The sequence below is a fragment of the Paenibacillus allorhizoplanae genome, assembly GCF_927798215.1.
GTDB classification, from domain to species: domain Bacteria; phylum Bacillota; class Bacilli; order Paenibacillales; family NBRC-103111; genus Paenibacillus_E; species Paenibacillus_E allorhizoplanae.
In genome coordinates, this window is record NZ_CAKMMW010000009.1 from 1 (window position 1) to 230,686 (window position 230,686).

The 230,686-nt window shown below is 45.3% G+C and carries 221 protein-coding genes, 1 pseudogene, 3 riboswitches and 1 other annotated feature (1 of these 226 cut by a window edge); of the genes and pseudogenes, 70 read left to right on the forward strand and 152 right to left on the reverse strand.

Going from position 1 to position 230,686, the window contains the following annotated elements:
• Positions 1-253: 253 nt before the first annotated feature.
• Both L6I86_RS16115 and L6I86_RS16120 read right to left on the reverse strand, forming a co-directional pair.
• Entirely contained in the window at positions 254-532 is a 279-nt protein-coding gene (locus L6I86_RS16115) for a hypothetical protein (protein WP_236288685.1), read from the reverse strand.
• A gap of 166 nt (positions 533-698) precedes the next feature.
• On the reverse strand, positions 699-1,913 hold the full coding sequence (locus tag L6I86_RS16120; protein ID WP_236288688.1) for an S-layer homology domain-containing protein: 1,215 nt from the start codon (positions 1,911-1,913) through the stop codon (positions 699-701).
• Positions 1,914-2,132: 219 nt separating this feature from the next.
• On the opposite strand from L6I86_RS16120, the gene L6I86_RS16125 reads away from it, so the two are divergent.
• From L6I86_RS16125 to L6I86_RS16140, 4 genes are all read left to right on the forward strand, one after another.
• Entirely contained in the window at positions 2,133-3,788 is a 1,656-nt protein-coding gene (locus tag L6I86_RS16125) for an FAD-dependent oxidoreductase (protein ID WP_236288690.1), read from the forward strand.
• Between the two features lie 153 nt (positions 3,789-3,941).
• On the forward strand, positions 3,942-4,718 hold the full coding sequence (locus tag L6I86_RS16130) for a DeoR/GlpR family DNA-binding transcription regulator (protein WP_236288692.1): 777 nt from the start codon (positions 3,942-3,944) through the stop codon (positions 4,716-4,718).
• Positions 4,711-5,535 carry an HAD family hydrolase gene (locus tag L6I86_RS16135; RefSeq protein ID WP_236288694.1) on the forward strand — a complete coding sequence of 275 codons (825 nt, stop codon included), beginning with the start codon at positions 4,711-4,713 and terminating at the stop codon, positions 5,533-5,535. The genes L6I86_RS16130 and L6I86_RS16135 overlap by 8 nt, the downstream gene beginning before the upstream one ends.
• Positions 5,532-6,713 carry an MFS transporter gene (locus tag L6I86_RS16140; protein WP_236288696.1) on the forward strand — a complete coding sequence of 394 codons (1,182 nt, stop codon included), beginning with the start codon at positions 5,532-5,534 and terminating at the stop codon, positions 6,711-6,713. Before L6I86_RS16135 ends, L6I86_RS16140 begins: the two co-directional genes overlap by 4 nt.
• A 108-nt stretch (positions 6,714-6,821) precedes the next feature.
• On the opposite strand, the gene L6I86_RS16145 is transcribed toward L6I86_RS16140, so the two are convergent.
• From L6I86_RS16145 to L6I86_RS16155, 3 genes are all read right to left on the reverse strand, one after another.
• Positions 6,822-7,367: a hypothetical protein gene (locus L6I86_RS16145; RefSeq protein WP_236288697.1), complete on the reverse strand. Its 546-nt coding sequence runs from the start codon at positions 7,365-7,367 to the stop codon at positions 6,822-6,824.
• A 46-nt stretch (positions 7,368-7,413) separates the two neighbouring features.
• Positions 7,414-8,847 (reverse strand): DEAD/DEAH box helicase, encoded by a 1,434-nt coding sequence (locus L6I86_RS16150; RefSeq protein ID WP_236288699.1) that lies wholly within the window; start codon positions 8,845-8,847, stop codon positions 7,414-7,416.
• Between the two features lie 85 nt (positions 8,848-8,932).
• Positions 8,933-9,508 carry an RNA polymerase sigma factor gene (locus L6I86_RS16155; protein ID WP_236288702.1) on the reverse strand — a complete coding sequence of 192 codons (576 nt, stop codon included), beginning with the start codon at positions 9,506-9,508 and terminating at the stop codon, positions 8,933-8,935.
• A 479-nt stretch (positions 9,509-9,987) separates the two neighbouring features.
• On the opposite strand from L6I86_RS16155, the gene L6I86_RS16160 reads away from it, so the two are divergent.
• On the forward strand, positions 9,988-10,251 hold the full coding sequence (locus L6I86_RS16160; protein WP_236288703.1) for a DUF2573 family protein: 264 nt from the start codon (positions 9,988-9,990) through the stop codon (positions 10,249-10,251).
• A gap of 43 nt (positions 10,252-10,294) precedes the next feature.
• Here the strand turns inward: L6I86_RS16160 and L6I86_RS16165 are convergent, their stop codons facing one another.
• Complete coding sequence (locus tag L6I86_RS16165) at positions 10,295-11,071, reverse strand: SDR family NAD(P)-dependent oxidoreductase (protein ID WP_236288705.1); 777 nt, start codon at positions 11,069-11,071, stop codon at positions 10,295-10,297.
• A gap of 69 nt (positions 11,072-11,140) precedes the next feature.
• The gene (locus tag L6I86_RS16170; protein WP_056613703.1) at positions 11,141-11,599 is read right to left on the reverse strand and encodes a chemotaxis protein CheX; all 459 of its coding nucleotides are present in this window, start codon (positions 11,597-11,599) and stop codon (positions 11,141-11,143) included.
• A gap of 281 nt (positions 11,600-11,880) precedes the next feature.
• On the opposite strand from L6I86_RS16170, the gene L6I86_RS16175 reads away from it, so the two are divergent.
• Both L6I86_RS16175 and L6I86_RS16180 read left to right on the forward strand, forming a co-directional pair.
• Positions 11,881-13,560 carry a PAS domain-containing sensor histidine kinase gene (locus L6I86_RS16175; protein WP_236288708.1) on the forward strand — a complete coding sequence of 560 codons (1,680 nt, stop codon included), beginning with the start codon at positions 11,881-11,883 and terminating at the stop codon, positions 13,558-13,560.
• The gene (locus tag L6I86_RS16180; protein WP_236288710.1) at positions 13,557-14,342 is read left to right on the forward strand and encodes a TIGR01457 family HAD-type hydrolase; all 786 of its coding nucleotides are present in this window, start codon (positions 13,557-13,559) and stop codon (positions 14,340-14,342) included. The genes L6I86_RS16175 and L6I86_RS16180 overlap by 4 nt, the downstream gene beginning before the upstream one ends.
• Before the next feature lie 479 nt (positions 14,343-14,821).
• Here the strand turns inward: L6I86_RS16180 and L6I86_RS16185 are convergent, their stop codons facing one another.
• The gene (locus tag L6I86_RS16185; protein WP_236288712.1) at positions 14,822-15,400 is read right to left on the reverse strand and encodes a PadR family transcriptional regulator; all 579 of its coding nucleotides are present in this window, start codon (positions 15,398-15,400) and stop codon (positions 14,822-14,824) included.
• 13 nt (positions 15,401-15,413) lie between these two features.
• Entirely contained in the window at positions 15,414-16,940 is a 1,527-nt protein-coding gene (locus L6I86_RS16190) for an MDR family MFS transporter (protein ID WP_236288714.1), read from the reverse strand.
• Between the two features lie 270 nt (positions 16,941-17,210).
• Here L6I86_RS16190 and L6I86_RS16195 point away from each other — a divergent pair, with 270 nt between their 5' ends.
• Positions 17,211-18,113: a LysR family transcriptional regulator gene (locus tag L6I86_RS16195; RefSeq protein WP_056613689.1), complete on the forward strand. Its 903-nt coding sequence runs from the start codon at positions 17,211-17,213 to the stop codon at positions 18,111-18,113.
• A gap of 23 nt (positions 18,114-18,136) precedes the next feature.
• Positions 18,137-18,943: a histidinol-phosphatase gene (locus L6I86_RS16200; protein WP_236288716.1), complete on the forward strand. Its 807-nt coding sequence runs from the start codon at positions 18,137-18,139 to the stop codon at positions 18,941-18,943.
• A gap of 74 nt (positions 18,944-19,017) precedes the next feature.
• Here L6I86_RS16200 and L6I86_RS16205 read toward each other — a convergent pair whose 3' ends face one another.
• Positions 19,018-21,333, reverse strand: a complete 2,316-nt coding sequence (locus L6I86_RS16205; protein WP_236288718.1) for a bifunctional diguanylate cyclase/phosphodiesterase — start codon at positions 21,331-21,333, stop codon at positions 19,018-19,020.
• Between the two features lie 224 nt (positions 21,334-21,557).
• On the opposite strand from L6I86_RS16205, the gene L6I86_RS16210 reads away from it, so the two are divergent.
• From L6I86_RS16210 to L6I86_RS16235, 6 genes are all read left to right on the forward strand, one after another.
• Positions 21,558-22,646 (forward strand): ParB/RepB/Spo0J family partition protein, encoded by a 1,089-nt coding sequence (locus L6I86_RS16210; RefSeq protein ID WP_236288720.1) that lies wholly within the window; start codon positions 21,558-21,560, stop codon positions 22,644-22,646.
• Positions 22,647-22,839: 193 nt separating this feature from the next.
• The gene (locus L6I86_RS16215) at positions 22,840-23,517 is read left to right on the forward strand and encodes a GntR family transcriptional regulator (RefSeq protein ID WP_236288722.1); all 678 of its coding nucleotides are present in this window, start codon (positions 22,840-22,842) and stop codon (positions 23,515-23,517) included.
• Positions 23,518-23,547: 30 nt separating this feature from the next.
• Entirely contained in the window at positions 23,548-24,654 is a 1,107-nt protein-coding gene (gene uxuA, locus L6I86_RS16220) for a mannonate dehydratase (RefSeq protein WP_236288725.1), read from the forward strand.
• Positions 24,638-25,492 carry an SDR family oxidoreductase gene (locus L6I86_RS16225; RefSeq protein ID WP_236288727.1) on the forward strand — a complete coding sequence of 285 codons (855 nt, stop codon included), beginning with the start codon at positions 24,638-24,640 and terminating at the stop codon, positions 25,490-25,492. The genes uxuA and L6I86_RS16225 overlap by 17 nt, the downstream gene beginning before the upstream one ends.
• Positions 25,493-25,660: 168 nt before the next feature.
• Positions 25,661-26,323 (forward strand): transcriptional regulator, encoded by a 663-nt coding sequence (locus tag L6I86_RS16230; protein ID WP_236288729.1) that lies wholly within the window; start codon positions 25,661-25,663, stop codon positions 26,321-26,323.
• A gap of 948 nt (positions 26,324-27,271) precedes the next feature.
• Positions 27,272-27,421, forward strand: coding sequence for a hypothetical protein (locus L6I86_RS16235; RefSeq protein ID WP_236288730.1), 150 nt, complete (start codon positions 27,272-27,274; stop codon positions 27,419-27,421).
• Positions 27,422-27,892: 471 nt separating this feature from the next.
• Here L6I86_RS16235 and L6I86_RS16240 read toward each other — a convergent pair whose 3' ends face one another.
• The 4 genes from L6I86_RS16240 to L6I86_RS16255 form a co-directional block, all read right to left on the reverse strand.
• Positions 27,893-31,168: a response regulator gene (locus L6I86_RS16240; protein ID WP_236288732.1), complete on the reverse strand. Its 3,276-nt coding sequence runs from the start codon at positions 31,166-31,168 to the stop codon at positions 27,893-27,895.
• A 68-nt stretch (positions 31,169-31,236) separates the two neighbouring features.
• Entirely contained in the window at positions 31,237-31,650 is a 414-nt protein-coding gene (locus L6I86_RS16245; RefSeq protein WP_236288734.1) for a hypothetical protein, read from the reverse strand.
• A 136-nt stretch (positions 31,651-31,786) separates the two neighbouring features.
• On the reverse strand, positions 31,787-32,278 hold the full coding sequence (locus L6I86_RS16250; protein ID WP_236288736.1) for a CYTH domain-containing protein: 492 nt from the start codon (positions 32,276-32,278) through the stop codon (positions 31,787-31,789).
• A gap of 18 nt (positions 32,279-32,296) precedes the next feature.
• The gene (locus L6I86_RS16255) at positions 32,297-33,109 is read right to left on the reverse strand and encodes a helix-turn-helix transcriptional regulator (protein ID WP_056613670.1); all 813 of its coding nucleotides are present in this window, start codon (positions 33,107-33,109) and stop codon (positions 32,297-32,299) included.
• A 119-nt stretch (positions 33,110-33,228) separates the two neighbouring features.
• On the opposite strand from L6I86_RS16255, the gene L6I86_RS16260 reads away from it, so the two are divergent.
• Positions 33,229-34,935: a glycoside hydrolase family 2 protein gene (locus tag L6I86_RS16260; protein WP_236288738.1), complete on the forward strand. Its 1,707-nt coding sequence runs from the start codon at positions 33,229-33,231 to the stop codon at positions 34,933-34,935.
• A 187-nt stretch (positions 34,936-35,122) separates the two neighbouring features.
• Here L6I86_RS16260 and L6I86_RS16265 read toward each other — a convergent pair whose 3' ends face one another.
• From L6I86_RS16265 to L6I86_RS16285, 5 genes are all read right to left on the reverse strand, one after another.
• Positions 35,123-35,485: a group I truncated hemoglobin gene (locus L6I86_RS16265; RefSeq protein ID WP_420851899.1), complete on the reverse strand. Its 363-nt coding sequence runs from the start codon at positions 35,483-35,485 to the stop codon at positions 35,123-35,125.
• 525 nt (positions 35,486-36,010) lie between these two features.
• Entirely contained in the window at positions 36,011-37,207 is a 1,197-nt protein-coding gene (locus L6I86_RS16270; RefSeq protein WP_236288742.1) for a Ger(x)C family spore germination protein, read from the reverse strand.
• Between the two features lie 5 nt (positions 37,208-37,212).
• Positions 37,213-38,310, reverse strand: a complete 1,098-nt coding sequence (locus tag L6I86_RS16275; protein WP_276574867.1) for a GerAB/ArcD/ProY family transporter — start codon at positions 38,308-38,310, stop codon at positions 37,213-37,215.
• Positions 38,311-38,332: 22 nt separating this feature from the next.
• Positions 38,333-39,931, reverse strand: coding sequence for a spore germination protein (locus L6I86_RS16280; protein WP_420851900.1), 1,599 nt, complete (start codon positions 39,929-39,931; stop codon positions 38,333-38,335).
• Between the two features lie 269 nt (positions 39,932-40,200).
• Positions 40,201-40,965 carry a hydroxypyruvate isomerase family protein gene (locus L6I86_RS16285; RefSeq protein ID WP_236288744.1) on the reverse strand — a complete coding sequence of 255 codons (765 nt, stop codon included), beginning with the start codon at positions 40,963-40,965 and terminating at the stop codon, positions 40,201-40,203.
• A gap of 71 nt (positions 40,966-41,036) precedes the next feature.
• Between L6I86_RS16285 and corA the strand changes: the two genes are divergently transcribed.
• The gene (corA, locus tag L6I86_RS16290) at positions 41,037-41,987 is read left to right on the forward strand and encodes a magnesium/cobalt transporter CorA (RefSeq protein WP_236288746.1); all 951 of its coding nucleotides are present in this window, start codon (positions 41,037-41,039) and stop codon (positions 41,985-41,987) included.
• Positions 41,984-42,892 (forward strand): AraC family transcriptional regulator, encoded by a 909-nt coding sequence (locus L6I86_RS16295; RefSeq protein ID WP_236288748.1) that lies wholly within the window; start codon positions 41,984-41,986, stop codon positions 42,890-42,892. The genes corA and L6I86_RS16295 overlap by 4 nt, the downstream gene beginning before the upstream one ends.
• A gap of 274 nt (positions 42,893-43,166) precedes the next feature.
• On the opposite strand, the gene L6I86_RS16300 is transcribed toward L6I86_RS16295, so the two are convergent.
• A complete protein-coding gene (locus tag L6I86_RS16300; RefSeq protein WP_236288750.1) occupies positions 43,167-44,855 on the reverse strand; it encodes a hypothetical protein in 1,689 nt (562 codons plus the stop codon).
• 3 nt (positions 44,856-44,858) lie between these two features.
• Complete coding sequence (locus L6I86_RS16305) at positions 44,859-45,908, reverse strand: glycoside hydrolase family 88/105 protein (RefSeq protein WP_236288752.1); 1,050 nt, start codon at positions 45,906-45,908, stop codon at positions 44,859-44,861.
• Positions 45,909-46,100: 192 nt separating this feature from the next.
• Here L6I86_RS16305 and L6I86_RS16310 point away from each other — a divergent pair, with 192 nt between their 5' ends.
• Complete coding sequence (locus L6I86_RS16310; RefSeq protein WP_236288754.1) at positions 46,101-46,706, forward strand: hypothetical protein; 606 nt, start codon at positions 46,101-46,103, stop codon at positions 46,704-46,706.
• Between the two features lie 336 nt (positions 46,707-47,042).
• Here the strand turns inward: L6I86_RS16310 and L6I86_RS16315 are convergent, their stop codons facing one another.
• The 6 genes from L6I86_RS16315 to L6I86_RS16340 all read right to left on the reverse strand — a co-directional run bounded on the left by L6I86_RS16315 (position 47,043) and on the right by L6I86_RS16340 (position 57,383).
• Positions 47,043-47,858, reverse strand: coding sequence for a carbohydrate ABC transporter permease (locus tag L6I86_RS16315; protein ID WP_236288756.1), 816 nt, complete (start codon positions 47,856-47,858; stop codon positions 47,043-47,045).
• Positions 47,859-47,873: 15 nt separating this feature from the next.
• The gene (locus L6I86_RS16320) at positions 47,874-48,767 is read right to left on the reverse strand and encodes a carbohydrate ABC transporter permease (RefSeq protein WP_236289052.1); all 894 of its coding nucleotides are present in this window, start codon (positions 48,765-48,767) and stop codon (positions 47,874-47,876) included.
• A 121-nt stretch (positions 48,768-48,888) separates the two neighbouring features.
• Positions 48,889-50,220, reverse strand: coding sequence for an ABC transporter substrate-binding protein (locus L6I86_RS16325; protein ID WP_236288758.1), 1,332 nt, complete (start codon positions 50,218-50,220; stop codon positions 48,889-48,891).
• Positions 50,221-50,231: 11 nt separating this feature from the next.
• Entirely contained in the window at positions 50,232-51,110 is an 879-nt protein-coding gene (locus L6I86_RS16330; RefSeq protein ID WP_236288760.1) for an HAD-IIA family hydrolase, read from the reverse strand.
• A 220-nt stretch (positions 51,111-51,330) separates the two neighbouring features.
• Positions 51,331-51,879, reverse strand: a complete 549-nt coding sequence (locus tag L6I86_RS16335) for a glycerol-3-phosphate responsive antiterminator (RefSeq protein WP_236288761.1) — start codon at positions 51,877-51,879, stop codon at positions 51,331-51,333.
• A gap of 98 nt (positions 51,880-51,977) precedes the next feature.
• Complete coding sequence (locus L6I86_RS16340; RefSeq protein ID WP_236288763.1) at positions 51,978-57,383, reverse strand: glycerophosphodiester phosphodiesterase family protein; 5,406 nt, start codon at positions 57,381-57,383, stop codon at positions 51,978-51,980.
• A 604-nt stretch (positions 57,384-57,987) separates the two neighbouring features.
• Between L6I86_RS16340 and L6I86_RS16345 the strand changes: the two genes are divergently transcribed.
• A complete protein-coding gene (locus L6I86_RS16345) occupies positions 57,988-58,956 on the forward strand; it encodes a cation diffusion facilitator family transporter (protein WP_236288765.1) in 969 nt (322 codons plus the stop codon).
• Positions 58,957-59,045: 89 nt separating this feature from the next.
• Here L6I86_RS16345 and L6I86_RS16350 read toward each other — a convergent pair whose 3' ends face one another.
• The 7 genes from L6I86_RS16350 to L6I86_RS16380 all read right to left on the reverse strand — a co-directional run bounded on the left by L6I86_RS16350 (position 59,046) and on the right by L6I86_RS16380 (position 67,378).
• On the reverse strand, positions 59,046-60,107 hold the full coding sequence (locus L6I86_RS16350) for a LacI family DNA-binding transcriptional regulator (RefSeq protein ID WP_236288767.1): 1,062 nt from the start codon (positions 60,105-60,107) through the stop codon (positions 59,046-59,048).
• Positions 60,108-60,570: 463 nt separating this feature from the next.
• Entirely contained in the window at positions 60,571-61,395 is an 825-nt protein-coding gene (locus tag L6I86_RS16355) for an ABC transporter ATP-binding protein (RefSeq protein ID WP_236288769.1), read from the reverse strand.
• Position 61,396: 1 nt separating this feature from the next.
• A complete protein-coding gene (locus L6I86_RS16360; RefSeq protein WP_236288771.1) occupies positions 61,397-62,215 on the reverse strand; it encodes an ABC transporter permease in 819 nt (272 codons plus the stop codon).
• Positions 62,216-62,237: 22 nt separating this feature from the next.
• The gene (locus L6I86_RS16365) at positions 62,238-63,257 is read right to left on the reverse strand and encodes an ABC transporter substrate-binding protein (RefSeq protein ID WP_236288772.1); all 1,020 of its coding nucleotides are present in this window, start codon (positions 63,255-63,257) and stop codon (positions 62,238-62,240) included.
• Positions 63,258-63,323: 66 nt separating this feature from the next.
• A riboswitch (guanidine-I (ykkC/yxkD leader) is annotated at positions 63,324-63,432 on the reverse strand.
• A 742-nt stretch (positions 63,433-64,174) separates the two neighbouring features.
• The gene (sdhB, locus tag L6I86_RS16370; RefSeq protein ID WP_236288774.1) at positions 64,175-64,939 is read right to left on the reverse strand and encodes a succinate dehydrogenase iron-sulfur subunit; all 765 of its coding nucleotides are present in this window, start codon (positions 64,937-64,939) and stop codon (positions 64,175-64,177) included.
• A gap of 2 nt (positions 64,940-64,941) precedes the next feature.
• Positions 64,942-66,705 carry a succinate dehydrogenase flavoprotein subunit gene (gene sdhA / locus L6I86_RS16375; protein WP_056613627.1) on the reverse strand — a complete coding sequence of 588 codons (1,764 nt, stop codon included), beginning with the start codon at positions 66,703-66,705 and terminating at the stop codon, positions 64,942-64,944.
• 16 nt (positions 66,706-66,721) lie between these two features.
• Positions 66,722-67,378 (reverse strand): succinate dehydrogenase cytochrome b558 subunit, encoded by a 657-nt coding sequence (locus tag L6I86_RS16380; RefSeq protein WP_276574869.1) that lies wholly within the window; start codon positions 67,376-67,378, stop codon positions 66,722-66,724.
• A gap of 276 nt (positions 67,379-67,654) precedes the next feature.
• Between L6I86_RS16380 and L6I86_RS16385 the strand changes: the two genes are divergently transcribed.
• Positions 67,655-68,551 carry a LysR family transcriptional regulator gene (locus L6I86_RS16385; protein ID WP_236288778.1) on the forward strand — a complete coding sequence of 299 codons (897 nt, stop codon included), beginning with the start codon at positions 67,655-67,657 and terminating at the stop codon, positions 68,549-68,551.
• A gap of 17 nt (positions 68,552-68,568) precedes the next feature.
• Here L6I86_RS16385 and L6I86_RS16390 read toward each other — a convergent pair whose 3' ends face one another.
• From L6I86_RS16390 to L6I86_RS16400, 3 genes are read right to left on the reverse strand one after another with little or no spacing between them, the layout of a single operon-like run.
• On the reverse strand, positions 68,569-69,324 hold the full coding sequence (locus L6I86_RS16390) for a response regulator transcription factor (RefSeq protein WP_236288780.1): 756 nt from the start codon (positions 69,322-69,324) through the stop codon (positions 68,569-68,571).
• 57 nt (positions 69,325-69,381) lie between these two features.
• A complete protein-coding gene (locus L6I86_RS16395) occupies positions 69,382-70,044 on the reverse strand; it encodes a potassium channel family protein (protein ID WP_056613619.1) in 663 nt (220 codons plus the stop codon).
• 12 nt (positions 70,045-70,056) lie between these two features.
• Positions 70,057-71,409 (reverse strand): TrkH family potassium uptake protein, encoded by a 1,353-nt coding sequence (locus L6I86_RS16400; protein WP_236288782.1) that lies wholly within the window; start codon positions 71,407-71,409, stop codon positions 70,057-70,059.
• Positions 71,410-71,619: 210 nt separating this feature from the next.
• On the opposite strand from L6I86_RS16400, the gene L6I86_RS16405 reads away from it, so the two are divergent.
• Positions 71,620-73,260, forward strand: a complete 1,641-nt coding sequence (locus tag L6I86_RS16405; RefSeq protein ID WP_236288784.1) for a CPBP family intramembrane glutamic endopeptidase — start codon at positions 71,620-71,622, stop codon at positions 73,258-73,260.
• Here L6I86_RS16405 and uvrC read toward each other — a convergent pair.
• From uvrC to L6I86_RS16420, 3 genes are all read right to left on the reverse strand, one after another.
• Positions 73,220-75,118, reverse strand: coding sequence for an excinuclease ABC subunit UvrC (gene uvrC, locus L6I86_RS16410; protein WP_236288786.1), 1,899 nt, complete (start codon positions 75,116-75,118; stop codon positions 73,220-73,222). The two genes, L6I86_RS16405 and uvrC, sit on opposite strands and share 41 nt — an antisense overlap.
• A 117-nt stretch (positions 75,119-75,235) precedes the next feature.
• Positions 75,236-75,550 (reverse strand): thioredoxin, encoded by a 315-nt coding sequence (gene trxA, locus L6I86_RS16415; protein WP_056613612.1) that lies wholly within the window; start codon positions 75,548-75,550, stop codon positions 75,236-75,238.
• Positions 75,551-75,709: 159 nt separating this feature from the next.
• Entirely contained in the window at positions 75,710-76,093 is a 384-nt protein-coding gene (locus tag L6I86_RS16420; protein WP_056613610.1) for a MerR family transcriptional regulator, read from the reverse strand.
• A 211-nt stretch (positions 76,094-76,304) separates the two neighbouring features.
• Between L6I86_RS16420 and L6I86_RS16425 the strand changes: the two genes are divergently transcribed.
• Positions 76,305-76,445 (forward strand): YqzM family protein, encoded by a 141-nt coding sequence (locus L6I86_RS16425; protein ID WP_236288788.1) that lies wholly within the window; start codon positions 76,305-76,307, stop codon positions 76,443-76,445.
• A gap of 319 nt (positions 76,446-76,764) precedes the next feature.
• Here L6I86_RS16425 and dnaI read toward each other — a convergent pair whose 3' ends face one another.
• The 4 genes from dnaI to L6I86_RS16445 all read right to left on the reverse strand — a co-directional run bounded on the left by dnaI (position 76,765) and on the right by L6I86_RS16445 (position 80,724).
• On the reverse strand, positions 76,765-77,718 hold the full coding sequence (gene dnaI / locus L6I86_RS16430) for a primosomal protein DnaI (RefSeq protein WP_056613789.1): 954 nt from the start codon (positions 77,716-77,718) through the stop codon (positions 76,765-76,767).
• Positions 77,719-77,772: 54 nt separating this feature from the next.
• Entirely contained in the window at positions 77,773-79,266 is a 1,494-nt protein-coding gene (locus L6I86_RS16435; protein WP_236288790.1) for a replication initiation and membrane attachment family protein, read from the reverse strand.
• Between the two features lie 198 nt (positions 79,267-79,464).
• Positions 79,465-80,370 carry an alpha/beta fold hydrolase gene (locus tag L6I86_RS16440; protein WP_236288792.1) on the reverse strand — a complete coding sequence of 302 codons (906 nt, stop codon included), beginning with the start codon at positions 80,368-80,370 and terminating at the stop codon, positions 79,465-79,467.
• Positions 80,371-80,439: 69 nt separating this feature from the next.
• Positions 80,440-80,724, reverse strand: a complete 285-nt coding sequence (locus L6I86_RS16445; RefSeq protein WP_236288794.1) for a YuiB family protein — start codon at positions 80,722-80,724, stop codon at positions 80,440-80,442.
• A 210-nt stretch (positions 80,725-80,934) separates the two neighbouring features.
• Here L6I86_RS16445 and hemQ point away from each other — a divergent pair, with 210 nt between their 5' ends.
• Positions 80,935-81,681: a hydrogen peroxide-dependent heme synthase gene (hemQ, locus tag L6I86_RS16450; RefSeq protein ID WP_236288796.1), complete on the forward strand. Its 747-nt coding sequence runs from the start codon at positions 80,935-80,937 to the stop codon at positions 81,679-81,681.
• A 99-nt stretch (positions 81,682-81,780) separates the two neighbouring features.
• Here the strand turns inward: hemQ and L6I86_RS16455 are convergent, their stop codons facing one another.
• Positions 81,781-82,062: a hypothetical protein gene (locus L6I86_RS16455; RefSeq protein WP_236288799.1), complete on the reverse strand. Its 282-nt coding sequence runs from the start codon at positions 82,060-82,062 to the stop codon at positions 81,781-81,783.
• Positions 82,063-82,089: 27 nt separating this feature from the next.
• Positions 82,090-83,280, reverse strand: coding sequence for an NAD(P)/FAD-dependent oxidoreductase (locus tag L6I86_RS16460; protein ID WP_056613596.1), 1,191 nt, complete (start codon positions 83,278-83,280; stop codon positions 82,090-82,092).
• Positions 83,281-83,672: 392 nt separating this feature from the next.
• On the opposite strand from L6I86_RS16460, the gene L6I86_RS16465 reads away from it, so the two are divergent.
• Positions 83,673-84,674, forward strand: coding sequence for an NAD(P)/FAD-dependent oxidoreductase (locus L6I86_RS16465; RefSeq protein ID WP_236288801.1), 1,002 nt, complete (start codon positions 83,673-83,675; stop codon positions 84,672-84,674).
• 61 nt (positions 84,675-84,735) lie between these two features.
• Here the strand turns inward: L6I86_RS16465 and L6I86_RS16470 are convergent, their stop codons facing one another.
• Together L6I86_RS16470 and sda are read right to left on the reverse strand one after the other, a co-directional pair.
• Positions 84,736-84,939, reverse strand: coding sequence for a hypothetical protein (locus tag L6I86_RS16470; RefSeq protein ID WP_157256897.1), 204 nt, complete (start codon positions 84,937-84,939; stop codon positions 84,736-84,738).
• A gap of 38 nt (positions 84,940-84,977) precedes the next feature.
• Positions 84,978-85,271, reverse strand: a complete 294-nt coding sequence (sda, locus tag L6I86_RS35920) for a sporulation histidine kinase inhibitor Sda (protein WP_420851901.1) — start codon at positions 85,269-85,271, stop codon at positions 84,978-84,980.
• 204 nt (positions 85,272-85,475) lie between these two features.
• On the opposite strand from sda, the gene L6I86_RS16480 reads away from it, so the two are divergent.
• Positions 85,476-85,637 carry a mechanosensitive ion channel protein MscL gene (locus L6I86_RS16480; protein ID WP_236288803.1) on the forward strand — a complete coding sequence of 54 codons (162 nt, stop codon included), beginning with the start codon at positions 85,476-85,478 and terminating at the stop codon, positions 85,635-85,637.
• 41 nt (positions 85,638-85,678) lie between these two features.
• Here L6I86_RS16480 and L6I86_RS16485 read toward each other — a convergent pair whose 3' ends face one another.
• Positions 85,679-86,359: a glycoside hydrolase family 73 protein gene (locus tag L6I86_RS16485; RefSeq protein WP_236288805.1), complete on the reverse strand. Its 681-nt coding sequence runs from the start codon at positions 86,357-86,359 to the stop codon at positions 85,679-85,681.
• A 158-nt stretch (positions 86,360-86,517) separates the two neighbouring features.
• Between L6I86_RS16485 and L6I86_RS16490 the strand changes: the two genes are divergently transcribed.
• Positions 86,518-87,567 (forward strand): MerR family transcriptional regulator, encoded by a 1,050-nt coding sequence (locus L6I86_RS16490; RefSeq protein WP_236288808.1) that lies wholly within the window; start codon positions 86,518-86,520, stop codon positions 87,565-87,567.
• 80 nt (positions 87,568-87,647) lie between these two features.
• On the forward strand, positions 87,648-88,334 hold the full coding sequence (locus tag L6I86_RS16495) for a class I SAM-dependent methyltransferase (protein WP_236288810.1): 687 nt from the start codon (positions 87,648-87,650) through the stop codon (positions 88,332-88,334).
• 76 nt (positions 88,335-88,410) lie between these two features.
• Here L6I86_RS16495 and L6I86_RS16500 read toward each other — a convergent pair whose 3' ends face one another.
• Together L6I86_RS16500 and L6I86_RS35675 are read right to left on the reverse strand one after the other, a co-directional pair.
• Positions 88,411-88,782, reverse strand: coding sequence for a HesB/IscA family protein (locus L6I86_RS16500; RefSeq protein WP_056613525.1), 372 nt, complete (start codon positions 88,780-88,782; stop codon positions 88,411-88,413).
• 112 nt (positions 88,783-88,894) lie between these two features.
• Positions 88,895-89,089 carry an aspartyl-phosphate phosphatase Spo0E family protein gene (locus L6I86_RS35675; RefSeq protein ID WP_338113417.1) on the reverse strand — a complete coding sequence of 65 codons (195 nt, stop codon included), beginning with the start codon at positions 89,087-89,089 and terminating at the stop codon, positions 88,895-88,897.
• Positions 89,090-89,416: 327 nt separating this feature from the next.
• On the opposite strand from L6I86_RS35675, the gene mqnE reads away from it, so the two are divergent.
• Both mqnE and L6I86_RS16510 read left to right on the forward strand, forming a co-directional pair.
• Positions 89,417-90,517, forward strand: coding sequence for an aminofutalosine synthase MqnE (gene mqnE, locus L6I86_RS16505; protein WP_236288812.1), 1,101 nt, complete (start codon positions 89,417-89,419; stop codon positions 90,515-90,517).
• A 53-nt stretch (positions 90,518-90,570) separates the two neighbouring features.
• The gene (locus L6I86_RS16510; RefSeq protein ID WP_236288814.1) at positions 90,571-91,635 is read left to right on the forward strand and encodes an NAD(P)/FAD-dependent oxidoreductase; all 1,065 of its coding nucleotides are present in this window, start codon (positions 90,571-90,573) and stop codon (positions 91,633-91,635) included.
• 15 nt (positions 91,636-91,650) lie between these two features.
• Here L6I86_RS16510 and L6I86_RS16515 read toward each other — a convergent pair whose 3' ends face one another.
• Positions 91,651-91,905, reverse strand: a complete 255-nt coding sequence (locus L6I86_RS16515; RefSeq protein WP_056613522.1) for a YuzB family protein — start codon at positions 91,903-91,905, stop codon at positions 91,651-91,653.
• Between the two features lie 96 nt (positions 91,906-92,001).
• Between L6I86_RS16515 and L6I86_RS16520 the strand changes: the two genes are divergently transcribed.
• Positions 92,002-92,247 carry a NifU family protein gene (locus L6I86_RS16520; RefSeq protein ID WP_028558591.1) on the forward strand — a complete coding sequence of 82 codons (246 nt, stop codon included), beginning with the start codon at positions 92,002-92,004 and terminating at the stop codon, positions 92,245-92,247.
• Between the two features lie 63 nt (positions 92,248-92,310).
• On the opposite strand, the gene L6I86_RS16525 is transcribed toward L6I86_RS16520, so the two are convergent.
• The 6 genes from L6I86_RS16525 to L6I86_RS16550 all read right to left on the reverse strand — a co-directional run bounded on the left by L6I86_RS16525 (position 92,311) and on the right by L6I86_RS16550 (position 98,608).
• A complete protein-coding gene (locus tag L6I86_RS16525) occupies positions 92,311-93,105 on the reverse strand; it encodes an SDR family oxidoreductase (protein ID WP_236288816.1) in 795 nt (264 codons plus the stop codon).
• 6 nt (positions 93,106-93,111) lie between these two features.
• Positions 93,112-93,819 (reverse strand): Cthe_2314 family HEPN domain-containing protein, encoded by a 708-nt coding sequence (locus L6I86_RS16530; RefSeq protein WP_056613519.1) that lies wholly within the window; start codon positions 93,817-93,819, stop codon positions 93,112-93,114.
• A gap of 50 nt (positions 93,820-93,869) precedes the next feature.
• Positions 93,870-94,856 (reverse strand): DMT family transporter, encoded by a 987-nt coding sequence (locus L6I86_RS16535; protein ID WP_236288818.1) that lies wholly within the window; start codon positions 94,854-94,856, stop codon positions 93,870-93,872.
• A complete protein-coding gene (locus tag L6I86_RS16540; RefSeq protein ID WP_236288820.1) occupies positions 94,835-96,598 on the reverse strand; it encodes a UbiD family decarboxylase in 1,764 nt (587 codons plus the stop codon). Before L6I86_RS16540 ends, L6I86_RS16535 begins: the two co-directional genes overlap by 22 nt.
• Before the next feature lie 106 nt (positions 96,599-96,704).
• Positions 96,705-97,604 (reverse strand): COX15/CtaA family protein, encoded by a 900-nt coding sequence (locus L6I86_RS16545; RefSeq protein WP_056613514.1) that lies wholly within the window; start codon positions 97,602-97,604, stop codon positions 96,705-96,707.
• Positions 97,605-98,263: 659 nt separating this feature from the next.
• The gene (locus L6I86_RS16550; RefSeq protein WP_056613511.1) at positions 98,264-98,608 is read right to left on the reverse strand and encodes a thioredoxin family protein; all 345 of its coding nucleotides are present in this window, start codon (positions 98,606-98,608) and stop codon (positions 98,264-98,266) included.
• A gap of 183 nt (positions 98,609-98,791) precedes the next feature.
• Here L6I86_RS16550 and L6I86_RS16555 point away from each other — a divergent pair, with 183 nt between their 5' ends.
• Entirely contained in the window at positions 98,792-99,631 is an 840-nt protein-coding gene (locus tag L6I86_RS16555; RefSeq protein WP_056613469.1) for an SPFH domain-containing protein, read from the forward strand.
• A gap of 12 nt (positions 99,632-99,643) precedes the next feature.
• Positions 99,644-99,835 carry a type II toxin-antitoxin system antitoxin gene (locus L6I86_RS16560; RefSeq protein WP_056613468.1) on the forward strand — a complete coding sequence of 64 codons (192 nt, stop codon included), beginning with the start codon at positions 99,644-99,646 and terminating at the stop codon, positions 99,833-99,835.
• 48 nt (positions 99,836-99,883) lie between these two features.
• Here L6I86_RS16560 and L6I86_RS16565 read toward each other — a convergent pair whose 3' ends face one another.
• The 6 genes from L6I86_RS16565 to L6I86_RS16590 all read right to left on the reverse strand — a co-directional run bounded on the left by L6I86_RS16565 (position 99,884) and on the right by L6I86_RS16590 (position 104,006).
• On the reverse strand, positions 99,884-100,312 hold the full coding sequence (locus tag L6I86_RS16565; RefSeq protein WP_236288822.1) for a DUF4183 domain-containing protein: 429 nt from the start codon (positions 100,310-100,312) through the stop codon (positions 99,884-99,886).
• Between the two features lie 5 nt (positions 100,313-100,317).
• Positions 100,318-100,692: a DUF4183 domain-containing protein gene (locus L6I86_RS16570; RefSeq protein ID WP_236288824.1), complete on the reverse strand. Its 375-nt coding sequence runs from the start codon at positions 100,690-100,692 to the stop codon at positions 100,318-100,320.
• Positions 100,693-100,814: 122 nt separating this feature from the next.
• A complete protein-coding gene (locus L6I86_RS16575) occupies positions 100,815-102,041 on the reverse strand; it encodes a hypothetical protein (RefSeq protein ID WP_236288826.1) in 1,227 nt (408 codons plus the stop codon).
• A gap of 62 nt (positions 102,042-102,103) precedes the next feature.
• Positions 102,104-102,937, reverse strand: coding sequence for a hypothetical protein (locus tag L6I86_RS16580; RefSeq protein WP_236288828.1), 834 nt, complete (start codon positions 102,935-102,937; stop codon positions 102,104-102,106).
• Positions 102,934-103,623 carry an ATP-binding cassette domain-containing protein gene (locus tag L6I86_RS16585; RefSeq protein WP_236288829.1) on the reverse strand — a complete coding sequence of 230 codons (690 nt, stop codon included), beginning with the start codon at positions 103,621-103,623 and terminating at the stop codon, positions 102,934-102,936. Before L6I86_RS16585 ends, L6I86_RS16580 begins: the two co-directional genes overlap by 4 nt.
• Positions 103,620-104,006 carry a GntR family transcriptional regulator gene (locus L6I86_RS16590; protein ID WP_236288831.1) on the reverse strand — a complete coding sequence of 129 codons (387 nt, stop codon included), beginning with the start codon at positions 104,004-104,006 and terminating at the stop codon, positions 103,620-103,622. The genes L6I86_RS16585 and L6I86_RS16590 overlap by 4 nt, the downstream gene beginning before the upstream one ends.
• A gap of 223 nt (positions 104,007-104,229) precedes the next feature.
• Between L6I86_RS16590 and L6I86_RS16595 the strand changes: the two genes are divergently transcribed.
• Entirely contained in the window at positions 104,230-105,531 is a 1,302-nt protein-coding gene (locus tag L6I86_RS16595; protein ID WP_236288833.1) for a DUF2515 family protein, read from the forward strand.
• Positions 105,532-105,545: 14 nt separating this feature from the next.
• On the opposite strand, the gene L6I86_RS16600 is transcribed toward L6I86_RS16595, so the two are convergent.
• From L6I86_RS16600 to L6I86_RS16640, 9 genes are all read right to left on the reverse strand, one after another.
• Positions 105,546-107,240, reverse strand: a complete 1,695-nt coding sequence (locus L6I86_RS16600; RefSeq protein ID WP_236288835.1) for a putative polysaccharide biosynthesis protein — start codon at positions 107,238-107,240, stop codon at positions 105,546-105,548.
• Between the two features lie 46 nt (positions 107,241-107,286).
• Complete coding sequence (locus tag L6I86_RS16605; protein WP_236288837.1) at positions 107,287-107,766, reverse strand: DUF456 domain-containing protein; 480 nt, start codon at positions 107,764-107,766, stop codon at positions 107,287-107,289.
• 52 nt (positions 107,767-107,818) lie between these two features.
• A complete protein-coding gene (locus L6I86_RS16610) occupies positions 107,819-108,556 on the reverse strand; it encodes a Cof-type HAD-IIB family hydrolase (RefSeq protein WP_236288839.1) in 738 nt (245 codons plus the stop codon).
• A gap of 47 nt (positions 108,557-108,603) precedes the next feature.
• Entirely contained in the window at positions 108,604-110,478 is a 1,875-nt protein-coding gene (gene asnB / locus L6I86_RS16615; protein ID WP_236288841.1) for an asparagine synthase (glutamine-hydrolyzing), read from the reverse strand.
• 447 nt (positions 110,479-110,925) lie between these two features.
• On the reverse strand, positions 110,926-112,983 hold the full coding sequence (locus tag L6I86_RS16620; RefSeq protein ID WP_236288842.1) for a peptidoglycan D,D-transpeptidase FtsI family protein: 2,058 nt from the start codon (positions 112,981-112,983) through the stop codon (positions 110,926-110,928).
• Positions 112,984-113,023: 40 nt separating this feature from the next.
• Complete coding sequence (locus L6I86_RS16625; protein WP_236288845.1) at positions 113,024-113,749, reverse strand: HAD-IA family hydrolase; 726 nt, start codon at positions 113,747-113,749, stop codon at positions 113,024-113,026.
• 10 nt (positions 113,750-113,759) lie between these two features.
• Entirely contained in the window at positions 113,760-114,908 is a 1,149-nt protein-coding gene (locus L6I86_RS16630; protein WP_236288847.1) for a transglutaminase domain-containing protein, read from the reverse strand.
• 40 nt (positions 114,909-114,948) lie between these two features.
• A complete protein-coding gene (locus L6I86_RS16635) occupies positions 114,949-115,377 on the reverse strand; it encodes a hypothetical protein (protein ID WP_236288848.1) in 429 nt (142 codons plus the stop codon).
• Between the two features lie 55 nt (positions 115,378-115,432).
• On the reverse strand, positions 115,433-115,588 hold the full coding sequence (locus L6I86_RS16640; protein ID WP_236288850.1) for a hypothetical protein: 156 nt from the start codon (positions 115,586-115,588) through the stop codon (positions 115,433-115,435).
• Positions 115,589-115,699: 111 nt separating this feature from the next.
• Here L6I86_RS16640 and L6I86_RS16645 point away from each other — a divergent pair, with 111 nt between their 5' ends.
• Positions 115,700-116,884 (forward strand): MFS transporter, encoded by a 1,185-nt coding sequence (locus tag L6I86_RS16645; protein ID WP_236288852.1) that lies wholly within the window; start codon positions 115,700-115,702, stop codon positions 116,882-116,884.
• A gap of 158 nt (positions 116,885-117,042) precedes the next feature.
• Complete coding sequence (locus L6I86_RS16650; RefSeq protein WP_236288854.1) at positions 117,043-117,396, forward strand: toprim domain-containing protein; 354 nt, start codon at positions 117,043-117,045, stop codon at positions 117,394-117,396.
• 10 nt (positions 117,397-117,406) lie between these two features.
• Here L6I86_RS16650 and L6I86_RS16655 read toward each other — a convergent pair whose 3' ends face one another.
• From L6I86_RS16655 to L6I86_RS16690, 8 genes are all read right to left on the reverse strand, one after another.
• Positions 117,407-118,039: an SCO family protein gene (locus L6I86_RS16655; protein WP_236288856.1), complete on the reverse strand. Its 633-nt coding sequence runs from the start codon at positions 118,037-118,039 to the stop codon at positions 117,407-117,409.
• A 17-nt stretch (positions 118,040-118,056) separates the two neighbouring features.
• Positions 118,057-119,034, reverse strand: a complete 978-nt coding sequence (gene cyoE, locus L6I86_RS16660) for a heme o synthase (protein WP_236288858.1) — start codon at positions 119,032-119,034, stop codon at positions 118,057-118,059.
• Between the two features lie 394 nt (positions 119,035-119,428).
• Positions 119,429-120,283 carry an urease accessory protein UreD gene (locus tag L6I86_RS16665; protein ID WP_236288859.1) on the reverse strand — a complete coding sequence of 285 codons (855 nt, stop codon included), beginning with the start codon at positions 120,281-120,283 and terminating at the stop codon, positions 119,429-119,431.
• Entirely contained in the window at positions 120,276-120,938 is a 663-nt protein-coding gene (gene ureG, locus L6I86_RS16670; RefSeq protein ID WP_236288861.1) for an urease accessory protein UreG, read from the reverse strand. Before ureG ends, L6I86_RS16665 begins: the two co-directional genes overlap by 8 nt.
• Positions 120,939-120,974: 36 nt before the next feature.
• The gene (locus tag L6I86_RS16675) at positions 120,975-121,679 is read right to left on the reverse strand and encodes an urease accessory protein UreF (protein ID WP_236288863.1); all 705 of its coding nucleotides are present in this window, start codon (positions 121,677-121,679) and stop codon (positions 120,975-120,977) included.
• Positions 121,680-121,715: 36 nt separating this feature from the next.
• On the reverse strand, positions 121,716-123,431 hold the full coding sequence (gene ureC / locus L6I86_RS16680) for an urease subunit alpha (RefSeq protein WP_236288865.1): 1,716 nt from the start codon (positions 123,429-123,431) through the stop codon (positions 121,716-121,718).
• Positions 123,412-123,795, reverse strand: a complete 384-nt coding sequence (gene ureB / locus L6I86_RS16685) for an urease subunit beta (protein ID WP_236288867.1) — start codon at positions 123,793-123,795, stop codon at positions 123,412-123,414. The genes ureC and ureB overlap by 20 nt, the downstream gene beginning before the upstream one ends.
• Before the next feature lie 23 nt (positions 123,796-123,818).
• Positions 123,819-124,121, reverse strand: a complete 303-nt coding sequence (locus L6I86_RS16690) for an urease subunit gamma (RefSeq protein WP_056613424.1) — start codon at positions 124,119-124,121, stop codon at positions 123,819-123,821.
• Positions 124,122-124,404: 283 nt separating this feature from the next.
• Here L6I86_RS16690 and urtA point away from each other — a divergent pair, with 283 nt between their 5' ends.
• The 7 genes from urtA (at position 124,405) to gerQ (ending at position 130,798) form a co-directional block, all read left to right on the forward strand.
• Positions 124,405-125,652 (forward strand): urea ABC transporter substrate-binding protein, encoded by a 1,248-nt coding sequence (gene urtA / locus L6I86_RS16695; RefSeq protein WP_236288869.1) that lies wholly within the window; start codon positions 124,405-124,407, stop codon positions 125,650-125,652.
• 91 nt (positions 125,653-125,743) lie between these two features.
• The gene (gene urtB, locus L6I86_RS16700) at positions 125,744-126,649 is read left to right on the forward strand and encodes an urea ABC transporter permease subunit UrtB (protein ID WP_056613419.1); all 906 of its coding nucleotides are present in this window, start codon (positions 125,744-125,746) and stop codon (positions 126,647-126,649) included.
• Positions 126,650-126,671: 22 nt separating this feature from the next.
• Complete coding sequence (gene urtC / locus L6I86_RS16705) at positions 126,672-127,760, forward strand: urea ABC transporter permease subunit UrtC (protein WP_236288871.1); 1,089 nt, start codon at positions 126,672-126,674, stop codon at positions 127,758-127,760.
• Positions 127,761-127,793: 33 nt separating this feature from the next.
• The gene (gene urtD, locus L6I86_RS16710; RefSeq protein WP_236288873.1) at positions 127,794-128,585 is read left to right on the forward strand and encodes an urea ABC transporter ATP-binding protein UrtD; all 792 of its coding nucleotides are present in this window, start codon (positions 127,794-127,796) and stop codon (positions 128,583-128,585) included.
• The gene (urtE, locus tag L6I86_RS16715; protein ID WP_236288874.1) at positions 128,578-129,273 is read left to right on the forward strand and encodes an urea ABC transporter ATP-binding subunit UrtE; all 696 of its coding nucleotides are present in this window, start codon (positions 128,578-128,580) and stop codon (positions 129,271-129,273) included. The genes urtD and urtE overlap by 8 nt, the downstream gene beginning before the upstream one ends.
• A 218-nt stretch (positions 129,274-129,491) precedes the next feature.
• Entirely contained in the window at positions 129,492-130,181 is a 690-nt protein-coding gene (locus L6I86_RS16720) for a response regulator transcription factor (RefSeq protein WP_236288876.1), read from the forward strand.
• 164 nt (positions 130,182-130,345) lie between these two features.
• Entirely contained in the window at positions 130,346-130,798 is a 453-nt protein-coding gene (gene gerQ / locus L6I86_RS16725) for a spore coat protein GerQ (RefSeq protein WP_236288878.1), read from the forward strand.
• Between the two features lie 56 nt (positions 130,799-130,854).
• Here the strand turns inward: gerQ and L6I86_RS16730 are convergent, their stop codons facing one another.
• A complete protein-coding gene (locus L6I86_RS16730) occupies positions 130,855-131,154 on the reverse strand; it encodes a hypothetical protein (protein WP_056613408.1) in 300 nt (99 codons plus the stop codon).
• A gap of 125 nt (positions 131,155-131,279) precedes the next feature.
• Here L6I86_RS16730 and L6I86_RS16735 point away from each other — a divergent pair, with 125 nt between their 5' ends.
• Positions 131,280-132,263 (forward strand): metal-dependent hydrolase, encoded by a 984-nt coding sequence (locus tag L6I86_RS16735; RefSeq protein WP_056613407.1) that lies wholly within the window; start codon positions 131,280-131,282, stop codon positions 132,261-132,263.
• 143 nt (positions 132,264-132,406) lie between these two features.
• Here L6I86_RS16735 and L6I86_RS16740 read toward each other — a convergent pair whose 3' ends face one another.
• Positions 132,407-132,637 carry an alpha/beta-type small acid-soluble spore protein gene (locus L6I86_RS16740; RefSeq protein ID WP_236288880.1) on the reverse strand — a complete coding sequence of 77 codons (231 nt, stop codon included), beginning with the start codon at positions 132,635-132,637 and terminating at the stop codon, positions 132,407-132,409.
• 151 nt (positions 132,638-132,788) lie between these two features.
• On the opposite strand from L6I86_RS16740, the gene L6I86_RS16745 reads away from it, so the two are divergent.
• Positions 132,789-132,977: a DUF5325 family protein gene (locus L6I86_RS16745; protein WP_082595379.1), complete on the forward strand. Its 189-nt coding sequence runs from the start codon at positions 132,789-132,791 to the stop codon at positions 132,975-132,977.
• 60 nt (positions 132,978-133,037) lie between these two features.
• Here L6I86_RS16745 and trpS read toward each other — a convergent pair whose 3' ends face one another.
• Positions 133,038-134,021, reverse strand: a complete 984-nt coding sequence (trpS, locus tag L6I86_RS16750) for a tryptophan--tRNA ligase (RefSeq protein WP_236288883.1) — start codon at positions 134,019-134,021, stop codon at positions 133,038-133,040.
• Between the two features lie 73 nt (positions 134,022-134,094).
• Positions 134,095-134,365, reverse strand: a binding site (T-box leader).
• A 118-nt stretch (positions 134,366-134,483) separates the two neighbouring features.
• Here trpS and L6I86_RS16755 point away from each other — a divergent pair.
• A complete protein-coding gene (locus tag L6I86_RS16755; protein ID WP_236288884.1) occupies positions 134,484-135,587 on the forward strand; it encodes a permease in 1,104 nt (367 codons plus the stop codon).
• 88 nt (positions 135,588-135,675) lie between these two features.
• Here the strand turns inward: L6I86_RS16755 and ilvD are convergent, their stop codons facing one another.
• The 6 genes from ilvD to L6I86_RS16785 all read right to left on the reverse strand — a co-directional run bounded on the left by ilvD (position 135,676) and on the right by L6I86_RS16785 (position 142,438).
• A complete protein-coding gene (gene ilvD / locus L6I86_RS16760; RefSeq protein ID WP_028558552.1) occupies positions 135,676-137,361 on the reverse strand; it encodes a dihydroxy-acid dehydratase in 1,686 nt (561 codons plus the stop codon).
• Between the two features lie 127 nt (positions 137,362-137,488).
• Positions 137,489-138,475: an ABC transporter permease gene (locus tag L6I86_RS16765; RefSeq protein WP_028558551.1), complete on the reverse strand. Its 987-nt coding sequence runs from the start codon at positions 138,473-138,475 to the stop codon at positions 137,489-137,491.
• Position 138,476: 1 nt separating this feature from the next.
• On the reverse strand, positions 138,477-139,994 hold the full coding sequence (locus L6I86_RS16770; protein ID WP_236288886.1) for a sugar ABC transporter ATP-binding protein: 1,518 nt from the start codon (positions 139,992-139,994) through the stop codon (positions 138,477-138,479).
• Between the two features lie 68 nt (positions 139,995-140,062).
• The gene (locus tag L6I86_RS16775; RefSeq protein WP_236288887.1) at positions 140,063-141,139 is read right to left on the reverse strand and encodes a sugar ABC transporter substrate-binding protein; all 1,077 of its coding nucleotides are present in this window, start codon (positions 141,137-141,139) and stop codon (positions 140,063-140,065) included.
• A 161-nt stretch (positions 141,140-141,300) separates the two neighbouring features.
• Positions 141,301-141,951 (reverse strand): ribonuclease H, encoded by a 651-nt coding sequence (rnhA, locus tag L6I86_RS16780; protein ID WP_236288889.1) that lies wholly within the window; start codon positions 141,949-141,951, stop codon positions 141,301-141,303.
• A 1-nt stretch (position 141,952) separates the two neighbouring features.
• Positions 141,953-142,438, reverse strand: a complete 486-nt coding sequence (locus L6I86_RS16785; protein WP_236288891.1) for a hypothetical protein — start codon at positions 142,436-142,438, stop codon at positions 141,953-141,955.
• Positions 142,439-142,606: 168 nt separating this feature from the next.
• Between L6I86_RS16785 and L6I86_RS16790 the strand changes: the two genes are divergently transcribed.
• Positions 142,607-142,861 (forward strand): alpha/beta-type small acid-soluble spore protein, encoded by a 255-nt coding sequence (locus tag L6I86_RS16790; RefSeq protein WP_236288893.1) that lies wholly within the window; start codon positions 142,607-142,609, stop codon positions 142,859-142,861.
• 77 nt (positions 142,862-142,938) lie between these two features.
• On the opposite strand, the gene L6I86_RS16795 is transcribed toward L6I86_RS16790, so the two are convergent.
• Positions 142,939-143,934 carry an ABC transporter substrate-binding protein gene (locus L6I86_RS16795; protein ID WP_236288895.1) on the reverse strand — a complete coding sequence of 332 codons (996 nt, stop codon included), beginning with the start codon at positions 143,932-143,934 and terminating at the stop codon, positions 142,939-142,941.
• A 186-nt stretch (positions 143,935-144,120) separates the two neighbouring features.
• On the opposite strand from L6I86_RS16795, the gene L6I86_RS16800 reads away from it, so the two are divergent.
• From L6I86_RS16800 to L6I86_RS16810, 3 genes are read left to right on the forward strand one after another with little or no spacing between them, the layout of a single operon-like run.
• Complete coding sequence (locus L6I86_RS16800; protein ID WP_236288897.1) at positions 144,121-145,143, forward strand: FecCD family ABC transporter permease; 1,023 nt, start codon at positions 144,121-144,123, stop codon at positions 145,141-145,143.
• On the forward strand, positions 145,140-146,189 hold the full coding sequence (locus tag L6I86_RS16805) for a FecCD family ABC transporter permease (RefSeq protein ID WP_236288899.1): 1,050 nt from the start codon (positions 145,140-145,142) through the stop codon (positions 146,187-146,189). The genes L6I86_RS16800 and L6I86_RS16805 overlap by 4 nt, the downstream gene beginning before the upstream one ends.
• Before the next feature lie 32 nt (positions 146,190-146,221).
• Positions 146,222-147,052 carry an ABC transporter ATP-binding protein gene (locus L6I86_RS16810; RefSeq protein ID WP_420851903.1) on the forward strand — a complete coding sequence of 277 codons (831 nt, stop codon included), beginning with the start codon at positions 146,222-146,224 and terminating at the stop codon, positions 147,050-147,052.
• Positions 147,053-147,085: 33 nt separating this feature from the next.
• Here L6I86_RS16810 and L6I86_RS16815 read toward each other — a convergent pair whose 3' ends face one another.
• Positions 147,086-147,448, reverse strand: coding sequence for an O-methyltransferase (locus L6I86_RS16815; RefSeq protein WP_338113418.1), 363 nt, complete (start codon positions 147,446-147,448; stop codon positions 147,086-147,088).
• A gap of 289 nt (positions 147,449-147,737) precedes the next feature.
• Here L6I86_RS16815 and L6I86_RS16820 point away from each other — a divergent pair, with 289 nt between their 5' ends.
• Complete coding sequence (locus tag L6I86_RS16820) at positions 147,738-148,997, forward strand: methyl-accepting chemotaxis protein (protein WP_236288903.1); 1,260 nt, start codon at positions 147,738-147,740, stop codon at positions 148,995-148,997.
• A gap of 58 nt (positions 148,998-149,055) precedes the next feature.
• Here L6I86_RS16820 and L6I86_RS16825 read toward each other — a convergent pair whose 3' ends face one another.
• A complete protein-coding gene (locus L6I86_RS16825) occupies positions 149,056-150,873 on the reverse strand; it encodes a M3 family oligoendopeptidase (protein WP_236288904.1) in 1,818 nt (605 codons plus the stop codon).
• A 147-nt stretch (positions 150,874-151,020) separates the two neighbouring features.
• Here L6I86_RS16825 and L6I86_RS16830 point away from each other — a divergent pair, with 147 nt between their 5' ends.
• From L6I86_RS16830 to L6I86_RS16840, 3 genes are read left to right on the forward strand one after another with little or no spacing between them, the layout of a single operon-like run.
• Positions 151,021-151,185: a YycC family protein gene (locus L6I86_RS16830; RefSeq protein ID WP_068668182.1), complete on the forward strand. Its 165-nt coding sequence runs from the start codon at positions 151,021-151,023 to the stop codon at positions 151,183-151,185.
• A gap of 3 nt (positions 151,186-151,188) precedes the next feature.
• Entirely contained in the window at positions 151,189-151,434 is a 246-nt protein-coding gene (locus L6I86_RS16835; RefSeq protein ID WP_082595376.1) for a hypothetical protein, read from the forward strand.
• Positions 151,435-151,461: 27 nt separating this feature from the next.
• On the forward strand, positions 151,462-152,571 hold the full coding sequence (locus tag L6I86_RS16840) for a diguanylate cyclase (protein ID WP_236288906.1): 1,110 nt from the start codon (positions 151,462-151,464) through the stop codon (positions 152,569-152,571).
• A gap of 68 nt (positions 152,572-152,639) precedes the next feature.
• Here L6I86_RS16840 and L6I86_RS16845 read toward each other — a convergent pair whose 3' ends face one another.
• From L6I86_RS16845 to L6I86_RS16855, 3 genes are read right to left on the reverse strand one after another with little or no spacing between them, the layout of a single operon-like run.
• Positions 152,640-153,341, reverse strand: a complete 702-nt coding sequence (locus L6I86_RS16845) for a DUF2225 domain-containing protein (protein ID WP_236288908.1) — start codon at positions 153,339-153,341, stop codon at positions 152,640-152,642.
• Positions 153,342-153,389: 48 nt separating this feature from the next.
• Positions 153,390-153,782 carry a globin domain-containing protein gene (locus L6I86_RS16850; RefSeq protein WP_236288910.1) on the reverse strand — a complete coding sequence of 131 codons (393 nt, stop codon included), beginning with the start codon at positions 153,780-153,782 and terminating at the stop codon, positions 153,390-153,392.
• A gap of 24 nt (positions 153,783-153,806) precedes the next feature.
• Positions 153,807-154,031 carry a hypothetical protein gene (locus tag L6I86_RS16855; protein ID WP_236288912.1) on the reverse strand — a complete coding sequence of 75 codons (225 nt, stop codon included), beginning with the start codon at positions 154,029-154,031 and terminating at the stop codon, positions 153,807-153,809.
• A gap of 84 nt (positions 154,032-154,115) precedes the next feature.
• Between L6I86_RS16855 and ylbJ the strand changes: the two genes are divergently transcribed.
• The 4 genes from ylbJ to L6I86_RS16875 all read left to right on the forward strand — a co-directional run bounded on the left by ylbJ (position 154,116) and on the right by L6I86_RS16875 (position 159,783).
• Positions 154,116-155,354, forward strand: coding sequence for a sporulation integral membrane protein YlbJ (gene ylbJ, locus L6I86_RS16860; RefSeq protein WP_236288914.1), 1,239 nt, complete (start codon positions 154,116-154,118; stop codon positions 155,352-155,354).
• Positions 155,341-157,950, forward strand: a complete 2,610-nt coding sequence (gene glgP, locus L6I86_RS16865; protein WP_236288917.1) for an alpha-glucan family phosphorylase — start codon at positions 155,341-155,343, stop codon at positions 157,948-157,950. The genes ylbJ and glgP overlap by 14 nt, the downstream gene beginning before the upstream one ends.
• Before the next feature lie 306 nt (positions 157,951-158,256).
• Entirely contained in the window at positions 158,257-158,928 is a 672-nt protein-coding gene (locus tag L6I86_RS16870; RefSeq protein ID WP_236288919.1) for a PilZ domain-containing protein, read from the forward strand.
• A gap of 42 nt (positions 158,929-158,970) precedes the next feature.
• Positions 158,971-159,783: an NAD kinase gene (locus tag L6I86_RS16875; RefSeq protein ID WP_236288921.1), complete on the forward strand. Its 813-nt coding sequence runs from the start codon at positions 158,971-158,973 to the stop codon at positions 159,781-159,783.
• 83 nt (positions 159,784-159,866) lie between these two features.
• Here L6I86_RS16875 and L6I86_RS16880 read toward each other — a convergent pair whose 3' ends face one another.
• Positions 159,867-160,187, reverse strand: coding sequence for a YutD family protein (locus L6I86_RS16880; RefSeq protein ID WP_056613316.1), 321 nt, complete (start codon positions 160,185-160,187; stop codon positions 159,867-159,869).
• A 47-nt stretch (positions 160,188-160,234) separates the two neighbouring features.
• A complete protein-coding gene (gene lipA, locus L6I86_RS16885; protein ID WP_173118014.1) occupies positions 160,235-161,182 on the reverse strand; it encodes a lipoyl synthase in 948 nt (315 codons plus the stop codon).
• A gap of 85 nt (positions 161,183-161,267) precedes the next feature.
• On the opposite strand from lipA, the gene larE reads away from it, so the two are divergent.
• From larE to larC, 3 genes are read left to right on the forward strand one after another with little or no spacing between them, the layout of a single operon-like run.
• Complete coding sequence (gene larE / locus L6I86_RS16890) at positions 161,268-162,116, forward strand: ATP-dependent sacrificial sulfur transferase LarE (RefSeq protein WP_056613311.1); 849 nt, start codon at positions 161,268-161,270, stop codon at positions 162,114-162,116.
• On the forward strand, positions 162,113-162,886 hold the full coding sequence (gene larB, locus L6I86_RS16895) for a nickel pincer cofactor biosynthesis protein LarB (RefSeq protein WP_236288923.1): 774 nt from the start codon (positions 162,113-162,115) through the stop codon (positions 162,884-162,886). Before larE ends, larB begins: the two co-directional genes overlap by 4 nt.
• A 9-nt stretch (positions 162,887-162,895) precedes the next feature.
• The gene (gene larC, locus L6I86_RS16900) at positions 162,896-163,888 is read left to right on the forward strand and encodes a nickel pincer cofactor biosynthesis protein LarC (RefSeq protein ID WP_236288925.1); all 993 of its coding nucleotides are present in this window, start codon (positions 162,896-162,898) and stop codon (positions 163,886-163,888) included.
• A 26-nt stretch (positions 163,889-163,914) separates the two neighbouring features.
• Here the strand turns inward: larC and larC2 are convergent, their stop codons facing one another.
• Positions 163,915-164,418, reverse strand: a complete 504-nt coding sequence (gene larC2 / locus L6I86_RS16905) for a nickel pincer cofactor biosynthesis protein LarC2 (protein ID WP_338113419.1) — start codon at positions 164,416-164,418, stop codon at positions 163,915-163,917.
• Between the two features lie 98 nt (positions 164,419-164,516).
• Here larC2 and L6I86_RS16910 point away from each other — a divergent pair, with 98 nt between their 5' ends.
• Complete coding sequence (locus L6I86_RS16910; protein WP_420851902.1) at positions 164,517-165,572, forward strand: M23 family metallopeptidase; 1,056 nt, start codon at positions 164,517-164,519, stop codon at positions 165,570-165,572.
• Positions 165,573-165,606: 34 nt separating this feature from the next.
• On the opposite strand, the gene yunB is transcribed toward L6I86_RS16910, so the two are convergent.
• From yunB to L6I86_RS17050, 28 genes are all read right to left on the reverse strand, one after another.
• Positions 165,607-166,374, reverse strand: coding sequence for a sporulation protein YunB (yunB, locus tag L6I86_RS16915; protein ID WP_236288928.1), 768 nt, complete (start codon positions 166,372-166,374; stop codon positions 165,607-165,609).
• Between the two features lie 529 nt (positions 166,375-166,903).
• Positions 166,904-167,467 (reverse strand): 5' nucleotidase, NT5C type, encoded by a 564-nt coding sequence (locus tag L6I86_RS16920; protein WP_236288930.1) that lies wholly within the window; start codon positions 167,465-167,467, stop codon positions 166,904-166,906.
• A 26-nt stretch (positions 167,468-167,493) separates the two neighbouring features.
• Positions 167,494-168,138 (reverse strand): pentapeptide repeat-containing protein, encoded by a 645-nt coding sequence (locus L6I86_RS16925; protein WP_236288932.1) that lies wholly within the window; start codon positions 168,136-168,138, stop codon positions 167,494-167,496.
• A gap of 57 nt (positions 168,139-168,195) precedes the next feature.
• Positions 168,196-168,804 (reverse strand): sigma-70 family RNA polymerase sigma factor, encoded by a 609-nt coding sequence (locus L6I86_RS16930; RefSeq protein ID WP_236288934.1) that lies wholly within the window; start codon positions 168,802-168,804, stop codon positions 168,196-168,198.
• Between the two features lie 261 nt (positions 168,805-169,065).
• Positions 169,066-170,088 (reverse strand): ATP-grasp domain-containing protein, encoded by a 1,023-nt coding sequence (locus L6I86_RS16935; protein ID WP_236288936.1) that lies wholly within the window; start codon positions 170,086-170,088, stop codon positions 169,066-169,068.
• Complete coding sequence (locus tag L6I86_RS16940; protein ID WP_236288939.1) at positions 170,085-170,918, reverse strand: HAD family hydrolase; 834 nt, start codon at positions 170,916-170,918, stop codon at positions 170,085-170,087. Before L6I86_RS16940 ends, L6I86_RS16935 begins: the two co-directional genes overlap by 4 nt.
• Positions 170,915-172,048 carry a cysteine protease StiP family protein gene (locus tag L6I86_RS16945; RefSeq protein ID WP_236288940.1) on the reverse strand — a complete coding sequence of 378 codons (1,134 nt, stop codon included), beginning with the start codon at positions 172,046-172,048 and terminating at the stop codon, positions 170,915-170,917. The genes L6I86_RS16940 and L6I86_RS16945 overlap by 4 nt, the downstream gene beginning before the upstream one ends.
• Positions 172,021-173,436 carry a phosphoribosyltransferase family protein gene (locus L6I86_RS16950; protein ID WP_236288943.1) on the reverse strand — a complete coding sequence of 472 codons (1,416 nt, stop codon included), beginning with the start codon at positions 173,434-173,436 and terminating at the stop codon, positions 172,021-172,023. Before L6I86_RS16950 ends, L6I86_RS16945 begins: the two co-directional genes overlap by 28 nt.
• Positions 173,381-174,484 carry an HpcH/HpaI aldolase/citrate lyase family protein gene (locus tag L6I86_RS16955; protein ID WP_236288945.1) on the reverse strand — a complete coding sequence of 368 codons (1,104 nt, stop codon included), beginning with the start codon at positions 174,482-174,484 and terminating at the stop codon, positions 173,381-173,383. Before L6I86_RS16955 ends, L6I86_RS16950 begins: the two co-directional genes overlap by 56 nt.
• Positions 174,485-174,564: 80 nt before the next feature.
• Positions 174,565-175,311 carry a TerC family protein gene (locus L6I86_RS16960; RefSeq protein ID WP_236288947.1) on the reverse strand — a complete coding sequence of 249 codons (747 nt, stop codon included), beginning with the start codon at positions 175,309-175,311 and terminating at the stop codon, positions 174,565-174,567.
• 219 nt (positions 175,312-175,530) lie between these two features.
• The gene (locus tag L6I86_RS16965; protein ID WP_236288949.1) at positions 175,531-176,112 is read right to left on the reverse strand and encodes a TerD family protein; all 582 of its coding nucleotides are present in this window, start codon (positions 176,110-176,112) and stop codon (positions 175,531-175,533) included.
• Between the two features lie 38 nt (positions 176,113-176,150).
• Positions 176,151-176,750: a TerD family protein gene (locus L6I86_RS16970; protein ID WP_236288951.1), complete on the reverse strand. Its 600-nt coding sequence runs from the start codon at positions 176,748-176,750 to the stop codon at positions 176,151-176,153.
• 271 nt (positions 176,751-177,021) lie between these two features.
• Positions 177,022-178,482 carry a sulfatase-like hydrolase/transferase gene (locus L6I86_RS16975; protein WP_236288954.1) on the reverse strand — a complete coding sequence of 487 codons (1,461 nt, stop codon included), beginning with the start codon at positions 178,480-178,482 and terminating at the stop codon, positions 177,022-177,024.
• Positions 178,483-178,704: 222 nt separating this feature from the next.
• Positions 178,705-180,054, reverse strand: coding sequence for a TrkH family potassium uptake protein (locus tag L6I86_RS16980; protein WP_236288956.1), 1,350 nt, complete (start codon positions 180,052-180,054; stop codon positions 178,705-178,707).
• Between the two features lie 29 nt (positions 180,055-180,083).
• Positions 180,084-180,884 (reverse strand): sugar phosphate isomerase/epimerase family protein, encoded by an 801-nt coding sequence (locus L6I86_RS16985; protein ID WP_236288958.1) that lies wholly within the window; start codon positions 180,882-180,884, stop codon positions 180,084-180,086.
• Between the two features lie 158 nt (positions 180,885-181,042).
• Positions 181,043-183,055, reverse strand: a complete 2,013-nt coding sequence (locus L6I86_RS16990) for an RICIN domain-containing protein (RefSeq protein ID WP_236288960.1) — start codon at positions 183,053-183,055, stop codon at positions 181,043-181,045.
• Positions 183,056-183,123: 68 nt separating this feature from the next.
• Complete coding sequence (locus L6I86_RS16995) at positions 183,124-184,692, reverse strand: glycoside hydrolase family 76 protein (RefSeq protein ID WP_236288962.1); 1,569 nt, start codon at positions 184,690-184,692, stop codon at positions 183,124-183,126.
• A gap of 457 nt (positions 184,693-185,149) precedes the next feature.
• Positions 185,150-186,250 (reverse strand): glycoside hydrolase family 76 protein, encoded by a 1,101-nt coding sequence (locus L6I86_RS17000; protein ID WP_236288963.1) that lies wholly within the window; start codon positions 186,248-186,250, stop codon positions 185,150-185,152.
• A 114-nt stretch (positions 186,251-186,364) separates the two neighbouring features.
• Positions 186,365-187,231 carry a carbohydrate ABC transporter permease gene (locus tag L6I86_RS17005; protein WP_236288965.1) on the reverse strand — a complete coding sequence of 289 codons (867 nt, stop codon included), beginning with the start codon at positions 187,229-187,231 and terminating at the stop codon, positions 186,365-186,367.
• Between the two features lie 11 nt (positions 187,232-187,242).
• Positions 187,243-188,130: a carbohydrate ABC transporter permease gene (locus L6I86_RS17010; protein ID WP_236288967.1), complete on the reverse strand. Its 888-nt coding sequence runs from the start codon at positions 188,128-188,130 to the stop codon at positions 187,243-187,245.
• Between the two features lie 58 nt (positions 188,131-188,188).
• Positions 188,189-189,523: an ABC transporter substrate-binding protein gene (locus tag L6I86_RS17015; RefSeq protein WP_236288969.1), complete on the reverse strand. Its 1,335-nt coding sequence runs from the start codon at positions 189,521-189,523 to the stop codon at positions 188,189-188,191.
• A gap of 72 nt (positions 189,524-189,595) precedes the next feature.
• Complete coding sequence (locus L6I86_RS17020; RefSeq protein WP_236288971.1) at positions 189,596-190,912, reverse strand: glycoside hydrolase family 125 protein; 1,317 nt, start codon at positions 190,910-190,912, stop codon at positions 189,596-189,598.
• Between the two features lie 211 nt (positions 190,913-191,123).
• Positions 191,124-192,254: a GntR family transcriptional regulator gene (locus L6I86_RS17025; RefSeq protein WP_236288973.1), complete on the reverse strand. Its 1,131-nt coding sequence runs from the start codon at positions 192,252-192,254 to the stop codon at positions 191,124-191,126.
• Positions 192,255-192,377: 123 nt separating this feature from the next.
• Positions 192,378-193,283 carry a DMT family transporter gene (locus tag L6I86_RS17030; protein WP_236289060.1) on the reverse strand — a complete coding sequence of 302 codons (906 nt, stop codon included), beginning with the start codon at positions 193,281-193,283 and terminating at the stop codon, positions 192,378-192,380.
• A gap of 186 nt (positions 193,284-193,469) precedes the next feature.
• Positions 193,470-193,616: riboswitch (FMN riboswitch) on the reverse strand.
• Positions 193,617-193,672: 56 nt separating this feature from the next.
• Entirely contained in the window at positions 193,673-194,797 is a 1,125-nt protein-coding gene (locus L6I86_RS17035) for a Ger(x)C family spore germination protein (protein WP_236288976.1), read from the reverse strand.
• A complete protein-coding gene (locus L6I86_RS17040) occupies positions 194,794-195,906 on the reverse strand; it encodes a GerAB/ArcD/ProY family transporter (protein ID WP_236288978.1) in 1,113 nt (370 codons plus the stop codon). The genes L6I86_RS17035 and L6I86_RS17040 overlap by 4 nt, the downstream gene beginning before the upstream one ends.
• Positions 195,899-197,428, reverse strand: a complete 1,530-nt coding sequence (locus L6I86_RS17045; protein ID WP_236288980.1) for a spore germination protein — start codon at positions 197,426-197,428, stop codon at positions 195,899-195,901. Before L6I86_RS17045 ends, L6I86_RS17040 begins: the two co-directional genes overlap by 8 nt.
• Positions 197,429-197,574: 146 nt before the next feature.
• Positions 197,575-198,453: an ATP-dependent DNA ligase gene (locus L6I86_RS17050; RefSeq protein ID WP_235550441.1), complete on the reverse strand. Its 879-nt coding sequence runs from the start codon at positions 198,451-198,453 to the stop codon at positions 197,575-197,577.
• 308 nt (positions 198,454-198,761) lie between these two features.
• On the opposite strand from L6I86_RS17050, the gene L6I86_RS17055 reads away from it, so the two are divergent.
• A complete protein-coding gene (locus tag L6I86_RS17055) occupies positions 198,762-204,029 on the forward strand; it encodes a lamin tail domain-containing protein (protein ID WP_236288982.1) in 5,268 nt (1,755 codons plus the stop codon).
• Positions 204,030-204,116: 87 nt separating this feature from the next.
• Here L6I86_RS17055 and L6I86_RS17060 read toward each other — a convergent pair whose 3' ends face one another.
• The 6 genes from L6I86_RS17060 to L6I86_RS17085 form a co-directional block, all read right to left on the reverse strand.
• The gene (locus L6I86_RS17060; protein WP_236288984.1) at positions 204,117-204,596 is read right to left on the reverse strand and encodes a carboxymuconolactone decarboxylase family protein; all 480 of its coding nucleotides are present in this window, start codon (positions 204,594-204,596) and stop codon (positions 204,117-204,119) included.
• A 181-nt stretch (positions 204,597-204,777) separates the two neighbouring features.
• Positions 204,778-205,683 carry an RNA polymerase sigma-70 factor gene (locus L6I86_RS17065; protein WP_236288986.1) on the reverse strand — a complete coding sequence of 302 codons (906 nt, stop codon included), beginning with the start codon at positions 205,681-205,683 and terminating at the stop codon, positions 204,778-204,780.
• 156 nt (positions 205,684-205,839) lie between these two features.
• Complete coding sequence (locus L6I86_RS17070) at positions 205,840-206,922, reverse strand: Gfo/Idh/MocA family protein (protein ID WP_236288988.1); 1,083 nt, start codon at positions 206,920-206,922, stop codon at positions 205,840-205,842.
• Between the two features lie 250 nt (positions 206,923-207,172).
• The gene (locus L6I86_RS17075; protein WP_420851904.1) at positions 207,173-207,400 is read right to left on the reverse strand and encodes a tautomerase family protein; all 228 of its coding nucleotides are present in this window, start codon (positions 207,398-207,400) and stop codon (positions 207,173-207,175) included.
• A 102-nt stretch (positions 207,401-207,502) separates the two neighbouring features.
• Positions 207,503-208,033 (reverse strand): NUDIX hydrolase, encoded by a 531-nt coding sequence (locus L6I86_RS17080; protein WP_236288990.1) that lies wholly within the window; start codon positions 208,031-208,033, stop codon positions 207,503-207,505.
• A gap of 227 nt (positions 208,034-208,260) precedes the next feature.
• On the reverse strand, positions 208,261-208,656 hold the full coding sequence (locus L6I86_RS17085) for an aldo/keto reductase (RefSeq protein ID WP_236288992.1): 396 nt from the start codon (positions 208,654-208,656) through the stop codon (positions 208,261-208,263).
• 33 nt (positions 208,657-208,689) lie between these two features.
• On the opposite strand from L6I86_RS17085, the pseudogene L6I86_RS17090 reads away from it, so the two are divergent.
• Positions 208,690-208,848: pseudogene (locus L6I86_RS17090) on the forward strand (aldo/keto reductase); the annotation flags it as partial.
• 173 nt (positions 208,849-209,021) lie between these two features.
• On the opposite strand, the gene L6I86_RS17095 reads toward L6I86_RS17090, so the two are convergent.
• The 3 genes from L6I86_RS17095 to L6I86_RS17105 form a co-directional block, all read right to left on the reverse strand.
• Positions 209,022-209,357, reverse strand: coding sequence for a DNA ligase-like domain-containing protein (locus tag L6I86_RS17095; protein ID WP_236288995.1), 336 nt, complete (start codon positions 209,355-209,357; stop codon positions 209,022-209,024).
• A gap of 137 nt (positions 209,358-209,494) precedes the next feature.
• The gene (locus L6I86_RS17100) at positions 209,495-210,304 is read right to left on the reverse strand and encodes a TrmH family RNA methyltransferase (protein ID WP_056618932.1); all 810 of its coding nucleotides are present in this window, start codon (positions 210,302-210,304) and stop codon (positions 209,495-209,497) included.
• 8 nt (positions 210,305-210,312) lie between these two features.
• A complete protein-coding gene (locus tag L6I86_RS17105) occupies positions 210,313-210,972 on the reverse strand; it encodes a potassium channel family protein (RefSeq protein ID WP_236288997.1) in 660 nt (219 codons plus the stop codon).
• 176 nt (positions 210,973-211,148) lie between these two features.
• Here L6I86_RS17105 and sspI point away from each other — a divergent pair, with 176 nt between their 5' ends.
• A complete protein-coding gene (gene sspI / locus L6I86_RS17110) occupies positions 211,149-211,352 on the forward strand; it encodes a small acid-soluble spore protein SspI (RefSeq protein WP_056618924.1) in 204 nt (67 codons plus the stop codon).
• A gap of 152 nt (positions 211,353-211,504) precedes the next feature.
• Here sspI and L6I86_RS17115 read toward each other — a convergent pair whose 3' ends face one another.
• The 4 genes from L6I86_RS17115 to L6I86_RS17130 form a co-directional block, all read right to left on the reverse strand.
• On the reverse strand, positions 211,505-212,602 hold the full coding sequence (locus L6I86_RS17115; RefSeq protein ID WP_236288999.1) for a Gfo/Idh/MocA family protein: 1,098 nt from the start codon (positions 212,600-212,602) through the stop codon (positions 211,505-211,507).
• Between the two features lie 20 nt (positions 212,603-212,622).
• Positions 212,623-213,255 carry a ThuA domain-containing protein gene (locus L6I86_RS17120; protein WP_236289001.1) on the reverse strand — a complete coding sequence of 211 codons (633 nt, stop codon included), beginning with the start codon at positions 213,253-213,255 and terminating at the stop codon, positions 212,623-212,625.
• A gap of 30 nt (positions 213,256-213,285) precedes the next feature.
• A complete protein-coding gene (locus L6I86_RS17125; RefSeq protein WP_236289002.1) occupies positions 213,286-214,449 on the reverse strand; it encodes a Gfo/Idh/MocA family protein in 1,164 nt (387 codons plus the stop codon).
• Between the two features lie 64 nt (positions 214,450-214,513).
• Positions 214,514-215,545: a LacI family DNA-binding transcriptional regulator gene (locus L6I86_RS17130; protein WP_236289004.1), complete on the reverse strand. Its 1,032-nt coding sequence runs from the start codon at positions 215,543-215,545 to the stop codon at positions 214,514-214,516.
• Between the two features lie 272 nt (positions 215,546-215,817).
• On the opposite strand from L6I86_RS17130, the gene L6I86_RS17135 reads away from it, so the two are divergent.
• Positions 215,818-217,182: a putative bifunctional diguanylate cyclase/phosphodiesterase gene (locus tag L6I86_RS17135; RefSeq protein WP_236289006.1), complete on the forward strand. Its 1,365-nt coding sequence runs from the start codon at positions 215,818-215,820 to the stop codon at positions 217,180-217,182.
• On the opposite strand, the gene L6I86_RS17140 is transcribed toward L6I86_RS17135, so the two are convergent.
• From L6I86_RS17140 to zwf, 4 genes are all read right to left on the reverse strand, one after another.
• Positions 217,177-217,977 carry a YheC/YheD family protein gene (locus tag L6I86_RS17140; protein WP_236289008.1) on the reverse strand — a complete coding sequence of 267 codons (801 nt, stop codon included), beginning with the start codon at positions 217,975-217,977 and terminating at the stop codon, positions 217,177-217,179. The two genes, L6I86_RS17135 and L6I86_RS17140, sit on opposite strands and share 6 nt — an antisense overlap.
• Positions 217,978-218,103: 126 nt before the next feature.
• Entirely contained in the window at positions 218,104-219,687 is a 1,584-nt protein-coding gene (locus L6I86_RS17145) for a peptide chain release factor 3 (protein WP_236289010.1), read from the reverse strand.
• A 45-nt stretch (positions 219,688-219,732) separates the two neighbouring features.
• A complete protein-coding gene (locus tag L6I86_RS17150) occupies positions 219,733-220,809 on the reverse strand; it encodes a metallophosphoesterase family protein (RefSeq protein WP_236289012.1) in 1,077 nt (358 codons plus the stop codon).
• Positions 220,810-220,979: 170 nt separating this feature from the next.
• Positions 220,980-222,515, reverse strand: coding sequence for a glucose-6-phosphate dehydrogenase (gene zwf, locus L6I86_RS17155; protein WP_056618898.1), 1,536 nt, complete (start codon positions 222,513-222,515; stop codon positions 220,980-220,982).
• A 190-nt stretch (positions 222,516-222,705) separates the two neighbouring features.
• Between zwf and L6I86_RS17160 the strand changes: the two genes are divergently transcribed.
• Positions 222,706-223,062, forward strand: coding sequence for a hypothetical protein (locus tag L6I86_RS17160; protein ID WP_236289013.1), 357 nt, complete (start codon positions 222,706-222,708; stop codon positions 223,060-223,062).
• A gap of 45 nt (positions 223,063-223,107) precedes the next feature.
• Here the strand turns inward: L6I86_RS17160 and L6I86_RS17165 are convergent, their stop codons facing one another.
• A complete protein-coding gene (locus L6I86_RS17165) occupies positions 223,108-223,554 on the reverse strand; it encodes a GNAT family N-acetyltransferase (protein ID WP_056618891.1) in 447 nt (148 codons plus the stop codon).
• Positions 223,555-223,684: 130 nt separating this feature from the next.
• Between L6I86_RS17165 and L6I86_RS17170 the strand changes: the two genes are divergently transcribed.
• Entirely contained in the window at positions 223,685-224,380 is a 696-nt protein-coding gene (locus L6I86_RS17170) for a hypothetical protein (protein WP_236289016.1), read from the forward strand.
• A 59-nt stretch (positions 224,381-224,439) separates the two neighbouring features.
• Here the strand turns inward: L6I86_RS17170 and lepB are convergent, their stop codons facing one another.
• The 5 genes from lepB to L6I86_RS17195 all read right to left on the reverse strand — a co-directional run bounded on the left by lepB (position 224,440) and on the right by L6I86_RS17195 (position 228,228).
• Positions 224,440-224,988 (reverse strand): signal peptidase I, encoded by a 549-nt coding sequence (gene lepB / locus L6I86_RS17175; protein WP_171629274.1) that lies wholly within the window; start codon positions 224,986-224,988, stop codon positions 224,440-224,442.
• An 18-nt stretch (positions 224,989-225,006) separates the two neighbouring features.
• A complete protein-coding gene (locus L6I86_RS17180) occupies positions 225,007-225,654 on the reverse strand; it encodes a response regulator transcription factor (RefSeq protein WP_056618875.1) in 648 nt (215 codons plus the stop codon).
• 27 nt (positions 225,655-225,681) lie between these two features.
• Entirely contained in the window at positions 225,682-226,749 is a 1,068-nt protein-coding gene (locus L6I86_RS17185) for a sensor histidine kinase (protein ID WP_236289018.1), read from the reverse strand.
• Positions 226,750-226,774: 25 nt separating this feature from the next.
• Positions 226,775-227,437 (reverse strand): cell wall-active antibiotics response protein LiaF, encoded by a 663-nt coding sequence (gene liaF, locus L6I86_RS17190; protein ID WP_236289020.1) that lies wholly within the window; start codon positions 227,435-227,437, stop codon positions 226,775-226,777.
• A 131-nt stretch (positions 227,438-227,568) separates the two neighbouring features.
• A complete protein-coding gene (locus tag L6I86_RS17195) occupies positions 227,569-228,228 on the reverse strand; it encodes a PspA/IM30 family protein (RefSeq protein WP_236289022.1) in 660 nt (219 codons plus the stop codon).
• 155 nt (positions 228,229-228,383) lie between these two features.
• Positions 228,384-228,535, forward strand: a riboswitch (cyclic di-AMP (ydaO/yuaA leader).
• 4 nt (positions 228,536-228,539) lie between these two features.
• Between L6I86_RS17195 and L6I86_RS35680 the strand changes: the two genes are divergently transcribed.
• Both L6I86_RS35680 and L6I86_RS17210 read left to right on the forward strand, forming a co-directional pair.
• The gene (locus L6I86_RS35680) at positions 228,540-229,337 is read left to right on the forward strand and encodes a stalk domain-containing protein (protein WP_276574868.1); all 798 of its coding nucleotides are present in this window, start codon (positions 228,540-228,542) and stop codon (positions 229,335-229,337) included.
• Between the two features lie 156 nt (positions 229,338-229,493).
• On the forward strand, positions 229,494-229,595 hold the full coding sequence (locus L6I86_RS17210; protein ID WP_236289024.1) for a sporulation protein YjcZ: 102 nt from the start codon (positions 229,494-229,496) through the stop codon (positions 229,593-229,595).
• Positions 229,596-229,669: 74 nt separating this feature from the next.
• Here L6I86_RS17210 and eutC read toward each other — a convergent pair whose 3' ends face one another.
• Both eutC and L6I86_RS17220 read right to left on the reverse strand, forming a co-directional pair.
• On the reverse strand, positions 229,670-230,362 hold the full coding sequence (eutC, locus tag L6I86_RS17215) for an ethanolamine ammonia-lyase subunit EutC (protein ID WP_236289026.1): 693 nt from the start codon (positions 230,360-230,362) through the stop codon (positions 229,670-229,672).
• On the reverse strand, positions 230,355-230,686 hold the 3' end of the coding sequence (locus tag L6I86_RS17220; RefSeq protein WP_236289028.1) for an ethanolamine ammonia-lyase subunit EutB. The gene runs 1,051 nt beyond the window's last position; only the last 332 of its 1,383 coding nucleotides appear in the window; its start codon lies beyond the right edge, outside the window; it ends in the stop codon at positions 230,355-230,357. The genes eutC and L6I86_RS17220 overlap by 8 nt, the downstream gene beginning before the upstream one ends.

A 230,686-nucleotide genomic window follows, 5' to 3' on the forward strand; every position in this document is an offset into this window, starting at 1 on the left:
CTCATTTGAAGCTAGCGAGATTTTGCAATCTCTTTTATAGTCGATTACTCGACTGTGCTTACTCACTCGTTGTTCAGTTTTCAAAGATCAATTTCTTTCTATTCCCAACTCGCTCTCACGAACAGGAATTATAATATATCATATTCATCCAACCAAATGCAAGCTTTATTTCTACAAATTTCGGTAAAAATTTGCAGCCCGTTTTGGCCGGACCAGTAATATACCATGGGTATTTGGATAATGCAATACCTTTTTAAAAAGAATATCGATTCAACTCTTGCACCACAAGTTCTTGCTCAAATTGCTCCTTTAATGAATCATTGCTCGGAGAAGTCGCAAGTCCAATTTCCTTGAACTCACGAATTAGATTCTGAATCTCATGAAGGTTACCTTGTTGCACATAATGCTCCGTCTGATTAATGACATGGAACGCCATGGCCTGGTACGCATCCGTAAAGCTTTGATCAACACCCTCTGCGCCTCGATAATCAGCATAATACCTTTTGAACGTATCCATTAAACTTTCTTCCATCATAACCATCTCCTCTCTTTATATAACATAGTTTCCCATTAACTTTACCAAATTATACAATATAACGAGCAACAAGCCCCATGCGAATTATGCAAGGAGCTTGTTGTGTGAATCTAACCTTTTTTATCTCTTATATAACTATTAGTAAGAATGCAACTTATTAGCTTTATTTAACGTCAATTGTAGTAACGGTTTGATTTTGGCCTTTAAGCTGAATCACGTGACCTGCTGAGAAGTTAGTTAGGTTTCCTGTCAAAGCGAAAGTTGAAGATACATTATATGTAGTTGATTGATCAACTCCATTGATATTTTGTGTGATTGTGATTGTCGCAATTTTACCTTGAGCGTTAATTGTTGTTGCAGTCAATGTACCCAAGATGTCGAAAGAAGTGTTTACAGGCGCATTACCTGTTACTTCTACGAATACAACAGTATTGTTGAATGTACGTACTTTAACTGTATCTCCAACAGCAATTTCAGTAGGGGCAACCTTTACACCATTACGCAATACGAAAACGTCTGGGTGCAAGTTATACACCGTAGTTGTACCGTTTTTAGTTAGGGAAAGAACATTGTTGTACACAGCTGTGTTTACAGTTCCTGAATTTGTGTTTTGATCTTCGCCAGGTAATTGCTCGTTCGTACGATCTAGAAGAGCTGCCAATTGAGCACGTGTTACGCTTTGATTAGGTTTGAAGGTATTGTCTTCAAAACCGTCGATTAAACCTTTATCAACCGCTACTTTCACATAACCAACGGATCCAGCTGGAATTTGTTTAGCATCCTTAAATGTAAGTGTGCTCGTCATGTTTGCTTTTGCTTCTGCTTCTAATTTCAATGCTTTCACTAGAAGTGTAGTTGCCCATAGACGGTTTGCATCTTCATTAGGTTTAACACTGTCATCACTCTCTGTGAACAGGTCGTTCTCAAGTGCTACTGCAACATAACCTACTGCCCAAGCAGGAATTTTGTCAGCATCTTTGAAGTTCAATTTTGTTTGCTTTTCAGCATCGGACTCGGCTTGCTCACGCAATCCCATCAAACGAACAGCTGCTGTAATCGCTTCAATGCGAGTTACTGTTTTCTCTGGTTTGAAGCTACCATCTTCATATCCTTCGAAAACACGTTTGGAAGCTAAGCTTGCAATATAACGCATTGCCCATTGTGAATTTTTCATATCGTTGAAATTAATGTTAATTGTTACATTTCCATTAATAACATTTTGTGTATAGCTCGTATTATTTTTAGATCCATTGTTATTATTGCCTTTACCACGATCGTCGTTTTTACTTCCATTTGCAAATGCGGCAGTTCCGCCACCAGCAACCATAGTTAGAACAAGACCTGTAGCTACGAATTTTTTCATTAGGTTTTTTTTCATTTTAAAATCTCTCCCTTAGTCATTTTATGGTTTATACATAAGATTAAGATGGAGCCTTCGCGAAGGGTTCCTGGTTATGCTACAAGGATTCGCCAATGCTTGTCAGTTTTTGGGGGTGCAGGTTGTAAATCTTTCAGAATCAATTCTCAAAGTCTATTAAATCCACCCTGAAACTGCTAAAATGAAGACCATATAGTCTAACGCTAAAGGAGCTCATGTATGCGCTTACGAAACCCGCGAGTTCAACTCGTTATTGCTCTGGCTGTACTCCTAATCGTTGTATCAGCCTTCTCATTCAGCAAGATTTGGTTCAAGCAAGGAAGCATGAACGTAACCGCAGTAGTTCCAACTGTTACCCATCAAGATACCCCTCAAGTGAGTGAAGTACCTTCAGCTGTACCCAGTCCAGATACGAAAATAGCGAGCGTTGCCACATATCCAACTGAAAACGTAGATGTTGTTGTAATTGGAAGTGAGCTTGAAGGTCTCTATTTGGCACGAGCTGCCATGGATGAAGGCCTCAAAGTGAAAATATTAGATCCCCATCAAGCCTTCGGCGGTCAAATCCTTCAAAGTCAGATGCTGTTTCTAGATGAAACACGAGATGAACAAGGACATTTACTCGTACAGGGGCGCGCTAAAGAACTTTTCGATGGCTTCCGCAACGCTAAGATTCGAAAGCTTTCTGAATTCACGACATATATGGACAAGTTAAGTAAAGATATCCCCATTGAGTCAGGCATCACGATTCAAGAGGTTGAACAAATTCAAACACCTGATTTTATGCACAAAATCCCATCCATCCTATATAAAACGAATAAAAATGAAGTTAAAAAAATTACGGCCTCCTATTGGGTAGATAACAGTGATTTTGCCGCATTAATGAGCCGCTTGGATGCTAAGCGTTTACCAGGTCTCGAGAAATTCTATGGGCAAAAAGATATTGAGTACATGAGCGCAGGCATGATGATGAAGTTTAAAAATGTAGATTGGAAGAAGTTCAATACGACCTTCAACTCACTAAAACCTGAGGAAAGATCGAAACAATTCGGCGGTGGAAGTGTCAGCGATAGTTTCGCCATTGGACTTAGCGGCATGACGAAGGCGTATCATCCTACTAATGATCGTGTTTTCCTAAGAGGTTTGAATGCCGTGAATCAACGTGATGGCGAAGTCCTCATTAATGCGTTGCTAGTCTATACCGTGGATCCTGCCAAGCCGGCGTCTGTGCAAGAAGCAGTCTATTTAGGAAATAAGGAAACAGCCCAGATCTTGCAGCATTTCCGAAAAACATTACCAGGCTGGGAGAAAGCTGAGCTAGGCGAACTGCCAACTTACCCTTATATTAGAGAATATAATCACTACGAAATGGACTATACCCTTAAACCATCTGATCTCCTTGGAGGTACGATGTTCTGGGACAATGTCAGTATTGGCGGTTATCCGCTTGATCTTCAAGGTACGAGTGCCAACAAATGGGGAATTGAGATGGGACGCCCTGACAAATACGGCATGCCGCTTCGCAGCTTTTTACTGAAAAATTATGAAAATGTCATAGCAGCAGGAAAAAATGTTGGTTCCTCCGCGATCGCATACGGCAGCACACGTATACAGCCAAACACGAGTTTGGCCGCAGAGTCCATTGGTGTCATCTTAGGCCAGCTGCATGGCAAGCAGAAACTTCGCGAAATTAAACCCGAAGACATGCTGAAGCTCCAAGCGTACTTAGCTACTCGGTATCAAATCAAGTTAACTGGCGTCACAGGGACTAACAAAATCACTGGTTGGAATGAAGAGGAAATTCGCAAACTGGATACTGGTGAAATCACTTATCCTAGCTACGTTCAAACACGTAAAAAACCAACCGTTAAATGAGATTTAGATCGTATCGACCGTGTCCTCGTTCATGTAACGAGTGAGCACGGTTTTTCTTTTCAAAAAAGGATTGAAAGCTAAGCAACATGCGTATACAATAAGTATTATACTTACATTCACTTACAAATACTTAAGTAAAGGAGGCTATCATCCTTGTTTCAAGAAGAACGACTCGTTTCCATCCTGGATTACTTAAAATCAAATAAGCGTATCTCCGTAGATCTGATTTGTGAGCTCTATGAAGTTTCTCGCGATACAGCTAGACGAGATATGGTCAAATTAGAGGAACAAGGATCCATCGTTCGTACGCGAGGTGGAGCAATTCTACCCACGCTTTCTAAAGAAGTCGGCAATTATGATCAGCGCCTTCAGGAGGAATCCACTTCTAAACTGACAATTGGTAAAAGAGCAGCTACACTCGTTCAAGATGGCGATTATCTGATGATGGATGCTTCAACAACTGTTCTGCATGCAGCTACTGCCCTGGCCTCTAAAAACAACATTGTCATCACAAGTTCCATTCAAACAGCCGCTATCCTTACTCGTAAGGATGGCATTACGATTCATATGCTTGGTGGTGTGCTAGATAATAAGCAACATAGTGTCTACGGGGCTAAGGCGATTGAAATGTTAAACGAGTATCACGTCGACAAGCTTTTCATTGGCACATGTGGTATTTCCGAGAATGGGCTATCCGCCCCCAATGAAGAGGATTGTTATTTAGTAAGAGCGATGATGGAGCATGCTGATCAAGTGATCGTTCTCGCGGATCATTCGAAATTCGGCAAGCGTCTGTTCCATCGTGTTGTAGGATTTGAAAGTATAGATATTCTGGTAACGGATCAAGCGCTGAGCGAGGAAATGAAAGAGCGCTTATTGGCCAGTGAGGTTGAAATCGTACTAGCAGGAGGAGAAGAACAACATGATTAAACTAATCGTTAGCGATCTGGACGGCACGCTGCTTGACCATCATAAGAAAGTCACAGAACGGGAGCTGAAAGCTCTACAGCAAGTGAGAGACGCAGGAATATTGCTTTGTCTGGCCTCTGGTAGAATGAATTCGGAGATGCAGAGAGTACTTCAAGATATAAATCATCAAGCTCATTCCGTTTCCCAAAATGGTGCTTTCATCCATTTGATGGATGGTGCGCTTCTGCAAGCGAAGTTATTTGATCCTTCCATCGCTCACCGCGTGTATCAACTCATCCAATCTTTCGATGTAGTTAAGTTTATCTGCTCCGGAAGTGCCAATTATATTGAGCGCTTGAGTCCTGCTTCCGACGAGATTCAGAAGAGAATGTTCGAACCTTTTATAGTCAAAAGCGAGATGGAACAATCCTTGAAGGATGCGTTTCCAATTTGTAAATTTTCACTATTCGGGCAGGAAGAGGATTTACTTGAGATCAAGTCGCTGTTAGAAAAAGACCTCTGTGATCAATTGGACATCTATATGGCTGATACGGATTGCCTCGATATCATGCCTCAGCAAGTTTCCAAGGGCAGCTCCCTCCTTACACTTCTTGCACATTTGGGATTAAAACCTGAAGAGATCGCATGTTTTGGAGACTCCTTTAATGATGTCTCGATGTTCGGTATTACTCCGCATAGCTTCGCCATGCATACAGCCCATTCTGATGTGAAAAAGGTTGCTGCGAATACCGTGAACTCTGTTTCCGAAGCGATTGCCCATGTACTGGCTTATAATGAAAAGTTTACAACTGAACGTAAAGGAAGCGCCGCATTATGAAACGATTATTAATTATGGGCTGCCTATCCTACTTATTAACAGGCTGCACGCACGTTATTTTTGGCGCTGTGTTACCTGAACTACTAGCCCATTATGGTCGAAGCTACAGTGGCGGAGGGTTGCTGGTCTTTTTGCAGTTTGGAGGTTTCATGCTAGGTGTGCTTGCGATGCCTACACTCATTCGTCGCATCAGTCGTCGAAGTACGATAACAATGGCATTTTGCTTCTTGTTTGTGGCTATGCTTGCTATTGGCTTACTCCCACCCTGGCCGGTGGTTATCGGGTTGACCTTCCTTGCAGGTATCTCCTTCGGACTCGTGGAGTCTAGTATCAGTACCTTCGTCCTCATGGCTGCGAAAGATCAACAAGCGGTTGCCTTCAGCAAGCTTGAAGTCTTCTTCGGACTAGGCGCTTTATTCATGCCGCTTGTATCCAGTCTACTCATTGCAAATGGGTTATGGAAACTTGCCTTTATGCTGCTGGGATTAAGCGCTCTTGCAACAGGCATCATTTGGTCAAAACTATCCTTAGGCGAACATGATGAATTACTTGCCCATAAAGCGGATCGTTCACAGAAAGCGGATCGAATTCCTGATCTTTCTAAAAAATCGTTCATTTTTTTAAGCTTGCTTATGACTGTCTTCTTCTTGTATTGCGGCATGGAAAATACGATTGTAAATTTCTTACCGTCAATCTTTAAGGATCAACTGCAGGCTTCAAGCTCTGTCTCTACACTCGGTGTCACCGCTTATTGGTTAACCATGGTTGTTGGTCGCTTATTCGCAGGTGCCTTAGCTGAGAAGATGACCTATTTCAAATACTTAGCTTTTTCGTTCGCTTTAAGCCTGATCACCGTAATCATTTGGGTGTTCAGCACAAATTTATGGAGCAGCTTTGCCGTCATTCTCTTGCTAGGGTTATTCATGTCAGGTATGTTCGCTGTTGCCCTAATTTATGCCAATCAACTGTTGCCTGGACGTACGGAGCAAACGACGAGTGCACTCATTGCCTCTGGTGGTTTAGGCGGAGCCATCCTGCCGCTTGGTGTCGGTTGGGGCATGGATCACTTCCATGTAGGTGTCTCGATCTGGTTTGTACTGATCAGTATGTGTGTTGTGTTTGGTATTATCATGTATACACGTAGATGGCAGGCTCCTGTGTTGGTGGCAAAAGCTTGATAATAGGAAAGCCTTGAAGTGAGAATGGACAGCGTGCAGATAACATTATTATAAAATAAAAAAACAGACCCTTCACATCCACTTAGGTGGCAGGAAGGGTCTTTCGTTTTACTGAAATGGCTTTAATTGAACGAGAATGGCATTGTCTTCGAACACCACATTTTTAATACCAATTAATTTAGGCAAGTATGATTGCAGTGGAATTTCAATCGGAGCTAGTTGAAGCCAAGTACTCGGCAGCTGCCAATTCCGGATCTGTGTATTCACATGCTGGATGACCAAGTTAGGCGGATCCCATGCTAATGTGAATGTCGCGTGGGCACCGATCGGAATCCGATCGCGCCATCTCACGTTTACATCCGCGTCTACCCTAGCACCCTGCAGATTCAACTCTGCACCTTCCATCCGAAAGTCATGTGGCAGTGTGCTGTGCGAGGCTAACTGCTTTTTCAGCAATTGATTTACTTCCTCTTCCGAAAGCCGTACGTCCAACTTTCGGGAGAGGATCATTTCTGCAATTTTGTTGCTGATGGCGATCTCTTTATATTGTAGATCTAGCGACTTTGTTGGTTTCACATACTGGATGACGATGAGTAGCATCACCGCGGCGATGACAGCCAGCATCAGGAGTGTGATCGTAACTTTCTTCAGCATGCTTTTACACCTCGCAGATCATGAGTAGGCTTCGCGAGGAAGCGCGCTACTCTTCTTTATTCTGCTGCTTCTCTTTCAGCCAGCGCGGAGCGCCCTTGCTCTTGCGATCGCGCTCGCGCTGCGCTTTGCTGACGGCCTTGCCTGCGGCGGCCGTCTTCCCTTGCGCTGCCGGTTTCGCCGGAGCAGCGGCCTGCTGGCCGCGCGCGTCTGGCGCCACGGCACTTACACGCACTGCGCTCGCCGGCGCGGCAGCCTCACGCGCGCCGGTGGAGCCGCTGCGCGAAGGTGCTGCGCTTGGGCGCGCGGCTTCACGGCGGCTGCGCATCGTAGCCGCACTGCGATCTTGGGCCGGGTCAACCAATCGGCCCTCATACATAGCCTTCGGCTCGATCGTGATGCCGAGCTGCTTCTCGAATTTCTCGATGATGAAGAGCTCTCTCGAGGTCACGATAGAAATCGAAGTCCCCTCACGCCCCATCCGGCCTGTCCGACCTACACGGTGAAGGTAATACTCCGCATTCGTCGCCACATCCAGATGGAAGACGTGCGTCACACCTTCAATATCAAGTCCTCTGGCAGCAACGTCAGTCGCCAACAATAATTGGAATTTCCCCTCACGGAAATTACCCATGACTTTGGCTCGATCCTGCTTGCTCGCTTCTCCATATAGAGCTTCAACAGAAAGCCCCACATATTGAAGCTTACCAACGACTTGTGCAATATCATCAGTTACATTAATGAAGACAATCGCTGAAGTCGGCTTAATCATCCGAACAAGTCTTCGGAGGGTGTCAATCTTTTCACGTTCCTGACACACGACATAGTGATGCTCCAACGTTTCAGCTGTACGCTGAGAGGGGTTAATTTTGATAATAACTGGATCCTTTAACCATCTGCCTGCTGCTTGCTCCGTACTTTGAGGGATTGTCGCCGAGACAAACACCATTTGACTCGTGCGAAGCATACCTTTGAGTACCGCTTCTACATCCTGCATAGAGCCAAGTTCAAACACCTGGTCAACTTCATCGACAATGCCCATTTTCACATGATGCAGCGTAAGCTTGCGAACTTTCATTAACTCAAGCAAACGTCCTGGCGTTCCAACAACGATATGCGGATGAAGGCGCAGCTTTTCGATCTGTCTGGCAACAGCCGCTCCACCAATCAAGGATTGTGAACGAATAGGTCCTCCGCTCGTCAATTTCTCAATTTCCTGCATGATCTGCATGCCCAACTCTCGGGTAGGGACAATAATCATGACTTGCAATTGTTTCTGTGTTGGATCAATTCGCTCCAAGGCAGGAAGCAAATAAGCTAGGGTTTTGCCCGTTCCCGTCTGGGATTGAATAATGGCGTCTTTCCCTTGCAGGAGAACTGGAATACCTTCCGCTTGAATCGGCGTTGGCTCACCAATCCCTAATTCTTGTAATTTATCTAAATAAGTCTGTGCAATCTGCAGCTGTTCGAAACTCGTACTCAATGCGATATACCCCTTTTCTCTTCCAACCTCATGCCCATATTATATGCTAGAGTGCTTCAGCAAACAAATATGTAGACGCTGTCCTCTATCTATCTGATCCCCATTCATCCAAAAACTTCTGTTTAATGGCATCCCGCGCACGAAAAAGCCTTTGTCGCACAACGCCTTCGGTCACACAAAGTTCACTAGCCATATCTTTATAAGATAAATTATGAATCCATTTCATAGCGATAATCTGTCTATAGGAAGGATTAAGTTGATTGATATACGCAATAACGGCTTCTCTCATGACTTTCATTTCAACCTCTACGTCCGGCGTAGCTGAATAATCCGAAGTTGGAGCTGACTCCTTTAAGGAGAACAATACCTCTGTCTCAAGTTCGTCACGGTTACGTCGATGTTTGCGCAAATGATTGAGAGTCACGTTCCGCGTAAGTCTCTTGAGCCAGCCCTCATATTTATCAATTTCCGTTAATAAAGGGGCTTTGTGAACCGCACGGAGAAAGGCTTCCTGGATAATATCCTCCACGGCAGCGTGATCTCTTAAAATAAAATTAATCATTGGATAAACGAGCAAGTAAAATTCTCTATAAATTTGTTCCTGCAACCCTTTATCTAATGTATTAAAGTCGCTGTTAAATATCTCTCTCAGTGACTTCATTCTATCCCCCCTAGCCTACAGGTAAAAAGACCCATCGGTTATCTACCTTATTTTAGGTTAAAAAGGGGGAGTAAACAATCGTTACTGCTAAAATAAATAGGAAAAATTTTCCCTATATAAAGGAAACGATTACATGTAAGATGGGAGTTGCTTCGCGACATTTTGACAGCCTCTTCTTCATCTATTGAGAAAACCTCTTTCGAAGCTACTCAAGGATGAGCGACCGCTGTTCCACCCCACAAAGTGATGATAAGCTTCGAAGTAAATTCCGTCCGCAACGAGTGGTAACTCGTTCGGCGTCTAAACTTACCCTAATTAGTTTTGTTGAGAGTTTAGACATTACTTTGTGGGGACCCCGAGACATGTAGGTTTTATCGCCAATATGAAAGCCGTTTTCGGTTTCCGAATACATATGCTTTCCTATGTGGTAAACTAAAAGTGCTCCAACTACTCTATTTCCATCCGAAGGGATGACGTACATGACTACCGATTTCGAAAACGATTTTAACACGTTGGTCGCCAAGACCGCAGAACTTATTACAGGTGATACTTCCCCAGAAATGATCGAGAAAATCAAAATATGGGCTTTCTTCAATCATGTTCATAAGGCACTGCCCGCACTAGCTTCCCACTGGAATCAATCCCATCCTGAGGGCAAAGCAGAAATGCGAAAGATTTTCGAAGAAATTCGTGCACTGAATCAAGCGAAGCAAGCAGCGAAGTCTGATCCATCCGAAACGTAGAAGAGGTAGTGAAAAAGCGACCCCACTGTGACTGGGAGCCGCTTTATTTTTTATTCATGATACCTGACGCCAACTTGTTAAAAAGGCGAGGAAATAAATGAAATAATTTAATCCCAACACCCGCTACAAAAGGCAGGTTCTTTTCTGGAATGTTTTTCTCGATAGCATGAATGAGCTCTTTGACTACTTTTTCAGGCTTTAACATAAACCAAGCGATGTTCTTGACATAATTACCGCTAGGATCCGCCTTGTCGAAAAATGGTGTCGCAATAGGACCTGGATTAATCGCTGTGACGGATACCCCTGTTCTCGCTAGTTCCATCCGCAAGCTATTTGTAAATCCTAACACCGCATGCTTGGTTGCTGAATAGGCTGTTGATTTGGCAGAACCAATTTTACCTGCCATTGAGGCAACATTGACAATATGGCCACTACCTGCTTTTAACATGTGCGGGAGTACTGCCTGCGTACAACGTACCAGCCCCAGATAATTTACATCCATCATCTCTTCAAAATGAGCAAGTGGCGCTTCCGTAAAGGATTCAAATATGCCATATCCAGCGTTATTAATTAGTATGTCAATTTGCCCAAACTCGGCGATGATGCGACTCACAACTTGATTTACCTCATCTGTTTGCGTCACATCCATGGCGTAGACAGCGTGTTTCCCCGGCAAGCTTGAAGCAATTTGTTTCAACATATCCGTACGCCGTGCTGTCAACACAGGAATCGCACCTTTTGCTGCTAATTGCTGCGCCGTCAATGCTCCAATTCCACTTGAAGCACCTGTAATCAAGACGACCTTGTTCTTGATTTCCAACTTATCCCACTCCCTTCGACAAAAAAAAGGAGCTACCATCATACTGGTACTCCAACGTTCCTACTTATATTACGTAATTAGTACTTGAATGTCTAGTTCACCAATGCCATCCATGATTAAAGGAATGGTTAATGCTCTTTTCGGCACAAATCCTGCTGCCGTTGCAGATTGGACTAACTTCGGTGGTGTAATGTCTACCCGAACGCCTTGGTTAAAGAGCATCGTGCTCGCATTACCACTAATCATATTGCCCAGTTCAGAAATGGCACTCTTACCCATTTCATCCATCTCAGTGATGACGAATCCACCCATCATGGCAGAAACCATTTTCAGAGCAACATCTTCAGCCAAGCCGAAAACGACGTCGCCTTCCATTTGTCCAGTCATACCAATTTGGATCCAGATATACTTTTCCACAAATTTGACGTCTTTAATGCCGAGCTGCCCTGTCGTTGGGCGAATGTTAGCAACTTGCTCGATGACGATTCTAGCCGACTCCAAAAAGGGATTAATGTACTCAGCCTTCATAGCTCCGCTCCGATCTCATTTGTGAATAAGTTCCACAGAAAAACGACCTTTTTCAACATTATACATAATATTTTAGGACAAGTATACTGTCAATTTAACAAAAATAGTTCCAACTACTCAGATACACGCCACAATTCTACCTTCATACTTAAATTGTCGAAACCTAGTATTGAAACGCCTCCAAATAAATTAATATACAAAAAGAATGGTAAATTATACAAAATAATAGCTATTCCTGTTAAACTATGAAAGAGAATCTCAAAAAGGAGAGATGAGAGTCAATGACGATGAACCCCCCTCCTGTAAGTATCCGAAAATTCACGATTTATCTGATACCCGTCATAGCGATTTTCGGTTTTCATTTATTTTATTTGCACCATTTGCCTTTTTTTCAACATAACCGTATGGCAAGCATCGCTCTCGATAGTGGTATGTTCGTCGTATTTATGTTACTCGCTTTATTCGGAATACGGCTGCTCAAGCGACGTGAAACCAGTATTTCGGAAACTGCTGAGCGATATAAATCACTATTCGATAACCATCCTGACTCTATCATTTCCTTTAGTTTAGAGGGTGAAATCCTTTCTTCGAATCATGGACTTGAAAGCTTGCTCGGATTGGGTGAAGAATCGTCCAAATCCGCCTCATTTCTTCCAATGATCCATCCTCCTGATCTACTCAAAACACTGCACCATTTCCAAGTGGCATCAGAAGGAATGCCCCAAAATTTCGATGCTTCTTTCTTACATCAAAATGGATTCCCTATCCCTTCTAATGTAACTTTTGTTCCTACCAAAGTGGGCAACCAAATCGTTGGGGTGTATGCTATTCTGAAAGATTTGACTGAGATCAGAGAACAGAAGAAAGAAATTGATAAGCTCTATAAACAAAATCAGCTCATTCTGAATTCGGTTTCGGAAGGCATTTATGGCATTGATACGAATGGACGTACTATTTTCTGGAACAAAGCCGCGGAAGCCATCACTGGTTGGAAAGTGGATGAAATGCTAGGTAGACGCATACATAACCTGATTCGGCCGCTTCATGAGAATGGCACTTTGGTCATACCTGAGGATAATGCGACAGTAAATACGATGCTTCAACGTGAAGGCGCGATAATGAATGAAGATTTGTTTTGGAAAAAAGATGGAACCAGCTTTCCAGTAGAGTACATGTCCAGTCCTATGCTAGATGGTGGTGGTCAGCTCTTAGGTACCGTCATTACATTCAGTGATATCACAGAATTGAAGAAGACGCAGGAATTGCTTATTAAATCGGATAAGCTATCTGCCGTTGGACAATTGGCTGCTGGTGTTGCACATGAGATTCGCAATCCGCTGACCGCGTTAAAAGGATTCCTCAAGCTGCTCAAAACAAGCTCTGCCAAGGAGCAATATTACATTGAAATTATGCAAAAAGAGCTGCAGCGTATAGAATTCATTGTGAATGAGTTTTTATTTGTATCCAAACCTCAGGCTACTCATTTCGTTACTAGTACGTTATACACGATCATCATGAGCACTGTAGAGTTACTTCAACCACAAGCACTGCTCTCTAATATCGAAATTGAAGCAGAGGTTGACTCAGGGCTTCCGCCAGTCATGTGTGATGAAAATCAAATCAAACAGGTCTTCATTAATATTATGAAAAATGCGATAGAGTCGATGACGCAAGGTGGCAGTCTGCACATTCATGCAGAGCTGAAAGGTTCGGGCAGTCAAATTCTTGTTCGTTTCGTGGATCAGGGCTGCGGCATTTCACCTGAACGTCTTCCCAAACTTGGAGAACCCTTCTATAGTACGAAGGAAAAAGGAACAGGACTTGGCTTAATGGTTTGTTATCGGATCATTGAAGCGCACGGTGGGTTCATGAACATTAGCAGTAAACTTACGGAGGGGACGATCGTCGAGATCACACTGCCGACAACAACTTACCTATCTAAAGGAGAAGCAACAGGATGAACGGATTTTTAATCGATCTAGATGGCACACTTTACAGAGGGCACGAGCCTATCCCTGGTGCCGCTGCTTTCTTGCAATGGCTCCAGCAGGAGCAATTGCCTTACCTCTTGGTGACGAACAATTCGTCCCGCACCCCCGATCAGGTTGCCGAGCATCTACAAGCGCTCGGCATGGAGGTACCCGCTGCAGCCGTCTATACATCTTCGCAGGCGGCTGCGCAGTACTTGACCGAGCAGCGCGCTGGCCAGCGCGTGCATATGATCGGCGAAGACGGCCTGCGGATTGCTTTGGACGCAGCCGGTTTCGCGCTGGATGAGACGACGCCGGATTACGTCGTCCAAGGCATCGATCGCAGCTTCACCTACGGGAAGCTGACGGAAGCGGTCCGCCATCTGAAGCATGGCGCGACCTATGTCTTAACCAACCCCGACCGGATGCTTCCGTCGGATGGAGGGCTTATGCCAGGGGCTGGCTCCCTGGCAGCTGCGATCACCGCCGCTTCCGGCGTGGAGCCGGTGGTGATCGGTAAGCCTTCGCCGATCATCATGGCGTATGCCATTGAGCGGCTCGGTCTGCCTGCCGCCGATGTCTGGGTCATCGGCGATAACGTGCACACCGACATCCGCGGAGGCGCGATGGCGGGGTGCCGCACTGCTCTTGTCTTGACGGGCGTCGCGACGCCAGACAATGTGCACGAGCAGCTGGCGTCGGCTGGCTTGACGCCGGACTTGGTCTGCACGGATTTGCCCCAGTTCATAGCGCAGCTGAATGACTGCAGATAACTTAGTGTCAAATATCTCCCACCTTTGCATTAGTTACAACTTAAAACAGCCCTCAACATTCAGACAAGTTGAGGGCTGTTTTGCGTTTACGTTCAACTGAGACGTCGATTTTCGACGTCTCAGAGCCGGATTGGTGCGAACGAGCCACTGAGCCTGCAATTTCGAACGTCTCACAAGTGTGTTTCGTCAAGCTAGCTACTTTGTTCAACTGAGACGTCGATTTTCGACATCTCGGAGGCAGATTGGTGCGAACGAGCTGCTGAGCCTTCAATTTCGAGCGTCTCACACGTGTGTTTCGTCAAGCTAGCTACTTTGTTCAACTGAGACGTCGATTTTCGACATCTCGGAGGCAGATTGGTGCGAACGAGCTGCTGAGCCTGCAATTTCGAACGTCTCGCACGTGTGTTTCGTCAGGCTATCTGATTTGTTTTAAAAAAGCACTACCTTGTTAAACAAGGTAGTGCTTTTTTAAATTTGCTTCACTCGATCCGATCCCAATCCACATCGAGCTCCGAGTTTCTTTCCTGCAGCCTGCCGTCTCGGGCATCCTGCTGCAGCTCTTCTAGCCATTTCAACTCGGTGAAAGCACGTTTATAGCTGCCGACCATCATTTGCAAGACAACGCGCGGAACAATGTTCAAATGCTCGTTGTACAAACTTTTCATCTTATTCATGATCATTTTCTGTTCCAAAATTTTATGTTCAAGAATATCTGCAATCTTGGCTTGATCACCGTGAACGGTAAATGGCAGTGCCACATAAAGCGGATGATAATGTTTGATTTCTTCATGCAATTGATGAGACAACAGTTCTTGAAATTTTTGCCTACCAGCTTCGGTAATTTGATAAATGGTTTTCTCGGGCCGATTCGTATCGCGCACGACTTCTAAAGCTTCTACATGACCCTCCTTATGCAGTTGATCCATGGCATAGTAGAGCGAGCCGTCTTGCAGTTTCATATAATTCGTCATACCGCGATCTTTCATCGTTTGACGAATCTCATAGGTATGCCGATTGGCTTCCATTAATAGTCCGAGAATGACCAGCTTCATCGACATTTGTGTTAACCTCCTAGTGTCCTACTGGTACATCTCCTTTGACAGGCGCTTTACCAACTTCTAGTTTAGCATTTCCCATCAATAAAATGAACGCGAGACCTAGTATAGCTAAAACAATCGTAGTTTGGAAAACAACGGCAATCGAATCCGCCAACGCGGTTAAGAGCTTATGCAATACCTCTTGGGGTATATTCGCTCTCACTTCAGGTTGGAGCAGCATCCGTGCATCATGGAACTTCTCCGCCATAGCTGGGTCATTCAACGATTTGGTGATGTTGTCTTTCAAAGCATTTACTTGAATACTCCCGAATATCGCTACCCCAATGGCAGAACCAACGGAACGGAAGAAAGCAACCAAGGATGTTACCGTACCCCGGCGACGGAAATCAACTTTATGAAGTGCAGACATCGACGTGATCGGGAAACAAGCGCCGATACCTAGTCCGAGAATAATCATGTAGGTTGTGATAACCCATCTCTCCGAATCAATGGAGATACCGCCAAGCAGCGATGTCGCCAACAGAAGAAGAGCAACGGATACAAGAAGCACATTCCGATAGGAGAATTTACCAATGAAGCGACCGCCTAGTGCACTACTTACGACGACACCAAGCATCATAGGAGTCAATGTCGATCCAGCTGATGTCGCTGAACCTTCGAATACGCCTTGGATAAACAATGGAATGTACGTACCTGCGGAAATGAGAACCGCTCCATAAGCAAAGCTAACTCCCATACTGGACGTAAACAACCGATTTTTGAACAAATCTAGAGGTACAATAGGCTCTGCAGCGTTTTTCTCAATAAGAATAAACCCTGCTAACAGTACGACGAACCCTGCAAATAAACCAATAATTTGCATCGAACCCCAAGTGTATTCTTTCCCGCCAAACTCCAATGCGAACATGAGTGAAACGATTGCTGCCGTTAATACAACTGTACCGCCCCAATCAATCTTAGCCTTACTATGTTCCACGGACTCGTGATAAGAGAAAATAATCATAATCAGAGAAATAATACCTAGAGGTAAATTGATAAAGAAAATCCATTCCCACGTCACATGATCTGTGAAGTAAGCCCCAATAATAGGACCAAGCACACTGGATAATCCGAAAACTGCGCCGAATAAGCCCTGCATTTTCCCCCTTTTCTCAGGAGGAAAAATGTCAAAAATAATAGCAAAAGTAATCGGCATCAACGCTCCGCCGCCAATACCTTGTATCGCACGGTAGATGATCAGCTGCGTCATCGATGTTGCTGTTCCACATAACGCGGATCCAATCATAAAGACGACGATACCGATAATGAAAAATAATTTGCGGCCATACATATCCGAAAGTTTACCGAAGATAGGCATTGCTGCCACATTGGCAATTAGATAGGCCGAGAATACCCAAACAAATTGGCTAAAGCCGCCCAGCTTAGATACAATTGTTGGCATCGCTGTTGATACGATCGTTTGATCTAGAGAAGCCAGCAAGAGTCCAAGCATCAAGGCTACAACCGTCACGGTCGGATTTGATTTACGTGATAAAGACATACGTGGAGTCTCCTTAATCGTTATGTTATATATTACATAAATTATTATATTCAAATTTGAGTAATTTGAAAAGAATAAATTTCAGTTATCCACACTTTGCTTTCATACATCTCTAGCTTGCGCTCTGAGACCCGCTAATATCCCGCCTTGTTGCCTAGTTAGCACTTCCTATCATATAATAAAGTCAGAAAAGGTTTTTATGTCCTTTACAATTCCGATAAATTTTATTTGTACCTTTGATCTTACATCTAACTTGCAGGAGGTAATCTGATGAATATGAACCAGTTAGAAACCCTGCTCACGATTTCTAAGACGATGAGCTTTCGTAAAGCTGGTGAAATTCTAAACTTGACCCAACCTGCCGTTTCCGCGCAAATAAAAAGTCTTGAGGATGAATTCGGTACGATTCTCATTGATCGTAATCAGCCTGTTACTTTAACAGATAGTGGAAAGCTTTTCTTGGAGCATGCGGAAAAAATATTACGGATCACCAGTGACCTGAAACAGCGTCTTTCCGATCTGAGTCAAACCCCTCAAGGTCATATCCATATTGGCACAACGACTTCCATTGCCATGCAGATCTTGCCCAGGGTCCTTTCCTATTTCCAGGATCAATTCCCACTGATTAAAACGACCATTCATTCCATGACCTCTTCTCAGATCATGACATCCGTGGAAAACGGTCATATCGATATTGGGATCACGTATTTGTTTGAGAAGAATCCCGCTTTGGAGACTTCCGTGCTTTACTATGATAATTTTGAACTCATCGTCTCCACGCACCATCCGCTTAGTCGTTTCACACATTTATCTATCGAAAAGCTTAGAAATATTCCGTTTATCATGCTTTCGCCAGAAACTGCAGGTCGACGTTTCGTCGATCAAATCTTCAAATCCTATGATGTCTCGCCTCATATTGTCATGGAGTTGTCTAGCAGTGAGGAAGTGAAGCGCATGGTCGAGTTAAATCTAGGTGTTGCAATCATATCCAAAATGTCTGTTGCTGATGAACTCCGACATGGCTCATTGAAGATGGTAAAAGTGAACGAACTGGATATTACCCATCCGGTAGGCGTAGTATATAAGTCAGGAAGATACTTGAATTCTGCCATGCAACAATTTCTTCGCGATCTCAAAGGAATGCCGGAAACGCAATTTATTGGTTCAGAATAGCTTACTTTTTAGGAGGGCTTGCTGTGAAATTCGATCTACATACGCATCATGAGCGATGCGGACATGCGCAAGATACCATACGTGACTATATTGAGGCAGCCATTGCAGCTGGCCTTCAAGTAATTGGCATCTCAGATCACTCCCCATACTTTGGTAGCTCCGAAGATCGTGCACAACCTGCCATCGCCATGGCAAAAAGCGAATTTCCCCGCTATATAGAGGAAGTACTACACCTCAAACAAGCGTATGCAGGCAAAATTAATGTACTCTTAGGTGTGGAGTCTGATTATTTCCCAGAGCACGTGGAGATTTATAAGCAAGAATATGCAAAGTATCCGTTCGATTACATCATTGGCTCCGTTCATTTATCCGGAGGTGTGAGCATCTTCAATCGCAACAGATGGAAGAAGTTGAACGAAGCTGAGCACGTTGAGCACAAGGAAGAGTATTATCGCCTGATTGCTGATTCCGCTCGATCGGGAATGTTCCAAATTCTTGGACATATCGATGCGATGAAAGGCTTCTACCCTGCCTTTTCCGATATCGCGACACCAAAGGTCGATGAGACTTTGAAAATCATCGGAGAATCCAGTGTGGCGATTGAGATTAATACGTCAGGCAAAACGAAAGATGTTGGCGGCTGGTACCCCTCCCATGAGATTCTAGAGCGTGCGCTGCATTATGGCGTTGAAGTTACTTTTGGTTCTGACGCCCATGTCCCTAGCCGCGTTGCTGATGATTGGGAAGAAGTTCAGAAAACTTTGAAGGAAATTGGCTTCCATCATTGGGTCTATTTCGAAAATAAACAGAAGCAAATTGTCGCGCTGTAGCGAACTTTTTCTTTTTAAATACCAAAGAGGTGCCTAGTGAAGGGGCACCTCTTTGGTATTTATTTATTTATTTATTATATATCATAATTATGAACAGACTTTGCTCCTAAGAATGCCAATTTATCATGCAGCTCTTTATTCAAAATCGCTTGCAACTGTGCGGGTTTCATCGGCTTATAAAAATAATAACCTTGGATGTGATGGCATCCATTCGCCACCAAGAAGTCCGCCTGTTCTTCCGTCTCTACTCCCTCTGCAATCATTTGCAGCTGAAAAGCATTCGCTACAGAAATGATAGCTTTGATCATAGCGCGATCCTTGTCATCGGTTTGAACACCGCGAACAAAGGACTGGTCCAGTTTAATCTTCGTGACTGGGAACCTTTTCAAATAGCTTAAGGATGAATAATGCGTACCGAAATCATCCACGGAAATAGAGATTCCCAATTGGCGAAGTCTATTCAATACACCCATCTGCTTGTCCTGCATCGCTACATTTTCCGTGATTTCCATCTCCAAGTATCGCGCTTCAAGCCCGGTCTCTTCCAGAATCGTAATAACCTTATCCACAAAGCGTTCATCATGCAGCTGTTTGACTGAAATATTAACGGAGATCATCAGCGGTTCATCCGTCTGACGATGCCAAGCGTTCATTTGTCTACAAGCGCCGCGGAGCACCCACTCACCAATTGCATCAATAAGTCCTATTTCCTCCGCTACTGGAATAAAATCGGATGGTGAAATGTAGCCTTTCGTCGTATGATTCCAACGTAACAGTGCTTCAACACCTGTAATTGCCCCCTTCATGCAATCTACCTGGGGTTGATATACAATCTCAAGCTCTTTTCGATCCAACGACTGACGAAGATGATTTTCCATTTCCAGCTTAGAAATTGACAACATCTCCATGTGTTGAGTGAAGAAGCTATAGGAGCTGCCACTTTCTTTTTTAGCCATATACATCGCAATATCCGCATTTTTCAGCAGCGCTTCCCACGTTTCACCGCCATATGGATACTGTACTATGCCAATACTCGCATTTATAAAAAAGGAACGATTCGCCAATATACAAGGGGGTTTTAAGACAGCAATAAGTTGTTCGCAGAAAGCTTGAATTTCCTGCTCGCTAGAGCAATTCTCCAGTAAAATCGCAAATTCATCCCCACCAAATCTAGCAAACGTGTGGAAAACCAAATGAGATTGCTGGACGCGTTGAACAACCTTTTGCAGCATATAGTCTCCCATATGATGCCCATGTGAATCATTGATCATTTTAAAATTATCAAGATCAAAGAAAAGGACGACGAGTGAGGTCCCTCTCACCTGATTGTAAGTAATTTGCTCTTTCAACATCATCTGAAAATGTGCACGGTTATGTATGCCTGTCAGTACATCGTGGTAGGCCATATAGGACAACATTTGTTCCGATTCCTGCATCCGCTTCGTAGACTCCTGTAGTTCCTGCTGCCCTGCAATCAACTCTTCATTCGCCGCTGTCAAGTCCTCATTGGCGACCTGCAGCTCTTGTGTCCGCTCGTTCACAGCTTGACTAAGCCGATCACGTTGTCGAATGATATAGATAATGAAGAATAAACCTAGAAATAAAACGAGCAGTATAGCGCAGCGGATGACGAGCATTTGGTTATTGACCGTTTTTACCGCATTGGCGGGAGGGGTAGCCGCTAGTTCCCATTTCGTATCCTGAAGATCGATCACTGCGATCAAAGGGGACTGAAAGAACGTTGTATTTTCTCCGTAAAATGCTGGCATGCCCGGACTTCGAATGGCCATCCTCGGCTCTTCAGAAGCACCATCTTTGATCCCCGCTTCAATAAGCAACTTATCCATGTTAATGGCAACAGAAACGAAGCCCCAGAAAACGCCATCTTGAAAAAGAGCTTTTCGAGCTACCAAACCCTGCACACCTTGAAGCAACATAAAAGGACCGTCGGTCGTCATTTTTTTCGTTTGCAGTGCTTGATAGACTTGAGTCTGTACATTCTCTCGAGGATCATGCAGGAGATCCCAATTGATAATATCTTCATTCCCTTTCGGGGGATACACAAACTTCATAACCCCATGTGGTGCAATGACAACATTGAAGGCAGACGCTTGTGAACCCGCATATAACGCTTCAATATAAGCATGAACCTCTTGTTCACTTTTGTCTTGCAAATAGCCGGCGCTGACAAAGGCCTCTAGACTTACCATCAAATTGAAATTACGATTAATGACAGACTGTAAGGCAACAGCTTTGGCAGATAATTGAGCAGCCTCCGTACTTTGCAGTTCATTCAAAAGCGATTTTTTATAGGTAGTGAGAACCGATTCAGTTGAGGTAAACAGAAGGACAAAAATGAGGGATAAGAAGAAATACTGCATTCTGTTCATAGGTCTCTCCTCCCAAATTTGACTTGAAGCAGGAACATTATTCGACATCTTTCTCTATTATTTCATCTCCTCTCCCTTACTGGCAATACATTTATTTGCCTGCGGGCTTGTCTATTCCCCCTCTACCAATCCCTTCCAAATCCTTTCTAGCGAATTGGCGTTCCCACACTTCCGTCCTTGATATATAATTAGACTAGATGACCCTGACGAATGGAGACATGAAGATGGACATACATAACATTTCTATGCATCTCATTGATGAGGACACGGACCAGCCCCGCTACCAGTTCGATGAAGAAGCACTGCAAGAATTAATGAAAAGCATTGGGGAAATTGGCTTACTCTCTCCGATCAAAGTGCGTACAACCGCCAACAACCGATATAAGATCATTTATGGAAATCGCAGATATAAAGCTACCAAAATGCTCGGGCTTCCAACCATTTCATGTATCGTGTCCACGGTAACGGATGAGATGGAAATCTATCTTGAGCAGATTGCTGAAAATCTAACACGAGAAGGCTTCTCTCCCATTGAGGAAGCCGAAGCCTTCCATAAGCTTATGCATGATGCGAAATTTAGCTCATCTATTAAATATCTTTCTGGCAAGCTTGGCAAACCTGAAACGTATATCAAAAACAAGTGTGAGCTGCTTAAGTTTGGGAATTCTGTAAAGAAGCTCATCGTAGGCGGCACGGAAATTCGCAAGGACAAGCTTACCGAGGATCAATTGCTGCCGTTGAAGGATCTCCCATTGGAGCATCGTGATCCACTAGCTTTAATCATGGCACGTGATGAAATGCCAGTCAGTGATGTGAAGAAAATTGCTAAGATGTTTAAGGATAAAGACATCTCTGACCGAATCAAGGGGCAGCTGCTCTATAAATCAGGGCCTGAATTAATCGAGACCTGGTCTACCTTCCAGAACAATCGAGCTGAACGGGCGAAGCCAATCGCAGCCAAGGCACCTGCTAAAGCTGAGAAGATTAAAGTTGATGTTCAAGAAGTTGAAGTATCTGCGCAGGGAAAAGAAGTTAACAAAGTGGAGCTATCCGTTGAAGCTAAGCTTCCTGTACCGCAAGCTACTGATACAATTGTAACTGCTGCTGCCGGATCGCTTTTACAAGCTAGACTACAGCAATTACTTCAAACGATTCCCGATCCACCTACTTCTAGCGAGTTGCAGCAGGAGCAAGATGGTATGAATGAGCAACAAAGAGAACAGTTCTCCCAAGACGTCTCGACGTTAGTGGAGCAGTTGGAGAAGCAATTGGAAGCTTGGAGAACGGTTCAAAGCCTAGCTGTCTCTCGTTAAAGTTGACTTACACCGCATGTGATTCGTGTTATTCCTAGTGAGGAAAGCACGGGCTGCATGCGGTGTTTTTATTGTTTGTTCAAATTCATAGGCGTTCCGAATCAAAGAAAGTATACTGCTCATTTCCTACTACCATACTACCATACAAGTATGGTAGTATGGGTTTAGGCTTCATTTTGCAAAGGAGATCCACATGGATTACTTCAAAAAACCTCTGATTAGTTCGACCCGAGATGCTGTTTACCACACGCTAAAGGCTCAAATTCTGAGTTTAAGCCTGCTTCCAGGTGCTACCATTTCGGAGAAAGAAATGTCGGTAAGCTTCAACGTGAGTCGAACGCCTGTTCGAGAAAGCTTCGTGCAATTAGCACAAGAAGGCTTGCTGGATATTTATCCGCAACGCGGTACGGTTGTCTCTCGCATTGATCTGGAGCTGGTGGATGAAGCTCGCTTCATTCGCGAACATCTGGAAAGCGCCGTCATTCGCTTGGCCTGTCACTCATTTCCGGAAGAGTCCCTGCGCTTGCTTCAAATGAATTTAGCCTCACAGAAAGTGTGTATGGATGAACAAGACTTCAAGAAAATGTTTGAGCTTGATGAGGAGTTTCATCGGACGATTTTCGAAGGTTGTCAGAAAATAAACACCTGGGCAGTCATTGGGCAAATTAATGTGCATTTGAATCGCACCCGTATGCTTCGCTTAGCGACTGATCATCATTGGGATGAGCTCTATGCGCAGCATGGACAGATTGTGGAGGCCATCAAAGAGCAACAACCCGATAAGGCAGAGCGATTAATACGCGCGCATCTTCAAGTTGGCATCTCCGATCAGGCATTATTGAAAGAGAAGTTCCCTACGTATTTCAAATAAGTTGACTATATGGGAGGCGAGTGTGCATCTATGAAAATGGTATTCCGCTGGTTTGGAGAGGGCAACGATACGGTCACTCTTAAGCAAATTAAACAAATTCCCGGTGTTGAAGGTATCGTCTGGGCCCTGCATGATCTACCTGCCGGTGAAGAATGGCCGATGGCTAAGATTCAGAAAATCAAAGCCGAGGCTGATCGTGCTGGGCTGCATATGCAGGTCGTGGAGAGCGTCAATATTCATGAGGATATTAAATTAGGACTGCCAAGTCGCGATACGTACATCGCTAATTATAAGAAAACGATCGCAACTTTAGCGCAAGTTGGTGTTAAAGTCATTTGCTACAATTTCATGCCTGTGTTCGATTGGGTACGGACAGATTTACATAAGGAGCTGGAAGACGGCTCGACGGCACTATTTTATGAAAAAAGTAAAATTGCCAACCTCGACCTTGCTGAGCATGTGGGACGGATTAACGCCAACCCCGATTTCAGTATGCCAGGCTGGGAACCCGAACGGCTTGCTCATTTAACGGAGCTATTCGACGCCTATAAGGATGTCACCGAGGAGCACCTCTGGGCAAACCTCAAGTATTTCTTGGATGAAGTTATTCCCGTGGCCGCTGAGCACGGTATTCGAATGGCGATTCACCCGGATGATCCGCCTTGGTCCGTCTTTGGATTGCCAAGATTAATGACGAGCCAAGCGAATATTCGCCGTTTCTTAGCCTTACACGACAGCCCGTATAATGGGCTTACGATGTGCAGCGGTTCACTCGGTGCGAACCCGAGCAATGATATTGTCTCAATTGTGCATGAATTCGCGGATCGGATTCCTTTTGCCCATCTGCGGAATGTTCGTGTATATGAGAATGGTGATTTCGTTGAGACCTCTCATCGCACACAGGATGGCACGGTGGATATGTCAGGCATTGTGCAGGCGTTGCATGCGAACAATTACGGAGGGTTTTGCCGTCCGGATCATGGTCGACATATTTGGGATGAACGTTGCAGACCTGGATACGGGCTTTACGATCGTGCATTAGGGATCATGTATTTATGGGGACTTTGGGACATGCTGTGTCGTCAAAGCGCTACTTTACAAGAAGGAGCTGTCACTGCATATGAGCGGATTAACTAATTTCCCTTCCCTGCAAGGGAAGGTCGTTGTGATTACTGGAGGCGCTGGCGTATTATGCCGCGTGATGGCATTAGAATTAGCTAGACAAGGTGCACGCATTGCCATTCTGAATCGTACGCATGAGAAAGGGTTAGCCGTAGTTCGTGAAATTGAGGCTGCTGGTGGCGTGGCGATTGCTGTTGCTTGCGATGTTACCGTAACTGAAAGCGTAGAGCAAGCTGCGGCATCCGTGACTGAATTGCTGGGTACCTGTGATATTCTCATCAATGGTGCGGGCGGTAACCATGCCAGCGCGAATACGACGAATGAGATTTTCAAAATGGAAGATGTGGCGAATCCGGATGTGCAATCCTTTTATGATCTAAGCATCTCTGGATTCCGCAACGTGCTGGATCTTAATTTCGTGGGCACCTTAATTCCTACGCAAGTGTTCACTAAGCATATGCATGGCAAAACGGGTGCAACCGTGATCAATATCTCATCCATGAGCGCACCTTCGCCCATGACGAAAGTTCCTGCATACAGCGCAGCCAAAGCGGCTATCGATAACTTTACAAAATGGCTAGCTGTTCATTTGGCAGAAAGCGGCATTCGTGTGAATGCCATTGCACCTGGGTTCTTTTTGACAGAGCAGAATGCCAAATTGTTAATGAAAGAGGATGGCAGTCTGACGGACCGCTCTCATAAAATAATTGCTCATACCCCGATGCGCCGCTTCGGCAAGCCGGAGGATTTACTAGGCACGTTGCTGTGGCTGGCTGATTCCGATATGTCCCGCTTCGTTACGGGTACGACGATCCCTGTGGATGGCGGATTCATGGCTTATTCAGGCGTTTAGATTTAGTTAGTGTAGTTATTGTAGTAATTTGAGCCTTTTTCTTTTATACTCATTCTAATAAGGTAGACGGAGTGAAGCACACGCCGTTTCATTGCATAACGCTCAATTTGAGCTATGCGGTGGAACGGTTTTTGTTTGTCTAAAACAAATTGAAGGAGGCTGAGATGGATGTCATTTGAGCAAAAATATAACGAATGGATACAGGCGATGATCGAGCACGCTGGAACTAGTACTGGGACTGTAAATTATCGAAGGCTCGAATTGTTAGAGAAAGGGCTAGGCCACGGAACCCTTGAGTTTTTACGTTGCATTTGGTTTCCTGCCATCGGTAATTTCAATCACTTATTTCCCGAGTGGGAGGTACGCGATTTCAATAATGGCTACCGGTATCTGGATCTTGCCTATATGCCTGGAGGCGCAAAAGGCGGGATCGAAATACAGGGATTTGGATCGCATGCAAGAGATCTTGATGTTAGAAGATTTAAGGATTTATGTATGCGGCATAGCTTGCTAACCCTTGATGGGTGGACTTTTATGCCAATTGCTTATTTGTCCATCAAAGAAGATCCGAAGCAATGCCAACAGCTTATCCTGTCATTCGTCGGAAAGTTCCTTTCAGCTGATGTGTCAGCTGGCTTGGATTGGGCAGAGTCAGAAGTAGTGCGTTTTGCTCGTCGTTTGCTTCGGCCGATTACACCGATGGAAATTGCTGAACATCTTCGGCTCTCTGATCGCCATACAAGGAGGATTTTGCATCAACTCGTTGAGAAGCAAATCTTAATTGTCGTAGGAGGACGGCAGCGATATCGTACTTATCAGTTGAGGCTTTGATTGTTGGGCGGCGGGACGCGGACGCGGGCGCGACGGTACTCGAGCGGGGCGGCTAACGGACACAGGAGACGCTATTTGGCACAATTCGATGCGCCTGAATCGCTAACGGACATAGCGTACGCTATGGATTGGGAATCGGGCTAGAATCGGGGGTTTTGATCGAAATAGCGGCCGTAGTGGCCGTTATCTTAGGAAAGGGGCTGTGTTTGGTTACTTACCGGCTGTGGTGGCCGTTAGCGTGACTGGCTGCTGCTCATGTGCACTCGTGCTGAACAGATGTCCTCGCTCCCCTGTTCAGTTGAAGTTGTGAATGTTGGCGGTGGGGACGGCGGCATGCGAGCGGGCGGGCGGCTATCGGACACAGGAGATGCTATTTGGCACAATTCGATGCGCCTGAATCGCTAACGAACATAGCGTTCGCTATGGATTGAGAATCGGGCTAGAATCGGGGGTTTTGAGCGAAATAGCGGCCGTAGTGGCCGTTAGCTTAGGAAAGGGGCTGTGTTTGGTTAAATAACGGCCGTGGTGGCCGCTATCGTAGGAAAGGGGCTGTGTTTGGTTAAATAACGGCCGTGGTGGCCGCTATCGTAGGAAAGGGGCTGTGTTTGGTTAAATAACGGCCGTGGTGGCCGTTAGCGTGACTGGCTGCTACTCATGTGCACTCGCGCTGAACAGATGTGCTCGCTCATCTGTTCAGTTGAAGTGTGATTGTTGGGGGCGGGGACGGCGGCATGCGGACGGACGGCTAACGGACACAGGAGATGCTATTCGGCACAATTCGATGCTCCAGAATCGCTAACGGACATAGCGTACGCTATGGATTGGGAATCGGGCTAGAATCGGGGGTTTTGGGCGAAATAACAGCCGTAGTGGCCGTTAGCTTAGGAAAGGGGCTGTGTTTGGTTACTTAACTGCTGTGGTGGCCGTTAGCGTGACTGGTTGCTGCTCATGTGCGCTCGCGCTGAACAGATGTCCTCGCTCCCCTGTTCGGTTGAAGTTGTGATTGTTGGCGGTGGGGACGGCGGCATGCGAGCGGGCGGGCGGCTATCGGACACAGGAGATGCTATTTGGCACAATTCGATGCTCCTGAATCGCTAACGGACATAGCGTACGCTATGGATTGAGAATCGGGCTAGAATGAGGGGTTTTGGGCGAAATAGCGGCCGTAGTGGCCGTTAGCTTAGGAAGGGATCTGTGTTTAGCTAAATAACAGCCGTAGGGTCCGTTAGCTTAGGAAAGGGGCTGTGTTTAGCTAATAACAGCCGCAGTGGCCGTTACCTAGGAAGGGGGCTATGATTAGCTAAATAACAGCCGCAGTGGCCGTTAGCGTGACTGGCTGCTACTCATGTGCGTTCGCACTGATCAAATATGCTGGCTCCTCTGTTCAGTTGATACTACGCTCCTCCTAACCGTAGCCCGTTCTGCCTCACCACAGCAACCATTCCTCACTCCCCCGTATTGCTCAACACCAAAAAACCTTAAGTCTATCCTCATCCCTCCCCCTTGCTTACAAGAGGTTTATGATGAGTGTCTACTTAAGGTACTATTTCAGGAATCGTTCAACTCCGCTTACGCTTCATCCGGAATACAAACGATAATACGTTCAATTTCTGCTGCGATCTCGCCAATTTGATCCTCATAATTCTCATTCTGGAGAATCGTTGCTTGGAGCTTCACTGCCCCCGCATGCAGCGCTTCCGCCGATAGGCTGCCAGCTACACCGATTAGCGTATGCGCAGCTCGTTTGGCAGCGACCCAATCCCCTTCACGGTGATTAATCCTTAGCAGATCTGCGAAGTCACTGTAATTTTTCTTGAACAGCTGCAGCATGACGAGAAGAATACTTTCTTTACCCTCCACTCGGGCCAAAGCTCCCTCCCAGTCTATCGCGGCGATACCTTGGTAATACGGGATCTCTTCTCCGCTAACAGGTTGAGGTTCCTTGAAGTTTCGCTCTCGCTCCTTCTTCTTTTCGGGGTCCATCCATTTGTGAATGACTCGAAACAGCAACTTCACATCCAGCGGTTTGCTTATCACATCGTTCATGCCCACTCGGACGTACGCTTCTTGGTCTTGTTTAACCACGTTAGCTGTAAGCCCGATGACCGGTATTTCGCGAAATTTTGGGTTCAAACGCAGAAGTTTGGTCGCCTCTACGCCATCCATAACTGGCATATGGATATCCATGAGGACCAAGGCATATTCGCCTTTTTCCAGCTTGTCGAGCGCTTCTCGACCATTTGTCGCTAACGTGACGCTGTAGCCCCGCTCCTCGAGCAGCTCCATGGCTACTTGTTGATTAATTTCATTGTCCTCAACGAGTAGAATGTGTCCCCATTCCTCCACTGTAGCAGAAGCTTTGGGCATCGATCCTTGCTCAGTCACCCGCGATTCATGCTTAGAATGGAACAAATATTCCAACGTCTGATATAGCTCTAGTCGACTAATCGGTTTAACCAACACGGCATCTGGCCTTATCTCCTCAGGGAGTGTAAGCAGCTCTTCCTTCCCCATAGAGGATGTCAGACAAATTAAGCGCGTTCGATCTCTACGAATCAAAGAGAGGAGAGTATCCCATGTTTCTAGGCCATACATATCATCGCTTTCCATATCCAGGATGAGACAATGGAAGTCATATGCCCCGTCATCTTTCCCGCCTAACCGTTTGAACAACGAATCCCAAGAAGGGACCGTCGTTACGATGAGTGCAAATGATTCTAAGGTATCCTGTAAGCTGTTTCGCATAAGGGGATGATCCTCAACAACCAACACGCTATATGGCTCATTTCCCTCTCCAATATCCCACTCATCAGGATCGTCTTGCTCAATGATTTGAAAAGGTAACGCAAATGTGAAACGGCTCCCGCTTCCCATTATACTTTCTGCTTGGAGCACACCGCCCATTAGCGTGACCAAATGTTGGCTGATCGGTAGTCCCAGACCAGTTCCTCCATACTCACGGCTCGTTGATCCATCCGCCTGAGAGAAAGGCTCAAAAATGTAAGAAAGCCGATCAGCCGAGATACCAATCCCCGAGTCTTCGACACTAAATCGCAGAATCATTTCCTCACTGGATGTCTGTGGCACCAGCTCAATGTGAAGCATCACATAACCTGCACGTGTAAATTTAATGGCATTGCTGCAAAGGTTCAGTAAAACTTGCTTCAACCGAAGTGGATCTCCGAGAAGTCGTCTAGGCAGCTCAGCAGGCGTGCTGAAAATAAGCTCTATGGGTTGGCTCTTCGATAGTACACTGCAAATACTGGAAAGCTCCTTCAACAGCTCGTCCAGATTAAAGCTCGTTCGCTCCACCTCTAATTTACCTGCTTCAACTTTGGAAAAATCCAACACATCATTAATAATACCTAACAACGTATGCGAAGAAGAGGTAATATTGGTCAAATAATCCTTCTGGTGCTCGGAGAGCGGTGTCTTCCCTAACAGTTGAGATAACCCGATAATCCCATTCAATGGCGTTCGAATTTCATGACTCATTTTGGCAATAAAATGACTCTTCGCTTGATTGGCTTGATCAGCTGCATGGCGCATAGACGCTTCAGTAAAATCGTGAATCGTACCCACAATTCCTTTCACTTCACCAGAGGCATGATGATAGGCTGAAAGTGTTACCCGATAGTCTCTTCTTGGCCCATCCAACGAAGGAATCGCGATTTCGAATCTCACATTATCACCACTCGTTAGCACTTCTTGAAAGTGCTGCTCCCAAAGCTCCTGCTCGGATACGGGTAAAAAAGCAGTCATAGGAAGACCCAACATGTCCTCAGCTCTGGTTTGTGATAGATGACATGCCGCTTGATTCACTGACGTAATTTCGCCTTCCGTTGTGAAACCCAGAATGCCCTCCTGCGAGTTCTCTACGAGAATTCGATTCCGCTCTTCACTTTCCTGAATCCGACGTTCTGCCAGGCTCTTCTCCGTAACATCCGTCGCCGAACCTATGACTTCAACCACCTCTGTGCCATCGAAAACAGGCTGTAACGTCGTGAAAATGATTTTTCCACGCACATCCATTTCATAGGCGACTTGATTCCCTCTATAGGCTTCTTCATATTTGGATTGCAGGAATTGCGCAATGTCTTCCGAATACGATGGAATCGCATACACATTCTTGTAGAAAAAGTCACCTGGCTTAATCCCCAGCTGATGCAATAATTGACCATCAATGATTGTATATACCAACGAATTCTGTATTTTTTTGAGCTTAAATGTAAGACCTGGTTGAAAACGAAGAATATCAGAAAGCTCCTGCTGTATCTGCCGTACTTGCCTTTTCAGCTCCTCGGAGCGCAAGAAATAACGAATAAGTCCTGCAACGAACATGCCCGCCCCTAAATGCAAAAGTAAATTCGGAATGACAAGCTCCATAGCAGGAAGCTTATAAATAAGAACCATATCAACGAATAACACGCTGACAGGACATAATACGAGCAGCAACCATTTCTTCCAATAGTCACGGATGTAAGAATGAATAAGTAATCCACCCGCATAAATAATGAAACCTAGCAGCGATACGCGAAATAAAACCGCTGGGTCGATCATCGTCCGGCCAATAATGATGACAACCGTCGTAATAAAACCAGAAATGCCTCCACCAATGAAGGTAGACATCAGAATTGCAATCGCTTTCAAATCTAGAATATGCCGTTCAGTCACATGGACTCCAGTATAAGCAAGCATAACTCCGAAAAGTCCGTGTGTTATGCCTGCCCATATCTGAAATTTCCATTTTGCTGCTTTTTGTAATTTGGGGGAGTAAAAAATTTGAATCGATATAAAAACAAATACGGCAACAAGCGAGAAATTGTTTAATAAGTCTCTCAACATCGTACTCACCCCATCGGATTGCAATCTCGTCCATCTACATCTATTATAGATGTCGAATTATGTAAGGTCTATACGGTTTCATAATCGACTTGTTTAATCGCAGAGAAGACTAAATCAATCATCTCGGCACGAGCTTGATGAATAAAGCCTAATGACGTTTGCTGTAAATTTTCAATGGAAACACATGATGTCAACATAATTTTACTTGAGAACACATACATGGACAATTCGTAAGCAGAAACTACATTTTTGATAACCTCGCTAATGTTCGTTCTTTTATAAGACTCTGGAAGCTCCATGGCATACATCAAATAAAGCGGTTCCTGTCTCGTTTGTGTCATCTGGAACATTTCCTTATACGAATTACTTACTTGTGAGCGCCAAAGAAAACCAAATTTATATTGCGAATCTTCCTCCCACACTTTTTCAAACTGGGCTGTTAACTCGACAAACTGTTGACGATAATAGTGGATTAAATTCATGAATAACCCCTCGCAATCCCTTTAGAAGTTCTTACAATACTTAGATGATACCTAGTAATTGTTGTAAAACTTCTATCTAGACTTTTAGATAAGCATGTTTTTTACTCATACTTCGCTAATGAATCTGGGAGGGGAATTAGCGTTTCTGCAAAGCCACCCACATCGACTTATTACGGAACTCTTCCTCCGAACCAAGTTCTCTGCCGAACCAGCTCGGCGGTACAAACTGCTCCGCAGTCTGCAAATCAGGAAATTCCACTTCAACGACTAGCAGGTCGATTTGTTTATACTCATCGATTTCATAAGTAACCCCATCCGCTTCGAGGGTCGTACGAATCTTCTCTAATGGAATTAATCCTGTGCGCTCTAGCAGCTGTTTATAAATAGGTTCCGTGATGCTGTATTCAACTTCTTCTCGAACCATCCCATGTCCCGACTTGAACGTATGCGTAAAGTGGGATTCTCCTGAACTGTCCACTAGCTGGCGTACGCGAATTTCTTGATCGTCCGAGAAAGCCAAATACGTCTGATAAATATATTGTTTGGACACTTGCGTCAACTCATTATTCGCTAGTTCAGCCGCAGGAAATGCGGTCAATAAATACTTTCTTTCAATTTCGGCACCCATAATTCGGTTAGCCCCTCTCTATTTGTTCATTGTACGAAAACGAACCGGTGAAATCTCGTTCCATACTCGAAACATTTTACCAAAATGAAACTCATCTGCAAATCCACAAGCATCGGCGATCGCCTTCATAGGCTCATCGGTTAGTAAAAGCATCGTCTTCGCCTGCTCATTCCGAATCTGATTTAAATACGCTTTGGGCGAGATGCCCACATGCTTCATAAACATTTTGCGTAATTGCGACACGGATATATGGTAGGTTTTCGCCAGCTCTTCCAGCCGAATCGGCTGATGATAGCAGGTCTCCAGCCACAGCTTCGCTTGCTGAAAAGCTTTCATGTAGGGATCACTAGACGTATCCGTATCCTTCATAAATTGGATTAATCGTGATAAAACATATTGGAATTCCGCTTGGCGTTCGTGCGGGTCCGTTCCTCTCATTGACCATAAGCGAGTAAACTGTGCTTCTAGCCAATCTGACTGCTCTAATGTGTGCGGTTTATAAAAGGGGATCCGCAGTTCCTCCACAGGAACTGGCTTCAGCCAATTGAGATGCTCATATGGGATATCAAAAGCATCGAAAAGGAGCATCCTAATACATAACGGATTGTCCGTAGACGAAGTCATGTTCAGTTTAAATCCGGGCTTCAAATAAAACAAACTCCCAGCTTGTACATGCAGCGGAACTTCATTCATCTCATGGTGAAATTCCCCTTCGCCACTCCGAATCCAATACAGTGAGTGCACGTCTGTCGTATTTCGAATATCTTTCCAGCCAGGATCGGGTGGCTTCTCATACGAAAGCCGATGATGATAAATACGGTGGTTATTCACTGGTTTTGTTCACCAACCCTGTAGCGATTTTGACAAATAGAGATAAGGTTTATCCATTCAAATTGACTCTTCTTCTATGATACGCTTTACGAAACATACATGAAAGGGGCTTAATGCTCGTGATACGTACTTTTCAGCAGCATAACTTACGACCTACTCGAATTTTGGATGGATTATGGGATTTCATCACGGATCCTGACAATAAAGGTGTTTCTGAGGGGTGGGCGTCAACCTTCGCTGCCGGATCAAAAAAGTCCGTCGTCCCTTCTTGTTGGAATAACGAATTAGGTACTTACGATTACATTGGTGCCGCTTGGTATCGCACCTATTTTGATACGCTGCAAGATGCGAATATTCGACTGGTGTTTGAAGGCATTCTTCACCATGCCGATGTGTACGTGGATGGCCAGCATATTGGCTACCATTTTGGCGGGTTTACACAGTTCTCGATGATTCTCCCTCACCTAACAGCAGGCAAGCATGAACTCGTGATTCGCGTTGATAATACCGTTGATTGGCAAACTTTGCCGACGGATATCGCCGACTGGCACTCCTATGGAGGCATCATTCGTTCTGTTGAGCTTCAGGAGCTGCCGGATGTCTACATTGAGTCCATGAAAATTGATTATCAATTGAAGGACGATACAGCTGATGTTCAGCTGCAAATTCAAGTCAGTTCATTAAGCCAAGAAGACTGTCAGCTTGAGGTAAGTGCTAGTACGGAAGGACTTTCCCTCTCCGCTGGCCCTGTCACGATTGCAGCAGGTCAAACCACTAACCTCTCCCTAAGCGGAAGTTTGGCGAATATTAAGCGTTGGGATGTCGGTCAACCCGCGCTCTATACCTTTACTGTCCAAGCTGGTGACGATGATCTTATTGATCGGACTGGCTTCCGTACGGTTGAAGTTCAGGGCAGCAACATTCTGTTAAATGGTAAAAAGCTGTACCTCCAAGGCGTGAATCGCCATGAAGAGCACCCTGAATGGGGATTTGCTTTCCCACCGAAGCTGATGCTGAAAGATTTGGACATTTTGACCGAATTGGGCTGTAATATCGTTCGTGGCTCCCATTATCCGCAAAGCCAGTTCTGGATTGATCTGCTTGATGAGCACGGGATGCTTCTCTGGAGTGAAATCCCAATGTGGGGTTGTTACATGAGCAAGAAAACTTTGGCAAGCCCGATCTTCATAGAGCGCGGCGTTAATATGCTCGGTGAAATGATCAGCCGCGACTACCATCATCCTTCCATTATTTTCTGGGGAGCACACAACGAAATCGATACACGTACTCAGGAAGCGCTAGAGCTTACGAAAGCTTTTGTGGGCAAAATCCGCAGCATGGACGCAAGCAGGCTCGTCACTTATGCTACTATGCAACCTGTGGAAGATATCGTATTATCCTACTTTGATGTCATCGGGATTAACAAATATTACGGCTGGTATGAAGGCAGTGTGGATGGATTTAGTACTATGCTGCAGGACTACTTCATCAATGCGGAGAAACAAGGCGCTGCTGGCAAGCCTGTCATCATGAGCGAGTTCGGCGCGGCGGGGATTTTTGGCGATGCTGGCTGGGAGCCACGCCTATTCAGTGAAGACTACCAAGCGGATGTCGTTACGCGCGCCTTGAAAATCTTCCGCGACGACCCTCGTATCGTCGGGACGCTCATTTGGCACTTCGCCGACATTCGCGTCGATGTGCGAAGCGACCGACCTAACTTCCGCGATCGCGCGCGGAGCTTCAATAATAAAGGATTGCTGAGCGAGTATCGCAAGCCGAAATTGGCCTATCGCTTAGTGAAGGAGATTTATCGCTCGGAACGGTAAGGCAGTAAAGAGAAAGGGACTCAGCCTGTGTGGCTGGGTCCCTTTTTTTTGTAAATATAATGACCTCGTGTACGTATACGGTCAAAGATGCAAATACACACTTATTTTCGGGGAACACATTAACTCGCAAAAAAAGAATCCCCCGCCACATAAATAGCCATTGGGGAACCCTCCTTTTTAACAACATTCATTTATGTAAAATATCGTCCTTCAACGTCGACACCTTCGCCAACACTTGATTGATCTCGTCTGCCCCCACGCCGAAATGAGCAAGCGCATCATGAAGATGAGTCGCTATCGCTTTGAAATGCTCTTCCTGCAAATTCATCCCTGCATGCGCCTTGGCCATAGATGCCCCCGTATACTGATTCGGTCCCCCTAACGCAAAACTAAAAAATTTTGCCTGATGCTTCCGTTGCTTCTCCATATCCGTGTTGTTAAAAAAGTGTTTGACGGTCTCATCCGCCAAAACCAGCTCATAGAAGTAGTCCACCACTGCCGTGATCGCCCCTTCCCCGCCAAGCTTATCGTATAACGTTGTTTCACTCACCATGTTTCCTCCTTCAGTACTTTACCTAGATACGTAGTTAGATTATCCTGCATATAGGGAAATTATTGCTCATTCCTGAACTACGCCCATGTCCAGCACACAGTCAATGGCTAAAATGGCCTCCGACTTCTCTTTTTCTTGCCCTCATTTTCAAACATCCTAAGCCAGGGCGCATACTTACGTCCTTCTCGGATGGCACCGATTATCTTCGAGTCATTAAATGTATATCATCAGTCTTTTTGCTCCAAAACAAAAAAAAGGAACCTAGCAAACAGCGCCAAGTCAAAACTGACAAACTTCAAAGAATCTTACTACTCTAGAAGTCCAATAAATGGCTTGAAGACGATCATCATAAACTTATTAGGACCTGGTGTATTAGGCAGATCCAACATGGACAACAGCCATACGATGAGGAGCACTGAAAAAAATGCCGCCTTTTCTTTTTTTGGCTTTTGTTTTAGTTTCGGCCATTCCAACCAAGTAATCAGCAACACAGCTAACGTGACACAAATGAAAAAACTCCTACTAATTTTCCTTCACCCCATCTTTGGGCATGCCCCCCGGTGCGTTGACGAGCCCTGGTCTGTGAATATGAGCTTTAACATCAGTCTTCACTTCAACCTTGGGGAATATCTCATCCCAATTGTCTTTCGCTTTTCCCCATTCGTTGGGGTACTTCCTGTGAAATTCCTTTGCAAAGTTGAAAATGTCTACCTGCAATCGGCCCTGAACCTCATGAAGTGCTAACTGGATTCGTTCTTTCACGATATTTTCAAACGCCTTGTCCAGCGCGTTTACAACATCTGGATCCATTGGATTCACCCGAGAACTGTTCTGAACGATCGTACCTTCCGTACGTACCTTAACAGTCATTGACCATGTATCGCCCTCAATTTTGGGTAACAATTTTACACTCGCAATAACCGGATTTAAGGACACTAAGCCATCCTCTTCGTCAATCTTGAAGGTAATTGTGTAATCCTTGATTTCATTAATGATCCACATCACGCCACGTGTTACCTTTTCCGAGATTTCCCCAACCATCTTGTCTTTTTTGAAAACAGCGGTTCCCATTATGTATGGAATGGTTTGAAATGGTGCTGAAGATTTGCTTAGTGGAAGAATTTTAACCAATGGAATAGAAGCTGATTGGGAATCCCCCTTTAACATCATGCTCAGTTGCTCCATGGTTACTTTGATACCAATCTGCAACTCGGCTAACTTGCGTACAACTTCCGCCGAAGTGCGTTCAATTGGCGGAAACAATTCAAGCGCATCCGCTGCTTTTCCATCGCTGACAAGCAGGTAAGCATGCTCTCTGGGATTGGGATGTCTAACCATAAAGTCAAAATGTTCATGAATGCCTGCCCTCGCCAATGTATCGCTGAAAATAAATATTTTACATTGTCCCCAAAATAGTTTTCTGGGAACTACCCGCTGAAGCTTGGATAAAGCATCTGCGATATTGAGTCCTTTTGCAGATCGTATAATGGTGTGTTTCGTTGCTCCGCCGCCACCACCACCACCTACTCCCATCATTCCGGCACTACTTTGGCTTTGTGGAACGAGGATTTGAGCGGTCACTTGAATTTGGTTGTCCTCTGATTTGTCCAAGGCTAAGGCTGAAATTAGCGCCAAATCATTGAGTTCCGTACGGTCCCAGCAACCACTAAGCAAGCATAAAGACAGGATTAATAGGGATACCTTCCTACATATTTTCATCTTGTCTACGTTCCTTCACTTGTCGTTTTCCTTTTGCGCAGAACGGCTAAAGTAAGCAGAAGAAGCGGGATGAGCATATAGAAAAGAGATAAAAAAAGTGGAGAAATAACCTTAAGAATGAACCCCAAATAAGAAAAACTCGCTATATCCCAAAAACTAAATACGAGAATAAACAGCCCCATGGGAAAGACAAATGGACGGTATTCTGACAACTTCAAACTTTGTGCGATAGAAAGAACCGCTATATAGTAAAATACGCTGATTTTAATGAAATTTCCGACGACCCACATCGCCAATAGCAGAGATTCCAAATTTTCAAAGAAGTTAGCGACGCTGATATAACGGATTGCGATCAGAATAGGATAAATTTTATTTTCTGTGTCCGAACCAAGTAAAAATAATGAAATCAAGTCGACAAATATCATAGTTACAACTATGACACAAAGTGATATGACACTCCATTTCCTAGATTTTTTTAAATCAGTTAATAAAGGAAGAAAATAAGATATCAGGAATAATTCGCTAAACCATGCCTGTGGTACTATCGCCCCCTTAATTACTGGGATAATCCCATGTTCCATTACGGGGAGCACATTTCTCATATCCATTTCGGGGATAAGCAGCAGAAGAATGGAAAGTGGTAAAATAAAGATAGGTGTAAAAATCACAGCACTTCTTGCTAGTATTTCCACACCGCCGCGAACAGCGAAAGCCGCAAGCAATAGGATAGAGAAGATGATTATCAGGATCGGTGTTTTGAACAGGAAACAAGACTTGACAAATTCTGCATATTGTCTTGCAATCAACCCCGTCGAATACGCATTAACAAGTACATATACCAAACTCAGGACATAACCAGGTATGTTCCCAATTATGTGTTTACTGTACTGGTTCACAGTTTCCTTGGGGTATAGCTCGTGTAACTTCATTGCAACATAAATAGCGATGAAGCCGCTCAAGGATGCGATGACTGGCGTCATCCACAGATCATTATGTGCTTTTTCGGAAGTAATCATCGGCAAAGCAAGAAAACCTGTCGCTAACACAGTCGGATACATCATAATACCCAACTGGAAAGCAGATATTTTCCCTTTCTCCAGCATCTAAGTTTCACCACTCCTTCCATTACGTATCATTTCCCTGTTCAGGACCTGGTTGTTGCCCAGTCCCCTGCCTAAACTTGTTGTAATACCCTGTAAGGCGCGGACGCGTATCCATCTTCCACCAAGGAGCCCTGATCAAAATGTCTTTCCATTCACTCGGATTTGGAGTAGCTAGAGAAGACAGGTAAGGAACGCCGAAAGAACGCAAGCTGCACATATGAAGAACGATAGCGATGAGCCCCAACATAATACCGAGAAGTCCCAACGTCCCGGCAAGTATTATTAATGGAAAACGCAGCATTCGAATCGCAATTCCGGAGACATAGCGCGGAACCATAAAAGACGCAATGCCAGTAATAGCAACTACAATGACCATCGGGGCAGAGACAAGACCGGCTTGTACTGCCGCTTGGCCAATGACGAGTGCTCCGACAATGCTGACGGCAGCGCCTACTTGTTTGGGCAATCTCACTCCCGCTTCACGGAGCGCTTCAAAGGTAACTTCCATCAACATCGCTTCGATTAATGCTGGAAAAGGCACTGCTTCACGTGCACTCGCCATGCTGATCAGTAAAGAGCTCGGAACCATCTCTTGATGAAAAGTAAGAAGAGCGACATAGATCGATGGAAGCATGAGAGAAACCAACATAAAACAATAACGAAGCCAGCGAATTAAGGTGGAGATGACATAACGCTGATAATAATCTTCCGCCGACTGAAATAGGGAAAATAGGGTAGTGGGGGCGATTAATACAAACGGAGTTCCCTCAATAAGAATCGCTACCCTTCCTTCCAGCAGACTGCCGCAGGTCACATCTGGGCGTTCCGTACTTAGCAACTGAGGAAAAGGGGAATAAGGAGCATCCTCAATCAGTTCCTCAATATATCCACTCTCCAGTATCCCGTCTATCTGAATGCGCTTCAGTCGATTCCTGACTTCTTCCACTAACGTTGCATCCACGAGACCTGTAATATATGCAATTACAACGTTCGTTTGGGTGTAGTCGCCGATTTTCATCGCTTCCATTTTGAGTTGAGGACTCTTGATGATTCTACGTATTTGCGATGTTGTGACTCTCAACGTTTCAGTAAAACCCTCCCGTGGTCCTCTAATCCCCACTTCGGCGACAGGTTCTTCAATGCTGCGCTTCTCCCATTTGCACAAACCCAATGCAAGAGCGCTTGCTTCATTGTCACAGAGCAGAATCGGATTTCCATTTGAAAGATACTCGACACACTTCGTAAACGTATTGACTGTATTCACCTGAGAAACAGAAATGTTTTGCTCGATAAACTGACTTATATCCATGTTTTGCTCTAAATCTTCCCGTAACAGTGGCACAATCACGTAGTCTTCTATTCCAGCTTCATCAGATAACCCTTCTATATATATTAAAACTGCTTTTTTTCTTCCTGCAATTAACATCGTACGATAAATAACGTCTGAACAATTGTCATAAATGGAGCGGAGCAGTTCTTCATTTTTTTGTAAATCCGGATAAAGTTTTTGTTGTTGCATTTCATTGGCAGGCTGCTGTGGCTGTGGCTGAACTAGATTCTGTGTCGTCGGCTTTGTTGACATTTTTTTAAAAAGCTTGTTGATCAAGTTGTGTTCCCTCATTGGGATAAATCCCCTTCAACATATTCGTTTACTTGTAGAGTGACCAAAACTTCCTTTTTTATGTAATAACAATTTCTTGCCGATTTGAACTCATTAGAAAACAAAAAAAGGGACCTAGCCAACGGGGCCAGGTCCAAAGTTTATATTAAAAAAGGGGGTCTTGTTTATTATAATACCCTTTCTATGTTAGAGGACTGTAACAGGAATGTTCCAATTGTGTTACAAATGTTTCGCGTTTTCACACCTGACAGCCGCGCTCCCTATTTTTCTCACTTCAGCAGCTTTCGAAGCCCAACCTGCGGTGCCTCCAAAGGGAAATATTCCAGCCCCATATGCCCCTCAAAACCTGTCTCATCAATGGCTTTGAAAATCTGTTCGTAATTGAGCTCACCATTGTCGAGTTCATGTCTACCAGGGTTACCTGCCGCATGGAAATGGCCGATCAATCCGATATTCGCTCGAATGTTAGCAATCACATTTCCTTCCGTGATTTGTTGATGGTAGATATCGAACAAGACCTTCACGTAAGGGCTGCCTACTTGGTTGATGATATGGAAAGCTTCTTCCGATGAAGCCAAGAAATACCCTTGATGATTAACACGCGTATTCAGCGGTTCAATCAGCAGCGTTACGCCCTCTTTTTCCAAAATAGGTACACACGCCCGCAGCCCCTCAATCAGAGATTGCGTCTGAGCTTCTCGCGGCACGCCTTCGAGTGCTTGTCCTACTTGCGAAATGAGCTTGGTGCAATTCAAGCGCTTCGCGACGGCGATCGATTCAACGAGTCCTTCGAGATAGACACTACGCTGTGTTGGATCAACCAAACTCGAGAACTTCGTGCAGAATGTTGAAATCGAAATTCCCGCTTCAGCCACAGCATCCGCGACAACGTCAATATCCTTTTGCCACCAAGACCAGAACTCAATTGTATCGTAACCGATCTCCTTCAGTTCATTCACACTTTCCCTAAAATCACGCCCTTTATAGAGCGCATCCATACAAACGGAGAGCTTCATCCCAATCCCTCTTTCCATTCTAATCTTTCTCCATTGTATGGTAAAATGAAGCAAATGCCTATGATAAAATGATATGCTAGGAGTCCTATATGATACGAACGCTTGCTGTCACAACCGATTATGCTGTGATCCACGATCTCCCTCTTGAGGAATTATCAGCCCCCACGATTCGGTGGTACTGGGTTGATTTCTATAATCCAGATGAAAAAGAAGCCTTAAATCTGAAGAATCATTTCCACTTCCATCCCCTCACTATCGAGGACTGCTTTCATTTCATGCAACGACCGAAAGTAGATCACTATCAAGACGTTCATTTCTTCGTCATGCACGCCATTGATCCTAAGACGCTGGATGCGGAAGAAGTGGATATGTATCTCGGCAGCAACTATATTGTCACTTTCCATTTGCATGAATCCCGAGAAATAGAAGATGCTTGGGCCCGAGTGTCCCAGCAAGAAAGTCTGCGAAATCAGGGGCAAATCCATGCTGCGTATTTAGTTCTAGATAATCTCGTCGATCAATACTTCCCTAGTGTCTATCAAATTGAGGACCTGCTCGATGATATGGAAAATAAAATGAATGCCGAAGCCATTGATGCTTTGATGAACCAAGTTTTTGAAATTCGTTCTCAGCTGTTGAAATTACGCCGTACCATCGTCCCGATGCGTGACCTGCTGTATCGAATCATTAGTTCGGATCGCATTGAACAGGTGCGTGAGCACCTCGTATTTTTCACGGATATTCACGATCATCTGCTCAAACTCTCTGAGATGGTGGACTCGAACCGTGAGATTACAGCGGATATTCGGGATAGTTATATCTCGCTCAACTCGAATCGGATGAACACGATTATGAAGACATTGACGGTCATTACGACGATTTTCATGCCACTGACGTTTATCGCTGGGCTGTATGGGATGAATTTTGCTTACATGCCTGAACTTGAATGGCATTGGGGATATTTCGCCATACTCGCTATCATGCTTGGCATTGGTATAGGCATGTTCGCCTGGTTCCAGAAGAAGGGCTGGTTTAAATGAGGATGGGAAATGAACCGATTAACTTCGCTATCGATGATTATACGAATCATTTTCTGGCTGCTTATCCCGTGCACTGTGAATATCGGACAATTCCGCTGGGGCAGGAGCAGCAGTTACTGCATTCGCATAACGGATACGAGATCTATCTGGTTTTACAAGGTACGGGCACTTATATCGTTGGTGATCGCTTGTATCCGCTTCATGCAGGCAGCCTTACGATCATTCATCCGAATGTCATTCATCGGCCATTCCACGGACATTGTAAAGAATTTCCTCGTTATGTCCTTTCTATTGATCAGTCCTATTTAGATCAACTGCACACCATTTGCAAACTGTCAGATTTATCCATTCCTCGGCTTCTTGCCGAGCTTCATCCGGATTCTAGTCACTATTTCTTGAGTACACAGCAATTGGATCGTGTGCAGACCATCTTCGCCGAGCTGACGAATTGTTTAACAGTACGTGATCGAAGCTATGAATTGGCTGTGTTGAAGCACATCGCCGACCTTTTCCTTTTTTCTTTTGGATTACAAAATGAGAACACGACAACGCTAACCACCGGCGACCAGTATCTCGTTGGTGATGTGCTTTCCTATTTGATTGCACATTATCAGGAGCCATTACACATTGAAGATCTCGTGCAACGTTTCCCGGTCTCAAGATCACAGCTTTTTACGTTGTTTAAAGAGACAACTGGAACGACGATTAAACAATTCTTGATTGAATATCGGCTGAATAAAGCGAAGCGATTGTTAATGGAGACCGATATAGCTATCTCGGAAGTCTCAGCTGCCGTTGGGTTTGGGGACATGTCGCATTTCTTCCACGTGTTCAAAAAGGAAACCGGCCTCACACCGAAGCAGTACCGGGTTGAGGCTTTTAGACGAAACATCAAATCTAACTAGCTGAAAGCTACTCCGAGGTAGTGAAATAACTGGATTTCATGTAGCTAATTTCGTACGATTCCACTCGAATTAGGAAGTAACTGGATTTTCTGAAGCTAAATTCGACCAAATGGTTCATTTTTCCCCGATTCGGCTTGATTACCTACATATAATCCATCTAAACTTATTTGGTGGCGATTCCGGCGAAATTAGCTGTACATTTTCCATTTAAACTTGCGAGTAATCGAAAAAGAAGCGCAAGAAAGCAATCCTGCACCTCTTATACACTCCCGCTTTACTGCACGCTTTCAAGCAAATACTGCGGCAACTGTACGCGATTATTCCGATAAAAGTCCCACGTCTTCCCTGGTGCTATCGGCACCGTGATCGACATCTGCTCCCCCTGAGCACCTCTTGTTGCTGTAACAGAATTGGCCCCGAGCTGAACATCAACCGCCGATAGCGTACCAGCAACCTCATCAAGCGATAACGCAAATATCCATACGGCTTTCTGAATCGCATGGAAATCAAAAGCCCTCTCCTCGCCCGCATAGATGACATAATCCAAATGAAGCTCATCTTCACTGCGTTCGACTGCAACCTCGAGTGCTCCGTAGTCCGACTCCTCCAGAACAGCTTCAACCCGCAGCTGCGTATCTCCTCCGAGCATCGTCGTCAGACTTTTCCCTTCCACAACAGTTGGTAGTTCAAGCTCTTCCAATTCCCCGCCGAGCAGCAACCGAATGCGTAAATCATTCGCTTGGAACTTGCCGTTAATTACATCTAGCTCTTGATGCCAAGCGCCATTATCTGTCGCCAAATTGAAGCCGAATAGCACCTGTTTGCGTGACTGCACGCCCGTATAAATAGCAGAGCAGAAGTCCTTCCCATCTTTCAGAAATTGCAGCTGCACGAACACTTTCTTCCCACCAACATCCACGAAGCCCAACAAGTTGCGACGCTGATTCCACATACTGCCGATCGTATAGCTTCCAAGTGAAAGCTTCTCATTTTGATACGTCGTCGCATAGTTCTGAAAGCCCGCTTCCGCTGCCATCATCGTTGGCTCCACGAAATACCTCTCCGCATTGGAGCTAAAATAAGCATGATACTTCTCTGGACATTGTATGCCCATCGATTCTTTGTTGAGCGCATTTCCTAGGAAATGCTTCTCTCGCTCTGTCATCAATGTGTAATAGGTCCGACTATATGGACCGCTCCATTCCCCAGTTGCTGGGTGGACATGCTTCGCAATCATCTCCCACGCAATGTCTAACAATTGCTCAGCAAGAACTACGGCCGTACGGGTAGCCGATTCTTGATAGATGCTATCCAATTCTTCAATCGCAATTGGCGAATAACAAGGACTGTTATACTCGGTAAAAGTGCCGATTCCTGACGTAAACACATGAAATCGCTTCAGCCGTTGCTCACCATAGCTCCGAATCTCGTTATCGCCCAACAGCTCACCGCCAACCAGCGTGACAAAAGCCCCCATAATGGCAATGTTCGTATAATGCGGCCCCACATCTCGTCGGATGATTGCTTGGCAAGCATGATAGATCGCTTTACGAATTTGTTCGATTAATGCCTCAGGAAGAGATTCTGCATAATTTTTCAAAATAAGAACCAATTTCTTTCCTTGGAAATCTGCCATGTTCCAGTCTGGGCGATCCATTTCATCCAGCGATTCTTCATAAAAGTAGGGCCAAATGCCATAAGTGGCTCGCGATGCATCCTTATCTTGCCGCTCCAGCACAACTTCAAGGATATCAGCCGCTCGTTGACTATTAGCCTGACCGCCATAGCGCAAAAGATCATAGGCATAACACGTTGATGGATACAGTTCGTACACCATTGGATGCGTCTCCGGCTTAAGTGCCGTATGATACGTCGACATGAGCGGGGTTCGAATTAACTTAACAACTTGATCAAACTTTAATTCCTTCGCTCGAATAACCTCCAAAAGCTCCTCACTACTCATAACTTACTTCCCCTCTCGCAATACCTCAGCAAATAGCATCAACACTAGACCTTGTCCATATAACGTTGGATACGTTGAAATATCATCTTGGTAGGCCTGAATGGTTGGCATCACTGGCGTCCCGCCAGATACCCCCCTCACGATGCCTTCCTCCGTAATATAGGGCATAATCGAAGTAACCACTTGCTCCACAGCGGCAGCAGTTTCATCTAGAGAAGGAATTAACCCCAGCTCCATGCCTTTCATAAGGCCATAAGCAATTCCCGCGCTGCCCGACACTTCCCGATAAAAATGAGGTTGATCCATAACCGTGCTCCAAAGTCCGTCTTCCTGCTGATATGCAAGCAGCCCCGACATTAGGCGTCCGTATCGATCCTTAAGCTCATCCGGGATGGTAATAAGCTGATCAATCTCCTTCACGATCATTGGAATACCTGCAGCAATCCAAGCATTCGCTCTCGTCCATCTCGCCGCTGACATATGATTACTCGATCCGCAGTTCCAACCGTGGAAAAGAACATTCGTCTCTTCATCCTGCAGCAATCGAAGGTGGATTAGCACCTGCTTCAATGCTTCCTCCGCATAAATCTTATTGCCAACCAACGACGCTGTGCGCGCCAGAAACAGTACGGCCATAAAAATCGTATCCGCCCACACCTGCTCAGCGAATGCCACATTTTCGGTCACCGTATGCTCGAAGGCATCTTCGCGAGTTCGTGGTGTGTCCTTAATCAGCCACTCCGCTACTCGACTCGCTTCATCTCGGAACCAAGCATCATCCGTAATGCGGTATAAAGCTGGGAAAATGGCATAAGGCGCGATCGAATTGATCACCTTCGTGCCTTTCGCTTTTTCACTATTGTGCTTCACCCACTCCTGCAAAAAAGCCAATACTTCGGGATTAAGCGTTGCTTCGTAATATTCCAGCATGGCAATCACACCCACACCAGGCACCCAGTCCCAGTGATGAATGTCCATTCCCCATTCGCCAGAATGATCCTTTATCATTTCTTGCCATACCTTATTGGCGTGATATGCATACGTCGAATTCATTATTTAGGCAGCTCCTTTATATAAAAAGATTACCTAAAGAGTAGCATGATTCGCACGTGTCTTGCTTGGGCTTCCGTCCCAAAAACATGGGGAATCGTCCAGAAGAATAGATGGGATTTTCACAAAACTTTTCCAACCTCTCAATAACCGTTATAATACATGGATACAATTGGAAAATGGAGGTGCACGACGATGGGGTGGTCCGAATTGCATTTGATACCCAATGAATACAATGATGAAATGAAGAAAATTGATGAATCGCTTCTGCAACTGCTAACGGAGCGTAAATCCATTGCAAAAGGCAGACGATTTTACCCGAAAAAGGAAGTCCTCCAAGAATGGTCAACACGATTCGGTATTGAAATTCCACAAATTAACTGGCTGCTTAACAGTCTGAATGAGCATTACCCTGTCAGGCCGAATGAACCAGGTGACTTGGAGCACGTCGTACCCATAATGAAGAAAACCGTCGTCGGTGACTTTTCCTATACATTGACACATGCTATGCAGCATCAAAACAGCAGTATTGTCTATGTTGAAATCAAGCTCATACAACTCGATGGGCATTTTGGCAACTTCCGACCACAACTCCAACTTGATATCATAGGTGCTGAGCTCTATCGTGTCATGAGAAACGGTGCTAGTGGCGGCGGCGGGCAAACCCAAATAACCTACCTTGTCACACCGCGTTTACCTGACAACTTAGAGGGCTTACATTTTGCCTTAATTCCGTATGCCAGCCCGATGGAGTCTCCACCTAAAGAGATCATTTTGGATCAGGAAGTTCAATTTGAATAAAATGAGGGAAAAAGATCCATGCGGCCAGTACTCCCCCTTGTCCATATCGCTCTAACAGCAAAAAAAGCCCATACATTGGGCTTTTTTTGATTTCATATATAGTACGCTAGGAAAAAGGCCTTAAGCTAGGTCAATTCTTCTAAGTTACTGATCGCTACGGTAATCGTAAGTGCTGCAAGATATAAGGCTAGAGGTGTGCGTCTACGCTTTGCGCGTTTTTTACTCAAGCTTCATCCCTCCTGATTGTAAAATCTTTATAGGAAGATTTAACCAACCAGAATGGATATGAATCACCTTACCGGTTGTTTTCCAACCAGCGGACATAGCTTCACATCACTATTTAATACCCGAATGCATGAAACTTTCTACAAACTGACGCTGAAAAACGAAAAATACGATTAATAGCGGCAGGATGACCAACACGGTAGCCGCCGTTACCGTCCCCCATTGCGCCCCGGTCTCAAACGATTGAGCAAAAATCGCAATCCCGACCGTGAGCGGTCTCGTTTCAATAGAGTTCGTGATGATCAGCGGCCACATGAAATCGTTCCAGTGCGCGCTGACGGAGATTAAGCCAAACGCGATATAGGTCGATTTGGCTGAAGGCAGGTATACGTGCCAAAGAGTCTGCCACCAACGACAGCCATCCATCCTCGCAGCTTCGTCTAAATCGATTGGGATTTGCTTAAACGTTTGCCTAAGTAAGAAAACACTGAACGAGGATGCCCAATACGGCAGCATGATCGCCAGCTTCGTGTCAACCAGGCCCAATTCTTTCATAATCGTATAATTCGGAAAAATGAGAATGTCAGGCGGTATCATGATTTGGACAAGAAATAGCATGAACATAACGCCTCGACCTACGAAATTTAATCTGGCAAAAGCATACGCCGCAAGCGTAGCCGTAATCAGTTGTGCAGCCAGCACGCCAAGTACAATGATGATCGTATTGGAATAATAGCGAAGGAATGAGATGGTTTCCCAAGCTGTCTTGTAGTTTTGAAAGGTGGGATGCTGAACCGCAAAGGGGTTTACTCGGGTAATAACTTCACTAGACGGCGTAAACGAAGTAAAGACAGCCCATACGAGCGGTACAGCAAAAGCAATCGCCAGCAGCGCGATGACCAAACGATTAGTGACCCTTATGACCATGATGCTGACTCCTTTCTAGTAATGGATGCGTTTATCCAGAAATGCATAATTAAAGATGGAAATACTAAGTAAGATAACGAGCAGCACGACGGTAAGGACCGATGCTTTTCCCATATCCCAAAAGCTGAAAGCCGTCTCATAAATATGATATAACAGCAAATTACTTGCGTTATTCGGACCGCCTTTCGTCATAATGTACAGGTGATCTACCAATTTAAACGAATTCGTCGTCGCGATGACCATCACGAAAAGTGTTGTCGGCATTAAGAGTGGAAACGTCAGCTTACGGAAAGTTTGAAAAGGGCGTGCGCCCTCCATTTCCGCAGCTTCGTACACTTCTTTGGGTAAATTTTGCAAGCCAGCCAAATAAAAAATCATAAAAAATCCAGTTTCCTTCCATATCACCATCAGCATCATCGAAATGAGAACCCAATGCGGATCTCCTAGCCAATGCTGAGTCGGTATGCCAAACACACTTAAAAACTTATCGAGCAAGCCATAGCTGGGTGTATAAATAAACAGCCATATATTGGCGATAGCAATCATCGGAATGACCGTCGGATAGAAAAAGAGTGCACGCAGCAAACCTGTGCCTCTAAGTTTATTATTGACCCATACGGCTACATACATGGCTAGTAAAATACTCACCGGAACTGTGCCGATCGCAAGCAGCACATTATTTCTTAACACTTTCAAAAAAATATCGTCTTGAAAGACATGCACATATTGATCCAACCCGACAAACGTTTTGTCGGTGAAATCGGAGCTGTAGAAGCTCCAATAGATCGATTTTAAGATGGGGTAAAACGTAAATAAGCCTAAAAATAAGAGTGAGGGTATTAGCAATGCATAGGCGAAACTATTTTCTCTCCAGTTGATCTTCCTTTTTGTTCGAAGTGACGGTTGCATCAAGGAAATTCCCTCTTTCTCATAGGTCGTGAAAGCCTGAGGAAGGGAAGCGCAGGCCACTGAGATGGAGTTAACCTCCGTTAGCCGAACGCTTCCCTGCCGTTTGTACGTTTACTTGCTGCTATTTTTGAAAGCTTTTTAAAATGTCATCCGCTTGCTGTTGGGATTTATCCAAAGCTTCTTTCGGCGTCATCGTTCCTAGCAAAGCTGCTTGGATGTTATCGTTAAATAGCTTTGTTACTTGACCATTTTGGTATGTCGAAAGCTCGCTGTCCGCATATTGGAGTTGATCTCTAGCAACAGCCGCTTGCGGGAAATCCTTAATGTAGTTTTTCAGCTTTTCTGTCTCATAAGCAGCTTTCGTCGTGCCTACATAACCAGTATCGATTGACCATTGCGCTACACGATCTGGCTGTGTCAAGAACTGAATGAATTTAACGGATGCAGCTTTCCGGTCATCTGGAATATTTTTGAATACATACAGATTGCCGCCGCCTGTCGGTGAACCATATTTTTTGTTGGCTGGCAAGAACGCTACACCAAAGTTGAATTTCGCATCGGTTTTGACTTTGGTCAGATTTCCTGTTGTATGATACATCATAGCCGTTTTCCCACTAATGAAATCGGATGGCACGGTTGCCCACTCGAGTGTACCTTCTGGCATCACTTTATCCTTGCGACCTAAATCCGTGTAAAATTGCAGAGCTTCCTGCACTTCCGGTTTGTTAAAGAATACTTGCTTGCCGTCAGCTGAAACAATATTGGTGCCCGTTTGAAGGGATAGTGCTTGCGTCATCCAATACTGATAACCAGTGCTAGGGATTTCAAGGCCCCATTGCGATTTGTCACTGGTCGTGAGCTTAGCCGCATATTCCTTCAGTTCCGTCCAATTCGTAGGCGCCTTCTCTGGATCAAGACCTGCTTTTTTAAATAAATCCTTGTTGTAGTACAGCACGATCGTACTGCGTTGGAACGGCACGCTCCATACCGTATCCCCCGACTTGGTGTTCCCCATGAACGCTTCATAGAAGCCGTTAAAATACTCTTTGGAGAAGCGAGGAGTCAAATCTTCAATCGCTTTCATGGAAATCAAGCTGTACAAATCGGTCGAAAGCAGCACGGCTACGTCTGGCGAGTTGCCCCCCTGTACAGCTGTTGCAACCTTGGTCATCGTATCTTGATAGCTGCCGCCATATACGGGTTTTACCGTTATGGTTGGATTCTCTTTGTGGAAATCGTCAGCAAGCTGATCAATCAGCTTAGTAATAGGACCGCCTACCGCTACAGGAAAGTAAAATTGTAGCTCAACTGGCTTCGTGTTCGCTGTAGCTTCAGCGCTTGCCGTAGGTGTTGTCGGTGCTGCAGCCGTCTTGGTATCCGTAGTGCTCTCACCCTTCGCGCAAGCTGTTGCTACCAGGGTTACCATTAGTAATGATACGAGTGCTTTTTTCATTGTTTTTCCTCCTAAAGTTGATTAAATGTAATTTCACTAAGCTCTTGCAGAATATAATCAGGTTCAATGCCTGTCCTTTCGATGTCGTTCTTCGCGTCAGCACCAGTCAGTACTAGTGCGGTGTACATATCGTTCGAATTCCCGAATTGAATATCTGTGGATAACCGATCACCAACCATTAAGCATTGAGATGGCAAAATATGCAGTTGGTCGAAGGCCTTTTGCGCATAGTAAGCGGACGGCTTGCCGATCACATGGACGGTCTTCTGAAGGCTGGCTGTTTCCAGTGCTTTCACAAGCGACCATGTATCCGGGATCACACCATCGTCGATCGGACAAAAGGGATCCGGATTAGCAGCGATCAGCTTAGCCCCGTTTCGCAGGGCATTCACGCCCGCCGTTAGCTTTTCAAATGTAAACTGCCTGTCTAATCCGACAAGCACATGTGTTGCGAGCAGCGGATTCTCTGTCGTCTTTACTTGATTACGCGCCAATTCTTGCTCCATGGCCGCTTCACCGATCATCAGTACAATGGCATTCGGCTCAAGCTCTTGAAAAAACTTCCCGGCCACACATAAGGCCGTCAGTACTTCATCCACCTCGCAGGGAACGCCTAATTCGATAAGCCGCTGATGCACGCTTTCCTTGGTCCGAATCGTCGTATTCGTAACGAACATCACCGATTTGTCTTGCTCACGCAGCCAGTTCACGGTGCTCAATACACCCGGTAAGAGCTTACTGCCCGAATAAATGGTACCATCCAAATCGAATAAATAGCCTTGGAATGCATGCAACTCCTTACTGCTTTTCCTTGAATGTGTTCGCTGAAAATGCTGGGTAGTAATCTTGTCATCGATTCCACTTTCAGGAAATCTAGATGTATCTGCCACAGTACTGCCTCACTTTCAATAAAAATAACCCTTATCCAAAAAACACGAAAACAAGCCAATTCAGAGTATGACAAGCATGCTCCTGCTTATTTTCACATTTTCCTGGACAAGGGTTTTCTCCTGGTCTCGACCCGATGTTTCAGTTCGTGTGATATTCATAGTTTTACTATAAATGATAATTGTAAGCTGAAAATTATCGTAATTTAGTTATTTTGTAAACTTAGTGCCCACTCCACATACTTGGATCTCCAATGGAAATGTAATCTGCACCACTATCTAGTGCTTCTACAATTTCTTTTTCGTATCGAATAAGACCTCCGACAATCAACGGTTGTTTGATGGTGCTTTTCAATTCTTTAATCACTCTCGGCATTAAACCTGGCATGAGCTCAACTTCGTCCGGCTGTGTACTGTTGATCATTCGTACTGCTGTTTGTAGTGCAGCTGTATCAATAATAAAAATACGCTGTATGCTTTTGATGCCAGCTTGTCTAGCTGCTGCAACTGCATTGGACTTGGTCGTAACAATGCCGTCCACTTTAAACTTTTCGGCCAAATACCCTACCGCATGTGCATCCCGGCCAAGGCCGCCTACCATTTCAAGATGGACATACACTTGTTTGCCTGCGTAGTGAAGCTGTCCCATAATGGCTTCCAAATTTCCAATATGACCTGTCATTAGATTAACTCGGGTCACATCACTTTCAAGTACTTTCGCGAGCTGATCGTCTTTGGTCACCGATGCTATAATTGGATACTTCTTCAACATGCTCCCCCACCCCCACGTTAACCTTAACAAATATTTGTTTGCTAAGGATTAACATCCCCTCCGCCATTCCTTTCTTGGAGGGGATGTTAACCATACCATTAGTTAGAAAAGTTTAGAGCTTGCAGCATGCGGCTTAGCATCACTGCACTTTCTGCACGAGTGCCGGTACTCATTGGTGAAAAAGCATTTCCATCTCTGCCGTTAAGAATCTTCAGCGCAGACGCTGCTCGGATTGCCTCCTTAGCCCACTCGGCGATATTCGCTTCATCACAGAACGTGACCGAGCTGCTTGGTTTCAATTCTGCGTTAAAGCCACCGAATTGCAGTGCTCTGTCAATCATGACCGCCATTTCCTGGCGGGAGATTGGTGCATCTGGTCGGAATGTGTGGTCTTCATAACCACTCACGAGTCCAGCATCTGCCGCAAGGCTAACTGCCGTCGCAAACCAATCCACAGCTTTAACATCCTTAAAGCTCGTTGCAGACGATTGTGAGTAAGATAAGCCAAACGATCTCACCAGTAAAGCGGCAAACTCTGCACGTGTTACTTGGCGATCAGGTGCAAAGCTCGAAGCCCCTACACCCTGAACGATCATTTTATTCGCCATGGATTCCACGGTCTGTTTGGACCAATGATGTTCTAAATCACTGAAAGTCACTGGGTTAGCCATAAGTAGGTACGTGCTGTTCGTGCGGCTATAAATGATAGCGTCATTGCCTTGAATCGAGAATGGAACTGGATGATACACGGTATTGCCACTCGCATCGTGCTCTTCGCGTACGGCAGCTAGAGCCTTGGTATCTGTTGCTGCATCCAACTTGATGGATCTAGCAATAAACTGATGAAAGTTGGAAATTTCTTCGCTCTTGCCTTCTTCAGTTCCCACGGTAAGCGTAAAGTCGATGGCTTTCTTGACATCTTTCCCGGTTGCAATTGCCTCTGCAGCAGCTTTTTCATTCAATTTGATTTGAATGGTGAGGTTCAGCTTATCTTGTGAAGTTCCTAGCTTCTTTGCCCAAGCTTGCAATTCTACAGCTGACAGATTCAGCTCATAAGATCCAAGTTCAGTTTGAATGATTACGGTAGGATTGCTTGCAGCCGACAACACGGCTTTAATGGCAGCTGGTGCCAGGATGGCAACAGCTTGATCCTTCTTCTCATTCAATGGCACGGCAACAATTAGCTTTTTGTCCGTTCCCGATTGTTCAATGGCCGCTTGGATCAACGCATCTGTCACTTTGAACGCAGCATCCTTAATTTCCGTACCTCCACCTACGCTGCCACCATTTTGCTCACTGTCATCTGGTTTACTTGGCTCACTTGGCTCGCTTGGCCCATTCAGTGTGATTGGCTGTGTGTACAAGTCATACTTATTGCCATCATTCATCGTGTAGGCGTATCGTAACAAGGCATGTGCTACGCCTGTACCCTTACCATTAGCCGTTACCTCATTGCCGTTTACTTCAAAGGAATTTTGCCCATCCAACATAACAATCTCAGGTGCAATGCTTGTTGTATCCCCTTTGTAAGTTGTCACGCCGGCCTGAATCGAAATCGTTTCATTCTTCACGAGCGTAAACTCCGATTTCTCCGGTTTGATCGCTGCCGCCATATCTGCAGCCCAGTTGGCATAGTCGGTTGTTAAGCCCCAAGCACCATTTATGAAGAACCGATTAAATGCTGTTCGATCATTGAGTGTCCAAGGTGAAATCAAGATACCACGATGCTTAGCAGCCTCCATAAAGTTTTGCGAGATACCGCCGTAACCATTGTTGAATGTAGCATTCAAAGGCTGAATGGAGCTAAGTACCGTGCGCAGCATGCCTTTCACGTTGTTCCCGCCGGACAAGCTTGATAAGAGGCCTGAAGGCATAGTCGGCATCAAACTGTTCATACGCGAGATCTGATTGGCAACGAACGACATGTTGTCGATATCAGCTTCGGCATTTTTAGATTGGACCAACTGAACAAAAGCATCAATCGCGGATGGTGTAGACGTCTTAATCTCGTTCATGATCATTTTGCCCCGTTGCTGAACGAGATCAATTTGTTCTTCCAATGTTGGAATTTTCACATCTGGATAGTCAGTCGGATGTGGCTTATTGGCATTGAGCGCCTTGATTTCGGCCAATGTATAATTCTCAATGTTTCCCGTGCCATTCGTCGTTCCGGATAATTCACCATCATGGTGAATGACGAGGTAGCCATCCTTGGAAATATAAACGTCATTTTCAATGAAATCTGCCCCATTATCCAGCGCCAAAATATTACTCTCAATCGTATTCTCTGGCGCAGCAGTCGGCAATCCGCGATGTCCAATAATATACGGTTTGCGTATCAAAGTCGTGTTATTGTTGTATACACTTAATGCATTGAAAGCCGCACTTGGCGTGCTCGTTACAATCCCGTTAACCCCCGCTGTAATCAGCGTATGCAAGGCAAGATTTTCCCCAGTAGCTGTCGAAGCACTTTTCACCCATACCATGATCGTTCTCATTTGTAGATAGTTCGTATTTTCTCTTGTAGCAGCCTGCTGTGGAAGCACCGCAATATGTGCGAGGCTTGTATTGGTTATCTGACGAATTTCCAGTAGCTGATCGTTGTTCTCAATAGATTTACTAGAAAAATCCACGATTCCGCGTATGATCGGATATGCTAGTCTCGCCCTTTTAACCAAATCGCCATTGCTTGATATCACAAATACATCTTCAATACTATTCGCTTTCAAATACGGAACCAAAGCGTCTACAGTCAGCTCATCCTTCACATAGAAAGCAGCCATCGTTGAAGTTCCGAGCATGCTTAGGATTGCATTCAAATCCCCAATCACGGTTCCGCTGCCGGCTTCTGTTACCTTAAGCTCTTTGTTCACATGCAAAATGGCGGTAGCAGGTAAGGAAGTACCTGTCAGTTTGGATAAATCGTTGGCAGTTGCAATCTCCGTCACAACGGTGGAAGCCATCGCTATTTTCGTAGTAGGCTCCGTCACACTTACATATTTCTGAGTCGCGGATAAAGGCAGCGCATCCCGTTGCAAAGTAATCCGAATATTGTCGACCCTCATTTTGCTGCCGTTGGATTGTAAACCAATTCTTCCTTTTGCATACAAACCTGCATTGTCCGTATCCACGACAACCTTGTCGTTAATCATCTCCATCACACGATTGTCGAATGCTTTTATCGTATAATGGTACAGTTTGCTAGGGTCTATAGCTTCTGTAAAAGCACCCGTATCCATAACATTCCAGGCATTAGCTGTCGTTCTTTCAGCAAATTCCACACCATTGGCAGCGGTAGCGTCTTTCCTGACCGCCATTTGATAATACGGATAATCATTATTTTGAATGCGATACATGATAGAATGCCATCTTGCGGCATCGTTCGCTTGCAAATGCGTCACATCAGCTTCGATTTTATAATTACCAAATGCCCCTAAGAAGTCTGGCAAAAGTACACGCGACGGATTATCTGGCGATGCTGCCGCATCCAATTCAAATCCACCCGCTTTAACAACAGCTTTGCTCGCTGTCGTCCCTTCTTTTCGTGTCCAACCTGCGGGAAGTGTTCCTTCCGTTAGCTGATCAAAATTTTCTTCATAGAGTACATACTCACTATCCGTTGCTTGTTTCGCTACAACAAGTATTGAAATAGAAACACCGTCTTTTTGCGCAGTTAGGGTGTACACACCTTTTTGGAGAACGCTCAGGCTGGTACTGTTCACAACAACGGACGGGCTGCTAGTTGCCCAGGTCAAATCACTGCCTGTCACTGTACCTGACGTAAAATCACTAAAATCTGCTTTAAACACGATTGAATTTAAGGGTACTGGTTGATTCACTGTAGCCAAAAAGTAACCATCATCATGCTTTAGAGAACTTACTTTCGCTGGCACCGTACTCGGTGTTACGGTTACTTCTTGCAAGTACTCAGCCGTATCGTATATCACCTTGACCGTTGCTCTGCCTGCCTTAATTGGATATAGCGCATTATTCGAAATCTTGATGATCGACTCATCCGAGGAATAGTACTTGACTGGTTTGGTTGCAATAGCTTCACTAATACCATCCGAGTAATACACGCTGCCGGTAACGCTTATCGGTCCACTCAACGCTTCCATCGTGTTAGGTACAACAAGGTCAAGCCGATCTGCCGTTATTCGCGTTACCTTCAGGTTGTCGAACGAGACCCTACTTTGATCCGCTTGGAATCCAACTTTCCCTTTCTCCATTACCACTGTTGTAGGAAGCGTCGTGTCTGTTACCATCGTGTAGGTCGGATCTGACTTTGCTTTCATATACTCCTTGACGTTATTGCCAAAAACACGAACCTTCATTGTGTAGTCGGAGTTCAAAGCCAATGCTCTCCAGGAACCCGAAATCGGAGTTGGCGAATACCAGTTGCCGTCTGCTTTGCGATAGGCAAATTCATAGGTACCATTTTGACGGATAGCCATTTGATTGTAAGGCACTTTCCCCGTAGTAGGTACTCTGAACATCAGTGATGCCCATCTGCCTGAGTCCAGCACAGATTCGAACCGTACATCCGCTTCCACCGTATAGTTATCCCATTGTACCGGAGCAACAATTCGCCCCTGCTTACCCGAAGCCTTTCCATCAAACGTCATTCTTCCATTGCCATATGTATCCTGCACGACTGTAAACGGCGGGCTTCCCGCGTTCACATCAGAAATCCAACCGTATGGAATCGTGCCTGTCAGATTCGCATCAAAATTTTCCTGCAGCAGCACAGGATTCACTGTATCTGTCACGGGATTGCTGTCCACGAGGTTAATCACGCCAAAACCAGAAGTATCATTCCAAAATGAGCTTGATTGGTACGCACTCCAGTAACTGTTTCTTTGCTGCGCAGCATCCGCCCCATATCGATCTGTTACGCCAATTTCCAAGCCCAGCTTCTTCGTCAGCACAGGATCCATCTTCAACATATCCCATGGTACAGCAGTTTCTAAAGACCAACCCGTTGCAGTTTTCTTTATCGCCCGCAAAATCTTATTCGGATCCTTGCTGCTTTGCCCGTTTGTCGCAGCCCCAAAGTGAAATTCAGGAGATGTAGAATCCGATTGATACACAAATCCCAGTTGCATATCGTCTGCTGCATAAGGGGCAGATTGATGCATCGTTGGATCTAAAAAGAAATTAATATTATCCTGTTCAAACCAATTCCCCGTACCTGCTGCCGTCAGACTCTCATCATCAGCTTTAACCCCAATGTACAGGTACTTGTTGTCCCAGAGCATACCAAATTTACTATCTTTAAATGTTCCATCGCCTGTTTGTTTCGTTAACCTCTGGTTAATTGACCAGAGTGACTCGTCCAAATCCCCGTCAATCACCGGAGCATTAACCGTCTTCCTCACATCGAGTGATTTTCTAACATCATCAGCAGCATGAGCCTCTTGCACAGTCATAAGACCAAATGGTGCTAAACTAGTGACTAGTGTAGCGACTAGTAGACTATTCAAAACCTTTTTATATCGTTTCATAGAATCAACCCTTTCTTGTAAAATGGATGAATACATGTACGTGTTAAAAACAGAAGAACGCTACTCACTATCTTCTTGAAATCCTCCTATCTGTTTTGGAGAACACAAAAAACCCTTCAAGCATACAAATGACCTCATCTAGCTTCCACTAGCCGTTCATTTGCCGCATGAAGGGTTTTCTCCGCGTCTCTACCCTTGCCCTATTTAGTTGTCCTACAATCATTCTAGCGATTGAGTGTTTGTGAAGTGTTATGCGTGGAATAAGAAATTGTAAAATATATGCGAATTTCAATCCATTGTTGGGGGGAATGTGAGGTTGTGAAGACAAAAAAAAGGAACCCAGCCAACGGGGCCGGGTTCTAAAAGTTTATATTAAAAAGGGGGTCTTGTTTATTATATTACCAAGTGAACATTATGGAACCATAACAGGAATATTTCATTTCTGTTACAAATTAGAAAACGCTTTATATTCTAATTTGCCATCATCGCTCCCCTCTCCCATCTCACCTTCAAAATCCTTCCCCAATTCCAGTTGCACGTTTCACCCAAGTGGCATATACTAAGTATATATTAATTAGAATAATTCTAAACAAGGAGGAACCCTATGAGCGTCGAATATGACTATCATCATCTCCACCATGTGAAAGAACAAAGTAAGTCAAGAAAAACCCTGTGGGTTACCCTCATTTTAACTGCCTTTTTCACGCTTATTGAAATTATCGGTGGGGTGCTATCGAATTCCCTTGCTCTTTTATCCGATTCGGCTCATATGATTTCAGATGTCATTGCGCTTGGTCTGAGTATGGTTGCCATCCAATTAGCTACGCGCCAGCCCAATGCTCGCTTCACTTTTGGATTCCTGCGCTTTGAAATTGTCGCTTCTTTTCTCAACGGATTAGCGCTTTGCATCATCGCTTTGGGGATTTGTATTGAAGCCGTCCAACGTGTCCTCCACCCTCAACCGATACAATTGGGACTTATGCTGGGCATTGCCTCGATCGGGTTCGTCGTTAACCTCATCCTTACGTTGGTTCTCCATAACAGCGTCAAGGAGGAAGACAATCTGAATGTGCAAAGTGCGCTATGGCATTTTTTCGGGGATTTATTAAGCTCGGTTGGCGTCATTATTTCGGCCATTGTAATTTATTACTCCGGTCTTCTCTGGTTCGATCCGTTGATTTCGATCGTGATTGGCGGCATTATTTTTACAGGTGGCAGCAAAATAATTCGTGAATCCTTCATGATCCTGATGGAATCCGTCCCTGAAAAGTTTAATCTAGACGAAATCCGCTCTGTGATCGCGAAGGTTGAAGGCGTAGAAGATGTCCACGAAATGCATCTCTGGGCGGTTTCGACCGACCATTATTCCTTGACTGCCCACGTGTTTATTAGTCCTAACATTCAGCCCTTTTGTGTCATTCTCGCTATTAATGAGACGTTAAAAAGCAAGTACAACATCGAGCATGCCACGATTCAAATCGAACACGCGGACATTAATCCGCACGGCGAATACGGGAAAGACTTCCTGCGGCAGCAAAAGCAGCTGAAACAACAAAACCACACAAGCGCCTAGCTCTCCCTTAGAAAAACCAACTTGATGGACGCCTCCTTCCTATTACAACAAACAAACCGTTAATCACCTTTCCCAGGTGACTAACGGTTTTATTCATTATGCGTAGATTTACGCACAACCATTTCCATATCGATGAGCAGCTCATGGCCCTTCATCTGAGCCAGATACGAATCCAGCAGCATCGCGCTTTCCTCGTCTACGTCTTCCCCCATCTGCCGCATCAGGAAAGCCGCGACTAAACGCGTTTGCAGCTCGACTGGCATCTCGAAGCTAGTAATGGAAGGAATGCTCGCCTTCGCAAAATGCTCATTATCCATTCCTATAAGCTGCACTTCCTCAGGAACACGGATGCCTCGTGCATGGCATTCAGCGATCAGTTCCAACGCTAACGCATCATTGAACGTGTATATGCCGATAGGTCGCAGTTCACCGCTCACACGCAGCGCCTCTTCCAAAGCTCCAGCCACACCCAACTCTCCTGCATCCAAAAGCGCATGCACGATCGTCTCCGCTCGCTCACCTAGCCCCGTCAGAAATCCCTCGATTCGCTGCTCATTCGCGCCCATTCCCTTACGTCTTCCCGCATAGAAAACAGCTTGGCAGCCATGTGACAAAAAATACTTAACGGCCTGGCGCGAGGCCTTGGCAAAATCCAAATTCACCGTCAGCTTCGTAATCTCATTCGGCCACCCCCACCCGTTAAAGATGACAAGCGGCGTTCCTTCACCCACTAATTGCTGCGTGGAATGCATGCTGATTGCCAAGCCATGTGAAACTAGTCCGTCCACTCGTCGCTGTAGCAAATGCTCAATATGCCTCGTCTCAACTTCAGGATCCATGCCAGCCGCTGAGAACACAGATAAATGATAGCCGTAACTGTGAAACCGCTGCTCCAGCTTCTCAGCAAATCTGCCATAATACCCGCCAAAATGCGGGAGAATTAATCCTAACTCATTCGAGCGCCGCCGACTTAAATTCGTTGCCATGACGTTCCGGCGATAACCTAGTCGTACAACCGCTTCTTCCACTTTACGAATGGTTTCCGGTGACATCGGAACCTTCCTACGGTTAATAACATTCGATACCGTCGCAATGGATACGCCAGCCTCAGAGGCAACATCGACAATGGTAGCTTGTTTGTTTTTTTTCATCCCATTCCCTCATTCTTGAAACGCTTAAATTCATTGTAGCTAGAAGGGGATTGCTCGTCAAATCTCTGCCTTTTTTTGCAAATAATCCAAAAGCGCTTCTGCTCTTTAGCGTTTCTACCAAATCTTAGGTTTTGTCCAGTTAGAGGATGTCTTATCGGAAAAGGAAATCAACGAGCTGAGCGCTTACCTCGACGAGGTCATGGCGATTGAAGGCGAACATACTCAAAGTGTGGAGAAGGACTCCGACTACTTCAAAATTCTGAACAGCAAAATGATATGCCCGAGAATGCTACTTTTAATAGCAAAAGCAATCATGAGCTGACCCGAGGCTCTGGTTTGTAGGAAGGTGATCTCCTCAAGGGAGAGCTTTTCCCTGTCCTGGCATCAGCTCCACAATCTAACTAAGTGATCAACACAAAAGGCACCACAAGCAGATCACTCTGCTATGGTGCCCCCTATGAGCTTACTCGTCGTGATGCCCAATCAACGAAATGATCTGCTTCTTCAGCTTCACGAATGCTTCGGAATCCTTCACATCCTCCACCTGCCGCATCCCTCGCGGTATAGCAATCTCACTGCGGATCGTGCCTGGATGCGCCTGCATCACATACACCCGCTGCGATAAGAAGATGGCTTCCTCGATATCGTGCGTGATGAACACAACCGTCGTTTTCTCCTTTTCCCAAATGCGCAGCAGCAGCTCCTGCATCGCATTTTTCGTTTGTGGATCCAGCGCTCCGAACGGTTCATCCATTAACAGTACATCCGGATTATTCGCCAAAGCTCGCGCGATCGCGACCCGCTGCTTCATCCCGCCCGAAAGCTCCTTCGGCAATGATTTCGCGAACTTATGCAACCCGACTAATTCCATGAAGTGGTCGGCTATCGCTCTCTTTTCGAATAAAGGAACACCCTTCAACGTCAAACCGAACTCAATATTCTCTCTCACGGATAACCAGGGGAATAACGTATAGCTCTGGAAGACCATGCCTCTGTCAGCTCCAGGACCTTCAATCTCATGCCCGTTGATACTCAGATCCCCCATCGTCAAGGGCTCTAGTCCAGCAATAATCCGTAATAAGGAAGACTTCCCGCAGCCTGAAGGCCCGACAAAGCTGACAAACTCATGTGCATCAACGTGAAAGGACACACGATTCAAAGCTACGAATTGCGACTTCTTCGTGCTATACACCTTCGTTACATCGACTGCCTCAATTTTTCGTACACCAGCACCCGCAATAGTCCCCTTAGAAGGCACGTTTTTGTAATCTAAGTTCAATGCTTCCATCTTAACGCCCTCCTTCCAACCATGGGAAAAATCGCTTATGACAATAAGCAAATGTGCGATCCGTCAGTAAACCCAGCAAACCAATCGCAATAATGCCTACAAAAATTTGATCCGTGTTCAAGAACCTTTGCGCCTTCATGATCGAAAATCCAAGACCACTGCTAGCCGCAACCAACTCAGCTACAACCAGATAGGTCCATGCCCATCCAATAATTAAGCGCAGTGTATTCATCAAATCTGGAAGCAGCGCAGGAATCAGAACCTTTTCGATAACTTGCCAACGTTTCGCACCTAGTGTATAAGAAGTTTGCAGTAGATCATTGGAGACCGACCGAGTATTGTCTGCAACCATCAGCATCAATTGGAAGAAACACCCTAGGAAGATTACGAGGACCTTCGCCCATTCGCCAATCCCTGCCCATACCATGATCAAGGGAATGAACGCTGTCGCAGGCATATATCGAATAAATTCAGTAGGAGGTACTAGGATAGCTTCTGCAAACTTATACGTACCCGCCATAATCCCAAGCGGTATTCCGATGATACAAGCGAGCAAGAATCCACCGCCTACTCGGAAAATACTTATCCAAACATTTTGCCAGAACACGGGGTTCTGTAATTGAATCCCAAACTGCCGGAGCACCTGATCCGGTGTTGGAAGGAATGTACGATTGACCAAGTTGCCGTAGCTCATCACGCTCCAGAACAACAACAGAACCGCAATGATAAGCACGACACCTGACAAATATGATTTACGGCTAATTTCACCTCGTATGGCAAACAATGTGGACTTGCGTCTTTTTTTCACCAGCGTTTCCATTTGCAGCCCTCCTGTTCAGCCTTTATTTCTTGCGTTCCTTCATGACTTCCTCCACAAAATGGCCATCCAAGAAGGTTTCTGCTTTCGGTATTGTACTCAGCATATCTAAGCCTTTCAAGAATTCAGCTGTCTTTCCAGAAGTAAACGCCAGTGAATCATAGGAATCCCCTTTGGTGAAGGCTTTAACGTTATCTTCCAGTTGGAAAACCTTCACGCTGTCCACGCCAGCTTTGTATTCATCGATCGGCGTCTCTGCCGCCTTAGCCATAATTTTCAAAGACTCTTCTGGGTTCGCTTTCCAGTAATCCAATGCGTCGAACCAGGCGTTTATGATTTTTTTCACATCGTCTGGACGATTTTTCGTAATTTCTTCTTTAAATACAAGCAAGTCAGGGATCAATCCTGGTGTGTCCTTGGATGAGAAGAGCAGCTTCCCTTTCCCCTCTTGAATGGCTTTGCTTAGGAATGGCTCCCAGAGTACCGCAGCATCCAGATTACCCGCAATGAACGCTGGCCCTGCATCGTTGACTGTCATATTCGTATACGTGACATCCTTCTCTGCTAATCCTGCTTTTTCAAGCGCTGTCAGCATCAGAAGGTGATCGACGGTTCCAAGCTCAGTTGCGACTTTCTTACCTTTCAAATCTTTCAGAGAATTGATACTTGGCTTCACGACAACACCGTCGCCACCATTGGAGTTATCATTGACCAGCACGGCTTTGAGCTTAATACCTTTACTCGCCGGAGCCAGCGTATCACTTAGCGTTTGACTGTTTGCATCCACTTTACCTGAAGCTAGTGCGGATAGGGAGTCACTGTAAACGGGGAACCAGACCAGATCCACGTTCACACCATTTTTCTCGAAAAAGCCCTTCTCCTTCACGAGGTACCACACGAACCAGCCCGGCCATGGACTAAGCGCCAACTTGATTGGCTCCTTGCTGCCTCCTGCAGTCGTACTCGCCTCTTTGCTTCCACACCCGCTGATTACTGTAAAAGTTAATAATACCGCCAACATCAGAAATATTGTTTTTTGTCTCATTCCCCGAACTCCCTCTCTGTATAAAATGGTAAAAGGAAAAGCCCGGAATGATATCATATCCTGATATCCTCCCGGGCTTTTATCCCTCCGTGTGCACGATGAAGCTCATCGTGTGTCTTCTCTTGGACCTGACCGATAGCCTTCATTCTATCGCGGAACCCTAGAAAACAAGTTTGCTATGCGGTTGTTCCTTCGTTGTCTTACTTTTGTTTATATCATACTTAGATTGGTTGATCATGTCAATATATATAACATAAATAAATATTAGGTTGTCAAAACGAGTATATGCGTAATATTATATAACATATGATACATCTAAATGGAGGTGTCGCGATGCATTCGATTCATTTCCACATTCACATGTTAGATAGTAAGCACAAACTACCAGCCGCGGCGATGATTCGAAAAGTATCTTCACCACTCAATGCGGATCTCCTAACATCCAATCCTTCTTCCCAGCACCCTCACATGATGTCCCCTATAAATAAGTATAATGCACCAGAATCACCTGACTGCCCCGCAGCTCACTAACCTCTACACATGATCCAGATGGCCTGAGAGTCTGACTCAGGTCTTTTTGTTGTTCCGCCACGCGGATATCCGCGCGTTTGTGCCAGAAATAAGAACTCCGAACGTTCTTATTTCCCTTCAAGTCGGGGATTCTCGCCGAATAAGAACTCCACGAGTTCTTATTTACTACTTCTACATGCTTTCCGTGCGCTTGTACCACAAATAAGAACGCGAAACGTTCTTATTTCCTCTCAAAGCGGCGATTCTCGCAGAATAAGAACTCCACGAGTTCTTATTCACGACCTCTCCTATAATAACCACCGCGCTCACCCCCCTTTTACCCACCGCCAAAACAAAAAAGCCCGCCACTCCCATAACCGGGAGGACGGACTTCATTTCAGCGTTGCTTACACGCCTAACCATTTCTTGAACAAGTGCTTCGTCGTGTCCGCATTCAAAGCTGCGATCGACGTCGTAAGCGGAATCCCCTTCGGACAGGAGCGTACGCAGTTCTGCGAGTTACCGCAGCCTTCGATACCGCCATCTGTCATCAGCGTATCCAAACGCTCGTCTTTGTTCATCTCACCCGTTGGGTGAGCATTGAATAGACGAACTTGGGAAAGTGCGGAAGGTCCGATAAACGAGTTTTTGTCGTTTACGTTCGGACAAGCTTCCAAACACACGCCGCATGTCATACATTTCGACAACTCATAAGCCCATTGACGCTTCGACTCCGCCATACGTGGTCCAGGACCAAGATCGTAGGTTCCATCGATTGGAACCCATGCTTTAACCTTTTTCAAGGCGTTGAACATGCGTCCACGGTCGATAACAAGGTCACGCATAACAGGGAATGTGCTCATTGGTGCTACACGAATCGGCTGCTCCAGCTTATCTACAAGCGCTGAACAAGCTTGACGCGGCTTCCCATTGATGACCATCGAACAAGCGCCACATACTTCTTCCAAACAGTTGGATTCCCAACATACTGGTGTTGTTTTCTCGCCATTCGCATTCTTAGGATTACGCTGAACTTCCATCAAACCACTGATCACGTTCATGTTCGCGCGATAAGGAACTTCAAACTCCTCAGTGTACGGTTTGGAATCCGGACTCTCTTGACGAGTCACGATAAACTTCACGGTTTTCGTTGCGCTTAGTGTCTCCGCCATGATCAGGATCCCTCCTTTTTCTTCTCCGTAGAGTAGTCACGTTTACGAGGTTTAATCAACGATACATCAATTTCATCATACGAAATCTTAGGACCATCTGGCGTCCAGTCTGCGATTGTCGTTTTCATGAAGTTATCATCATCACGCTCTGGGAAATCAGGCTTGTAATGCGCACCACGACTCTCATCACGCATCAAGGCACCAACTGTCATCGCTTCTGCAAGCTCGAACATGTTCCAAAGTTGACGCGTGAACGCAACCCCTTGGTTGTTCCAACGTGCCGTATCGGTGATGTTGATGTTGTTGTAACGCTCTTTCAAATCTTTGATCTTGCCAATCGTTTCAGTCAAACGATCGTTGTAACGAACAACCGTCATGTTAGCATTCATCATGTCGCCAAGCTCTTTATGAAGCACGTACGCATTTTCCGTACCGTTGTTCATTTTGAGCAAGCTCTCATAACGATCTTGATGGCGTTTCTTCTCACGATCATAAATGATGGAGGACGTATCATCCGCATGCTTGGATAAGCCGCGAATATACTCAACCGCTTTAGGACCAGAGACCATGCCGTCATAAATCGCGGAAACGAGGGAGTTCGCACCCAAACGGTTTGCACCGTGATGCTGATACTCACACTCACCTGCTGCGAAGAGGCCTGGAATGTTCGTCATCATGTTATAGTCAACCCACATGCCGCCCATCGAATAATGAACCGCAGGGAAAATTTTCATTGGAATTTTACGCGGGTCATCGCCCATGAACTTCTCGTAAATTTCCATAATACCGCCGAGCTTAATATCAAGCTCTTTCGGGTCTTTATGAGAAAGATCCAAGTAAACCATGTTCTCGCCATTGATACCAAGCTTCTGATCAATACACACGGAGAAGATCTCACGTGTTGCAATATCACGAGGCACAAGGTTACCGTAAGCTGGATATTTCTCTTCAAGGAAATACCATGGCTTACCGTCTTTGTAAGTCCAAATACGTCCGCCTTCACCACGTGCTGATTCAGACATCAAGCGCAGCTTGTCGTCTCCTGGAATCGCCGTTGGGTGAATTTGAATCATTTCACCATTCGCGTATTTCACACCTTGTTGGTAAACTGCACTTGCTGCCGTACCCGTGTTAATAACGGAATTCGTTGTTTTTCCGAAAATGATACCAGGACCGCCTGTTGCCAAGATAACGGCATCAGCTGGGAACGTTTGAATTTCCATGCTGCGCAAATCTTGAGCTGCGATACCACGGCATACGCCTTCGTCATCAATAACCGAACCCAAGAATTCCCAGTGTTCGAATTTTGTTACGAGACCCGCTGTTTCCCAACGACGTACTTGCTCATCCAAAGCATATAAAAGCTGTTGACCTGTCGTTGCGCCAGCGAAAGCTGTACGGTGATATTTGGTACCACCGAAACGACGGAAATCAAGCAAACCTTCTGGTGTACGGTTAAACATAACGCCCATACGGTCCATCAAGTGAATAATGCCTGGAGCTGCGTCGCATAATGCTTTAACAGGAGGTTGATTCGCTAAGAAATCTCCCCCGTATACTGTATCGTCAAAGTGCTCCCACGTGGAGTCACCTTCACCCTTCGTATTCACCGCACCGTTAATGCCGCCTTGCGCACATACGGAGTGGGAACGTTTCACAGGAACTAAGGAGAACAACTGTACATGTACTCCAGCCTCTGCCGCTTTAATTGTCGCCATGAGTCCCGCAAGGCCTCCGCCGACGACGATGATTTTTGAATTAGCCACTTCTGTTCACCCTCCCTTAATGCCCCGTATGCGCTTCTACTGGAACTGAAAATTCTGTACCTGTAAACGCAGTTAAAGACATGATAAACATCACCGTCATTAGTACGAACAAGCCCATTGTAATGATTGTCGAAAAGCGTTGCGCACGCGGTCCAATTGTAATACCCCAGCTCACTAAGAAAGACCATAGGCCGTTCGTGAAATGGAAAGTTGCAGAAATAATACCAACCAGATATAACGTGAAAATAACTGGATTCGTTGCAATCTCATGCATCGTATTGCCGAGCTCTTCATGCGCCACATTGCCTAAGGCAACCTGAACACGAGTCTCGAATAGATGCCATGCGATGAACAAGAAAGTAAGTACCCCTGTCACACGTTGCAACATAAACATCGTGTTACGGAAATACCCGTAGCTTGATACGTTATTACGTGATTGATACGCTACATAAAGTCCATAAACGGCATGATAAAGAAGCGGAAGCCAGATTCCCACGATTTCCATGAGCAATACTAACGGCAAACCGTTCAACCAGTTAATTTGAGCCAAGAACTCTTCAGGCCCTTTGGTTGCTTCATAGTTAGTGAGCAAATGCTCAATAAGGAAGAAGCCCACTGGAATAACACCTAGTAACGAGTGGATCTTTCGAAAGTAATACGAATTACTCATAATGTAACCAATTCCCCCCTCAACAAAATTCATTCACAACAAACATCCGACAAGTTTTGACAAAACAAGCCACATATCATTGTACTCTCGCCGCAAACGAGCGTCAACCCATAATCATCCACGCCTATTTTGCCAATTCAGTCAATGTTTATACACGAAGGTCCACGAAATATAGCTAATTTGTGACATGTACATCGTACCTCTTTCACGCTTATAATGGAAGTGCCGTTTTTTTATATCTACTTATAACTATTTCACATATAGAGATGAGGGAAACGTTTGGAGCTTTTAGATGTCTTCGCCATCGTAGTCGAACAAGTCAGCCTTAACAAAGCGTCACAATTGTTAAACATTTCACAGCCTGCCCTATCGCGAAAAATTATGAAGCTGGAAGATGAGCTTGGGGTGGAGCTTTTTATCCGGAAGGGGAAAAGACTGGAGTTAACGAAAGCGGGGCAAATTTGCTATGATCACGCCTTAGAGAAGCGTCATCTTGAGCGGAAGTTCAAGCAAGCTCTTCATAGTTATAAAGCCGCGGGTAGCCCGTCATCACTTACCATCGGAGCCTCTCTAACAACACTCCAATCTACGCTGCCTGATCTCATCACGGATTATTTACAGGACTATCCACTTACAGATATCAAGCTTCTTACCGGCAAAACACATGAGATTGTATCCTTGGTCAAAGACAATAAAGTGGATATCGGCATCGTTGCCTCTCAAATTAATGCGACTAGCCTCCACTGTGAGCCTTTATTCGACGACCATCTCAGCCTGGTGCTTCCATCCGGACATCCCTTAATCGATCGTACGGAGATTACGATGAAGGATCTGAATGATTTGCCGATGATCCTCTTTTCCAAAGGTACATGGTATCGCATTCTGATGGACGAGCTGTTCAATCGTTTCACGATATTCCCCAACGTTCAAATGGAAATCGATTCCTTCGAAGCGATCATACGGCTCGTCTCTACCTGCAAGACAGCAACCTTATTGCCCAAATCCTATTTACGTGAAGATTTAATTCAGAATAATGAACTAATTTTAAAAGAACTGCAAGAATTAGAACAAACGAAACGAACAACCTCACTGATCTACTCCGATCACTCAGCAGATAATGCGGAATCAATGAAGTTTGTCGCCCAAGCGATCAACTATTTTGCAAAGCGCCGCTAGCCTGGAACCATTCACCCTTACATGTGCACAAATTTATATCCAACACCCCAAACGGTCCGAATCCATTTCGGCTCTTTGGGGTTGTCTTCGATCTTCTTCCGAAGATTTGCAATATGTACATCAATAGCCCTGTCAGTCACGAAAGAATCAAATCCGCGCACGGTTTGTAATAGATCTTCACGACTGTACACGCGACCTGGGTTGTTAATAAAGCATCTCATAATTTCGAATTCCGAATACGTTGTCTCAACAATCTCACCATACACACACATGGAACGTGTATTCGTATTCAAGGTTATCTTATCCTGCTTATCCATGACAGCCGCAATTACAGTTGATTTAGCTGGTTTTACTTCTTCCTGCTCTTGGTGTCTCGACTGCGCATCAGGAAGCTGATTCATGGATGGATATCTCTGCGCACGGCGAATAAGTGCATGGGCTCTTGCAATCAATTCATGCATACTGAATGGCTTACACATGAAGTCATCCGCACCCGCTCCTAGGGCATTGACGCGTTCAACGATTTTATTTTTCATAGAAACTATCATGATCGGTACACTTGAGGTCTCACGAACTTGGCGACAAATCGCTAGCCCGTCCATATCTGGCAGCACCCAGTCCAGCAGAATCAGATCAGGTTGAAATTGCGATATTGCGGCAATCCCACTCGTCCCATTCTCCTCTCGGATGACATGGAAACCCTCTTCCTTCAAATACATCGTGACCATATCACCGATCATCGCATCATCTTCGATCATGAGTACCCTATACATGCGTTGTCCACCTTCATAAGAAAATTCCCTTGCTGCAGGACTTGGTATGTGTGCGGATCAGCCGATAACTTGACTTTCAAATTCATTAATTTGGTTGTTGGTTCCGATGATAACCATGATATCATTTTCATTCACAACATCACCTGCTTGCGGCGCAATGATAACCCCCGTCTGCTTATTGATCGCCACAACACTGCAGCCAAATTTAGCTCGCGGGTCCAACTGCTGGATCGTATATCCACATAACCGCTTTGGCACTGAAAGCTCGACAATTGTGTAGTCTTTGGAAATTTCAATATAATCCAATAAATTAGGGGTGACCAATTGATGTGCCACGCGAATGCCCATGTCCCGTTCCGGATAAACGACACGATCGACTCCTAATTTCGTCAGCACCTTTCCATGAAGCTCGGATAATGCTTTGGCAACGACTTGACTTACACCCAAATCTTTCATGACGATCGCTGTCAAAATGCTGGATTGAATATCATCCCCAATGGCGATGACCGCACAATCAAAATTTCGAATACCTAACGATTTCAGTACATCTTCATCCGTTGCGTCCGCGACAACAGAATGTGTTAGTTCATCACTCATGTCGTTCACGACTTCCTCGTCCAGATCAATCCCCAAAACTTCATGACCAAGTTTCATAAGTTCTCTAGAAAGACTTGACCCGAATCTACCTAACCCTACCACAACGTATTGCTTCTTCTTCATCTTGTTTTACACCTATCCAATCGTAATTTTACCCTCAGGGTATCTAAATAATTCTTTCTCTTGCTTAGGTTGCAAAGCATAGGCTAGCGTAATCGTTCCTAAACGCCCGGCAAACATCGTCAAGCAGATAAGCACTTTCCCTAGTGTAGATAACTCCGGAGTTAATCCCATTGTTAACCCTACCGTTCCAAAAGCGGATGTGACTTCAAATAATATTTTGATAAAAGACGAATCCTCTGTCGTTGATAAGATCATCGTGACGATGATCACCAAGAATAAAGCCATCATGGATAATGTAATTGCTTTAAGAATGCGATCCTTGGCTAAACGATAACGAAAAATAACAATGTCTTCTTTTCCACGAATCATAGTAATGATGGCACTAATCAGAATTGTAAATGTAGTCGTTTTGATACCTCCACCCGTAGATCCGGGAGAAGCACCAATAAACATAAGAATGACAATGAGAAACTGAGAGGCTTGGCGAAGAGCACTAATATCCACCGTGTTCGGACCTGCCGTACGCGCTGCTGTGGATTGAAAGAAGGAAGACAAAATTTTCGCCCCAAAATCTAACGAGCCTAAGGTTCTGATATTGGTAAATTCGAATATAAAAATACCAAGTGCTCCAATAACAAGAAGTAATCCACTCATACTTAGAACAACTCTTGAATGCAGGGAGAGCTTCTTCGTACTCTTAAATTCAATCAAATCGGAAATAACAATGAATCCTATGCCCCCAAGTATGATCAGCATCATCGCTACGAAATTCACTACAAAATCGCCAACGTAGCCGGTAAGCGAAACGAAAGGAGCATCAACGGTACCGAACAAATCGAAACCCGCATTATTAAACATGGATACAGCATGCCAGATGCCATAATAAAGTCCTCTCGTAAAGCCGAAGTCAAACGAAAACCGAATGGTAAAAATGACTGCAGCCACGGCCTCAATGGACAAAGAATATATGATAACTTTGCGTATCAAACGAACGATTCCCTCCATACTGCCTTGATTCAAGGCCTCTTGCAGGACAAGTCGCTCTTTCAAAGTGATCTTTTTCCGAAACACGAAAGCAACTAACGTAGCCATTGTCATAAAACCAAGACCACCGATTTGAATCAAAGAAACGATCACAATTTGCCCAAAAGTTGTATACGCGCTGCCCGTGTCAACAACAACCAACCCAGTCACACAAGTGGCCGATACGGAGGTAAACAGAGCATCAATAAAGGACATAGACTGGCCTGTCGCCGAAGCAATGGGCAGCATCAATAGCCCCGCTCCTATGAAAATGATAACAGCGAAACCTAAAACCAGGATCTGCGGAGGTGTTAGCTGCCAAATATTTATTTTTTTATTCATCGCGCCTCCTGCATATGTAAGAAAATAATCTAATTACCATTTGGCTATACCGATAGAGTTCCCCGTTCATTTGTAGAAATTCCGCCAGTAAGCAATTCAAAAGGTATTATATAATTGTTTCCGATCGTTTACCAGTAAATTGGCTTTCTTTTTAAACTATGATAACGTAAAGAAATGATTGAGAATCGTGAATTCAGAAGGGAATTGACTATGCAAAGGCTGAAATTTAATCGTTTCCTACTCCTCTTGGCTTGTATTGGAATGTTCCTTTACCTCGGGGTTTCGATGTTGTATGGACTGCGTGATGAGGAACCTGCCGTAGCGGATATGCCCTCGATCACGAAGCAGCAAGCAGCCGAAAGTGCGGCCGCCTTCATTCGCCAGCGTTATGAGCTGCACAATCCACAAACCTATGTCGTCTATCAATCTAAAAAAGAACGAAGCGGCTACTTTCAAAAGGAACATTTATTAGAAGCTTATACGAAGCAATATGGTGAAAAGTTCCCCATTGATTATTATCAAGTCAGTGTCAAGGATGCCACTGCCAAACGTCAGTTTGAAGTCGATGTCAACTACACGAATTCAAGCATCATCGGCTGGCATGAAAACCTGGCCATGACGAATACGAAGTCATCATCACCGATGAGCACGACCAAAGCAGATACACTTGCGAAACTGGAGCTTCGTCAGATGGGCTTTGAGCCAGAGGACTTCAGCCAAGTCGACAATGCACGTCATGATTCTCCCGAAGAGCAAATGACACTCCAATACGAAAAACGCACTCAACCTATCGGTGAAGCGAAGCTAAACGTACGAGTGAATTTCGATCAAACGAATCTAACAGGTTTTAATGTAAGTTTTGGACTACCTGATTCTCACTTAGATTGGCTCACCCAACAAGATGATTCCGCTTCACGCATGACTTGGATTTCCATGGGCTTTACGCTGTTAATGACGCTTGCTGCAATTGTATTTGCCATTATTTATAGGAAACTAATTAAATTCAGCAGGGGCTTATTATTAACTACCATCTTCTTCGTGATTTATATCATGAACAATGTGAATATGTATCCAGCTTTCCGAGTTATGAGTGGGGATACGAACAGTAATGAGGCCGTTTGGTTTACAATCGTATTTATGAGTGTCGTTACTGTCCTACTTGGGATATCGCTCTATCTTTCTTTAATCGCCGGTATTGGATTGTGGAACTCCATCGGTCTTAATAAATGGACTGCCTGGAAAGAAGACAAGTTTGGCCAAGACGTGTATGACGGAATGGGTCGAGGCTATTTAATAGCACTCTTCATCCTAGGTATTCAGCAAGTATTATTTTACACAGGTGAAGTGAAATTCGATGTGTGGTCGGTCAATGACCCTGCCGATTCGGTACTCAATATGCTCAAGCCTCAATTATTCCCGCTAATGGCGTGGGTTGCGGCGATTTCGGAAGAAGCTACCTTCCGCTTCCTAGGCATTATCCTTTTCAAAAAACTGTTCCGCAACAATTTCATCGCCATCTTACTCCCAAGTGTGATCTGGGCAGCAAGTCATACGCAATACCCGATCTATCCCGTCTACACACGACTGATCGAGGTAACTATTATCGGTATCATACTCGGATACGTGTTCCTGAAATATGGGTTCATTACGGCCATATTCGTCCACGCGTGTATGGATAGTATTCTGATGGGGTTGTCCCTCTTCTCCTTAGGCCACATCAGCGATGTACTCGCGGGCATTCTCTATCTTGCACTCCCAGGACTGGTTGGACTTGGCTTAGCTTGGTTGCATGGAAAAAGGCGAAAGCCCCCTATTCCTGGGGAGCCGCCGCCTCGCCTTGAAGTGCTTTGATAATTTCACTCGCTAATTTTTCACCAATACCCAGAGGCTTGAAGTCCATGACTTCGGCCTCTTTTATTTTGCGCACGGAGCCAAAATGCTTCAGCAGCGCTTTACGGCGCTTCTCACCGATGCCCGGAATGGCATCGAGCTGTGAGACGACCATCGACTTAGCTCGCGTTTCCCGATGAAACGTGATGGCAAAGCGATGGACTTCGTCTTGAATACGCTGCAGCAAATAAAACTCCTGACTGTCGCGCGGCAGCGGAACAATTTCGGCTGGATCACCGATCATCAGCTGGGCTGTTTTATGCTTGGCATCCTTCACGAGCCCGCAAATCGGAATATATAAGCCTAATTCATTTTCCAAAATGTCAATAGCAGCAGAGATTTGCCCTTTCCCTCCATCGACAACAATCAAATCAGGCATCGTGAGATTGTCCTTCAGAACACGCTCATAGCGTCGTCTGATGACTTCCCGCATCGTTTCATAATCATCCGGGCCTACGACCGTCTTCACTTTAAATTTACGGTATTCCTTGCGATCTGGCTTCCCATCTACGAATACAACCATCGCCGATACGGGATTCGTCCCTTGAATGTTCGAGTTATCGAACGCTTCTATACGGCGAATCGTGCCAATGCCAAGCCACTCACCGAGGTTCTCGACAGCCTTCGTTGTACGACGCTCGTCGCGTTCAACAAGTCGGAACTTCTCATCCAAAGCATTCACCGCGTTGTCTCTGGCCATATCCACCATTTGCTTCTTCAGTCCGCGCTGCGGCATATGCACCTTCACCTTGAGCCAACCTTCCAAGGCTTCACGAATCTCTTTCTCGTCACCCTCGGTGCGCCTTACCCCATCTCCCAGCGCCTCTTGCTGAGCTTCTGGCTCCGGCATCGTAGGCAGGAAAATCTCCTTCGGCAATGCTGGATTATCGCTGTACACCTGTGTGACATACGTCATGAAATCGTTATACTCATCGCCGTAGTAAGGGAAGAGCGAAACGTGCCGTTCGATGAGCTTGCCTTGGCGCATGTACTGGATATGCACCGCCATCCAGCCCTTGTCTACGGCGTAGCCGAAGACATCGCGATCCAGCGCGTCGGCTGTCGTGATCTTCTGCTTCTCCATGAGCGCATCGATGCTCATGATGTGATCGCGCAGCTCCTTCGCGCGCTCGAAGTTCAGTTCTTCCGCTGCCGCCAACATCTTGGTCGTCAGCTCTTCTTTAATGACGTCGTGTCCCCCGTTCAGGAAACGACTGATTTCTTGCACCATCCGCTCATTCGTTTCGGCGGATACCTCTAGTGCGCAGGGCGCAAGACATTGCCCCATATGATAGTATAGGCATACTTTATCGGGCATGGTCTTGCACTTGCGCAGCGGATACAACCGATCCAGCAGCTTCTTCGTCTGCTGGGCCGCGAAAGCATTCGGATAAGGGCCGAAATATTTCCCCTTATCCTTGTACACCCGCCGCGTGACTTCTAGACGCGGCTGCTCCTCATGTGTAATTTTGATATAAGGAAACGTCTTATCATCCTTAAGAAGTACGTTATACCGAGGATGATGCTGCTTAATCAGATTACACTCGAGGATAAGTGCCTCCATGTTAGAGGAAGTAATGATATATTCAAAGTCGCGAATTTCGCTGACTAACTTTTGCGTTTTGGCGCTGTGACTCCCCGTGAAATAGGAGCGCACACGATTTTTCAATACTTTGGCTTTGCCTACATAGATAATCGTGCCTTGATGGTTCTTCATAATATAACAGCCCGGCTTGTCCGGGAGTAAAGATAGCTTGTGCCTGATCGTTTCCAGGCTCTGTTCGCGGACGTCTGCGTCCTCTTGCTCAAAATCAGTCATCCTCTAAATCTCCTTCCAGAAAAAATCATCGCGAATGAAAAAAAAGCTCTTTCTCAGCATAGCAGAAAAAGAGCTTTTTCTCACGAACAATTGTTTCTAGTTTGTTGCACTTGTCAATTATTGATGACGGGATACAACGTTTTTCAACGCGTCTTTGGATTGGAAACCAACCACTTTATCAACTGGTTGACCATCTTTGAAAACGATTAGAGTTGGGATACTCATAACGCCAAAGCGAGCAGCGGATTCCGGGTTGTCATCCACGTTTACTTTTGCAATTTTCAAAGATTCAACTTCTTTATCTAGCTCTTCCAATACAGGAGCGATCATTTTACAAGGTCCGCACCAAGGTGCCCAGAAGTCTACAAGTACTGTACCTTCTCCTTCAACTTCTGCTTTAAAACTGTTGTCAGAAACATTCACGATTGCCATGATAGTTCCTCCTTCTAAGAATGAATTTGATTTATAAGGTGAAAAGTAAGATTAAGTTCGTCACTTAACTTGCTTCGCATCACGTCAACATGTAAAGTATACCACACTCATATGCCTTTTCAACCAAGCCATAAGTTAGCAAACGGGGTATCCTTTGGTCTATATCGAGGGTAATCCAACAGGCAGCCCTTGGCGTCGCTGTTCCTCAATATAGGAAATACGATCTTTGAGATTCGCTTGGAGCAGTTGCAGCATCTCCATTTGTTTCTCAATTTCTTGCAGCTTTTCTGTGTACAGGGGCAGCAAATCATCACACTGTGATTCTTGATTCTTCATCACACAGTTCAGAAAGCTTTCAATCTGCTCAGTCGTAAAGCCGAGGCTCAAGTAAAACTGAATGGTCTTCACGCGCTCAACAACCATTTGATTGTAGACCCGATAGCCATTCTCTTCACGTTGTGTTGCGATCAGCCCTTTGGCTTCGTAGTAGCGCAAGGACCGAATACTTGCTCCGGTAAGCTTGGATAACTCACTAATCCGCATGGACGTCACTTCTTTCTATTCCCACATATCTTGGAGGGATGTCTTTATTGTAAACCATAACACTAATGTCAGAGTCAAGAAGTATTTTACCCATTCCGCTCTTTATTGCGATTGTTTGCACAATTGTCACTTTGATTAGCTTTACAACTTTCGACGAATTTGGGTATACTAGGCTTACAAATACGAATGTCGGACGTTAGGGGGTAACCACATGAGCAATCAACACCCTGAGCATCACGTGTACGAAGAACCGCGTAATGATTTCATGGATGTAGGCATAGGTTTTGGCGTATTCTTTGGCGCATTGTTCGTCATTGCAGTCATTGCTACCGTCATCCAAGTGATGAGCTAAGCGAAATATCAAAAGTTAAAGCCGCTTTGCAGGCAAATGCGAAGCGGCTTTTTTCTAGTAATTTTAATTGGCTGCCTTAGTCATTAGCTGTAAAAACTACAGTTAATTTTCATGATTCAGGTGGTTTTACATAAATAACTGGAAAATGTGTCGTTAATTCGAGGGAATTCCGAAGAATTGACTAAACTGTTGAAAAATAAATGTAGGCAATCCAGTTAATCCGTCCACTGCTTGTATAAGGACTGAAATTACTTCTAGCAGGGTACCGCAAATATAACACAAAAACCTAGCCACCTCCGGCTAGGTTCTTCTTTACGCTTTATCTTCCACGCTTGTTCGTACCCGTAACCTCAACCACATCAACGAATGGTCGTATCCGGTCCATGATTCGTTGCCCCTTGTACTCCTCGTCGCCGTCTTTGTTCGTGAAGCTGAAATGCTTCTCCAAACCAGATAGCGCATAATTGGATGTGAAGAACGTTGGTTTCCGATTCATTCGATGATTCACAATAGCGCCAATGACGTGATCTCTCAGCCAAGGGTTCAAATTCTCTGCCCCAATATCGTCAAATACGAGCAGATCCGTTTCCTTGAGTAGGTCAATGGTCTCCTTGAGCTTATAAGGCTCTTGGAACATCCCCTTCAAGTCCTCCGCAAAGTCTGGCATATAGACGATGGCTCCCGTCATACCGACCTTCGCCAACTGATGCAGCATGTAACCCATCAAGAACGTTTTCCCTGTACCGAACGATCCAGATAAATATAACCCTCGCGTCTGAAGACCTTCTTCAATGGTTAAACTCACATAGTCGTTAATTTGCATGACCGCTTTCGCACGATCGAGATCGGTCTCCAAGATATCCCCAAAGGAGAAACTTCGCGAAATCATCCGTGGGTCCACGTGAAAAGTGCGAATTCGGCTGGAGATGGCGTCCTGCTGGCCTTTGGCAATAAACTTCTTGCAAGCGACCTTCTCCTCATGAATAAAAGGCGTTTGCCCTTCCACCGATTCGGCTGTAAGAATTGTATAATGTCCTGTCATATCATTCGGACAGTTCTCTAGACCAGGGCAATTGGAGCAAGTTTTAAATTCCGAAACATGCTGATATAACTTGTTCATATTTATTTTAATCGCATAATCATCCACAAAAGGATACTTCTGACGAAATTTAGCAATCAACGGGTCCGCAAGAACACCTTGAATTTTCAATTCAGCTTTTCTTTTCCATTCTGTATCCGGCAATGATTTGAGTAAATGCGATAAAGACTCCATCATGTTCGGCACCTCCTAACAGTTCCATCTGTCAATCCATAGATAAGCCACTTACTAATTCTTCCGGTTAAATCGCTCATCCAGCTTCTGCGCCATCCGTCTGGCTGCCTCTAGCTCCTCTGCAGACAGCCTAGTAGACGCTGTAGTGCCCGTATCAGGCAATACAATAGGGATATGAGGCTTCTGTGTCTTGCCTTGACGTCCACGCGTAGCAGAGCCTCCGCCCGCTTTCGCAGATTCCACCTTAGAAGCAGCTTTCTGCTTGTAATTGATTTTCTCACGTACATATTCAACGGCATGCTCATACGTATTAATTTGCTTGCCCAGCATATCGGAAGCTACAGCCTCAATTGAGGATTTGGCCCAAGAGCGACGATCAATATGCAAGAAGTGAATCAACACATTAATAACTTCTTCTTTTAATTTATAGTTTAAATCGATTTTCTCGAAAATATTAAGTACGCCATCAGGTATCGAACCCTGTGTGAAAAACATTTTCAACACAGCCGTGTATGGCTCATTTCGCATGATGTAATTGTACTGATGATCCGTGCATTCGCCGCGCAGTTGCTGAGGTACTTCTAAATAATAAGCCATCTCCACAGACTGCTCTTCCGAAGTTTCCACTTCATCCTCAGATTTCGTAGTCGTACGCTCCCGCTCTTCATCCCGCTTCTTGCTCTGTCTGTAGAACAAATTCGCATTATATTGCATGAGATCCATGACAAGCTCACCTTCCTCGGTGAACACGCCATCCTCATCAAGCAAGCGGCACGTTTCTTGAAGGGACAGATTGTACTTCTTCGCCACAATATTAATGGCTACCATATGCTCCGGCTTGTGCTTCAGCGCTTCAACGAACACGCGGTTACTCGCTCCACGCGGGAACCTCATGATGATATCCGCATACTTGAAGCCTTTGGTCGTCACGTCCATCCGTGCGTCCCCTTGCTTGCTTGCAGAAGCCTCATAGAGTGCTTGTTCCAGTTCATAATCCACAACCTGTGTGTTCAGGCGAAATAACTCATAAAAAGGAACCGACAAGTTCTCCTCGACCGCCTCACGACACTCCTCTGGTTCAGGTGAGAGCAGATCTTCACGCAGCGAAAGCAGCATGAACTTCCCAACCTTGTCGCGCAGCAGCAGCGTTAAATGCTGATTTCGGAAAAACTCATTCGGCCCTAAAGGCGCGAACAATGTATAAACGAAAACATAATCTTCTTCCTCGGGTACAAACTTGCGAGTCGTCTGAAGGAGACCAATCGCCTCTAGCTTGGAGGATTGTTCAATAATATACTTTCGACCACGCTCATTCTGTTCAAGCTCTAGCAGAAGAAACAACTTACGTTGCTGCTCCATCGGCGAAAAGCCAACTTTCTCTGCACTCATCTGCTGATAGAGCGCCTGATAGAAACTTATGGCCAAACCGCCTATCATCGGTTGATACATCATCGCTAGCATTTTATAGTCTAAACTGCTCAAAGAAAACTCACGGTTCACGCAAAACCTGTGATTCTCGGTGAAATGCAGCATATTCGTCATTCTCATCCCGTTACAGCACCATCCTGCCTCAGCTCGACTGAAAGATCGCTCATAATCTAGCTATCCCATGTCTCAGTCTCTCTCTATTAGTCTACCACAAAAATCGACAATCTTGGTATCTACAAGAGAAAAGATAATTTTACCTTTTGGGCAAGAAAAAGATTCCATCGCTTTTTCACTAGCAATGAAATCTTAATTTTGGCGTCATTGTTCTTGCGTATAAATGGAGGGCTCAGCATCACTCGAAGACTCGTGTACATTCCCATACAATTGAGGATTAAGCTTCTGAGCGATAGCTAGATCGAGCTTCCAACGTTCCTTTTGTTCCTTCTCCTTGAGGCTATCCGCCCATAGATGAATGATGTCATTCATGCGTGCAGCGTTTTGAATCGGTACCGGATGCTTCGCATCTTTGATGAAAAAAAGCGAACTATGCGGTAACCCCGTATGAAGAATTTGAGCATAGGGATGGAAGTCAACGTCTTTTTCACCATAGATCAATAAGACGGGCTGCTGAATCTTCGAGAGACTATTTGTGCAATTATAGCGCAGGGATTGCTCGAAATAGGATCTCACATTGTCCGCTTTATCCTGCAAGGCATGGTCTTTTAACTCCTGATAGGTTGTCTTTTTATCGGCATTGCCATACGTTATCGCTCTAATCAAAAAATTCATAATTCGACTAGGATTCGCCATTCGTATCGCTAGCCAAACTCTAATTCGATTGTACGTATCTGTCAATTCTGACATTCCGCTGACGACAATCCCCCCCACCAATCGATGGGGATGCGTAAGCAAAGCCTCCAAAGCAACCGTCCCTCCGGTTGAATAACCGCAAAGAAAGGCTTCCTCGATCCCTAAGAAATCAAGAAGCCCTATTAGGTCTTGCGAAATAAGTTTATAACTTAGCGACTGCTTCGAACTTGCACTTCCGCCATGTCCTCTAATGTCAAACGTAATGACTCGGAAATGGACCCCTAGTTGTTCTTTCTGATACCTAAACGCTTCTAGCGTTAGCAACGGGGGATGAATAAAAAGAATAGGCATGCCCCATTCTGGTCCCGTTATCTCATAATGCAGTGATGTTTCATTCACATTCGCCCAAGGCACTGATCGTGTCTCCCCCGTAAGTGAAGTTTAAGTAACTTCTCTTAGCCTCACCCAATTGACCCAGTAATATTAGAACATTTTAAAGCCGCGAATACGCAGTGCTTTGATCGCCGAACCACTCAAAATTGCACCGACTAAGCCGCCGATTGCCGGAATCACGTCAACAATGGTGAAACTCTCGTCACTTGACATAAATGAAGAATTCCCCATGTATCCATAGATGATTATCCCTATCACTAAGGCAATGAACACGTAAAGTGGAAACCACGTTGTTTTCATTAGCATATTCAGAATAAAGCCTATCCCAAAGAATAACACCATCATTAAGACAGTGGCGATAACCATTTGCAGCACGATAGTTCCCCCTTATATATGTAGAAGCACTTCCTAACTTTGGCCTCTATAGCTCTTATTATTGTAATCTACGAAAAGGTACAGGTAAAGTGTACACAAATTGAACAATTAATTAGACATTTCCTATACTTCACCCCTCCATGCATTTGCCCTTTCTCCATGAATTGGATACAATGTAGGGGATATTAGCCCTTGAATGGAGGAAAAACAATGAGTGAAGCCGTACAAACGCTGGAAGGCTGGTATGCGCTCCATGATTTCCGTCTAATGGATTGGAATGCATGGCATGCTGCAACCCCACAAGAACGTAAGCATGCAGCGGATGAGCTGCAATCCTTCTTGTCCCAGTGGCAGCAAGTTGAGAACGATAAACTAGGCAGTACTGCCGTTTATAGCATCGTAGGCCAAAAAGCTGATTTCGTTTTCATGCAATTGCGTGAAACATTGGAAGAGCTCAATGAGCTTGAAACTGCTTTTAACAAATCTAGCTTTGCTGCTTTTACTATACCCGTTTATTCTTATGTCTCCATCGTAGAATTGAGCGCATACCTAGCCAAGCCAGGTGTTGATCCTGCGCAAGATCCAGAAATTCAAGCACGCTTGAAGCCGATCCTGCCAAAATCCAAACACATTTGCTTCTACCCGATGAACAAGCGTCGTGAAGGCAATGACAACTGGTACATGGTTCCTGCGGAAGATCGTAAAACGATGATGCGCAGCCACGGTATGATCGGTCGTACATATGCTGGTAAAGTAAAACAAATCATTACAGGCTCCGTTGGATTGGATGATTGGGAATGGGGCGTTACACTATTCTCGGATGATCCTCTTCATTTCAAAAAGCTTGTATACGAAATGCGTTTTGATGAAGTCAGCGCACGTTTTGGCGAGTTCGGAGATTTCTACGTTGGGAACGTTATGCTTCCTGAGAAATTCGCGTCATTCATTCAAGTATAACGACTTAAGAGCAAAGGACTGCGATCCTCTGCTCTTTTTTGTTGATGTTACATAGAAAAAAGAAGCACTGCTCCATGAAGAGCAATGCTTCTTTGGTATCTATTCTTCATCCTCGTCGTCACGCAGAGCAGCTGCTAATTCAGCTTCCATCTGAGCTTTACGTGCTAGATACGCTTCCGTATCACGGTCACGTTGACGACTCTTTTCCTTCAGACGTTCAATCGCAGGAAGAATGAGGATATCAATTTCCTTTTGGACAACAGCGACATGATCGTAACGTTTCTCAGTCTCTAAGAAGTGACCGACTTCGATCAAGGCATTGTAACGATCCAGTTCATCCCGGGTAAGAAGTCCTCTTACTTGGACACTACAGTGTCGCATGGCAATCCCCCCGTTAGCATTCCTTGACTAGAAACGACCTTTACGTATAACTAGTGGAATTCCGCCAATAATGTAAAGGTATCTCATATCAACCACTTTTTTCATCATAGCAGCGACATTCCCTTTCAATTTACGGGAACCTACGATACCGATCGCTTGACCTTTACCAAGGGAAGCTACTGTCCCTTTGTTCGAGTATTTGAAAGTTTTCATCTGCGATCCACGAATCGAAGCGATCAAGTTGTGAGCTACAGCTTCACCTTGTTGCATCGCAATTTGCGCTGTTGGTGGATATGGTCTGCCTTCATCGTTCATCACGATGGAACAGTCACCCACAACATAAATATTATCAAAGCCTGGAGCATGAAGGTGCTCGTTAACTTTAATTCTACCGCGCATCGTTTCGAAGCCAGCTTCATCTAACATATGGTTACCGCGGATACCGCCTGTCCATACAACTGTTGCTGCTTTGATGAACTCATCGCCAGCAATCAGAACACCTTCTGGCGTACATTCTTTAATGGCTGTACCAATTTTGAAAGTTATACCTTTGTCCGTAAGAACTTTCATCGCATACTCAACAAGCTCAGGATCGAAACCTGGCAATGCCGTTGGCGCAGCTTCAATATTATAAATCTTCACAAGGGAAGGATCCACATCGAACTCTTTGCATAGAAGAGGGATACGATCAGCAAGTTCACCAATGAATTCAATACCAGTAAATCCAGCGCCACCGATAACGAAAGTTAAGTAATCTTTGCGATCTGGTTCACGCTTGAACTTCGCGAATTGATATTCAATGTGCTCACGAATAAAGCGAACACTGTTAATACTGCGAATATTCAGCGCATTTTCTTTCAGACCAGGAATTCCGAAAGTTTCCGCTTCGCCACCAAGCCCGATTACTAGGTAGTCGTAGGAAAGTGTTCCGTCTTCCAAAATAACCTTTTTCTCATGTGGACGAATTTGCGTAACAGTCGATTTCACGAAATCAACTTTAAATTCATCAATCAATTTCAAAATGTTCACGCGTGCATTTTCAGGATTATCTGTCCCTGCAGCAGGCATGTGGAGATGTGTTGTAATGTAGTGATAGTCATGCTTGTTAACAAGCGTAACATCAGCTTCGTTGTAGTTCAATTCCTTCTGCAACCGAATTGCAGCAAGGATTCCGCCGTAACCGGCTCCTAATATAACGATTCTTGGTATTCTACTCATGTCTCTCTCACTTCCATATCCGTATTTTGTCCCATGGTCTCTCTATCTTGTGAAAAATTACACAAACAGCTTCAAAAGTAGTATTCTGCTACTAGTTTGCACGCTTTCGAAGTGAATTATGATTAAACAGGTGGAAATTCATCACAACATGGTAAACCGATTCTCATGATATGATATAATTTTCATAAGTAAATATCAAGTGTCATTTTGCATAAAAAATCTTGTATTATAGGCGTTTTAGCCCATCTAATCCATGTAAGCATTTACTTATCCTATCTATAAGCAATATATATGTTAAATTTAAACTTTTCTGTTTCCTTCAATAGAAGTGACGTTTATAATGAGTATGATTATCACTGTGTTACACTATGGGTTTGATCGGAGGTTCTATCATGAACGAGAGAGAAACCAGTCAAGACATCGTTGATATTATTGTAATTGGCGGCGGCCCTGCTGGCATGTTCGCAGCATTTTATGCAGGGATGCGTCAAGCATCTGTGAAAATCATTGAAAGCATGCCACAACTTGGTGGTCAACTTGCAGCTCTTTATCCGGAAAAATATATTTATGATGTTGCAGGCTTCCCAAAAATTACAGCTCAAGAGCTTGTAGATAACTTATCTGCCCAAATGAAACACTTTCCTATTCATACTTGTTTGGAAGAAAAAGTACATAATGTCGTTAAGAAAGAAGAACGTCTTTTTGAAATTACAACAGACAAAGGTGTACATCTGAGCCATGCCGTTATTATTTCAGGTGGTGTTGGCGCCTTCGAGCCGCGTCGTCTTGAGTTACCGGAAGCAGCTCAATTCGAGAAGAAAAACTTACATTACTTCGTAAGTGACTTGAACGCATTTGCTGATCAAAAAGTAGTTATTAGCGGCGGCGGTGATTCCGCAGTTGACTGGGCTTTGATGCTTGAACCGATTGCTGAGCAAGTAACCTTGATCCACCGTCGAGATAAATTCCGTGCTCATGAGCACAGTGTAGAGAATTTAATGAATTCGAAGGTAAACATCGTTACACCAACCGAAATCACTAAGCTTCATGGAACAGATCGTATCGAGCAAATTACACTTAAAAATATTAAATCAGGCGAAGAAAGCATCCACGATGTCGATGCCGTTATTATCAACTTCGGCTTCGTATCCTCTCTCGGACCGATTTCTGAATGGGGGCTCGAAATCGAAAACGGCTCCATCGTTGTTGATTCCCGTATGGAAACGACGATCCCAGGTATCTTCGCTGCCGGCGATATTACGACATACCCTGGTAAATTAAAACTGATCGCTGTTGGCTTCGGTGAAGCACCTACGGCAATTAACAATGCCAAAGTTTACATTGATCCAAGTGCCAAGCTTTCACCAGGACACAGTTCGAACTTGAAATTATAATGAATAGCAATGAAAAGGGGTATTCTAACCTAATCTACGGATTAGGAGGAATACCCCTTTGTCATCTATATGTCCAGTTTGTAACGGCATGCAAGAATTGCAAACCAACTGTCCTGTGTGCTCGCAGCGTATGTGTGACCATGGTAAGCTGAGTGACTTGCTCGGTCCTTATTCGCCTTACGAGATGAACAACATTTCCTTGACAAACCAGGAAGGCGACGAGCAAGAGCCCTGCCTTCACCTCTTGAATTGCCCCGACTGTCATTCTAGCTATACCCTGCCAATACGTGCTGAGTTCAATTATTAATTAAGTGGTGCCTCGTCCTTAACGATCACGGATAGCTTTAATTTGCGTCTCTGTATTTCCGCGAGCAATAGTTCAAGAAAATCCGATTCTAATCTTAAATCTAGTGCCTTGTAATAAGAGTCGATCAATGTCTCATCGCTAATTTGTCTCACTGAAATCACCCATATTCTATAATTTAAACTAATAGTATCATGGGGTTTTTGATAGAACAAGCGTTCCGTTATCCACAGATAAGTGTGCATATCCTGTGGGTAAATTGTTAATATGTACCATGAAGGCTGACAAAGCATAGGGGGATATTGTGCATAAACTTATGCACATCCAAAACTTGTAAAATACTGATAAAAAAAAATGATCACTATTTTAGGCATTTTTAACGTTTATTTAACATAACCTTCATTTTATTCACAAAATTGAAAAGAAATTTTAATCGTCCCTTAATATTCATCGTCTACAATGAAATTAGAAAGACAAAACAAAGGAGCTGAACTAGAATGATCGTATACGATATCGTGTTGAATGGCGAAATTAAAGAAACAATCAAACCTAGAAAGAACCGCTTGAAAGAAATCTATGCTTTTATGCAAGAGCAAACGAAGTTGATGCAAGCCAAATATGGTGAAAATGTAAGAATTAAAGGCCGAATGATTTACTAACCTCATCATTGCCCCTTTCGGCCCCTATATTCTTCCGCATATTATATAATGCCCTTGCGATGTAACACAGTTAATAAACGATAGAAGTCATAGCTCCCTTTCTCAGGTGTGTCGATCAAGCCGGCCTTTATTGCTGCATCAACGCCTGACTTCGCCCATGTTGGCACGACCGTCAAAGCGGCCTGCTCTTCGAGTGAGTGTACTCTACTTGTTAATTCTGAAATCTGGGCCTGTAAGTTCTCTAACATCCGAATGACCTCCTCATCGAAGAAAGTTAACCCTTCCGTCGCTATCATCGTATTCAATTTACTTGTATAGGCAGGGTCAGTCGCATATCCACTCTTCTGTAGTGCAGCTGTTTGAGTTTGTGGAATGCTTGCTGACCGAACTGCCGAATAACGCGCAGCTTGAAATAACAAATCTTGATCTCTAAATCCATCCTCGATGGAGTTGTATGCCCGAAAATCCCCCGGTACATTAGACACGTATTCCTCATTTATGAATTCCCATGTGCTTACTGACACACGATCGCCTTGCCAATAAGGTGTTAGTACGCCATTTCCAACTTTATATCCAACCAAGTTATTCCAAGCGTTTATTTTACCCCCAGTTTCTAGTATTGCTTGTGCAATTCGAACAGATGGGAAAATTGGCGAGCCTTCTAAACGAAGCTTCAAAGCAATCGGTGCAACAAGATCGATGAAATCCTTTCTAGTTGCCATATGGCTCCCTCCTTTCAAACTACGACTAGTTCTATCTTTATAGTATATTCCACAATTTGGTAATGAGAGACGACTCCTATCTAGCTAGACAATGCTATTTGCAACTTTACTTTTCCCTTACGTTAAGGTTTATTTAAGGGGAGAGAAAGGGTGAAAGCATGCAAATTAAAGATGTTGCCAAGAAATTGAATATTTCTCCAAGAGCCATCCGCTTTTATGAAGATAAAGGACTCATTTCACCGTCCAAACAGGAAAACAATTCATATAGAACATTTACAGAAAAAGAAATATGGCGGCTGCAAACGATTATTTCGCTTCGTGAATCAGGTATGTCCGTTGCCGATATTCAAAAAGCATTACAAGAAGTTGATGCCGATGATAAAGAGCAGCTTCAATACTATTTAGAAATACAACGCTCAGTTGTTTTTGCACAATGGCTGGAGTTCAAGCAAATCATTGAAACGACGGATACCATGATCGACCTTTTGAAACAGAACAACTCACTTCCGATTGATGATATCTTCACACTCGCGGAAGGTTCTAAACGACTTCGGGAAATCCGCAAAAATTGGAAGGATACATGGAACTTTGATCAACAAGCCTTGACTCATGATGAACGGGTTTTACATAATGACAACGAGTATAAAGGATACGAGGAAGTTCTTGATCTAACACTCCAATGGGTAAAACCGAGGGTTGAGGAGAAAGGGCTTGATCTTGGGACAGGCACAGGTAATTTGGCAAGTCGATTTCTGCAAAAGGGCATTCACATGGCTGGCGTAGACCAATCCAAAGAAATGATGAAGCAATGCCAAAGTAAACATCCGCAAATGGACATGAAGCTAGGGAATTTCCTGGCCATTCCTTACATGGATAACCAATTCGATTTTGTCGTTACATCGTTTGCTTTTCACCATATTACTAACGAACAGCAACTGCTAGCGCTAGATGAAATGCGCCGCGTACTCAAGTCTCACGGTAGAATTTGCATAGCAGATTTAATGTTCGAAAATGAAACAGCAAAAGATTTATACATGGAAGAATGTACATCGAGCGGGCGAGCAGATCTTCTAACAACCCTGCAAGATCAGCATTATGCCATCTGCTCTTCCCTGCTAACCTGGTTTGACGAAAATGGTTATATTACCAAACATACGAAACTCAACGATTTGCTGTATATCGTTTATGCAGTTCCCATTCAACCCTAATCAACAATGTCTTGACCTTCTCCTTACGTTACACATTATGATGACAATGTTTAACATCATCCTAAGGAGGAAATCATCAAATGCCTAACCATGCAGACATTTATGCCAATCAAGCAGACATGTATGAACGACTCGTTTCCAAACAAGCAAGCTTATATGAAACCATTCAAACCATCATCCCCGTTGAAGGTCTAGACATCATTGACATGGGGGCTGGTGCTGGGAGATTAACCCGTGTTCTCTCTCCACAAGCAAAGTCCATCGTAGCTTTAGATGAATCCGAATCTATGCTGCGCATTACCGCAGATCATCTTAGGAAAGCTGATTTGCACAATTGGAGAATACAAGTTGCTGACCACAGGCATTTACCTGTCCCCAATCATAGTGCAGATTTAATCGTATCCGGATGGAGTATTTGCTACCTTGGAAATTCGGATGTCGATCAATGGGAAGCCAATATTCATCAAGTTATAAGCGAAATCAGAAGAGTTCTGCGACCAGGCGGTACGGTCATCATTATCGAGAACTTCGGAACAGGCTCCGAAACACCCCAGCCGCCTGATTTCTTGATGAGTTATTATAGGCTGCTTGAATCCCAGTATGGTTTTTCTCATACATGGATAAGGACCGATTATACGTTTGAGAGCGTAGATGAAGCCGAGATGCTTACGAGATTTTTCTTTGGAGACGCGATAGCCAATAAGGCTGTCAGTGAGCAGTTGATTGTGCTGCCTGAGTGTGCTGGTGTTTGGTGGTTAACGGTGTAGCTTTTAAACATGACAAAAAACCTTCTGAACGAGTGCTAGTACTACACACTAATTCAGAAGGTTCAATATTAATTATTTAAGCCTCAACCTTATCATCGCAAGGTTCAGGTGTTCCTTCATAATCCGCTGGCTTGAAAGATGAGCCACAACCACACGATGCTACTGCATTTGGGTTATTGATGGTGAAACCGCCGCCCATGCCTTTGTCTTCGAAGTCAATTTGGACGCCATATAAATACTTAGCGCTCTCTTCATCCACAACAACTTTCACGCCGTGAATGGTAAATTCTTTATCGTCAGACTTTTGATCATCGTCGAAGCCCATTCCATAAGAAAAGCCGCTGCAACCACCAGCCTTCACGCCTAGGCGTAAGAACAGATTAGGTGATTCTTCCGATGCCAAAAGCTCTTTAATTTTCTCACTAGCAGATTCACTTATATTAATCATAATGGAAATCCCTCCTTGGTTTTTCCCTGTAAATTAAGGAAAACTGGCATTGGTATACGAAGTGCTTGCTATAAGTATACTCCTAATCCATCCGATGCTCAAGGGCAGCTGTTCACTGTTTAGAACGTCTTGTGGCATAATACTGCAATAGTAACTGGTCTAGATCTCGACTGCATTTCTGCACGTCAGGATGAAGGAAGCCATGCGAGGTTCCCAAACTAACCATTTGGCCTCGAAGTTGTTCTATTTTGATATGAAGTCGTTCCTGCGGTTCGGTCACGAATAATGGTAGCACGATTATTATCACCTTTAGCCCTTACGTAATCACATTGCAATAGTATACAGGAATTTGTTAATATTGGGAATAACATTTCGCCAATTTCACCGAAAAAATATAGGACATGGATAAGATTGTCGATTTATCTTCAACGTTCTGATGTTGCCCCTCCCAAGTAGGAGGTTTATAATAAGATGGATGGATAGCTTGTATCGATATAAATCTGGTTGTGAATTCCTTAACCGAACTGGTTGACAGGTACGCGAGCAACTCACACCACCTAACGCACCTAGTTCTAACTGCTGGCTGCGTCGTTTCATTATGCGGTTTATTATATTTTCATAGGAGGCATGGAGCATGAGTATTACGACAGTAGACCCGATCAAACGGATGGCTGAGATTGCTGACAAGGTTGAGAACGGCGAACGGTTGAGCATGGAAGACGGACTGTTTTTATATGAATCTGACGATCTTTTAACCATTGGTCAATTAGCAAATAAAGTGAATACACGGTTGAATGGGAATAAGGTATATTTTGTACAAAATATGAGCTTATATTTCACGAATGTCTGTGAGGAGCATTGTTCATTTTGTCATTTCCGCCGCGACGAAGGTCAAGAAGGTGCTTACACCTTAACACCAGATCAGATGTTAGATTATATTGCCGAGAATTTTAACCCTGAAATTAAAGAATTCCATATTAGTCAGGGGCATAACCCTCATCTGCCTTTTGAGTATTACGTTGATTGCATTCGTCGCTTAAAGCAAGCTTACCCGGATGTCACGATTAAAGCTCATACTGCTGCAGAGATCGAATTCTTCTCGCGTATTAGCAGTCTCAGCTATCGAGATGTACTTAAGGCATTAATGGATGCTGGACTTTCCACGCTTCCTGGCGGAGGAGCCGAAATTCTTACGGAACGTTACCGCTCGAAAATGAAGGTCGAAAAAGCTTCCACCGAAGAATGGTTGGATGTTCATCGTCAAGCTCATCTTCTAGGGATGAAAACTCATGCGACCATGCTATATGGTTCAATTGAAACGAAAGAAGAACGGATTCGCCATATGATGTTGCTGCGCGAGCTGCAAGACGAAACAGGCGGTTTCCTCGTATTCATTCCTAATTCTGTTCAGCCAGCGAGCAAAAATGCAAGTCTTAAACGTTTCGTTCCCGCTTGGGACGAACTCAAAACAATGGCGATTAGCCGCCTAATGTTGGACAATTTCCCACATATTAAAGCTTACTTCATCAATATCGGAACGAAACTTACGCAACTTTCCTTCACATTCGGTGCTTCAGATGCTCACGGTACGATCGTGAAAGAGAAAATCTCACATGCTGCTGGCGCTCTTTCACCAGAAGGTTTAACACGCGATGAGATTGTATGGCTCATTCAGGGTGCGGGCCGCGTCGCGGTAGAGCGAGACACCTTTTATAATGAAATCAAAGTGTATTAGAGATAATAGGTAATAGAGAATAGATCATCGTTCAGAAGGGATATTGGTTGGCTATGAAAAAGTTTGTCATTCTCGGAGGAGGCTATGGCGGTCTGACCGTAGCTTTAAACTTGCTCGAAAAGGATTTACCAGACGACACTGAACTTATTATGATTGATCGCAGTCCATTCCAAGGCCTCAAAACGGAATATTATGCACTAGCTTCGGGTACCATTGCTGAAACGCATATTCGTGTATCTTATCCCGATGATTCGCGGCTTCAGCTTGTTTACGGAGAAGTATCTGATGTTAATCTCGAAACGAAACAAATTAACTTCCACGACAAAGAACCCATCTCCTACGACTGGCTAGTCATTGGACTTGGTTGTGTTGACAGTTATCATGGTATTACTGGCGCTCAGGAGTTTTCATCCAGTATCCAGACACTGGCTCAAACGCGTGCAACGTATCAGAAAATAAATAATATCAATCCATACGGACAAGTATCCATCATTGGTGGAGGACTTAGCGGTGTAGAAATGGCTTCAGAACTTCGCGAAAGCCGCCCTGACTTGAACATCCGATTAATTGATCGTGGTCCTAGTTTGCTTTCCGCTTTCCCTACGAATCTGCAGCAATATGTGCGTGAATGGATGATCGAACATCATATTGAGCTGCGTACACAAGTATCGCTTGTTCGATTAGATGGCGGTGATTTATACAATCAAGATGAAATTATCCGTACAGATGCGACAATTTGGACAGCAGGTATACAACCAACGCCTATTGTCGAAGCTTTGAATGTACCAAAAGATCGTCAAGGACGTATTCTATTAAATGAATACCACCAAATTCCGGACTTTGAGGAAGTATTCGTTGTAGGTGACTGCGCATCGCTGCCGTTCTCACCAAGTGCCCAAGCCGCACAAGCGCAAGGCAAGCAAATTGCCGAAGCGATTCAAGCGATTTGGAAAGGCGATACACCTAAGCTTGGCAAAATCAAGCTGCGTGGAACACTCGGTTCACTTGGCAAAAAGAGCGGCTTTGGCATCATGGGAAGACGTACGTTAATGACAGGAAAAATTGCTCGTATGTTGAAAAGCGGCGTGCTTTGGAAATCCAAACGCCACTTCGGTTAAGATAACTAGATCGGCTTATTCACTAAGCAAATCATACATGGCCTCAATCTCTTTGATCTTTTCTAAAATAAGAACATGGAGGCTCTCGGCGCTTTCTGCTGCAATGATTTCTCCGTTGACTAGTGCGTAAGGCTCCATGTAGCACTGGCCACAGTTGCCCAGACAGCCGTATTCCATGACATCAAACTCCGGATTTTGTTCAAGATCTTTCATTACTTTATCTGTTCCTGTGTGCATATTGCTGGCACAAAATTCTATAATTGGTCGCATTTAAAAATTCCACCCCATGCTGATAGTTTCAATCCCTAAACCATTTTCATTTAATGCGTATTGTACTATAATAGATAAAGAAAGGAGATGAATCAAATGACAGAAAAAACCAAAGAAGCGATTTACGATGAAGTTCTTGAGGTTTTAGATAAACTTCGTCCTTTCCTACAACGTGATGGCGGTGACGTCGATCTAGTTGATGTGGAAGACGGAATCGTAAAACTTAAACTTATGGGTGCCTGCGGCAGCTGCCCGAGCTCAACAATCACTTTGAAAGCTGGTATTGAGCGCGCATTGGTTGAAGAGGTAGAAGGCATAACAGAAGTCGTACAGGTATTCTAATTACGACTATATCATAAAGAAAGAGCTTACCTCTATGGTAAGCTCTTTTTGCCATATGGCGTCCTACTCTGATTTGCGTTGTTTGAGTACAGGTATTGGCTGAATAGGATCCAGCGCGCCAGAGATATCCATAATATTGCCTGTAATAAAATCCGAGTTAGGCGAGCAGAGGAAATCGATGACACGCGCTACATCCTCACCCGTTCCTGGTCTGCCAACAGGTGTTTCGCCATCCACTTCTAAGCGTGCCTCTTCCATGGTGCGTTCTTTGTTCTTCCCGCGAATATCGCCTGGACAAATCATATTCACCGTGATCCCATGTGCGGCTTCTTCTTCGGCTAATGTTTTGGTAAAGGAAACTAACCCTACTTTGGCAGCCGCATAAGCAGCTCTGTGCGTCCAACCCCTCGCTTCAGCCGCTTTCCCAAAGCCGAAATGGATGATACGCCCCCATCTGCGCTCTCTCATCATAGGCAGCACAAGATGATCCAACTCCATGACGCCAATCAGATTCCCTCGCATTAAATAGTCGATCTCGTCCATGCTGTAGTCTGCGAAAAAACGCCGTTCACGTACAAAAGGTCCTGCGTTATTGACAAGTATATCTATCGGCCCCAACTGCGAGACCGTTTCTTCAACCATGCGGAAGATGTCCTCGCGCTTGGCTACATCCCCCTGCACCGCGATGCTGCGAACGCCCATATCCGTCAATTGATGAACGAGTTCCGCAGCTTCCTTCTCACTTGTTACATAATTCACAGCGACCTGGCAGCCCTTCTTGGCTAACGTCAACGCCGTCATTTTTCCCAAACCCTTGGCACTGCCTGTAACAAGCACTGTTCGACCTCTTAATGGCATGGTCCCCTACCCCTTTGTCACATATGCCGTAATATAAGTAAATGCTATTGTTAAGGTTCGGCATACCATGTCAAATCCCTGCTGCAAATCGGATAAATTCAGCTTCACATCCTCAATATGAACCCGTTCACCGAGCATCGGCTCTTTCTGCATAAGATCGTCTAACATCTCAGCATTAATATAATGCATTTCCATATTACGCAGATTGCGTAGTCGTTCTAACGGCACTTTATAGGTCATTTTGAGCGTATAAAGTTGCAGTTCTAACGAGCCATGAAGATGCTTGTCATGCATATGGCGGAGTACCGTAAAATACGAAAAGCGTGATTTCACGGTTTCGGTCTTCAAAGCGAAGAGGTCATTCATAAAGGTTCCTAGTTTATCAAAAACAGAAAACAGACGGATGAACGCATTTTTATAGAAATAGACAAAGCGTTGATAATCATCTGTTTCTTGCGGGGTCATTTCTTCCAAAAAACCTTTAACAATCCGCTCGCCATATCGCTCACAGCAGTATTTACTCTGTTCGAGCTCATCCAAGGCATCAATAAAACCTTTACTCCATATCGCTTGCCGATGAAAGATCGAATGCGCCGTGGAGAGGTGACTCTGTTCAGTTTCGATCTGTTTCATATAGGCTCTCACTGCATCAAAAGCTTCCAGCAGGAGTCCGCTGTCGATACGTTCCGGCTCATTAAATAACACACGAAGCATAAGATCACCTCCCTATTTATCAAAATACTAAGCGATCTAGCATAGCCCTGTTACTTCGTTAACGTCGTGGCTGTTGGTGCAGGTACTGGTGCTCGTCTGACGCTGGATGTTCGATCACGCTGCACGAAAAACATCGCGGCTAACACACCTACGCCTCCAAGATATTGACTTAACGAGATCGATTCTCCTAGAAAAATGAAACCTCCAAGTGCAGCTGTAACCGGAAGTAAATACCCATAGGCCGATGCTTTGAAAGGCCCCAGTTTGGCTAGACTCCAATTGTGTAAGGAGAAACCTACTGCTGTTGCCAGCAATGAGGTATAGATTAAGCTGATCCAACCCGTCTGTGAGATCGCGGCGAAGTAAGCACCATCTGCACGCAATAGCACGAACGGTAATAAAGACAGGGCTCCAGCGGTCATTTCAAGTGAAATTAATATCGGAAGCGGATATTTCACAACTAATCGGTTCATTCCAATGAGATAAATGGCTCCCATGAAACTGCGCATAAGCAGCAGAATATCACCGCGAAATGTCTCACTACCCAGGTGAAAGCCTTCGGCTCCCCCCGAGACAATGAGTATTACACTGCCGAGCGCTAAGGGGATTCCGATTAGGATTCGCCATGTAATCTTTACTTGCCTAGCCATGACAGCAATAAGCACTGTAATCACTGGCATAAAACCTCGCCCCAGCACGGCACCATTCGCAGCGTTGGAAAACTGTAAAGCATATTGCAGCAGAGCTTCCATCCCTACGGCATTCAGTATCCCTAACCCACAAATGAGCAGAAGATCGCGACCCGCAATTTGGAAACGAAGTGACCGCGAACGATAATAGAAGTAAGTATAGACCCACAGGATCGGTATCATACTCGCAAAGCGCAGTCCATTAAAGACGAGACTGTCCCATTCTCTTCCACCGATTTTGAGAGAAGCCAAATTGCCCCCCCAAAGTAAATAGACCAATACAAATCCCAAATGCGGATAGATCGCTCGTAATCGTCCCGAGCTCATCACGCGAAGTATTCCTTCCATCTGCGATCAACGAGTTCTACAATATCTTCCCGCGGGAACAACTCATCTGGATAGCCAGGCTTCATTCGCGCGTCAATGACAATAGGAACTTCATACGCAATATGATGTCGGTTCACACTGGATTGCGCGTACATATCACTTGCAGGGTTAAACCGTGTGAACACGGTCCATAAGAATTTCGTTTGGTCATTCGCGATGTCACTGGCATCATCGACAAGGATGACCATAGGCCATTGCTTCAATCGATCAGCTGCATTCGCAAGCAGACGTTGTGGCAGCTCTGGTTCAGCTGCATACGAGGCGCCAGAGACGAGCAGACAGCCGCCGCAATAAACAGCGATATGATGGATCTCAGGCAGTTCGCCCTCTGTGTATGCCCTTGGCAGCTCGCGTACTGGGTCACCTGTGCCAAGCAGTACGGCTTTCGAACCGTGGTTGAGCTGTCCACCGGTATAATCCAATGTATCATGTGATGTTTTATTAAATATAAACAAATCCCGAGCCGGATCGAAACGTTCTAATACGGTTTCTAACAACTGTGAGAAGTTCGCTAAGGTCGTCGGACGATCCGTCACGATCAAGAACTTCGTGAGGGATAACTGACCCTCACCGAGGATCCGGAACGCCGTGCCGAGCGCCTCACGGCTGTAGCTTTCGCGGACGACAGCGGCTGCGAGCGGGTGGAACCCGGTCTCGGCATACGTCCACAGGTCTTTCACCCCTGGCATCGCCATCGGGAACGCGGGCTCCAGCAATCTTTGCAAGAATTCGCCAAGGAAGTAATCCTCTTGGCGGGGCTTGCCGACGATCGTCGCCGGATAGATCGCGTCTTTGCGGTGCCACACATGATTCACGTTGAACACGGGGAAATCATGGGTGAGTGAGTAATATCCGAAGTGGTCGCCGAACGGCCCTTCGGGGCGTCTGAGATGCGGCGGAACGGAGCCGCATATCGCGAACTCCGCCTCGGCTACGAGGCGGTGCCCCCCATGGGGATTCTCCACCATGGGCAGCTTCTGCCCGAGGATGAGCGAAGCGAGCATCAGCTCGGGCAGGTGCTCGGGCACCGGCGCAATCGCCGAGGCGATGAGCGCTGGCGGGCCGCCCAGGAACACGGTGACGGGCAGCGCTTGGCCCAGCTTCTCGGCTTCGTGATAATGGAAGCCGCCGCCTTTGTGTATTTGCCAGTGCATCCCGGTTGTGAAGTCATCATACACCTGCATGCGATACATGCCCAGGTTATGATGACCGCCGTCGGGATGCTCGGTGTACACGAGCGGCAGCGTGACGAACGGGCCGCCGTCTTCTTGCCAGCTCGTCAGGACAGGCAGTCCTGCGAGCGGGTTGTCCTTCTTCAAGCCGCCGAGAATCGGCGCTTGATTCGGCTGGATCTTCTTTGTCCCGACTTTCATGAGGTCGAGGATAAGGCCTCTTTCACCCCACAGTGCTTTCGGCGTAGGGGGCATCAACGAGTTCGTCGCATTGATAACCGCTTTCATGAATTGCTCCGGCTTCGGACCGAAAGCCAGATCCACTCTTCTTGTTGTGCCGAAGAGGTTCGTCACGACAGGGAATGCGCTGCCTTTTACATTCGTGAACAATAAAGCTGGCCCTTGCTCGTCGATAACGCGACGATGGATTTCAGCAAGCTCGAGATTCGGATCCACGGGAGCCGAGATTTCGATCAATTCATTTTCGCGTCGTAACATCTCTATAAACGCTCGAAGATTAGTTGGTACCATGGGAACTTCCACCTTTGTCTATGTAATAGTTACTCATTCTTTCGGGATGAAAAAGGAAATGGCCTTCCGTTAGAAGGCCTTGTTATGCCTGTGCCGCATGATGCTGCTAGGCTTTGCGATCATATAGCGTTAGTACGCACAAATAACATAAGAATCCAAACATACAAGCCACAATAATGGCATGAATCATACCTGTGAATAAATATGCCACTTCATTCCCTAAGGACCAGGTTACGACTGCGCCGCTAATCACTTGAAGCGAAACGAGAATAAGAGCCCATTTGCTCCCGAACCACAGCTTGTCCGTAGGCTGATAATAACGCCGCGCTTGCAGATACAGAAATAATATACAAACGAAGAGCAGCAAAGCGGCAATTCGATGTGTAAATACGATTCCTGTTGCACCGCTCAGTTCTGGAATGACTTCGCCATTACATAATGGCCAGCCCGAGCAGCCGCCAGAAGAAACGGTATGACGCACGAATGCTCCCAAATAAACAACAATGTAGCTATAAATAGCGGTAAACCAGACGATTACTTTAAAGCTAGTATGAATCTGCGTTGTCCGTACAAATTGTCCCCACGGGGTAAACACGAGTGCAAGCAGCAGGGAGAAAGCAAAGGCGAGCAAGGATAATCCGAAATGAAGTGCCAGGACAAGGGAGGATTGCGGCCAAACTACGGCCAACGCACCCATTGCTGCTTGAATCAAGGTCATAACCACTGTTGCTGTGATGAAGAATTTAGCATCTCTACGCTTCACATAGCGAAATACTAAGTAAAACGTTGCAACAAGTATCATGGTCACAATACCTACAACTAAGCGATGGCTATACTCGATAAATGAAGAAATGGTATGTGCTGGGATGAATTTACCATGGCACAACGGCCATTCATCTCCACAGCCCCGACCTGCGTCAGCCTTGGTTACTAAGGCCCCCATAGCAAGAATAAGAAACATGCCGATGGCTGATAAATTAGCTAATCTTTGGATCCATTTTTGCATGATTGCACCTACTTTATGTCATATCTACTGAAGATCATGTCGAATACTGTAGTTCCGCTTTCAATTATAGCTGTAATATGAAGGCATTTCCATTCGCAATTGTTACAAAGCTCCGAAACCACAGGGAATCGATTTGTGGGCTAATCGCCGATGTGCGCCCAACACTTGGAAAAAACATTATAGTGTGTGTAGTATGGAAGCATTTATTCGGAAGTGAGATTTAGAAATGAAAAAAGGCTCGATTCCGAGCCTGACTATCCTTTTGATGATGCGTCGCACATTTTAAGTCGATTATATCGACTAATTCCACTCGTTGCGCACTGTTTCACCCGCGTTAATAGACCTTTAGTCCGATTCCACCGAACTATTTCCCCTTTTTCCTAGAGAACAGGTTGTTTGGGGCGATTTAGTTTGGCTATTTCGGTCTAATTAAGCTTTAAAGATGCGAACAGTAGGATTAATTCGGTCATATCGGATTAAATAGGTTCTGGTCAGTGAGTATTGTGACTCTAGATAAACTAGATGAAAACACTATTTCAGTGCGACATGGGCTTTGATAGGTGCGTTAGCGAAATCAAAAAAACACCGCCATCGGATTGATCCGACGACGGTGTCACGTATGCTTACTCCATCTGGTGTTAATTATGCCTTACTCCTCTTTAAGGAGCTAGCGCGTTCGAAACTTCGATTGCACGGTCAAGGAATTGTTCGATTTCCTCACGGGTTTTACGAAGCTTGCTTACGAAACGAACAACTTCTTGGCCGTTACGGAAAGCAATGAAACTCGGGATGCCTAAGATGTTCAATTGTTCACACAAATCTGGAAACTCATCGCGATCCAGTTCAATGAACGTAAGACGGCCTTCATAAGCTTGCTCTACTGCTGGCATAAACGGGTCAATATAGTGGCAATCCTTACACCATGTCGTTTTGAAAATGGCTATGGTCACACCGGATTGCGAAATTTGTTCTTGAAATTGTTGCTCAGTCGATACTTTACGCATGGGACACCTCTTCACTTCTGGCATTTACTCTCTTATAGCATGCGAAAAAATCAGTGTCAAGCGACGCACCACCGCCGGCCGCACCTATTCCTCATATGGAGGTATAATTATATTTTACAATTTAAGTAAAAAGTGATATCATTTAAATATCACAATAATATACATTATGGGGGTCTTCAACGTATGAAAGAAACGAAAGCATGGGCACTCAATGGTTTTATCGGCTTACTCTTATTTTTCGCCGCGCTCGGGTTAGGTATTTACAGTTTCACACAAGAGAGATTTTTGATTGGGGCTATTTTGATCGTAGTAAGCATCATCTCCCTGACAACAGTTAATGTCGTTCAGCCGAATCAAGCTTCAGTCATTACTTTTTTCGGGAGCTATCTAGGGACGATTCGCAAAAGTGGCATGTGGCTCGTAATTCCCTTCTCTTCACATAAGAAAATATCGCTGCGGGTTCGCAATTTTAACAGTGTCAAATTAAAAGTGAATGATATCGATGGGAATCCGATTGAAATTGCTGCTGTAATCGTGTTTAAAGTCGTAGATACGTACAAAGCTTTGTTCGATGTAGATAGTTATGAGAAATTCGTTGAAATTCAAAGTGAGACTGCACTACGTCATGTAGCTAGCAAGTATCCTTATGATCGTTACGAAACAGAAGGTTACTCGTTAAGAGGGAACGCCGATGAGGTTGCTGCTGAGCTGAGCACGGAGCTTCAACATCGTCTTTCCGTTGCAGGTGTTGAGGTGATTGAGTCTCGTCTCACTCACCTGGCCTACTCCACCGAAATTGCCAGCGCCATGCTGCAGCGCCAGCAAGCTTCTGCGATTTTATCAGCACGCTCCATTATTGTCGAAGGCGCCGTGGGCATGGTTCAACTGGCTGTCGAACAATTGGAAGCGAAGGGCTTGCAGCTTGACGAGGAGCGTAAAGCTGCCATGATCAACAATCTCCTAGTTGCGATTGTGTCTGATCGTTCTGCGACTCCGGTCATTAATACCGGAACGTTGTACTAACGGAGCCATGTCATGGCCCCCAAGAAGAATTTCCCGCTTCGACTAGATCCGAAGCTGCACCAAGCTCTTGAGCAGTGGGCTGAGGACGAGTTCCGAAGTGTTAACGGACACATTGAATATTTACTCCGAGAAGCGCTCCTCCGTTCGGGAAGGCTCTCCAAATCTGTAGCCGCGCAGCAAGCGAATGAAGAATTGGACAACTAACAAAAAAACATCTTACATGCTGCAGCCTGTAAGATGTTTTTGTTTTTCTTACGTTGTAACATCAATCGCTGGTGCAGAAATGGTCTGTGGTGTAGTAATTACAGAGCTTGTATTTGAGAAATCTGCAACTTCGAGAACGACAGGTGTACCAACTGATGCTCCAATCGTATCAAGTACCAATGAAGCCGTTGTTAAAGTCGAAAGACCCTCCTGTTGTAACACACCATTGACATACACGTTAAAGTATCCGTCAGTAGGCACGGCTGGTAGTGAGTTCACGGGTACGGGATTTCCATCATCATCAAGGAACTCTTCTGCAAGAATAGTTGTTTCCGTAGGCGAAATCATAGTTACAGTAAGCAGTGCGTTGTATCTCGTCACTTCAGGATTCACGGTTGTTGTTACTGTACCGTTCGAAGCAACGGGAGCATTAGCCAACGCAGCTGTAATAAAAAGCTTAATAAGTGAGGCTGCCATCTAATTCACCCCCTTCCCAATCTTCGCTTATAAATTCGAATGCTTTGCACGATGATGGGAACACCTTTTTCAGGCACATCCTTCGAGGTTAACGTTAAAGAGCCTTTATCTATTTGATAGAGCGTGCTAGGCTGGAGTACACCGTTAACGAAAACTTGGGCGAAAGTAACAGCTTTGGGGTCAGGTATTGATTGAGCGCCATAACCTTTGGTTCGATCCTCATCCGTATAGCAACGCTTGTCTCCATCTGAAATGGCGTAAAAGAAATACGTTTTGGATCCATACTTGGCCTTAAGAACCCGTTCTTTGCTCTTTTTCGGCCTTCGGACAGTAGTTTCAAGACATTTTCGCTTCCGGATAGGAATCACCTCACTGACCACTCATAGATTAGGATATTCTATGCGAGAAACTTTTCCTTTAATTGGATATTCACCTTAGTACGTATCCCCATTTATGACATACAAAACCCCCTGATCCTTGTGATTAGGGGGTTTTCTACCTTTTATTTCTGCACTTTGATTCCGTTCGCATTGATATAACCAATACTATTCTGATCCTTACGCTCAACTTCTCCCTGATAGAGGATGTTCCCCGTTTGCAGATCAACGATTGCAGCGGCTGGTTTGGTACGACCGGACATGAGTATGTACAATCGATCCTTCTCTACTACGCTATAATTGACTCTACCCCACTCTTTCTGAATAGCTTGAAGAGGTAATTGAACATCAAGAATCACTTTATTCTCCCCTACATTTACTACCATGACGTGAGTGTCTTTATTTTCCGATATAGCAGCCAATGATAGCTCCTGATTGACATACTGGATAGACATCCCCATCGAGTTATCCTCCATCAAAAAGCTATGCAGAGGCTCACTCTGCAGTGTCCGCCATTGTCCGTTCCAAATATCGTATACACGAATCTCCCGGTTTACTAACCCTTCATTTCTCTTTACGGTCTGACTTTCTACCTTATCTACGATTTTATTTTCACTGCGATCAAATATCGCATATCCACTTGGGCCAATCTGAGCATTGCCCGATATATACCAGGTAGTTGTTCTTTTTTCATTCTCTTGTGTCTCAGCAGAGAGGATCTGCTCGCTTTTCAGCAAACTTTGGCTTGTAAGATCAATCGTATACATATCGTATCCAACATGATAGAACTGCGGATATTTGTCGGTTCGCATACGATTAACAAGTACCTTCATAATCTGATCTTTGACCTGAACATCATGGATACTTATATATTCATCGTTTTTCTTGTCTGTAAGAACCTGAAATGAAGATGTTTCTTGGTCCAATTTCCCCATTATTGAGATGGTTAACTGGTTAGATTGCTTCTTCGATACATCATTGTGAGCTTCAGTGCCCACAAACGCAAGTACCTGATCATCCTCATAAAAGGCATTCACATCATTCTTCCCTCGCATGAAAGAACGATGCTCTTTGACAAGCCTTCTCAAATCGTCCTCATAGTAAGCTTCAGCATCAAGCCTTTCCAAATAGGAGAGTTGCTCAACTTCCGACTCGCTCCCCTTCGTAGAAACTGTAGTCGTTATGCCATCCATATTTACCTTTATTTGCAGCCCAGCAGCATCGCTTTCTAAGCCTTTCATCGTCTTCAACACATATTCTTGCCTCTGATCACCAGTACCTGACACATAATACGTTCCCATAGCTAATACACAAAAAGGTATCAGTGTAGCAAGCAGCCAGTATCGTTTCATGCGTGCACCTCCTTAGCATTGTCTTTGAAAGCTTTTCATGAGAATTTCGAGAATTCGAGAATTTACACCGTCACCTTTTTTCGCAGCAAATAGGAACTAAATCCTATTGAAACGGCGATCATACACAGCCCGATGAATACCTGCAACAGCACGATTTCGCTTGGAAATAAAGGAAGTGTAATTCCTAATTGACTTATTTCTTGTGGCAAAACAATCACGATCAGAACCGCTGCACCGTACAGAACACCTGCAACAATACCTTTCCATCGATAACTTCGTTCCAGAAGAATTGCAGTAAAGAGTACAAAGACACCTAGTATTCCGGCACCATAATATAAAATAAACTGCATCACATAGGTAGGCATAAACAAATTCAACAAAGGATCTCTGCGGATCAGTTCTCCGATCGAAACCGCTTCTCGAAGCTCCACTGGAATGATCGCAAGGAAGGAGGCCAATTGAAGCGGAATCACCACAAATTGTAGGGAAACAAAGCCAAATACAAACAGCACAATCGCACTTAATTTAGCGAAGTATACGTTCATCCGTGATGTTGGCAGCATAAGCAGTCGATAAGCAAACGTATTCCGGCCGAACCATTCCTTGTACCAAATCATGAAAATATATAAGACCAGAACGATTGCACATAAACTGATGGCTCCTTCGTACCAGACAGAATGAAAAATAAAGATAAGATTCAATCTTTGAAATTTTTCCGCGTATTGCGCTTCTGTTCCACCATTTCTGTCCACCCAAGTATGTGCATCACTGAGATAGGATTGGGCTGTAAGCCAAATCCCCACAAACTGAGATACCACTAACAGGAGTGCCAAGGCACCATACAGTTTGCTAAACCGCACAATTTCCCAGTTCAACAGCTTGATAAAGTATTTCAAGTCATATACACCTCTCTCATGACATCCACCACGGACTTACCTTCGTTCGACCGCATTTCCTCTGGATAAAACTGTTTCCTAACCCGACCTTGATCCAGCAAAACCACTTTATCAATTAAATGCTCGATATCATGGATTTCGTGGGTCGTGATCAGAACACCGCGGTCTTCCATCAAATGGCTGGTAAATACGGCTGTAATTTGCTCACGACTGAACATGTCGATCCCCGAGAATGGCTCGTCCATGAGTAAATAGTCGGCATCCAATGAAAGTCCCAGCAGCAGATTCGCCTTTGCAGAGTTTCCTTTGGACAAGCTCGAAAGTCGATCCTCAGGATTTAATTTGAAAAAGACGATCAGCTCTTCCGCCCTGTCTTCATTCCAGTTCACATAGAAATCCTTCATAAACAGCATGGCTTCCTTTATTTTCATGTGTGAGGGCATCGTTAAGGTATCAGGAATGAAGACAACCTTCTCATACGTTTTCGTAGTTGGAACCTGACCATCCACACGTATGGCTCCGCCTTGCATCGAGGTCAGCCCCATGATCGCCTTCATGATCGTAGATTTGCCCACGCCATTTATCCCAATCAAACAGGTGATTTGGCCTTTCTCCGCGGTAAAGGAAACGAGATCCAACACATTTTTTCGGCCATATCGCTTCACAAGTCCATCCACTTCAATCATTCCGAAACCTCCCTTCCGCGTTCAGCCTCATAATTTTCTTTAACTACACGCAGTAATTCATCCGTTGGGAGACCAATCTTACTTATGGATTGAACGAACACGCCTACGGCCTCTTGAATCAGTTCTTCACGAATAGTATTCAAAATGTGCTTATCCGTCGTTATCCGACTCGGGGAATTACCTGCAGTTGTGATCAACTTCTGCTCCTCCATTTCTTTATAAGCCTTCTGTGCGGTATTGGGATTGATTTGAAGCAGCCCTGCTAACTCACGCCGCGACGGGATTTCTTGTCCGCCTTTCAGCCTGCCAGTGGCCATTTCCTCTTTGAAATACCTGACAACCTGCAGATAAACGGGATCGCGATTATTAAACGTAATGTTCATCTAACCATCTCCTATGTTCCTTTCTAGGTAAAACTGGAATTATTTAGTGTGTGTACTAATTGGTTCATACACTTTAAGTGTACTATACTACCCATACACTTATTCTGTCAACATTTGGATATTCTAAGGAAGTATTTACTCTGATTTTACTCCCTTTGACATACCTAACTAGTTACATGCAAATAATAGAAAGAAGGATTTTGTTTCTAGAAAGGAGGCCATAATGAGAGTCAATCTTCCACCAAAAAACAAGGATAATCAGGGGTTTTACGAGAAAATGCGAGGACTGCCAGGTGCAGTTGTACAGCTTGTTAAACAGCAGGCCGCTAAGTTCATGACTTCCTCAGAGCTTGCTGAACATGGATCATCGACTCCCAACATTGAAATCCCTCTTGCCGCACAAGACAGATTAGAAAAAGCGTTGCATCAACAAATTGCTCTACAACACGGAGGCGTCATAGCTCCCCCCACTACTGTTCAAGAACAACAGATTGTGGAACAAATCATCGCCCAAACTCAGATCAATAATCGCAATAACGTGACACGTACACAAGCCTACTGGGCTTGTTATCGTGATTATCCCGAGCTGCATTGGGCCTTGTTAGCCCACATGGTTTCCCGCAACGGAGGCTGGTGTATGACGGATTTACGTGGTGAACTTATGCCTCACCTGCTGAACAACGATGCCACGGAGTATATATTTTCCTTTCTTGAGCGCGCGAATGCCCTTATTTTCCAAGATGCTTACCCGCAATTACTGCTCTATGCTGAAAGCAAAAGAAGGCGGCTTAACCTATTTCATCTTCTTCCTCATTTACATATATCCGCTTGGATGCTCCCCATCTGGCAGGAATTCTGGATTTATCAAGATTCGGCACTGCTCACCATAGGTCTAATTGTCAATGAGCAGCATTATGTTGAGGAACGTGTTGTTCAGAATCCACTCTACAAACAAACGGTCTTAGATACCGCTCTGTTCAAAACACAAGGCTGGCTGCAGCTTAATCATGTCGGATTCCCTTTTCGTTCCACATCCATGGATCCACCTCAACCCCATCTTGCTGGCCTAATTCTTGAAAATTTCTCAAAGCTCTCCGAACGCATCGAATTCGGCAAAAGCCTATACGCGATTCTGTTTGGAGCTCCAGGTGTGCTTCAAGGCGCTTTAGCTTTCGCCTCCGCTACTCCACACACCGGTTCTCGTTCCGACTACTGGCCTCATCTGTTCGCTCCCATACGAAAAACCCCTCCTGATCGCAAATATCAGGAGAGGCTCGATGGCCACAGCCTCAAGAAAGGAGCTGCGCCGTTCTATAGTCCCCCGCTTCACTCAGCATGGCCTGACAGGCCAATGGCTCCAGTTGAGCGAGGTGATTGGTTTAAGCTTGAACATGAACCTTTACAGCATATCAGCTCGATGAAGGTTCCACGTGCTTTCGATTTGACGCAAGATCTGTGCCTAGGATTGAGCAAAATTGAACTCGCTGTTCTAAGTGCACAAGCGATTAAGAAGATCATTCGCTAACAAGTGTGATGCGGTTACGAACGTTTTAACAAACGACTCGCTTTCGCAATGAGCTTCTGTACGGGTGATGGAAAACTCTTCACATCATCCTTCGTAACCACTCGCGTCATCATGAGCATAAGGGGATACAAAGCCACTGTTAATCCACAGATCAGCACCGCTTGGATACCCTGATTCAAGCGGAACCAAGGCGATGGTACCACATAATTATGCGTCAGCCATTCCGCTGCAAAGCCAAGCACGCCGATGACAATGATCGTAAGGATAAGTCCACCGAACCGACGTCCCAGAATGGTGAACGATACTTCCTTGCGGAGTGAACGTATATTCAGCCATGACATCGCGATAAAGCATAGCCCTGTTGAGATGATGATACCGTAGATACCAAACCAATGCCCGAGCACGAGGCTGCCAAGCAGCTTGATGGCAATGCCGACACCCACATGAGCCATCAATGGCTTCATCCTTCCCATACCCATCAGAACGGCTCCTGAGGTCTGCATAACGATCTGGAACATCGCACCTGCCGTCAGCAAGGAAATCATCGCAGGTCCATGGGCGATGCCATAGGCGGAATCCTCATGCCCAAAGAGGAAGAAATCGAGCGGTCTAGCCGCAATACTGATCATCAGTACGGCAGGAAGACCAGATAAAATCGCAAGCTGTAACACGCGCGTCGTCTGCTGGCCGACCTGTTTCAAATCTTTGCGTGAATACGCAGCCGAAATGATAGGTACAACGGATTGACTCAAGGCGATCGCCAAAATAATCGGAATCCCCGCGAGCGATTGTGCGCGTCCACCAATAATTCCGACTAAGCCTAAAGCCTCCGCGGCACCGATCTTATCTTCAAGCAACGGAATAATCATCGACGTATCGATCGCATACACCAGCGTTACGGTGACGGAGAAGACGACGATTGGGATTGAGAGCTTTAACAAGCTTCGATATATATCCCGATACCTGAACATTTCACCTGGTTGATCACCTGCACGTGTTGCTCCAATTTGTTCTGCCGCGGCTTGTGATGTTGCCCCGACGGATTGGCGTGTTTGCGCATCATTTCGTTTCAGCTTCATAGCGTAGTACAACATGACGGCAAGTGCGGCAATACCCCCGACAACACCTCCGAAGGAAGCCCCTGCCACACCCCAACCCAGTGAAATATTGAGCAAGAAATAAGCAAGTAAAATGGACGTAATCAATCGGAATATTTGTTCCACCACTTGCGAAATACCATTAGGCATCATATGTTGTCTGCCTTGGAAGTAGCCGCGCATAATGGCAATCAGCGGGAAGAACAACATCGCTGGTGCAATGGCTCTAGTCGCTAGCGTAGCATCCGGTCCACCGTGCGAGATATTCTCAGCATAAATAGGTGCGAAGACGTATAACAGAACAGTCATCCCAGCTCCAGCTACGACAGCAAACCAAATTGCTGCCCGATAAATCCTTTGCGCTTCTTGCGGTCGACCGATGGCTCTCTTCTCGGCAACCATTTTACTTAATGCACTCGGAATACCCGCTGTTGCGATAACGAGCAAGATTGAATATAAATTAAAAGCAATGGAATAGCTGCCCATCCCTTTTTCCTCAAGCAGATGCACCAGCGGTATTCGCTGGAAAACGCCGAGAAACCGCGCTACAAGCGCGGCTACGGTGAGAATGAGCGTCCCTTTTACAAGGGAATCTTTGGTTACCTTCGTCAAGTCCGTTCCTTCTCTCTCTTACAGTTTTCTTACGTCCTTCTAAGCCTCAAAAGATCCACAGAAAGAAAATAATAATCATAGCCAGCTGCAAAACAATTTTCACCACAGAGCTGGCAAAAAAACCAAGCACAGACCCAATTCCTGCGCGTACGGCGTTCTGCCAGGAGGTTCCAGCAATTAATTCACCGACTACAGCGCCAATGAAGGGTCCTAGGATAATCCCGAACGCCGGAATCACGAAAGGACCAATGATCAAACCAATCGTGCTTCCGACGATTGCCGGTTTAGAGCCGCCGAATTTTTTGACCCCTAATGCACTAACCGCGTAATCCGCCACGATAATAATAATGACAACCAAGGTCTGGATCAACCAGAACCAGAAGCCGAAGTGCTCCCAAGTAATCAGCCAGCCATAAATGAAAAAGGCAGCATAAATAGCCAGTACACCAGGCAGAATCGGATAAACGGCCCCCACCATTCCGATGACAAATAAAAGAATAACGACAATCCAACCCAAGGTAATCATGCTCAGTTCATTCCTCCATTATAGCGTCAATGTGGTGGATCTTGATCCTGGGCTAGGTGAGCAGGTAAGTGCGAATGACTTGTGCGACAGCATGCTCATTGTTCGTCACTGTCGTAATATCAGCGATCCGCTTCACTTCTTCCTGGGCATTTCCCATAGCCACACCTAGTCCTGCTTCACGAATCATCGCAATATCATTTTCGCTGTCACCCATAGCAATCACCTCGGACATCGCAATGCCCAGAAGTTGACACACCGTTTCTACACCCGTTGCTTTGCTGATGCCGAGCGGGTTCAATTCCAAGTTCGACGGATGTGAATTGGTGATTTCAAGCGTCCCCCAACTCGACACCACATCGCGAATGCGTTGCAATTTCTCTGCATTATCTGTGAAGTAACCAAATTTAAGCCATTCATGCTGATCCATATCCAGCCCTTCGCTCTCGCGATTGAACACACCTGCTACGGAATACGCCCACCACCAGCAGTCATTTTCAACTGCCAGTTGGTGTAAATTACGTATCGTTTCAATCGGTACTAGCGTCCGTTTCAGCAACGTATCTGGCGATGCCCACACTTCACTGCCATTTACCACAACAAGGGGCGTTGAGAGCCCCAGCTCCTTAACGAAAGGCATAGCGCTGATGGCTCCGCGTCCCGTGGACATGATCACCACTTTACCTTGTGCAGAGGCTTCGCGAATCGCTGCTTGATTCTCCGCAGATATTTTCTTGTCCTCGTTCAGTAAGGTGCCATCCATATCAAGTGCGATTAATTTATAGGTTCCCATTCGCGCCAACTCCTGTCTCATGCTGCCTTACATTTGTCATTGTCGTTCTAGTAAGCAGTGAGCACTTTCTTAGGCAGCTCTTCCATGAATGTTTTGTGCCAAAGTGCAAAAATATAGAGAGTCCACAAGCGTCGTGCATAGTCTCCTTGACCGATGCGATGCTTATGAAGCATTTTCTCCACAGCCTCAATGTCGATGTAATCCTCAATCCCGCTGGTTTTGATTTGATCCATGACCATATCGCCCATCGCGCCTTTCATCCAATCCCGCAGGGGTACTGGGAAGCCTAACTTCGGACGATTCAGAATCGGATCTGGGATAATCCCTTCCATCGCTTTTCGGAAAATGTACTTCGTGGTCCCATTCGCTATGCGATACTTCGCTGGAATGCGGCGTGCAATTTCGAACAGTTCCTTGTCCAGAAAAGGAACGCGCAGCTCCAAGGAATGTGCCATCGTCATTTTGTCGGCTTTCATGAGAATATCGCCTGGCATCCACAAATTCATGTCGATGTACTGCATCCGGCTTACTGGATCCAAATGTTTCGTTTTGTTATAGTAATCGCCGGCGATTTGCACGGGATTCTTGTAGGCGCGCAGCATCTCACTATCGAGACGGAGCACTTCCGCTTTCATATCCTCGGAGAAAATTTTGGCATTCCCGAGGAAGCGTTCTTCTAGCGGAGTCGTCCCCCGCAACACATAGTTGCGGCCTTTCACTCCGCTCGGCAGTATGCGTGCGAAGCGGTTCAGCATGCGCTTCACCGATGATGGCAGCTGATCCAGCGGCTTGAGCGACTGCGGCTCGCGATAGATGCGATAGCCGCCGAAGAGCTCGTCCGCGCCTTCGCCGGACAGCACGACCGTTACGTGCTCGCGCGCAAGCTGAGCGACGTGGTAGAGAGCAATGGCCGAAGGATCGGCGACAGGCTCGTCCTGGTGCCAGATCGCTTTCGGCATCGTCGCAAAGAAATCATCCTGCGTGATGATTTTGTCGTAGTGCTCCGTCCCGAGCGTCGCTGCGGTCTGAGCAGCGATCGGCGTCTCGTTGTTGGCGCCATCGAAGCCAACGGAGAACGTGCGGATCGGTTCGATATTCCGCATGTGGGTAGCAATCGCCGTCGAGTCGATTCCGCTAGACAGGAAGCATCCGCGTTCCACGTCGCTGACCATGTGGAGCTTGACGGATTCTTTCAAGCCTTCGCGAATTTGTTCCACATAGTAGTCAAATGGCTTCTCTTCTGGCTCAAACATAGGATCCCAATATTTATGTAGGGTCATTTTGCCGTCAAAAGTAATTGTAACCGAGTGAGCAGGCGGCAGCTTATAGATACCTTGGAACATCGTATGCGGCTCTGGCACATATTGAAAGGTCAAGTAATTCAGCAAGCTGTCCGTATGGATCAACCGATTCATGCCTTCCGCCGCAAGCAAGCTCTTGATCTCCGAGCCGAACAGGAATTGACGGTCACTCACATGATAATAAAACGGCTTAATGCCGAAGTGGTCTCTCGCACCAAACAGCTGCTTTTTCTTGCGGTCCCAGATAACAAAACCGAACATACCACGCATATGCTTCACGCAATCCTCGCCAAACTCCTCATAAAGATGGACGATAACTTCGGTGTCACTCTGCGTGCGGAAAATATGGCCGCGCTCCTTCAACATCGTGCGCAGCTCTTTGTAATTATAAATTTCACCGTTGAAAATAATCCAGACGGTTTCATCTTCATTCGCTAATGGCTGATGGCCTTCTTTGATATCGATAACTGATAATCGTCTAAATCCTAAGCCAATGCGATTCTCTGTCCAGAAGCCGACATCATTTGGCCCCCGATGCACGATCACATCTGTCATTTGCTGAAGCATAGCCTCAGTTGGTTCTCTATCTTCAAAATACATAACACCTGTAATACCACACATGGTGAGACTCACTCCTCCGTACTCTCATCATTCTTTCTCTTGGACAACCGATATATTAGTATACCATATCAGCCCGTCATTCAGGAAATACCGTGAGCGTACGAGAATGGCTGTATCCTATAGAAAAATGATGGAAATGAGAAGTCGTTTTAAAGAAGCAGATAACCGGCTTTTTTTCATGAGATTCGACCACCTTTCCTCTGTGCACAAAAGTTGACCTCGGGCAACATTTAGGGTGAAGCTAATTCTTATTCTTACCCTTGGAATAGGATATGCCGTTGGGGAGCAACTGGTGCGTGTTGCTAAAAAAGCAGCGTATCGTTACTCGATTACGTGTCCCAGACTACAGGAAATCCATCTATTCGCAAAAATTCACGAAAAAAAGAGCTTGCCGCAGCAAGCTCCCTATCCCATTCATATCTCTTTCACTTTCTTACTTCCTATTCCTTACCAAGGCCGCTTCCCGCCGCCAAGCTTCGTCAGAACGCCACCGTATGCCGCGTCATATGCTTCGAAGATTTTCGCCGCAATCGGGGATGCCCCGTAACGTCCGAAACCACCTTCCGGCACTACGACCGCTACGGCCAGTTTTGGATTCTCCACCGGTGCAAAGGCGATCAGTACGGCATTCTCTACCCTTCCTCCAGCCACATCCTGTGTGGATGTTCCTGTCTTACGAGCGACATTGAAGGGTAATTCGTCAATGCCTTGAGCACCGCTTTTCATCCCATGAATAATCGTATTCCAGTCCGCTTGTGTGAACTCCTTGGATGAATCATCTAAGACCTCAGGCTCAATCGTCTTCACCAGATTGCCTTGATAATCACGTATTTCTTCTACGAACTGAGGCTTCATTCGTTTTCCACGACTAGCAAGCGTTGCCGTATATTGCGCAAGTTGCAGCGTTGTCGTTTTCTCATTCTGTCCCCAGGATGCGTAAACCATCGCGGACTGATAACTGTCTTTCTCCGCATTTTTAATAAAGTCATTGGATCCTGCGTACTCACCAGGCAATCCACTGCCCGTTTGCACACCCATGCCGAACTTAGCCAGATACTCCGCCCACTTGGCTGTCACCTTTGCGTTTTCTCGCCCAAATTTATTCCAGAAAGGGATACCTACCATCGCTGACATATACGTATTCGAGGAAACCTCAATAGCGGACGAAGCGTTTAAACTGCCATATGCGTGCTTATCGGAGTTTGAAATGGCACTATTGCCATCCCGACCAAATGTGAATGTACCTGTATCATAATAGGTCTGCCCTGCTGTAAACAACTTTTCTTTCAACCCGATTAATACGGATAACGGTTTAATCGTTGAACCCATGAAAACAATGGAAGATGGATGCTTTGCATTCTCTTTAGCGTCTGGATATTTGGCTTTGGCTGTAGTGATCGTACCATTCTGTATGTAAGTCTCGATCTCTTTATAGGTAGCTGTTGCCATCCCGCCTGTCCAAGCATTCGCATCATAATCAGGGTAATTCGCCATGGTGATGACACGTCCTGTATCCACTTCCATCGCTACTGCGAAGCCCGAGGACGCTTTCACCCCATATTTCAGATATGCATCATTCGCATTAGAAGGAGAACGGAGATACTGGATATGATCATGCAGCATTTTCTCCGTCGCCTTCTGAACGTCCTTGTTGATCGACAGATACAGATTATTGCCCTTAATTGGAGCTGTCACTTCAGCTCTTCCAATGATTTTCATCGCGGCATTCACCGGATATTTTTTACTGCCGTTCTTACCGCGCAGCTCATCCTGATACATCCGCTCGATCCCATCGAAACCGACATTCTCGTTGCTTAAATATTCTTCACTATTCGGATTATCCTTATAGATTTTTTTCGCTGTTTCGGTTGAAAATGCATTCGTATATCCGACTAACTGCGTAGCAATTGTCGTCTTATCGTCCTCCACCTCATAGGTGCGGATACTTTCTTCCGTTACTTCCAGCCCTTTGTATTCATCCCGGTGTTCCAGCAAATACGCAATTTCAGCATTGGATAAATCCGCTTTAATACGGCGTGGTACGGAATAGTAGCTCGGATCTTTCACTGGCTTTTTATTAATGTCATAGCCCAAATCCATCGCAAGGACAATTTCTTCAGCTGTTGGGCTAACTGTGTTCGGTTTCGCAAACTTGTCAAATACTTCGCTCTTAATGCGTTTGGCTAAATCAATATTAGCATCCTTATCCTGGCCTGGTTCAATACGGAAAAATAAAGACTGTACGGGAATGGTATACGCCAGTGGGGATTTCGTAGAATCATAAATATTGCCGCGAATCGGGGCGATTTTGTTGGTTTGATTCGTGTTGGTATTCTCTGCAGCCTTCAGATCCTTGGCTTGAACGAATTGAAGAATCGCTAACCGCACAATGAGTACGGAAAAAAGTAAAAAAGTAACGAAGAAAAATATATTGATCCGAAACGAAAAGTGCCGTTTTTTAGTGATTTCTTTTTTCTTCGGATCATCCATAATGGATGACTTCATGCGGGTTCATATCCTTTCTTACTAACACTTAGGTCGTACTTCACCGACCACCAACAGGCGCTGGAATCAGTTCAAGCAAGGAGCGTATGCCATCTCCCGTGTGATAAGGGTACCGAATAATACGAACAGCATCTATGCCAACTTGATTAGGGGCCCAAATATCATTCGTCTCATGATCCCCGACATACAGTACATCGCTAGCCTCAACGTCCGCCATCTGTAAAGCAAGCCGAAAAATAGCAGGGTCAGGCTTCTCCAGACCAACTTCAGTTGATACCAGTACGGGGTCAAAATAGTGTAATACCCCTTTGTCAGCTAGAATGGCTTTCAGCGTAGGAGCAAAATTAGAGATAATTCCAATGCGGAAGCCTCGTGTTTTCAGCTCTTCCAGAAATGGCTTCACATCATCAAATAGATCATAATACTCCGGCGCTGTGAAAATTTCGTATAACTCATGACAGCAGTTGAAGATCTCTTCCTCCGTCCAATCCTCATGAACGCCTAACTTATGCAGGACATAGTGGTATAGGTTAACCCAGAATTCACGATCTGACTCTGGACTGCACACCACGAAGTTATCTTTTTTCTCAACATAATAAAATAGACGAAATGCTTCTGTAAAAAGTTCATTAATATGATTTTCATCCCGGTCAACTGCGCGCAACTGCAAGTACTGCTTCAAAATCGTTTGTGCCGCAGGAATCGTTACTAACGTATCGCCTGCATCCAAAAAAATCATTTTATAAGCATTTAACTCTCTCCGCATATTCTCTCCTCTAAACGTCCCTCACATGTGTTTGATCGAAATTCGGCGGATTGAACCAATTTGCTCCGCTTGCCACCCAAGTGGAATCCAGAGGTACCCACTTATTCGTTTCCTTGAGATACACTTCATTCCAAGCGTGCGGGCCATATCCTCCCTGACCATCATATCCTAGACCTGTGACAACCTTCACATCAAGTCCAATGGATCTGGCCATTTGTGCGTATAATCTTGAATAATCAATACAAACGCCTTCTTTGGTATTGAACGTATCTTCAGGTGTTTGCTCCTTCCAAATTCGCTGTTCTTCATATAGCTTCACTTTATTCCAATCATACTGAACTCGGGTTCCTACCCAACTGTACAGCAATTTAGCCTTCTCTTCATCCGTTGTCGCATTAGCTGTAATTTCTTTGGCCGCATCCGCAATGTTACCCGGGATTTTCGCGTCAAGAACTTCATATTTTCGTTGCAAAATATTCGTGAATTCTTGCTCTACAGCACGTGTGAAAACAGGCGCCTTCTCCGCTATAAAATCACCTGTGAACGGTGAGATCACTTCTTGAGCTCCTTTTTGATACATATGTGAGGACTCAATATACGGGGTTAGCATCGAGTGAGGGAATAAGGAGACATATATGAATAAAATAGCAATTAACATAAGCGCTCTAGCAAATCCAGCTATGGATCCAATAGCCCCGCCTGAAACCGAGCTCAAAATAGAATGGCTCCGTTTGGGCATGGCAAACCGTTCAGCCAACCAACGCCCTAACACTAAATCAACCACGTGATTCAAGATTTGTTTGATGATCACATAGCCGAGGATAAATAAAACCCCAAAACGAAGTAATGGAAAATCGCGTAAACTTGTAATCACGGTATAGTAAGCTTGTTTTAGGGCACTTATGTCCGTTGTCGGAATCTGCAAATTCTGATCCTTCAACCACATTTGAATCCAAGGTGAAATCAGTTGCACACCTTTCCAAGCCAGAAACATGGCGAGGATGGCGAGCACCGCTTCCACCAACATTGCTACGAAATGCCTGGCTGAGCCAGAGCCACCACGGAAAAATCCCTGCAGCACAGAAGCTGCAATCGTGAGAACGATCAAGATGGATATAAAATTGATTGAGATGGTTTGAAACCACGCGTTATCCGTCATGCGTACTCACCTTCCTTTGATAGGCTAGCCCAACCAATGACTAGGCATTTTTCTTTGCTTGCTCGATGAACGCATTCACGGCAGCATTTGCATTCATTTTGAATGTTTTTCCGAGAAAAGTGACCTGAACCTCGTCGGATCCTGGTTTCCCTTCTACTTGCAAACTTTTCGTCGTAATTAAAAAGGAACCGTCCGGGTTAGCCTTGAATTTCGCCTCTTTGGCTTCGGAAGTCAAAGCACTAACCGCCTTATCCTTGATATCATCGCTGACTTGAGAAATAACCGTTGCCCCAATATCTTTTATTTTATCCTTATAACTCGCTCCATAAACGATAAGCGCCCCAACGATGACAAGGACTACGACCCATTTCACCACGGTTTTAACAATACCAATCACAATAAATAAAACAATAATAGCCCCTACTATTAAATACCAACGATCCTGTGCAAACGAAATCCACTGATCCATCTTTAACCCCTCCTCATAATCCAAAAGTCCCTTCCTATCATACTACATGGACTCCTTAATCTTCATCTCTTTTTTTCCTTAACTGTGCTAGCTTTTGCTCAATTTCTTTGGTTTTATCTATGCTTTTTCCAGTTCTACGATAAGATTGCCTTAAACGAAAAACAAGAAAAATGCCGACAGCAGCCAAAAGTATAATAACGATAGGGTCCATGTGTCCTCCCTGTTTCGAATTTGTGTCATTTGTCCCGAACGGTCATATCCTTGGGACGAGCGGCGTAAAACTTAAGAAGAGATGAAACTAAAGGATCGAGGTGGTAAAACCGTGCGAACAGCCATATGGTTGTACCTATTTATGTTTGTTGCATTTTTTGATTTACACGCGCAATACCCGATTTTATCCCCTTTCGCCTTATCGCTAGGAGCTGCTCCTTCATTTATAGGGCTCATTATGGGCGTATATTCACTCACACATCTTCCTGGCAATCTCATTGCAGGCTATGGTGTAGACAAATACGGCAGTAAATTTTTCATTGTCTGTAGTTTAATTGTAGCAGGGATCATATTACTATTTCAATCCAACGTGAAAGATCCGTGGCATCTGCTTTACATTCGTTCCATCAGTGGATTTGTACTTGCTTTCCTATCACCTGCTTGTTTATCTCTACTAGCTCGCATAGCGCGTGATCGCATTCATCAAAGCAAGCTCATGGCAGGCAACGGCCTGGTCCACACCCTAGCATCTGTAGTCTCACCAGCGGCAGGTGCTGTATTAGTAGCCAAAATCGGTTTTACAACCTCTTTTTCCGTATTAGGCTGGATCCTTATTATTACAGGTATTCTTGCTATTTTCGGTGTAAAAGAGAAAGAAATGCTGTCTCACAAAGCGGACAAGTTGAGCTCTAAGGCCCACATAGATCCGCACGGACATCATGCATCTCAGGATATCAAAGAAGGTGATGACAGTGATGGTGTCGCAATCCCCTGGCTTTTCTTCCTCATTCCCATGGCACTCTCTTGCTCACAGGGCATTTTGTTCTTCGAGCTGCCTCTAATGAAATCGGCACGAGAGTCAATTCTTACTTCTGGCGTATTTTTCACATTGGTCAGTTTAGGCGCATTGCTTAGTATTTCTTTCTGGTTTTTGAATAAAATATCACCTTTTCTACGAACAATCAGCGGAAGCATCGGGCTTGCCGCCGTTTTCTTCGGATTAGCCATCCAGTGGCCAATTCCATTAACCGTATCCCTTTTCTTAATCGGCATGGCCAAAGGTGTCATTTATCCCGCACTTGCAGCTTTACTTGCCAGTATTACCAGCAGCTCTAGATATGGCCGTGTGTTTTCTTTGCTATCGATTTCTTATTCGGTTGGTGCCTTTATCGGACCCATGATGGCCGGTCAGCTTCGCGATCATATTTCCTCCTACTTCATTGCATTCTTCATCCTCATGCTAGCCCTTTCACTGTTGCCGCTTCGCACGTTCAAATCGCCTATGTTAACTTCATAGTTTCTCTTCACTACAAAGGCTTGATGTCGTCAGGCCTTTTTCCATATGTCACACGCTGTAAATCCTTGTCATTTCCCAGGAAATATCGCAGCTTCGCATTACTTGGATCGCCGCTCCAAACGGGGTATACTACTTTAAAAAGGAGTGAAGGTGAATCCATGTCCATTACCATTATCGTTGAGGGGAAAAATGATAAAAGTCGCTTGAAGCGCGTCGTTGATGATACCGTCATCATCCATTGTACCTTCGGCACTCCCAGTTCCATTACGCTTGACTCGTTGCGAAAAAAGGTAGGGGATCTGCCCGTTTATATTTTCACCGACAACGACGCATCCGGCAAAAAAATCCGTTATTTGCTGCGCGATACCTTTCCAGATGCCGAACACATCTATACCCGTAAGGGCTATGCAGGTGTCGAAGGCACACCAGAAGAATATCTCATTCAGCAATTAGAAAAAGCAGGACTGGACGCGTATATTATCTACCCTGCGCCCAACCCTGCTTATGAATAATCACTTTGCGTTATTTCCCTTTTGAAAGGGTTACAACATCCTTCACAATATGCGCCGCATCCAGTTCTGGATTGCTTGCATCATAATAATTTCGGAGTTGCCCCTTCGGATCTACTAGCAAGATCGCATTTGAATGTGAGAAATTGCCGTCCTTCTCTTTGATGACCATGATACCGAAGTCCTCAGCAAGCTTATGAACCTTCGCTTCCTCACCTCGGAGGAACGTCCATCCGCCTGGAATCGGCTTCGATTCGAAACGATTTCCGAATGCTTTTAACACCTCAGCCGTATCCCTTACTGGATCCACAGTTATCGATAAAATTTCCGCTTTGGATCCCAGTAAATCCTTTTTCTTCAATTCATCCTGTACCTGTGAAATCAAGAAACTTGTCGGTAAGCATACATCCGGACAAAAAGAATAAAAGAAATAAACGAGTCGTACTTTACCGTTCATGCTTTCCGAGGTAACCGTTTTACCATCTAAATCTTGCAGTGTAAAAGAAGGCGCCGCCTTCATTGCTGTTAATCTTTCATCCGGCTTACTGCCGTTCGTCACTAACTTATAAGCAAAGGATGCAATCATTGCAATTAAAATCGCACCCAGCGCTAGCTTAAACCAATTTTTTTCCAAAAACGTCCCCATCGTTTTCGTCCCCCAGACTAAATTTTCGCTGTCGTATCAATAACCATCAAGATCGATAACAGCGTTAAATATATAAGGGAGAACAAAAACATGCGCTTTGCCCATACGATTTCCGCTTCCCCATTTGCTTTGAACCCTTTGACACTCATGAAAACCCACGTTAATCCAAGAATGGTCGATACGATTAAGAAGATCGTCCCTACATAACCATATGCCGTTAACATGACTGTAACAGGCACTAATAGAACGACATAACGAACCATACTAATTTTCGTTACAAAAGTTCCTCTGACTACCGGCAATAACGGGAAGCCCGCTGCACGATACTCTTCCATACGGCGAATACCAAGCGCCCAGAAATGCGGTGGCTGCCATAGGAATAAGAACAAGAAAACCAAGATCGCTCCCAAATCAATATTCCCGCTAACCGCGCAATAACCGATCAGAGGGGGTACTGCTCCTGAGATTGCGCCTACGAATGTGCTCCATACCGATGTTCTTTTGAACCACGCTGTATAGATCCAAACATAAAAGAACAATCCAAGTAAACCCATTAATGTAGCTAAAGGTGAATGAGCCCCTAAATAGAGAACCCCTAATCCAATCGTACCAAGAATAATTCCGAACCAAAGAACAAAATTGGCGCTTAACCGTCCACTTGGCAGTGCTCTATTCTGTGTGCGTTCCATCTTCGCGTCCATCTCACGGTCCAGATAATTATTCAGTACCGTACCTCCAGCCATAACAAGTGCTGTGCCTAGCATCGTCATAATTAAATGGAGCCAGTCAACATCCCACTTAGCCGCTACCCAGTATCCAGCGAATGCTGTCATTAAATTGGAATAAATAATACCCGGTTTCACCAGTCGGTAATATTCCTTCAAGGTCACAGGCCCATTTGCACCTTTCGTCGAGCTAGCATCTATGGCATCAGTTCCAGCTTGCCCTTGGGACGAGCCGGTTGAAACATTTTCGTAAGTGACTTGATTATCCATGTGCGTTTACCTCCTCTATATCGAATTTCCGATCCTACATCTTAATGAACATTCTCATCATACCAACCCCTACATCATTTGACAATGAAGCACGGGCAGTTGTCATCATATTGTCGATTCTCCCTTCCAGTATGCGTGGAAAATGTACTTACCATTCGATTCCAATTTGGATTATGTGAAAAAGTTGTGGAAATTAACGCGTAGGGCACCTGAACACCCCTATCTATGCGCTCATAAAGCTAACTATCGCCACTATCCCCTTCACTCAGGTTAGCAAGCGTCGATGATCCTGAGCCAATGGGATAATGCCCATAAGCTTTAGCGTTAAACAGATTCCCCCAACCGCAGGCGGTGTAAATAGGAAAAGGAGGCAGGTTTTTACCTGCCTCCTTTCCTATTTATTCACTAGCAGCGGCGTTAAATCGAATAAGCTGCGGCGGATTTGGTGCCAAGCCTTCGTCAAGACATCTTGCAGCTCCCAGGCATGCCTTCCCATGACGTTCACAACAAGTCCATATTTGTAAGTTAGACTTGCTCCTACTCGAATCGTTTGGCCTTCCAGCTGACTTAATTCGTCCACAATGACTTCAAGGTGGCGTGGACCAAGTCGGTCTGAGAAGATAAACAGATTGCCCATATGCGTCTCGCCTTCCCAGCAACCTGGTGAAGACAGCTCCATCGTACCTGGTTCAACACGCTGATTCTGATAGAAGATCAGCTCGCCTTCATACCAGACCTTCATCCTGTTCACATACCTTGTATAGTGAAATATTTCCCCTCGCTGTGTGCGACCGGGACAGAGGACATCGGAGAAAATCAATGTCGATCCTCTCGATAGATGTGCCTCGGTTTCTGCGAATAAGTTAGCATCCTTATAGAGCATTAAAGGCTCCGGCATATACTCAAGCAACGCATCAGATTCAAGTCGAAGTATCTGATGCTGCGTACTTCCTTGATTTTCAGCCGCGGGATGCACCTTCGTGAATGACTGGTTCGTTAGAAAAACACGTGCGCCCTCTTCAAGGCGCACGTTAATTTCGTAATGATCACCAGCCATTAGCCCAGGTGAGCAATCCATCATATAAACGCCCAACTGATCCATAGGAGCGGCACCATCTAAGCACGTTTCATTTTCATAACGAAACGTTTTGGCGATTTTGAGCGGGGAGGCATGATATTTGTGTATGAGCCGCGTGAAGCCGCTGCGCACCGCAAATTGTGCGGATATCTCCCCAGACAGCTTAGGCATGGCTGAACTCCGTCTCCACCCAAGACACGATATCATCCAACCCTGTGCCACCCATTAGGTTTGAGAAGATATACGGACGCTCGCCGCGCATTTTCTTCGTATCGGAATCCATAACTTCTAAGCTGGCGCCGACATAAGGAGCAAGATCGATTTTGTTAATGATCAGCATATCCGAACGCATGATGCCAGGGCCGCCTTTACGAGGGATTTTCTCCCCTTGGGCCACGTCAATAATATAGATGAAGCGATCCACGAGCTCCGGACTGAATGCAGCTGCCAAATTATCGCCACCACTCTCAATGAAAATAATATCGAGATTCTCAAATCTTTTCTCCAGTTCTTCAATCGCTTCGAAATTCATCGACGCATCCTCACGGATCGCTGTATGCGGACATCCACCTGTTTCTACTCCAATGATACGCTCTTCTGGCAATGCCTCAGAACTAATCAGAATACGTGCATCTTCCTTCGTATAAATGTCATTCGTAATAACTGCGATACTATAGCGGTCATTCAGCTTTCTTGCCAAGCGTTCTACTAATGCTGTTTTGCCAGAACCTACAGGACCTCCGATCCCAATTCGCATCGGGCGACTGCGATCTGCTGCTGGCTTCTCCCATTCGTGATGATGATGATGACCGTTTCCTTGACACATAGTAATTCCTCCTCAGATATATACTTAGATTTCCTTCTATGACATAAATAAACGTGAATATAACGTTTCATGCTGCATCATAGCTAAATCAGCCGCTGGTGAATTCGTGTAAGCCTCCATTGGATCCAGATGTGAAACTCGCTGCCATTCACTTCCTGTCAAAGGAACGAGCTTCGCGAGCAGCATCTGACCTTGCGTTTGTCCAATGGACATTAGCCTGAGCGCACTATTGATACAAGTCATGATACACATATATAGATAACCTTCAGCAGCCTGATGGAGAGGAACGCCTAAATGATAGCTCACCCATCCATGCACAACGGGATGATTCGAGCTGCATTTCCCAGCACTTACCGCATCATCGAGCGGCTGCCAATTCAGCTCCGGATACAGCGAACGTGATAATTGGAGCAATCTACGCCCCATTTTCTGAACGCCGCTCCGCGTCTCGCTCCCTACCCTCTGCACATGAAGCATGTGGTCGAGATCCCAAAGCTGCCCTAACTCCCCTCGAGGGATGTGCAGATAAGCCGCTTTAATGACCATGGCATCCGAAGAGGCCCAGCTTCCCGCAAGCATCGACCGAATATAGGCTTCCAGTTCGGAGATTGTCGTCAATCTCCCTTGTTGGACGAGCGTTTCCAAACCAAAGGAGTGAGAAAACCCGCCAATCGGAAGCGCCGAATCCAACAGTTGCTGATAGGCTAACCAATGGAACGGTGGATGTTCTAATGCAGTCATTGTTGTCACCTCAGTCGGGACTTTCTTCCATTCTATTTAAAATAAGAAATATAACTGTGCCATCGGCAGCTCTGTCGCAGGCTCACAGGTCACGGCTTCGCCATCAACCTTCACCTCGTAGGTTTCCGGATTCACTTCTATAGAAGGAGTTCCGTCGTTATGAATCATATCTTTCTTCGAAATGCTGCGACAGCCTTTCACCGGCTCAATCCGCTTCTGCAATCCGAATCGCTCCCTGATTCCGCTGTCATACGCTGCCTGAGAAACGAAGGTAATCGAGCTTTGCGTCAACGCTTTCCCAAATGCAGCGAACATCGGCCTACCGAATACTGGCTGCGGTGTTGGGATAGATGCGTTCGGATCTCCCATTTGGGCATAAGCAATGCTGCCGCCTTTAAGGACGAGATCTGGCTTCACACCGAAAAACATCGGACTCCAAACGACCAAATCTGCGAATTTACCTGGTTCAATCGACCCTACCAGATGCGAGATGCCGTGGGTAATCGCTGGATTTATTGTATATTTCGCCATGTAGCGTTTGATTCGAAAATTATCATTGTCTTCGGTATCCGGAGCTAGCGGTCCGCGCTGCTTTTTCATTTTATCCGCCGTTTGCCACGTTCGAATAATGACCTCACCCACTCGCCCCATCGCCTGTGAATCGGAGCTCAGCATACTGAACACGCCTAAGTCATGCAGAATATCCTCCGCTGCAATCGTCTCAGGGCGAATCCGAGAATCGGCGAAAGCGACATCTTCCGGAATTCGACTATCCAAGTGATGGCACACCATCAACATATCCAAATGTTCTTCTATTGTATTGATCGTGTACGGGCGTGTCGGATTTGTCGAGGAGGGCAGAACATTCAGCTCAGCGGCCGCTCGGATAATATCTGGTGCATGACCGCCACCCGCTCCCTCGGTATGATACGTATGAATGGTACGTCCTTTGATCGCTGCAAGCGTATCCTCAAGAAATCCCGCTTCATTTAATGTATCCGTATGAATCGCTACTTGCACATCATAACGATCTGCCGCTTCCAAGCACATGTCGATTGCTGCAGGCGTTGTTCCCCAATCCTCATGAAGCTTCAAACCAATGGCGCCAGCTTCAATTTGTTCCGTCAGAGGCTCCAAGAAAGAAGAGTTCCCTTTACCGGTAAAGCCCAGATTCATCGGAAATGCTTCGGCTGCCTCCAACATCCGCTGCATGTGCCAAGCGCCTGGCGTGCAGGTTGTTGCATTCGTTCCCGTAGCTGGCCCTGTACCACCGCCGATCATGGTCGTCACACCTGAGGAAAGTGCAGTTTCAATTTGCTGCGGACAAATAAAATGGATATGCGCGTCGATGCCGCCAGCCGTTACGATTTTACCCTCACCTGCAATAACCTCGGTGCTTGCACCTACGATCATATTCGAATGCACGCCATCCATAATATCCGGGTTGCCTGCTTTGCCAATAGCCACAATATGACCATCCCGAATACCGATATCACCTTTGACAATGCCCCAATGATCAATAATGACAGCATTCGTTATCAAAGTATCTAAAACACCCTGTGCCCGAGTTGCACCGCTGGATTGTCCCATACCGTCACGGATAACTTTCCCACCGCCAAATTTACATTCATCCCCGTATACGGTGTAATCATGTTCGATTTGCGCCCAGAGCTCTGTGTCTGCCAATCGAATGGCATCGCCTGTTGTAGGGCCAAACATCAGTGCATAGTTCTTACGATCTATTCGACTCACCGAGCATCCCCTCCCAAGTCTGCCATCTGGCTTTTGTTTCGGCCGGCATTTTGTCTTTTACCGCTAATCCTTGACTCAAATTGTTAAGTCCGTAGCTCAACTTGGCTCCGCCTAATTCGACAAGTTGAACCGGTTTCTGCTCGCCAGGCTCGAAACGGACTGCCGTTCCTGCCGGAATGTCTAGGCGCATGCCAAAGGCTAGCTCTCTTGAGAAATCCAACCCTCGATTGACTTCAAAAAAATGAAAATGCGACCCCACTTGAACTGGGCGATCCCCTATATTTGTAACTATGATTTCTATCGTCTGTCTGAGTGCATTCATTTCTATATAGCCTTTGGCTGTTCGATATTCACCGGGAACCATGTGCTCGCCCCTTTCATGATTATTTAAGTAATAGGTTCATGTACGGTAACTAATTTGGTTCCATCGGGGAACGTGGCTTCCACTTGCACTTCGTGAATCATTTGAGGCACACCTTCCATAACTTGATCTGCCTTCAATATAGTCGTACCGAATGCCATGAGCTGTGCGACCGTCAAGCCATCCCTTGCTCCTTCCATAATCTCGGAAGTCAACAGAGCAATACTTTCTGGATAATTCAGCTTTAAGCCCCTGGCAAGCCTTCGTCTAGCTAAGTCAGCAGCTACGGTAATGAGTAACTTCTCTTTCTCTCTTTCCGTTAAATGCACGTTTCTCACCTCTTCTAAATCCGAATAATGGCAATCCTTTACACTCATTATATTCGTGTATTTCACGATTGTAAATCTTTAATGTTATGTATATTGACATAAATACCGTATTCCTTGAACAAATATTTCGTTTTCATGTGATTTTTACAAGTATTTCACGTAGATTTGTGCATTTTCACCAAATAATATTTAATTAGTGTCATGTATGTTGACATTAACTTGTATCGCCATTTATCATAAGCCATGTAATCCAAATCTTGTAAGGCAAGGGAGTGGGACGTGAATGAGAGAGATAAGAAACAAAGGTAAGCTTACAGTTGCACTAAGTATGGCTTTGATGTTAGTAGCGGCCGGCTGTGCGAAGACAGAATCTACCACCTCTACGACGACTGCACCTGTGGCTTCAACATCTGGCGATACCGTACCAGTGGGAATTCTTCACTCACTAACAGGTACAATGTCCATCAGTGAGGTATCTGTTCGAGATGCTGAGCTCATGGCGATTGATGAAATTAATGCAGCTGGGGGACTATTGGGCAAAAAGATTAAACCCGTGATCGAAGATGGGGCATCGGATTGGCCAACTTTTGCAGAGAAGACAAAGAAGCTCCTGCAAAAAGACAGCGTAGTAACAATTTTCGGTTGTTGGACATCGGCTAGCCGTAAAGCAGTACTACCGGTTGTCGAGCAAAACAAAGGATTGCTGTGGTACCCGGTACAGTATGAAGGTGTAGAATCCTCACCTAACATCTTCTACATCGGCGCAACAACGAACCAACAAATCATCCCTGCAGTAACATGGCTTCTGCAAAATAAAGGCAAGAAATTCTTCCTCCTTGGTTCCGACTACGTCTTCCCTAGAACAGCCAATAAAATTATTAAAGAGCAGTTGAAAGCCGATGGCGGAACACTGGTTGCTGAAGAATACACACCGCTTGGACACACGGACTACAATACAATCATTAGTAAGATTAAAAAGGAAAAACCAGACGTTGTCTTCAACACATTGAACGGCGATAGTAACGTTGCTTTCTTTAAGCAGCTGAAAGATGCTGGAATTTCGGCTAAGGATTTAACTACTATGTCCGTGAGTATTGCCGAAGAAGAAGTCCGTGGTATCGGTGCTTCCGTACTCGATGGTCACTACACAGCATGGAACTACTATCAAACAACAGATACACCTGAAAACAAAAAGTTCGTTGAGGCTTACAAAGCCAAATACGGTAAGGACCGCGTAACGGATGATCCCATTGAAGCAGGGTACACGGCTGTGTATCTGTGGGCTGAAGCTGTGAAAAAAGCAGGTTCCTTTGATGTAGAGAAAGTAAAAGCAGCAGCCAAAGGAATCGAGTGGAATTCACCTGAAGGTAAAGTCACCATTGATGGTGAGAATCAACATATTTACAAAACAGCACGTATCGGCCAAATTACAGCAGATGGCCAAATCAAAGAAATTTGGAATTCTGGTAAAGCACTCAAACCGGATCCATTCCTCAAAACATACCCTTGGGGCGCAGAAGTAACGAAATAATCCTTACAAGTTAGTACTCAGAAACCAGGACTGCCTAACTGCAGTCCTGGATTTCATCATTTTACTCCGGTTTCAGAGAGGAGAAGTCGCTATGAGTTTGCTACTGCTTCAAATATTTAACGGACTCAGCTTAAGCTCCATTCTGCTTTTGATCGCAATCGGTCTCGCCATTACCTTCGGTCTCATGAACGTTATGAATATGGCGCACGGCGAATTTATTATGATTGGTGCTTATATGGCCTACCTCGTACAGAAATGGTTTCAATCGTATATGCCCGCTTCTGCATTCGGCTGGTATTTCGTCGTTTCACTCGGCGTTGCCTTTGTCGTTGCCTTCGCCATAGGCTGGCTGCTCGAAGTTGTGCTCATTCGCTTCATGTACGGAAGACCGTTGGATAGCCTACTCGCTACCTGGGGCGTCTCCCTTGCCTTACAGCAAATTGCGCGATCCATCTTCGGGGCTCCCAACGTCGCAGTGAAAGCACCGCAATGGCTAGAAGGCGGATGGCATGTAACGGCAGACTTAATTCTTCCTTATAAGAGACTGTTTATCATTGGGCTTGTGGCATTATGCATCTTGATTATCTATCTGTATCTCTATCACTCTGCTGGCGGAAGACGCATGAGAGCGGTTATGCAAAATCGCCAAATGGCTTCATGTTTAGGAATATCTACCCGTAGAGTTGATGCCCAATCCTTCGCTTTTGGCTCCGCTATGGCAGGTATCGCCGGTTGTGCCCTATCTTTACTTGGACCGATCGGGCCCACAATTGGGACCTATTATATTGTAGATGCCTTCATGGTCGTCGTACTTGGCGGAATCGGCAAGCTAATCGGCACCGTAGCTGGAGCACTCGGAATCGGCGTTTTCAATACGGCTTTGGAGTATACAACCAGCGCTACACTCGGTAAAGTACTTGTGTTTACACTGATCATCGCCTTCCTACAATGGAAACCAATGGGACTTGTAACGATGCGTTCGAGATCCTTAGATTGAAGAAAGGATGTGACTACCATCTATGCTTTTTGCCAAACAATCTAAGCTCAAACTAACCATCTATGGGATCTGCCTACTACTCATCGCGCTTGCCCCCCTATTCTTGTCTGACTTTCGTTTATCCTTACTCGGCAAATTCCTGGCTTATGCCATTATCGCGATCGGAATTGATTTAATCTGGGGATATACCGGCATTTTGAGCCTTGGTCATGGCGTATATTTCGGTCTCGGCGCTTATTGTATGGCTATGCATCTGAAGCTGGCTTCCACGCCAAATCAATTGCCTGATTTCATGTCCTGGAGTGGTGTCAAAAGCTTGCCGTGGTTCTGGGTTCCGTTCCACAGTGCCGCGGCTGCGTTCCTACTGGCGCTCATTGTACCGATGATCGTCGCCTTCATCCTTGGATATTTCACGTTCCGCAATCGGATCAAAGGCGCATTCTTCTCCATTTTATCCCAAGCCTTAGTCATCATTACGGTGACGCTCTTCGTTGGGCAGCAAGGTTACACAGGCGGGACGAATGGTTTGACGAATTTCACGACCTTTCTCGGTCTGAATCTACAGTCACAATCAACAAAGCTGTTGTTTTTCTATCTCACCTTAGCTGTCGTACTCGTCGTGTTGATCCTTAGCACGATGCTAGTGACTAGCAGACTTGGCAACATTCTCACAGCCATACGTGATGGTGAGAACCGGGTGCGTTTCATTGGCTATAATCCCGTTACGTATAAGGTATTCATCTACTGCCTCTCCGCGGGGTTAGCTGGGCTTGCCGGCGTGCTCTTCGTACTTCAAGAAGGGATTATCTCCCCAGCGCAAATGGGTATCGTGCCATCTATTGAAATGGTGCTATGGGTAGCCATTGGCGGTCGTTCAACAATTGGCGGCGCTGTCCTTGGAGCATTAGTTACGAATGCAGCTAAAACAACCTTTAGCGAAGCTTATCCGGCTTGGTGGCCCATCATGCTTGGTGCCATGTTCATCGTCGTTGTTCTATTACTGCCCAAAGGAATCGTTGGCACATTGACCCACTATTTCTCCAATTGGAAAAGAAACAGAAACCAGCATCCGAAGCAAATCTCTACATCGCAAGAAGTCATAGAAACATAACCACTTATGCAAACCGGAAAGGGGAACATTTCAATGCTAGGACAATTAGCGAAACAACAACCGACAACTGACGAGACAATCCTGAGCGTCAAGGGACTTGAGGTGAACTTCGACGGTTTCAAAGCCTTGCGAAATCTAGATTTCTCGTTAAAACAAGGAGAACTCCGCTTCCTTATCGGTCCTAATGGTGCAGGCAAAACTACGCTGCTTGATGTCATTTGCGGCAAAGTAAAGCCATCCCAAGGCCACGTCTTATTCAAGGATTCGATTGATCTCACCAAGCACCAAGAGCACCAAATTGCCCAGCTTGGGATTGGACGCAAATTCCAGGCGCCTACCGTTTTCTCAACTTTGACAGTGTTTGAAAATTTGGCGCTATCCATGAAACAGCAGCGCGGCCTTCTCAGCGCGCTTTGGGCCAAAACCACAAGTGAACAAAGAGAACGACTTCACCTCAGACTTGATATGATCGGTCTACAAACTAAAGCCAAAGAACGTGCAGGCTCCCTCTCCCATGGGGAGAAGCAGTGGCTTGAAATCGGCATGCTGCTCATGCAAGAGCCTGATCTCTTGCTGCTTGATGAGCCCGCTGCTGGCATGACGGATAGTGAAACAGAGAAGACAGGGGAGCTGCTCCATGAAATTGCAGCGAATCAAACTATTATCGTCGTTGAGCACGACATGGCTTTCGTACGCCAATTCGCTAGAATGGTAACGGTTCTCCATGAAGGAACTGTTCTGCGCGAAGGCACCATGCAAGAGATTCAGAATGACGATAAAGTGGCGGAAGTCTATCTCGGAAGGAGAGTTGAACGCGGTGCTTAAACTACAAGGTATAGAGTCCGGCTATGGCGAAAGTATGGTCATCCGTAACGTCAACCTCGAAGTAAGACCTGGTCAGATCGTTTGTCTAATGGGGCGCAATGGGGTTGGAAAATCAACATTAATGAAAAGCATTATGGGACTCATTAAGCCCCGATCAGGTTCCATTCAGTACTCAGATACAGACATCACTTCATCTTCACCAGATCGCCGTGCCAAGTCAGGCATTGGCTATGTACCACAGGGCAGGGAAATATTTCCCCAGCTATCTGTCGAAGAGAATCTTTTATTAGGCTTAGAAGCCTCATCGGATCGTCGCAAGAAATTACCCGATTCAATCTTTGATACGTTTCCTGTACTTCGACAAATGCTCCATCGCAAAGGAGGGGATCTCAGCGGCGGTCAGCAGCAGCAATTAGCTATCGCACGGGCATTGGCTCCTGGACCTAAACTGTTACTCCTAGATGAACCTATGGAGGGGATACAGCCATCTATCGTCATGGAGATTGAGGCGATTATTGAAACGATTAAGCGCAATCGCGAGATTGCCGTTCTATTGGTAGAACAAAGCTTAGAATTCGCTACAAGCATCGCTGATTACTACTATGTACTTGACCGCGGCACCATTGCTGCCGAAGGGAAAGCAGAGCATCTGAGCGAAGATCTTGTCCGGAAGCATTTGACGGTATGATCGTTCTCATCCTTACTCCCCCTAACCGAATGAAGCTGACTAACTTGACCTAAAGATTGATGGTTCAAGTAAAGATCAGCTTCTTTTCTCTGTTTAAAAATAAGTTAAAACTGGACGTCACAAAATGGATAGGATAACATGTCATATAGATAGGATCGATTATTGCGGGAAGGCATATCGAGCACCTAGCCTTTTAAAGGAAAAGGAGGGGAACCTGTATGTCCAAAATTTTAATCATCGAAGACGATTTAAGTATCGGTGAAATGATGTCCATTTACTTATACGAAGATGGCTATGAAGTGAAACGAGCAGAGAACGGCCGACAAGGCGAGGTCTTATTCCGGGATTTTCAACCTGATATGATTATTCTTGATCTTATGCTGCCTGATATGGATGGGATTCAGCTGTGTACAACAATTCGTCAGACTTCATCCATACCGATCTTGATGGTATCCGCCAAGAACGAAGTTTCGGATCGTGTGAAGGGCCTTCAAACAGGTGCTGATGACTATTTATGCAAACCTTTTTCGATGAGAGAGCTATCAGCCAGAATACAAGCCTTATTTCGACGTTCCAACGCCTACCCTTCACTAGCCCAATCGCCATCTGACGTGCTTGATCCCCTAGGGATCCACTTGGATTTGGAAAAGCGCTGCCTATATGTTAACGGCAGGAATATCGAGACAACCTTCTCCGAATACGAAATTATGAAGCTTTTCTGGCAAAATCAAGGCAGGGTTTACAGTCGAGAAGAATTGTTAAATCGTGTTCGCGGCTTTGATTCCCAGGTAACTGAGCGTGCAATCGATGTACATATCGCCAACCTTCGCAAAAAAATCGAGGATGATCCTAAAGAACCCAAGCACGTCAAGACGGTGTGGGGTGTCGGTTATAAATTTCTACTTTGACAAAGCTCCTTCGGGAGCTTTTTTGTTTTATAAAATGCCCACAAATTCGTCACCAATTAGGCAGAAGCACAATATGATGATTATGGAAAATGACCTTTTCGATCGTTCAAACACATTTATGAAGAAAGCTTTCGTATGGAAAGCTCAAGGAGGAAATTATCATCATGTTGAATAACCCCTACAAAATAGGTAATCAAGCAATGCCGCAAATGCAATATGGTAATCCGTATCCAGCTTACCCCGTTCCAACTTCAATTACCAATAAAGTTGTTCCCCAAACACCAGCCGGATCTGTCCTCACTCCACCAGGAAGTGGTTTACAAACAGGCGTGAACGTACCGGGACTTCCACCAATTGAAGAATCGTATATCGAAAATATTCTTCGTTTGAACCTTGGTAAAATGGCAACCATCTATATGACATATGAAAACAACTCCGAGTGGAACGCCAAAATTTTCAAAGGAAGATTAGAAGCCGCAGGAAGAGATCATATCATTATCAGTGATCCTGTTACTGGCATGCGTTTCCTATTGCTTATGGTGAATTTGGATTACATTACATTTGATGAAGAACTCAATTACACCTACCCCTTCCGGGGCGGAGTACTCTCTAGATAATAACTGAATCGCATACGAAAGCCGTTGCTCGAATAGAGAGCAGCGGTTTTTTTGTTTTAAGAATACGTAGCTGGCGAGAAATGCCACATGTGCAGTTTTGGGATGCCGCCTTTGATCCATTGCTCCCAATCGCCATGCTGCCCATCACGCAATCGTTCAACGTTCAATCGTTCCTCCTTCATGCTCAGGTAGTCTTCATACGTTACATCATGCCAAATTTCTACATAAAGTCCTTCTTGATCGGTCCCCTCCAATAGCTCCAAACGCCCTTCCCGCAGCTGTTGTCCTTGCATATAGATGAGAAAAGAAGCTCGAAATTCCGGTTTTATGGCATACTCTACAAAAACTTTAGACATTTTTAGATCTCCTTCTGATTTATTTTTTGCTCTAAAATGGTAAACTAAGAGCAAGATGTAAATTTGACCCCTCAGCTTAGATACAGAACAAACCATGTGTACAGAACACTTAGGAGGATAACCAGTTGGATACAGGCACTCATCTCGTCATTGGCTTAGGATTAGCAGGGCTCTCACAAATCGATCCTAGTATTTCCGCAAATACGGCAGCAACAACTGCTGTTTTCATTGGAACTGTCGTTGGCTCTCAGATTCCCGATATTGATGGACTGCTACGATTCAAGGGCAATGCCCTCTATATTCGCAATCATCGTGGTCGCTCACATTCATTGCCCGCCCTTCCCTTGTGGACGTTGTTGATTACTGGTGCTCTTGCGCCATTTTTCCACGGCATATCCTTCCTGCATCTCGCTATGTGGATCGGTATCGCGGTTTGCGTTCATGTGTTCACCGACTGTTTCAATACTTATGGTACGCAAGCTATTCGACCTTTTTCGGAAAAATGGGTGTCATGGAACATCATTCACATCTTTGATCCTTTCATATTCACAAGTCACATTGCCGCGATCTTCATGTGGTCCTTCCATCTAGCGAAGCCGCAGCTGATTTTCCCAACCTTATACGGCTTACTTGCGCTATATTACATTTGGCGAACTCTGGACCATGCTATTATTGAAAAAGGGCTCTATCGCAAAGATGCGACTTATCAGCCCGGTGATAAATATACCCTTATTGTAACATTCAACCTCTATGTCTGGAATGTTGTGAAAGAGTGCATAGACGGAACCTACCAATTAGGCGAACTCAAAAATGGCAAGCTAAAATGGCTGGACACCATCACCTGCTCTGACCACCCCGCCGTCGAGGTTTCCAAGCAGCACGAGGACATCCAAGCGCTGCTCTATTTCTCCTCTTTCACCTGTGCTGAGGTCAAAGAACATCGGTGGGGCTATGAAGTCCGATGGGCGGACGTCCGCTACCGCCATCGCAAGCAATTCCCGTTCGTCGGCGTCATTCGGATGGACCGCAATTTCCAAACGCTTGATTCTTATGTAGGTTGGGTGAACGATACGAAGCTTGAGAAGAAGCTAAAAGTTGATCTCTATTGAAAAGAAGCCCTTGCATAGGTTGCAGGGGCCTTCTTTTCATTGCTAGGCCTTATCCGGGCGCACCAAAAGCCCAGGAGCTATTTAGGCTCCTGGGCTTTATTATTACATAATTCGGGAAAGCTAGTACGGAGACAGGTATCTAATTAACGGAAATTAGAACCAGATTGCCCCGCGAGCGTTTGCTCAGCGATTTGTACCAAGCGGCGAGTAATCGCACCACCAATGGAACCTGTATCACGAGTTGCCATGTTGCCATAGTAACCGTCTTGAGGGATTTGAATGCCCAGCTCTTGAGCTACCTCATATTTCAATTGATCTAAAGCTTGATTTGCTTGTGGAACTACCAGTTGATTGCTGCTACGATTTTGTGCCATCAGGATCGAACTCCTTTCAGTCAGCTATAATCTTTGATGTATTTGCAAGCTTGCAAAGATAGTATGTGGAGGAAATGAATTTATATGCACAGCGCTCAAAAAAGTTTAATATAAGAAGATGTCATGAACTTCAAGAAAGTAGGTCGCCTAGATGAGTAAACCACTTGCTCTCCTATTCGCAGTTGTTGGTACGCTGCTGCTCGCTTGTATTTCCCTATTCATTGCTCTACGCGAGCCGTGGATGGTGCTTCTCTTCTCCCTCATTTCGTTAGGATTTATCGGATACGGCTTCGTTACGAAAGCCAAAATGCGTCGTCGTAAAAACACACCTTCCGAATGAACAAAAAGCTCAGATCCCCAATGACTGGGATTTGAGCTTTTTGTATGTGTAGAAATGGGCTTAACGAACAATAAAGCCCATCCGTTTCTTTACTTCAAGCAGCGTTTGATTCGCCACTTCAGCAGCCTCGTCCGCACCTTTTTTCAAAATGTCAAAAATAGCTCCCGAACTGCGAATCTCACGATAGCGCTGTTGGATCGGCTCCAGAACAGAAACGATGTGTTCGGCCAATTCCTTTTTGAAAGGACCATAACCCTGCCCCTCATATCGAGCCTCAATTTCCGCTAAACTCATATCCGCAAAGTGAGAATAAATCGACATCAAGTTACTAACCTCAGGCTTATTCTGAGGATCATACGTTACTTCACGCCCAGAATCCGTAACAGCACGACTAAGCTTCTTACGAATAACATCTGGCTCGTCGAGCATCGCGATGTAACTGCCCGTATTTGGACTGCTCTTGCTCATCTTCTTAGAAGCATCATCTAGTGACATAATACGAGCGCCTACCTCAGGCATATAGGGCTGTGGCATTGTAAACATATCGCCGAAACGGTTATTAAATCGGTTAGCCAAATCACGCGTCAGTTCCAAATGCTGTTTCTGATCGTCTCCAACTGGAATAAGATCCGCGTTATATAATAAGATGTCAGCCGCCATCAGAGATGGATACGTGAATAGTCCTGCACCGACAGATTCTTTCCCTTCGGACTTATCTTTAAATTGTGTCATGCGCTCAAGTTCGCCCATGTGCGTCAGCGTCGTCATAATCCAGCCTAACTCTGCATGTGCGTGAACATGGGACTGTAGGAAAACAGAAGCCTTATTCGGATCTAGTCCCGAAGCAATGTATAACGAAGCGATGGACTCCGTTTGTTCCCGCAGCGCGGCTGGCTCTTGCGGTACTGTGATCGCATGCATATCGACCACCATGAAATAACAGCGATGTAGTTCTTGCAGCTTCACAAAATTGCGAAGTGCCCCAATATAATTGCCAATCGTCAGCTGACCGCTGGATTGCATGCCAGATAATACACGTTTCATTCTAAATACCTCCAATTATTTTCACTATTTCTCATTCGTATGGCTAAAAAAGACAACAAAAAAGCCTCCCTCCGCAAGGGACGAGAGACCGTGGTACCACCCTAATTTGTCTACCTACATAACCAAAGTTATGCGCGTGTAAACCTTCAGGCTCTGATAACGGAGAGCTACCGTTTAGCATAATTAACTGTGGTTTTAATCCGGCCTAGGTTCCGGTGATTCTACACAGTGTTCAGCTTCAAGCTCAAGGATCCATTCGGTTTGCTTGTTTCACCGGTTCGCACCTACCACCGGCTCTCTGAGAAACGGGAGACAAACGTACTTGTTCCTATCATCGCAATTGATTTCCTATTATTATACACGCTTAAGTATCAATGTCAATCAAGGACATTGTCCTAGATAGCCCAGCATGTACATAGGATAGTTACATACCAATTCCTTCGGCAAAGGGGTGTCACTGTATTGTCCTCTACTCTATACCGCTGGAGCCTTCCCGTCTCCTCGGTTATTTGCGTGTTTCTCTTGTTTCTGATTGTAACAACAAGACAACTCCCCCCAATGGGGATGGTCATGGAACCGATCAGCCATGTCTTTATGGCTTTTATGGACATCTTCTTAGATGCCCTTCCGTTCATGATTCTCGGCGTTCTTCTCTCAACCATCGTAGAAAACTTCATTCCCGAAGGTGTAATTCAGCGAATGACCCCCAAACACCCCCTCGGTGGTGTGTTATTCGCCTGCGTGCTGGGAATTATGTTCCCCCTCTGTGAGTGCGGCATGATCCCTTTCGTGCGCAGGTTGATGCGCAAAGGGATGCCGGTCTATATCGCTGTTATTTTCATTCTAGTGGGACCTATCCTTAACCCCATCGTCTTCGCCTCCACTTGGATGGCTTTCCGCGATAACCCTGCTATGGCCTATTCACGTATGGGGCTCACTTTTGGCGTCGCGTTGGTCATTGGCTTCCTGCTCACGCGATTCCTAAAGAGCAACCCTTTACGGCATCCAATTGAGCCTGCAGCAGCAAGTCTGACACATCATCACAACCACGATCACGATCACAAACACGACCATAGTCATGCCCATGATCATAGTCACAATCACAAGCATCATGATCATGGACATGACCATCATGGCCACAACCACGCCCATGGTGGCAGCCAGCTCATGACCATGGTCAGCCACGGCTCCTCTGAGCTGTTCGAGATGAGCAAATACTTAATGCTAGGCGCGCTTCTGACAGCGTTGATTCAGACCTTTGTGGCACAGGACAGCCTGAGTGCCATCGGCCAAGGCGCCTTCATCTCTCATGTGTTCATGATGGGCTTCGCTTACATGCTCTCCTTATGTTCAACCACAGACGCCTTCGTCGCAGTCTCCTTTGCCAAGTCATTCTCACCTGGGTCCCTGCTTGCTTTCTTAGTATTCGGGCCCATGATTGACGTGAAGAGCACCTTAATGATGCTATCGATTTTCAAAGCACGATTTGTATTAACACTTTCGATTGTCGTGGCGATTACGGTTCTGACAGGTTCTCTGTTGTTTATGCACTTTTTTCTTACTTAGCAACTGGCAATTCGTTTTTGAAGAACATGAAAAACCCCCCTCCCACCAACGTTTCCGTTGCATGAGAGGAGGGCTTTCTTATTTCAAATTAGATTTTCAAAATTGCGCCAGCACTTGCGTTCGTTACCATTTTCGTATAACGAGCTAGGTAACCAGAAGTAATCTTCTGTTGGAATCCTGCCCATGACTCACGACGTTTAGCAAACTCTTCATCGCTGATTTGCAATTCGATTTTGCGACCATCCATATCTACGTCAATGATGTCGCCATCATGTACGAAAGCAAGTGGTCCACCTTCAGCAGCTTCAGGTGACATATGACCAAGTGAGATACCGCGGGATGCGCCGGAGAAACGTCCGTCTGTAATCAAGGCTACTTTCGCGCCAAGACCCATACCTACGATTTGGGATGTTGGTGCCAACATTTCTGGCATACCAGGTCCACCCTTCGGTCCTTCGTAACGAATGACAACAACGTGTCCTTCTTTTACTTTCCCATTTGCGATACCGTACAAAGCTTCGTCTTGGGAGTCGAAGCAGATCGCTGGACCTACGTGACGTCCACCAACGGACTTGTCAACAGCACCAACTTTTACGATACTGCCTTCCGGAGCCAAATTACCGAATAGAACAGCCAAACCGCCGCGCTCACTGTGCGGGTTCGTCAGTGGACGGATAACGTCAAAGTTTTGAATTTCACGTCCAGCCACGTTCTCGCGAAGTGTTTGTGCCGTAACGGATAGACAGTCACCGTTGAAAGCACCTGGTTTTTTGAGCAACTCGTTGATTACCGCACTTACACCGCCTGCCAAATGCACATCTTCAATGTGGTAATCGGAAGCTGGAGCGATTTTCGCAAGGTGAGGAACGCGCTCAGCCACTTCGTTAATACGAGCGATCGGGTAATCAATTCCTGCTTCTGCCGCGATTGCCAATGTGTGAAGAACAGTGTTTGTAGATCCACCCATCGCCATATCCAAAGCAAATGCATTATCAATCGCATCAATCGTTACGATATCACGCGGCTTGATGTCTTTCTCGATCAAAACCATCAACTGTTTCGCGCAATCTTTAACGAATTGTTTACGCTCTTCAGCAACTGCAAGAATTGTACCGTTACCTGGCATTGCAAGTCCAAGACCTTCAGCCAAACAGTTCATGGAGTTCGCTGTGAACATACCCGAACATGATCCACAAGTTGGACAACCATATTGTTCAAGTTCTTCCAGACCCGCTTCATCCAATTTACCAGCTTGGAATGCACCAACACCTTCGAATACGGAAGATAGGGAGATGGATTTACCGTTTTTATCTTTACCAGCTTTCATTGGTCCACCGCTGACTAACATTGTTGGGATGTTAACGCGAAGGGCACCCATGATCATACCCGGTGTAATTTTGTCACAGTTAGGAATACAAACCATGCCATCAAACCAGTGAGCATTAACAACAGTCTCCAAGGAATCCGCAATAATCTCACGGCTTGGCAAGGAATAACGCATACCGATATGACCCATAGCAATACCATCGTCAACGCCGATTGTATTGAACTCAAATGGAACGCCGCCTGCTTCACGGATAGCTTCTTTTACGATTTTACCAAACTCTTGCAAGTGAACATGTCCAGGAATAATGTCTATATAGGAGTTACAAACCGCGATGAACGGCTTGCCGAAATCTTCTTCTTTAACGCCGGCTGCACGCAGCAAGCTGCGATGTGGAGCGCGGTCGAAACCTTTTTTGATCATGTCGCTGCGCTGTTTTTGTTGTGCCATTCTATAATTCCTCCTAAATTTCATTTCAGAAATAAAAATAATGAATCTATCATACCACACTTCTCGCAATATTTCTCCCTTTAGTGTGATGACGCATCAACGTACGAGAAACAACGTGCGCAACATCTTAAGCTTTTCGACGATTCAAATGAACGAATGTAATTGCTAGCGCCAAAACAAGCACGCCGCCCTTAACAATATCGAACCCGAAATATGGAACGTTGAGCATCGTGAGTCCATTCAAAAGCACCCCAATTAGTACAGCTCCAAAGAACGTACCAATTACATTAGGTTTCCCTGCTCCTAGAACAGAATACCCTACGAATACAGCGGCTACTGCTTCCATCAACAACGGTGAACCGGCATCAATTTGCCCAGAACCTACACGAGATGCGTACAGAATACCTCCAATTGCTGCAAAAATACCAGAAAGCACATAAGCCGCAAATCGGATTTTGTTAACAGAAATACCGGATAAACGAGCCGCTTCGCGGTTCCCTCCTGTAATATACAGCTGGCGACCCCAACGTGTGTAAGTAAGGAACACATGCACTGCAATAACCGCAACAAGCATGATAACAACCGGAACAGGAACACCTACTAGCTTGCCTTGTCCAATCCATAGAAATTCGGAAGTAAATTTCCCTGGTGCCACTGTGCCATCTTGGAATCTCATATTGTTATAAATCGAGAAACCCTTGGTATACGTTTTTTGGATTCCACCAATGATATACATCATGGCTAGTGTGGCTAGTAGATCGGGAATACGCACTTTCACGATCAACACAGCGTTTAAGAATCCGATGATCGCACCGATAAGTAACGGCACTAGAATAACAAGATAGAACGGTTGGTCGTACCAAACCATCATGGCTGCCGCTGATACGGTAGCTAATGACACAGTTGACCCAGCGGATAAATCGAAACCATCGACAATCTGAGATAATGTAACACCGATCGCGACAAACATCACAATCGAGATCGAGCGTAAAATATCCGCGATATTGTCATACGTCATAAAGTTTTCATTGATAATGGAAAAAACAATAAGAACAAGTGCAATAATAAACAATGCACCGTATTTAAATGAAAAATCCAAACTTTTTTCCTTCAAACTATTCAGCCTCCCCCGCGCTCGCATACGTTAAAATGAGATCCTGCGTCGCTTCCGCGCGGGACAGCTCCTTCACCACAGACCCATAACTCATCACGATGATGCGATCGGCAATTCCTATAATTTCATTCAGTTCACATGATAAATAAATAATGCCTTTACCTTCCGAAGCCAACTGACCAATTAGGCGGTAGATATCGCTTTTGGCCCCGACATCGACCCCTTTGGTCGGCTCATCAAACATGTACACTTCAGCGTTTGTCGGCAGCCATTTGCCTACCGCCACCTTCTGCTGATTCCCGCCGCTCAGGTGCTTCACCGTGCGATTGGGATCGCCTGGCTGTACACCTAGCTGACTGACCATTTTCGCGGCGTGCGCATTTTCCTCGCTGCGCTTCACGAAGCCAAGCGTGCTCAGCTTGCGCAAAATCGGCAGAGACAGATTGCGCTTCACTGTCTCTTCCACGAGGACGCCCTGTTTGCGGCGCTCCTCAGGCACGAGCGCAATGCCGGCGCGTACGGCATCCTCCGGCTGGCGCAACGTGAGCTTGCGCCCGTTCAGCCACACCTCGCCGCCGTCCGCGGCGTCGGCCCCAAAGATCAGCCGGCTTAACTCCGTTTTGCCGGCGCCGACTAGACCGACGATGCCGAGGATTTCCCCTCGGCGGAGGTCAAAGGAGACGCCGCGCACCTTGGTGCCGCGGCGCAAGCCCTTCACCTCGAGGAGGGTACTGCCAATGGGCACACCCACTTTGGGGAACTCCTCGGTGAAGGTTTTACCCAACATCGCCTCGATGACGGAGGCGATGTCCATGCTTGTGGCCGGCTGCGTGAGCACATGACGGCCGTCGCGCATAATCGTGATCCGGTCAGCAACACGGAACACTTCTTGCAAGCGGTGGGAGATGAAGATTATTCCCACGCCCTCTTGCTTCAAGCTGTCCATAATGCGGAACAGCCGCTCAGACTCTTCTAAGCTCAGCGGTGCCGTTGGCTCATCGAAAATAATAATCTTCGCTTTATGCGCCATAGCTCTTGCAATCAATACGAGTTGCTTCTGCGAAATGCTCAACTCATCAATTTTGCTCCGCACGGAGAACATCGCGCCAATTTTCGCCAGAATAGCCTCAGCTTCTCTATGCAGCTTACGCCAGCTAACCCAAGCTTCTCCTTGGACGAGTTTATCGATCATGACATTTTCCGTAACCGTTAATTCCGATATTAAAGCTGTATCCACCTCTTGATAGACACAATAGACACCGTGATCCATAGCATCCTTTGGCGTACGAATGACCAACGGTTGATTATGAATAGAAAGATACCCCGTATCGTGCTTATAAGCACCGGATAATATTTTCATCAAGGTACTCTTACCTGCACCATTAGCCCCGAGCAAGGCATGAATTTCTCCCGCATGCAGGTCGAAATCCACCTCCTGCAGTGCCTTCACACCTGGGAAGGATTTTGTAATCTCCTTCATTTGCAATAATGAAGTTAAGTCTTCCTGATCCTTCAGCATCTAATTTCACCTCGCTTCTTAATCTGAAAGTCCCACCGCAAAGTAGCGATGGGACTGCATAGAAAACCTTATTTTTTTTCTGCTGCTTTCATCCAGTCCGTATAGCCTTGTTGGCTTCCGCCCCATCCTTTTACGTACTCGCTAAGTTGTGTAGTATTGATTTGTTTGTCTTTAGGCAGTTGGTCTCTGGATACATATACAGGCTCCAAAACCACTTTCTCAGGCGTTTGATCGCCATGCAGCTTTTGATACAAATAACGAACTTGTACACGACCGATATCTTTTGGATCTACGGCTGAAGAAGCTACCCAAGGGCTTTTCGGATCTTGCAAAAGCTGTAGATCTTCGTCACTTAAGTCGATACCGTAAACTTTAATTTCGGTACGTCCTGCTTGTTGAATGGCTCGGGAAGCGCCTTTTGCGAACTCATCCCATGCCGCCCAAACCGCTGTAATATCACCTTTGTTCGGGTACTTTTTCAAAATCGCTTCCATTTGTGTTTGTGTATCTAATGCCGGATCTTTCGCTGTTCCGAAAGCGGCTACTTCTTTGATATCCGGATATTTCTTTTGGAAAGCTTGGTAAGCCAGTTGTCTGCGCTCCATTGGTGCGAAGCCAGCTACCCATACTTTAACGATATTCCCTTTGCCACCAGCATCTTTAGCAAGTTGCTCCAGCGTGGCATCCGCCATTTTTTGATCGCCTTGCTCCAGGGATGTTACATTAGGAACTGTTAGGATCGAGTCAAAGCTTACAACAGGAATTTTCTTCTCTACCGCTTTCTTCACACCAGCTTCAAGTGCTTCTGCTGTACCATGATCGATAAGAATTCCATCGAATTTTTGGTTAATCGCAGCATCTAAATTAGAAGCCATTTTCGCCAAATCTGTATCTGCTACGAAAACCGTAACCTTGCCGCCAAGTTTTTCAACTTGCTCTTTCACACCTTCAACATATTGTGAAGAAAACGTTCCTGTATTGAATTGCATAACAAGGGCAATTTTCTTACCTGATAAGTTCGATGCACTTGCACTTGCAGCAGGAGTTGCTGTTTCACTTGCACTATTTTTTTGTCCGCAAGCTGAAAGCACACTTCCTACTAATGCTAAACTAATGAAAACGTTAAGTAATTTGGTTCTTTTCATGAATTTCCCTCCCGATCATACTCTCTATTTCCCACTGAATCTATCGGATTATTATGCCGAGTCATCTACTAGGAATTTAGATTATAGTAGCATTAGAGGGAACTTCCGTCAATATAATTCTGTACCGTTTCGACAATATTCTACAAGAGGATTGCGTTTACTTACTTCCTCCCAAAATCCGCCTTGATCTCGCCCCATTTTTTCGTGTCCCACTTGACGATCTTATTGGTATACGTATTCGTATGCAGCCATTTCAACGCGCGATCCACCAAGGTCCATATTTCCGCGGTTGATGCATCTCGTACCAAATTAGTCGATACTTCTTTCTTCCGAATCCAACTTAGTGCAGTAACCGAATCGGTATATATGGTTTGTTTGCTTCCTTTTTTCTGCAGGTAAGCCAATCCATGGACAATGGCTAGAAACTCCCCTAGATTATTCGTCCCCTTCGAAATCGGTCCTTGATAGAATATAATTTCACCAGTCCGCGTATCCACACCTTTGTACTCCACGATTCCTGGATTTCCGGAACAGCCAACGTCCACAGAAATACTATCATAATCTACCTCAGGCGCTGACTCAGGTGTTGCCGACTTTTTAGCAGCTCCTTGAGCTCCTCCAGTCCCTTTAGCCGCAAAATTAAGTGACTTCTGCCATCCCTTCTCAAGTGCTTGACGCGCTTCACCTTCGGTTTCATAAGACTTGAACTTCGCTTGTGGATAGCCATTCGTTTGCGCTTGGCATTCAGCCCATGAACGATACACACCTGGCTTGTGCCCAACCCAAACCACATAAAATTTCGATGCAGCCATATTATTCACTCCGTAATGTTAGTTGTAATTGCTCTACCAGCTCTTTGACGACCTTCACCGTATTCTGAAAATAAGGACGGTAATCCAAATCGGCGATAAATTGCAGATATGTTTCGGCTATGTCTACAATCTGTTCGCGATATTCGCGAATCGGGATGACATGCGTCTCCAGCTCGCGATATGTACCGTTTGTTCGCTCTTCCACAGAAGAGAGTTCGAGCTGCTCCCCGGGCAAATGCCGAACAACGAATGAGAAACCTCTGCACTCTGGGTCACCGCATCCGCATACGAAAAACGGCATCTGCTCCCACTGATCGGCAGGGGCGAAGCGGTTCGGTGCTGTATCATGCAGCGCACTATATAACAAAGCAGGAAGACCAACATCAATGCACAGAGGTTCTTCAATAATTAGACTATCATCCACAGACATATGAACATCCGCTTGAATAATTTGTAAATCTTTATCTAAGGACCAACCCTTAATCACAAGTTCAAACATGTTTTCTCCCCGCTTTCCCGATGTCCCATTTTCTATTATAACAAAGTCGAAACATTCCTGCTTTTACGCTTTTATAAAAAGGATTAAATTCCCAAAAAAAGTATGAGTAATATTTACAAAACTGTTCATACTACCTATTACTGGAGGTGATATCAGATGGCTACAGGACAATCTCGCAGCAGTAACAACAATAGCAACAGTAACTCCCTACTAGTACCACAAGCATCATCAGCCCTAGACCAATTGAAGTATGAAGTTGCTCAAGAATTGGGCATTCAAATTCCTCAAGATGGCTACTATGGTTACATGACGTCTTATGACACAGGATCTATCGGGGGCAGCATCACTCGTCGTCTCGTTCAAATTGCTGAGCAACAACTTGCGGGTACAAGCAACAATTTCAGCAGATAATTTCGTGAACCAAAATACTTAAGCAACAAAAGGGCCTTCTTCCGGGTAGATACTCGGAGAAAGCCCTTTTTTTCAACCTATTTAATGTCGTAGATTTTGTACAAATCATCCAACATGATGTTTGCTGATCGAACGCCGCCGCCAGTATTCCAAGTAGCATCGTTAACTTTGATGACTTTGTTATCTTTCACCACTTTAAGGTTTTTCCAAAGCGGATCATTCATCCACTCTTGCTCTTGTTTATTCCCTTTGCCATCACCGATTTCATACGTAAAGTAGAAAACACGATCCGCAGCGTCCAGCTCAGTCAAACGTTCTTTGGTAATGTCTTCGAACGACTTCTCATCACTCTTAGCATCCGAACGAGCGAAGCCAAGTTGTTTGAAAACAACCCCAGAGAACATGTCACCGTAGTAATATCTCGATTTACCACCCATAAACCGGACAACAGCCACTTTTTCTTTTAACTTGTCGCCTGCTTTTGATTTGAAATCTTCAATACGTTTATCGTAATCCCCGATTACTTTGGCGCCTTCGGCTTTCTTATTCAAGGCATCTGCATACAGGTTGAAGTTATTTTTCCATTCGCCACGCAGTGTTTCTGCGAAAACGGTTGGCGCAATAGCTTTCAATTGCTCGTATACTTTCTCTTGGCGAAGCTTATTACCAATAATTAAATCAGGTTTCAGTGATGCTATGACTTCCAAGTTCGGCTGTCCTTCTACACCTACTGTTGTAACACCTTGCATATCCGCTTTGAAATGTTCAAACCATGGATTACCATAGAAGGATTCAACAGCTCCAACCGGCTTAATTCCTAGAGCAAGTAAAGCTTCCGTTCCTTCATTCGTTAAAATGACAACACGTTTAGGGTTAGCAGGTACTGCTGTTTCTCCCATAGCGTGTTTAATTGTGCGAGGAGCATCTGATTTCGCTGATTCTTGCGGAGCTGCAGTGGCAGACGACTTCGTTTCTGCTTTCTCTCCACATGCGGTTACGATCATACTAAAAACAAAGAGACATGCAACAAGAGCCCACGCTCTTCCTAACGTGCGGCGTTTTTGATTAAACATAATAATTGTGTTCCCCCTAGTTGTGCTTTTTTTATGATAACGATTCTCACTACCTTGCACATAATACTAGATTTTGACCTAATCTGTCAACATTTTTGATAATGATTCTCATATTCATTGACTTCAATTACCGTTGACTTTAAAATATATGAAGCAAGAAGGGTAGGAAGGAAGAGGGTAACCACCGTGCATACACCAACAACAGAACGTCTCTCTCATATTTATAAAAGTATAGGGTTACTAGCAGCCGTTTGTATTCTACTTGTACTCATACTTAGCAGTGTCCGATTTGGCCTCAAAACGTATTCTTGGGATCAAATCATGACTTCTTTTAATCCTTCTGACAAACCAACGAATGAATCGATTATTATTCAAACTGTGCGAATTCCTAGAGCTTTAATTGCCGCGCTCGTTGGTGGCAGTTTGGCCGTTGCTGGTGCACTTATGCAAGCAATGACTCGAAATCCACTCGCTTCGCCGAGTATATTCGGAATTAATTCTGGGGCTGCATTTGCTATTGTTGTAGCTGTTAGCTTTTTCAACATATCCAGCCTAACGCAATTTACATGGGTTGCTTTTTTGGGTGCTGCCGTGAGTGCTACATTGGTCTATGGGCTTGGATCGCTAGGACGCGACGGCTTGACACCCATGAAAATTACACTTGCAGGCGCTGCGATGACGGCTTTTTTCGCTTCACTCACACAAGGAATATTGCTAGGTAATGGCAAAGCCTTCGAACAAGTACTTTACTGGCTTGTAGGTTCTGTAGAAGGGCGTACAATGGCTATGCTGCAATCCGTGTTTCCATATATGTTGCTCGCTTGGATCGGAGCTATTCTGCTATCCCCCCACATCAATGTCTTATCCATGGGTGATGATATTGCCAAAGGATTAGGGCAACAAACGGTGTACATAAAACTAATTACTGCACTCCTTATTATTATTCTTGCTGGCGGATCTGTGGCTGTTGCAGGCCCAATTGTGTTCGTCGGCCTCATGATACCTCATATCGTCCGCTTTCTTATCGGAATTGACTACCGATGGGTCATTCCTTATTGCGCTGTTCTTGGAGGTATTCTGTTGGTAAGCGCGGATATCGGAGCTCGCTTTATCATTATGCCGAAGGAAGTCCATGTCGGTGTGATGACCGCTATCCTTGGCGTTCCTTTCTTTATCTACATCGCGCGTAAAGGAGGACTCCTAAAATGAGTACTTCTAAGCGAGATATTACGATTCGAAGCAAAAGTTACTCTTTTTTAATAAGCAAAAAAGCCGTTATCGTCACACTATCTCTATTCCTAGCGGTCATCCTCATGATGATTATAAGCACAGGCGTCGGCAGTATTACGATTAAACCATTGAATGTCGTAAAGGCCGTTTTCGGCTATGGAACAGACTCAAGTACGATGATCGTTCGCTCATTGCGTTTGCCTCGTGTTATTGTAGCCGTTCTTATCGGCGCATCTTTAGGTGTGGCTGGGGCTATTCTACAAGGGATCGTTCGCAACCCGCTCACTTCACCAGATACGATTGGAACAACAGGCGGTGCAACGCTAGGCGCTGTTTCTTTCTTCTTCTTTTTCTCAGATAAACTCAGCATTCATTGGCTGCCGGTCGCAGCGATCCTAGGTGCATTCCTTGCAACTTTGCTGGTATATTTGTTTTCTTGGAAAAATGGCATTACACCGCTGCGACTTGTCCTTATTGGGACAGGGCTCACAGCTGCAATGAGCGCAGTATCCTATCTTATGATGCTAACGGGTCCTATCGTACTCGCCCAACAATCACTAACTTTTATGACTGGCAGTATCTATGGTGTATCTTGGGCCAAAGCCGTTTACCCCTTGCTTCCCTGGGTGGCTGTGCTGATACCCGTCATCTTCTTCTACGCGCGGCACATTACCATCCAGTCCCTAGGAGAAGATATTGCACAGAGTGTTGGAAGCCATGTACAGCGTCAACGTTTTCTGTTAATTATGCTTAGTGTTGCCTTGGCTGGAGCTGCTGTCGCCTTTGGCGGTGCGATAAGCTTCATTGGGCTCATGGCTCCACACATTTCACGTAAACTTGTTGGTCCTAGCTTCGGCTCCTTGATTCCTGTTTCTGCTCTCACAGGCTCGCTACTGTTGCTGATGGCAGACCTATGTGGTCGTTTCCTGTTCAAGCCACTCGATATCCCAGCAGGTGTATTCACAGCAGCCATTGGCGCACCTATTTTCATCTACGTCCTATATCGCAGTAGGAATCGGGGATAAACCCCATGTCTACGAAAAAGGAGAACGAGCTTATGACAACCTCAGACCAAGCACTCGAAGCACAATCGCTTCAATTGACATATGGTGATACAACGATTTTCCAAAGTTTAAATGTGCAAATCCCTAAGGGTAAAATCACTGTATTTATCGGCAGTAACGGTTGTGGAAAATCCACACTGCTACGCTCACTTGCTCGACTTATGAAACCAACCTCAGGCAGTATTCTATTGGACGGACATGAGATTGCGAAGCTCTCAACCAAAGAGATCGCACGTCGAATGGCGATCTTGCCCCAAGGGCCAACGGCTCCAGAAGGCCTCACCGTCAGACAACTTGTTAAACAAGGGCGCTACCCATATCAAAGTTGGCTGCAGCAATGGAGTCAAGAGGATGAAAACAAGGTCATGAAGGCACTCGATCTTACCGATATGCTAGAGGTTGCCGATCGAACTGTGGATTCACTCTCTGGCGGACAACGCCAGCGCGCATGGATCGCGATGACTTTAGCGCAAGACACACCTACATTACTCCTTGATGAACCGACCACGTATCTCGATCTTACCCATCAGATTGAAGTGTTGGACTTATTATTCGAACTGAATGAGAGAGAACAGCGCACAATTGTCATGGTTCTGCATGACATTAATCTTGCTTGTCGCTACGCGGACCACATTGTCAGCATCAAGAAAGGCTCCATTTATGCGGAAGGCAAGCCAGAGGACATCGTCAATGCACCTTTGTTGCGTGAAGTGTTTGGGATGGATTGTCAGGTAACAACTGACCCTATCTTCGGGACACCAATGTGCATTCCATATGGCAAAGGTCGTATATTGTTAACGAAAGAACCCCAATCACAATTGTGATCGGGGTTCTTTCGTTAGGATTAGGAATAAGTGCTAAATCGTACGTGCGTATGTAGCCATATTATAATTACTTTCGAACATGATGCTAATTGAAATAACATTCTTTCTTACCGTAAAGTCAAACATAATTTCCCCATGCGTCCAGCTCTTCTTACGCTTAAGTGACTCGATTGCCATTTGACGAAACGTTTGGAATTGTATTTCTGTTAACCCTGCGCTAACAGCTGCAGGCAATACACCCTCTGAGCTTTCAAACGGCAAATGTTTTATACCAAATTTGCCAATCTCATTGTTGCGAATTTGCACAAACACTGTGCCTGAGTTCACATGAGAAAGCTCATCTTTAATCTTACGAAATACCATATCGATTTGTCTCGCGAGTGTAAACTGTTCCAATTTTATAATACTCCTCCTTAAATTACGTATATTTACTAATTATGTTAATTCTGTGACTGTAGACCTATTATACCCAGACAATTTACATAATTCAACAGTTTATTTCCAATATTTGAATAATTCACTATATTCTTTATATTCACTTAATGTAATTTCCAAATTTCTTGTAAATACCGAACGATTGGTGTCGAAAAACTGTAGAATGTTTCCATGTTCGGTGATATAATTTTCAAATACACCTATTATTTTTCTCCATAAGTAAACAAATTTTGCAGAGGAGTCGATCGGATTGGAACAAATCTCATCCTTATCGTTTAGAAAGAAACTACAACTTGGTTGTTTTGCACTAATTGGTTTAAACTCGCTTTTCATGTTAATTGTAACTTTCGCCTCAGACTGGAACCGCTTACTTGGCATTATTTTCCTGATTATTATCCTAGCTGGAAGCTTTCCTTTCATCCGTTGGTTTGAAGGTCAGCTTACGGAACCAATCGATGGCATCTCCCGGATTGCCCTTAACATTTCCAAAGGGGACTTCTCTCAAAAAGTTGCCATCACGTCTGATGATTCACTCGGTCAACTAGGCCAATCCTTTAATAAAATGATTGACAAGCTCCGCGATATTTTACGCGATACAGGATCTATTTCGAAGCAGGTTTTCCAGACAAGCCGTGATATCTATGTGAAGAATGAAAGCTTTCGTACTGTTCTTGAGCAAGTGAGTATTTCGGCCCATGAACTGGCTGCAGGTGCGGGACAAATCTCCGAGGAGATTTCTGGCGTATCCATCACTTCCAAAGATATTGAAGTGAAAATCGTCAATTATGCTGGATCTGCCCAAGAAATGAAGCACCGTTCGGATCTTATGATGACCCTCGTAGAAAAAGGACGCACATCGGTTGAAAGCCAAGGCGTCGGCATGAAACGAAATGTAGAAGTAACTAGACAGGTTTCAGATACGATTGATATGCTTGCTCGCCAAGCCGCTGGTATTACGAGCGTTACGCGCTCCATTTCCGAGATTGCTGAGCAAACGAACCTATTGTCCCTCAACGCATCCATTGAAGCTGCTAGAGCTGGTGAACATGGCCGAGGCTTCGCTGTCGTAGCGCAAGAAGTACGTAAGCTTGCTGAAGAATCCACTTCCCTCACACGTGAAGTATTCGGCTTCGTTAAGAGCATTGAGCAAGGCATTCAAGATGCGATTCGCAGCATTCAAGTCAATGAAGATGTCGTTAAGAAACAAACAGTCTTAATCGATCAAACCGAAATTGTATTCGCTGAGATTGTTGGCAGTGTCGGCTTCATTTCAGAGGAAATTACACGCTTCGCAGAAGAAAGTGAAAGCATGCTTCAAAGCTCTGGACAAATCGCAGCAGCGATGGAAAATATTTCTGCCATCACCGAAGAGTCCGCGGCGGGTACGCAAGAAGTGTCTGCTTCCATGAATGAGCAAATTTCAACTGTACAGGGCATCGTAACGCAAGCGGAAGAAATGACGCGGGTTGTGACCCAGTTGCAGCAAACTATTCAAATCTTTAAGCTTTAATACATAAAAGAACAGCCCCTCAGAGACCTTCTCTGAGGGGCTGTTTAATTGTTCTAACCTACACACGTACCTTCGATTCCGTTAGCTCCATGAACTGCTTCACATCTTGTGCTGCCATATCGACAGCACTTTGCCAGAAATCCGGCTCCGTGAGATCCACGCCTAAGTGCTTCTGCGCTAGTTCCTCTACGTTCATGCTTCCAGTATCTCGAAGCAAAGAAATGTACTTGTCTTCGAAAGTTGCGCCTTCCTGCACAGCTCTTGCGTAAATACCAGCACTGAACATGTACCCGAACGTATAGGGGAAATTGTAGAATGGAACGTCTGTCGCATAGAAGTGCAGTTTAGCTGCCCAGAAATGCGGATGGTAGCTGCTCAAGGCATCCTTGTAAGCAAGCTTTTGCGCATCGACCATCAGCTCATTAAGGCGTTCTACACTTACTAAGCCTTGACTGCGTTCAGCATAGAAGTTCGTTTCAAAAATAAACCGTGCATGAATGTTCATGAAGAACGCGATAGCCCGCTGGATTTTATCCTCGAGCAACACGATACGCTCCTCATCGGTCGATGCACTCTTCACGACCGCATCTGCTACGATCATTTCAGCGAAAGTAGAAGCTGTTTCAGCTACATTCATCGCATATTCCTGCGCGAGCGCCGGCATATCCGTCATCACATGCTGGTGGTAACCATGCCCTAGCTCATGAGCGAGCGTAGAGACGTTATTTAGCGTTCCTCCGTACGTCATGAAGATACGTGTCTCACCTGCTAGCGGGAATGAGGTACAGAAGCCGCCAGGACGTTTGCCAGGGCGATCCTCCGCTTCGATCCAGCGCTTCTCGAAAGCTTCCTCAGAGAAGGCAGCCAGCTTCGGACTAAAGCGTTTGAATTGATCAATAATCAGACTCGCACCCTCGTCGTAGGAAATCTTCTTGGATGAATCGCCAAGCGGCGCATCCACATCAACCCACGCCAGCTTGTCAACGCCTAGAAGCTTCGCTTTTCGATTCAGATACTCCACGAAAAGTCCCTTATTGCGGTCAATTACGTCCCACATCACGTTCAAGGTCTTTTCTTCCATGCGGTTGATTGCTAGCGGTTCTTTATGTATGCTTTTCCAGCCTCTTGCCTTATAAACCTGAAGACGGAAGCCAGCCAAGTGATTTAATGCTTCTGCACAGTATTCTTCTTTATCCGTCCATGCTTGTTCCCATTTATCAAATAAGTCTAGACGTTCTTCCCGATTCTCGGTATGCAGCTTATTAAAAGCTTGACCTGCGGATAGTTCTACCTGCTTCCCGTCAACTTCAACAGCCATGCTGAATTGACCTACGGTCGAATTATACAAATCGCTCCACCCATGATAGCCGTCAACAGCCAAATCATTAATTAAAGCTTCTTGCTCAGGCGGGAGCTTCTCCTTCGCCAGTGCGCGACGTTCATCGAGAGAAAAGGCGATGGCTTGAAAAGGCTCTTGTTGCAACACGGCTGCCCAAACCTGATCTGGCACCCCTGTCAGAATCTGATCAAAATGAGTAAGGGAAGATAAATGCTCCGCATATAAGCTTTTGACTTGTCCGCTTAACACGGGTGCTTTCTTATCCTTCTGATTGTCGGCTTGCAAACAGCCTACGAATGAATCTGCCTCGTGAATATGCATCACATTATGCTGAAGCAATTCAATCAATTGTGCCAGTGACGAGGTATCCTCTACGCTTTGCGGAGAAGCTTTACGACGTACTTGCTCTTGAAAAGATGCAATGGACTCCTGAAGCTTCTTCAGGTGTGCAGCGAATGCAGGAGAATCACTTCCTCCAGGGAAAAATGTTTCAAGATTCCATGTTTGATTAAGAGGTAATGTTAACAATGCGATCACCTTTCCTTTCCACTTTTAATTAAATCATATCCACCAGACATTCGCCAACTATCCGCATCTTCCTCATTGCTTCTCTTCAAAAAGTATGATTCAATTATGTATAGTTCCTTCGAACTAAATCGGAACAGGATGGGTGATTTCTATAATATGAAACCGTTACAAATTTCTCCTGAAACAGCTGTTAAGTTAGCGGAGCAGCTTAAAGTACCTTTAGAACATCTCATGCATATGCCACAACATATTCTTCTTCAGAAATTAGCAGAGCTCGCGAAAAGCACATCGTCAGACACGAGCGAATCGGAATCGAAGTAGCCCTTGATACCTTTTGCTAACACCTGGCCTTACGACATCATCATGAAGGACATTTATGTGGCCCAATGTCCGTTCTGTCTAAGCTCAAATGTCTTGCTGCCGCTCAAAATTCATGAGCTCGAGTCCATACACGAGGGTAAAAAGAAACTGCTTGTCTTCCCTTGTTGTCATAACAAGTTGACGCTTGTGGATACAGATCGCGATTATTTACTAGCGGACACCGCGGTACGAAATAAACATAATTCGTAGTTCATTGCAAGGAGCAAACGAACCTTTATGAATGAGTACCTCATTCCTTTGACAAGCGCATGTACATTAGTGACTTTAAATTATTTAGCCTTGAAAGTTCATAGCAAGATGTTAATTGATTCGCACGAACATCTATTCGCCTCCTTGCTAACAGGGTTAGCCAGCATCATCATGATGCTGGTTCCACTTCCTGAGACATTCGGCTTAATCGATCTACGCTCGTTACCCATCTTCATGGCCGGATTGCGATACGGATTACCTGTTGCCCTCTTCTCGACCCTATTGCCTGCTGGTACTAGTATAATCTCACAAGAAAATCAAGCCTGGTTCATCATCGCACAAGACCTCATTGCCCCAGCCTTCATTAGCTCCTTTTTCCATAACAAAGAATACCGTAATGGCTTCTTGGACATACCTATTCGACTCGCTCTACAAATATGTGGTTTCGTTTTCATTATGCGTATACTTACCCACAGCTTACTGGAACGCAGCTTATCTTGGTCATATACCCTTGATCAATTGTTCATGTTTGCCATTACGTCCGCCACCCTCTTCATGATCATCATTATGGTGAATGACGAGAACAACAATTGGCGACTGCAACGCAAACTTGAAATGCAAGCGAATCAAGATGGTTTAACCAAGCTGCCCAACTTAAGAAGTTTTATGCCTATCGCTCAGAGTACCTTACATAAGCGTAAAGTATCTATCATGATGATTGATCTCGATAATTTCAAGCTGTATAACGATCGATTCGGACATTTAGAAGGCGATCAGTTACTCCAAGAAGTAAGTTCTGTTCTTCGTCATTTGATTCATGAGCAAGATTACCTGGCGAGGTATGGGGGAGAGGAATTTATTCTGCTCTGTACGGAAACAGATCCTGCTCGAGTCCTTAGCTACGGCCAAACCTTATGTACCTCCATAGCGGAATTATTTCTCTACAAAAAAAACGGCTTGGAAGCGGCTCCCATCTCTATTTCTATCGGGATCTCAACAGCTGAATCCCCACACATGGATCTTAAGACACTGATCTCGGAAGCCGATCACGCCCTCTATCAATCCAAGCATACTGGCAAAAACCGTCCCACACTATTCAAGCAGCCACAGGGAATCGCACAAAAAATGAACGCTTAACCATCCGGTTAGATACCGTGTCATGGCTAAGCGTTCAATTTATTTTTTCTTGCAGATTTATAGTGCATTTACGTAGCTTGTTTCATCTCATCCGGCAGTTCTAAACGCATAGCAAGCATATCTTCTCGCGTTGTCACCCATTGTTCGCGACTAGCCCTAATCATCCCGGCATCCATAATCTTACGATCATTAATAATCCGTGAAAACCATTTCACCGCATCGGTAAAACGTTTTAATCTCCGGTTCAACTCGCCCATTAGATACATGAGCTTCGCGTTATTTATATCCATACCTTCAGTTTCGAAGACATTCACATACGCATCTAGTGCAAATGAGAGGAAACGTTCTTCTTGCTCCCAGTCCCCTTTAACCCGGTAAAGCCAAGCCAAATGATGCAATAATCCAGCAATCACGCGTGACTTCTCGTTTTTGATTTGCGCACTTAGAAGTGCTAGCTTAAAGCACTGAAGGGAATCTTCCCACGTTCTCTCCCTGCAATAATCGCGCATCGACCAGTTCTGAGCTACTTTTTCATGGAATACAGCTCGTTCTCCCGCAGTCCATTTATCCGAGAAGTTCTCCGTATGTGCGTACCCGCAGAAAGGACAGATACGTACAACGTAGTAATTGGGATTAACATCCTTATAGTGAAGGCAGAAATCTGAATCAGATTTACTTGCTTTCTTGAAGCTAGGTCGAACCTTCTTCGACTTAAACGTATTGGTACAGTAGGTGCATGTCACTGATATCTCATATAAGGGTTCGACCACTTGAAATCCCGCCTTTTTCCCTAATTAATATGGTTTAGGAAGAATGGACTAGTCTTCCTCAGGTGTGTTGATGAAATGATAGGCAGAACCTCTAAGCCGCTCTATGAGAAAATCCTGTAAATCATCCGGCATGCCTATGTCAGCCATCGCTTCTGTCATACAAGCTAACCATGCATCCGCACGCTCTCTTGTAATCGGAAAAGGCATATGCCTAGCTCGCATCATCGGATGACCGTGGTGATCGGAGTACAAGGTTGGGCCACCGAAAAATTGGGTTAGAAACAACGTCTGTTTCTCTATAACTGGGTCTATGTTAGCAGGAAAAAGCGGCGAAAGTAACGGGTGCTGCTGTACTTTCGGATAGAAGGCCTCTACCAAACGACTTACCGTCTCCGCCCCCCCCATTAACTCAAATATGGTTCTGTTTTTGCTCTCTGACATACCAAGAAACCTCGCAATTCGTATTCAATAGTTCTCTAAATCCTCGTCCCCTGCGCGCATGAGCGTTTCTCGAATGACAAACACGAACATGCAGACTACCAATCCGGCAATGACACCTGTCATTTGAATCACTCCCGCTGTATAGGATTTAAGTTTTACTAGTTCTATTTTACCATAAAAATAAGGACTGAACAGTCCCAAGAACCAAAATAAACGACCATACAGTCCTACTTGGACATAGGTGCTCATCTACCTACTATTTCATGAAATTCGGGACGGCATGTATGTCCAAGCTTATTCATATAGTTGAATAAGAGGAGGTATCTACCGACTATGCCGAAACAAAACTTCACCCCAGCCTTGCTTATGTCATTCGTTATTATAGGCATCATTGTATGCTTGGTTCTATTCCCGCATGACGGTTTTCAAGCCGCTTTACGCGGCGTTTCCATTTGGTGGGATGTGCTCTTCCCAGCCCTGTTCCCCTTCTTCGTTATCTCCGAAATTATGCTCGGCTTCGGGATCGTTCATTTCTTCGGTACACTGCTTGATCCGATGATGCGCCCCGTCTTCCGTATCCCTGGGATTGGCGGATTCGTAATGGCAATGGGTTTTGCCGCTGGATATCCCGTAGCGGCTAAGTTAACTGCTCAGCTCTGGGAACAGAAGCTGGTTAACCGGGAAGAAGGCGAACGACTTGTTGCCTTCACAACGAGCTCGGATCCAATATTTCTAATCGGTGCTGTGTCGATTGGCTTTTTCCATGACGCCACATTAGCATTTATTTTGGCCATTGCCCACTATGGAGGCTCGTTCATGATTGGCCTCATCATGCGTTTTCACGGCCGGAAAGCCTTACCAACTCCTGGACAGCCTAGGGAGAGTGGCCCTATATGGAAACAAGCCTTCGAGACCATGCATAACGCGAGAATACGAGATGGAAGATCTTTAGGTATTTTATTAAGCGAATCCATTCTCCACTCCCTCCGTTTAATGTTCGTTGTAGGTGGACTTGTGGTCTTCTTCTCAGTCGTTCTAGAGGTGCTTACCTCTGCCCAGGTTATGAATGTGTTCTATTTGTTGATTACATCCGTCTTATCCATCACAGGGTTACCTCACGAGCTCTCACAAGCCGTCATGAATGGGTTATTCGAAGTCACACTCGGCGCAAAAGCTGCAGGAAGTGCCCCCGCTTCGATGGCCCTTTCCAGTAAAGTCGCGATAGGCGCCTTCATCCTCTCCTGGGCCGGCATGTCCGTGCATGCTCAAATTGTCAGCTTATTAAGTCATACCAACATGCGATATCTTCCGTTCCTTTTCGCTCGCCTCCTTCATGGCATTCTCTCTGCTGCTATTGTTCTCCTGATTTGGGAGCCTATGCAGCGATTTCGAAGTCCCCAGGCTGTATTCTTGCCGCACTATGAGGCGAATTCACCCGTTTTGAGCTATCTAAAGCTTATTTTCCCGATAAGTGCGATGGTCTTTGTTGGTGCTTTTGCTGTCATCATGAGTCTCTTCCTCGCATATTCCTTACTTAGACTGGTGTATGAAAAGGTTGGTGGAACAAGATAATATGGGTAACTACGATGATGTTTATAAAGGGAGAGAATATTCAGATATGATAGCAGCCGACCCCCAAGAGGCGAAAGGTTTACCGCAGGCGATTGAGCGACTTCGCGAGCTAGCTTTTAATTTATGGTTCAGTTGGAATCATGATGCGCTGCAGCTTTTTGAAAGCATGGACCCTGGCCGTTGGAAAGCCCTCGGTCACAATCCCGTTCGATTACTTCACGAGCTAGAAGATCCCCAGCTTGAAGCATTAAGCCAGAACACTGATTTTGTCGAGCGTTATCGCCAAGTCATGCTAAGATTTGATACGTATATGAACGAACCTGGTTGGTATTCAACTAACTATGCCGCCGAAGCTAGTGTGCAAATTGCTTATTTCTCTGCTGAGTTTGGTTTTCATGAATCGCTTCCGATTTATTCAGGCGGGCTCGGCATTCTTGCCGGTGATCATATCAAATCTTCCAGTGACCTTGGATTACCGCTTGCAGGCGTGGGCCTACTCTATAAAAAAGGATATTTCACTCAGAAGATTGATGCTAGCGGCAGTCAACAGAGTGAATTATTCCCCTATGATTTTGAGCAATTACCGATTCGTCCGGTACTTCAGAATGACCAGCAGCTCACGGTCTCGCTTGATATCTCTGGTCGCACGATCACCGTCTTGGTTTGGGCTGCTAAGGTAGGACGCAATCTCGTCTTTTTGCTGGATACTGACCACGAAGCCAATAATGACACAGATAAAGCATTGACCGCGCAGCTGTATGGCGGCAATCAAGATATGCGGATCGCCCAGGAAATGGTGCTGGGAATCGGTGGTGTCAAAGTACTCCGTGCACTCGGTATTTACCCGAATGTGTACCACATTAATGAAGGTCATGCGGCTTTCCTGACGTTAGAACGGTTGAAGGAACTGCTTCACTTGGGCCTCCCTTTTCATGTTGCTGTAGAGACCGTGCGCTCCGCTACCGTGTTCACGACACATACACCTGTTCCAGCAGGTCATGATACGTTCTCCGTCGGGATGGTGGAACACTATCTCGGTCACCTTTTCAGTGAGCTGCCTAAGCATAAACAAAGCATTATTTCATTAGGGCTTGACCATAAGTCCGGTCAATTCAATATGACACACCTGGCGATGAATACAGCGGGACTGCGCAATGGCGTCAGCAAGCTGCATGGGCAGGTTTCACGCGAAATGTTCAAGGAATTCCATGGTCATATCGATGCCAGTGAGGTGCCGATCAGTTCTATCACGAACGGTGTTCACTTAGATACGTGGACCGCCCCTGCTTGGAAGGAACTCTTCGATCGATTCCTCCCTGGCACATGGCGAGCAGAGCAGTCTAACGAGCATCAATGGGCACAAATCGAGGTTATTCCCGATGAATCCATTTGGAAGGTCCATCAGCATTTGAAAGAAGATTTAGTACGTTATGCTCGCAATAGTCTGATGGAGCAACGTAAACGTAACGGGGAATCCGAAGAACGGATTGAAGAGGTTCGACACTATTTAAATCCTAAAGCCCTTACAATTGGGTTCGCCAGACGCTTCGCTACCTACAAACGGGCCAATCTAATTTTCAATGATTTGTATCGCCTCAAGAAATTAATCAACAACCCTGAGAGACCCGTGCAGTTTATATTTGCGGGTAAAGCCCACCCTGCTGATTACCCTGGCCAAGATCTCATCCGAGAAATTTACCGAATCTCTCAGTTAAAAGAATTTCTCGGTAAAGTCGTTATTCTCGAGAATTATGATATCAACATGGCTCGCTATCTCGTTCAAGGTGTCGACGTATGGCTAAACAACCCTCGTAGACCCCTTGAGGCTAGCGGAACCAGCGGCCAGAAAGCTGCCATGAACGGCGTTCTTAATTTCAGTGTGCTGGATGGTTGGTGGGAGGAAGGCTACAACGGTATGAATGGTTGGGCTATCGGATCTGCGGGAGCCGCGGACTGGGCTGCACAGGAGAAAGAAAATACGAAAGCAATTTATCACCTTTTGGAGAATGAGATTATCCCTCTTTACTACAATCAGGGTGAGATTCCTCATCAATGGATTGGACGTATGAAGCGGTCCGTTCAATCGCTCAGTCCCGTCTATAACACGCACCGAATGGTGCAGGACTACACGAATCTTTCGTATGTACCAACAGCCAAACGCGCTCGTCTTTTTGTCGCGGACAATTATGATGTGGCTACCAAAGTTGCCGATTACAAGCAGTTCATCCGCAGCAATTGGCATCAAGTAAGAATCATGAATATTGATGATCATGCCGACAAATCGACTTCGGACGTCCCTTTAGACGAGATTCCCCCATCAACAAAAGAGATCACGGCGCAAATCCATTTCGGCCCTATTTGGCCGCAGGATACAGCAGTAGAAGTCATTTATTATGCAGAAAATGGCGAAACGTGGGAACAGAAAATTATCCTCATGGCTCCTATTGGGGAACTTATTGAGCAATCGCAGCGCTTCCAAGCTACCATTCCTTCCCATCTTGTTCATGGGCCTCACTTCTCGATTCGTGTGCGTCCGATTTCAACCAACTTTGCGCATTCGTTTGAACTCTCCCTCGTTACGAGCACCTTGTCTTAATAATGAGAAAACTTCTATCGAAGCCATTCAATGATGAGCGACCGCTATTCTCCCCCTCAAAGTGACGCTAACCTTCGAAGCAAATTCCGGTTACTTTGTGGGGACCCCAGGAGAGGTAAGTTTTATCGCCAATAGGAAAGCGGTTTTCGGTATCGAAAACTTAATTTCCTATGTGGTAAAATCGGTTAACCTCAGCTAAAGCCCCGTTTGGGGCTTTTCTTATTGACTTAGATAAATTATGATGAGAAGAGAATTTACAGGATGTAAAGGCAGATGTGAATGTAAATCTAACGACTTGGTGATGCTATGGATTGGAATAAGGTACTAGAATTGGCTTCCTTTTCGCCAAATCAGGATTGTCATATTATCATTGTTGGTGAAAGTAAAGATGGACAACCTTTCTGTTTTGAAGATAACTTTACTATCGACAAAATAAGTGAAGATTCGATAACCGTATGTCTTGAACAATTGGGTGTTTACCCCTTCGACAAGCTCGACCATGTTTCTTTCGTTGAATTTTCCTTCAAAGATGGTGCCATTTTATATTACGCTTATGTCGATTTGATGGGGCTTGAACTCAAAAAAACGATCTGTTCCCTGACCTTATCTCTTCCTGAGGAAGTCTTTCAACATCAAAACCGCAGACATCCTCGTGCTAAGCTTACATTGCGCACACCGATTACACTGCGTGTCGCTGGCATACGAAGCTTATCTGCTCAGAAGGGTGTCGCTTTTACCGGACAACTCCTCGATATCAGTGTTGGCGGGTTATCCTTTGTCACATCCAACCGACTTTTCTTTCCATTGATTCTGGAGTTCAGCTTCATTCTCCCGAATGTCTCTCAGCCTATGACTGTCTATGGTGAAATTATAAGAGTTACGTATTTCAGCAACGACAGCTATCGGGTTGCCGCAGAATTTCGGCATACGCCTGACTCCATTCTCCAAGAGATTGATGCCTTCTGCTCCAATTATTAAGTCAATAATTCTACGATACGAAAACTCTTAGGAGGAACAAGATTGAAATATAACGTCATTGAACGAGGCGATGACATCTCCAAGGGGCTGACTGAACGCTTCCACGCTCTCGCCGCTAAGCAAGGCATGCCAAGGGATGAAGATCATCCCGATATCGTCCTGTCCATTGGCGGAGATGGTACAATGCTCCAAGCCTTTCATAAATATGTGGACAAGTTAGATCATATCGCATTCGTTGGGATCCATACGGGGCATCTTGGCTTTTTTGCAGATTGGAAGCCTGACGAATTAGATCATCTAGCTTCTTTAATGTTTAGTGTCACAACACCAGCGGAGTTGCAAGTCGTTCGCTACCCCGTTGTCGAAATCGAAATTACGACGGACAAAGGTGTTGAAACACATCTCGCACTTAACGAGTTTACGATTCGTGGGATCGAAGTTTCACTTGTCGCAAGACTTCACGTGAACGATGAAATGTTTGAAATGTTTCGTGGTGACGGTATCTGCATATCTTCTCCTGCAGGCAGTACTGCTTACAACAAGAGCTTGGGTGGCGCCATGGTCCATCCATCACTTGAAGCTATTCAAATTGCCGAGATCGCATCGATTAACAATCGCGTGTATCGAACACTGGGTTCATCGATGATTTTACCGAAGCATCACCACTGTGACATATATCCAAAAGCACAACAGAATATGCTCTTGTCACTGGACCACTTATATATGCAGCGTGCCGATGTTGTTTCCATTCGTTGCCGAGTTGCTTCCAATGTGAAAGTAAAGTTCGCACGTTTCCGTCCGTTTCCTTTCTGGAATCGTGTCCGCGAGGCCTTCGTTGGCCTTGAAGTAAAATAAGCTTTAAACATATGTAAGAGAAAAACGCCATCTGCTCTCCACACTTGTTGGAGTTCAGATGGCGTTATTTGGTTCATACTGATTTAAACCGTTGTTGAACTAATAACTTCAGACGGTATTTGTTGTTTAGGTGCATTTACTTTCTCGATAATAAAGTAAGCACAGCCGAAGTTGCAGTACTCATTCAAGTAATCTTGAAGAGCTGCGATGGAGGACTCTTTGGTCGCTTTTGGGTGGATTTCTTTAAAAAAACCTCTCAGTCGTAATTGACTATATCCCCAATCGCCCACAATATAATCGTACCGCTCCAACACTTCGCTGAAGCGTTCTTTGAACACTTCGAAATTCCAACCATTTTTGTGGTCGGTAACAAGCTCGTATGTTTTATTCGCAATATGAATCATGGTGGTAGGAAGCTCTCCTTTCTATGATCCGTTCATTGAATCGAATTCTAAACGCTTGATGCTGCTTTCACCTGTTCATGTGCATGATAGGAACTGCGAACCAGCGGGCCCGACTCCACGTGCTTAAAGCCACGTTTCATGCCCTCTTCCTTCAACATAGCAAACTGTTCAGGTGTGTAATACTTAGAAACAGATAAGTGCGTCGTAGACGGCTGCAGATATTGACCGATCGTCATAATATCACAATCCACTTCACGCAGATCTTCCATCGTTTGTAGCAGCTCGTCCCACTCTTCCCCTACACCAATCATGACACTGGATTTCGTTGGAATGTTCGGGGCTATCCGTTTAGAACGTTGCAACAACTCAAGTGATCGACGGTATTTCGCTTTGGAACGGACGCGATCTGACATCCGCTCAACCGTTTCCATATTGTGATTCAGAATATCTGGCTTTGCCTCAAGCACGGTAGCTAGTGATTCTTCTCGACCTAGGAAGTCAGGAATCAACACCTCAACTGTGCACATTGGCAATTTACGACGGATCGCTTTGATCGTCTCTGCGAAAATCATGGCACCGCCATCTGTTAAATCATCGCGTGCCACCGAAGTAACAACACAATGACGAAGCCCCATTTGTAGCGCTGCATCTGCAACACGTTCCGGTTCTTCCAAATCAAGCTCAGTTGGGAGACCTGTTTTAACTGCACAAAAGCGACAAGCACGCGTACAAATATCACCTAATATCATAAAAGTCGCTGTCCGATTCGCCCAGCATTCATGAATGTTCGGACACTTGGCTTCTTCACAAACTGTATGCAACGTCTTGGAACGCATCATGGATTTAATTTCTTTGAAATTCTCATCGGTCTTAAGATTGATCTTTAACCAGTCTGGTTTTCTCTCTAATACTTTTCTAGGCACTGTAATTCCCGCCTTTTTATTTGGTTTCTCAATGATGTTATTATAACATGAATGACTGACAAAACAATCCACTTTGGGGTTCAGTTGTGATACACTTGTTTAGATGGACCAAAACAGCTCAGCTTACTACATAAAGGCTGTATGGGAGGAAAGAAACATGAGCATAACTGAAGTGACTCGCGAGAAGGATCGCAAGCTTGGTGAAATTTTAAGAAACATGGGCCGTGTCATCGTCGCCTTCTCCGGAGGGGTTGACAGTACATTCGTCCTCAAACGTGCTCAGCAAGAGCTTGGTGACCAAGTCCTTGCCGTAACCGCAGCATCTGAAACGTTTCCCACGAGGGAGTTCGATGCCGCTGCACAACTAGCTGAACAATTTGGCGTTCGCTTGCACAAAACAGAGGTAAAGGAATTGGAGAACGCGAATTTCGTTGCTAATAATCCTGATCGTTGTTACCACTGCAAGACGGGGCTTTATTCCCATTTACAAGACATCGCGAAGGAACTGGGCTATCCGTTTCTCTTGGATGGTTCCAATGTCGATGACCTAGGCGACTATAGACCAGGACTACAAGCGAAGAATGAGCAAGGCGTCCGCAGTACGCTGCAAGAAGCCGGCTTAACCAAAGACGAGATCCGAGCGCTTTCCAAAGAGCTTGGGCTGAGCACATGGAACAAACCTTCCTTTGCCTGCTTATCCTCTCGTATACCGTATGGTACGCAAATCGAGAAATGGAAGATTGACCAATTGGATGAAGGCGAATATTTCCTTTCCCAACTAGGTCTCTATCAAGTACGAGTGCGTCATCACGAGAAGATTGCTCGCATCGAAGTCATGCCAGACGAGATTCACAAAGTCGTTGAACATCGCGATGCGATCTATGAGAAATTCAGCAAGCTTGGCTTTACGTATGTCACATTAGATTTGCAAGGCTACCGCACAGGCAGTATGAATGAAGTGCTATCTCAAGAAACGAAAGATAAGGTGAAAGAAGCTTCCTTATGATGGACTTAGAGAAGATCCTAAAACTCGTCCAGACCGGCGATCTGGACATCGACGAAGCCAAGAAGCAAATCATCAAGGAAGGCGGGTCAGGTCCCGCCAATCTTGATCTTGGATTTGCGCAGCTCGACATCGATCGCGAGAAGCGTACAGGCTTCCCCGAGGTCATTTTCGGGGAAGGCAAGACGCCCGAGCAGATCGAGGCCATTTTCCGGCGGCTGATGGAGCATACCGACCGTGTGCTCGCCACACGCGTCGACGCGGCCAAAGCCGCCTATGTAGTAGCCAACGTGGAAGGTGTCACCTACCACGAAACCGCACGGGCGCTCACCTGGTTTAAGCGCCCGCTGCTCAAAGTCCACGACGGCTATATCGCTGTCGTGTGTGCTGGCACCTCAGACCTCCCCGTGGCGGAGGAGGCGGCCCTTACTGCAGAATGCCTAGGCAGCCACGTTGAACGTGTGTTCGACGTGGGCGTCGCTGGCATTCACCGGCTCTTCCGCCGGCTCGAGCTCATTCGCGGCGCGAACGCGATTGTGGTAGTTGCCGGCATGGAGGGCGCACTCGCCAGCGTCATGGGCGGGCTTGTCTCTAAACCCATCGTCGCTGTGCCGACGAGTATTGGGTACGGTGCGAACCTTGCCGGGATCGCTCCGTTACTGTCCATGCTCAATAGCTGCTCGCCGGGTATCTCTGTCGTTAACATCGACAATGGGTTTGGCGCTGGTTATTATGCAGGACTCATTAACAAAAATATGTCGAAACGAGCGTGAATTACAACCATGCGCATTTTATATTTGGACTGCTTCTCTGGAATTAGCGGCGATATGACCCTTGGCGCTTTGGTTGATGCGGGAGCAGATCGAGCTTATATTGAAGATGAGCTTTCCAAAATTAAACTAGAGCCCTACACCTTGGAATGGAAGCGTGTTGTGAAACGGGGCATTTCTGCCCTTAAGCTGGATGTCATACTCGATCCGGAACATCCTCCAAAGAAACACAGACATTATTCAGAAATCGTCGATGCCATTCAAAAAGCAGAATACAATGAGCGCGTTACCGCACTAAGCTTGGCAATTTTCGAAAAAATCGCAATTGCCGAAGCTAAGATTCACGGGACCCCTATTGAAAAAGTACATTTTCATGAAGTCGGTGCCATTGATTCTATCGTTGACATCGTGGGTGTTGCATTAGCCATCGACTCGTTGCAAATCGAGCGTATTTTCTCGTCTCCAGTGCCACTAGGATCCGGTACCATACATATCGATCACGGTATTTATCCTGTACCCGCTCCTGCCACATTGGAGATGATGAGAGGCTTACCTATCGCTTCAACTCCTTATAGTTTAGAAATGACAACCCCAACTGGAGCCGGTATAATTTCAGGAATTGTTGATGAGTTCTCCAAAAGTTTCCCGCCCATGGTAGTTGATCATATTGGCTATGGTGCAGGCACTAGAGACTTGCCAAAGCAACCCAATGTGCTGCGCGTTGTAGTTGGTAGAATTGATCCGTTTATTGGTAAATGGCAAGTGAGTCATGAGCATCTAGCGCATGATCATAGTCATGAACATACACATACGCATGACGACCATCACCACCATCATGATCATACGCATACACACGATGACCATCACCACCATCATGATCATACGCATACACACGATGATCATTCACACAGCCATGATCATAAACACGATCACGATCATCATCATCATGATCACTCACATACTCACACGCATCATGGCGATGCCACACCTGGCACCCCACAATAGTATTAGACATGGCAAACGCCCTTCCATCACAATGGAAGGGCGTTTTTTTGTCGCTGTTGTTGCATAAATAATAACCTAACTTCCTCATAAACCATCTTCAGAGGTACTTCATGTATCCTAGCTACTTGTTCACATTCCTTAAATTCAGGTGCATACTGCACCAATTTCCCTGCGTGATAACCAACTTTTACCGTCAATGCTCCCCAAGGTGTTTCTACACGCTCAAATTCTCTAGCTAATCGATGACAAGATGCATGCAGATATCGAATGCCAAGTGTGGTTGTTTCACTAAAAATAATCTCCTCAATCAGAGACAATCGTCCTTCATCCACTAATACATTCAGCATGATTCCTGGACGTCCTCGTTTCATAATTATGGGTACCATGTATACATCATTTGCACCTGCATCAAAAAGCTTATCCATCACATAAGTCATCCATTCAGGATTCATATCATCCAAATTGGCTTGAACTAATAACATATGATCGTCAACATGCTCTTCTCTATGGTTAAAAGTCACTTTTCCCACCTCTTATTGGCATCATAGCAAATATTTCGAGGCAACGAAAGATCGAAGGATAAACAACAAGACATCCGTACATCCTAAGAACTAACATTTCAGGAAGGATGATAGAGATGCAAAGCAGAGCATTTTGGTCAAAGGTTCTCGTCCTTAGCCTCCTCCTATTAGCAATCACATTACCATCTTTTTCAAATATGGATGTATCAGCAGCTATGACAATTGACCAAATAGCTCCAGTAACTAGCTCCCAACCGACCAAACCTTCACAAGCGGAGCGAAAAGAGCTTTTTGAAAAAATAGGCTTACTCACGGGTATCCCCTGGACATACCTAGCTGCTGTAGATCAATATGAGAAAACAATGAACACTGCAAAAAAAAGAACAGTTCAACAAAGCATCACGAATATTTATTTTTCAGAACTTGTTTGGGCGGGTATGCTCAATCCAGATCCACAAGATTCCAATTTGAAAAGTATTTCCTTTTTCCATGGTTTAGGGCGGGATGGATCGGGAGATGGCATCGCTGACCGGGCCAACGATTTAGATGTACTAGCGGCTATGGCAGCGATCTTAGGCAATAATGGAACGAAAGTTGATAACTTACAAATGAACCTTTGGAATTATTACCACAACGCACGTAGTGTAGAACGCATCCGTCAATTCGCTGCGATCTATGAGTCTTTGGGCACATTAGAGGCAAATGCTCATGCATTCCCACTGCCTGTTACATCCAGCTATTCTTATCGGAGTACGTGGGGAGATAGTCGTGGCTGGGGCGGGAACCGTACTCATGAAGGCACCGATCTATTCGCTGGCTACGGTGTTCCTGTTAGAAGCACTTGCTATGGCATCGTTGAAATTAAAGGATGGAACCCTTACGGTGGCTGGCGGGTAGGCATTCGTGATCTAAACAACATTTATCACTACTACGCCCATCTTTCCGGCTTTCAAAAAACACTCAAAATAAACGATATCGTCAAACCCGGACAAACCATTGGTTGGGTCGGCAGCTCCGGTTATGGAAAACCAGGTACATCTGGTAAATTTCCTCCTCATCTTCATTTCGGACTATACCGTGATAACGGCTCAACAGAGTGGAGCTACGATCCTTATCCATCCCTACGAAGATGGGAGCGCGAAGATCGAGGTAAAAAGAAATAAACCCACTTTTCACGGTGGGTTTATTTTTTGGGGCTTATGGTTTAATTGCGCCCTCCTTTGGCGTAGAATTCGTTGCCCCTGAGAGCGGAATAGTTGGTAACGTTATGCTAGGTGGGCTGCCATCCTTCGAACTTCCCACTGGATTACCTTTATTGTCATAGTAGTAAGTAGGTACATCCCCCACAACAAGCGAATAGGAAATAGGAATTTCGGTTTCTACAATTTCAGTTTCTGAATCAAAAGGGATAATAACTGAAACCTCAGCAACAATGTGTACATATACTTCAAACATCACCATATTAATACCAGCATTTTGAGTTCGTGTGTTTAAATCCACCTTCACACTACCAACAGGAAGTAATCTGATCGGAATATCTGGGCCAAAAGAGGCGAGAATAGCACTATTCATAGCCTGCCCAAGGGGAATGTGATCTGCAATACTTTCCAGATTATTCAACTCCCCTTGGACCGTTTTAATTGCCTCCGAAGTAATCCTCATATGCTCATTATAATTCAACATAAAACCTGTAATTTTATTGTTTTTATCCATTTTCCAATCAATTAATTGCTCAGCATTCGTTCTCCCTGCCACATGATCAGCGATTGCACTATTTATCGCTTGCGTTGCAATCTGCTTAACCCTAACCTTCGCCAGATTCATCAAAGGCGGTCTTAGATTCCGTTCTATAAAAATAAAAAACTGAATGCAAAACAAGACTAAGATGAGCAAACCAATCCACAGTACCTTTTTACGGCTTGTTTTCACAGTTGGCCTGCTCCTCCATCGTCGTCTCTGCAGCATGCGTCTCCCCCTTTCTCCATGACCAATTCCTACTTATTCGCCATAAACCATTAGTACTACCTTATGCGGACATGTTTTGAAAAAGACGATCCAATCCCAGGCCAACCTACATGCCTAACGTACTTGCGCTCCCGTTTACATTTTCTTTTCAAACAAATGGCCTGGAGGCTTTCGAAGCCCCGAGACTGCGGCATATCGCGGGGCCAAACGGGGACTATTTGGGGAGCAACTAGGGAACGACTGGTTACTTGAGATTTGAAGAACAAAAAAACTTTCGTCCCCATCATTTGAATGGTTGCGAAAGTTTGGAATTAATTGTCTATGGAGTGTAGTTATCGTGTGAAAGTTTTTTACCGTCCTGAGCATAAAGGAGTTTTGTTCGCAGATTGTCATTGGGGTTTGTTCTTTTTGTAAATAGGAGCATCTCTGGCAGTGTACAGGTGCTCGAAAAAGAAGGAGAGCAAGATCTGCTCTCCCTTCAGCCAGGTGCTCGAATCGTATTGTAACGATGCGAGCACCTTCACTTTTTTTAACCCTTCATAAGTTCATCTAGCTCATCCCAAGACGTAATCCGCGGCAATTCCAGATGTTGATTATAGGATCTGTCCTTCACACAAATGCGGACAGGCAGGTGGGCTAATGTCTCCAGAACGGTCGGTTTATCATCAAAATAATAATCCAACTCTAGTGCCTCTATAATATGTACTTTCTCCGAATCACTCATCCCACAGAAGAAATGCCCCTCCGCGACAGGGAATCCATGATCGATCAACCATTGTCGTGTGCGCTCCGTATGCTCTTTGGCTCGAGCAGTGATGTAATACACCTCATGACCTTGCTCCACCAGCCTGTTCAAAACCTCACGCGCGTGGGGGAATAACGCACAGTCTGAATAATAAATCTCATCACGTAAGCTGTACCACAACTTCCCGCCTTCTTCCTTGGTTAGTCCAAAAGCACTGTGAATTTCCATCGTAGGCAAAGCATGAAACACCTCTAGCCCAATGTCCTGCTGCAGCTTCTGATTATAAATATGAAACGCATGCTCTCTTAGGTTAATGAGGGTATCATCAATATCAAATCCAAGTTTCACCGTCTAACCCTCCATTCACCTTGCCTCTATTCCTTTAATTTGATCCCAAAAAGACTTACAAATACCGAAGCCTGTCCTCTAGAAATGATGCATCCGCGCAGATCCTCAATACTTACACCTAAGCTTGTAAATTCACATGTGCTGAGATCGATTCCATCTAGTTTCGTACCCGTAAATTGTGCTTGTTCCAATTGACAAACCTCAAATTGTAGCTTTTGCAAAGTCGCTTCATAAAAATCAGAGTTGTTTAAAGAACACGTATGAAACGTGATTTGTTTGAGATTTGCCATTCGGAATGTCGCAAAATCCCCTAAGCAATCTTGAAAAAGGATGTTTCGTAATGTAGATCCCGTAAGATCCATGCCGATAATTTTGCAATTCCGAAATTCCGTTCTATGTATCGTTGCTTCTGTAAAGTCGACATTCGATAAATCACATCGATCAAAAATAACATCTGTAAATTCAATTTCTTTCATCGCTATTCGTGTGAATGTCACATTGCGAAAAATAACTTTATCAAACGCGACCTTATAGGCTGACTGATTATCAATGATGCAATCACTAATGATGCCAGTATGAAAACTATCCTCAGGTTCAAATTTCCCTTCTTGCAAGGTTATGACGGGCAATTCTTTAGGTATTTTGGGTGCATCTAATTTAAGACTACTCATGAATAACTCCTTTAACATAAGGTAATGGGCAAAAAAATAAGCCTTACCGGCTTACCTTTATAAAATGATCATCGTGGATAAGCTATGCAGCATGAAGAATAAGGATCCCCATTTTCTTTTGATATAATTCCGGCCACGGAAGAGCCTCGTCTTAATCGTAGAAACAGGTAAATTCACTTCTCGGCTGATGTCCTCTAAGGACATATCCAAATAATATTTGTAAACAATAAGGTCTTTATATTTTTCTGGCAGATCTTGAATCATTTGTTCTACCTGGCTATATGTTTCTTGTTCAATAAGCTGAAGCTCAGGCGTCTTCTCATGACTCACCAACTTCTCAATCAGGGGACGCTCATCATGGGATGGAAACCCACTTGTATCCATGGAGAGTTCTTTTTTCTTCTTCCGCATCAGATCAATCGTCACATTTTTGCCAATGCTAAAGATCCAGCTCGAGAAGTTTTTGGTAGCGTCAAATCGGTGTGAATTCAAATGTGCACGCAAAAAAGTCTCCTGAACAACATCTTCGGAATCTGATTTATTTCGAAGCATACGAAAAGCTAATCGATAAATTCTGTCCTTATACAGCTCCAGAAGTCGATTAAACGCTTTCGCATCTCCTTGACTCCACATTGTTGCAAGTTGACTATCGCTTAATTGCAGCATGTTAAATCTCCTTCACATAGTAAACTACCTATCTTCTATTCTACCAAATCGAAGCAAAAAAAAGAAACCTTTTCAGGCTTCAAAGATGACTATTTATCGATAAAATTGGACACATATTCCGCTTTCTCTGCACTTGCTATGACGATTAACGTTACAATAATCCCGAATAAGATAAATCCGCCTACGATCATACCGCGCACCCTCTTTGCTGATTGATACGAAATGATCATCTCTTATCAAAGATATGATGCGCGGCAGTGATTATTCACCAAGATTCATAATAACATATTGCTCAATATGGCTTGCCAATAGGCCAAAGGTTGGCTTTTGGACCTCAACATGCTCGCCAAGCAGCGATTTTACAGCTAGATAAGGGAAGTTAATGCCTGATAAACAAGTGACATGTAAACCGCCTGACATCCGCGGATTAATCTCCAACAGCTTCGGTACACCCTGATTGTATTTAACTTGAATATTATAATTAAATGGAATGCGGTAGGTAGCAGCTACCCGGTTAGCAAGTTCAATCAGCTCTGGTACTTCCTCCAACAACCTCAATCGTCCATCCGCCTTACGACGCGGGACAGCAGCAAGAAGCTCACCAGATACGGATGCTAAGCAATCTATGCTGTATTCATGGCCACCCAGTACTTCCATAACCATAACGTCATCAAAACGTTCCACAGTCGATAAGTTTTGGTAGGCTTGCTCTTTCGTGAGATACGGCATTACCGGTCCAAACATATCTGTGAGCGCATTCCGCGTATTGCTGATAATCCGAAATCCATTGCCGCCCTCACCATTCGTTGGCTTCATGCAGACGCCATGACCAGCCTCTGTAAGCGCATCGTGCGCCTTAAGAAACTCCTTAGCCGTATTCACCACATGATAGTCAGGAATCGCTACGATTCCCTTTGGCCGGATGGATTCGTAGAATTTCTGCTTTTCCATGAGATTTTCTAATAACTCCAAATCACGACAAACTGTTACACGTGTACCTATTTTCTCAAATTCATCGATATGCTTGGAAATCGCGTACATATGCAGTCTAGGAATAAACACATCAATCCCATGTTGTTTACAAAAATTCAGTGCAAATTCTACATAGTCGTCATCGCCAAGAACAGGCTCTGTATCTGCAAAGTCCGCTGCTTGCAGCGCCATGTGGGTACGATCGGGATGTGTTGCATACATCTTAAACTGAGCCCCATCCTCATTGTTACGGATACTGTTCATGTAATGATAAGCAACAGAGAACCAGCGGTTAAACCATACTTTTTTCATGAGGGCTCCTTTATGAGCAACTTTCGGTGCTCGCTATGTGTGGAATGAACAAATGTGGTGATATCATCAGCTGCAAAAATGCCGGATTCCTCCGTAAATCTGTATATCCCGGATGGCGTTATTTGTTCTTGGCGAAATAACTCTCCATGACCTGGAGCAATCGCGTAATCAGCGATGTCTAACAAGCTCTGATCCAGTAGAGAGTCACCGGAAGCAATGACTTTCCGACCATCAAGTCTTTGCTTCAGATGTGCAACTGCTGCACCCTTGCTCACGGCCTCAGGGACGATGTAGACCTTCCTTCCTTGCACGGAAGTGCGCCAACCCATCCCCTTCAAATGAGCGCTTAGATCGGCTATTTCCTGCACAGGCATGCGGTCGCGCTCGACGATATGGGAGTAGAAGAGAGCATCGCACCAACTTGAGCTGATCACCCAATCTTGGCTTAGCACGCCATGCATAACTTGCTGTACATCTTCGACAGGAGCACTCGTCTCGCTGACACGCGTCCTGACAAGATCTCGCCACTCCATATCCACCTTGCCGTCGATCAACATATTCCCCCCGTTGCTTGTAACCGCATATTGGGGTTTCAGAATTTGACTGATGAGATGTATTCGCTCATATTGGGCAATCGTTCGCGTTGTCACTGGGATGAAAATGAGTTCATTCATCAGCTCTTGTAATCGTTGATATGTGCTGGAGGACATATAGGATCTCACTTTGCCATCGATCAGCTCGGCAACCATGATACGATCTCCCAAGTGCTCAGCACGTTTTGCTGGCTGGGAATAGATTAAGGTCTGATCTAAATCACTGGCATAAATCATTCGGCATCCCCCTTCACAGATTGTATGAGGCCGCAACATGAATACGTGAGGCCTGGATACACCTCTACAGGTACACCGCGCGCCTCAGCTAGCAGCAAGATATGCCGAATATGCGGATTATCCATGCGATCTACCAATATCCGCCACGGTACTCTCCTAAGCAGAACACGAGTCGTTTCTCCCACACCAGGCTTAATCAAGTTGATATCAGCCATCTGATAGGTCGTCTGAATCGCTTGGATATCCCGTAGGCCATGCCAAGAAATTTCAGGTGGATGGGTCACAAAAGATTGAGCCATCTCCTGAGCTTCCTTATTTACCTTATTGAAAAAAGGAACAATCGATTCGATGAAATGATTTGACTGATCGTGATCCAACCATTCTTTGTAATATTTCGAGCCATGAAAATCATGGGGTCCAATTAAATCGTCGCGCAGCACTGTACGACTCAATAAACCAGAGACCGTCGAGTTCAGGCATGCACTCGGAATGAGAAAGTCCTCACGGGTTCCGAACATGTCTGTACAATGCCCAGGATCGGCGACTACAGCTAGATCATCGTCTAGGATGATCCCGTAATCCCTTGCCATTTTGCCACAAGCTTGGGTAAGCACGTTACGAATAGCCCCCTTGCCTGTCCACCCATCAATGAATTGCAGCCTTGCACCCGGATGTTTCTGCAACATGTACAAGAGAGCGTTCTCATCAATCCCTTTGCCTCGAATAATCGAGATACTATAATGCGGCAGGTTCATCTGGTGGATCTCTTGCAAGTATCGCTTGATCAGAATGCCTATAGGCGTGCCGGCTCTAGCCAAAGAAACAAGGACCGTGTTCGGCCCCTTCTTTGTTCGGATAAGCTCAGCTACCACACCTACGGATAGAGCTACTTTCTCTGCAGACAGCTCGAGGGTTTCTTGATAAAGGTTCAAATAATCCGAGGAAGGCAGATGCTCCTGTGGAAGCATTTCGGAATAGTGCGTTCCAGATTGGATAGCTCGCTCTCTGGCATCTAAGGCGACTTCCAGTTTTATGTTGCTGATATCCTTCAGTAGAAATGTCACATCACCAGGTGGATAACTCCCCATTGGTTGGGGGTCATCTATGCGTCTGGATTGCCAAGCTTCCATACCTTAGCCTCCTTCCAATCGACTGTTTGAGGCGAGAAGAAGACGATATGCAGGGTATGCAGTCCCTTTGCTTGAAGAATTCGCAGAATCGGCTCCATGGATGAAGGGGAAGCCTCTCTTTCCATAAAAAGAAAGAGCTCCTGATACGTGCCGTACGGGATATTGTAGAAGAAGTGCACGACTTGTTCATCCTCTGGAGAAGGGAAAGCATGACCATATTTCACCGCATAGTCTCCGTGTTCCATGACATGAATAGGGCTGCGTGTCGTCGATTGATAAGACACCCCTGAGCCCATCTCAGCAGCAATACGCATCGGGATATACATAAACTCTCCCGTGCCCACACAGAGTGCCTTATTCCCTGTACGTTTACGCTTGAGCAGCTCGGCCGTCTGCGTGATGGAACGATCCAGTTGTGCGGTATTGGAGGGGGTAAGTCCGAACCTTCCGCTATGTTGCAAATAGGGCCTGTTACCTGCATAAGGAGCGTGGGAGAATAGTTGATTCACATAAGAAATTTGCAGAAGTTCTGTGCGCCCCTCAGGTAAAGGGCTAGGCGCTTGCAATGGCAAGCTTTCGCTAGAGCCAACTACCTTCGTATTCCCGCGAATTAATGAGATGACGTGAACCGTAATATGCAATTCCTGCTCCAACTGGGCAAATTGTAGGATGTCTTCCTCTGTCCGCCAATCCAGCAGTGCTAACACGTAGTACATTTTCTTAGGGTATTTCCCTTGCAGGTCGCGAATGATATTAAGCGACGTTCGGCCTGTCGTAATTTCATCATCGACGAGAACGAGAATATCAGGCTGCGCAAGAATGGCAGGATTATCCGAATATCCATAGTGATCAGTAGCATGCGAGTGTTCTTCTTGGAATTGAAGAATGGACGGTGATTCTTCGATTACTTCACGTGTCGTGTGCAAATAATGGCTTCCTTGCCCAAAAGCTTCATAGACCGCATGCCCAATGGCCGTCGCTGTTTCCGCAAATCCAATGAAAGCAATAGGCTGCTTTAATGGTAAACGTTCAGACATAATCGCTTTATAGGCCGTTTCCGCTTTATCCGAGTATACTAGCCCCTCAACAGCCAGCTGTACCTTCTCTTCTAACTTCGTTCCTTGTAACGCTTCCTGCAATAATATCGCTAAAGTAGTTCCACTTAACAGTGACGTGTACGGATTCACCGGGATATGTTTGCCTAACACTTTGCTTACAAACAAAAAAGATCGTTTCTTATTAATTCTCGCCGCCATCGCGAATAAGGCGTCGAGCGGTATGTTGTGGGGATTGGAAGTCACGGTTACGTGCAGCTCCAAATCGCCTGCTATTTTATACGTACGCTCGGTTAGGCCTAGTGAGTAATCCATCAAAGGTTTGTTGTTCATGCAGCACCCCATAAACTTGTGATCGTAAAAGAATACGTTTCGCCCAATTGAAATGGGGTTTGAATTCATTCATTTTATTGCCGTAGACACTCTTCATAACCCCAAGGTCGCCATGATTGTTCTTCAGAATACTTATAGCATCCGTATATTCTTCATGTGTGACCGCATAGAGAGTTTGCACCGGCTTAATGTGCGTAGGATGAATAATCGTTTTGCCGATCAAGCCATTCTCTTTATCCAGCATCACTTCATGTAGGAGTCCCTTCACACCGAAATATTCCCAAACAGGTCCAGAAATCACGTTGTTGGCTTCCATACGACCAAAAATATTAATAATATCAGCGACACAATCCCGTATCGGGGCGATGTCATAAATCGTTCTGTCCGGACTTCGTCTCAGCCCAAATAAGCTTGAAAAGTCAGTTGCGCCAATCCGGATGTTCAAGACCAAATCCTTAAAATTCGTAATAATTTCATTAATCGCCAATAAGGTAAAAGTGCGGCTTTCTTTATAAATAATCGAGGCAGATTCCAGAATCGGTAATCCATATAAAATTGGTGCAGATGCCGATTTCTCATCATTGTAATTTTCTAGAATTTGAAAATAATCCTCGCCATTTTCCACAGTAAATTTCGGGAACACAATACCTGTTAGAAGGGCTACATGCTCTTCCAGTCTCTCTAGCACATAGTTCAATTGATTCACGCTTCTCACACGAATGAATATCAGCGGCAGATTCTCTGCACTTACAATACCAACTTCCATCCAATGGGCGATCTGATTCATTTGTCCAATAAGCGATTCTTCTGCAGCATGCACTTCGTTATCACCTACAGCATCCTCCAGATCAAGGACAACGGACACTAAGCCTTCGATTTTACCAAAAGCAATATCTTCTGCGAACGTACGTCGGGTCGCTGGCATGTACAGAGCAGCACCGACAGAATGAGCTAAAATGTCTTTGTGCGAATGATTATGGAAGGAATTCGGCGGTAAATAAAATAAAGCTTTCTCTTCATCCGCGGTTAAATAATTGAAATATCGCATGCCGATTCCTCCCTCTTTATTTCAATAAACAATCCCTCCATAGAGGAGGGATTGTCCATTGTCTACAATTATAAATAAGATTAAGATTCTTTTACGGATCCAGACTTGTTCTTTTTACGAAGCATGCTTAGAATGATCGTTCCTCCGAACAAGGCAATAATGACGGAGAAGAAGATCACATGTGAGATGTGGAAGCCGAATGCTCCAGCAATCATTTTAAGACCGATGACGATAATTAAGATAAACGCTGTTCTCTCCAGTTCCGGAATCTTGTCAATGAGCTTCAAGAAGACTTGCGCCACGCCTCTCATCATGAGGACGCCTAAGATACCACCTAAGAACAATACCCATACCTTGTCGCTCACACCAAATGCGGCAAGAACGCTATCGACACTGAATGCGATATCCATGATTTCTACGGCAAGAACGGTACGCCAGAAGGAAAGACCTTTATTCTTGACTTCCCCGTCTTCGTCGCCATGCTTCTTCATGAAGAGATTACTATAAGCAATCCAAAGGAGATACGCCCCACCGGCTACCTTAATCCAGGTAATCTGTACTAAGAACGTACCCACACCAATGGCGATAAACCTAAATATGTAGGCTCCTAATAGACCATAAAATAAAGCTCGTTTCTGTTGTTGCTTCGGCAAATGCTTAACCATTACAGCAAGTACTAGCGCATTATCTGCGGATAGCAATCCTTCGAGAAGGACGAGTGTACCGATAATCCCCCAGTTTACGGGATCAGTTAGTGTTGCTGAGAGCACATCCCAGCTAAAAAAATTCATGAAATTATCTACAAAGCTTTGGAAAAAGTCTGACATTAAGATGGACCCCCTGTTTTAATTGCTAATCATCCTGACGCGATCTTCCTCATCTATCTCATTCACCGATTACACGATTCGTCTACTCGGATCATTGAATTCCAATCCATAACGCAACAAAGCTGGTCAAGTGAATACCATTTCTCGAGTTGAATTGATTAAGAAGAGAAGGGAAGGTGATGCTCCGGAAAGCACCACCCTATTACATTAGACTTCCTATTAGGAAGTTTGTAAACCATAATCACGTGCCAAGCCTGCTAATCCGTCTTTATAACCGCTGCCGATTGCGCTAAATTTCCACTCGCCGTTATTGCGGTAAAGTTCACCGATAACAACGCCTGTTTCAATGGAGAAATCCTCACCAAGATCGAAACGAATTAATTCCGCGCCAGATCCCTCATTTAGCACACGCACATATGCATTGGAAACTTGTCCAAAGTTTTGCGCTCTTGCTTCCGCATCATGAATTGTAATACAGAATGCGATTTTCTCTGTTTCAGCAGGTACTGCGCTAAGATCAATGTAGATAACTTCATCATCGCCATCGCCTGCACCTGTACGATTGTCACCTTTGTGCTCGATAGAACCATTCGCATTTTTAGTGTTGTTGTAGAAAATAAAATCGGATTCGTTGCCAACTTTACCAGCTGCATTCGCTGCAAAAATGGAAGCATCCAAATCGAAATCCTTACCGCCATCATATTTGTTCGTGTCCCATCCTAAGCCAACAAGAACTTTCGTCAAACCTGGGTTTGTTTTCGTTAAATCGACTTTCTGACCTTTAGATAATGAAATAGACATGTGAAATACCTCTCTTTATATAGGATTTGGCAGAGCCATTATTGATATCTTTTAACCAATTGTCCAATGGTTGTATCTGTACTGCCTTCACCAACTGCACTGAATTTCCATTCGCCGCTGTGTCGGTAAATTTCACCAACAATAAGCGATGATTTGCCTGAATAGTCATCAGTTAAATTAAACTTAACCAACTCTTGTTGATTAGAACCATTCAATACGCGGATATAAGCGGATTGAATGAGACCGAAATCTTGCTTTCTATTCACACAGTCATAAATATTCACGACGAATACGATTTTACTCACATCCGCAGGAACTTGTCCTAAATTAATAGAAATTGTCTCATCGTCACCATCGCCATCTCCGGTACGGTTGTCACCAGAGTGAACGACTGAACCATCAGGGCTTTGTAGATTAGCAAAATAAATCACATGTTTCTGGTTGGTTATTCTTCCCTTTTCATCCAATAAAATCACGGAAGCGTCACAATCGATCTCAACTGCCGATTTCTTAGAGCCGAAGAACCCCTTCTTCTCAACAACTGCAGGATCCCAACCCAATCCAACCACAACTTTAGAAAGACCTGCGTTACCTTTTGTTAAATCAATCTTTTGACCTTTGACTAAACTGATTGTCAACGAGGTCACCTCCCTTCGCTTACCTGTTTTAGTGAACTCCCTTATCTGATACGCATGAAATTCAATCACGTTTCACTTTCCTGGGTAAATTATTTGTGAATTCGACTTTAGTAGTCAAAATCCCCCAGAATTCAAAAGAAAAACAGCCACAGGACGATCCTAGGCTGCGTTTTATCTTATTATAACATTTTACAACTTATGGTATTCAAAAAATTTCCATTGAGACGTCTCCGACACCTCCTTCTGCTCCCCGTGTGGGCTGTTGACTTGGCTACCATTGACCGCCGTAACGCATTGGACCTCGCCAGGCGAATGGATTCGTCACTTTCAATTGCTCTTCAGTTAGATTGGGCTGAGTGTGGAAGGGCATCCTTGTTTCAACTGTATCGTTAGCGAGTAATTCAGGAAACCTCGTCGTTAACAACGTTCTCAACGTCTCCAGCATATCGCAACTCCTAGTATTTGAATCCTGACTAAGATCATTGCTTTCTTCTGGATCCTGCACGAGGTCGAACAACTGCTCACTCCCCCCGCAGACATAATAGAGATATTTCCACTCGCCGTTCGTTACCATATACAAACCATCTAGATCATTCATATAGCCATAAATCCATGGGCGCTCTTCGGATAATGAGGTCAAATTCAGTAAGCTGCGTCCGTCTCTTTTCTGATCATCCTCCTGCAGGCATCCAGCATAGTCAAGCACAGTCGGGTAAATATCAGCCAATATGATAGGTGTTGCGCTGACAGTCGAGGCGGTTAGGGCTCCCTGCCAATCTTTCGGCGGCTTCAAAAGGAAGGGAACTTTGGTTGAAGGTTCGTAGAAGCAGGTTTTGTGAAATAACCCGTGGTCCCCCAGCATCTCTCCATGGTCTGAAGTAAAGATAACAACTGTGTTATCCCACAGCTGCTTGCTTTTTAATTCACCAAATAATCGTCCTAGCTCATAATCAATATGAGTCAGTTGCGCGTAATAATGCTTCCTTGCCATACTTACGATGTGTGGAGGTAAAACATCTAATTTATGACTCTTCTTCCTGGTGCGAACCCATTCAGGAACCTCCTCCGATGTATTCCAAGCTGCAGCTACCGGCGACGAAATGTTCACACCGTCATAGAGTCTGACAAAGGATTCTGGCGGGTCATAGGGTGGATGCGGCGCTTCGAAGCTGGTCCATAGGAAGAAAGGCATCTCTGAATCACGCTGACGCAAAAAGTCGATCGACTCATTCACTGTCCAATGTGTAGCTGAATATGGAATGGGAACTGAATTATAAACGGGATATACTTCGTTTCCACCCATACCATGACCACGATATAATCCTCGATATTCCGTGGTTTCAAGGTAGTTCACATAATCTTCTGGAACGAGTCTCATCCGTTCAAAGCCATTTCGATTCCTTGGTGGGATGAACTGCATCTTGCCAGCAGCATGCGTTTGATAGCCAGCAGTGCTCAACCTGCCAGGCAAGGTCATTTTCGAATCCTCAGGAATACGAAACTCCCCATTCTTGGCTACACCATGATGATAGGCAGCTTGGCCAGTCATCATCGACGTCCTGGATGGGATGCAAAGCGGACAATCGGAATACGCGTTTGTGAAACGGATCCCTTCACACGCTAGTTGATCCAAGTGTGGTGTCATAACGGGATGCATGGAATCAGCAATCCCAAGGCAATCGAATCGTTGTTGGTCTGTCGTGACGAATAGAATGTTCGGGCGTCGGCTCAAAAGTAAATCCCCCTTCTCGGATAAAACGCTTACACTAAGTATAGGGGAAAGCGCCTATCCTTCCTATGCGCTAATCTACAGAAAAGGTTTGAAATATCCAGTATTTCCTGCGACAGACTGAAAAAGTAATGTTTTAAAGATAAGCCTTATTCAAAATGAAAAACCGAGGAAGATCGATGATCCTTCTCGGTTAATATGTGTTGAGTTGAGTTGCCTAGCTGCTCACCCAATGATTAGCTTTTCTTCTGGAAAGCGGATGAGAGGTTTCTTCTTACCATTGGTAAATAAGGAATAGAATAGAAACAATCCGATCCTTCCGATAAACATGAGCACGATGAGCGAGATTTTGCTAAAGGTGCCCAGATCTGCGGTAATTCCTGTGGATAAACCGCACGTGCCGAATGCAGACGCCACCTCGAATAGGATCGCAGACACTCCCCAACGGTTCGGTTCAGCTATCAGCAGAATGAAGATCCCTCCGAGAAGCAGTGCTATACCCGTTAGGAAAAACACAAAGCTTTTAAGTGAGTCCTCTTGGCTTATCATCCGACCGAATACCTTCGGTTCTTTCTCCCCTCGCGCATACGCAATAAGGGCCAGTACAATAACGGCTACGGTCGTTGTTCGAACACCGCCCCCCATGCTGGAAGGGCTTGCCCCAATAAACATTAGAATAGAAACAAGCAACAAGCTTGCCTCTGTAATGGTAGACATATCAATGGTTGTAAGTCCAGCGCTGCGCGATGTGACGGATGTGAAGAGTGCGGTAAGTATTTTCCCATGCCAGCTCATCCCTGCCAACGCATGCGTTCGCTCCATCAACCAGAAGCCAATCGTCCCAAACAATAGCAGTACCGAGGTCGTAACGAGTGTCAGCTTGGTAAAAAGCGAGAAACGGAAATTCTTATGCCCACCCCAAAAATATTCTCGCAACTCAGCCAGTACTGGAAACCCAATCCCGCCTAATACAATCAAGAACATCGTAAGCGCTTGAACGAAATAATCACTCGAATAATTAAGCAAAGAATTACCGAACAGATCAAATCCAGCATTCGTAAACGCCGAAATGGTATGAAACATCCCATAGTACAATGCACTCCAAATCGACCCGTACTCTCCTGTAAAATAGAAATACAAGCCAAATGCCAATGTACTAATCGCCTCTAGAATCAGCGTAAAGCCCAGCACTAGCTTCATTAACTGAACCAATCCAGATAAATTATTACGATTCTGGTCAATCATAATCATCTTCCGCTGCAGTAAGCCGATTTCCTGCCCAAACAATAGCCAATAGAAGCTCCCCAACGTCATGACGCCGATCCCACCGAATTGAAAAGCGACGATAAGTACGCCAACGCCGAAACTACTGAGTGTTTCATTGATACCAACCGTTGTCAGCCCCGTAACACTGACAGCACTAGCGGATGTAAAGAGGGCGTCCACAAAGGAGATTGTGGCGCCCGCTTTTAAACTGATAGGTAATTTAAGAAGGATGGCGATAAGAAATATGCCAATCAGATAAGCGATAACAATAAGTCTGGACGCAGGCATTTTCTGTAGTTTATTAAGCATGATTATACCTTCAACTGAGAGTAATAGGATTAGATACTCTTATAGTGTCCTTTGAAATGTTTTCCCATCCAAAGGCAAACGTCCCATAAATCTGCAACAGGTTGGTTGGTGAACGGCAAGGTGTGCAAATACCCTGGAGGCCCAAACTCTGGCGTAAAAGTGACTGTCGTTAGCCCTGCATCCTGCTTCGCTTGTACGATGCTATCCCACCAGCTCATGTGCCTCTGCAATTCGTGTACGTATTCCGGTGCTCTTGGATCAGGTACTTGAGGACCTTGTGCATAGCCTACTCGGCCATGAATATGCTGGACACGGGAGAATGATTTGCGCAAATTCTCCTCTTGATTCTCTAAGGTGGTCTCGGTTACACAGCACCAGTGGCTGTAATCAGCTGTTAGATTGATCTCAGGCACGGCATCTAACAGTCTGCCCGTTTCCCATGGATTATACAAGGCTCTGCCGCGGTGAGTCTCATGGCCAATGGCAATCCCATATTCTTTCTCAATATCAGCCGCTTTACGAAAGAATTCGACTTGCTCTTCAAATGGCATCGAATCTTTGGCGCTATGTGAAGTAATGCTAATAGGTTGAAAGGTTACAGCACGTGCCACTTGCTCGGCAAAAGAAGTTACATGATCAGGACCCTGGGTAAATACCATCGCAATATAGTCCAATTGATGCTTCTCCAGTAGCTTCCGGAATTGTTCTTCTTCCGCAAGTGTCGGCATCGGTGCCTCAATTCCCACATAACCCGCTGCTGCAATTCGTTCAAATTGGGATTCTAGCGAGCCTTCCATGCCCCACAATGCTTTAAATAATTTGATTTCCATCCTTCATAGCCCTCCTCATCACAATCAATGAGTCAAGCTTAAATCATCTTACATTATTTTACTAGTGCAAATTTTTAACCTAATCCTATGCTAGAAACTCGAAAAAAAAGATACCCAAGGATATCCTTCATCCCTGGGCTTCCTATGGTCTATTTCATTTACTGTGCCTTCATGTTATCCAGATTCAAATAATTATTGCTCCCTTTCGCAGCATCGAAAATCAGAGAAATCGTGTTGCCGCCGCTATTTAAGGCGACGCTCGAGACCGTAACGGAATTATACGAACTCCAGCTTCCCGTACCGGCAAATGATACATTGTTAACGACGCCTACGCCGTTCACATAGAGATATCGTCCTGCTGTTCCTGCCCCGGCAGCATACCGGAAGGTCAAATTGTAATTGCCAGCTGCACTCGCAACAACGTTAAAGTCTACCCATTGTCCGCTGGCATTCCAGCCTGCGACATAGCCATTTCCAGTGAATCCGCCATTGGTAGATTCCGTAGAGAGGGAATGAAGAGAAGCTGACTCTGCTTCATAGGTGATATCCGTTTCGATAAGCTGGAAGGCCATGTTATCTGCTACTGCATAGGGCCACTGAATAAATGTACCGCCGCTAATCAACGAGTTATTCGCGACATTGAGCGATTTACCGGAGAGTCTGTTGGTTATTTTATAATAGCCTTGAGTAAGCCCTTGGATTAGCCATTGATCATTGCCAGTTGTACCATAATCCCATTGAAAAACCTTCGCACCATCGCTTAAAGATGCATTTTCGACAGCTAGCGCTTTTCCACTTTTTACATTAATAATTTTATAGTAACCGCTATCTGTAGCAGTAATAACCCACTTGTCATTCTGCGCAATACCTTTATCCCATTGAAGAATGTTCGCTCCGTTCGAAGTCGAGGCTCCGTCAACAGCTAGCGACAAGCCATTTGATTTCGGGGATAATCGGAATGTTTTTCCCGAAACAATCGCCCCTGTTGCTGCCTCCGAACCTGTGAGCTTTAACATAACAGATCCGTGTGAGGGCACAGTTGTCGTATAACTTGTTGTAAAAGAGCCCACATTCGCTTTAGCCCACAAATCTCTAACTGCTACCGTGGAGCTCAATCCAAGGCTTGCAAAATTCACCGTCATATTCGATGACGCATTCGTACGATTTAACAAGACTATGGCTCTGGTCCCCGAAGTCTGCAATACCTTTGAATAAACCTGAAGCCCGCCAACATCACTTACCAATACGCCCTGTTTGCCCAACGCATCTTGATCCACGGCAATCACTTCGGCATTCATCAAAGTATCTTTCGTTGCTTGATTCATGGAGGCTAAGTTATTGCCAGCAATGAGCGGTGATGCCATGATCGCCCACATGGACATATGCGAACGGTATTCAGTATCTGTCATCCCTGCTCCAAACACAGCGCCTGTTCCGTAGTTGCCCACCATCAGCATATCTGCATCGTTCCAGCCTAAGGTAGGGCCAGCGAAGTTAGCAAGAGGAGCGTTCTGGTCAATAATCCATGTGACTCTATCCCAGAAATCGAAAATATCATCCGTCGTTCGCCAGATGTTTCCTGTTGCAGGACCCCATATCCAGGGCTTATTCACTCCCCAGTTACAAATGCTGAATAACATTGGCCTTCCAGAATTAGCTATGGCATCTCGGATAATGCTATACCGCGTTTGTGGATCCAAGGTGCCGTGATCACACCAATCTACCTTGGTATAGTCAACACCCCATGCGGCGAATGTAGCAGCATCTTGAACCTCATGACCAAACATGCCAGGCCTTCCAGCACACGTCGTGTACCCAGCATCCGTGTAGAGCCCAAATTTTAAGCCTTTGCTATGAACATAACTGGCGAGTGCTGCAATGCCACTTGGAAATTTGGCCGGGTCTGCGATGATCGTGCCATTAGCAGCTCTGCTTGTTTGCCAACAATCATCGATCACAATGTAGGTATAGCCCGCTGCTTTCATGCCGCTACTGACTGCAGCATCCGCTGCTTGCTTTATTTTATCTTCATCCACATTACATCCATAGATGTTCCAGCTATTCCAACCCATTGGAGGAGTCACCGCAAGACCGTTGTTTAAAGCTGCAGCTTTCTGCGGAAACAAATAGCCTGACATGATCAATGGCAATGTAATAAAAAATACCAGCATTACCTGTCGTACAACATGTATTTGATTTCCCGCTTCTTTTATCATAACTTCCTCCATTTTCAAGATTTTTATAAGCCAGACAATTGGTCTATATTCAAATAGTTCGTATTACCTTTCGAACTAGCAAATCCAAGTCTGATCGTGTTAGACCCCGCTGCTAAAGAAACCGTTAAGGAGACGGTGTTCCAGGTACTCCAGTTCGAGGTTCCATTGAAGGTGAGATTCGCAGCCACATCAACACCATTCACATTCACATAACGGCTCGCATTTCCAGCCGCTGCCGCGTATCGGAATGTAATGGTTTTGGTACCGGCCGTATTCTGATTCACATAGAAATCGATGGTCGTGCCGTTCGTATTCCAACCTGCCACATAGCCCCGGCCATTAAAGCCAGTCTGTGTGCTTTCATTGATCATGCCGCTGCCGCTTACTAAGGTACGCCTTGCATTCTCGGCTTCATACACCCCGTTGCCAGCAATGTTTCCTGTGTAATTATCTGCGGGCGCAAGTTGTAGAATGGAAGCTCCTGCTGCGGCTGCTAAGCTTTGAACGTAGGAAGAGCCCGTTGGCGCTGTCCAATCACTGCCGATGATCCCATCGGATGTGCGTCTGTGGTTCCACGCTTGTGTGGCATTTTGCTGCAGAAAGTTGAGATATTGAGACTGACTCGCCTGTACGCGAAGCTGGTTCAGGTTGCGTGCAAAAACCATTTTGAAACCAGGGGCGTCATTTTCCCCCTCATATAATAGTGTGGTAGCCGAGGTCATTTTGTTGATGACATAATTAGCAGCATTATTCGCATCCGTCAAATAACTAGCTGTACCCGTAGCCATGTATAACGCTGTAGCTGCACCTAGATAAGTGCCGTAATTGTACGTAAAGTCCCAATCCTTCACGATCCCAGCTCCTGTACCTTCCATGTGATCATTTACCTTACTTCCATTGACTAGTTTCGTTTGAATCCAACTGTAGATTTGCTGCGCTTTCGTTAAGTAACTGGCGTTATTGTAAGCATTTTTTAACTTAATGGCGGTCATGACCATAGGCGCGTTGGTAGCCATATTTTTCTGAGCATTGGTGCTGGTTGCCGGATTCTGCGCATCCGATCTCCACCAAATTCCGCCGCCATAATAAGAGGTATCCCAGCTGGCATAGACGTGATCGAAGAGAAAGGAGCCGCGGTTCAAATATTCTTGTGTTCCCGTAATCTCATAGGCACGCAGACAGGCAAGCGCCCACCAGCCGAGGTCATCATTAAACTGGTTCGCTACCATGTTCGTGTATTTCGCATTGAAGCCCGTGTAAATATCATCGATCATCGTACGATATGTGCTGATTCCTGTACGTTGATAAGCATCCATCACCGTTTCCCACAGCTGAGCCTCCCACCAGAAATCCGTGTAGAGTCCACCGTTCGGACCATAAGCATGGGCAGCTTGAATCTGATGATCGCTGTTCGTGTAGAAGTATTTAGCCGATGCATCATAAAACGTGGTTACGAAAGACGTCATCGCTGTATCCGCATTGGCTGTCGTGAAAGCAGAAGCGCGATTGGCGCCTCCCCAAACCGTAAGAAATAGGACCATGACCAAACACATGCTTACCCATTTGGCTGCTGTTCTTTGTACTAGACTCATGTCCAACAACTCCTTTTTATTAAAAGATGAGTGCAAAGGTCGATCAAACTCGCGCGAATGAATGCGCTTACAAATATATCAAATTCACCTCCTCTCGAATGAATTTCCTCCATCCTGCGTATCTGTAGCTCCTTTCTTGCAATTGCCTAGGTCCACTGATATTCTAACGGACATCACGACCGTTATTTCTAGCAAATTTGCTCGTTTCAGAATTTAACGGACATGATGGACGTTATTATGGTAATAATCCCCCACTTGTTGATGGATTCCATGAAATAACGTCATCTGTGTCCGTTAGATTGTCAAAACCTCATATTTTAGGCAAATAGCGGCTCTCATGTCCGTTAGCTAGTATTGAGGAAGGGGGCGTGGGTCTGCGGTTTGCGGTTTGCGGTTTGCGGTTTGCGGTCAGTTCCCGGCACGCAGCACTCAGCTCTCAGCTCTCAGCACTCAGCGTTCAACGCTCTTTCAGCAAGCCCTTCTTCTCCAAAACAGCCATTCTTTCCAACAGCATGACGCCGCTTAAATTAACGCTTAAATCCTCCGCTGGTTCCGGAGAAGTGGCCCACGACTTACTGAACATCTGGCGCTGCTCATCTCTCCCGTAAGACCAGAGGCTATTCGCATTGGTTACTAATAGGTCCAACGACTCTTTCTGGCTCGGATCCACTAGCACGAATTCAGCCAAATAGCGGACAAATATACCCTTGAACAGGCCGCCATCGCCATTGCTTTCACTAGGCAGCATACCCGTGATCGGAGAGGTCAATCTAGCTTTGGATGCTTGAGCGGTTCGCGATGCGTCCGCCAGATAGCTCCTGTCTCCCGTTGCTCGGAATAGCTCAACGCCCGCTCCAATGTAAACACCTTGGCAGTAAGAGAACTCCCAGCTCTTATCTATCTTGCCGTCACCCTCACGGTTTTTCCCGTCCCAGACAAAGCCTGATTCGGGATCCACGAGGTTCGCCTTCTGCCAGTCGTAGATCTTCTTGGCCCATGCCAAGTCCTCCGCATCGCCAAACTGCTGATACAATCTCGCTGCTAGAATGGCTGCTGGGGCATTCGCCGGTGTATTCTTATAATCCATCTGCGGTTTACGCCAAGCAATACCTCCGCCTTGCTCCTCATTCCATCCTGTCTTAATATCTTCCCATAGCAGCAGTGCCGCTTGTTTATACTTGTCTTCGCTTGTCGCCTCATAAGCTCGAAGCCATGCTATTGCTAACCATTCCATATCATCATAGAAATCATTCGGCCAAGCACCGCCATTGCGATCTAACATACCTTGGTACATATTGGCCAAATTGCCTTTAACCTCGCTATCTCCCGTTCTTATATAAGCATCGACCAACGCATCTACGCCATGGGCTTGCCACCAATAGTGAAACTTCTCATTGCACAAATCATTGCACGGCGATAAATTATCGAATAAGTTCCGCTTGCTGTTCCAATATTGCTTCATCAATCCTGATTGCGCTAATGCTGCTCGCTTCTCCCAGGTTTCAGTCTTAGCTTCTTCATTCACCTGTCCATCCGTCACGATATGCTCATTCCCCATGTTCATCACTCCCCAGATTGCCACTATGATTAACCCAATTCCGAAAGCCGCTAGGACTATTCGCATGTTCCATCGCTTGTTCAATTGCATTCACCTTCAAGTCTGACTTGCGTTTCATCCCTTGGTCCCTGTAAAAGCAATCCCCTGCACGAAATACTTCTGTAACAACAGGAAGAGGATTAGAATGGGAACCACTGCAATTAAAGCACCTGCCATCAAAGGTCCGAAATCAACCTGCTTGTTATACGTAAATGCAGCTAAGCCTAACTGAATTGTTTTCTTAGCGGGATCGTTCAGCATAATAAGCGGACCTAGGAAGCTATTCCAGCCTGCCTGGAAAGTGAAAATGCCTAATGTGGCTAAAGCCGGCTTCGCCAGCGGCATATAAATGTTCCAATAAATGCGCAGCTCACCGCTCCCCTCGATGCGTGACACCTCTTGCAGATCACTCGGTAAGGATACGAAGAACTGCCGCATGAAGAAGACAGCGAATGACCCCGAAGCTCCTGGCAAAATAACCGCCCAGAACGTATTCAACAGGCCATTCCCGCCTCCACCAAGCCAATCATTCCCTCCCACGAAGGGGATATGCTTGAGCACAAAAAATTGCGGGATCAAGGTTACTACTCCAGGAATCATCATGGCGGCGAGCAATATTTTAAACATCGTGTCACGGCCTCTGAATCGAAGCTTAGCGAAAGCATACCCGCTTAAAGAACCTAACAATAGATTGAACAGGACGCCCATAAAGGCTAAGTAAAACGAATTCTTGAAATACAGTCCAAACGGGACTAGGTCGAAAGCTTTCGTGTAATGCGAAATCGTCAAGCTGGAAGGAATCCACCTAATCGGAAGCATGAAGATCTCTTCATCGGGCCTAACTGAAGTAATTAAACTCCAAACAAAAGGGATCACCATGACTAGGCAGACTGCGATGGAAATGAGGTACAGAATCGTCGTATACAAATACTTTGGTTTCATAATCCATCCTCCTAGATCATGGCGTCTTCTTCTTTGTTAAGCTTCATATTCATGAGCGAGAATATTAAGATCAGAAGCGATAAGGCGAAGGCCATAGCGTCTGCGTATCCCATTTGTAACTGCCCAAAGCCTTGCTGATAAATATAGTACACGGTCGTCTTGGTCGAGTTCGCAGGACCGCCCTTGGTCAAGACATAGGCTTGATCGAAGAGTTGAAGTGCGCCAATAATCGCCATAGTACTGACAAAAAAAGTCGTCGGCCTTAGAACGGGCCAAGTAATGTAGCGGAACGATTGCCAAGCATTCGCGCCGTCCAGCTTTGCCGATTCGTACAGATGCTCGGGAACACCGTTCAATCCGGCCAAATAGATGATCATGTTCGCACCAACGGATTGCCATAAGGTCACGAATACGATGGAGATCATCGCATAGGGCATTTCCCCCAGCCACGAGGGTCCCGTAATGCCAATTTTGCTCAGCAGCTCATTCACGAGACCAAATTCAGGATTCAGCAGCCAAATCCAGACCGTTGCAGCTGCAACGCCTGATGTTAACGTCGGTAGATAACCTGCTGTGCGGAATAATTTCACTCCGATCCGTTTACGCATAAACAGCACAGCCATGGACAACGAAATTGCGATATTCAAGGGAATATACAGCACCGAATAGAATAAGACATTTTTCAATGTCGTCCAAAATGTCGGATCATCCACGAGTCGCTTATAGTTGGCCAAGCCTACAAAATCATTTTTGCTTACGATGTCATAATTCGTGAAGCTTAGGTACAGCGCCATAATCACGGGAATTACCGTAAATATGACAAACAGGAATATTGTCGGCGTAATGAAGAAGTATCCCATTCTAGCTTGATGTCGGCTAAGCTTGCTGACGGATGCCATAGATTCCCTCCTTACAAGAAAGGGGAAGATCAGGTTTACCTTCCCCGTGTGCCTCTATTTACTTGCCTGCCGCGTTCTGATCTAGCAGCTTATCTCCTTGCTCTTGCCCCTTCTTCAGGGTCGTTGCCGCATCTTGCTTGCCCTGAACGAATAGATCCAGGTTCGGCATCAATCCATCCACTTCCATGACGGAGTAACCAGGGTGCTGCGGACGAATCTTCGCGAATTCCAGCGTATCCATGAATGGCTTCCAGTTCGGGTCATCCTTGAAGAATGGATCCTGCATCGCTGGCTTGAAGCCAGGCAGGTTCATACTGGTTTTAGCCCATAAGAGCGCATTGTCTTTATTCGCTAACCACCATTTCTCGAATTCCCATGCCTCTTCTTTGTGTTTAGAGCCCGCAGGAATCACGAGACCGAAGCCGCCCATGACGCTTCCTTTACCGCCGCCAGGTCCTGCTGGTGGAGGCACAACGCCGAAATCAAGCTCTTTGCCATATTTTTTATACGTAGACAACATCCAAGGACCTGTATAGGTCATCGCTACTTTACCTGTGACGAAGGCATCGGTGCCTTCACCTAACCCTTTTTCAAAACCAACTTTATATACCTTATCTTTGTTGATCAGTTTATCCCAGAAATCCAGCACCTGCTTACCTTGGTCGTTATTGAAGTTTGTTTTCTTCATATCACTAGTTATCATGGAGCCGCCTGCTTGCTGCAGCCACATATTGAACAGGCCATTATCATTCATCGACATCCCGGAGCGAACCAGTTTATCGCCTTCCCATACGGTCAACTGCTTAGCCGCATTCTCCAGCTCTTCCCACGTTTTTGGCGGTTGAAGTCCTTTCTCAGCGAATAATTTCTTATTATAAAAGAGTGCTCTAGCATCCACCGTTAAAGGAAGACCGTACAGTTTATCACCGGCAGATAGTTCTTTGAGCGCTTCATCGTAATAATCGGTACGCTTAATGTTGTCTCTCTTCATATATTCGTCGATGGGGTGAAGGACATTCTTGGAAGCATATAGAGATGTCCGCCATCTATCCCAGAACATCACATCCGGAGAGCCGCCTGAGGTCGCAGCAGTCAGAAACTTCGTAATCATGTCTTCCTGCAGCACGTATTTCACTTTAATTTTGTCCTGCGATTTATTGAAAGCATCTGCCATCATGACGAACTGCTTTTCTCCTTCTCCACCCCAGTCACCCCAGAAGGTAATTTCTACTGGCGCTTTGGCCGCTGGTGCGGTTGATGCCGTAGCTGCGGGAGCCGTTGTCCCCTCGGGCTTCGTACTTGCTGTCGTTTGATTCGTGTCGGTTTTGGACGTACAAGCTGCTAAGCTAAGCGTTAGTGTCACAGCGGTAATCACAGTCATCCATTTTTTCATTATTCTTCCTCCCTTTTATATGAAACAAGCTACTTTTCACTGCCTATGTTAAAAGGGTTACCCCCACATAACCTAGCATGATGACCGAACTATTCTCATAATCGAAAGACCGCATACATCCAATACCAGCTCACTAAACATCGCGTTTGCCCAGGAGAACCAAGGTCGCGTAAACTTCGCAGGATCGTCCACATGAAAGCCTTCATGCATCAAACCTGTTCCAGCATCTGTAGCAGCCAGTAGATCTAATAGTCGAAGCTTTTCTTCTTGGCTGGAAGCCGTGAGTCCCTGAATAGCAAGTGAAATGGGCCAAATGTAACGCTCTGGTGTGTGCGGACTGCCAATGCCTTGCGCAACTTCCCCTTGATAAAAGTAAGGATTCTCTTCACTTAGAATGAAGCTCCGCGTGCGCTGATACATCGGATCCGACATTTCTGTGTAGCCTAAGTACGGGATGGAGAGCAAGCTGGGAACATTGGCATCATCCATCAAATGATAGCCTCCAAGGCCGTCAGTCTCGTAAGCATACATGACACCTAGCGTAGGATGCGGGATGGTTCCGTATGCCTCGATCCCATCTCTAATTTCAGCGGCTAATTGAAGGGCTTCGTCACTTACAGCACAGTCCATCCAAACCTTATCCGCGATCTCCCCAAGGTAACCAAGCACCACGACGGCGAACATGTTAGCTGGCACCAAATAGCCATATGTACAAGCGTCGTCACTAGGGCGAAATCCAGACCACGTCATGCCGGTATAGCCAACTGCGCTGCCGAGTCCTTCTCTTGTTAAGGTATCTGTAGGTGGACAGTTCAACCGTTGGAAGCGATAAGGGGAATGGGTTTCATGGGATTGCTCTACTCGCCAAAGCTGAAGGATAGAAAGAACGGCTGCTCGAAATTCATCCGTAAAATGGGAGGTGCGGCCGGTTACCTTCCATAAGAAGTAACTGAGCTGAATGGGGTAGCAGAGAGAATCAATTTCATATTTACGTTCCCAAATCCATGGGCTCATGGCTGTGATGTCCTGCTGATGGCCTGCGCCATGGGGTTCTTTATTGAAGGCATTCGCGTACGGATCAAGCCCAATATACTGAACTTGCCTTCTCACGACACCTTCTATCATATCGGCGATGAGGGGATCTTCCCCCGCTAGCAGCAGATACGTCCGAACTTGAGCAGAAGAATCGCGCAGCCACATGGCTGGTATATCACCTGTTATAACGAACGTTGAACCATCTTCCAGCTGCCCAATCGTGGTTTGAAATGTATTCGCGAAGCATTCGCCAAACATGGCAGCCAGCTTCGGCCGCTCTAGATGATGCAGCTCTTTACTTACATGATCAATGAGATTGCACATAGATGTCGGCAGCATAGCAGATTTCCTCATCGGGTGAATCATCTCCCTTAACTTGGAAATAAAACGCTTACATTTATGATTATAGGCGATCACATAAAGTTATGTCAATATGCATTTATTATATTATTTACATATCATTTAATTAGATTAATATACTAACTTCAAAAAGAAAGAGATTGCTAGTTTAGCAATCTCTGGTGTAGGCCTTACTATTTGGCTATAGGTGGTTCCGATATTTCAGTCATCTAGCTGGACCTGTAGACTCTCCGATGATTAGCTTGGCGTCCAAAGTCGTTCTATTCGACACTTTCTCACCGCGCTTGAGCTTCAGCACGTTCTCGACAGCCAGCTTGCCGATTTCATCCTCATTCTGAATCATGTGCGTAAACCGATAGCCGCTGCCCAGCGTAGTTGGTGGACTATCGAAACATAGGATAGAAATGTCCCCTGGTATCTGAAGTTCCATCTGCTCCACAGCTGCCTTGGCTAGTAAGGCTATATTATATTCCATCGCGAATAAAGCTGTAATATGCGGATTGCTCCGCAAATGCGTCTTGATCAACTCGATATCTTGATTAATGTTGGGTTGATGGAACGAATTCGGAAGCGTAGACGTAATTTCGTCCAACCACAGGGATCGGTCCACGAGAACCCCGCGTTCCGCGTGGGCGCGTACGAAGCCCTCAATCCGATCTTCGATCGCCGTTGTATCCATAGGCGGCGGCGTGAGTAAGCAGATTTGCTTATGGCCCAAATCAAGCAAGTAATCCGTACCTGTGCGTGCAGCACTGATGTTATCTGTACTGATCGAAGCTGCCGCTACCCCCTTGAGGTGGCGGTCCACCAACACTAAAGGGAACTGCTGAATGACTAACTTCAGGATTTCCGCATTGTAGAACTCCCCTTGCGCAGGAAATACAATGATGCCATCCACGCCTAATTCGAGAAACGAACGAATCGCTTTCTCTTCATTCTCAGGTAAGCCGAAAGAACGGCGCAGCACAAGGAAACTGTCGTTGTCGGCCGAGGCACGCTCCATGCCGTAAATCATTTCCGTCCCAAACGTATTGCCGAAATCCGTGATGACAAGACCGATCAAGTTATGTTTGGCCCGATCCTCGGAAGACAACGCTTCCGCTGATGGCTCGCTTTCATCCGCGACAAAAGAGCCCTTCCCCGGCTTACGGACGATCAGTCCAACTTCCGCCAGCATCTCCAGCGCTTTCTTACTTGTGATCCGGCTCACGTTATAGTCATCGGCCAATTCCTTCTCGGAAGGAACGCGGTCTCCAATGTTATATTTGCGTTGTAGAATCTCTTCCCGCAGCGTTTCATAAATTCGCTCATAAATGGGTCTTGAATCTGTCGACATTGCTCCCCACTCCCTACTCCCAACCAAATGTTATATCATATGTTGATATTAATATATCATGTTATACATTTTTTGAAAAGATGGGAGTTGGGAGGGGGTTACTAGAAGTTCGTTCCTTAGCCTCTATTGCCCCCTCTGGTTGCTCTGCCGACTCATAAACCATAGTGTCAACCAGATAAGTATAAACCCAAGCAACTGACCTATCGTCAGCTTTTGACCAAATACAAGCCAGTTCATACAGACCCCCACTGCAGGGAAGGCAAGTTCAGCTAGCGTCGCAAAGAACGCTTTGGTGGAGGACAAACCTTTATAATATAGAAGCATGCTAAGCAGGCCAGGGAAAAAGGCTTGGAACAGCAAATTTACCGCGATAATCGTCAATTCACCGCTCGAACCGTTCAGCCCCCATTGGTCACCACTTGCTAACAGAACAATCGATAGAAGTGGAAGTGCCAGCAAGAAGCGAAGTGAAGTCACGACAGGGAAATCCAACTTTTTCTGAAGCAGAAATTTCCCCATCACCGTTGAACCTCCCCACAATACAGCTGCCAATATGGAGAATAAGCAACTTATTGTACCTAAATCCTTCAAGCCCATGCCAGGCAAGTCGAGGCCGAACGTAAGCAGATAGGTCCCTAACAGTGCCACCCCGATATAGGCAAAAAACTTCGACGGCAATGTCTCTTTGAGCAGCACACGAGCTAAGATGATTGCGAATAAGGGCTGTAATTTCTGCAGAAGCAAGATCGCATTGGCGCTGCCATGAGAGAAAGCCGCGGTGAATAGAATGGTGGCAATCGCCGATCCACCCCAAGAAATGAACAACAGCGCGCCAATAACAGCAAGAGTGAGTTTACCTGTTAACGTACGGCGATATTTCATTAATACGGGCACAGCGTAAATAGCCAATAGAACATGTTCGATGAACACGATTTGCGCCGAGGTAAAACTTTTCAATAATAAGATGCGAAACAGTGGGTCCAGTCCCCACAGGGTTGCGCCAAGTGCAACATACCAGATCCCGCTCATACCACTCGTACGTATGGGGTGAGAAGTTGCACCTTTACTACCAAACTTAAATACATTTTCCAATTCAAAAACCTCCTATAGAACGTTTTGAATTGAACCTTCTCGAAGAACAATACCCCCGCTCATGTTGATGGCGGGGGCATTGACAAACAGACCTGTTAAATAATGAAATTTAACAAGTTTGTTCTTCACCTTCTCTCATCCGGACTATACCGTCGGCCTTGGAATCACACCAAGTCAGTCCCAACCATTGCTGGCTGGGAGTCGCGGGCTTAGATACACACGGGTATCCTCACCGCCGGTAGGGAATTGCACCCTGCCCCGAAGGTTCATATTCGATTAAGTGTATACTATCAGGTTACAGTTTAAATGGCAACCATTTTTATCTGTTATTGGATTTGACCCAGCCGCACAATTTCCATATCTACATGAACATCATAAGATGCCGATTGATACATCTCATGCCATGACTCACTCGTCAGATTCGAGTGGTAAACTCGGCTCCGAAAAATTTCGCCAAACCCGATCGGATCCGAATTTAAGGAAGTTAATTTCTTTAGTAAACTATTTATTTGCTTTTCTGATTCTTCATTCATTCCTTTTTGCAGGGCTTGAATGACACTGGCTTTACCGAGATCGAACTGCGCAGAGCTTTCCGTAAGCATTCCCTTCAATTTGATATTGACTTGAAACTTAAGTGGGTTCTGGCTGATCAACTTTTTACTGCTATCGCTAGATATATTCTCCACCACAACACGTACGGTCTTATCTTGTACTTTCTTCGCGATATCACCTAATTGATCCGAGTCTAAGGACAGTTCGATACTCCCCGCTTTAAAACGATCCCGTATTGTCTTGAGGAAGAAAGCTTCCCTTGGGTCTACTGTACCTACCAGTTTGTCACCACTGAAAACAGCCACATCTTTCAACTCTATGGAATCGCCTTTTCGTTGTAGCAGCGGTACCATGGGATCTGCTGTAGAATATAAGGCAGAGAGGAATTCATGAAGTGTGCCTGAAACCATCTGTTCATCCATAATATTCTGGTCAATGTCGTCTACAATAAAGGTTCCGACATCCGGGAACTGAGTATATTTATGCATTAATAGATCTTCTGCTCTGTCTTTACTGACAGCCATATAAACCGTACTAGCAATGGAGGCGTCTCGAAATAAGGTGTCCACCAATGGCAAGAGTCCAGCCTGGGCAAGTTTATAATCATAAATGGCGACCCGAAGCTGACCTGAAACGACCTTCTTATTCGACTTACGGTTCGCAGCAACGCGAGCCCCTTTACTTGTCAGCCCCTCAGAGGTGATCGTCATGACAGATGATTTGGAACTAGGATCGATCTGATGAATCACATAGGTAGCGTTAATTTTTTCCCCTTCACCTCGGTCATACCCGGCTGCTATCACCATTCCTAATTTCTCCAACACATTTGTCTCTAAATGTAAGCTGCTAACTAAAATGCATACCAGCAACATAAAGAAAATGATATTGAATCTTTTCATTCATTCACCTCTGCCTGACTCTTATTCTTCTGCCTCCAGAAATATATATGGACAATTCCAAAGAGAAACACCGGATACACATATACAATATAAACAGCCCACATAGCAAAAAGATCATTAATTTGATTAATCTGTATCCGGGAGTCAATGAACGAACAAGCGATACAAGCAACTCCCATAAATAGATACAGCCAGTATTTTTGTTTCCATAAAAACGTACGTTTGAGCCCTTTAGTCGCCGCCCAGCTGTACATGAGCAGATTAGGAACTATCACTAAGAGCCACAAACTAACGCCTATATACTCAAACCGTTCTAAAAAAGGAAATTTGATAATTTTCAACATGGTAAACGTAGCCCAATCTGTCTTCAAAAGTTCACCCCCACTGAAGAATACAATAGAAACAAACATGACAGATGTGTACACCAAAGTGACACTCATTAAACCGATTTGGGTATACCGTTGGACTTTGGACTTATCTCTGGCATACGCATAAATAAAATAGAGAATTTCAAATCCCGTCATAGTGAACGACATCGAAAGAACTCCTTTACTCAGATGCTTTAGATCTGTTTCAAGTAGGGGTAATACCCCTGTCCAATCCGCATATCTCAAAGGGAAGTAAAGTAGAAAGATGAGCCAAACCGTGAGCGTCACAAAAACGAAGCATGCCCCTACAATCGTTCGTATGCCTCCATTTACACCATAAAAAACGATACTTGTAATCAATAACGAAAGTACCCACTGCGGAGCGTTAGGAAATAACCAGACCTGAATCATTTCAATATAATTGCGCATCACAATAATCGTAGCGAATAAGAAATAAACGATATAGATGAGATTCAAGACATTGCCGAGCGATTTTCCGTAGACTAGTAAATGAATTTCATAAAGGTCCTTATTTGGGAATTTCGCCAATGTTCTAATCATCAGCCAGACAACTAGCTGTGTTACGATACCTGCAATCAAGACAGCAATCCACGCATCATGGCCTACTATTCCAAACACAATTCTTTGATAACCAGGGAGACCAACCCCCACCAGAGCATCATGGATAATAAACATGAGTAAAAAACTGCTATACATGTAGGTTTGTTGTGTTTTACTCATCGATATCCGTGTTTCCCTTCAGGTTGTTGTTCTCCCCATTATTGGCGAATACGGAGCGTTTCGGGGCCAATTTGTATGGAATCCTTATGAGACCATCTCGTTTGTTTTTATTTTCAATTGAATAAGGAGGGTAGAAATAAGGTTGTCCCAGACTGGATTGCCGCAGCAAATGTAGAACTAAAAAAGCAATGCTAACAGCAATACCTAAACCACCAATTATGCCTGCGGATAGGATAACTGGAAACCGAATAATACGGATCGTATTTGCCATGGCAAACACTGGTGTAGTGAACGAGGATAAGGCACTCAACGCAACAATGATGATTAAAATATTGCTAGTGAATCCAGCTTGTACCGCCGCCTGTCCAATGACAATACCACCAACAATGCCCATCGTCTGACCTACTTTGGATGGTAGTCTTGCACCTGCCTCACTTAAAAGCTGAATGATCATTTCCAGCATTAGCGCTTCTACAAGTGGAGGAAAAGGTACTCTTGCACGTGATTGGGCCAAAGGGACAAGGAATGCCTGCGGGATAATTTCGTAATGGTAGGTAAGTGCAGCCACATACGTTGCCGTAGCAAACAGGGATATCGCAATACCCACAATGCGCAGGCCGCGTAAAAATAGGCCCGTAAGCCATCTATAGTAATAATCTTCAATTGATTTAAAAAAATCAAAAAAAGTGTTGGGGCAAATGATGATCTGCGGACTGCCGCTAACGACGATAACAGCCTTCCCCTCTAGAAGTGGAAATATCGCTCGATCTACCCTCTCAGTCGTGATCATTTGCGGAAAAGCAGAGCTAGGATTATCTTCCAGCCATTGAACTAAAATCGTTGCATCTAATAGCGCTCCCAGATCCAACCCCTGAATGCGGTTATAGATATGAGTCACCATTTCTAAATCAGCGCGGTTGCTTAAGTAGACGAGGTGAACGCTCGTTTTCGTATTTTCGCCTATATTTATTGCGATTTCGCATAGATCCGGGTTAGGCAAATATTGATGGATCAGCGCCAAATTGGTTTCCAAATTTTCCGTAAAAGCAATTTGTGGCCCTAGAATTTGACTCTCATTTTCAGGCTTAGTCAACGCTCGTTCTCTTCGTTTTATCGTGTTGGCCAGAAGGCCATACTTATACCCGCTAATGTGGATATACGTCCAACCTTGCAAGATATGTTGCTGCATATGGTACCAATTATCGTCCAATAACAGCTGACCTATTGGCAGCAAATCCACCAACTTCTCAGGGGAAGTCCGCTCTTCTATTTCAATTAATCGATCGAGGATTTCTTGGAAAAGAAGCTCCGAATCCACCAAATTACTTAGATAGTAAACACCATATGTCATGTTATGGGTTAATTCTCTACTAACAAAATCAGGAAACATACGAAACGTTTCTTGAAATTGTATGTTCATTTGAGTCAATTCTGCTACGAAATTAAAGGATGTAGTCGCCGTCACATAGGGCTCATTAATCTTAGGTTTGGGTTTAAACAAGAAATTTTTTATGGAAAACATGGTTGCAATCACCAAAATCCCGACGTGTCGATAGTAGGAATATCATGCGCGGAATCCATGCAGATTATGTAAATGAATGGGTATATGTATACAGAAAAAGACTGAACTCACCTTATCTTCCCTAGTGAATTCAGCCTTATTACAATTTAAATAACAAATTCCATAAATTCCGGTGAACGCAGTCTCCCGCTTAGGGTCCAGCTTCTAGTTTTAACCCTCGCCATAATCCGCGGCTCCATATAGGCGAAATTCTTGTCTTCCTTGAAAACTAAGCGTTTCTGCACGCTTTCTATCACTTTTTGGTGGATAGGTGATACGCCTGATTCAACAATGCCTACAGGAAACTTAGATCCATCTGCTGCATCAATTGAGACCAGTAAAGCAAAATTATTTTTTCTATAACCAGAAATGTACACATCTGCATACGTCCAATTAATTACTTTTTGCCAGCGGATGGAGCGTTTGTTTATTTCATAAATGGAATTTTCTTTTTTGGATTTTATGATAATGCCCTCAAGCCCGCGGCCGCGAACTTGTTCATAATACTCGATGGCATTTCCTTCAAACATTTCAACTTTTTTATAATTTTCATTTTCTTTAAAAGCCTGATTCAATAGTTCTTTACGCTTAAGCAAACTTAAACCCGTGACGTCAATACCTTTGTATCGCAAAATGTCAAAAGCACAAAAAACCACAGGTTTCTTATTTTTTCTAGATAAAAACCTTGCGGACATCGCTTCAAAATCAGGTTTTCCTTGATCATCCAGCACGACTAATTCACCATCCAGTATGGTGCCTTCCGGTACAGGGCATCTTAATAGCTCAGGGAATTTATGCGTTATTAAATCATTGTGTCTCGTATACACATACAGTTTATCCATATGGGAAAGAATACATCGTAAACCATCTAATTTTAATTCCGCAATATGATTCTTACTGTCAAATGGCTGGTTATTTTTGGCATTGTACAGCATCATAGGAGAAATGAACATGTTATTATCACCCTGACTTAAATGATACTTCACAATGAACCTTCTGCCTATTGGTAACTGTTTCCCGAGCTTCTTATATAAAATAAAAGAATCCTCCAAGTCTATCTTCCCTTTTGTGAAGAAACCTAGTATATTAAACGTACAGTTTAATAAAAGCGTTTTCATGGCCAGGAGATAATGAGAGGCCCTAACACCAAACGATGTGTTTTCATCGTGGTTGTTAGGGCTTTTTGTTGTTCATTCGCAGAAAGGAGTAGACATGTAGCATAAAATGTATCGTTTTTTCCTGAGATTTCCGGATTTTTCGTTCTCACAGTCACAAACGAAATGGAGGAATAACATTGTACAAAAAAAGTTTTTCGAAAATGATCGCGAAGTGCTTAGTAGCCGCGTTGTTGACATTGCATGTCGTTGGATTGGGAAGCGTTCCGGCAGCCCATGCTGCTACTGTAAGTCCCTTAGACTTGGTGATCTCCGAGATCGTTCCAGCTTCAAGTGGTGCAGGACAACCCTATGAATATATAGAGATCTTCAACCGTACATCAGAGACGATCGATCTCGATAACTTCAAATTACAGTACTATACTGCGTCACCTTACACAACTGCAGGTAATACTTGGAAAATATCCAACAAAACTATCGGGCCAAGAAGCTACTTGGTCCTCTGGTTAAAAAAATTCGATTATCCTAATGTACCGTTAAGCGACTTCAACCTCAATTATGGTGTTAATCTGACCACAACTAACGTATTCGAGATTGCTTTAACGACGAGTGCCCAAGGGCTACATGACTCATCAAAGCGTCGTGTCGCCATTGCCGATGGCAGCGGAAATGTGATTAGCGGAGCTTTTATTAACGACGGCGTCGCTGATGGTACCGCTAGTAACATCAATAAGAGTGTCACTTACACATACACAGGAAATCTGGATACAACCAAAGTTGCAAACGGACAAATAGCTTCTCCCGGAATAAAACCAGCAATCCCAGCGGACCTAACGGCAACGCCATCTATAGACAGTGTAGCGCTAAGTTGGAAGGCGAATACGGAAGAGAATTTGGCAAGTTACAACGTTTATGTGCCAGAGACGCAGCAAGCTTACACCGTTACAAGTACGACATATTCAATTGTAGGCCTGACAAGCGGAACCGCATATACTTTCCAAATCACGGCAAAGAATACGAGCGGAATCGAGTCACCGCGGACGTTAGTCAGGACAACCACGCTAACGAATGGTAATCTGCCTCCCTCAACGCCTACAGGATTGATGGCGGTTGCCGGCCCAGCGTCGGCAACTATTACCTGGAATGCCAACACGGAATCCGATGTATCTGGTTATAAGGTTTATATGAACGGTAATGACATTTCCGGTACCGTAACTGGTACAACGTACCAGGTAACCGGATTGACGAACGATATCACGTATCATTTTACGATTACGGCCGTTGATAACGTCGGCCAGGAATCAGCTCTCTCGGGTGCAGTCGCCACTATACCACGACAATATCCTACCCTAATGATCACGGAAGTAGTACCGGATAGCCTGAAGATTGATATGACCAGCGGCACGCCTGATGCCTATGAATTTGTTGAAATCTATAATACAAGCAGCGATCCGATTCATTTAAAAGACTATAAAGTTATTTATTCAACGCCGACCGTTTATAAATGGCCGATTACGTCCGATATCGTAATTCAGCCAAAAGGAACTGTCGTGTTATGGGCCAAAAATACAAGTAACTCCACAACGAATACAGCTACATTAGCAGGCTTTAACACGAGCTACGGCACGAACCTGACCACGGATCGCCTTAGTGAAGTGGATGCTCTAGGAGGAATGGCCAACGCCTCTCCTCGAACGTTATCCATTGCAGCTCCAAACGATGTACCGATCAGTACGGTTTCCTATGACGCGGTAGATGTCGGGGAAAATCGGGGGGCTAATTTCACCTATCCGACGGATGGAACGATCATAATGCGAAAGCTAAGATATACCGAAGCCGCAACACCGGGCTCCGTGTTTGCCGCTCAGCAGCCACCATCGTCATCGGATCATAGTGCACCCGCCGCGCCTACTGGACTAACGGCTACAGCGAGAACAAACAGCAGCGAATTGAGCTGGAACACGAATCTTGCGGCAGATGTCGCCTATTACAATGTGTATTTGGATGGAACTCTAAGTCAAACGCTGCTAGGAAATCGTACAACCGCTACTATCATTAATTTGCAAAATAATCGACCTTATACGTTCGCGATTACAGCAGTAGATACAGCTGGTAACGAATCGTTGAACTCCGAGATCGTAACAGTGACGCCTACAGGAGCGATGCTGCCTAAGCTTCTAATCACAGAGCTTTCTCCGGACACAGGAAACTACTTACCCTCTGGGGCACCTACCAGTTATGATGCCTATGAATTCGTGGAGATTTTCAACTCAAGCAATACTTCGATAGATCTCGTGGGTTACAAGCTGCAATTTACGAGTGCTGATGTGACGAAAAGCTGGGAGAAAACGATCGACCAATCGTTCGTGATCGCTCCGCGCGAAATTAAGCTCATTTGGACTCGAAATGTCGGACTCGATTTCTATTCAGATGAGCATTTTAATCACTACTATTTCGATACATATTCAGAAAAGTATATACCACTAGGAAACATATACAAAATAAATGACGTCAACGGTCTTATCAATGCCGGTCAGCAAACGCTTGCGATTTCCGACCCGAATGGAACGGAGATTATACGTGCAACATATAACGATAACGGTGCGACCGATTTTGCAGAGAAAAAGACAATCACCTATGCTTATCCGTTTGACGGATCGACAACCATGAGGAAGGTCGGCACAATGCAATCCACGTCACCTGGTGTATTACAGGATGGACAGGTGCCTCCAAAAACGAAAACAGACGATCTTGCCCCCACCGCTCCGACTGGCGTTACTGTTGTTGCTGGTGAAGGTAAAGTATCACTTAGTTGGAACGCCAATATAGAATCGGATCTCAACGCTTACAAAGTTTACAAAGATGGACTCTTAGACATCATCTTACCTATAGGGCAAACAACGTTAAATGTGCCACTGCTTCAAGGAGGAATCTCGTATTCCTTCGAGATATCCGCACTCGATTCCTCTGACAACGAATCGCTGAGATCTGCAGTAGTCGTAGCAACGCCGACGCACCAACGTATCACACAAACGGAAAGAGCCATAAATCCATTTAATTCGACTTACCAAATGCTATGGAACGTAAGCAGCGAAAGAGCCATTATTCCTGGACTTGCTGAAGATTTCGTTCCACAAGGAATGGCGTACGACAAAGATGAAGATTGGATTATCATCACCAGTTATATGGAAGACAAACGTCCGAGCACCTTGTCGATCATCGATGCACAAACCGATCAATTGATCAAATATGTAAACCTATATGATGGTAGTGTACCTTATAACGGCCATGCCGGGGGCGTAGCTGTCAGCAAGGATCATGTATGGATTGCATCCGGGTCAACCATTTATCAATTGAGCAAGGCAGACCTAATCAATGCCCCGGATAAAGGCGGCGTATCCTTCGAAAACAAGTTTGCAACGGTCACTAACGCATCCTTTACCAATTATGCAGAGGGTGTTCTATGGGTAGGAGAGTACTACTACCCACCTACTTACACAACGGCTTCCAGCCATACGATGCTGACCCGCGACAATACATACCAATACGCGTGGGTAGCTGGGTACCGATTAGACAGCCAAACTGACGTACTGCCAACCGGCAGAAATGACGGAACGAATACGGTTATTCCCGATTTGATTTTGTCCATACCGGATAAAATACAAGGAATGGCGATGCTGCATGACAGCATCATGCTTAGTCAGTCCTATTCGCGGAGCAGGGATAGCAATCTTTTGAAATACAATAAGCCTGATTTTAACGGAACCGCCGATACGACCGTGAAGGTAAATGCCGTCGGTGTACCCGTATGGTATATGGATAGTCATGCGAAAGCGGCTGGTAATAACGATATGCTCGTTCCACCTATGTTGGAGAATATGATCGAACGGAATGAAAAGTTATATCTATTGTTCGAATCCGGTGCTAACGAATACCGAGATACAGCCAACTATACCCTTGATCGACTCCAGATGGTTGATTTGTCACAGTGGACGAATTACGGAAACCCTTCCATTCACGGCTTAGCCGCTTCAATGATAGCAGGAACTCAAGGTCAGGCGAGTGTGTTGGAGGAAATGGGAAATAAGCCACAAGTGGACGTTACACATGGATATCACTTTGCGAGCAGCAACCCTAGTGTTGCGGAAATCTCAGCAACTGGATATCTTCATGCAAAAACGTATGGAGAAACCGTTATTAGTGCATCCAACGGCATCCGGACAGCAACGTTTTCCTTAACGGTAACGAATTCGATTGATGAGCACAATCAGGAGCCTGTCTACTCACAAGAACCTGTATCACAACCTGCAGCACCTCAGTTGGAAATAACCTCACTCATTGTAAAACCAGAAGATTTAACTTCGACGAGCGGAAAAGTTATCCTCAAGTTATCGAGTGAAAAAAACCAAGTTATACTGCCAGCCAATACAATAGAATTGCTCAAAACCGGCTCTTTGGAAATCGTCAGAGAGGATCTTACGGTAACACTTTCAAAGGATTCACTACAAGCAATTGCCGCACAAGCGACTGAGGGAGAACGTAAAGATGGATCAATTTCTTTTAAAATAAACAAACTGAAAGCCGACAACATAACCACTCAGCTGAATCATGCCAACGGTCTAGAAAATACAATTGTACGAAGCGCAAGCGATGCCGTGGACTTTCATCTGAGCATTGTGAACAGTGATGGCGATGAAAAAGAAATCAGCACATTTGAAACTCCGATTACCGTTACCTTTAAGATCAACCCCCAGATGGATAAAAATCTGTTGGGCATTTATTATATCGACAATCATGGAGTTGTGGAGTACGTCGGTGGGGAATTAAAAGGAGATGTCTTGGAGGCTCAGCTGCACCACTTCAGTACTTACATCATGTTGGAGTACAACAAGCTTTACGCTGATGTTCCTGAAGGATACTGGGCGAAGCCGGCCATCGCCGAATTGAGTGCTAAGCATATCGTACAAGGTGTAACCGATATGACATTCGAACCTGCCAGAGCCGTAACACGAGCTGAATTTGCGGCGTTACTCACAAGAACTATGCAGCTGAAAGCCGTACAACGATCTTCATTTGCTGACGTCCCCGAACATGCATGGTACGCCGAAGCCGTCACAGCACTAGCTGAAGCCGGTATCGTGAACGGAACCGAAAGTAACAACTTCGCCCCGGATCGTACGATATCCCGCGAACAGATGGCGGTCATGCTGCTTCGGGCTGCGGAGGTCGGCGGGACTCATGCTGAAACCGTAAGCATGAAACCGACATTTACAGATGAAGACATGATCAGTGATTGGGCAAGAGAAGCCATAGCGAAAGCAGTCCTCATTGGCTTAATCGAAGGTAAAGATGACCATCGCCTGGATCCACAAGGCCCGACATCCCGTGCGGAGAGTGCCAAGTCGATCTACAATTTATTGAAGATAATGAATTCATCATTGCAATAATGATACCAGTACAAAAAGATCTGGATGCGCGAAGCACCAGATCTTTTTGTATTGTCACGCCCCAGCTACAGTCTAATTGGGGAGCTATTAGCTAAGGCCAGCTTTGGTCAATCCGAATGCTGCGTCGGCCGAGCCTGGTACGTTCTTGAAAGCGACGTTGATGCGATTCCAAGCATTGATAGCCATTACGGAGAAAGTCAGATCTGAGATTTCTTTCTCAGAGAACTGCCCACGTACGCGATCATACAATTCGTCTGGCACACCATGTTCAGGAAGCTTAGTCAGAATTTCTGTCCAAGCCAGTGCAGCCCGCTCGCGGGGCGTAAACAGTGTCGATTCTCTCCATATTGCAATATGGTAGAGGCGAAGCTCGCCTTCCCCATGGATCTTGGCTTGTTTGACGTGCATGTCTAGACAGAATCCACAACCATTCATTTGTGAAGCTCTGATGTGAACAAGATCAAGAATCTTCTCTTCAACAGCACTCCCCTGTTCTGCGTTGCTGAATTCCAGCATTTTTTTGAAAAGCTTCGGTGATTGCTTCATATAATTTAAACGTTGTGTCATAAGTGATTACCTCCTATTTTTTCTGACACTAAGAAGACAACTGGCGACTTCAATGTGTGACAAAATCTTCACTCCCTCCCCCTTCTTATACATGCTAATTTCTGCATAAGCACTTTCCGCTCTGTTCATACTATCTCAGAGATCCCCTAGTTGGCAGTCGACGTAAAACCTCAACTATCCATTAGATGAAACGCTGTAGTTTATCTGGATTGACGATAATGTAAATGCGTTGAATCGTCATGGTTGGTTCATCCCATTCAAAACAAATGACGCCGGTTGGAACACCATCTTGCGTTAATAATACCCCTGGTTGCTCATTGACCTCGACAAGCTGCGCTTTCGATGCTGGAAAGCGACTTTGAGAGAGAGCACTCAACAATTTGAGCACGCGTTCTTTCCTATATATAGGCTGGATTGCTGCTGATACTTTCCCTCCACCATCCGCAATCAGGATGACATCCTCTGTTAACATATCCACCAAGGATTGAATGTCACCATTCGAAATTCCCGAAATGAATCGTGTCACCAGTTCCTTTTCTTTAACCAGACGGGTGGATGTGCTTGCCTGCTTTGCTGAGGAGACATCTACCTTCTTCTTGACACGACTGAATATTTTCCGGCAATTCACTTCCGTTTTATTAAACATTTCACCGATTTCACTGTGTTCATACGCAAAAACTTCCCGAAGAATAAACACCGCTCTCTCCAATGGGGTCAGTTTATCCATCAGAATAAGAAAAGCATAAGAAATCGTATCATGGCGCTCTGCGCTTTCCAACGGACGATCCTCGCCTAACTGCACGGTTGGTTCTGGCAGCCAATGACCCACATAACTAATTCTTTTTCGCCGTGCTGACTTTATTTCATTCAGACATCGGTTAATCATCATTTTGCTTAAGTATGACTTGATATTATGAATATTCTCATGGATATGACCATGAATACTTATGAACAAATCCTGCACCATATCCTCTGCATCTGATCTAGAACCAAGCATCCGGTACGCAATGGAAAACAAATGAGGCTTATAGGTTGTATACAAATGCTCTGTACTCGTTGTGGGGTGATCCATTGTGAAACTTTGCATAATAACACTCCTTCTTTCCTAAGAGAACCTCAGCCATTCGACAGAAACAGGCGTCCTTTGATAAGACAACTGGCGTTGTCCATCTGTGACATAAAACTTGAAATAAAAAAACAGCCATCATTGGCTGCTTTTCTTTATTGCGCATATATCACTATTTCAGCGAGGCAACTCCACCGATACCTCACGACGGGCCGCAGCGGAGCGCAGGACGCCGTCAATAATCGCTTGTTGGATTAGAATCTGCTCACCAGGAATTGGTGCTGGTCGACCATCTCGAACTGCTTCGGCAAAATCGTGTACTTTCTGATCGAACAGATTCAATTTATGCTCGACAAGCGGAACTGGCGTCGCTGTATGTCCGCCGAATTCATCATGGAATAGCGTTATGGAACCTACGGAGCCATCCCATACCCCTGACCACGGCCCAGTACCAGCTGGAGTCACTTTAAGACCCGCATCCGTACCGAGAAACATCGTTGCTCCAAGGGTATCCATGTGCATCGCCCACGATATTTTGAATTGCAGCACAAGATCATTCTCAAAGCGAACCATCGCAACCCCGAAATCTTCGACTTCGAACTTGCTTGCTTCCGGATGGTATAGGGCGTTAGTGCCGAAATGGTTAGACGTAAATGCAGACACCGTTAGCGGACGAGGATATCCGAGCGTATTCAGCGCCATGTCTAGCGAGTAACAACCAATATCCGCCATCGCGCCTGCTCCGGCGAGCTGTTTACTGATGAATGTCCCGCCTGGCATACCCCGACGACGCCCGCCTCCCGTCTCTACATAATAGACATTGCCAAGTCGTCCTGATTGCACTATCGTTTGCAGCAGCTTCATATTCGGATCATAGCGAGGCTGGAAACCTAGTGTTAGCATCTTCCCGCTCTCTTTCGCCGCCTGTGTCATATCAATACCTTCTTGAAGTGTCACCGACATCGGTTTCTCAAGTAATACATTCTTTCCTGAGCGCAAAGAATCCACAGTCGTTACGTGATGGGAAACGTTCGGTGTGCAAATGCTAACCCCATCCAAATCTAAGTGCAATAAATTCGTATGGCTATCAAATGAAGCAGCTTCCGTTAATCCTTCCTTCTGTGCGAATGCTGACGCCTTCCCTGGGATTACATCGGCCACACCTACAATCTCCACATAGTCAAGTTTTTTATACGCGGATATATGGGCTTTGGCAATGCCCCCAGTTCCAATGATCCCAATACGCAGCTTTTTGCTCATTGTCGTCAATCCTTCTCTCTATGAAAGTGTTTGAAGTCCGAACTTCCCTTCATTTCAATATAGATTGACAATAGCATATAGAAGAACGATTTTTTAGTTCATATTGATGCCATCGGAAGTGTAAGATTGCGACATTCGCCGAATCACCGCTCTTTCGACTCGCTAATCCCCTCTACAATACCAAGAGCCGAAGCCGCTCGAGGCCATCCTGCATAGAAGGCATATGAGGTAGACACTATTTTCCGATGAGTCATAGGTCACGGCCTATCCTAGGCGCTTTTAACATTTGGGCTTCTCCGTTACCGAACGACCAATCCTCGAATTCGTTATCCACCAGCACCACAAACACATCTTCTTTCCGCATAGGAAGCTCATTGGATAATAGTTCAGCTAGCGCCCTATAAAAACCTTTCTTCTGCGAAGTCTTTCTCCCTGATTTCAGTGTTATTTGAATGTATAGCAGTCCATCACACGGGATCTTACTGCTTCGTGGACAGCACGTAACCCCCTTCTCTCATAAGCAATTGTTCTTACAACTTTTGAAAGAGGTATTGAACAACTCCTGAGCGTCCTTCTACTTCTACACAGCCTTCCCAGTTAATATGCGTACGGCCTCTTTAAGTATCGTCATATCTCGCAAAAGCATAAATTTGGATGAATAATCGGTACAAGTTAACACGGACTCATTCATCACGGCCAGTGCTTGATCCAATGACATCCATTGAACGGCCATCCCTAGCTGGATCTCGTTTTCAGTAAGCTTGGTATCGCGGAAGCTAGCTTTGGCATTTGCTATATAACAGTAGGAGAATTGCAAATACTTATTTCTGTTTTTATGCTCTTCGATATACCCCAATTCATGAATGATTTCAGCTTCATAACCCGTCTCTTCCTGGATTTCACGTAGAAAGGCATCCCTTGCATCTTCTCCTTCATCTACCCCACCGCCAGGTAGTTTGTACAGGTTCGTTTTGGACATATACATCATGGCAACGTTTAACGGGTTATCGACTACAACTCCTCTTGATCCGAATCGAGAGATGGTATCTAGAAACTCAATTGGTACACTACCTAGGATATCGTTATCTGTAATTTTTCTGATCAGTTGCACAAAATCAGCCCCCATTCAAGTCCTTATTCGACTTCATTATAAGCGAAATGTCAGAAGAGCTGGTAAACCCTTTGATAAGGTTCTAGCATTTTTAATAGAAACCATTATTGAGACTGGACAATGCGTTACAGCTCCGCATGAAATGCAAAAAGAAGGTCCCATAAGCCATCAATGTGGCGTGGGCCTTCTTTTTGTCTCCAAATCACTTTCTGCGTGTCGTGAAAAGTTCAAAAGAGGTCAAGGTAGTCCGTTTTTAGGCGGCGGAGGCTATCATCGACGGATGTTATGATATGCTTCCTACTCAACCCACGATCATTTGCTCCTGGCCCAATCGCACCGAAGCACTTCGTTGCTAACACCACTTTGTCTCGTTTACTTCCTAACCATTCCCCGATAATCGACTCGGTAGCACCCGCGACGGCTTGCGAAACCCTCCCAATGGGATACACATCTGCCGTATCAATAAAATTCACTCCAGCATGGAATGCCTTGTCAAGTATTTCGAATGAGGTTTTTTGGTCTGCCTGATTACCAAATGTCATCGTACCCAGACACAGATTCGTTACTTTTAATCCCGATTGTCCTAAAGATCGAATTTCCACAATAAGCACCACTTTCCCCACGTTATTGTTATTTTTCGGTCGAGAATACCTCTGGTCGTTGTGATTCCAAAGTCGGTACGTAAAGAAAGAATCATCGAAAACTTCAACATCTTTGATTTTGAATTAAGCGAACAGGATATGGCGTTGATTACTACGTTAGATACGAAACAAAGCCTGTTCTTTTCACATCGCGATCCTGAAATGGTGAAATGACAGTAATCTGGATATTTAACGCGAATAAAATGAGAAACAGCGGCAGTCATGGACTTTTTTCCCGTCCGAGGCTGCCGCTGTTTTCTATATCCGACACTCTTTCAACCAGCCGGTGACCATCCGCGCGTTTCTTGCAGAGCAGCCGGTGGGCAATCCTTTCTATTATTTCCACCCTAATACGTCCAATAGCAATTTTCAGGATCCTTCTCAAAAAGAAACCCTTTAAATATACTCGTTTGAAGCTGATGTTGATCGGTACGCTCTTGATATTGAATCCTACAGCATAGCTTTGGCTCTACCCAAAATGTTTGCTTTTCCATTCTAATTTGTAGCTGTCTTGCTATCTCTAGAAATGCTTTCTTATCATTTTCACTAATGCCAATTTCAACGATACCGATAGGTTTATACCTAACTGTTTTAAAGTGCAGTCCTATTACCAAGCCAAACTGCGGTTCTGTACGATAGCCTAAAATAATGGTGTCGATGGTTTTGAAATTTTTAATTTTCAACCAATCACATCAAAAAATGTAACAGGATGCGTTCTAAGCGCAGCTCCCACCCATCTGATTAATTGAAAACATAAATATTGTACTCATCTAAGGAGTATTGTACGCATCCACTATTACAACTCACACACGACGTTTGGTTAGTTTTGCTGGTTCATCCGCTGCCTAGCCGCCTCAAACAGCAAAACCGTCGCCGCCATAGCGACGTTCAGCGATTCCGCCTTGCCCTGCATCGGAATAATGACCTTCACGTCCGACTGCGCAGCAACTTCCGGCGACACGCCCTTGGCCTCGTTGCCGAAAATCAGCCACGTCGGCTGTCGCAGGTCCGTGTCGTAACACGAGCCCTGCGCCTGCAGGCTCGTCGTCACGAGCCGCACGCCGCGCTCACGCGCGCGCGGCAGCAACTCACCCAAATCTGCCTCCACAATTGGCAGATGATACATCGATCCCATCGTCGAGCGGATCGTCTTGGGATTGAACAGATCGACCGTGCCGCGGCCGAGCACAACCGCTTTCGCCCCGACGGCATCCGCACTGCGGATGATCGTGCCGAGGTTGCCAGGGTCCTGAACACCGTCCAGGACTACGACCAAATCGTGCTCGCCAGCAAGCAGCTCGTCCATGCCAACCTGTGGCCGCGTCACGATGGCCACTACACCCTGCGGCGTCTGTGCATCCGAGCACTTGGCTAATACCGCTGCGCTCACGCTGACCCATTCGATGGCGCGATCACCAGCGAGGGCGACAAGCTCCAGAGGGCTCCCTTTTTCCGATAGAAAAAGAATAGTCTCCACCTCGGCCCCAGCCTTCAAAGCTTCCTCAATCAAATGATAACCCTCGATGATATACTTGCCTTGTTTGTCCCTACCGCGCCGCTCTAAGAGCTGAGCCCAGTCCTTGACTCTTGTATTTTGAACAGACATGATTTCTACATATGCATTTGTCATGAATATACCTACTCCGCAAAAGTGACTTCAAAGTTCTGAAGACTCGAATTTTTACCCACAATGACCAAAATATCTTCTTGTTTAAGCGGTGCCTCCGCACTCGGCGGAATAATCATCTGCTCGTTATGTTTAATCGCTATCACGTTGCATCCATATTTGGCACGCACATCGAGTTCACGCAGACTTTTGCCAAGCATCTCTTTCGATGCTCTCATTTCTACAATACTGTAATCGGCTGAGAGCTCTATATAATCGATAATGTTCGATGAAATCATATGATGGGCTACACGTTGCCCCATATCCCGTTCTGGATAGACGATTTTATCTGCGCCAATTTTTTTGAGAACCTTGCCATGGAGATCATTCACAGCTTTAACGATCGTCGTAGCTACGCCCATTTCTTTGAGAATTAATGTCGTTAGAATACTTGCTTGAATATCTTCCCCAATGGCCACAACGACAACGTCAAAATTGCGAATCCCGAGCGCCCGCATAGCTTCCTCATCCGTAGAATCGGCTTGAACCGCATGAGTCACATAAGCGGAAACGTCTTGAACCGTTTCTTCGTCCTGATCAATGGCAAGAACCTCGAATCCTAGTTGTGATAACGTCTTAGCAACAGCTGAGCCAAATCTTCCCATCCCAATAACCGCAAATTGTTTTCTCACCGGTCACGTTCCTCCATATTCCAAGAATATATCCCATTTATTATACCATACTCAGCCCCCTAAGCTCACTTCACAACAATGGAGCCACTGCCTTCATTGGCGAAGAGTGGGAAGGATGAAGCCATCTGAATCTGCACATAGTAATAGCGAGAATGAAATGGAAGCGAGGTCCTTGAATGAATATTACCCTTAGACAAGCCATCCACCAGCGGGTTAATAACAAAACACCAGAAGAACTCAAAGAAGTTATTGAAGACTCGATCGGTGGAGAAGAGAAAGTTTTACCTGGGTTAGGTGTTCTTTTTGAAATTATATGGCAGCATTCAGAAGCAAGTACGCAAGACACACTCGTCGAAACGCTTAAGGCGCATCTTGAGTAAATGCCCCCCTACATGAACCATCTTATTGTTAAAATAACTACAAGTTGCTGGGGGATGCTTCGGCATCCTCTAGCTAAAACAAATTAAAATCCCCCTCATCAGTCACTGACCAACGAGGAGGATATTGTCAAGCTACTACGATTTCGATTTACTTATAATACCGTCAACGGATTCATCGCTGCCGGCTTCTCGCAGCTGCTCTTCATTACATAATGCTGACCGGAGTCAGACGCATCATGGAAACCATGCATCGCTTCCAACACGTGATAGGCAAGCTCGCCGTTCGCACGATGTGCTGAACTATCGCCTGTTATCAGCGCTTGCGCCATCGCAGCAACACCGAGTCCACGGTTATTGTCTATGTAGCCGTGTGAAAGTGGAATCGGTTCATATACGGCAGAACTAGGTTTGCGAATAAGCACTTCCCCGCCGAAGTTATTCGGATTAGGCACACTCAACGAGCCATGACTGCCATAGATTTCAATGTGGGGCAATTGCGTACCTGCCATAATATCAAAACTTGTCACAAGCGTTGCAATAGCACCATTATGGAAATCTAATACACCTGCCACATGTGTTGGCGTATCTACTTGGATTTTCTGCCCGCGCTTCTTCTCACTCGAAATCGTACGCTCTGGGAAGCTCACAGCGGTTGAACCCGTTACACGACGAATGGGTCCGAGCAATGCCACGAGCGCCGTTAAGTAATAAGGACCCATGTCGAACATTGGGCCGCCGCCTTTGGCATAGTAAAACTCTGGATCTGGGTGCCAATGCTCATGCCCCTTCCCCATCATGAAAGCCGTAGCCGCAATCGGTGTACCAATCCATCCATCCTGAATCAGTTTCACGCAAGTTTGGATACCGCCACCCAGGAACGTATCTGGCGCACTTCCAATCAGAAGTCCTTTGCGCTTAGCAACCTCCAAGATTTGCAGCCCTTCTTCTCGCGTTACGGCAAGCGGTTTTTCGACATACGCATGTTTACCAGCTTCCAGAATTTGAATACAGACTGCCGCATGTACAGCTGGGATCGTCAAATTAATCACAATGTCCACTTGTGGATCAGCCAATAATTGTTCTACCGTGTACGCATGCGCAATCCCGAACTCCTCAGCACGCGCTTCTGCTTTACTCACATCAATATCTGCACAAGCGACCAACTTCAAATGTGCGTAGTTAGGAATATTTTTCATATAAGCCGCGCTTATATTTCCACATCCAATGATACCAACCTTCATCTTGCTCATCGCTTTATGTCCCCCTATAGTTAGCGTGTTGCCCAAAGCAATCCGCGTCGCATTAATTCTAGTGTCTCTGGCATACGAACAATGTTAGCTTGATGCCCCAGTGAATTATAATAGACTTTCCCTGCACCGTAAGTTTTGGTCCATACGACCGGCATTTCTACATCATCAAAGTCCGTCACCGCATGCACCTTGATCGCAGGGTCGACATGCATATAATACTTTTCCGAAACTACGACGAAATCACCAATGCCCGCGGTCAAAGGCTGCTCGCTATCTTTCATACGAACCGTATACGTAACACCATCATTACCAGGATGCGCCACCCATTGGCCGCCCACCATGTACTGATACTCCACTTCATTACGGAACGAATCAGCCATCCCGCCATGACATCCTGCAATTCCCGTTCCGCCAACTTTCACCGCGTTAATGAGAGGTGTCAGCTGCTCTTTCTCAATTTTTCCCATGGTCCACACTGGAACGATCAGATCCATACTCGCCAAACGTTCCTCATCCTGGAAGCTGTCCAGCGTATCGGAAACTTCCACCGCATAGTTCTCTTCCCTTAACAGTCCTGCAAAAATCCCCGCTACCTCCTCGGGTTGATGACCATCCCAGCCACCCCATACAATCAATGCTTGTTTCTGACTCATGCCATTCCTGCTCCTCTCTCCATGATCCTTTTATACTTCACTTATACGAACCCAACGGCGCTGTGCAATCGATTGATCCACGGCTTCCAGTACTTCTTGACACTTAACGCCATCCACAAAATTCGGAACTGGTTGTCGATCCTCGGAAAGCGCTGACATCAACTCCACGACTTCATGTACGAAAGTATGCTCATACCCGATCGTATGTCCTGCTGGCCACCAAGCATCCATATAAGCATGTGAGGCATCTGTTGCAAGAACACGTCTGAAACCCTGAACATCCTCATCATCACTTGTAAAATACACCTGCAACTCATTCAATCGCTCGAAATCGAACTTCACGCTACCTTTACTCCCGTTAATTTCAAAAGAGTTCGTACACCGATGCCCGGGAGCAAATCTCGTTGCCTCGAAGCTGCCCAAAGCGCCATTCTCGAAACGAGCCATGAACAATGTCGCATCATCAACCGTAACAGGACCATGCGGCGCATCTTTGCTACCTTTGGCACTAAGTCCCGTCATCGATGTCGGAAGCGGACGCTCCTTAATGAAGGTCTCACTCATGCCAATAACCTCAGTCATGTCACCCACAAGGAAGTGCGCTAGATCGATCAGATGCGCGCCCAGATCGCCATGCGATCCTGAACCTGCAATCTCCTTCTGCAACCGCCACACCAATGGGAACGTCGGATCGACGATCCAATCCTGCAAGAACCACGCACGGAAGTGGTAGATCTGGCCGAGGCGGCCGCTCTCCACGAGCTTCTTCGCCAGCTGTACCGCGGGTGCAAACCGATAGTTGAAGCCGACCATGTGCTTCACGCCAGCTTCTTCAGCCGCTTCCAGCATCTCCCTTGCATCCGCAAGGGTCAGCGCCAGCGGCTTCTCGCAGAATAGATGCTTGCCGGCCTTCGCCGCCGCCAAAGCAATTTCCTTGTGCGCATCACTCGGCGCATTGATATCGACGACGTCGATATCCGGATGCGTAACTAGCTCGCGCCAATCCGTTACATACCCGTCCCAGCCGAATTGCTCGGTTGCTTGGCGAACACCGTTCTCGTCGCGGCCACAGATGAGCTTCATCTTTGGAATCGCCGTCTGTGGAAAGAACATAGGTAAATCTTTATAGGCATGACTATGTGCTTTTCCCATAAATTTATAGCCAATCATACCGATATTGAACGTTTTTTTCATCGCATACACGCCTCCCCAAGTGTGTTCTAATTAAGCTAAACAAGTTAATAGCCCATCTCCATAGCTATTCCTGCCTTATCCACTTCGACGACTGCCTAATCTTCAATTCTGTCGGCAGCTTAACTTGCAGCTGAACCTCACTGCTTCCCTGCCCAACGCTAGCTAGAACGGCACGGGCTGCTCCTTTGCCCATTTCAAAAAAGGGCACTTTAATACTGCTGAGCGGTGGATCACTTAGCTTCGCAGCATCCGAGTCATCGCACCCGATAACCGCATAATCTCGCCCAGCTATCCATCCCCGTTCGCGAAGCCCTTGCATCAGTCCAATGGCCATGCGATCATTAGCCGCAAATACAGCCTCAACTTGATCCCGGATCTCCCACACCTTTGCGGCAATCTCATATCCGCTAGTCCGGCTGTAGTTCCCCTCAAACAACAATGCAGGATCCATCGTTAAGCCAGCTTCTAACATCGCCTTTTGATACCCATGACGTCTATCCAAGGAATTCGTATAGTGTGGAGAACCGTTGAGAAAGGCAATTTTCCGATAGCCTTCATCCAGTAAATGACGAACCGCTTGATAGCTCCCCTCCACATGATCCGCATCAACTTCAAGGAAGGATAACCCCTCGAATCGTTGATTAACCAAGCAGAAAGGTAGTCCCTGTTCCTGCAATTGCAGTAAAGAACTTCGCTGTGATTCGGTATCTCTCGCCCCGAGAATGACACAGGCATCTACTTTTTGAGATCGGTATAAGCGGCCGTAATCCAAATCATCATCTGGTGTTAGGAGAGACAACAACATGTCATAGCCTTGCTCCCTCACCTGCTCCCCAATCCCGCTAAGAATCTCTGCAAAATAATACGCGGAAAACAGATGCACCTTCGGCATATAAGGAAGCACGACCCCCAAATTACCGCTTCTTCTTCGAGCAAAGCTTTGCGCAATCGCATTGGGATGATAGCCAAGTACCTTCGCTGCTTCGAGAACTCTTTCTTTTGTTGCAGGCTTCATCGGACCAAGTCCATTGAATACACGAGATACAGTCGCCTCAGATACCTTAGCTAACTCAGCAACCTCTTTTCTCGTCACCATGTTGATTGGCTCCTTTCCGCCTTATTTCACGTAAAATGTACACGCGTACATTTTCTCATTCAGAAGCTACTTCTGTCAATATAAATTCAGAATATTACTCTTCCTATCACATTCGCCACATTTCGACATTTTCATCAATTTTTCATTAAGAAACGCGAAAATAAAGTCCATTTTTTGTCATAAAAGCAAACTCTTAATATTGTTTATCTCCTCTTTGAGCTTTATGATAAAGGATATTGGGACAACTATGAGATGGGAATGAGTGATAGCAAATGAAAGCAATCTGGCGCCATCTTCGGTTCACTGCGTCATCAATGATCGATGCTCTCACGAGCCGATCACAGATCACTCGACTTCACTCCCGTGGGCAGCTCCTTGCCCAGTTAGAACATGCTGTTCGGAAACACGATGATTCCTCATCCGCTCATGTCCGTGCATGTCTTGTTTTCGATATTGATCGTTTTCGCCAAGTGAATTTCTCCCTAGGATATGCATGCGGAGATCATCTCCTCCAGGAATTAAACCGCAGATTGAAAGTACTGGATCACATCGATCTTGTGGTTCGATCTGGTGATAATGAATATACACTCCTTCTTCGAGTACACAAGCAAGAACAACTTCAATCTGCGCTTCATCGTGTTGGGCAGATATTTGATCCCCCTTTTACTTACCAGGGTCAGGACTGCTTCCTTCGTGCAAGCTTCGGTCTGAGTGACCTTACGATAACACCTGATAATGTACAACAAGCACTCCACCAAGCTGAGCAAGCACTCCTCATTGCCAAACAAACAGGCAAGAATAAACTCATTACTTTTCACCCCTTACCAACACAACAACGTTTTGCTAGTCAGATTCAAATGGAAACCGACCTGCGCAAAGCGATCGCAGAGAATCAGCTATTGTTATACTATCAACCTCGACTTGAGCTCTCGACCGGTCAAATTAGTTGTCTGGAAGCCCTTGTGCGTTGGAATCATCCCCTACATGGCATGATTGCGCCTGCTGAATTCATCCCGCTTGCTGAGGAATCCGGCCTTATTTTGCCACTTGGTGAATGGGTCTTGCGGGAGGCTTGTCTACAGAAAGCACGATGGCTCGCTGAAAATAAACTTGATTATCAAGTTGCCGTCAACATTTCGCCTTGCCAGTTTCAAGATGAGAACTTTGCGGATAAAGCTATTCACATCATTCAACAAACCGGCATTAACCCCTCTTATTTGGAGTTCGAAATTACCGAAAGCTCTATTATGCAAAATATGGAGAAAACGATCGCCGTCCTTGACAAGCTTTGTTCCAAAGGAATTTCCATCTCCATCGATGATTTTGGGATTGGCTATTCGTCCCTTAATTATTTAAAGGAGTTTCCGATACATTGCCTCAAAATCGACCGTTCCTTCGTCAAAAACATTCAAAGTAATTCCAATGACTGGGCGATTACGAACGCCATCATTCACCTCGGACATGCCCTTAATATCCAAGTTGTCGCCGAAGGGGTCGAAGATGTGGGGCAACTTGATATTCTCAAGGAAACAACCTGTACAACCATTCAAGGTTTCTTGCTTAGCCCTCCGATTTCTGCCTATGACATTGAACAAACCTTTCATATGAATGACAACAGACCGGTTATGATTTCATAACCGGCCGTATGCTTTGGCGTATCTTCTGATTTTGGCAAAAATGCGCTTATCCTTTAATCTCCGAAAAATATAAGGATCCGGACTCGTATTCACTTCAAGAATCCATGGCTGCAAATCTTTATCTAAGGCTACATCAACGCCTATCTCTTTTACCCCTCTATACCGAGTATTAATCGCCTTAGCCACCTGTATACCCATGACTTGCAGCTGGTTCACATATCCAGTTCTCTCCGCCCGGGGCAAATACTTCTTTAACAAAGTATCCACCGATTTCAACGTGCCCCCATTATGAAAGTTCGTAACAATCTTTGCGGGATGTGCCACGCGGCCAATAATCCCCGTTGTCTCCCATTTTCGAGCAGGCGTTTGTTGCACCATGACGCGGAGATCAAAACGATTCCCCTTGTAAGTCAACAAATGAATCCCTTTCTGTACTAAATAACGCCGTTTCCTTGTCACCTTTAGGAGTGATACGTACATGTCATTGAAAGTTTTGAACCTTTTGATGGTTACTCCAGATTGGTAAGAATAGGACCGTTCTGCCTCTTCCCCTGTTAACTCGATACGAATCACACCGTTCCCAAACATCCCAATATTGGGTTTTACGTAGACCATTTTATATTGTTCGAGCATTTCTTGTAAGGTGACTGAATTCATGCGTTTGGTACTTGGCACATACTTGCGAAGTGATTCGACAGACTCGACAGCCTTCGTTTTGCCAATTTTACTACTTACGTATCTTGCCTTATTCAAGCTTATCGGTTTCTTTGTACTCTTCTTCCTAATTCTCTTCATACCAGGCCTCCAGCTTCGAATTCACCCCATCCTAGTGTATGAAGGCAACAGAGCATTGGCGACAAAAATACAAGAAGAGGCTCCCCCTGAAATCCATCAGGAGAGCCTCTTTATCATGTCTAGCTATTAAGGCGCACTTGTTAAGAACTGTGCGGTTGGATTTTTATCTATGGAAGAGCGCAGCGCATATTCACTTTCAAACAAGCCTACGAAATTCCCTTTCTTGTCTTTGACCAATTGGGAGTTAATGCGGAATTTAGCTGGATCGATTTTATCATCGATAATCCAACGCGCGAATTGATAATTCTGACGTTGCAGAAGAATATCCACACCATACTCCGATTTCATCCGATGCTCCAGTACTTCGAATTGAAGTTGACCTACGACGCCAAGAATCATATCTTCGAAACCAATTGTCGTGAAGACTTGAATCATCCCTTCTTCCGTCAACTGATCGATCCCTTTCAAGAACTGCTTTTGTTTCAAAGCATTTTTGATCGATACTTTGCTGAATAACTCTGGTGAGAAGGTTGGAAGCTCATCGAAGATGACCTCTTCTCCTTCGCTTAAGGAATCGCCGATACGGAAAATACCTGGATCGAATAGACCAATGATATCCCCCGGGAAAGCCTCTTCCACGATATCACGATCTTGGGCTAGGAACTGTTGCGGCTGTGCCAGCTTGATATCCTTGCCAAGCCTTACATGCTTCACGGACATTCCCCGTTCGAACTTTCCGGAAACGATACGCAAGAAAGCTACGCGGTCGCGGTGAGCTGGGTTCATATTCGCTTGAATTTTGAACACATAACCAGAGAATTTCTCTCTCGTTGGCTCGATCACACCAGCTGTGCTAGTGCGCGGCTCTGGCCCAGGCGCTAGTTGCAGGAAGTTCTCGAGAAACGTCTGAACACCGAAATTGTTCACCGCACTCCCGAAGAAAACAGGCGTAAGCTCACCCTTCATCACTTTCTCCATATCAAAAGGGTCACCAGCAACATCCAACAGCTCGATATCTCCGCACAATTGCTTGTGTAAGAACTCACCTGCAATTTGCTTCACTAACGGATCTTCTACACCGTCTACCTTGCGGACTTCAATATCCTTGTGGTCATCGCCTTGGTAGAGCTCTAACTGCGATTTCCCGCGATCGTAAACCCCACAGAACTGCTTCCCTGACCCAATTGGCCAGTTCATCGGATAAGAACGAATGCCGAGTACTTCTTCAAGCTCTTCCAGCAACTCGAACGGATCACGACCCTCACGGTCCAATTTATTAATGAATGTGAAAATGGGAATCCCACGCATACGACATACTTGGAAAAGCTTCTTCGTTTGGGTCTCGACCCCTTTGGCAACGTCGATTAACATTACCGCGCTATCCGCGGCTGTCAACGTACGGTAGGTATCCTCACTAAAGTCTTGGTGACCTGGTGTATCTAGAATATTGACGCGGTGACCTTCATAATCGAACTGCATAACACTTGACGTTACGGAGATACCCCGTTGTTTCTCAATTTCCATCCAGTCTGATGTAGCATGTTTACTAGCTTTACGACCTTTAACCGTTCCGGCTAAGCGAATTGCCCCCCCGAACAAAAGCAGTTTCTCTGTTAATGTTGTTTTTCCCGCATCCGGGTGAGAAATAATCGCAAACGTCCGTCGTTTAGCGACTTCCGTTTCGAGAAGTTTAGTGAGTTGGGTTTTCATGTGTTCGTTTATTCCCTTCTTCTTTTACATATGACTACTTTAGAATCAAGCGTGTGCTTTCTCCAAGGGGACCGTCCAGTTCGCTTCTTCAATGAAGGTGCGATTACTGAATTCCCTGCCGCGCACAACCACTTTATCTGCAAATACTTGCACATAAATACCCTGTGCTTTATCCTGTGCCGTTTGCTGGTACGCCCGATTCAGCGTTCTCCCTACAGAGGCATTATGGAAATAATGGAACGTTTCCTGAATATAATGCGGTGTCCCATTCTGAAAATCCTGATGACGATGACCACAGAAAACGAATACATTCTTGTAAGGCTTCAACGTTTCTCGGAACTGAATAGCCCGAATGAGCTGGTGAGTAGCCCCATCGGTGCCAACAGGCGGCAATGGTTGATGCGTCATCACGAATAGCGGCCTTCCTGGTTTATATAAATTGCCCAGTCTTCCTTTGAACCAAGCGAGTTGTTCATCAGAATACCATGCACCTTCACCCACTTCGGGCTTCTCTTGCACGTAAGCTTCTTGTGATAGCAATAGGATAGAGTGTCCGTTCGTCGTAAAATCGTTATAAATGGACGTATAGCCCATGAACTTCTTGAACTGCTCTCTACTTACGGCATCACTTTTGCCATTCGGTACGTTATCCTGATCCCAACTATTCGCTTTATTAATCCAAATCGTATAATAATCATGATTCCCCATATTCCCATGAATAGGTGGAAGCTTATAATTATTCATTATGGCACGCAATGCCTTATAGTCAACCTCGGTACCTGTATCCGTCAAATCACCGGTCAGCATAATCGCATCGACAGGACCATCGAACTGAGTGACATCATCTAACGCAAGTCTAAGCTTTTTGTTGGGAAGCGAATCGCCCGATGTAACATGAAGATCACTTAGGATAAAGAAGGACATCAACGGGCCAAGAGGCAGAGGTTCCTCCGAAGGCGCTGACGTAGCTTGTTGAGGGGGCTCTGAGGTAGCTACGGGTGCGGCTATAGCCTGTTCCTCGGGAATGAATTTTTTCTTAACCAACAGACTAAACCAAGCACTTAAACCTACTAAAACAGCCCCAATGGCAAGCAGCCATCGCACAAACGCTCTTCGTGACATCGATGCACCTCAAGTGTATAAAATGAAAAAATGGCCATATGCACTAGTATACCACAAATTGTGTCCGATACATCGTCCAGACTCGACAACATCAAGTGATTTCTTGCTCCGCTTGTACCCACACGCAAAAAACCAACAGGCGAAGTCGCCTGTTGGATAAACTCCCTATTTTACGCCAATACAGTTGTTTTCTGAACAGCTTCCCAATCGACTTCCCCTTCATTCTGGCCATTAATCGGCCACCACTTGAATCCATCGTCACTCAGGAGCTTCGCTGCTTCTGCAGGCCCCCATGAGCCAGCTGGATAGTGCTTAAGGTCATCTGTCTGTTCGCCCCATGCAGCAGCGATGCGATCCACATAAGACCATGCAAGCGCCACTTCATCCCAACGTGTAAAGTAAGTGGAATCTCCGCGAGTTGCATCATACAGCAAGCGCTCGTATGCTTCTGGCGTATTGATGCCGATTTGACAGCTTTGGCAGAAGTCCATCGCAACTGGTACGATTACACCTTCTGAACCAGGTTGTTTCGCGTTCATTTTCAAATAGATGCCTTCCATCGGATTCACTCGGAATACGAGCAGATTCGGCTCAAGCTCATGCTTTTTAGCCAAATAGACATTGTTTGGAATGTTCTTGAATTCGACAACGACCTCAGTCGTTTTGACCGGTAGTCGTTTTCCAGTACGAATATAGAATGGCACACCCGCCCAGCGGAAATTATCCACATGAACACGTGCTGCAAAATAAGTTTCTGTCGTCGATTGCGGATTCACAGAATCCTCTTCACGGTATGCAGGAAGTGCTTTGCCTTTGGCAGAACCGCTGGCATATTGACCGCGAACCACGTTCGCACGGACATCATCCCCGTCTTCGAACAAACGGAGTGAACGGAGTACCTTCACCTTCTCATCACGGATATCCTCCGGATGTAGACGGCTAGGTGGTTCCATCGCCATCATCATCAGCATTTGCAGCATGTGATTTTGACCCATATCGCGAAGAGCACCGGAGTGGTCGTAGTAGCCACCGCGCTCTTCTACACCCACAGTCTCACTGAGCGTGATCTGGATGTTCGCTATGTATTTATTATTCCAAAGAGGCTCGAAGAAAGCATTCGCGAAACGAACGAACTCGATGTTTTGGACCATTTCTTTTCCCAAGTAATGATCGATACGGTAAATATCCTTCTCTTCGAACACTTGACGAAGTTGTCCATTCAAACGCTCCGCAGACGGCAAATCGTAGCCGAATGGTTTTTCAATAACCAAGCGATGCCAACCCTCCGTTTGGAGCAAGCCGCCTTCACTTAAATTGTACGACACATTACCGAACAACTCAGGCGCAAGCGCCAAATAGAACAGACGGTTACCGCCCGTTTGATATTTCTCATCCAATTTCGCTGTCAGTGTATTCAGTTCATGGAAACCTGCAACATTGTTAATGTCGAGTGACATGTACTCGAATCTTTGGGCGAATTTCTCCCATTCTGCAGCATCCGTATTTTTGTAACGAGCGAATTCTTGAATCGAATTTTTCACGTCTTCACGGAATTGCTCATTCGTACGGGGTCTGCGAGCCAGACCAACTACAGCAAAGTTATCTCCCAGCTTGCCTTCACGATAAAGGCTATAAAAGGCTGGAAACAGTTTTCTTTTCGCTAAATCACCCGTTGCTCCGAAAATATAAAACACAGCTCCACTCATCTATGCATCATTCTTTCTCTATTAGAATTAGTTAATATGCTTAGCATACCTAAAATTGTCAAGCTATTCAACTTATATAGTCACTTTAACCCATAACATTTTCTTATAAGAAAATAGACATCCGTCTATACCGTTACATTATTCGTGGCATAGGCTAACAGTACATACGAATACGGAGGTGCCCTTAGTCATGCAACCCTTTCATCCAATCACCGAAAAAAGTTGCAAAAATCTTGTCGGAAAACCTGTTCTTGTCTTCTTAACGAATGGCTCTGAGATATATGGAATCGTCAGTCGCGTAGAGAAAAACAAGCTCATCCTAAATGACAATCAACAAGCGAACACGAAGTCCTCTTCCAAAAGTACCAAGCCCACGCTTAACAAAAAGGGGAAAAAGAAGCAAGCTCAACCTGTTGCACCGACTCAGCCATCAACAGAAGATCAGCTGTCTTCCTTCGGTCTCATCCGTTTTGGAGGGCCACCGGTTAGACCCACGGGTCCAGTAGATATTCAAATCGACTATATTGCCGCCATGTTTAGTGAGTGACGGAAATTAAGGCTGTGGATGTATACTTCATCTACAGCCCTTTCCTCAACGTTTCAACTTTTTATTCATACGGTAACAGCTAAGATCAGGTACATAAGAATCAATCTCATACCCTCTTTTACTATAAAATCGTATTGCCTTCGGATTGCTGTCATCAACAAATAGCTCCACCGTATGGCAACGTTCACTAAGACCGTAGTCTTCTGCAGCTTTCATAAGTGTATGTCCAATGCCTTTGCCCTGCTCACGCGGATCAACAGCCAGCATATCTATGAAGAGCTTACTCGATTTACGTATGACGGAAATGAAGCCGTAAGGCCGTTTGTACCCTTTGGCGATGACGAACGTTTTATTGGCGTTCAGTCGCTTACGGATCTCTGAGTATGTCACAGAATTACCTGAATCATACATTCTGGAAAAAGGAACTAATTGTTCAACAACTAATCGATATATAGCGGGGTCGTCAATGGTAGCCAACCGTTTGCGTATCACATGGCACCGCCTCCACAAGAAGCAATAATGCTATCTTATGTTGGTAAACCTGTAATTGACCCCACAAGTACCAATTTACCCCAGTCTACTGGGGTGATATACTTAACGTATACGAAATGAGGTGATCGTAATGATCAATGCTTATCCATCCGTCATGGCGGTGAACAGGTATCAAACTCATAAAGATTATTACCGTGTTGGCGCTGTAAGTGCAGTCACCGGTGGTAAATCGAATACCATACGACGAATGTTGGATTTACCTTATGAGCAACTCGCCTACAAGCAGTTCGCACAGAGGGCTGCCAAAGACGTTGCTGGCTTAGTTCAATCTACGGAAACCGTCAAGCAATCCGCTCAGACGCTCGTCAACACGACTGCGTACGCCCCGACGAAAGAGTTGCAAGCCGATATCACCCAGAACCTTCAAACGTTTATTCATACATATAATGAGTTGCAAGATCAGCTAGGGGATTCACCTGACTACGTGAGTCATGCCCTGCTTCAAAGTCTGGAAAGGGCAGCAAAGTCGGGCACATTGCACGATCTTGGCATCACCAAGAGTGATAATGGCAAGTTGATGCTACAACCTGAAGTATTAGAGAAGCAACTTAATCAACCTGGTGGCATTCATCCTAAAAGCTTGCTTGATCTCACCAACTTCGCAAGCTCGTTAGTAAGCCGTATTGATCGTCTGCAGCAGCTGCCTTCCGTCTCGTTGTTTCAACTCTCCGCATCGCCACTTAAGCCATTTGGGCAGTATCAGTCTCAGCTTGAGGCGTATTTGCCGGTTCCGATGCGTGGGATATTGCTGGATGCGAAGATGTGAGGAACAAAAAGGCTGTATCCCCAAGTAGAATCATCTACGGGGGATACAGCCTTTTCCATTTAAAATAGCTTTTTACCTAGCACATGATCAATAGGAATGTAGCCAATGACGCGACTATCCATGCTATTGTTCCGATTATCCCCCATCACGAAAATATGATCAGCTGGAACGGTCCACTTTTTGTTCCCGTTCGCTCTCATTTCCTCATTGATGTAAGACTCGTTCAGCAGTTCACCGTTGCGGTACATCTGATTATCCTTCAGCTCAAGCTGATCCCCTGGCTTACCGATCACACGTTTGATCCATACATGCTTATCATCGCCTCGAACAAATAAGCTAAGCAATGGGCTGTCCAATAAATCATTTTTAAAAGTCCGCTTCATCTCAACCCTAGAGTCGATAATGACAATATCTTCATAATTGGGTTCGTAGTGAAACGTATGCGAAAGCTTCGAAACATACACGCGTTGACTATCATGCAATGTCGGATCCATCGAATGACCGCTAACTCTCGTAGATTGAAACACAAAAACACCTAAAAAGACGACTAATACAAAGGAAATTGCAATGGAACCAAACCAGCTCCAAATCTGTTTGACTACATTCACATTTATCGCTCCCTTGCCTTATTCCGCCAGTCCGTGCTTAAAGGCATAAATCGCCGCTTGCGTGCGATCTTCTACGCCAAGCTTGGATAGAACGTTGGTGACGTGGAATTTCACCGTCTTCACACCGATGAATAAATCATCAGCCAACTCTTGATTCGATTTGCCTTTCGCAATCAAGCGAAGTACTTCCATCTCGCGGTCCGTTAGTTCCTCATGGGGCTCCGCAACCGGCTTTGGTTGACGGAAGCGATTCATGATTTTCGAAGCCACCTGCGACTCCAGAATCGATTGTCCTTTGGCCGCGGCTCTAATCGCTTGCGCGATTTCGGAGGCACGCGAGGTTTTCAATAAATAGCTAAAGGCACCCGCTTCAATAACTGGATACATTTTCTCATCATCTAAGAAGCTAGTCAATACAATGACTTTACAATCAGGATATAGTTGCAGTAATTTTCTTGTCGTTTCGATGCCATCCATACCTTCCATAACAAGGTCCATCAGCACCACATCAGGACGATATTCTTGAGCTAAACGAATGCCATCGTGGCCATTGCTCGCTTCGCCAACGACCTCAATCCCATCTTCCGTCCCTAGAACAGCTGCAAGTCCAATTCTGACCATCTCATGATCATCGACTAGTAGTACTTTGATTAAGGTGTCGTCCAATTCGCTTCTTCCTCTCTATGTACGATGTTAATTCTCGATCAATTGAGGATCGGTTGCTAAGATTGGTACTCGAATCTCAATACGTGTCCCTCGGTCTGGTGCTGTAATAATATCCACCGACCCACCGATTTCGTTCACACGTTCCTTCATAGACACGATGCCATAAGAAGTTAGCTTCTTCGCATCCAGCTCAAAACCAACACCATCATCGCGGATCACTAATCGGATACCGTCTGAACGATGTAGCAGCTTCACTTCCAGCTTATTCGCCTTAGAGTGACGCAGGGCATTCGAAAGCGCCTCTTGCACAATTCGAAATAAATGATCCTCGATCCCCTTGTTTAAGCGGATTTCCTCATCCATATCCCAGCTGATCACCATCGGAACCTTGGCCGCTAGCTCCTTTAAGAGCTCAACGAGTCCCTCCGACAGTCGTTTTCCTTCGAGATGGATCGGCCTCAGATGCAGCAACAAGGCTCTCATTTCGGATTGAGCGACGGAAGCCATCTCTTCAATCAGATGAATCTGTCGCTTCGCTTTCTCAAAATCTTTATCCAGTGTACGTCCAACAGCCGTAGCTGTCATAGATATAGCAAACAATTGCTGACTTACCGCATCATGCAGCTCGCGCGCCAAGCGCTGACGCTCTTCAATAACCGCCGAAAGCTTGGCTTTCTCGGTAAGCTCAGCATTACTATTCGACAGTCGTTGAAGGGAGGTCACTTGCTCTTCCCATCGCTTCATAATACGGCTGAGTTGTTCGCCTAAACGGCCAATCTCATCATCATCCCCGTTTTGAAAGCCTTCTCGGGCAAATGTCCCTTTTTCTAATAGAATCATCGTCTCCATCATCGGCTCCAGCCTGCGTGTCACCTTAGAACTGTTCCAGTAACCGAAAACCGCACCAATGACAGCCAGAATCAATAAGGCCAAGAACGAGAACTTGACACCCTGCTGCCAGCTGGTAAATGGCTCGATCAAATGTCTTGAATTCAGAAAATACAGCATAGCTCCGAAAACGGCGAAGCTAAAAAGGATGGCTTCCCCCATGCTGCGCCAGATCATGTTCGTTAATCGTCGTTTGTAGCCGTCCACTTGGTGAAGAACCCCCTAAAGAAAGTTACAATACTTTGACCTTGATATCTCCTACGATGAAAGAAAGAATGAGTTTCACCCGATGGTCGCAATGCCCATAATTCTGCGATTGCCAAACAACCTTGTTCATCACACCTGACTCTTTTTCTTCCGCGATTTGAAGCTGACCTAGCATGACGGAAGCTGTAACGGAAACGCCGATATCGTCTGGCACCTTTATATCAATATCTCCTACAACACCCTGTAGGATAACTGTCGTTTCTTTCTGTTCTAGAATAGCCATAGAAAGATCCATATACGTTTCCCCCACCAAGTACCACGTCGAGGTATTCCGTTGAATCCATGGCTCTCGGCCTAGGCGAACGCTATCGACAATCTTTTGCTTTTGGGTATACGTATCGTCTTTATGAACCTGCTTGGATCGAATGAAAAACAAACCTAATGAAATCAACACTACCGAAATGACAATGGTGAGATGATCACCGAATAAAATGACGGCACCTATCCCCATCAGCACATAACCCTTGCGCTCTTTGCGTGAACGAACACGATGAATGCCCAGCAAAATAAGGATTACGGCCATAACGGGAAAAAAGCCTATGGTATGTTCCAGAAGCAAAAAAACACCGGCTCCAATCAGCACAAGCGCTGTATTCCGGCTGCGGTTATTTTTCGTTTCCTCTCCCATCGATGCACCTCCTCTGGCTGCCATTTCTCTTTCGTTCATACGATTCCTAGCATACCATAAGAATGGACGACCTCCAAGATGCAAATCCTTATAGATCAAGGGTTTGCTTTCGTGGAGGTCACCGTCCAGGACTATTTGCTGTCGCGCGGATCTCTCTCACCGCGAGAACGCTGCTCCTGCTGCCACTCGTGCTGCAGCTTGCTGCGCAGCGCGCGCAGTTCATGCTGAAGGTTGCCGCCGGCTTCCTTCAGCGTCTCCTTTGACAGGCGGCCCGCCACGCGGAGCCCCTGCAACGCCTCCCGGCCGAGTTCGCGGCCGGTGACCTCCAGCTCGCGCCACGTGTCGCGAGCCTCTTTACCGTGCAGCCCGCCGCGCGGCTGCACATCCTCCGCTGCGTGCCCCGTACGCAGCCCGCGCAGTTCCTCTGCGAGCGCCAGGCACAAGTCCTGGCTGCTCGCGTACTGCGCGCGGTAGTGCTCGCTCGCGGCTTCCTCGCGCAGCTTCTCTTGCAGGGCAAGCCGCGCGAGATCCTCTTCGCCAGCACGCATCGCAAGCTCAGCCTGCTCGCCGCGCAGCTTCGCCATCTCTTCCGCTCGCGCGATGTTACTCCGTAAGGCAATCGTTGCCTGCAACGCGTCCTCGTAGCGCTCCTCAAGCTGAGCTATCTGGCTGCCTTCATAAGCGCCTGGATTCGTTTTGCCGATGGTCTCCTGCCAGACGGTTTCAGCCATTTTGCCAATACGATCAAATATATTAGTAGGATCAATTTCCCGATTCTTATTATTGTTCATGTTCACTCGCCCCTCATCCATCATCATACTCTTATGGTAGCTCAATTTCTGAGGTTCTAAAACCGACTATCGACTGTTTTCGAACCTAGACCTAAGTCTAGTATGAACGGTCACACCCATATATTGGTCGTTGTCCAAGCATGCCAGTAATGCTAAAATATTTGAAGCCGAGTCTAGCGCATAAATTAGGCACTAGTACGGGGGACGAAATACTTGGGGTGAATATTTGCTTCAGCTTGGAGCAGACTAGGGAGAACCTTCTTCCCGAACCCGTCAACTAACCTCGAAGGCTCAAGAAGGAGGATTACCAATTGAATAAGCTTACCAAAGGGTTAACTAGCCTTGCTGTTTCATTAACAGTTTTGGCAGGAGGCTTTCTTTCCCCATTTACAGCGCCCGCTCAAGCTGCTGAAATGGCCGTGAAAGTGCAAGTCAATGATGACCTGATCCATTTTCCTGATGCACAGCCATTTCTGGATGGCAACCACACGACCCAAGTCCCGCTTCGATTCGTAACGGAGAAGCTCGGATATACGGTAAACTGGCAGAAAGATGGTAATCAGATTAAGGTTACACTAAATAACGACAATCATACGATTACCTTGGTTTCAGGGCAAAAAGAAGCAAGCGTTGATGATGCAACGGTTATCTTAGACGGAGCTTCTCAGTATCAAAATGGACGTGTGTATGTGCCTCTTCGCTTCCTTTCCACAGCCGCAGGCATACCTGTACAGTGGGATGCAAGCAGTAATCTAGCTATCTTAAGTAAAGATGGCGCGCACCATGCACCTGATTATCAAGTATTTGAATCTACAGCTTATTCGGCAGATCCTTCTGAAAATGGCGGGTATGGAGCCATTGATTACATGGGCAATCCACTAGCGATCGGCACAGTAGCTGTTGATCCTTCCGTCATTCCACTTGGTACGAAGCTTTATATTGAAGGCTATTCGTTTAGCGGACTTCCCAAAGGCGGCATGTACGTCTACGCAACTGATACGGGCGGATCCATTAAAGGAAATCGAATGGACATCTTTATTCCAGGCTCAAGGAAATCATTACAAAGCTTTGGCTTCCAGAAGATTAAAGTGTATCAAATACCTAATTAAATTAGAAGAAAGCTGCCATGAGAACATACTCATGTGCAGCTTTTTTTGTAGGTGAATGTTCCACCCAATAAGGGCATATGTCCAATCAACAGGGTTCCCACCTACATATGCTGTATAGTGTTTAACCCACATTATTACAAAACCGGAGGGGATACTATGTCAGCTGTAGTTGGTGGAACGCCAGGATACGGAAATTCCGTAGGGCTAGTTCTTGTTCTTTATGTATTGTTGGTTATCATTCTTGCTACTTTCTACTAGGACTATTTCCCACCTGAGAAAATAGCCCCGCTCGCGAAAGCTTCTCTTCTTGAAGCATTCGCGAGCGGGCTTTTTCATTTGAAATCGATGCCACTCGTTTGCTGCTTCAGGATTTCTTCCAACATTCCCCCAATATACGCACCCGCTTCCATGGCAGGCGTTCCACCGCGATGAATGTTCGAAATAACCATCCGATCCGAATCCGTTCTCCCCGTTCTTGGCTTGTAACACATGTACGCACTTAACGACTCAGCTGTCACAAGACCAGGTCGCTCACCGATAAGCAGCACAAGACATTCCGGATTCAGTAGATCCCCGATGGCATCCATACAGCCAACCCTTCCTCTATTGACATAAATCGTCGTTCCCGCCGATAAGCCTCGCAGTCGTAAGGAATCCAGCAGGGCAGGATACAAGTCACGCATATTCGCTTCGATACTATTTGCGCTTAATCCATCGGATACCACGATTTGCACCTGCGGTGCTTGTTGACATTTCGCAAGCAGCTCCTGCATGCTATCCGGTTTCAATACTCTCCCGAGCTGTGGACGTTTCAAATACATATCCTTGGTTTCTGCACGAGAATCGGCGATGAGCCACCCCATTTCTGCTAAGAGAGATGAACTCACCTCACTTTGCACGGCATCCACGCTGCTAGCATGATCCCATCGAAAAGTAAGTAACTCGCTTGTTAAGGGACGTGTGCCTGATCTAGAAACGCCAATGCGTGCCGGAGTTAGTGCTTTCATCCGAGCCAATTCATCCACGCTTCCCACCTCCTTGCACGAATAGCCTAGGATCACCAGCTAAAGGACTTAGCGTACCGTTCAACCATAGGCCCATGTCCTGCAGCCAATCTCGAAATTCAGGTGCTGGCGTGCGTCCAAACAACTCACGTAAAGTTGCAATATCGTGGTAGCTGAGCGATTGATAATTGAGCATGCAGTCATCCGCCATAGGTACGCCAATAAGGAAGTTCACTCGAGCAGAAGCCAGCATGACCGCTAAGGAATCCATATCATTTTGATCGGCATTCATATGATTGGTATAGCACACATCAACCCCCATCGGGAGACCATGCATTTTGCCCA

What these genes read in the sequence shown, in the direction of transcription:
- L6I86_RS16770 (WP_236288886.1), bottom strand. Translation starts at nt 139,994, where the DNA reads ATGCTGAAGGATCAGGAAGACTTAACTTCATTATTGCAAATGAAGGAG.
- L6I86_RS16540 (WP_236288820.1), bottom strand. Translation starts at nt 96,598, where the DNA reads ATGGTACCAACTAATCTTCGAGCGTTTATAGAGATGTTACGACGCGAA.
- L6I86_RS16745 (WP_082595379.1), top strand. Translation starts at nt 132,789, where the DNA reads ATGAGTAAACCACTTGCTCTCCTATTCGCAGTTGTTGGTACGCTGCTG.
- L6I86_RS16115 (WP_236288685.1), bottom strand. Translation starts at nt 532, where the DNA reads ATGGAAGAAAGTTTAATGGATACGTTCAAAAGGTATTATGCTGATTAT.
- L6I86_RS16950 (WP_236288943.1), bottom strand. Translation starts at nt 173,436, where the DNA reads ATGAACAACAAACCTTTGATGGATTACTCACTAGGCCTAACCGAGCGT.
- L6I86_RS17150 (WP_236289012.1), bottom strand. Translation starts at nt 220,809, where the DNA reads ATGTCACGAAGAGCGTTTGTGCGATGGCTGCTTGCCATTGGGGCTGTT.
- L6I86_RS16945 (WP_236288940.1), bottom strand. Translation starts at nt 172,048, where the DNA reads ATGGAAGCTTGGCAATCCAGACGCATAGATGACCCCCAACCAATGGGG.
- L6I86_RS16170 (WP_056613703.1), bottom strand. Translation starts at nt 11,599, where the DNA reads ATGAAGGCTGAGTACATTAATCCCTTTTTGGAGTCGGCTAGAATCGTC.
- L6I86_RS16340 (WP_236288763.1), bottom strand. Translation starts at nt 57,383, where the DNA reads ATGAAACGATATAAAAAGGTTTTGAATAGTCTACTAGTCGCTACACTA.
- L6I86_RS16180 (WP_236288710.1), top strand. Translation starts at nt 13,557, where the DNA reads ATGAACGGATTTTTAATCGATCTAGATGGCACACTTTACAGAGGGCAC.
- L6I86_RS16640 (WP_236288850.1), bottom strand. Translation starts at nt 115,588, where the DNA reads ATGGACCCTATCGTTATTATACTTTTGGCTGCTGTCGGCATTTTTCTT.
- L6I86_RS17135 (WP_236289006.1), top strand. Translation starts at nt 215,818, where the DNA reads ATGAAAGCAATCTGGCGCCATCTTCGGTTCACTGCGTCATCAATGATC.
- L6I86_RS16155 (WP_236288702.1), bottom strand. Translation starts at nt 9,508, where the DNA reads ATGAAGTCACTGAGAGAGATATTTAACAGCGACTTTAATACATTAGAT.
- L6I86_RS16775 (WP_236288887.1), bottom strand. Translation starts at nt 141,139, where the DNA reads ATGAAAAGAACCAAATTACTTAACGTTTTCATTAGTTTAGCATTAGTA.
- L6I86_RS17005 (WP_236288965.1), bottom strand. Translation starts at nt 187,231, where the DNA reads ATGAAACCAAAGTATTTGTATACGACGATTCTGTACCTCATTTCCATC.
- L6I86_RS16120 (WP_236288688.1), bottom strand. Translation starts at nt 1,913, where the DNA reads ATGAAAAAAAACCTAATGAAAAAATTCGTAGCTACAGGTCTTGTTCTA.
- L6I86_RS16550 (WP_056613511.1), bottom strand. Translation starts at nt 98,608, where the DNA reads ATGCGTAAAGTATCGACTGAGCAACAATTTCAAGAACAAATTTCGCAA.
- rnhA (WP_236288889.1), bottom strand. Translation starts at nt 141,951, where the DNA reads ATGGCTGCATCGAAATTTTATGTGGTTTGGGTTGGGCACAAGCCAGGT.
- L6I86_RS16270 (WP_236288742.1), bottom strand. Translation starts at nt 37,207, where the DNA reads ATGAAAATATGTAGGAAGGTATCCCTATTAATCCTGTCTTTATGCTTG.
- urtD (WP_236288873.1), top strand. Translation starts at nt 127,794, where the DNA reads ATGCTAGGACAATTAGCGAAACAACAACCGACAACTGACGAGACAATC.
- L6I86_RS16325 (WP_236288758.1), bottom strand. Translation starts at nt 50,220, where the DNA reads ATGAAAAAAGCACTCGTATCATTACTAATGGTAACCCTGGTAGCAACA.
- L6I86_RS16210 (WP_236288720.1), top strand. Translation starts at nt 21,558, where the DNA reads ATGGACATACATAACATTTCTATGCATCTCATTGATGAGGACACGGAC.
- L6I86_RS16485 (WP_236288805.1), bottom strand. Translation starts at nt 86,359, where the DNA reads ATGGCAACTAGAAAGGATTTCATCGATCTTGTTGCACCGATTGCTTTG.
- L6I86_RS16855 (WP_236288912.1), bottom strand. Translation starts at nt 154,031, where the DNA reads ATGAGCACCTATGTCCAAGTAGGACTGTATGGTCGTTTATTTTGGTTC.
- L6I86_RS16910 (WP_420851902.1), top strand. Translation starts at nt 164,517, where the DNA reads ATGATAGAGATGCAAAGCAGAGCATTTTGGTCAAAGGTTCTCGTCCTT.
- L6I86_RS16980 (WP_236288956.1), bottom strand. Translation starts at nt 180,054, where the DNA reads ATGCTTAATAAACTACAGAAAATGCCTGCGTCCAGACTTATTGTTATC.
- L6I86_RS16795 (WP_236288895.1), bottom strand. Translation starts at nt 143,934, where the DNA reads ATGTTTAATCAAAAACGCCGCACGTTAGGAAGAGCGTGGGCTCTTGTT.
- L6I86_RS16595 (WP_236288833.1), top strand. Translation starts at nt 104,230, where the DNA reads ATGAGAGTCAATCTTCCACCAAAAAACAAGGATAATCAGGGGTTTTAC.
- L6I86_RS16620 (WP_236288842.1), bottom strand. Translation starts at nt 112,983, where the DNA reads ATGAAGTCATCCATTATGGATGATCCGAAGAAAAAAGAAATCACTAAA.
- trxA (WP_056613612.1), bottom strand. Translation starts at nt 75,550, where the DNA reads ATGGCAATCGTGAATGTTTCTGACAACAGTTTTAAAGCAGAAGTTGAA.
- L6I86_RS17035 (WP_236288976.1), bottom strand. Translation starts at nt 194,797, where the DNA reads ATGAAAAGATTCAATATCATTTTCTTTATGTTGCTGGTATGCATTTTA.
- L6I86_RS16880 (WP_056613316.1), bottom strand. Translation starts at nt 160,187, where the DNA reads ATGATTCATATTGCGAATAAAACATACGAGCTTGTTACCGACCACAAA.
- L6I86_RS16360 (WP_236288771.1), bottom strand. Translation starts at nt 62,215, where the DNA reads ATGGAAACGCTGGTGAAAAAAAGACGCAAGTCCACATTGTTTGCCATA.
- L6I86_RS16335 (WP_236288761.1), bottom strand. Translation starts at nt 51,879, where the DNA reads ATGTTGAAGAAGTATCCAATTATAGCATCGGTGACCAAAGACGATCAG.
- L6I86_RS16675 (WP_236288863.1), bottom strand. Translation starts at nt 121,679, where the DNA reads ATGACTGCATTAGAACATCCACCGTTCCATTGGTTAGCCTATCAGCAA.
- L6I86_RS16320 (WP_236289052.1), bottom strand. Translation starts at nt 48,767, where the DNA reads ATGCAACCGTCACTTCGAACAAAAAGGAAGATCAACTGGAGAGAAAAT.
- L6I86_RS16565 (WP_236288822.1), bottom strand. Translation starts at nt 100,312, where the DNA reads ATGGCAGCCTCACTTATTAAGCTTTTTATTACAGCTGCGTTGGCTAAT.
- L6I86_RS17195 (WP_236289022.1), bottom strand. Translation starts at nt 228,228, where the DNA reads ATGAACAATAATAAGAATCGGGAAATTGATCCTACTAATATATTTGAT.
- L6I86_RS16655 (WP_236288856.1), bottom strand. Translation starts at nt 118,039, where the DNA reads ATGGGGACGTTTTTGGAAAAAAATTGGTTTAAGCTAGCGCTGGGTGCG.
- L6I86_RS17160 (WP_236289013.1), top strand. Translation starts at nt 222,706, where the DNA reads ATGCAACCCTTTCATCCAATCACCGAAAAAAGTTGCAAAAATCTTGTC.
- L6I86_RS16490 (WP_236288808.1), top strand. Translation starts at nt 86,518, where the DNA reads ATGCAAATTAAAGATGTTGCCAAGAAATTGAATATTTCTCCAAGAGCC.
- L6I86_RS17065 (WP_236288986.1), bottom strand. Translation starts at nt 205,683, where the DNA reads ATGCAAAGTTTCACAATGGATCACCCCACAACGAGTACAGAGCATTTG.
- zwf (WP_056618898.1), bottom strand. Translation starts at nt 222,515, where the DNA reads ATGAGTGGAGCTGTGTTTTATATTTTCGGAGCAACGGGTGATTTAGCG.
- L6I86_RS16480 (WP_236288803.1), top strand. Translation starts at nt 85,476, where the DNA reads ATGATCGTATACGATATCGTGTTGAATGGCGAAATTAAAGAAACAATC.
- L6I86_RS16525 (WP_236288816.1), bottom strand. Translation starts at nt 93,105, where the DNA reads ATGCCATTAAGAGGTCGAACAGTGCTTGTTACAGGCAGTGCCAAGGGT.
- L6I86_RS16240 (WP_236288732.1), bottom strand. Translation starts at nt 31,168, where the DNA reads ATGTTGAGAGACTTATTAAACAATTTCTCGCTTGTTGCCGTATTTGTT.
- urtA (WP_236288869.1), top strand. Translation starts at nt 124,405, where the DNA reads ATGAGAGAGATAAGAAACAAAGGTAAGCTTACAGTTGCACTAAGTATG.
- L6I86_RS16955 (WP_236288945.1), bottom strand. Translation starts at nt 174,484, where the DNA reads ATGCGATATTTCAATTATTTAACCGCGGATGAAGAGAAAGCTTTATTT.
- ilvD (WP_028558552.1), bottom strand. Translation starts at nt 137,361, where the DNA reads ATGGCACAACAAAAACAGCGCAGCGACATGATCAAAAAAGGTTTCGAC.
- L6I86_RS17170 (WP_236289016.1), top strand. Translation starts at nt 223,685, where the DNA reads ATGATCAATGCTTATCCATCCGTCATGGCGGTGAACAGGTATCAAACT.
- L6I86_RS16465 (WP_236288801.1), top strand. Translation starts at nt 83,673, where the DNA reads ATGAACGAGAGAGAAACCAGTCAAGACATCGTTGATATTATTGTAATT.
- L6I86_RS16965 (WP_236288949.1), bottom strand. Translation starts at nt 176,112, where the DNA reads ATGTCTATTTCATTATCTAAAGGTCAGAAAGTCGATTTAACGAAAACA.
- L6I86_RS16275 (WP_276574867.1), bottom strand. Translation starts at nt 38,310, where the DNA reads ATGCTGGAGAAAGGGAAAATATCTGCTTTCCAGTTGGGTATTATGATG.
- L6I86_RS17040 (WP_236288978.1), bottom strand. Translation starts at nt 195,906, where the DNA reads ATGAGTAAAACACAACAAACCTACATGTATAGCAGTTTTTTACTCATG.
- L6I86_RS16400 (WP_236288782.1), bottom strand. Translation starts at nt 71,409, where the DNA reads ATGAATAAAAAAATAAATATTTGGCAGCTAACACCTCCGCAGATCCTG.
- L6I86_RS16630 (WP_236288847.1), bottom strand. Translation starts at nt 114,908, where the DNA reads ATGACGGATAACGCGTGGTTTCAAACCATCTCAATCAATTTTATATCC.
- L6I86_RS17125 (WP_236289002.1), bottom strand. Translation starts at nt 214,449, where the DNA reads ATGAAAAAAACGTTCAATATCGGTATGATTGGCTATAAATTTATGGGA.
- L6I86_RS17120 (WP_236289001.1), bottom strand. Translation starts at nt 213,255, where the DNA reads ATGAGTCAGAAACAAGCATTGATTGTATGGGGTGGCTGGGATGGTCAT.
- L6I86_RS16665 (WP_236288859.1), bottom strand. Translation starts at nt 120,283, where the DNA reads ATGCCTAAGCTGTCTGGGGAGATATCCGCACAATTTGCGGTGCGCAGC.
- uxuA (WP_236288725.1), top strand. Translation starts at nt 23,548, where the DNA reads ATGAAAATGGTATTCCGCTGGTTTGGAGAGGGCAACGATACGGTCACT.
- L6I86_RS16850 (WP_236288910.1), bottom strand. Translation starts at nt 153,782, where the DNA reads ATGTCAGAGAGCAAAAACAGAACCATATTTGAGTTAATGGGGGGGGCG.
- larB (WP_236288923.1), top strand. Translation starts at nt 162,113, where the DNA reads ATGATGGACTTAGAGAAGATCCTAAAACTCGTCCAGACCGGCGATCTG.
- L6I86_RS17100 (WP_056618932.1), bottom strand. Translation starts at nt 210,304, where the DNA reads ATGACAAATGCATATGTAGAAATCATGTCTGTTCAAAATACAAGAGTC.
- L6I86_RS16205 (WP_236288718.1), bottom strand. Translation starts at nt 21,333, where the DNA reads ATGAACAGAATGCAGTATTTCTTCTTATCCCTCATTTTTGTCCTTCTG.
- L6I86_RS16225 (WP_236288727.1), top strand. Translation starts at nt 24,638, where the DNA reads ATGAGCGGATTAACTAATTTCCCTTCCCTGCAAGGGAAGGTCGTTGTG.
- L6I86_RS17030 (WP_236289060.1), bottom strand. Translation starts at nt 193,283, where the DNA reads ATGAGCGGGATCTGGTATGTTGCACTTGGCGCAACCCTGTGGGGACTG.
- L6I86_RS16395 (WP_056613619.1), bottom strand. Translation starts at nt 70,044, where the DNA reads ATGAAGAAGAAGCAATACGTTGTGGTAGGGTTAGGTAGATTCGGGTCA.
- L6I86_RS17210 (WP_236289024.1), top strand. Translation starts at nt 229,494, where the DNA reads ATGTCAGCTGTAGTTGGTGGAACGCCAGGATACGGAAATTCCGTAGGG.
- L6I86_RS16235 (WP_236288730.1), top strand. Translation starts at nt 27,272, where the DNA reads ATGTGCGCTCGCGCTGAACAGATGTCCTCGCTCCCCTGTTCGGTTGAA.
- L6I86_RS16590 (WP_236288831.1), bottom strand. Translation starts at nt 104,006, where the DNA reads ATGAACATTACGTTTAATAATCGCGATCCCGTTTATCTGCAGGTTGTC.
- L6I86_RS16140 (WP_236288696.1), top strand. Translation starts at nt 5,532, where the DNA reads ATGAAACGATTATTAATTATGGGCTGCCTATCCTACTTATTAACAGGC.
- L6I86_RS16390 (WP_236288780.1), bottom strand. Translation starts at nt 69,324, where the DNA reads ATGTATAGGGTACTCATGATCGAAGATGATGCGATGATCGGTGATATG.
- L6I86_RS16650 (WP_236288854.1), top strand. Translation starts at nt 117,043, where the DNA reads ATGTCCATTACCATTATCGTTGAGGGGAAAAATGATAAAAGTCGCTTG.
- L6I86_RS16215 (WP_236288722.1), top strand. Translation starts at nt 22,840, where the DNA reads ATGGATTACTTCAAAAAACCTCTGATTAGTTCGACCCGAGATGCTGTT.
- L6I86_RS16470 (WP_157256897.1), bottom strand. Translation starts at nt 84,939, where the DNA reads ATGACAGTCGGGGCAATTCAAGAGGTGAAGGCAGGGCTCTTGCTCGTC.
- L6I86_RS16460 (WP_056613596.1), bottom strand. Translation starts at nt 83,280, where the DNA reads ATGAGTAGAATACCAAGAATCGTTATATTAGGAGCCGGTTACGGCGGA.
- dnaI (WP_056613789.1), bottom strand. Translation starts at nt 77,718, where the DNA reads ATGGAGTCTTTATCGCATTTACTCAAATCATTGCCGGATACAGAATGG.
- L6I86_RS16315 (WP_236288756.1), bottom strand. Translation starts at nt 47,858, where the DNA reads ATGGTCATAAGGGTCACTAATCGTTTGGTCATCGCGCTGCTGGCGATT.
- L6I86_RS16500 (WP_056613525.1), bottom strand. Translation starts at nt 88,782, where the DNA reads ATGATTAATATAAGTGAATCTGCTAGTGAGAAAATTAAAGAGCTTTTG.
- L6I86_RS17015 (WP_236288969.1), bottom strand. Translation starts at nt 189,523, where the DNA reads ATGAAAAAATGGATGACTGTGATTACCGCTGTGACACTAACGCTTAGC.
- L6I86_RS16405 (WP_236288784.1), top strand. Translation starts at nt 71,620, where the DNA reads ATGCAAAGGCTGAAATTTAATCGTTTCCTACTCCTCTTGGCTTGTATT.
- L6I86_RS16425 (WP_236288788.1), top strand. Translation starts at nt 76,305, where the DNA reads ATGAGCAATCAACACCCTGAGCATCACGTGTACGAAGAACCGCGTAAT.
- L6I86_RS16160 (WP_236288703.1), top strand. Translation starts at nt 9,988, where the DNA reads ATGACTACCGATTTCGAAAACGATTTTAACACGTTGGTCGCCAAGACC.
- L6I86_RS16300 (WP_236288750.1), bottom strand. Translation starts at nt 44,855, where the DNA reads ATGAGTAGTGAGGAGCTTTTGGAGGTTATTCGAGCGAAGGAATTAAAG.
- L6I86_RS16190 (WP_236288714.1), bottom strand. Translation starts at nt 16,940, where the DNA reads ATGTCTTTATCACGTAAATCAAATCCGACCGTGACGGTTGTAGCCTTG.
- L6I86_RS16125 (WP_236288690.1), top strand. Translation starts at nt 2,133, where the DNA reads ATGCGCTTACGAAACCCGCGAGTTCAACTCGTTATTGCTCTGGCTGTA.
- L6I86_RS16250 (WP_236288736.1), bottom strand. Translation starts at nt 32,278, where the DNA reads ATGGGTGCCGAAATTGAAAGAAAGTATTTATTGACCGCATTTCCTGCG.
- ureG (WP_236288861.1), bottom strand. Translation starts at nt 120,938, where the DNA reads ATGTGTCAAGGAAACGGTCATCATCATCATCACGAATGGGAGAAGCCA.
- L6I86_RS17020 (WP_236288971.1), bottom strand. Translation starts at nt 190,912, where the DNA reads ATGAGGAAATCTGCTATGCTGCCGACATCTATGTGCAATCTCATTGAT.
- L6I86_RS16495 (WP_236288810.1), top strand. Translation starts at nt 87,648, where the DNA reads ATGCCTAACCATGCAGACATTTATGCCAATCAAGCAGACATGTATGAA.
- larE (WP_056613311.1), top strand. Translation starts at nt 161,268, where the DNA reads ATGAGCATAACTGAAGTGACTCGCGAGAAGGATCGCAAGCTTGGTGAA.
- L6I86_RS16730 (WP_056613408.1), bottom strand. Translation starts at nt 131,154, where the DNA reads ATGTCTAAAGTTTTTGTAGAGTATGCCATAAAACCGGAATTTCGAGCT.
- uvrC (WP_236288786.1), bottom strand. Translation starts at nt 75,118, where the DNA reads ATGACTGATTTTGAGCAAGAGGACGCAGACGTCCGCGAACAGAGCCTG.
- L6I86_RS16520 (WP_028558591.1), top strand. Translation starts at nt 92,002, where the DNA reads ATGACAGAAAAAACCAAAGAAGCGATTTACGATGAAGTTCTTGAGGTT.
- L6I86_RS16365 (WP_236288772.1), bottom strand. Translation starts at nt 63,257, where the DNA reads ATGAGACAAAAAACAATATTTCTGATGTTGGCGGTATTATTAACTTTT.
- trpS (WP_236288883.1), bottom strand. Translation starts at nt 134,021, where the DNA reads ATGAAACGTGTATTATCTGGCATGCAATCCAGCGGTCAGCTGACGATT.
- L6I86_RS16285 (WP_236288744.1), bottom strand. Translation starts at nt 40,965, where the DNA reads ATGGAAAGAGGGATTGGGATGAAGCTCTCCGTTTGTATGGATGCGCTC.
- L6I86_RS16935 (WP_236288936.1), bottom strand. Translation starts at nt 170,088, where the DNA reads ATGAAAAAAGTATGGTTTAACCGCTGGTTCTCTGTTGCTTATCATTAC.
- L6I86_RS16435 (WP_236288790.1), bottom strand. Translation starts at nt 79,266, where the DNA reads ATGAGAATGACGAATATGCTGCATTTCACCGAGAATCACAGGTTTTGC.
- L6I86_RS16940 (WP_236288939.1), bottom strand. Translation starts at nt 170,918, where the DNA reads ATGATTTATGCCAGTGATTTAGATCAGACCTTAATCTATTCCCAGCCA.
- sspI (WP_056618924.1), top strand. Translation starts at nt 211,149, where the DNA reads ATGAATATTACCCTTAGACAAGCCATCCACCAGCGGGTTAATAACAAA.
- L6I86_RS16870 (WP_236288919.1), top strand. Translation starts at nt 158,257, where the DNA reads ATGGATTGGAATAAGGTACTAGAATTGGCTTCCTTTTCGCCAAATCAG.
- L6I86_RS16585 (WP_236288829.1), bottom strand. Translation starts at nt 103,623, where the DNA reads ATGATTGAAGTGGATGGACTTGTGAAGCGATATGGCCGAAAAAATGTG.
- L6I86_RS17130 (WP_236289004.1), bottom strand. Translation starts at nt 215,545, where the DNA reads ATGGTGACGAGAAAAGAGGTTGCTGAGTTAGCTAAGGTATCTGAGGCG.
- L6I86_RS16175 (WP_236288708.1), top strand. Translation starts at nt 11,881, where the DNA reads ATGACGATGAACCCCCCTCCTGTAAGTATCCGAAAATTCACGATTTAT.
- L6I86_RS16455 (WP_236288799.1), bottom strand. Translation starts at nt 82,062, where the DNA reads ATGCGACACTGTAGTGTCCAAGTAAGAGGACTTCTTACCCGGGATGAA.
- larC (WP_236288925.1), top strand. Translation starts at nt 162,896, where the DNA reads ATGCGCATTTTATATTTGGACTGCTTCTCTGGAATTAGCGGCGATATG.
- L6I86_RS16230 (WP_236288729.1), top strand. Translation starts at nt 25,661, where the DNA reads ATGTCATTTGAGCAAAAATATAACGAATGGATACAGGCGATGATCGAG.
- L6I86_RS16420 (WP_056613610.1), bottom strand. Translation starts at nt 76,093, where the DNA reads ATGCGGATTAGTGAGTTATCCAAGCTTACCGGAGCAAGTATTCGGTCC.
- L6I86_RS17060 (WP_236288984.1), bottom strand. Translation starts at nt 204,596, where the DNA reads ATGACACAACGTTTAAATTATATGAAGCAATCACCGAAGCTTTTCAAA.
- hemQ (WP_236288796.1), top strand. Translation starts at nt 80,935, where the DNA reads ATGAGTGAAGCCGTACAAACGCTGGAAGGCTGGTATGCGCTCCATGAT.
- sdhB (WP_236288774.1), bottom strand. Translation starts at nt 64,939, where the DNA reads ATGGCGGAGACACTAAGCGCAACGAAAACCGTGAAGTTTATCGTGACT.
- L6I86_RS16925 (WP_236288932.1), bottom strand. Translation starts at nt 168,138, where the DNA reads ATGAGTAGTCTTAAATTAGATGCACCCAAAATACCTAAAGAATTGCCC.
- L6I86_RS16305 (WP_236288752.1), bottom strand. Translation starts at nt 45,908, where the DNA reads ATGAATTCGACGTATGCATATCACGCCAATAAGGTATGGCAAGAAATG.
- asnB (WP_236288841.1), bottom strand. Translation starts at nt 110,478, where the DNA reads ATGTGTGGTATTACAGGTGTTATGTATTTTGAAGATAGAGAACCAACT.
- L6I86_RS16355 (WP_236288769.1), bottom strand. Translation starts at nt 61,395, where the DNA reads ATGGAAGCATTGAACTTAGATTACAAAAACGTGCCTTCTAAGGGGACT.
- L6I86_RS17115 (WP_236288999.1), bottom strand. Translation starts at nt 212,602, where the DNA reads ATGAGCAAGATGAAGGTTGGTATCATTGGATGTGGAAATATAAGCGCG.
- L6I86_RS16840 (WP_236288906.1), top strand. Translation starts at nt 151,462, where the DNA reads ATGAATGAGTACCTCATTCCTTTGACAAGCGCATGTACATTAGTGACT.
- sda (WP_420851901.1), bottom strand. Translation starts at nt 85,271, where the DNA reads ATGCTTTGTCAGCCTTCATGGTACATATTAACAATTTACCCACAGGAT.
- L6I86_RS16625 (WP_236288845.1), bottom strand. Translation starts at nt 113,749, where the DNA reads ATGCGGAGAGAGTTAAATGCTTATAAAATGATTTTTTTGGATGCAGGC.
- L6I86_RS16985 (WP_236288958.1), bottom strand. Translation starts at nt 180,884, where the DNA reads ATGGAAATCAAATTATTTAAAGCATTGTGGGGCATGGAAGGCTCGCTA.
- L6I86_RS17070 (WP_236288988.1), bottom strand. Translation starts at nt 206,922, where the DNA reads ATGAGCAAAAAGCTGCGTATTGGGATCATTGGAACTGGGGGCATTGCC.
- L6I86_RS16635 (WP_236288848.1), bottom strand. Translation starts at nt 115,377, where the DNA reads ATGGATCAGTGGATTTCGTTTGCACAGGATCGTTGGTATTTAATAGTA.
- L6I86_RS16350 (WP_236288767.1), bottom strand. Translation starts at nt 60,107, where the DNA reads ATGAAAAAAAACAAACAAGCTACCATTGTCGATGTTGCCTCTGAGGCT.
- L6I86_RS16145 (WP_236288697.1), bottom strand. Translation starts at nt 7,367, where the DNA reads ATGCTGAAGAAAGTTACGATCACACTCCTGATGCTGGCTGTCATCGCC.
- L6I86_RS17045 (WP_236288980.1), bottom strand. Translation starts at nt 197,428, where the DNA reads ATGTTTTCCATAAAAAATTTCTTGTTTAAACCCAAACCTAAGATTAAT.
- ureB (WP_236288867.1), bottom strand. Translation starts at nt 123,795, where the DNA reads ATGGTTCCCGGTGAATATCGAACAGCCAAAGGCTATATAGAAATGAAT.
- L6I86_RS16605 (WP_236288837.1), bottom strand. Translation starts at nt 107,766, where the DNA reads ATGATTACCTTGGGTTGGATTGTCGTTATTCTTTTATTTGTCATCGGA.
- L6I86_RS16185 (WP_236288712.1), bottom strand. Translation starts at nt 15,400, where the DNA reads ATGTCGATGAAGCTGGTCATTCTCGGACTATTAATGGAAGCCAATCGG.
- L6I86_RS16515 (WP_056613522.1), bottom strand. Translation starts at nt 91,905, where the DNA reads ATGCGACCAATTATAGAATTTTGTGCCAGCAATATGCACACAGGAACA.
- L6I86_RS17000 (WP_236288963.1), bottom strand. Translation starts at nt 186,250, where the DNA reads ATGGGGAATGAGCATATCGTGACGGATGGACAGGTGAATGAAGAAGCT.
- corA (WP_236288746.1), top strand. Translation starts at nt 41,037, where the DNA reads ATGATACGAACGCTTGCTGTCACAACCGATTATGCTGTGATCCACGAT.
- L6I86_RS16310 (WP_236288754.1), top strand. Translation starts at nt 46,101, where the DNA reads ATGGGGTGGTCCGAATTGCATTTGATACCCAATGAATACAATGATGAA.
- gerQ (WP_236288878.1), top strand. Translation starts at nt 130,346, where the DNA reads ATGTTGAATAACCCCTACAAAATAGGTAATCAAGCAATGCCGCAAATG.
- L6I86_RS16245 (WP_236288734.1), bottom strand. Translation starts at nt 31,650, where the DNA reads ATGAATTTAATCCACTATTATCGTCAACAGTTTGTCGAGTTAACAGCC.
- L6I86_RS16280 (WP_420851900.1), bottom strand. Translation starts at nt 39,931, where the DNA reads ATGAGGGAACACAACTTGATCAACAAGCTTTTTAAAAAAATGTCAACA.
- L6I86_RS16610 (WP_236288839.1), bottom strand. Translation starts at nt 108,556, where the DNA reads ATGGGAACCTATAAATTAATCGCACTTGATATGGATGGCACCTTACTG.
- L6I86_RS17145 (WP_236289010.1), bottom strand. Translation starts at nt 219,687, where the DNA reads ATGAAAACCCAACTCACTAAACTTCTCGAAACGGAAGTCGCTAAACGA.
- L6I86_RS16195 (WP_056613689.1), top strand. Translation starts at nt 17,211, where the DNA reads ATGAATATGAACCAGTTAGAAACCCTGCTCACGATTTCTAAGACGATG.
- L6I86_RS17010 (WP_236288967.1), bottom strand. Translation starts at nt 188,130, where the DNA reads ATGGCATCCGTCAGCAAGCTTAGCCGACATCAAGCTAGAATGGGATAC.
- L6I86_RS16510 (WP_236288814.1), top strand. Translation starts at nt 90,571, where the DNA reads ATGAAAAAGTTTGTCATTCTCGGAGGAGGCTATGGCGGTCTGACCGTA.
- L6I86_RS16720 (WP_236288876.1), top strand. Translation starts at nt 129,492, where the DNA reads ATGTCCAAAATTTTAATCATCGAAGACGATTTAAGTATCGGTGAAATG.
- L6I86_RS16135 (WP_236288694.1), top strand. Translation starts at nt 4,711, where the DNA reads ATGATTAAACTAATCGTTAGCGATCTGGACGGCACGCTGCTTGACCAT.
- L6I86_RS16740 (WP_236288880.1), bottom strand. Translation starts at nt 132,637, where the DNA reads ATGGCACAAAATCGTAGCAGCAATCAACTGGTAGTTCCACAAGCAAAT.
- L6I86_RS16535 (WP_236288818.1), bottom strand. Translation starts at nt 94,856, where the DNA reads ATGGAAGGAATACTTCGCGTGATGAGCTCGGGACGATTACGAGCGATC.
- urtB (WP_056613419.1), top strand. Translation starts at nt 125,744, where the DNA reads ATGAGTTTGCTACTGCTTCAAATATTTAACGGACTCAGCTTAAGCTCC.
- L6I86_RS16575 (WP_236288826.1), bottom strand. Translation starts at nt 102,041, where the DNA reads ATGAAACGATACTGGCTGCTTGCTACACTGATACCTTTTTGTGTATTA.
- L6I86_RS16545 (WP_056613514.1), bottom strand. Translation starts at nt 97,604, where the DNA reads ATGCAAAAATGGATCCAAAGATTAGCTAATTTATCAGCCATCGGCATG.
- L6I86_RS16990 (WP_236288960.1), bottom strand. Translation starts at nt 183,055, where the DNA reads ATGCTGGTATTTTTTATTACATTGCCATTGATCATGTCAGGCTATTTG.
- cyoE (WP_236288858.1), bottom strand. Translation starts at nt 119,034, where the DNA reads ATGGATAATCAAGTCACTTACGAAAATGTTTCAACCGGCTCGTCCCAA.
- L6I86_RS16960 (WP_236288947.1), bottom strand. Translation starts at nt 175,311, where the DNA reads ATGTCAGACTTTTTCCAAAGCTTTGTAGATAATTTCATGAATTTTTTT.
- L6I86_RS16530 (WP_056613519.1), bottom strand. Translation starts at nt 93,819, where the DNA reads ATGCTTCGTGTGTTATTTAATGAGCCGGAACGTATCGACAGCGGACTC.
- yunB (WP_236288928.1), bottom strand. Translation starts at nt 166,374, where the DNA reads ATGCTGCAGAGACGACGATGGAGGAGCAGGCCAACTGTGAAAACAAGC.
- L6I86_RS16995 (WP_236288962.1), bottom strand. Translation starts at nt 184,692, where the DNA reads ATGAGTCTAGTACAAAGAACAGCAGCCAAATGGGTAAGCATGTGTTTG.
- ylbJ (WP_236288914.1), top strand. Translation starts at nt 154,116, where the DNA reads ATGCCGAAACAAAACTTCACCCCAGCCTTGCTTATGTCATTCGTTATT.
- L6I86_RS17025 (WP_236288973.1), bottom strand. Translation starts at nt 192,254, where the DNA reads ATGTCGACAGATTCAAGACCCATTTATGAGCGAATTTATGAAACGCTG.
- L6I86_RS16830 (WP_068668182.1), top strand. Translation starts at nt 151,021, where the DNA reads ATGAAACCGTTACAAATTTCTCCTGAAACAGCTGTTAAGTTAGCGGAG.
- L6I86_RS16930 (WP_236288934.1), bottom strand. Translation starts at nt 168,804, where the DNA reads ATGCTGCAATTAAGCGATAGTCAACTTGCAACAATGTGGAGTCAAGGA.
- L6I86_RS16560 (WP_056613468.1), top strand. Translation starts at nt 99,644, where the DNA reads ATGGCCCCCAAGAAGAATTTCCCGCTTCGACTAGATCCGAAGCTGCAC.
- liaF (WP_236289020.1), bottom strand. Translation starts at nt 227,437, where the DNA reads ATGGGAGAGGAAACGAAAAATAACCGCAGCCGGAATACAGCGCTTGTG.
- urtC (WP_236288871.1), top strand. Translation starts at nt 126,672, where the DNA reads ATGCTTTTTGCCAAACAATCTAAGCTCAAACTAACCATCTATGGGATC.
- L6I86_RS16345 (WP_236288765.1), top strand. Translation starts at nt 57,988, where the DNA reads ATGAGCGTCGAATATGACTATCATCATCTCCACCATGTGAAAGAACAA.
- L6I86_RS16810 (WP_420851903.1), top strand. Translation starts at nt 146,222, where the DNA reads ATGACAACCTCAGACCAAGCACTCGAAGCACAATCGCTTCAATTGACA.
- L6I86_RS17140 (WP_236289008.1), bottom strand. Translation starts at nt 217,977, where the DNA reads ATGAAGAGAATTAGGAAGAAGAGTACAAAGAAACCGATAAGCTTGAAT.
- L6I86_RS16555 (WP_056613469.1), top strand. Translation starts at nt 98,792, where the DNA reads ATGAAAGAAACGAAAGCATGGGCACTCAATGGTTTTATCGGCTTACTC.
- L6I86_RS16805 (WP_236288899.1), top strand. Translation starts at nt 145,140, where the DNA reads ATGAGTACTTCTAAGCGAGATATTACGATTCGAAGCAAAAGTTACTCT.
- L6I86_RS16790 (WP_236288893.1), top strand. Translation starts at nt 142,607, where the DNA reads ATGGCTACAGGACAATCTCGCAGCAGTAACAACAATAGCAACAGTAAC.
- L6I86_RS16295 (WP_236288748.1), top strand. Translation starts at nt 41,984, where the DNA reads ATGAGGATGGGAAATGAACCGATTAACTTCGCTATCGATGATTATACG.
- mqnE (WP_236288812.1), top strand. Translation starts at nt 89,417, where the DNA reads ATGAGTATTACGACAGTAGACCCGATCAAACGGATGGCTGAGATTGCT.